Source organism: Ensifer sp. YR511 (assembly GCF_900103045.1).
Classification (GTDB): domain Bacteria; phylum Pseudomonadota; class Alphaproteobacteria; order Rhizobiales; family Rhizobiaceae; genus Ensifer; species Ensifer adhaerens.
In genome coordinates, this window is the sequence record NZ_FNGR01000009.1 from 1 (window position 1) to 230,686 (window position 230,686).

The following is a 230,686-nucleotide window of genomic DNA, read 5'->3' on the forward strand; positions in this document are numbered from 1 at the left end:
CGCGTCGCCTCGACAACCGCATGGCTGTTTTCGCGGTACCGCTCGAGAAACCCGCCGAGCGACTGGCGATCGTTCTTCACCCGGCCGGAGCGCAGCGTCTTGCCGCTGCTGTCCTGCACCACCAGATGGCTATAGGATTTGTGGTAATCAACGCCGATATGGTAATCATAGGACGCAGTCATGCTTCCAACTCCCGTGTTGAGATCTCCAAAACCCCAACAGGATAAGCCGAAAGGCTGGAAGCGTGGCTGTCCCTCAATCATCACCTGCATCTCAGTGATCCGTTCTCTCAGCGGACGCGGTCTCTTTCATGCCACCTCCTTTCGGTTCTTGTCGCCCGGAAATCTGGCTCTTGCTGATAACCGGCGTGAACCCTGCCTGAGGGTCTCACTCTGAGCCCTGAGGTCAACGCCTCCTTTCGAGCTAGTTGCACTGCTGACGGCCTCGGAAATTAAAGATGAGTACAATACTCATATTTGTTGTGCGCACCGCACGGACGCGCTAATGAACGCCGGCGCTGCCTCGTCTGCACCGCGCCCTGTCTCTCATCTTCGCTCTGCCGACGGCTCCGGATCGGCCCTGAAACCTATCATGCCAGAGAAATCATCTTCGCATTTGATGCTCGACGACGCGATCGTCGCCTACTACGACGAGCTTTGCGCGATGACGCGGCGGCGTGGTCACCAGGCGGCAACCGCGAACGAGGTCGTTCACGAGCTTTATGTTCGGTTGGTCGATCGGCGCACGCCGCTTGAGGGCAAGTCGTCGCTCAGGGCGTTTCTGCGCCGCGCCTGTGCCAATCTCGGTATCGACCGGCTGCGGCGCGACCGCTTCGAGTTCAAGCTTTTCTCCGGTAGCGAAGAAGACGCTCTGGCTGTCGCCAGCGATATCACTGCGCCTGATGCCAACATCGATCTTCCCCGGCGGCTGGCGATCCTGAAGAGGGCGATCATGGACATGTCGCTGCAGCGGCGGCGCGTCTTTCTCGCAAGCCGCATCGGCAACCTCACCTCGGACGAAATCGCCATGCGCACAGGGATCAGTCGCAACATGGTCGACCGGCATCTGCGCAAGGCCTATCTGCATTGCCTCGACCGGTTGGAGGAGGTGTTGTGACGGCGCGCGACAGGAGGATGCGCGAGCAGGCGGTGGATTGGCTCGTCCGCCTGACGGGTGATCCCGACGATGAAGCGTTGCAGCTCGCCTTCGAACGCTGGCGCGCGGAGGATCCTGCCCATGCCGAGATTTTTGCGCGCGCTCAAAGGGCGATCGGTGACGCATCGCTCTTGATCCGGCGCGAACCGGAATTCGCCCAAAGGGCGGTGAAGCGGACAGGGACGCGGCGAAAAACCGCAACAGCGCTGGCGGCCATCGTCAGCGTCGGCGCCGGCATTTTTGTTGCGCTCGACGGCGCCCTGTGGATGCAGGCGGACGTCATCGCCGGCAAGGGTGAAAGGCCGATTCTTACCCTTGAGGATGGCTCGACACTGCAGCTCAACGCCCAGTCGGCCGTCGCCTATCAGTTCACTTCCGCCGAGCGGCGGATCGTGCTGCTGCGTGGCGAGGCCTTCGTCCAGGTCGCGGCCGACAGCCAACGGCCCTTTGTCGTTAAGGCCGGAGGCGGCACGACGACGGCACTCGGGACGGCATTCGACGTCAACCTCACCGACGACGGCACCAGCGTCACCGTTCTCGAACACGCCGTATCGGTCGCGACGGACGCGGCAATGCCGCCGCGCCGCGTCGCGGTCAACGAGCAGGTCAGCTACGACCATGACGGCCGGCTCGGCGATGTCACGCCGGTCGATCCATTCGTGGCAGCAGCATGGCGGCAGGGGCGCCTGGTTTTCGAGGAACGCACGATCGCGTCCGTCGTCGAGGAAATCGGGCGCTACGTTCCCGGCAAGATCCTGATCGCCGATGCCGGCGTCGGCGCCAGGCGGGTGTCCGGCAGCTTCGATCTCTCCGATCCCGTCGGCGCATTGCAAGGTCTTGCCGAAGCCTTCGACGTCAAGGTCACCCGGATCGGACGCTACGTCACGATCCTGCGCTAAAAAAATCGAGGACGAGGTGTCCCTGAACCGGCACCTCGTTCGTCCAGAAACCAGACCCCGGCCGTTTCGGCCATCTCTCTGTCTGGAACCATCATGTCATATTCGAATACGACCGGCCGCCGCCGCCAATCCGGAATTCTCAACCTGCTGATGGCAGGCACCGTGTTTGCCCTCACCACCACCGTCGCCCTTGCGCAAGATGCGGTGCGGCATCACGTCGACGTACCTGCGGGCAAGCTGACGACGGCCGTCAATCGCCTGGCCTCACAGCTCAAGCTGCAGGTGGTGTTCGACAGCTCGGTCGCCTCAGGGGTCACCACGCCAGGCCTTTCCGGCGAGATGACGGCCGAAGAGGCGCTGGCGCGGTTGCTGAGCGGAACGGGCGTCCGCTATCGTTTCGTCGGCAGCTCGACGGTGAAGCTGATGGGTGCGGTGGAAGCCGCGACGCCGGCAGACGGCGAAGGCACGAAGCTCGCGCCCATTGTCGCCCGCGGCGACGCCAAGGACGGTGACCGCGCGCCGAACGTCGCGGTCCTTGATGCCGGGGACATCGAAAAGGCCCAGGCATCGAGCCTTCCGGAATTGCTGCAGAAGACGCCCGGCGTGTCGATGGGCGGTGGCGTGCGCATCGAAGGACAAACGCTCGCCATCCGCGGCTTTGCCCGGCAGTCTGACGTGCGGATCATCCTCGACGGCGCGCCGAAGAATTTCGAGAAGTACGACCAGGGCACAGTCTTCATCGAGCCGGAACTGCTCAAGCGCGTCGAGATCGAAAAGGGCGCGACATCGGTGCGCTATGGCAATGGCGGCTTCGGCGGCACGGTGCTGATGGAGACCAAGGACGCGGCCGACATGCTCAGGCCCGGCGAAGAATGGGGCGTCTGGGCCAAGTCCGGTTTCCAGAGTGCCAACAAGCAGTTTCTCGAAACCGGCGCGCTCTACGGAAAGTCGGATTTCGGCGGCCCCATCACCTATGATGGCCTTCTGGCCGGCACATGGCGCAAAAGCGGCGACATGCGCGTCGGCGGCGGCGAGGTCTACAACTATTCCAACTCGAAGCTGACCACCCTGCTTGCCAATGTCGGTGCCGAATATGACGGCCACGAGATCAGGGGGACGGTCGCCTACGGCCAAAACGACAATTGGGGACCCGTGGCCGCCATCCGCGGCCAGTCGGCGCCGTCGGACTACAACATCACCCGCTACGGCTACAAGGAAGCGATGCGCCGGCTTCTCACCTGGCGTGAAATCGAGGATTTCACCTCGACGCTTACCTATAGCTATACGGGCGACAGCGACCTGGTGAATTACCGCATGATGGGGAGCTTCTCGTCGACCGGCCAGCATGCGAAGCGGCCCGACATTCCGGGGCTCAACCCCAGCGCATCCGTCGGCGGCTACGAAAACGATGCCACCTACACCGACATCAAGTTCGAAGCGGAGAATACCTCCAACTTCACGCTCGGCGGACTGTCGCACAGCCTGAACTATGGCATTCAGTACCTGGATCATGACCGGGACATCTGGATGTATGACATCGCCAACCGCACCCAGGCGCAGTACAACTACGGCTACTACGCCCCCTGGTTCATGCCCGAGGGCTCGCAGAAGACCTTTGCCGCTTTCGTTCGCGATCGGATCGAACTGACGGACACGTTTGCCGTGACGCCGGGCCTGCGCTACGACCATGTGCGCTCGAAGGGCGTGCCGAACGAGGCGCCGCGGTTCAACAATCCGCTGGCCGGGCACGACTATTCCGCCGTGTCGCACCAGGGTGTGACGCCGGCGATCAGCCTGTCATGGGAAGCCACGCCGTCGGTGCGGTTCTTTGCCGACTGGGCCTATGCGATGCGGGTGCCCAACATTGACGAAATCTATTCGACCCAGAGCGTGCTTACCAAGGCTTCCGGCACCAGCCGTGATCTGGAGGTCGAGCGTAACAGCACCTTCAACATTGGTGTCGACTTGAGCTTCAACGACGTGCTGACGACCGACGACATGCTGTCGACGCGTATTTCGATCTACAACAACCACGTCTCCAATCCGGTAACGCGCCGGTTCGGCACGGCCAACCTCGCCGACGTTACCGGCAACGTGCCATTTTACCGGAACACGCCGTCCTACGATATCCGCGGCATCGAGTGGCAGACGCACTACGAGACCGAGCGTATGTTCGCCGATCTCGGCGTGTCCTGGATGACCGGCGAGCGGACCGGCGCCGTCAACAACGTCTGGGGACCGGACACCTATATCAACGATCTGGCGCCCCTGACCGTGATCGCGACGGCCGGGATCAAGGTACCGGATCAGGACCTCGCCTTCGGCTGGACAGGCACCTTCGTCGACGACCAGAACCGCACGCCCTACAATCAGGGCGGACAGACCTACGCGCGCCCGCCGAGTGCCGGCTATGCGGTGCACGGCCTCTTCCTCGACTGGACGCCGACATCGGGCTTCATGGAGGGTGGCGAAGTGCATCTCGCGGTCGACAATATCTTCGACAAATACTACGAGCCCTATCTCAGCGACGGGATCTCGGCGATGCCCGGCCGCAACTTCAAGATCGCGATCAGCCGCAAGTTCTGACCGGACATGGACCCGGCCGGCCGGCATGCGGTCGGCCGAATGTCCTCCTACGCGCCTCCGCGCAGCAGTGGCGCTTGATTGCGGTGCTCCACCCGCCTCTGTCTGTAAAGTTGCGTATAATAGGTTGCGAGCTTGCCAATCCTTGCTTGACAGCCGTCGATTGCCCGTATCTTAATCATGCTCTCAGATTGAGCATGATCAATCCATTCACATGACCTCGATGGTCGACGGGCAGTTTCGCCCCATGATGCCCCCATCTTCGATGGGCCCGGCGTCGTGGGGTTTTTGGTTTTTGGCGGGTACATGAGCGGCGCGGTAAAGATCGGCATCCTCTATTCGACGACCGGGCCCTACGGGACGATGGGCCGCGACTGTCGCGATGGCGCGGAATTGGCGATCGAGGAGATTGCGGCAAGCCATCCGGGCCGGATCGAGCCGGTTTTCATCGATCCGGAAGCCAATATCGACCGCTATCTCGAAGGCGCCAGATCGCTGCTGCGCGACCACGGATGCCGCCACATCATCGGCACCATCACCTCGCTCGCTCGCAAGGAGGTCATTCCGCTTGTCGAAAAGCACGACGGCCTGCTCTGGTACATGTGCCCCTATGAGGGCTTCGAGGCCAACGACAACGTGATCTATACGGGCGGCTGCCCGAACCAGCATTTGCTGCCCTTGCTCGACTATCTGCTGCCGCGTTTCGGCAACCGGCCCTATCTGATCGGCGCAAACTATGTCTGGGGCTGGGAAATGAACCGCCTGGCGCGTGAGCTGGTGGAGGAAGCCGGCGGCGCAATCCTCGGCGAGCGTTACCTGCCGCTCGAGGAAACCGCGGTCGAGCGGATCGTCGCCGAAATCGAGCAGCGCCGGCCGAGCTTCATCCTCAACAATCTCGTCGGTCCTTCCAGCTACGCCTTCCACGCGGCGATCCGTGCGCTCGCCGTGCGCGATCCGGGGTTCCGGCCGGAAAATTGCCCGGTCGTCAGCTGCGACCTGCAAGAGTGCGAGCTGACGGACATTGGCCTCGGGGTCGCGACCGGCCAGCTCTGCGCCGCTTCCTATTTCGACACGGTGGTTTCGCCCGACAATGCGGCCTTCAAGCTGCGCGTTGCCAGTCGCTTCGGCCCCGGGCGACGCATCTCCAGCCTGTTTGCCAGCGCCTATGCCTCCGTCAAGCTTTGCGCCGAGGCGATCATCGAGGCGGGCGTCGACGATCCCGCGACGATCACGCAGCTTGTTTCGGCAGCGGCGCATCAGAGTGTGCTCGGCCCGCTCAGGATCGATCCGCAGACCCACCATGCGGCGTTGCCGTTCCATCTCGGCCGCATCAGCGACGACGGAGGCTTCGACATCGTCACATCGCTGCCGTCAATTGCCGCCGACCCCTATCTGACCGGCCAGCGCAAGCGCAAGGCGCCCCAATTGCGGATCGTCTCATGAGGGAAACACCGAACTTCACCGGCTGGCGTGCGGCAATCCTGCACCGCGAAGACCAGACGACGGAGCGGCTGGTGCGACAGCTCAAGCTCTTCGGCTTCGACGTCACCGTACAATGGCAGCCGCTCGATGCGCGCGACCTGCCCGATATCATCCTCGTCGACGCTGACCAGGGCTGGAGCGGGCTCTTGCCCTGGAAGGACGAACAGGCGCCACGGCCGCTGATCGCCTTGCTCGGCTCGGAAGCACCGGGCCGGGTCGCCTGGGCGATGGGGCAGGGGGTTGCGGCCATCATCGCCAAGCCGGTCGCGTCCTCGGCGGTCTACCCGGCCCTGGTGTTGGCGGTTGGGATCCACGAGGAGCGCCGCGCCGTCGCCGACAAGATCGCCCATCTCGAAGAACGGGTGCGCATGCGCCCGCTCGTTCATGCCGCCGTGCAGAAGATCGGTCAGGCCTGCCATGTCAACGAAGAACAAGCCTATGGAATCCTGCGCAATTGCGCGATGAAAAAGCGCCTGTCGATGGAGCAGATCGCCGGTTCCATCCTCGGCGGTGCCGAGCCCCTGCCGGAGGCCGGTTGATGCAGGTTTTGAAATCCATGTTCAGGCAGCCGGCGGCGCTGTTCGGTCTCGTCGTCGTGGCACTGGTCGTCATGCTCGCTTTGGCCGCTCCGCTGGTTGCCCCCTATAGCCCGGACGAACAGATGTTCGACGGGCTGACGCTCGAAGGCGCGCCGTTGCCGCCGAGTGCTCAGTTCCTGCTCGGTACCGATACGCTCGGCCGCGACCTCTTTTCGCGCCTGCTCTATGGCGCCCGAACTTCGCTCGTCATCGGCCTCGTCGCCAATGGCGTTGCCGTCTCGATCGGGCTCATGATAGGCATTCTCTCGGGCTACATGCGGGGCCTTATCGGCAGCGCACTGATGCGCTTCACCGACCTGATGATGGCCTTTCCGGCGCTGCTGCTGGCGATCGTGCTTGCCGCACTGCTGCGCCCAAGCCTCTGGATCGTCGCCATGGTGATCGCGCTCGTCAACTGGGTCCAGGTCGCCCGCATCGTCTATACCGAGACCCGTGGCTTGGTTGAACGCGACTTCATCCTCGCCGAGCGCTCGCTCGGTGCCGGCCACGGGCGCATCCTGTTTCACCACATCCTGCCGCATCTGGTGCCGACGGCGATCGTCTGGGGCACGCTCGGCATCGCAACCACGGTGCTGCTCGAAGCGACGCTCTCCTTCCTCGGCATCGGCGTCCAGCCGCCGACACCCTCCTGGGGTAACATCATCTTCGAGAGCCAGAGCTATTTCCAGGCCGCGCCCTGGCTGGTGTTCATCCCCGGCGCCGTCATCCTTTTGACCGCGCTCTCCTTCAATCTGGTCGGCGATGCGCTCCGCGATATCCTCGACCCGACGCAACGCGGGAGGGGCTGAGATGGCATTCCTTCTGCTGCGCCGTCTCGTGCAGACCGCGCTCATCCTGCTCGGCGTTGCCGCCATCACCTTCCTGTTGCTCTATGCGCTTCCCGCCGACCCGGCGCGCATGATCGCCGGGCGCAGCGCAACGACGCAGACGGTCGCCAACATTCGTCGGGAACTCGGGCTCGACCAGCCGCTGCTCGTTCAGTTCTGGAGCTATCTCCAGGGGCTGGTGCAGGGCGATCTCGGTCGCTCCTACGCGCAGAAGACCGATGTCGGTACCTTGATCGCGGCGCGCCTGCCGGCAACGCTGATCCTGATGGCGGCCGGAATTTTCGTCGAAGTCCTGCTCGGCGTGTTTCTCGGTGTCGTCGCGGCCATCCGGCGCGGCGGTTTCGTCGATCGGCTCGTGATGATGGCATCCTTCGTCGGTGTCTCGGCACCGCAATTCGTTGCGGCCCTTTTGCTGCTCTATGTCTTCGCGGTCACGCTCGCCTGGTTCCCGATGAGCGGCTTCGGCAGCTTCGCCCATGTGGTCCTGCCGGCGCTGACGCTCGGCATCCTCGGTGCCGGCTGGTATGCGCGCATGGTGCGCTCGGCGATGATCGACGTCTTGAACCAGGATTATGTGCGCACCGCACGTGCCAAGGGCCTGTCCTCGTTCCGCATCATCTTCCGCCATGCGCTGCCGAACGCGCTTCTACCCGTCATCGCCATGATCGGCATCGATATCGGCCAATTCATGAGTGGGGTCGTTGTCGTCGAGGCCGTCTATGGCTGGCCAGGCATCGGCCAGCTCGCCTGGCAGGCGATCCAGCAGGTCGACATTCCGATCATCATGGGGGTGACGCTCGTCTCGGCGCTCGCGATCGTGCTTGGCAACCTCCTTGCCGACCTCGTCGCGCCGCTCATCGATCCGCGCATCCGCGCCCGCTAATCCGAAACCAACCAAAAAGGGGAACAACAATGTTCAAAAGCTGGCTTCGAACTTCAACCGTCGCTGCGGCACTGCTCGCAGCACCGCTCTCGGCCCTTGCACAGGATGCGCCGAAACAGGGCGGAGATATCGTCATCACCTACAAGGACGATATCGCCACGCTCGATCCCGCCATCGGCTACGACTGGGTCAACTGGTCGATGATCAAGAGCCTGTTCTCGCGCCTGATGGACTACAAGCCGGGTACCACCGAGCTGGTGCCGTCGCTCGCCGAAACCTTCGACGTCGCGCCGGATGGCCTGACCTATACGTTCAAGCTGCGCAAGGGCGTGAAATTCACCAACGGCCGCGAGATCGTCGCCTCGGACGTGAAGTATTCGATCGAACGGGCGGTCGACCCGAAGACGCAGGGGCCGGGCGCCGGTTTCTTCGGCGCGATCAAGGGCTTCGACGATCTCTCGGGCGGCAAGGCGGCGACGCTTGAAGGCATTGAGGCGCCGGATGATGCGACTGTCGTCTTCCACCTGTCGCGCCCGGACGCAACCTTCCTGCACGTGCTCGCCGTCAACTTCGCCTCGGTCGTGCCAAAGGAAGCGGTCGAGGCTGCCGCCGGCGACTTCGGCAACAAGCCGGTCGGCTCCGGCACCTTCGTCCTCAAGGACTGGACCGTCGGTCAGAGCCTGACCTTCGAGCGCAACCCCGACTATTTCGTCAAGGACATGCCGCATATCGACAAGTTCACGGTCGAGGTCGGCCAGGAGCCGCTGGTGGCGCTGCTGCGACTGCAGAAGGGGGAGGTCGATATTGCCGGGGACGGTATTCCGCCGGCAAAATTCCTCGAAATCAAGAATTCGCCTGAAGGCGCCGAGATTATCGTCGATGGACAGCAGCTCCATACCGGCTATGTCACGCTCAACACCAAGGTGAAGCCCCTCGACGACGTAAAGGTTCGTCAGGCCGTCAATATGGCGATCAACAAGGAGCGTATCACCCGCATCCTCAATGGTCGCGCGACGCCCGCCAACCAGCCGCTGCCGCCGCTGATGCCGGGTTACGACAAGGCGTTCACCGGTTATGACTATGACGTCGAGAAGGCGAAGGCCCTGCTCGCCGAGGCCGGACATGGCGATGGCTTCGAGACGGTGCTCTATTCGACCAACACCGACCCGCAGCCGCGCATCGCCCAGGCGATCCAGCAGGATCTGGCCGCCATCGGCATCAAGGCGGAGGTGCGGGCGCTGGCCCAGGCCAACGTCATTGCCGCCGGCGGCACCGAAGGCGAAGCGCCGATGATCTGGTCGGGTGGTATGGCCTGGATCGCCGACTTCCCGGACCCGTCGAACTTCTACGGCCCGATCCTCGGCTGCTCCGGTGCGGTCCAGGGCGGCTGGAACTGGTCGTGGTACTGCAACGAGGCACTCGACAAGCGCGCCGTTGCCGCCGATTCCATGTCCGATCCGGCAAAGGCGGCCGAGCGGCAGGCGGAATGGGGCAAGATCTTCACCGACATTATGGCCGATGCGCCGTGGGTGCCCGTCACCAACGAGCGCCGCGTCGTCGCCAAGTCGCCGCGAATGGGTGGCGAGGGCGAGATCTACGTCGATCCGACCCGGGTCATCAACTACGACGCGATCTTCGTGAAGCAATAAGCGTCGGGCTCTCCGGAGGTCGTCTTCGGGGAGCCTCTTCATGAGTTTGGGAGAGATTTCATGTGCGTTGCCTGCACACACACCATCCATCGCGCCAAGCATCATTTCGGCTGGAACCGCGACTTCGAGCCGACGCTGATCGCCAAGCCCGGTGAGACCATCCATTTCGAATGCCTGGATTCTTCCGGCGGGCAGCTCGGCGCTGGCTCAACGCTTGAGACATTGGCCTCGCTCGATTTCGAGAAGATCAATCCGGTGACGGGGCCTGTCTATGTCGAAGGTGCTGCGCCCGGCGACGCGCTGAAGGTGACGATCCGCCGCTTCGTGCCCTCGGGCGTTGGCTGGACGGCCAACATTCCGGGCTTCGGCCTGCTCGCCGATCAGTTCACCGATCCGGCGCTGCACATGTGGTCCTATGATGCGAATACCATGGCACCGGCGCTCTATGGACCGGGCGGCCGCGTGCCGCTGAAGCCCTTCGCCGGCACGATCGGCGTCGCGCGGGCCGAACCGGGCCTGCATTCGGTGGTGCCGCCGCGCCGGGTCGGCGGCAATCTCGACATTCGCGATCTCACATCGGGCGTCACCCTCTATCTGCCGGTCGAGGTGGAGGGCGCGCTGTTTTCCATCGGCGACACCCACGCAGCCCAGGGCGACGGCGAGGTCTGTGGCACCGCGATCGAGAGCCAGATGGAGGTCGAAGCCACGATCGAGCTCGTCAAGGATGCCCGTCTCGCCAGCCCGCGGTTCACTACGCCGGGTCCGGTGACCCGTCATCTGGATGCTGCCGGTTACGAGGTGACGACCGGCATCGGCCCGGATCTGATGACCGGCGCGCGCGAAAGCCTGATGCGCATGATCGACCTGCTTGGCGCCGAACACGGCTTGAGTCCGGTCGATGCCTATCTGCTCTGCTCGGTCTGCGGCGACCTCCGCATCAGCGAGATCGTCGACGCTCCGAACTGGGTCGTTTCCTTCTACTTCCCGAGGATCGTCTTTTCGTGACAACGGCAGCACCCGTGCTCGGCATCGATGGCCTCTGCGTCGATGCGCTGACGCCGCAAGGGCCGCGAAGGGTCCTTGATGCCGTCAGCTTCAACCTCATGAGCGGCGAAACGCTGTGCATTGCCGGCGAGAGCGGCTCGGGCAAATCCGTGACTTCGCTTGCTGTCATGGGGCTCCTGCCGAAAGCCTCGCTGCGGATCGCCTCCGGCAGCATCAAGCTCGAAGGGCGCGAACTCTCGAAACTCTCCAACAGCGCGATGCGCAGCGTGCGCGGCGGCGATGTCGCGATGGTCTTTCAGGAGCCAATGACATCGCTCAATCCCGTGATGTCGATCGGCGAGCAACTGACCGAGGCCATTCGCGAACATCAGGGTTCCGAGGGGGGAACGGCGAGTGCCGTCGCCCTGCGCATGCTGGATGCGGTGCACATCACCGAGCCGGCGCGGCGCATGACGCAATATCCGCACGAGCTTTCCGGCGGCATGCGGCAGCGCGTGATGATCGCGATGGCACTCTCGTGCCGACCCAAGGTGCTGATCGCCGACGAGCCGACGACGGCACTCGACGTTACCGTGCAGGCGCAGATCCTGACGCTGATGAAGGAACTGAAGCGGGAATTCGGCGCTTCGATTGTGCTGATCACCCATGACATGGGCGTGGTCGCGCAGATGGCGGACCGCGTGGTCATCATGCAGCAGGGCCGCATCGTCGAGCAGGGCGACGTACTGCCGATCTTTCGATCGCCGCGGGAGCGTTACACGCAGGAGCTATTGGCGGCCGTGCCGAGGCTGGGGGCGCATGCCGGCACCGACGGCCCGCCGCGCATCGCCGCAACGGCTGCGGCATCCGTCTCGCGGGCGGCGAGCCCAGTCCTGTCCGTGCGTGACCTCGCTGTCCACTACGGAAAAAAGCCCAGCGGACTGTTGGGCGGAAAGAAGCTGGCCGCCGCCGTCAGCGACGTTTCCTTCGACATCTTCCCCGGTGAGACGCTGGGGCTCGTCGGCGAAAGCGGATCGGGCAAGTCGACCACCGGCAAGGCGGTGCTCGGCCTCATTCCATTCGATGGCGATGTGGCGATCGACGGCCAGCAGATCGGCGCGCTGTCGCAACGCCAGATGCGGCCCGTGCGCCGCTCCGCGCAGATGATCTTTCAGGATCCCTATGCCTCGCTCGACCCGCGCATGGCGGTCGGGGCGGCGATCGCCGAGCCGCTGCTCATCCATGGCATCGGCAATCGCAGCGAACGCACGGATCGCGTCGCCGATCTGTTGCGCCGTGTCGGGCTTGGGCCCGATGCTGCCAGCCGCTATCCGCACGAGTTCTCCGGGGGACAGCGGCAGCGCATCTGCATTGCCCGCGCGCTGGCGGTCAATCCGAAGCTGATTGTCGCGGATGAAAGCGTGGCCGCGCTCGACGTGTCAGTGCGGGCACGCGTGCTTGATCTGATGCTCGAACTGCAGGAGACGATGGGTCTTGCCTATCTCTTCGTCTCGCACGACATGGCTGTGATCGAGCGGATGTCGCACCATGTCGCCGTCATGCGCGGAGGCCGCATCGTCGAGATGGGGACGCGCCGCGCCGTGTTCGAGGATCCGCAGGACGCCTACACCCGGGCGCTGATGGCCGCGGTGCCGCTGCCGGACCCACCGATGCGGAAAAGCGCTTAGAGCGAGACGACAACACGGGTGCGGTCTCCGCCCGCATCCCCCTCTGTTTGAAACAATCCCGATCGCTCACGGCGCGAGGGCTTGCGACAATACGATGCGAGCCGAGAGGCCGCCGGTCGGTCGGTTGCGCAGTTCGAGTTCGGCGCCGGTTCGGTCAAGCGCACGCTCGACGATGCTGAGGCCGAGCCCGCTGCCGGCCGCCGCCTTGAACCGGCCGCGGAAGAAGCGCTCGGTCACGCGCGGCATTTCCTCCTCGGGGATGCCAGGCCCCTCGTCGTCGATCGCGATGACCAGATGCTGGCCTCGTATCTCGGCGTGGCAAGAGACCGTTGCGCCCGGTGGCGAATGGTTGATGGCGTTTTCGAGCAGGTTGCGCGCCGCGAGCCGGAAGAGGTCCGGATCCATATTGATCCTGAGACCGGACATCGCCCCGTCGACGACAACATCGACGCGACGCGCCTGGCCGGCGAGTTCGGTGCGAAGACTTGTCAGCATCTCGCCGACATCAAAACCGGCCGCCGGCCTGCCGCTCTCGGTGGCTTCGACCGAGGCAATATCGAGCAGTTGCCGCACCAGCTTGCCGGTCCGGTCGACACCGGCGACGATCTGGCCGAGCGCCTTCTCGCGGATTTCGCCGTCGTCGCTGGCGAGCGCCACCTGCGCCTGCGTCTTGAGGCCCGCCAGCGGCGTACGCAGCTCGTGGGCGGCAAACGCGATGAAATTCTGCTCGCGCTCGCGGGCGCCGGCGACACGGGCAAAAAGGCCGTTCAGCGACTTCAAGACCGGGCTGATCTCGCGCGTCGTGCCGGTGTCCTCGATCGCGTGCAGGTCGGAGGCTTCACGCGCGGCAAGGTCGCCGGCAAGCTTGCGCAGCGGCGCGAGGCCCCGCCCGACGCAGAGCCAGATCAGCACGGCCAGAAGCGGAATGATCAGCAGCGCCGGCAGCAACAGCCCCTTGACCAGGTCGTTGACCAGCCGGTCGCGGATGCGCAGGTTGTCACCGACGAGAACGCGCACGCCGAGGCTCGCATTCTCCACCGCAAAGACACGCCAGGTCTCGCCGTTGATAACGGTTTCGGAAAAGCCCATGGCGTGGGGCGCAAGCGTTGTGTCGGGCGCGCTGTCCGACTTGCCGATCAGAGTTCCGTCCAGCGACCAGATCTGGCAGGAGAGCTGCCGGTCGTAATGCGGGTGCTCCAGCAGCGGGATCCTGATCGCGCTCTGTGCCGGGCGGTTGGCATGGGTGTCGCCTTCTTCCTTCATCATGTCTGGGCTGACGATCAGCGAATTCACCATGCGCGCCGCCTCCATCAGCCGCGCGTCGAGCACGCGCTCGACTTCGGCGCGGGTGCTGAGGAAGATCCAGACGGTGGCCGATAGCCACAGGAGCCCCGTCGTGATCAGGAGGATGGCGAAAAGCCGGGCGCGCAGCGATTGCATCAGCCGGCTCCGCCCAGCCGGTAGCCGATGCCCCGGATGGTTTCGATCAGTCCCGGGCCGAGCTTGTTGCGCAGATGGTGGATGTGCACCTCCACGGCGTTGCTCTCGATTTCCTCCTGCCAGCCGTAGAGTTTGTCTTCCAGCTTGGTCTTGGAGAAGATCACCCCCGGGTGCGACATCAGCGTATGCAGGATGGAATATTCGCGCCGCGAGAGTTGCACCGGCTTGCCCGCCTGTTCCACCGATTGCCTGGCCGGATCGAGCCTGAGCGTCGACCATTCCAGCGCGGCGCTCGCCCGGCCGCTGGAGCGTCGCGCCAGCGCCCGAAGCCTGGCGGCGACCTCGTCGAGGTCGAAGGGTTTGCCGAGATAGTCGTCGGCGCCAGTGTCGAGGCCGGCGACGCGATCGCGCACGGTGTCGCGTGCGGTCAACAGCAGCACCGGAATGTCGCTCTGCCTGGCGCGCAGGTCCCGCAGAATGTCGAGACCGGAGCCGTCGGGCAGCATCAGGTCGAGCACGACCGCGTCGAAGCCGTTGGCGGCAAGCGCCGTCGCGGCCGCATCGCAGGTGCCGACGGCATCGGTGGTGAAGCCCGCCAGCGCCAGGCCGACCTTCAGGCCGTCTCTAAGGATATCGTCGTCTTCGACGATCAGGACTCGCATCGCTACTCCTAACATTTCTGAGAGCGCGATCCTTTAATCGCTCCCTTAAGGCAGCCTTAAGGTAGGACTTCCCTCTGAGGCGGCATTGCAACAATCGAATCGTTGAATGCCCGATATGACCGAAGCACACGAGCCTTCTTCCTCCACGGCCGATCACAAGACCGGCATCACGCTGACCCGCCGCAGCCTTGTCATCGGCGCGGCCTCGCTGATCGTCACCGGCTGCGCGACCGCCCGCCCGACACCGGCGGTGGTGCCGGCAGCCGTCACGCCCGTCCGCCCCTCAGCCGGCCGGACGGTGCCGCCGATGTACTATGCGATGCCCGACGAGCAGTTTCCGATCCCTGAGGTGAAGATCGCCGAGGTCGATCCGAAGTTCTGGCGGCAGGAGGTGGATTATCCGACCAGTGAGCGGCCCGGCACGCTGATCGTCGATACGCCCGCGAAATACCTCTATCACGTGCTGCCGGGCGGGCGGGCGATGCGCTACGGCATCGGCGTCGGGCGCGAGGGCTTTGCCTGGTCGGGCCGGGCGATCGTCGCCTACAAGCGCAAATGGCCGCGCTGGACGCCGCCCGACGAGATGGTCGCGCGTCAGCCGAAACTCCAGCCCTACAGCATCGCCAATGGCGGCATGCCCCCGGGCATCAAGAACCCGCTCGGCGCCCGCGCGCTCTATATCCATAAGGACGGCAAGGACACGCTCTACCGCATCCATGGCAGTCCCGAGGCATTTTCGATCGGCAAGGCGGTCTCTTCCGGCTGCATTCGCCTGCTCAATCAGGATGTCGTCTACCTCCATGATCAGGTCCGCGACGGCAGCACCATCGTCGTCATTCCGGATCCGACCAAGGGCGACATGGCGATCGGTTAGGTGAGGGCAGGCAGCGAGCGCGGGAATTCTGCAACACTTCGAAAACGAGTACCGCCTCGCGCAAGCGATCCACGCCAAAGAAAGATTTTCACCACATTTCGGTCACGGTTCGGCCCAACAGCCTTGGGCCTCCCCTCGGACCTCCCAACCGAAATCTCCAACTCTGGAATTGAATACAGTGTCGATGAATTTGTCCCGCCGGTCGCTGCTCGCGGTGATCGCCAGCTCTGTTTTGAGCGCCTGCACGCAGATCCCGAAACCCGAACCGAAACCGAAGCTGATCGAGCCGATCGGCGGTGATGGCGGCTCGCCGGAAAAGGCGGCGGATGCGGCGGGCGTGCCGACGAAGACCTTCGACTATGCCAGGATCTACGCGCCGGTGAAGGACGAAGGCTACGACGTCCCGGGCATCCAGCACACCGAGATCAAGCCGCAGTTCCTGCGCCAGGAAGTGGCCTATGCCACCAACGAGCCGCCCCATTCGATCGTCGTCGATACCCAGACGATGTTCCTCTACTACGTCCTGCCCGGCGGCCGCGCCATCCGTTACGGCGTCGGTCTTGGTGCGGCCGGCCGCGCCTGGAAGGGGCGTGCCGTCGTGCATTGGAAGCGCAAGTGGCCGCGCTGGACGGTGCCCGACGACATGGTCGCACGCCAGCCGCACCTGAAGAAATACGGCATCGATGCCGGCGGCATGGATCCGGGCCTCGACAATCCGCTCGGCGCCCGCGCCATGTATATCTTCCAGGACGGCCAGGATACGCTTTACCGCATCCACGGCTCGCCGCAGTGGCGCTCGATCGGCAAGAACGCGTCGGCGGGCTGCGTGCGGATGCTGCAGCAGGACGCGATCGATCTCTATGATCGCGTCAGAGGCAAGACGCCGCTGCTCGTCCTGTGATGGGCGACAATCTGGCGTAATTTCTGCGCCCTTGCCGGACGGATTGCCTCAAAGTGGCTGCGGAAGCGGCAGCCCGTCCGGCCCCATCAGCATATAGTCGGGCGACCGCTGCACCGGCTGGGAGTCCGGCAATGGTTGCCCATCCGGCAGGGGCTGCGCGTCCTGCATCGGCTGCGATTGCACCATGCCGCCGCCCGAGAGATCGGTGACGACGATCGGCGTGCCGTTCGGCACGCGGTTGTAGAGATCGACGACGTCCTGGTTGATCATGCGCACGCAGCCCGACGACACCGACTTGCCGATCGTCCACCATTCCGGCGAGCCGTGAATGCGGTAGAGCGTGTCTTCGCCGTTCTGGAAGATGTACATGGCGCGGGCGCCGAGCGGGTTCTTGAGGCCGGGATCCATGCCGCCCGCCTCGATGCTGAATTGCTGCAGCTCGGGCTGGCGCGCCACCATCTCGTTCGGCGGCTTCCAGCGGGGCCATTCGCGCTTGTACTGGATGACGCCGCGCCCGGCCCAGGCGAAACCGGCACGCCCGAGGCCGACGCCGTAGCGCATCGCCTGGCCGCCTTCATAGACCCTATAGAGAAAGTGGCTGCCGACGTCGACGACCAGCGTTCCCGGCTTTTCGCCGGTCGGATCGGCGACCATCTGGCGGTAGAAGCGCGGATCGATCTTCTCGTAGGGAATGGCCGGCAGCGGGTAGGGCTCGTTCGGCTTCTCGCCGTACATGTCGGCCAGGAACGTGTTGGTCTCGGGAACCGGTTCCGGCGCATAGGAGCGCGTCACAGTAGGCCGCGGCGAGGCGCAGCCGGCGAGACCAACGGCCGCCAACCCGGCGGAAAGCTGCAGGAAGGCGCGGCGGCGGAACTCTCTTTCGGGCATGTAATCCTCGATCGTCCTCTATTCGCTACCGGCGATGCAACCGACCTTTTAAGTCAATTGTGCGTCGCCAGCCGACGGAACGATCACAGGCCGGCGTAGGGGTCCGCCAGCGCCGCTTCGGGTCGGCTGATAGGGTACTTAGTTCCCGAGATCTTCGCGGCCAGCTTTTCAGCACCGTTTTTCTCAAGAAGCGCCCGGAAGCTCGGATGCATGCCGCCATCGACATAGGCGTTCAGCGGCGCCGACGTCTGGTTGGTCATCATGCCGGCGAGCTTCGCGTCCTCCGATTGCAGTCGTGCCACCAGTCCGGCATCGGGCGTGGAGATCGCCGCCGGGCAGGCGGCAAGCGGGTCGGACGGTTCGCCATCGGCGAAATCGGTGTTGAAGACGTAGCGGCGGCCGCAGGCCGAAACCTTCGGCTGGCGCTTCGTCGCCTCGAAGATGTCGTAACCCTGCTTGATGTTCTTCCAGAAGTCGAAATTCGGGTCGCCGCGGTGCTTGGCCATGTTCTCCGCCGTCATGCGGAAGGGATAGGCCTGAACCTGGAACGTGCCCTGGCCGCCGGCGAGCGCGCGTTGCACCACGGAATAGATTTCGCCGACACCCTGGTCGGTCATGGCGTAGCAGCCGGACGACGAGCAGGCGCCGTGCACCATCAGCGCTTCACCGGTGTAGCCGAGCGCCGATTCCAGCCGGTTCGGGTAGCCGAGGTTAAACGACAGGAAATATTGCGATTTCGGGTTCAGCATGCCGGCGGAGACGTGGTAGAAGCCCTCCGGCGCCTGGCGGTCGCCCGACTTCATCTTCGGGCCGAGCTTTCCCGACCAGCGGCACATGGGATAGGTCTTCAGCAGCGCGTACTGGCCCTGCTTATTCTGTTTCCAGACTTCGAGTTCGCTTTCCTGCTTGAAGATGCGGATCAACACCGGGCTTTCCGGCTTGCTGCCGTTCTTCGCCATGGCGGCGATCAGCTTGGCCGGGATCGGCGGTGGCTCGCGCACGTCGTCGGCGTCGAGCGCCATGCAGCCGGACAGCGCCAGGGCCATCGCGCCGATCGCCAAGGCATGCCGCATCCGTCGCACCTGCGCGAATATCCTGCCGGCCTGAGGTGTCTCGGAAGAAGGGCTCTTGATCGTCTCGCGCCGCATGCGGGCTCCTGGAAATGCTTCCGCCACCAAGCGTCCTTTGTGTGGCGTGTGTGCCGGCCGGTTGCGTTCGACGCAGTTCGGTTCAGCCTCAAGTTCAGCGATTAAGCGGTGACAGCCCTGGCTGCAAGCCTTTGTCCCTGGTGCTCGCGATCAAAAATTCTTGAACGCGCGCTGCCATAGCTGACCGCCGATTGGGTCGATGTTGAGACAAGATGGTGAATTTTTTCTCAACGCGGGCGCCGGAAAAGTCCCGCTGCGTCAGTCCCGCGGCTCACTGCCGGGCGCATAGACGGTCTTCTGCTTGAAGGCAAAGACGTTGCCGCAGCGGCAGCGCACCATGTGCTTGGCGGGGTCGGGAGAGGTGCGTTCAGTCGAGAAGCCCTTGGGCATCACGTCGATGGTAAAGCCGCGATTGCTGCCCTTGCCTTTGTCGTTTTCCGACGCTTCGGCGAAGCCGGCGGCTCCGCATTTGGCGCATTCCAGCTTTCTCGAATACCGATCCCGCGATGCCATGTTCAATCACACTCGATAGCGCTGCCACATCCGGGCGGCGGCGCTTGGTTGCCCGAAACACCGAACTATAGGAGGCCGCCCGTCGTTTCAAGTTTGCCGGTGACGGGTTTTGGCGGCAACGCCTAACGATAGCCGGTTGCGTCGGCCGGCTTGTTCGCCTCCATCACCTCGCGCATGTAGCGCCAGCAATCGGGCCGCGAGCCGTCGAGATCGGAAAACCCGTAGACCTGCGCCAGCCCGCCGCTCGACAGCGACTGGCCGTTCCAGCGGGACTTGTCCGGATCGGCCGCGAGCGCCGCGATGGCGCGGCCGACGAAACGTGGCGTTTCCGAAATGACGAAGTGCGGCTGGTTCTTTGTGGCGTCCTGCCAGTTGTCTTCACCGACCTCGAAATGTTCGAGCATCATCTCCGACCGCATCCAGCCGGGCGTGATCGAAACCGCGGTTGCGCCGTGCGGCGAAAGGTCCTTGGCGTGGGCCCAGGCCATGCGGTTCGCTGAAACCTTGGCAAGGTCGTAGAACGGCGACAGCCGGTAGTTCTCGGCATTGTATTCGGCGGTGCCGTCGGTCACCTCGACCAAGAGGCCGCCGGGCTTCTCGATCATCAGCGGCAGGGCATAGTGGGCGGTGATCAGGTGCGTATCGACGCCGAGATGCAGGAGCTTCAACCCGTTTTCGAGATTGTGCTCCCAGACCGACTTGTTCCACTCGAACAGCAACTCGCCGCCCCAGACGTCATTGACGAGGATGTCGAGCCGTCCCTGTTCGCTGCGGATGCGCTCGACAAGCGCCTGTACCTGCGCCGGCTGCAGATGGTCGACTTGGGCGGGAATGCCCTTGCCGCCGAGGCTGGTGACGATCTCGGCGGTTTCCTCGATCGTTTCGGGACGCCCGTAATCGGATTGCTGTTGCCGCGTGGTGCGGCCGGTTACGTAAACGGTGGCGCCGGCGGCGCCAAGTTCGGTCGCGATGCCGCGTCCGCCGCCGCGCGTCGCGCCAGCGACGAGGGCGACTTTTGCTTCGAGTGTCATGATTCTTCTCCTTCGCGGCCGCTTGCCGGCTGGCGTTTTCCTGCTCGGGTGATATATAAATGATTGTTCGGTTATAAATGAGAGTCAAGATGCCTCGCCCAAAAACCATGCCTGACGAAGAGCTGCTGGCCGCCGCCTTCGCATTGATGCGGGCCGATGGTCCAGATGGCCTGACCTTCGCGGCGCTGGCTGCACGTACGGGCCTTTCGGGCGCCACGCTGGTGCAGCGCTTCGAGAACAAGGCGAAGCTGATCCAGCGGGCGCTCAGCCAGGCCTGGGACGGGCTGGACGGGCAGACAGCGGAGCTGATTGCGAGCGTGCCGCGGACGCCGGAGGGCGCCATCGCGCTGCTCGTCGGCCTCTCGGGCGATTATGGCGGTGTCGACAGCTATGCCGACGACCTCCGGATTCTGCGGGAGGACCTGCGCGATCCGTTGCTCCGTGCCCGCGGCGCAAAGTGGCGCGACGTGCTCTCGGGCGTGCTCGACGAATGCCTCGCCGGCCTTCCCGCTGCGAGCCCGGGGCTCGGTCTGCTGATGGCGTCGCAATGGCAGGGATCCTTGCTCTGGTGGAGCTTCGACCCGCAGGTGCCGGTCACGGCCTTTGTCGAACAGAGCCTGACGCGCTTCGTCGAAGCTTTTGCGAGACGGCCGGCAGGCTGACAACTGCGGCAGTGGCGTGCTCACCGGTCTGTCAAATCGCCGTGAGATGGCCGTGCGGTGGATGACGGCGGCGCAAGCTGGTCTTAGATGCTGATCCATGATCAGATTTGTCGCAGTCCTCGTTGCCCGCATCGCCACTTTGGCACTCGTCGTCTCGACGCTTGTCGCCTTGCCGGTCGCGGCTCAGACGCCATCGCCGATTTCGGCCTTGCTGGACGAACTGGCATCACGGTCAGAGCTTGATCCCCTGAAGACCGTGATCGTCGCCCGCGACGGCAAGATCGTCGCTGAGCGTGGTTACGGCCGCAACCGCGTGACGGACTCGACAAACATCAAGTCGGCGTCGAAATCGATCATCTCGGCGCTGGTCGGCATCGCCATCGACAAGCGGCTGCTCGAAGGTCCGGAGCAGAAGATCGCGCCGATCCTGAAGGCGGACCTGCCGGCCTCGCCTGATCCGCGCATGAACGACATCACCATAGGTCATTTGCTTTCGATGCAGGCCGGACTCGGCCGTCTCTCGGGGCCGAACTATGGGCGATGGGTCGCCAGCCGGAACTGGGTGCGCACGGCGCTTGCCCAGCCCTTCGACGACGATCCGGGTGGTGAGATGCTCTATTCCACCGCCTCGACCCATCTGCTTTCGGCGATCCTGACGAAGGTCAGCGGCAAGTCGACCCTGGCGCTCGCGCGCGCGTGGCTGGGGCCGCTCGAGGGCTTCCGCATCGGGGCCTGGGATCGCGATCCGCAAGGCATCTACCTTGGCGGCAACCAGATGGCGATGAGCCCGCGCTCCCTGCTTGCCTTCGGCGAACTCTATCGCAATGGCGGCCGCACGGCGTCAGGCCAGCAACTGGTGTCGGAAGGGTGGGTCGCGGCCTCCTGGCAGCATCGAACCAATTCGCGCTTCTCCGGCGACGAGTACGGTTACGGCTGGTTCGAGCGCCAGATCGCCGGTGAAGAAGTGCATTTCGCCTGGGGTTATGGCGGCCAGATGCTCTACATCGTGCCGAACCTGGATCTGACGGTGGTGATGACATCGGCCGAAAGTGGGCCGTCGGCCCGCAACGGCTACCGCGACGCGCTGCATCTGGTGCTCGGCGAGATCATCACGAACGTAAAGGCCGATCCGGAAACGGACGGGTGACGCGGCTTCGGCGGCGCTGGCTCGACGCCGCTCCGCGCCAAGCCAGCAACGGCTCCACGACGCCGAGCAGGCATTCGATCGCAGCTTCATTCTTCAGCGCCGCCTCAGACGCTTCGAATTCCGCGAGTTCGATGCCGGCGATCTGCTCTTTCGGGATCGCCGCGAAGATGGCGCGCAAGGTCTGCGGATAGAGGCCATCGCCGATCGCATAGGCGGCCGGCACATGCTTCGGCTCGAGCACGTCCCAATCGACATGGATCCAGACCGGCGCATCGCCGATCAACGAAAGGATGACCTCCGGCGTCGCTTCTGTCGGCGAAAGGATGCACACGCCTGCCTGCCGCAGCAAATCCATCTCCGCGGGGTCGATGTCGCGCGCGCCGACGATGACGACCTTTGCCGGGTTCAGCCCGCTGCCGTGGCCGCTCTCCCAGAGCCCGCAGGCGGCAGCCAGCACCATGCCGCCGAGATAGCCGCTTTCGGTGGTCTGCGGCGTGTTGAAATCGCCATGGGCATCGAACCAGAGCAAGACCGCATCGGCGCGTTCCCGCGCGACGACCGGCAGTGTCGCAAGGCTGGCGGAGCAGGTATTGGCGATGAAAAGTGGTTTGTTGCCCCGCGCAAGTGTTGCGGCAATCGCCGCCTGCAAAGCGGCCAGGGTCTCCCCGGCCTCAGGCAGGCTTGCCGACCAGTCGTCTTCCTTTGCCGGTGACGGGCTGCCGATAACGGTCGGCTGCAGCCCGGTGCGCTTGCTCAGCGCTTCGGCCGTCAAGGCCGCCCCGGGGATAGCGCCGGGAGTTCTGTCGGCGATGCGTCCCTGGGAGATGAGGAGTTCGTAGGGCACGGGTATTCTCCTTGCATTTTCGGCGGGCGATTGCGCCGGCTTTTGGCGCGCCTGCAAAGCCCGCCTGTTCCAGCGTTTTCGGGGGGATCTGTCGGATTGGCTTGAAAGGGAAGCCTCGAGTATTCGATATATCCATGTGGATATATCGATATCGCGCCGCGATCGCAATTTCATCGAGGCGAGCGTTGATGCGATTGCCGTGCACAGGGCGACGCGGGTCGCGGCGATCGCCAATGTCGCTCGGCCGTTTGGCGCGGCGCGGGTGCCGCGGAAATTTCAGAGGTGACAGATGCTTGCCGCAATCTATGTCGCGGCAAGCGATTTCGTTTAAATCGGCAGCTGGTGCACTTAGCCGGCAAAGCCTTCAATGACGATCTTGCCCTTGGCAGCGCCGGTTTCGATGCGGCGATGCGCTTCGCGCAGGTTCGCCGCGTTGATCGGCGACAGCACCTCGGCAAGCGTCGTCTTCAGCCGTCCGGCATCGATCTCGTCGGCGACGAAACTCAGCAGACGATGCTGTTCGATCATGTCGGGCGTCTGGTGCATCGGGCGGGCGAACATGAACTCCCAATGCAGGCTCGCCGCCTTGGTCTTCATGCCGGCCATCGGCATCGGCACGTCGGTGTTGTCGATCGAAACGATGCCGCCTTGCGGCCGGATCAGCTCGACAGCGTCGTCCCAGTGGCGCATGTCGTTGAAGATGGCGATGTGGTCGGCATGGGGAAAGCCGAGCGCGCGGACCTGCGCGACCAGCGGTTCGCGGTGGCTGACCACGTGGTCGGCGCCAAGTTCCTTGACCCAGGCGATGGTTTCCGGCCGCGAGGCGGTGGCGATGACGGTGAGGCCGGCGCGCTTTGCCAGCTGAATGCCGATCGAGCCGACGCCGCCGGCGCCGCCGACGATGAGGATCGACTGGCCGCGGTCGGCGCCGTCCCGGTCGATGCCGAGCCGGTCGAAGAAGGCCTCATAGGCGGTGATCGTCGTCAGCGGCAGGGCGGCCGCTTCCGCAAAGGACAGGCTCTTCGGCTTGCGCCCGACGATGCGCTCATCGACCAGTTGATACTGCTGGTTGGATCCCGATCGAGTCAGGTCGCCGGCGTAGTAGACGGCGTCGCCCGGCTGGAACAGCGTCACATCGGCACCGACGGCCTCGACCACGCCGCTTGCGTCCCAGCCGAGCACGCGCGGCGTTTCCTCGACCTTGTCCTTCGGTGCGCGCATTTTCACGTCGACGGGATTGACCGCGACGGCGCGGACCGCGACCAGCATATCATGCCCTTTGGGCTCCGGCTTCGGGAGCTCGACATCGAGGAAACTCTCCGGGTCGGAAACCGGGAGATAGCGGGTGAGGGCGACAGCTTTCATGAGTTGCTCCTTTGTGGGGTGAAGAGGTGTGATTGCCGCGGTCATGCCACGCGCTCGAGTGCCGGATAGCTAGAGTAGCCTTCGGCGCTGCCGCCGAAAAGCGTGGCCCCGTCGAAGCTTGCGAGCGGCAGCCCGTCTTTCAGTCGGCGCGGCAGGTCCGGATTGGCGATGAACGGGCGGCCGAAGGCGACGATGTCGGCAAGACCGGCGGCAAGGATCGCCTCGGCCTTCTTACGATCATAGCGGCCGGCGACGATGATGCGGCCGGAATAGGTGGCGCGCAGCTCGCGGCGGAAGTCGTCGGGGATGACGGGCGCATCGTCCCAGTCGGCTTCCACCAGATGGATATAGGCAAGGCCGATGCGGTCGATTTCGCCCGCGGCCTTCAGGATCGTCGGGATGATCTCGTCGTCCTTCATGTTGCGCTGGGTGATATAGGGCGACAGCCGGATGCCGACCCGGGAGGCGCCGATCTCGCCGGCGACCGCCTCGGCGACCTCGACCAGGAAGCGGATGCGGTTCTCGGCCGGGCCGCCATAGCGGTCGTCGCGCCGGTTGGACGAGCGGCGCAGGAACTGGTCGATCAGGTAGCCGTTGGCGCCATGGATCTCGACGCCGTCAAAGCCGGCTTCGATGGCGTTGGCCGCCGCCTGGCGGAAATCTTCGACGATGCCGGCGATCTCGCTCAGCTCCAAGGCGCGCGGCAAGGGGCTGTCGACCATCGCGCCGATGCCGGTTTCTGGATCGGCCACCCAGACCTTTGCGTCCGGCGAAATCGCAGACGGTGCGACCGGGCGTCCGCCGTCGTGGAAACTCTCATGGCTCATGCGGCCGACATGCCAGAGTTGCAGCATGATGCGGCCTCCGGCCCGGTGTACGGCGTCGGTGATGAGCCGCCAGCCGGCGATCTGCGCGGGAGAGTGGATGCCGGGTGTAAACGAGTAGCCCTGGCCCTGCGCCGAGATCTGGGTGGCCTCGGTGACGATGAGGCCGGCCGAGGCGCGCTGGGCATAGTACTCGGCCATCAGGGCGTTGGGCACGTTGCCCGGCTGGCTGCTTCGCGCCCGCGTCATCGGCGCAAGCGCGACACGGTTGGGTAGGGTCAAGGACCCGAGCGGGATCGGAGAAAAGAGCGATGGCATGGTGAGATCCTTTGTGAGGGGCAGTCGCATAGCGGCAGGGCCAAGCACGGGGAGGCACGTCAGTTGATCAGTGCGCCGCCTTCGATGTCGATGACCGAGCCGGTGACGAAGGGATTGTCGATGGCGAAGAGATAGCCGCTGGCGATATCTTCCGGTTGCCCGGCGCGGCTGGCAGGCAGTGTTGCAGCGGCGCGATCGAACATCGCGTCGCGCGCCTCGCCGGCCATGCCGGCATAGGCTTCCGTTCGCGTCAGGCCGGGGCTGACGACATTCACCCGCAGCGGTGCCAATTCCTTGGCCAGCACCTTGGCGGTTGCTTCGAGTGCCGCGTTCATCGCCGTCTTGACGAAGGTGCCCGGCACCGTTCGGCGGGCGAGAAAACCCGAGGTGAAGGTGATCGTACCGCCGGGCCGAATGCTCTTGGCCGCCTCGCGGGCAAGCAGGATCGAGCCCCAGTACTTGACGTCGAAGGCGGCCTTGGCTGCTTCGAGGTCGATATCGACGACGGTGCCGCCCGGCGCCGAGGAGCCAGCCGTGACGATCAGGTGATCGAACGGACCGAGCTGTTGGAAATAGGCGACCACTGCCGCGGCATCGGCAAGATCGAGACCGGTGGCGCGGCTGGCGATCTCTACCCGACCCGGGCGCTCGGCAAGCGCCTTGGCGACGGCGGCGCCGATACCGCTGGTGCCGCCGATGACGACGGAGACGGTGGTGTCAGTGAAAGTCATGGTCATTCTCCGGACGAAGAGTGGGAAAGGGTTCGGAAAAGACGGCTTCGAGCAGCGGTCCGCCGGGCGCGCGCAGGAACAGCCGCCGCTCGCCGATGTCGGCAAGGTCCATGGTCGAATAGGGAATGGCGAGCCGGTCGAGCTTGGCGCGGAAGGCGGCGTAGCCTTCGAACCGGAAGCCGACATGATCGATCGCTTCGGCCGCACGCTCGAAGCCCACGCCACGGCTGCCGATGAGGTGGACGATCGGCCTGCCTCCGGCATAGAGCCAGCAGCCGGGGATTCGGCGGATAGCTGCCGGACGCTCGCCGACGGTCAGGTCGAAGACCGTCTCGAAGAACGCGCGTGTGGCGTCGATATCGGTGGTGCGGATGGTGACGTGGTCGATGTGCATCACGCGTCTCCTTTCGCCAGCAAATTTAGCGCTTGCGGCGCATCCGGATAATTGGCTTATTTCTAAAATTATATTTCGGAGAAAGCGAAAGATGCTGCTCGACAATCTGGCTCTGTTTCTTCTGATCGTCGAAAAGGGCGGGCTTTCCGCCGCCGGCCGCGAGAAGGGGTTGTCGCCAGCCTCCGTCTCCGAGCGGCTGGCAGCTCTCGAGGCCCACTATGGCGCTGCACTTCTGAAACGCACGACGCGGGCGATCAGTCTGACGGAGGAGGGCCGCCTACTGGTGGACGGCGCCCGCCGGCTGCTGGCGGAGGCCGACGAACTGGAGAGCGGCATCCGGTCGGGCACGCGCACGATCTCGGGGCCGATCCGGCTGAGCGCGCCTGAGGATATGGGGCGGCGCTACATCGTACCGATCCTCGATCGCTTTCTCGCGGAGCACCCCGATGTGACGGTCGATCTCAATCTCACCGACGGTTACCTCGACCTGGTCGGCCAGGGCATGGATTTCGCGATCCGGCACGGCGTGCTTGCCGACAGCACGCTGAGGTCTCGGTCGCTCGGGGAGAACCGGCGCGTCGTCTGTGCGGCGCCGTCCTATCTCGAAGCTATGGGCCGGCCGGAGCATCCCGACGATCTCTCCCGCCACGACTGCATCGTCATGCGCTTCGGCGCCAATCTCGACCGCGAATGGGCCTTTCAGGTGGATGGCAAGCCGCACAAGGTCATGGTGCGCGGGCGTCGCGTCGCCAATGACGGCGGACTGGTGGGGGCGTGGTGCAGGGCGGGGCACGGCATCGCCCTGAAGTCGGTGTGGGACATCGCCGAGGACCTGGCCTCCGGCGCGCTGGTCGAGCTTCTCAAGGATTTTGCGGTCGGCGAAACCGGATTGCAGATCGTCTATCCGCCGGCGAGCGTCCAGCCACGCCGGGTGCGGCTGTTGATCGAGCGGATCGCTTCGGAACTCGGTTCGATCGAGACTGTCCTGACGCGCATTGGAGACGCATAGGGCCGGCGCCACGTCCGCCCGTGGCCGCTGCCGACGTGGCGGTCGTGCAACAGTATCGCCCCCCGTTTTCCTATGCGGCATGCCAGCGCATTGCGGTCGCGCGTGGCTTCACTTATAAAACATGAGTAACGCATTCAACATAAGCGGGGGCGCACGGCGCCACCGCTGGTTCCGGCGGCGGCCGCGCGGCTCCCGCGATGGAGAGGCAGATTGATGACCGATGCGATGGTGCAGGGGCTCCACGAACGGGAAGAGGGCAGGATACGCCGTTTCTTCAGCCGCCGCCTCAGAAGTCGCGAGGATGCCGTCGACGCCACGCAGGAAACGTTCATGCGCATGCTGGAGGCATCGCGCTCGACGCTGATCGAGAACCCGCAAGCCTATCTGTTCCAGGTCGCGCGCTCCGTCGCGCGGGTCGCCGCCGAGCGCACCGCGCGCGAGCAGGCGCTGTTCGTTGCCGACGAGGACGGCATGGAGCATGCCGAAGACAGGCCGATCCAGGATCGCATCGTCAACGCCCGCCAGTGCCTTTTGATCATGGCGCGCACCATCGAGGGGCTTCCGAACCGTTGCCAGCAGGTCTTCATCCTCAGCCGCCTGCACGGCCTCAGCAACGGCGCGATTGCCGAGCAGCTCGGCATATCGAGAAACATGGTCGAAAAGCACATCATCCGGGCGCTGCTCGAATGCCGGAAAATGCGCGCCGAAATTATTTTCTGAGCCGACATCAGGCAAAACCATCCATTCAACTCTAAGATGATGGGAGCGATTCTTTGGGACCGCCCGAAGGCATTTTCAGTTCGACCGGAAGACAGGAATGAGTGGCGATCGCCAGACAATCGATGACAGCGTTCTGCAAGCGGCTGCCGGCTGGGTTGCGCGACTGCAGTCCGAGGATGCGACCGTTATCGACCGCCAGGCATTCGAGCGCTGGCTCGACGAGCATCCGGATCATCGGGCGGCCTACGAAGAACTGCGGGCATTATGGAGCGATCTCGGCGAGGTACCGATCCCCGAAGGGCGGCTCGGGCAGTTGCGCGCACAGCGCCGCCGCCGCGTCGGTGGCTTTGTCGGGCTCTGTCTTGCCGCAGGCGTCGCGATCCTGTCGCTGGCGACGCCCTATGGCGCCCGTTGGCGCGCCGACTACTACACCGGTGTCGGCGAGGTCAGGCGCATCGCGCTGGAGGACGGGACGCAGGTGGATCTCAACACCGACACGGCGCTCGTCGTCCGATATGATCAGGGGCAAAGAAAGGTGCGGCTGCTGCGCGGCGAGGCGTTCTTTGCCGTCGCAAAAAATCCGCAGAGGCCCTTCGTGGTCGAAGACGGTTCGATCAGCGCGACGGCGCTCGGAACCCGCTACTCGGTTGGCGCGACGGGGGCGGACCGAGCGGCCGACGTTAAGGTGGAGGAGGGCCGTGTCGAAGTCGAGGCGGCCGGGCAGAAAGCCATCCTCGGCGCCGGCGAAGCGGCAACGATCGACCGGCAGGGTCGCCTGTTCCTGACGAAGACGGATGTTGCCGCCGGGACGGCCTGGCGCGACGGAAAGCTTGTCTTCTCCCGTCGGCCGCTCCGTGAGGTCCTTTCGACGCTCGAGCGCTACCGCCGCGGCCGGATCCTGCTCATCGACGAAAAGGCCGGCGCGCTCGAAGTGTCGGGCATCTTCGATCTGCACGATACCGACGACGCACTGAGCGTTCTCGAAGCCAGTCTGCCGCTCCGTGTCTTGCGGCTCTCGGGCCTCATGGTCCTCGTCCAGTCGCGTTAGGTTGACGCCGGCGGCAAGGCGGTTTCACGCCTTACAAGAATCTTTTCTGACAAAAATCGTCCGGTGACGTCAGGAGAACGCGCTCCCCACACTCTTAGTCAGCAGTGGCGGCGCTGTACCTGGTTCGAGGTGGCCCGCCCGGAGTTGGAGTAGGGGATCTCGGATGAGAATTTTGCAGGGTCGTGGATCGCGACGCCGGTCTTTTGCATGCTTGGCGCTCGCCAGTGTTTCTTTCATCGCCTGCGCGAGCGCAGTGCAGGCGCAGGCGACGGCGGCACCGTCCGCGATCACGGCGTCCAAAGCGATCTCCGTTCCCGCGGGCTCCCTTGAAACGGGCATTCTCAAGCTCGGCCGGCAGGCCGACCTGCGCCTGCTCTATCCGAGCGCGCTCACCAGCGGCAAGGTGACCAAGGGCGTTGAAGGCAGGCTCGCGACCGAGGCGGCGGTTGCGCAACTGCTCGACGGGACCGGGCTTCGCTTCCGCATCGTTAGCGCAACGACCGTGCAGATCTTCGATCCGGCGGACGCGACGATCACCACCGGCGCCGTCGTCAGGGATGGCGCAACGCAACTGGAAAAGATCACCGCGACCGGCGAGCGGACCGGCGCCGAAGGCATCGTCGAGACTGACGGCTACGTGGCGAAATCCGCAAGGATCGCCACCAAGACCGATACGCCGGTCATGCAGACGCCGCAGTCGATGTCGGTGATCAGCCAGAAACAGTTGCAGGACCTGAAGCCCCAGAACCTGATGGAAGCGCTGAATTATACGCCCGGCGCCCGCGTCGGCCAGTACGGCGCCGAGCCGCGCTTCGACGCCTTCAAGGTACGCGGCATCGACCTGACGCTGACCGGCATCTTCCGCGACGGCATGCGCCAGATCGCAAGCCCCAACGGCCTGTTCCGGCTGGAGCCCTATGGCGTCGAGGCAATCGCCACGTTGCGCGGCCCGGCCGCCTCCATCTACGGCGCCAGCTCGTCTGGCGGTATCGTCGATATCGTCTCGAAACGCCCGACCAGCGACCCGCTGCGCGAGGTTGAGGTGCAATACGGTTCCTTCGGTCGCGTGCAGGGCGCCTTTGACGTTTCCGGACCGCTCGACGACGAAGGCACCATGCTCTACCGCATGACCGGTCTTGCGCGCGACGGCCGCACCGAGATCGAGGCGGTGAAGGACGACCGCCTGTTCATCGCGCCCGCTTTCACCTGGCAGCCGGACGAGGGCACCAAGTTCACGCTGCTTGGCGAGTACATGGATTCGACCACCGGCGGCACCTGGGGCTACCTCAACCGCTACGGGCCGGACGGCAAGTCGATCGGCGCGATCCCGACCTATGGCGGCGACGCCCGCTTCAACGATTTCACCCAGAAGCAGGCGCGCATCGGCTACGAGCTGGAGCATGAGCTCACAGACAGCGTCACGCTCTTCCACAAGCTGCGCTACTCCGACATTTCGACGCGGCAGGAATGGGTGTTCGCCAAGTATCCGGGCCTGACCGTCGAGGACAACAGCGGCCTTGCCAGCGACACCTATCTGAAGTTCGACTTCGACACGGGTGCCGCTGCGCACCAGCTGATCGCCGGCATCGACTACAGCTACATGAAGTACACCTCGCAGCAGGGCAGCGGGCCGGATCTCTTCACCGACGACTTCACCTATGTGCCGAAGCTGACTTCGACCCAGAAGCAGTCGCAAAGCGGCATCGGCATCTACATCCAGGACCAGATCGAGTATGAGGCCTGGCGCCTGACGGCGGGCCTGCGCCACGACTGGGTGGACAACAAATATTCCGTCGACGGAAGGCGCTTCAACCGCGACGACAGCGAGACGACCGCGCGCGCCGCCCTTGGCTACGTGCTGCCGAACGGCATGATGCCCTATGTCAGCTACGGGACGGCCTTCGTTTCCAACCCGGGCGTGATCCTCAATCTAGGCGGCACCGATACGCCGGCGATGCCGACGCTCGGCAAGCAATGGGAGGCGGGCGTCAAGTACGAGATCCCCGGCCAGAACGCGACGATTACGGCCGCGGTCTTCAACATCGACCAGGAAAACGCCACCGTCTACGAGACGTCATCGGGTCTCAACCTCCTGCGCCAGCTCGATCTGAAGTCACGCGGCTTCGAGCTCGAGGGCACGGCCTCGCTCGACAACGGCTGGAACTTCATCGCGTCCTATTCCTACAACGACGTCGAAATCACCAAGCTGACGTCGGAAACGCTCGGCAACCAGCTGAACTCCTCGCCCTACCACATGTTCTCGCTGTGGGCGGATTACGAGGTCCAGTCAGGGCTGCTCGAAGGGCTCGGGGTCGGCGCTGGCGTGCGCTATGTCGGCTCGAGCTTCGGCGACAACGTCCACACGCCGGTTCTCAACAACCCGGCGCGCACATTTGTCGATGCTTCGGTGCGCTACGATCTTGGCGCTGCCAATCCGAACTTCGAGGGCGTGCGGCTTCAGCTCAATGCGACCAACCTCTTCGACGAAGTCGAGCAGCTTTGCACAACGGGCTTCTGCTACTTCGACGAAGGCCGCAAGGTGGTCGCCAGCCTGCGCTACCGCTTCTGATGGCGTCGGAAAAGGCAGTCCAGCCAAGGCCGTCGCCCGCCGCGATCTTCTTCGCGGTCGGTGGGCTCTATGTCGCGCAGAGCGTGATCGGCGGGCTGACGATGCTCGGCCTGCCGGCGGTCTTGCGGACGCAAGGCCTCCCGCTCGACCAGATCGGCCTCGTCTATCTGACGGTGCTGCCCTGGGCGCTGAAGTTCCTCTGGTCGCCGCAGGTGGAGCGTTTCCGCCTGCCGGTGGTCGGTCGCAACCGCTCGGCGGTCATCATTGTCGTCGGCGGCACGCTGTCGGCGCTGATGCTGGCGGTTCTCGGGTTCATCGGCCCGGAGCGGCTCTTCCCCGTTCTCGCCTGCCTCGTGTTCATCGCGCTCTTCACCTCGACCGTCGACATCGCCTGCGACGGTTTTGCGGTCGAGACGCTCGCCGAAGAGCATCACGGTTGGGGCAATGCCGCCCAGGTCGGCGGCTCCTATGTCGGCTCGGCGATCGGTGCCGGCCTGTTCCTCGTGCTCGTCGATCGGCTCGGCTGGGCCCCGGCGGTGTGGATCATGGCCGCCGTCGTGCTGGGGCTCGGTCTGCCTTTCCTGCTCGGGCCCGGTTCGCGCCCGACGAACGAGGCGCGCAGCCACACTCCGTCGCTCAAGGCTGCGCTCGCCCGGCCGGAGGTGCGCAAAGGCCTTCTGCTCGCAGCGATCTATGTGTCCGCGCAGAAATGGGGCCTTGCCATGCTCGGCCCTTTCCTGATCGACTACGGGTTCGACCTCGCCTCTGTCGGTATGCTCAATGGTGTCGGCAGCATGCTCGTCGGCTTCGGTGGGGCCTTGTTCGGCGGTCTGCTCGTGCGCCTGTGCGGTGCCGGTGCCGTGCTGATCGGCGCGCTGCTCCTGCAGGTGACGATGCTGGTCGCGTTCGCCTATGTCGGCGCCTCCGGCGATGTCTCGCGACCGCTGGTGATGACGCTTGCGGTCGCCAGTTCCTCCGGCGTCATGGCGATCGGCTTCGTCGCGCTCTATGCACAGTTCATGGGCTGGGCCGATCCGCGCCAGGCGGGCGTCGATTTCACTCTGTTCCAATGCATGGACAGCCTTGTCAGCATGGCCGGGGGCTTGGGCGCCGGCTGGATCGCCGAACGGTTCGGCTATTCCGCCTTCTTTATTTGCGCGGCAGGGGTTTCAACGGTTGCGGTGCCGTTGCTGGCGTTCCTCGTGCGGCCGCCGATGCGGGCCGACGCGCAGCGCGCCTTGCCCTGACGCCGGCGCTCCCTGATGTACACGGGCAAGGGACCGGTTAGGGCGCGGATGCACGTGCTGGCCGGTTGCGGAACTGTCGGCGATAGCTGGCTGGCGAGATGGAGAGGGCGCGGGTGAAATGCTGGCGGAAGGAGACGGTGGAGCCAAAACCCGCCATCTCCGCTACGTGATCAACCGAACAGGAGCCGGTCTCCAGCAGGCGCTGCGCCACCGCCAACCGCTGCGCCAGAAGCCATTGCGTGAACGTCGTTCCCGTCTTCTTGCGGAAGTGCCGGGTGAAGCTGCGGAGACTCATGCCGGCGTGATCGGCCAGCCGTTCGAGCGACAGTGGCTCGTCGAGATGTTCGATCGCCCAGGTAATCGTCGCTGAGAGCGGGTCGCCGCTGCCGGGGGCAGGGAGCGGCGCTTCGATATATTGCGCCTGGTCGCCGTGACGATGAGGTGCGACGACCAGCCGGCGGGCGATGCGGTTGGCAATCTCGGCGCCGTGGTCGTTGCGCACGATGTGCAGGCAGCAGTCGATCGCCGCGGCCGTTCCGGCGGACGTCAGGATATCGCCCTCGTCGAGATAGAGCGCGTTCCGGTTCAGCGCGACCTGCGGGTAGGCGCGCTCGAATTCGTCCGCCCAGGCCCAGTGCGTCGAGGCCGCCCGGCCGTCGAGCAGCCCGGCTTCGGCGAGCACGAAGGTGCCGAGGCAGAGGCCGACGAGCCGGGCGCCACGCGCGTGGGCGTCGCGCAGGGCCCCAAGCAGGCTTTCCGACGGACGGCTGCCCGCATCGTTCCAGGCCGGCACGATGATCGTGTCCGCTTCCGTCAGGCTCGCGAGATCGTGCTCCACCTCGATGCTGAAACCGGACATGGTGCGAACGGTACCGGTCTTTTCTCCGGCAACCACAAGCCGGTAACGTGGCGCGCCGAGCTTCAACAGGTCGTCGCCGAAGACGATGCAGGGCACCGAGAGGTGAAAGGGGCTGATGCCCTCGAAGGCGACGATGGCGACGGTATGCATGTGCTGGCCGATACTCAAGCAATGAAGTTGGCCGGAACCTATCACATATTGTCATTCAGGCCACTTTCGTGATGAGGCCGCTTTGACGATCTTCGCGGGTGTCGAAACGCGAAAGGATCCTCCGATGACACAACACCCGACCATCCGTACGATTGCCGGTGCCGCTGCCCCCGCCAGCCTCGATCCCAGGAAGACGGCGCTGCTGGCGATCGACTTCCAGAACGAATATTTTGGCGGCCGCATGCCGATCCCCGATGGCGAAAAGGCGCTCGCCAATGCCAAGCGGTTGATACAGCGCGCCGATTCCGATGGGATGAAGGTCTATCACGTCAAGCATGTCACGCCGGCTGGCAGCCCGGTGTTTGCCGAGGACAGCGAGACTTCGGCGTTTCACCGGGACATTCAGCCCGCCGCCAACCATTCGGTGGTGCGCAAATCCTCCGTCAGCGTCTTTGCCAGCACGGATCTCGGCACCCAGTTGAGGCAGGCTGGCGTCGATACGCTCGTCATGTCAGGGCTGATGACCCATGCCTGCGTTGCCGGTGCAGCGCGCGATGCCGTGCCGCTCGGCTTCAACGTCATCGTCGCTTCGGATGCCTGCGCCACACGCGATCTCGATACGGGGGAAGGTGACGTCGTTCCGCATGCGCTGCTGCATCGCGCATCGTTGGCGACGATCGATGACACCTTCGGCGATATCCTGACGACCGATCAGGTGCTGGCGCTGGCGCGCCGGTCCTGATTGAGCAGCCCAACCGGGCCTGTCTGGAGCGCGCTCTTCTGAGACGTCGCATTCGGACAGAACGGGTCGCCCGACCTTGCTAGGCGGAACCGCGCAGCATGATCTCGGCGCTCAAGAGAATGCGCTCGTCCTCGGGGAAGGCGCCGCCGTCGTCGGTGGTTTCCCCGAGCTTGAACAAAAGCAGTTCGATCGCCAGACGACCGATCTCGTTGTAGTTCTGCGCCACCGTCGTCAGCGGCGGGCAGGTGTAGCGCGACAGCGGATGGTCGTCGTGGCCGGCGACGCGCAGATCCGCATCGGCATCGCGTCCGACCTTGAGACCCGACTGGAAGGCGGCGGCAATGACGCCGAAGGCGACGCGGTCGTTGGCGCAAAGCACCGTCCTGGTTGGAAAGCCGCCGGAGCCGAGGATGCGCAGCGTCTCGTCGAAGCCGAATTTTTCGAAATCCCAGGCGGCATTCGGCGTGGTTTCGACCAGTGCCGGCTCCATCTTCAGCTGCTGCATCGCTTCCAGATAGGCGTCGCGCCGGGCCATCGCGTTGTTGTTGACCGGCGGCATGCCGAAGTAGCAGGGCGGGCTGCCGGAGCGGCAAAGATAGTCGACCATCAGACGGAAGCTCTGGCGGTTGTCGGTGCCGACGAAGGACGAGCTGTCGTCGAGTGGCGAGTCCACATAGATCAGCGGAATGCTGGCGCCGAGCGCCGTCAGCGTCCGGTGATGCGACTGCACGCCGAGCGGCGCGATGATGGCGCCGGCGACGTTCATCGCCTTGAAGGTCTCGATCGCCCGCTCTTCCATTTCCGGCCGCCCGTCGGAGGAGAGCACGAAGGCAAGGAACCCTGCCTGGTTGGCGATGTGTTCGATCCGGCGCGTCAGCGCCATGTAGAAAGGGTCGGTCGAGTTCGGGACGATGACGCCGAGGATGTTGGTGCGGCGGCGGTTCAGGTTGACGGCGAAGATGTTCGGGCGAAAACCCGACTGCTTGATCGCAGCCTCTATGGCATCGCGGGTCTTCTTGCGGACCGAGCCTGGATCATTGAAGTATTTCGAGACCGTCGGGCGCGACAGGCCGACGAACTCCGAAAAATCCTCCATGGTCTTGATCTGTCTGTCCACGGTCGCTGTGCCCCATATTGTTTTGATTTCGTTTATAGGTTCATTTCGAGGGGATAGGCAGTACCGGCTCGCAAATATTCACCGAACAGAGGGCCGGGCGCTAAGCGCGGCAGGCCCTGAAGTAATCCTCGAGAACCCGATCGACGGCAGCAAGTGCCAGCGGTTTTGCTTGAGCCGCGACTTCACCGTCGCGCACGCGCTCGTAATTGCCGGGGAGATACTGGCTGATCAGCGTTTCCGCGATGACGACGCCGTCAAGCAGTGCCAGAAGTTCTTCGACGGCTGCCGCGACCTTCGGATGCGGCCAGTAATAGCGGATGCGGTCGCTATAGGAGAAGTGCCGCTGCAGCCGCTGGGCCTCCGCCGAGCCGTGGTAATACTTGCCCCAGTTGCCCGGCTCCTCGCGCATCACTTCCTCGGTGACGGCCGCCAGCGTCTGCTTGCGCGCCTCGGGGAAAAGGAAGGCGGCGATCTGGTCGAGGCCGTAGAGTGCCTCGCGCAAAGCGAAGGTCAGGCCCGGGCCGACCTTGAGAATGGCAAAGCCGTCGGAAACGAGATCGCGCAGCGCCTCTGGTGTCTGGTAGTCGGTCGAATGCGCTTCGAAGACGACGCCGTCGAGCTGTTTCAGGCTGGCGCTAAGCTTCGCCGCCTTCGCCCGGTCATAGGCGATCACGTTCTCGTTGCCGAACTCGACGCCCGGCTGGACCACCGCGCCGACGACACGTCCGAAGGCGTCGGCAGCGCCGGCCTTTTCAAACGCCTGGCGATGAATGGAGACGGTCTCGACCGCCGCCTCGGGTGCGGTGACTTCCAGCGTGTCGAGCTCTTCCAGTGCGCCGCCCGGAACCGGCACTTCGGTGCCGATGATGTAGACGGGAGCGGTGTGGTTTTCGCCGCGAATAGCGGCTTCGGCGGCAGCCGCCAGCCGCGCGGCGCGCTCCGCCGTCACCGCGTCGGGCAGAGCCACCGGCTCGCCGGCGCAGCCCATGCTGGTATCGAGATGCAGCTTGGTGAAGCCGGCCTGCGCATAGGCCTTGATCATCGTCTCGGCCTTGTCCATCGCTACATCCGCCGGCAGGTGCTTCCACGGGTTCGGGCCCAGATGGTCACCGCCGAGAATGATCTTGTCCTTCGGGAAGGCGACACGATCGGCGATCCCGTCGACGAAGCGGGTGAAATCGGCGGGCGTCATGCCGGTATAGCCGCCGTCCTGGTTGACCTGGTTGCAGGTCGCCTCGATCAAAAGCGCGGCATCTTCCTTCAGCGCCCGCAGCATGGCGGCTTCGATCACCAGCGGGTGGGCCGAGCAGACGGAGGGTATGCCGCGCGGGCCGGGGCGTTCGGACCAGCGGGCGATGTCGATCAGAAGGTTCTGTTGCATGGCGGTCAGCCCTTTTTCGCGGTGATGAAGGTTTCGAGATCGGCGCGCGTCGATGCGCCTTCCATCGGGCCGGAAATCATGACGGCGCGCGCGCCCGAGGCATTGGCGAATTCCAGTGCTTCAGCGGGCTTGGCTCCGTTCAGCCAGAAGGTGACGAAGGTCGCGCCGAAGCAGTCGCCGGCGCCGGTCGGGTCGATCTCCTCGACCGCAAAACCCGGATGCGAGAGCGTCGTTTCACGATCGAAATAGCTGGCGCCTTCGGCGCCGCGCTTGACGACGACGACCTTGATGCCGGTGGCGAGCAGTTCGGCAACGGCTTCCGCTTCGGTCTTTGCCTGCGTGAACAGGAAGAGTTCCTGTCCGCTCGGCAGGAAGACGTCGGTCTTGGCGAGCACCGCCTGCAGCGCCTCGCGCATGCCGGGGCTGTCGAGGATTTCCGGCCGCAGGTTCGGGTCGAAGGAGACGGTGCCGCCGGCTGATTTGATGATCTCGATTGCGGCGATGATGCTCTCGACCACGCTTGGGGCGTAGAGCGATGAGCCCATCACGTGCAGGTGGCTGCAGGTTCCGACCAGCGCCCGGGTCGCCTCGTCGAGCCGGATCGTGCCGCAGGCACTGTGGCGGATGTTGAAGACGAAGGCGCGGCTGCCGTCGGCGCGGTAGCGCACGAAGGCGCTGCCGGTGGTGCCGAGCGGATCGACCGCGATACCCGAGATGTCGACGCCATCGGCCTTCAGCCGATCAAGGTTGACGTGGCCGAAATCGTCGTTGCCGACGCGCGAGATCATTGCCGCTGCCTGGCCGAGCTTGCCGACCTGGTCGATGAAGATCGCCGGCGCACCCGAGGGGTAGGGGCCGATCAAAGGGGTCGCCTGGCGAAAGCCGTCGCCCTTTTCGGTGGCGATGATCTCCACGAGAATTTCGCCGATCGTCAGTATCTTGTGCATGGGTATGTTCTCTTCGGAAAGATCAGCGCTTTGCCTGCTTGGCGCGTACGTCGAGCCAGACGGCGATCAGGATCACCAGGCCCTTGACGATGAGCTGGTAGAAGTAGGGGACCGACAGCATGTTCATGCCGTTGTTCATGACGCCGATGATGAGCGCGCCGATCAGCGTGCCGACCATGGTGCCGACGCCGCCGGCAAGCGAGGTGCCGCCGAGGACTGCCGCCGCGATCGCGTCGAGCTCGTAGCTCATGCCGGCATTGGTCTGGGCGGAGAACAGGCGGGAGGAGAGAAGCACGCCGCTGATCGCCGCCATCACGCCCGAGATCATGAAGATGGTGATCTTCAGCCGGTCGACCTTGATGCCGGAGTAGACCGCTGCCTCGCGATTGCCGCCGGTGAGGTAGGCGCGGCGGCCGAAGCTCGTCTTGCTCAAAAGGATGTGGTTGACGAGGAAGAGCACGGCGACGACCCAGATGATGATCGGCAGGCCGAGGAAGCTTTCGGTACCGATGGCGGTCCAGGTCGAGTTCTCGATCATCGCCGGCGCGCCGTTGGTCGGCAGGCTGACCATGCCGCGGTAGATGCCCATGGTCGCGACGGTGACGATGAAGGATGGCAGCAGCAGCTTTGCCGTCAGTACGCCGTTCAGCATGCCCATCAGGGCGCCGGCAAGAAGCGTGATGGCGAGCGCCGGCGCGAAGCCGAGGCCGAAGGCGAAACATTGCGCGCCGACCATGCCCGCAACCGCAATGATCGAGCCGACCGAAAGGTCGATCTCACCAAGCAGGATCACCCAGGTCATGCCGAAGGCGGCGATCGCCACCACGGCCACCTGCTGCAGGATGTTCATGAAGTTGACGACCGACATGAAGCGCGGGTTGAAGAAGGAGAAGATGACGCAGAGCATCACCAACGACAAAAGGATGCCGCCATACTGTTTCAGGGCGCGCAGGAAGGCGGCCTGGAGTTCGGATTGCTGTGTCATGATTTGAATCCCGTTGCGTGCGCCATGATCGTTTCCGGGTTGAGTTCGGCGCCGGAAAGCGTTGCGCCGATGACGCCCTCGTGCATGACGACGACGCGGTCGCTCATTCCCAGCACTTCCGGCAGCTCGGAGGAGATCAGCAGGATCGCCGTTCCCTCGGCCGCCAGCTGGCGGATGATCTTGTAGATTTCGAACTTGGCGCCGACATCGACGCCGCGAGTGGGCTCGTCGAGGATCAGCACCTTGGGCCGGGTCAGCAGCCACTTGGCGAGCACGATCTTCTGCTGGTTGCCGCCGCTGAGCGAACCCGAGGACGTGTCGAGCGAATGGGTCTTGATCGCCAGCCGGCCGACTTCCTGGGCTGCCGCCGTGCGTTCGGCGCGGCTGCGGGTGAAGCCGAGCGGGCCGGTGAAATCGGAGAGCGCCGCCATCGAGATGTTCCAGCCGACGCTGTGGCTGAGGACCAGGCCCTCTTCCTTGCGGTTTTCGGTGACGAAGCCGATGCCGCGGGCAATCGCTTCTGCCGGCGAGCGGAAGCGGACCGGTTTCCCCTCGAAGCGCACAGTTCCGGTCGCAGCCTTCATGCCGAAGAGCGCGTTCATCACCTCGGAGCGGCCGGAGCCGACGAGGCCGAAGAAGCCGAGGATTTCACCGGGCCGGATGTCGAAGGAGATGTTCTCGAACTCGCCGTCGCGGGTGAGGCCGTCGACGGAGAGAACCGGCGTGGCATCCGGCTTCTGCTCGTGTGCCGCTGGCGGATAAATTTCGTCCATGCGGCGGCCGACCATCAGCGCGATCAGCGCTTCGATGGTGACGTCGTCGTGATCATGGGTGGAGACATATTCACCGTCGCGGATGACCGTGATGTCGTCGCTGAGCCGCATGATCTCTTCCATGCGGTGCGAGATGTAGATGACGGCGACGCCACGGCTCTTCAGCCGCGCGATGATGTCGAAGAGGATCTCGGCTTCGCTGTCGCTGAGCGACGACGTCGGCTCGTCGAGAATGACGACTTTGGCCTCGTGGCTTAAGCCCTTGGCGATCTCTACCAGCTGGCGCTGGGCGATCGAGAGATTGCCGACCTTCTCGCTGACATCGATCGGCAGGCCGAGATCGGCGACGATCGCGCGGGCCCTGACGACCAGTTCCTTGTCGTTGATGAAGCCGAAGCGGCGTGGCTCGCGGGTGGCGAGAATGTTTTCGGCCACCGTCAGATTGCTGCAGAGGCTGAGTTCCTGGAAGACGATGGCAAGACCGAGTGCGGCGGCATCCTGCGGATTGCGCGGCTGGTAGGGGCGCCCATCGAGGGCGATTTCCCCCGAGGTCGCCTCGTGAACCCCTGCGAGGATCTTCATCAGCGTCGATTTGCCGGCGCCGTTTTCGCCGAGCAGCGTGTGCACCCGGCCGCGGCGAACCTTGAGGCGCATGCCCTTCAGCGCCGCGACCTGGCCGAAGGATTTGGTGACGTTGTCGATTTCGAGAATGGTATCGCTGGTCGAACCAAACATGGCGGCCTCCTTCAGGTCAGCCGAGAGCAGCGCCTCCGGCCAGACGACGGAAACGGACCCTGATGGGTTGCCGCCGCCCCTGAGGTGAGGCGGCGGCTGTCCTGGGAGGACTTACTTCGCGGTGTAGACGCCGGGGACGATCGGCTGTTCGGCCGGCACGGTCTCGCCGGCGGCAACCTTGGCGGCGGTGTCGACCGCCTGCTTGCCCATCTGGTCCGGGAACTGTTGGATGACGCCGACCATGACAGGGTTCGTGTCGACGGCGTCGCGCGCTTCCTTCATGCCGTCGAAGCCGATGACCTTGACCTGGGATTCGAGACCCGCAGCCTTGACCGCAACGGCAGCGGCAAGGGCGGCATCGTCGCCGAAGCCGAAGATGCCGGTGATATCAGGATTGGCCTGCAGCATGTTCTGGGCGGCGGCCAATGCTTCGGCGCGGGTGATGCCGGTCTGGATCGCGACGATTTCCATGTCCGGATGCTTGGCGATCGCTTCCTTGAAGCCGTTGACACGGTTTACCACCGACTGGACCGTCGGATAGTCGATGACGGCGACCTTGCCCTTGTTGTCGAGAACCTTGGCCATCAGCTCGCCGGCCTTGACGCCGCCGGTGAAGTTGTCGGTGCCGATATGCGAGGTGACGGTCGCGCCATTTGCCGGAACGTCGACGGTGATCACCTTGATGCCGGCCTTCTCGGCTTTTTCGATCGCAGCGCGCACGCCCTGGCTGTCGACCGGCGAGATGACGATGACGTCGACGCCCTTGACGATGAAGTCTTCGACATCGGCGAGCTGCTTGTTCAGATCCTGGTTGGCGATCGAGACCTCGAGCTTGACGTTCTTGGCTTCAGCCTCGGCTTTCATCGCGTCGGCGAGCTCGATGTAGAACGGGTGCTGCTGGGTCAGAAGCGACGCGCCTATGCCGTCGGCAAAAGCCGAGGAGGCAAGGAGCGACAGCGCCGTGCCGGCGACGAGAGATTTCAGAATGCGGGACATGTTCATGGTTTCCTCCCTGGAAACGGCGCGGGCCTTCTTGTGTCTCAGCCAAGCTGGCGAGGCCCTCCCGCCGCAGTCTTGGTGAGGCCGTAAAAATCATAAAAGTTTTCGCGCGTCAACTTTTAAAAATACACGAACAAAATATTTGGAGCGCAGTGTGGAAATTTCTACGTTGCAGCGGTCGTCCTTTCAGTCCTTTTGCGGGTGGCTTGTCTTTCCGGAGCCTTGCGCCAGATTTCATGACAAACGGCAAAGGAGACGAGCCATGGCTGAGACCGGCAAGACGGCGTTGGTCCGCATTCTTGGGCGGGTGCAAGGCGTCAGCTTCAGGGTCTGGACGCGTGACGAGGCGCGCAAGCTCGGTCTGGTGGGATGGGTTCGAAACGAGGCGGACGGGTCGGTGGCCGCCTTGATCAGCGGCCCGGAGGACGCGGTCACCCTCATGCTCGAGCGCCTGCATGACGGGCCGCCGGCGGCATGGGTTTCGAAGGTCGTTGCCGAATTTGTCGAGCCGCCCGGGCACATCGGTGACTTTCGCATCACCAAATAGGCCGGGATTGGTTTTTAGCGCCGGTTGGCGTTAGGCTGCCGAAACCGTTGACGGCCGGCCATAGGCGCGCAGGAACGTCTTCACCGCCCTGCGGGCGCTGATCTCCAGCTCTGCTTCGCTCGGCGTTTCACCGAAGAGCCCACCCATCTGCAGGTCGGCCTTGATCAGTGCGATGAACTGGCGCGCCGCGAGGTCGAAATCGTCGATGTCGAGCGGTGCGATGTGGGCAAGGCGCGCAAACAGCGCCGCCAGCGCCCGATCGGTCTTGCCCGGTCCCTGCTCCCGCCAGAACTGGAAGAGATGCGGATAGCGGTTGCCCTCGGTCGAGATCAGCTTCTGGATGAACTTGGCGTCCTGGTTGCAATTGCAGTTCTTGTTGAGGCGCACAGCAAATTCGGCCAGGTCTTCCTCGAGGTTATCGCCGTTTTCAGGAAAGGTCGCGAGGATGGAGAAAAGCACGCCGTTCACGCGATCCATGATGTCCTGGATCACCGCCATGAACAGCGTCTCTTTCTCGCGGTAGTGATTGTAGATGGTCTGACGCGAGACACCGGCCTCAATGGCGATTTCGTCGATGCTGGCGCCGGAAAAGCCTTCCCGACAGAAAACATCGGCCGCGGCCTCCAGGATCGAGAGGCGTTTCGCGAATTGCCCTTTCTGGGGGCGAGCGTCAGACGAGGCCAAATCAAATTTCTTCATGGACCGAAGATAGGCGCCATTGACGATTTAGACAATGCTGTCTAATTTGACACGTATGTCCAAATTAATGGACGGAATAGTCAGCGCAGGATGCGTATCCCCAACGTTCGATCCTGGCACGACGATGTCTTTGAGTTTCAATCCGGGCGGCAGCGATTTCGGCGCCGCGATTTCTGAAAGTTCATTGCCATGACAACGTCCTTCCTCCGCACGGCGATCGTGCTCGGCCTGATCTCGGCGATCGGCCCCTTTGCAATCGACATGTATCTGCCGGCCTTGCCGTCGATCGGCAAGGACCTGACGGCCGAAAACGGCGTGGTGCAGTTCAGCCTGCTGGCGTTCTTCATCTCCTTTGCCATCTCGCAGCTTGTCTATGGCCCCCTCTCCGATATTTGGGGCCGCAAGGCTCCGCTCTATCTCGGCATCGGCCTCTTCACCGTCGCCAGCATCGGCTGCGCGCTTTCGACCGACATCGAAACCCTGATCGCCTTCCGCTTCCTGCAAGGGATCGGCGGTGCCGCCGGCATGGTCATTCCGCGCGCCGTGGTGCGCGACATGCACACGGGCGTCCAGGCTGCGCGGCTGATGTCGATGCTGATGCTGGTCTTCAGCATTTCGCCGATCCTGGCGCCGCTTGCCGGCAGCGCCGTCATCGGCTTCTACGGTTGGCGCGGCGTGTTCTATGCGGTGACCATCGCCGCCTTCATCGGCCTGATCCTGCTGTCGACGCAATTGCAGGAAACCCGGCCGAAGAAGGATCGCGCCGACAGCAGTATCGCAAGTGCGCTTGCCGCCTATCGCCTGCTTCTCTCCGACCGCAATTTCCTGACGCTCACCTTCATCGGCGGCCTCGGCATTTCCGGGTTCCTGGTCTATCTCGCCAATTCGCCCTTCGTGCTGATCGACCATTATGGGCTGACGCCGACTGAGTACAGCATCGCCTTTTCGATCAATGCCGTGTCGTTCTTCGCTGTGTCGCAGGCGACCGGCTGGCTCGGCGAGCGCTTCGGTCTGGTGCGGGTCATGCATCTTGCCGTCGGCGCGTTCGCGCTGACCATGGTCACGATGTTTATCGTCATGAGCCTCGGCTTCAACCAGTTGCCTGTCATGGCCGCGTTCCTCTTCGTCGGCTATGGCGTGCTCGGCCTGGTTATCCCGACCTCGGCGGTGCTGGCGCTTGAAGACCACGGCGAGATCGCCGGCACGGCCTCGGCACTGATGGGTACGCTGCACTTCGTCACCGCCGCCGTCGCCATGGTGGTTGCGACTATCTTCTTCGACGGAACGGCCCTGCCGATGGCCGGCGCGATCGCCGCTTGCGCCCTTGCCGCCTTCCTGCTGACGCAAGCAACGATCGGCCGCAGCCGGGTGGTCGCGGCAGAGTAGGCGCTGCTATTGCTGAACAAAGGCCGGCGAGGGCGTCCTCGCCGGCCTTTTGTTGTCAGGTATGACCGAATGGACCGTCCTTAAAAATTCCAGTCCTCGTCCTCGGTCGCCACAGCCTTGCCGATAACGTAGGACGAACCGGAACCGGAGAAGAAGTCGTGGTTCTCGTCGGCATTCGGCGAAAGCGCCGAGAGAATGGCCGGGTTGACCTTGCAGGCTTCCGCCGGAAACAGCGCCTCGTAGCCGAGGTTCATCAGCGCCTTGTTGGCGTTGTAGTGCAGGAACTTCTTCACGTCTTCGGTCAGGCCGACGCCGTCATAGAGCGCCTCGGTGTATTTCGCTTCGTTGTCGTAGAGTTCGAGCAGCAAGTCGAAGGCGAAATCCTTGATCTCCTGGCGGCGTTCCTCGCTCAAACGCTCCAGCGCGCGCTGGAACTTGTAGCCGATGTAATAGCCGTGCACCGCCTCGTCGCGAATGATCAGCCGGATCATGTCGGCTGTGTTGGTGAGCTTGGCGCGGCTCGACCAGTACATCGGCAGATAGAAGCCGGAATAGAACAGAAAGCTTTCGAGAAAGACGCTCGCGACCTTCTTCTTCAGGGGATCGCCGGAGGCATACTCCGCCATGATCAGCGCCGACTTCTTCTGCAGGAACTCGTTCTCTTCCGACCAGCGATACGCGTCATCGACATCGGGTGTCAGGCAGAGCGTCGAGAAGATCGAGGAATAGGAGCGGGCATGCACCGCCTCCATGAAGGAGATGTTGGAAAGCACCGCCTCCTCATGTGGGGTGGCCGCATCTTCCATCAGTCGGACGGCGCCAACGCCGTTCTGGATCGTGTCGAGCAAGGTGAGGCCGGTGAAGACGCGGATGGTGAGTGTCTGCTCCTCCGGCTTCAGCGTTGCCCAGGAGGGAATGTCGTTGGAAAGCGGCACCTTCTCCGGCAGCCAGAAATTGCCGGTCAGACGGTTCCAGACCTCCAGATCCTTGTCGTCTTCGATGCGGTTCCAGTTGATGGCGCGGATGCGGCTTGCGGGTTTGGTGTGCATGTTCATGTCGTTGAACCTTTGTGATCGTGTATGCCTCATCGCGCGGTGAGGGGGTGCCCCTCATCCGCCTGCCGGCACCTTCTCTCCTCTTGCGGGGAGAGGGCTAGGGTGAGGGGCCGTTACTGGAATGCGAGGTTACAGCGCGCAGGAAACGCAGCCCTGGACCTGCGTACCCTCGAGCGCCATCTGCCGAAGGCGGATGTAGTAGATGGTCTTGATGCCCCTCTTCCAGGCATGGATCTGAGCACGGTTGATGTCGCGGGTCGTTGCCGTGTCGCGAAAGAACAGGGTCAGCGACAGGCCCTGGTCGACGTGCTGGGTGGCGGCCGCATAGGTGTCGATGATCTTCTCCGGCCCGATCTCGTAGGCGTCCTGGTAATATTCGAGATTGTCGTTGGTCATGAAGGCGGCCGGATAGTAGACGCGGCCGATCTTGCCTTCCTTGCGGATCTCGATCTTCGAGACGATCGGGTGGATCGAGGACGTGGAGTGGTTGATGTAGGAGATCGAACCGGTCGGCGGCACGGCCTGGAGGTTCTGGTTGTAAAGGCCGCCTTCCATCACTGCCCGTTTCAGCTCCAGCCAGTCCTCCTGAGTCGGGATCGAGATGCCGGCTTCCTCGAACAGGCCCTTCACCTTTTCGGTCGCCGGCAGCCATTCGGCTTCGGTGTATTTGTCGAAGTACTCGCCCGACGCATACTTCGAGTTTTCGAAGCCCTTGAAGCTCACGCCCCTCTCGACCGCTAGCCGATTGGATGCCCGGATGGCATGAAAGGTTACCGTGTAGAAATAGATGTTGGTGAAATCGATGCCTTCCTCCGAGCCATAATAGATGCGCTCGCGGGCGAGATAGCCGTGCAGGTTCATCTGCCCGAGGCCGATCGCGTGGCTGTCGTCGTTGCCCTTTTCGATCGAGGGCACGGACGAGATGTGGCTCATTTCGGAGACGGCGGTGAGGGCGCGGATCGAGGTTTCGATCGTCTGGCCAAAATCCGGGCTGTCCATGGCAGCGGCAATGTTCAGCGAACCGAGATTGCAGGAGATATCCTTGCCCATGTGCTTGTAGGAGAGGTCGTCGTTGAACGCGCTCGCTTCGCTCACCTGCAGGATTTCCGAGCAGAGATTGCTCATGGTGATGCGCCCGGCGATCGGGTTTGCCCGGTTCACCGTGTCCTCGAACATGATGTAGGGATAACCGCTCTCGAACTGGATCTCGGCGATGATCTGGAAGAAGTCGCGCGCCTTGATCTTGCGCTTGCGGATGCGGGCATCCTCGACCATCTCGCGGTACTTCTCGGTCACCGAAATCTCGGTGAGGGGCACGCCATAGACCTGCTCCACGTCATAGGGTGAGAACAGATACATGTCCTCGTTGTTGCGGGCGAGCTCGAAGGTGATGTCGGGGATGACGACGCCGAGCGACAGCGTCTTGATGCGGATCTTCTCGTCGGCGTTTTCGCGCTTGGTATCGAGGAAGCGCATGATGTCGGGGTGGTGGGCGTGCAGGTAGACAGCACCGGCTCCCTGGCGCGCGCCGAGTTGGTTGGCGTAAGAGAAACTGTCTTCGAGCAGCTTCATGACCGGGATGACGCCGGATGACTGGTTCTCGATCTGCTTGATCGGCGCGCCCATCTCGCGGATGTTGGTGAGCGACAGCGCCACGCCGCCACCGCGCTTGGAAAGCTGCAGCGCCGAATTGATGGCGCGGCCGATACTCTCCATGTTGTCCTCGATCCGGAGCAGAAAGCAGGAGACGAGCTCGCCGCGGCTCTTCTTGCCGGCGTTGAGGAAAGTCGGCGTTGCCGGCTGGAAGCGGCCGGAGATGATCTCGTCGACGAGATCGCGGGCAAGCCCCTCGTTGCCGCGCGCCAAGGCCATCGCCACCATGCAGACACGGTCTTCGTAGCGTTCCAGGTAGCGCTTTCCGTCGAAGGTCTTCAGCGTATAGGACGTGTAGTATTTGAACGCCCCGAGGAAGGTCGGAAAGCGGAACTTCTTTGAATAGGCATGATCGTAGAGATCGCGCACGAAGTTGAAGGAATACTGGTCCAGCACTTCCTGCTCGTAATAGCCCTCGGTCACCAGATAATCGAGTTTTTCCCGGAGGTTATGGAAGAACACCGTGTTCTGGTTGACGTGCTGGAGGAAGTACTGTTTCGCCGCCTGCCGGTCCTTGTCGAGCTGGATCCGTCCCTCTTCGTCATAGAGGTTCAGCATTGCGTTCAGCGCATGATAGTCGAGCGCTGCTTCCGTCGCCTTCAAGGGGCGTTCGAGTGTCGTGACGTCCAAAATCGTTCCATCCCGTTTTTGACATTGGCGACGTCCTCGTCGGTCCCGAGCAGCTCGAACCGGTAGAGATAGGGTACCCGGCACTTGGCCGAAATCACGTCGCCGGCGATCCCGTAGGTCGCGCCGAAATTGCTGTTGCCCGCTGCGATCACGCCGCGGATGTGAGAGCGGTTGCCCGCGTCGTTCAAGAAGCGGATGACCTGCTTCGGCACCGCCCCGCGGCCATCGTCGCCGCAATAGGTCGGCACGATCAGCACATAGGGCTCTGCGACCGTAAGTGCGTCCATACTTTCCCTGAGCGGTATGCGGGCGGCGCGAAGGCCGAGCTTTTCGACGAAGCGATGGGTGTTTTCCGAGCGACTGGAAAAATAGACGATCAGGCCCATCGCCCGCGTCCTTCAGGAAAGCGCGCTGATCATGTCCGGGCGGAAACCCGCCCAATGCCGCTCGCCGGCGACGACGACCGGGACCTGCCGATAGCCAAGACCCTGCACCAGCGCGAATGCATCGGAATCCTCGGAGATATCGACGATGCGATAATCGATGCCTTGGCGGTCGAGCGCACGGGTTGTGGCGGTGCATTGGACGCAGGCTGGTTTGCTGTAGACGGTGATCGACATGGGTTCCTCGTGAGGGTCTGGCAAATGGGCGCAAAAAGTCGTCGGATCGCGCGAACGCGAACCGTGGTGTTGGCGATTGGACACGAAACATCGCTCCCCGGTCGACTCGACCGGAGTTGACGTCGTCAAGCTGGCCCAAGGTCGGTTTCGCAACCGGGCCGGCTCGTTTTGGTCGGGCGCTCAGGAATTCCGCGGATGCGGGTTTTCAAGGCGCGGCCTTTCGATCAGGCGCGCAACAATGCGCACCCGTCCGCAGAAGGTGGATCTGAACTGGAAGAAACTGGCATGACTTCACCCCGAAGCTTTCGACGGGCTGCCGGGGAGACGTCGAGACGATCGGGCAGGCTCATCCTGCCACGCACTCAACCCCTCCGGACACCCCGCCCGTGGACGTTTGGTGATCGAGGCAGGTCTCCTGGCTTACGGGTCAAAGCTTCCATCCCGACCTTCCCGAGGCCTCATGCCTCAGTGGTCCAAATCCGGACAGTCGCTCGCCGTCTACAGTTGCGGGGGCAGCTACGGCATAGCCTCAGCGGAAACCCGCCGGCGCACCGTATTCCCGTCTTAGCTCCCAATCCTTGCGAATCGGAAGAACCTCGAACACTAGATATAGTAGTTCATCGCAAATCTGCGTCAATAGGTTCCGTATGTGGAAGGCGGGGGTAGGAGGGTGGTTTCTTTTGCAGTGTGGATAACGGGGAGTAAACAGCCGGTTGGCACCAAGGTTGTGGATAGGGCGCCCCTGGTGCGGACGCCCCATTCCATCAAGCAGCGAAAGCGGCCACGGGCCGGTTGTCCTCGTCGACGGCGACCATAGCGAACGTTCCGGTAACAGTCCGCTGTCGCAGACCGGTGAGGAGCTCTTCCGACCAGAGTTCGACCTCGACGGTGGCTGAACTGCGACCCGTCCGCACAATGCGGGCGATGGGTTCGATGATCGAACCGATCATGATCCGGTGCTTGAAGTCCATACCGGTGCAGGAGGCAAGGACGGTCGCCCGGCGGCTCCGGCGCGTCGCGACGACGAATGCGGCCTTCGTCATATGCGCGAGGGCGTTGCCACCGCATATGGCGCCGAAGCTGTTGGCCTGGCCGGGAAAGACGATGTCGACCATGCGTAGGGTGCCCGCCTCTTCGGGCGTGTCCGTTGCCACATCGAGCGGCGGCAGCATCCAATCCGTTTCATCGGCACGGGGCATCGCGACCATGGTGAAGGTGCCCCTGCTGCAAAGGGCGCGGCTGCCGGTGGCGATGTCTTCCGCGATCATCTCGACCTCGACCACCATCGAGCGGCGCCCGACACGAACCGGACGGCCGCTGAAGCAGACGATCTGACCTATGCGCGCAGGCGCACGAAAATCGATGCGGTCGCAGGATGCGGTGACGAAGGGAACGCGCCCGTGACGAGTGGCGACGATGAAAGCGATCCGGTCCATCGACGCGAGGGCGGCGCCACCAAAGAGCGTGCCATGATGATTGGTATCGCCTGGAAAAACGATGTCGATCAGGGTTTGTGGCGCCGGGGTTTCCCCCGGCGCCGTCGTGACTTCGTGTTGCCCCGTCATGCTTTGACGGCTTCGCGCGTATCGGCGGCAAAAGCCGCTCGAAGCGAGCGGGCGGCGGCGACCATGTTAACGAGCGCCGGCCGCGTCTCTTCCCAGCGCCTGGTCTTCAGTCCGCAATCGGGATTGACCCAGATCTGGTCCGGCGTGAGGCCCTCGGTCGCTTTTTCGATGAGATGCACCATTTCCTCGACGCCGGGCACGCGTGGCGAATGGATATCGTAGACGCCCGGGCCGATCTCGTTCGGATAGGCCTTGTCGGCGAAGGCGCCGAGCAGTTCCATTTTCGATCGCGACGTCTCGATCGACATGACGTCGGCGTCCATCGCCGCGATTGCGGCCATGATGTCGTTGAACTCGGAGTAGCACATATGGGTGTGGATTTGGGTCGCATCGCCCACCCCGGCTGCACTGAGACGGAAGCACTCCACCGCCCAGTCGAGATAGGCCTTGCGATCGGCATTTCGCAGCGGCAGGCCTTCGCGCAGTGCTGGTTCGTCGATCTGGATGATGGCGATGCCGGCGGCCTCGAGATCCGAGACTTCATCGCGCAGTGCTAGTGCGATCTGCCGGCACACCACGGAACGTGGCAGGTCGTCACGAACGAAGGACCATAGCAGCATGGTGACCGGACCTGTCAGCATGCCCTTGACCGGGCGATCGGTCAGCGACTGCGCGAAGGTCGCCCACTCGACCGTCATCGGGTTTGGTCGCGAAACGTCGCCGAAGATAACAGGCGGACGCACGCAGCGCGATCCGTAGCTCTGCACCCAGCCGCTCTGGGTGAAGGCGTAGCCCGAGAGCTGCTCGCCAAAATATTGCACCATGTCGTTGCGCTCGAACTCGCCGTGAACGAGTACGTCGATGCCGACCTCTTCCTGCCAGCGCACCGCCACTTCGGTCTCTCGGCGAAGATAGGCGGTGTAGTCGACATAGCTGAGTTCGCCCTTCGCATGCAGTGAACGGGCCTGCCGAACCTCCGATGTCTGTGGGAAGGATCCGATCGTCGTTGTCGGGAAGAGCGGCAATGACAGCTTCTTCGCCTGCAGTGCCCGGCGGCCCGCGAACGGGGATTGCCGCTTGCTGTCCGCATCCGTCAGCGCTTTCAAGCGCCCGGCGACCAGAGGATCATGGATCCTGAGTGAGGTGAGCCTCGCCTGGGCGGACGCGATCGAGGCGGCGAAAACGTGCTCGGAAATGGCAAGCCCCGGCTCGAAGGCGCTGGCAAGCAGGCTGAGTTCGTCGAGTTTCTGCGTACCGAAGGCGAGCCAGGAGGAAAGTTCCGGGTCGAGCGCACGCTCCAGCTCGAGATCGATAGGCACGTGCAGGAGTGAGCACGAAGGTGCGAGCTCGATGCGGTCGCGGCCGTGGGCCGAAATCAGAGGCTGCAGCCGGCGGAACAGGCCGGCCAGATCGGTCCGCCAGATGTTGCGGCCGTCGATGATCCCGAGCGATAGGACCCGGTCCGCCGGAGCCGATTGGATGAGCGTGTCGATCTGCTGCGGCGCGCGCACGAGATCGACATGCAGTCCATCGACCGGCAGCGCCAATGCCGTTGCCGTGTTGTCGCCGATCGAGCCGAAATAGGTCGCCAGCATGATCTTGAGTCCGGGCACGTCGGTGTCGAACGTGCGATAGGCGAGGTCGAGAGCGCGACGATCCTTGTCCGCGAGATCGAGCGCCAGGCAAGGCTCGTCGATCTGGACCCAATCGGCGCCGGCGTCAGCAAGCTCCGCCAGGACCCTCACGTAAACGGGCAGGAGCCGTTCGATCAGATCGACCGGATCGAAGTCGCCGCCCTTCGATTTGCCGAGCTTCAGCAGTGTCACCGGGCCGATGAGCACCGGGCGTGTGCGATAGCCGAGGGCCTGAGCTTCCTGGAAGGCTTCCAGCGGCCGATTGTGGGTGAGCTCGAAGCGCTGATCCCTGTCGAACTCGGGCACCATGTAGTGATAGTTGGTGTCGAACCACTTTGTCATTTCGAGCGCGGGAGTGCCGCTGCTGCTTCCCGAATGGGTGCAGCCGGCGGCGCAGGGCGTTCCGGCCGAGCCGCGCGCCATGGCAAAATAGGTGTCGAGATCGACCGGGCCGCCCGTCCAGCCATAGGCCGGCGGGATTGCGCCGACAAGCACGGCGGTATCGAGCACGTGGTCGTAGAAGGAGAAGTCGTTGGAGGGGATGATGTCGATGCCGCGCGTTTTCTGCGCGGCCCAGTTTTCAGCGCGGAGCTTGGCTCCGGTATCGAGAAGTTCGCCGCGGCTGGCCTTTCCGGCCCAATAGCGTTCGAGCGCGAATTTCAATTCGCGACGGCGGCCGATGCGCGGGAAACCGAGATTGGCAGTCTTGATGGTCATTTCCTTACCCCGAAGGTTATGGGCAAGGCTTGAATGCGACGCAGCCGCGGCGCGAGAGCGATCCCGCGTCCTCAACGCGCCTCATCGGACACCCCGCCCGTGGACGTTGTTCATCGCGGCAGGTCTCCTGGCTTGCGGGTCGTCACGGACCGTTCCGTCTTCCCGAGGCGTCTCCCTCAGTGACATCTTCGAACGGCCGCTCTCCGCTTACAGTTGCGGGGGCAGCTCCGGCATGGGCGCTTGTCTGGCGCCGCACCGAATTCCCTCTTAGCTCCGTCCCTCCAAAGGCGGGCGAAGAACCACGATGGGGCGACAATGCCCTGTCCCGAGCTCTTCGTCAATCGCATAAAGAAATGCTTATGTCTTTATTCTCTCCCGCCGCCGCCCGCGGCGAGACAGTGGCAGGACGAGGTCTTTCCATTGCTTTCCGCTCACGGGACGGTTGCGGTTTGGTCGAAGCGACCTCCTCCGGCCACTGCCACGGATCCGCCGCGTCGCCGACGCGCGCGCGGATATGCTCTTGATCTCGCGTCAGGCCGATATCCCGGAGTTGGAACTCGTTGAACGTGTCGATGGCAACCGGAGGGCTGAGGGTCTTATCGGCCCAGTTCAGGACATGGTAAATCGTTGATCGCACTGCGCTAAGCATTGCTATCCTCACTTCTCTCAAGGGCGTGTGTTCGCGAAAAAAGTGAGGGTTTTTGCCGTTTCGCGCAAAGCGATTTCTCGCATGCTGGCATAAAGAATGCTTATCTCAGTTCCATGAGCAAGATTCCTCCCATGAGTGCGGTGCGCGCCTTTGAGGCCGCCGCCAGGCACCTGAGTTTCACCCGCGCCGCCGAAGAGCTCGGCATGACGCAGGCGGCCGTCAGTTATCAGATCCGGCTGTTGGAAGATCGCATCGGCGCGCCGCTGTTCGTCCGGCTTCCGCGCGAGGTGCGATTGACCGGCGCCGGGCGGCAGCTAGCGCCGAAGGTGACCGAAGCGATCGATCTCTTAGGGGCGGCCTTCTCGGAGATTGCCGACAAGACCGAGCATCACCTGCACATCTCGGTGCTGCCAACCGTCGTGTCGAGCTGGCTCGGTCAGCGCCTCGCGTCGTTTCAGACCGCGCATCCCAACATCAGCATCAGGGTGCACATGTCGACCGAGTTGGTCGATTTCAAACGTGACGCCATCGATCTCGCGGTGCGCAGCGGCGCCGGCGACTGGCCGGGCAACGATGTCTTTCCCTTGTTTCCGCTCGATTACGTGCCTGTCTGCACGCCATCCTTCCTGGAAAAGCACCAGCTCAAGGAGCCCGCGGACGTTCTGAGAGTCCGGCGTTTCGGCAACGCCAGCTGGTGGCGGCGGTGGATGATCGAAACCGGCGTCGAGCCGCCGGCAAGCAATGGCACCGAATTGATCTTCGACGTGCAGGCGATGGATGTCGCCACAATCCTTGCGGATCACGGCATTGCGATTGCCGTCTCGACCTTTCTGATGGATGAACTGAAGAGCGGCAGGCTCATCCGGCCGTTCGAGCATGTGGTGCGCGACGGCCGCGCCTATTGGCTCGTCTATCCGCAAAGCACCAGGCGGCAGAAGAAGATCCAGGCCTTTCGCGACTGGGTCGTCGCCGAGGCCGATGCGTCGAACGCCATGCTTTCGACCGTGATGGAGCAATCCTGTCCGGCGTCGCGTCGGACCGACCGCGGCGCAATGTAGAGACACAACGGGGCCTACTCGGCCCGTCGGTCTTCTGAAGATGACGCTTTCATGGAGAAACTGAAAATCAGCTGAGAACGGCTGTTACCAAACTGACATGGCGGCTCCCTAAAGACTGCGGCCAACCGCAGAGAAGGGAAGTATCAGCCCTCCGACGCGGATACCGCACGCCATCGTCGGAGGCCCGTTTCCATGAAAATCGTCCAGATCAGCGACACCCATCTCAGCCCGCCAAAAGCCACTTCAATGGCAATTGGGAACCGGTTCGCGCCTGGATCGAGGCGGTAAAACCCGATCTCGTCATCCACACCGGCGACGTCACCATCGATGGTGCCGACCACGAGGACGACATCACCTTCTCGCTCGATCTGATCGGCCAGCTCTCGATGCCGGTGCTGATCGTTCCCGGCAATCACGATGTCGGCCATCTGCCGGGTTCGCACCAGCCGGTGGATCCAGTTCGGCTTGCCCGCTGGCGCCGGCTCGCCGGTCCGGACTACTGGGGCCGCGACCATGGCGACTGGCGGCTGCTCGGCCTCAACAGCCTGCTGATCGGCTTCGAGGACGAAGAAGAAGACAGGCAGTTTACCTGGCTGGAGGAACAGTTGCTCAGCCGCGACGGCCGCCGGGTGGCCGTCTTTGCCCACAAGCCGCTCTTCGTCGACGATCCGGGCGAAGGCGACACCGGCTACTGGGGCATCCGTCCGCGCCAGCGCCAACGCCTGTTTGATCTTTTCGCCGAAGCCGAGGTGGCGCTGCATGCAAGCGGCCACCTGCACTGGGCCTGGACGGGCAAGCACGCCGGGACGTCGCTCGTCTGGGCGCCGCCGACCTCCTTCATCATTGATACGCTGGAACGGCCGATGCCGGGCGAGCGGCTGGTCGGCGCCGTCGTACACGAGTTTAGCGACGTCAACGTCAAAAGCGAGATCATCGCGGTGCCGGGACTGACCAGCCACCTGCTCGATCCGATCGTCGAAGAGGTCTACCCGCTGGCGGCCAAGAAGACGGTCCGTGTGGAGGCCGCGCAATGAGCGTGCTTTCGCTAGAGGGTATCACCAAGTCCTATGGCGGTAACGCGATCCTGAAGGGGGTTAGCCTGCAGGCGGAGGCGGGTGAGTTCATCGCGCTCGTTGGTCCTTCCGGCTGCGGCAAGAGCACGCTGTTGCGCATCGTCGCCGGTCTCGATCATGGCGACGGCGGCGAGATCGTCATCGGCGGCCGCAGTGTCGCGCGCATGGCGGCGGCCGATCGCAATGTCGCGATGGTCTTCCAGTCCTATGCCCTCTATCCGCACCTGACGACGGGCGAGAACATCGCCGTGCCGCTTGCGATGCGGCGGCTGACAGCGGCGCAGCGCCTGCCTGTGATCGGCAATCTGATGCCGGGGCAGAAGCAGATCCGCAGCGATATCCAGCGCCAGGTCAAGGAAATGGCGCTGGCGCTGAAGATCGATCACCTGCTCGACCGCAAGCCCGGCCAGATGTCCGGCGGCCAGCGCCAGCGCGTGGCGCTCGCCCGCGCCATGGTGCGCCGCCCGGCCGTCTTCCTGATGGACGAGCCGCTCTCCAATCTCGATGCCAACCTGCGCGTCCATGCCCGCGGCGAGATCGTCGATCTCCACCGCCGCGCCGGCGTGCCGACGCTCTATGTCACCCACGACCAGTCGGAAGCGCTGTCGATGGCGGATCGAGTGGCGGTGATGATCGGCGGCAATCTCTTGCAACTGGCGACCCCGAAGGAGATCTACGACAACCCCTCCCATATCGAGGTCGCACGCTTCCTCGGCCAGCCGAAGATCAACGTGCTGGAGACCCGCACGGATACGGCGAGCATCGTGCGCTTCGGCGATCTGGTGCTTCTGGCAAGCCGCGGACAGGCGCCGGATGCTTCAGTGAAGCTCGCAATCCGCCCGGAATTCGTGCGCTTCCATGCGGCAAGCGCCGGCCGGTTGAGCGCGCGGGTCGAGCGTATGGAGTTCCTCGGCTCTGAGGTAATCGTTCACGCCCGCCTCGATGCGATCGGCGAGCTGGTCACTGCCAAGTCAGCACCTGCCGAGGCCGCGGTGCTCGCGATCGGTCAGCCCGTTGACGTCGAGTTCATGCCGGAACGGGCGATGCTGTTCGACGGCGAGGGCACCCGGCTGCCAGCCGAGCGGGTCGCTATCGCCGCGACGCTGGAGAAGATCCATGGCTAAGGCGGGTTCCAATCGGGATACGGCGGCAGGGGCGGCGGATTTCGTGGATACCGCCCTCTGCCCTGCCGGGCATCTCCCCCACAAGGGGGGAGATCGGCTGGAGGCAATGCCTCAGCATTCATCTCTGCGAGACGGTGCCCAGCCGGCGCAGCGGCTGCGGACCCAGACGGCGATCGATGCCGCGACCACCGATCCCGATCGCCGCGAGGCCCGCATTGCCTGGCTGTTAGCGCTGCCGGCCATCACGCTGCTCGTCCTCTTCATCCTTTTACCAACCGCGGCGGTGATCGTTCTCGGTTTCACCGATTTCGAGCTCGGCTACGGCAGCTTCCGCTTTGTCGGCTTCGAGAACTATGCCGAACTCTTCAGCGACCGCACCTTCCGGCGCTCGCTCTGGAATACCACCATCTACACCGCGATCGTCACACCGGTTTCGATCGTGCTGGCGCTGGCGATCGCCATGCTGATCGAGGCGGAAACCAAGGGGCGGGCGTTCTTCCGCACGGTCTATTTCCTGCCGGTGGCCTCGCTGCTCGTCGCCATGGCGACGGTCTGGCAGTTCCTGTTTCACCCGACCATCGGCCCGATTAACACCTTCTTGGCCGTTTTCGGCATTGCCGGCCCCAACTGGCTCGGGGCCTCCGGCACGGTGCTCTATGGTCTGTCGATCATCGGCATCTGGCAGTCGGTCGGCTTCAACATGGTGCTGTTCCTTGCCGGTCTCACCGCCATCCCGCGCGAGCTCTATGCCGCAGCGGAAGTCGACGGCGCCAAGACCTGGTTCGATCGTTTCCGGCTGGTGACCTGGCCGATGCTCGGGCCGACGACGCTGTTCGTCACCACCATCAGCATCATCAACTCAGTGAAGGTGTTCGAGACGGTGAAGACGCTGACCGAGGGCGGTCCGAACAAGGCGTCGGAGGTGCTGCTCTTCACCATCTACCAGGAGGGCTTCGTCTATCTGCGCGTCGGCTATGCCTCGGCCATGACCGTCGTCTTCCTCGCCATCCTCGTCGTCCTGATGTTCCTGCAGTACCGCGTGCTCGACCGGAAGGTTCACTACGCATGACCAACACCATCTCCGTCACCCGCCTCATTCGCCTCGCCGTTCTCTCGTTTGGCGCGCTCATCTTCCTCGCGCCCTACATCTTCATGGTCTCGACCGCCGGCAAGGCTCAGAGCGAGATCTTCTCCTCGTCGCTGTCGCTGATCCCTGAGGAGTGGTCCTATATCGAGAACTTTTCCAAGGCGCTGTCGCGCGTCTCGATGACGACCCTGCTCTTCAACGGCGTTGTCGTCTGCGCGCTGATCTTCGTCATCCAGATCGTCGTCGCCATCCCTTGCGCCTATGCCATGGCGAAGCTGAAGTTTCGGGCGGCCCGCACCATGATGGTGCTGGTCATGCTCGGCCTCCTGGTGCCGATCCACGCAACCGCGCTGCCCATTTACGTGGCCTTCGACAGGTTGTCGGTGCTGAACAGCTACGCAGCGCTAGTGGCGCCGTTCTCGATCTCGGTGTTCGCGATCTTCCTGTTCCTGCAGTTTTTCCGCGCCATGCCCGACGATCTGATCCATGCGGCACGCCTCGATGGTATGTCTGAAGCCGGCATCGTCGCGCGCGTCATCGTGCCAAACGCCTGGCCGGCGATCACCGCCTTTGCAATCTTCTCGGTCGTCGCCCACTGGAACGATCTCTTCTGGCCGCTGATCGTCGTCACCAACCAGGACCATGCGACCCCGCCACTCGGCCTTCTCTACTTCCGCGCCGCAGAAGCCGGCGACGACTACGGCGCGCTGATGGCCGCGACCCTCATCATCACCCTTCCCCTCGTGACTGCGTTTCTGCTGGCGCAGAAGCGTTTTGTCGAGGGCATTACCATGACCGGTCTCAAAGGCTGAACGGTCCAACCTGGAGCGCAACCCATGACACATCTGAGACAGCTTTTCACCGCGGCTGCCGCATCGCTAATCCTCGCAGCCCCCGCCAACGCCGAGACCCAGCTGACGGTGCATTATCCAATGCCCGGCTTCTTCAAGGACGTGATGGATACGATCTCGAAGAAGTTCATGGAAGAAAACCCGGATATCAAGATCACCTTCGCCAATCCGTCGGCGACCTATGAGGAAGGCATCCAGACGATCATGCGTCAGGCCGGAACGGCCGAGATGCCCGATCTCACCTTCATCGGCCTCAACCGCCTGCGCATGGTCAACGAGCGCGACGTCCCCGTTGATCTCGGCCCGTTCATCGCCAAGGACGGCAACATGGCCGAGCAGGGCTTTTCCGAAAACATCCTGAAGCTCGCCCAGGTGGGCGGCAAGCAGGTGGGCCTTGCCTTCGCCACCTCCAACCCGATCATGTATTACAACGCCGATCTCGTGCGCAAAGCCGGCGGCGACCCGGAAAGCCCGCCGAAGACCTGGGACGAGGTCATTGCGCTTGGGGGCAAGATCAAGGCGCTTGGCGACGGCAACGAGGGCATCGATTTCCGCTGGCAGGGCGATGACTGGATGTTCTCCGCGCTGCTCTTCGGCGCCGGCGGCGAGATGCTGAGCGAAGACGAAAGCAAGGTTGCCTTCAACGGTCCCGAAGGTGAGAAGGCCGTCGAAGTGCTCGACCGCATGGTCAAGGAAGGCGGTCTGCCGGTTTTGACCAAGCAGGCCGGCGAGCAGGCCTTCGTTGCCGGCAAGGTCGGTTTCGCCTTCCAGACGACGGGTGCGCTGCGCAACACCATCAAGAATGTCGGCGACAAGTTCGACCTGCGCACTGCCCATATCCCGCTCATCGACCCGGCAAAGGGCAAGCTGCCGACCGGCGGCAACGCCGTCGTTATCCTGACGCGCGACGCCGAAAAGCAGGAAGCCGCCTGGAAGTTCGCGAAGTTCGCAGCCGGCCCCTATGGCGCCTCGGTTGTCGTTCCCGGCACCGGCTATGTGCCGAACAACGAACTGGCCGCCAAGTCGCCTGAGTATCTCGCCAACTTCTACAAGGAAAACCCGCTGTTCCGCGCTGGTCTTGAGCAGATGGCGCTGATGCGCCCCTGGTATGCCTTCCCCGGTAGCAACGGGGTGAAGGTGACGCAGACGATCGTCGAGAACCTGTCGCGCATCGTCGAGCAGCAGGCCACGCCGAAGGAAGCCCTGGACGAGGCCGCAGCCGAAGTCGAAAGCCTGCTGCCACGCAGCTGATCCTGTAACCAAATCGATCGACGCCGCCCCGAAGGAAACTTCGAGGCGGTGTTTTCGTGTTTGCTCACGCGAGGTGGCGAACAGTCCCGCCTGCGTAGAGCCGGCAGTCGAGATTGAGATGGCGGCAGCCCGACGCATTCTCGGCCATATCGAGCAGCAGCGCCGCCGCTGCGAGCCCCATGTCGCCGTCGGGCATCGAGATGGTGGTGAGTGTTGGCGTCATCAGCCGGCCAAGCGCGATGCCGTCGAAGCCGGCTACGGAGACATCGTCAGGCACGGAAAGGCCTTCACGCCGCAGCGCTGCTATCACGCCGAGCGCCAGCAGATCGTTGGAAGCGATGATTGCGGTCGGGCGGTGCTGCGCAAGAACCGTCGCGAGGTCGAGGTTTTCATAGCCGTCGACGAAGGGGATCTCGACCGCCTCCATCGGCCGGGCGCCGGCTTCCTGCATAGCGGCCAAATAGCCGTCATAGCGCAGGCGCGCCCGGTCGGATGAACGGAAGTGGCCGGAGACGACGAGGATGCGGCGGTGACCGTGGTCGAGGATGTGGCGGGTGAGATCGAAACCGGCCCGGTAATTGTCGACGGTGACGGCGGCAGCGAAGCGTGCGACCGGCCGGTTGTTGAGAAGCACCGTCGGCGGCAGCGCCGCCGAAAGCGCCTCGCTGGTCTTGGCGTCGCAGAGCGTCAGGATCAGACCGGTCGGCCGCTGTTCGAGCAGCGAGCGCACGGCGCGCGCCTCGAGTGCGGGATCATAATTGGATTGGGCGATCAGCACGCCATGGTTCGCCGCCTGCAAACGGTGCTGGATGCCGCCGAGCGAGGCGGCAAACACCGGGTTGGTGACGCTTGGCACCAGCACGCCGACGACGGGCTGGCTGCGGTTGGTGGCGCGTCCCGTGGCCGGCGACGGCCGGTAGCCGAGTTCGGCCGCCGCCCGGCGCACGCGACGCACCATCTCGTCGCTGACGGGACCTTCGCCCTTGAGCGCCCGCGATACGGTTGCCAGCGAGCAGCCGGCATGAAAGGCGATCTGTTGCAGGGTAACCATGATCGCGCTCTAACGGGTCTGCGTGACAGCTGATTGAAGGACCGGACCCGAGGTTTTCCATGTCGCGCGTGAATTATTATTCATGCTGTGAATTATATTGACATAAGCCGAGTCCGCGGCTTAAATCGCAATCGTCGGAAGTCGAGGAGGAGTTCCGGCGAACTCATACATTCAGCGGCCGCAAACAAACGGCCCTATCGGTTTTTGGGAGGGGCTTCGGCCTCGAGGAGGACGCGTGCGCAAATTTCTCAGCACGACCGCTCTGGCGGTCATTGCAGCTTCGTTTTGGGCAGGTTCGGCAAGCGCCGAAACGGCGAACCCGTTTCGCTGCCAGCCCGGCGAAAAATACGTCATGAACGTCATGGTATCCGGCGTCGAATACTGGTTCCCGGTCTATGAAATGTTCAAGCAGGCCGGCCAGCAGTTCGGCTGCGAGACCGAATATACCGGCACGCCGGAATATGACGTCAACAAGCAGATCGCCACTTTCGACCAGGCGCTTGCCCAGAACCCGGCCGGCATTCTGGTGCACCCGATGAACTCCGATCCGTTCATCGAGCCGATCAACCGGGCGATCGATCAGGGCACGGCAGTCGTCACCTTCGCTGCGGACTCGCCGCTGTCGAAGCGCGTCTCCTTCATCACCTCGGACAACACCCGCGAAGGCATCTATGCCGCCGACGCGATCGCCGAGAAGATGGGCGGCAAGGGCGAATATGCCGTTCTTGAAAACCCCGGCCAGGACAACCACGACAAGCGCATTACCGCCTTCGTCAATCGCATGGCCGAGAAGTGGCCCGACATGAAACTCGTCGGTCGCGCCGCCTCGAACCAGGATCCGAACAAGGCCTATCAGGGTCTGATGAGCCTCATCCAGGCCAATCCGAACCTCGGCGCCGTGTTCATGCCGGAAGCCAACTCCGCGATCGGTGCGGCCCAGGCCAGCAAGGAAAGCGGCGGCAAGGTCCTCGTCATGTGCGCCGACGTGAACGCCAACATCCTCGACATGATCAAGGCCGGCGAAGTCTTCGGTTCGATCAACCCGAACCAGGGCATGCAGGGCTATATGGGCTTCATGCTCCTGTGGATGGCCAAGCACCCGGAACTGATCGACCCGATGAACGACGCCAAGCGTTCCGGCTTCAACCCGATGAGCATCCCCTTCGTCGACAACGGCCTTTCGATCGTTACCGCCGAAAATGCCGATGACTTCTACTGGGACAAGTACCTGAAGCGTCGTGGCACCAAGGGCATCGACGAGTAAGATTGTGAATTGGCTGCCCGGTCGTTTCCGGGCAGCCAGGACTGCGGGTGGAGGACAGCATGACAGCACAACCGGTTCTGGAGGTCCGGCGCGTCACCAAGCATTTCGGTGCGGTGAAGGCGCTGACGGAGGTGGATTTTCGCCTCGAGCGGGGAGAGATCCACGCACTCTGCGGCGAAAACGGCGCAGGCAAATCCACGCTGATGAACATCATTGCCGGTGTGCTGCAGCCGAATGACGGCGAGGTGCTGGTGGATGGAGCGCCCGTGAAAATCGCCTCGCCGGCGACCGCCCAGACGCTCGGCATCGGCCTCGTCCACCAGGAAATCGCGCTCTGCCCGGATGCGACGGTGGCGGAAAACATGTTCATGGCGGCCACCAACCGCCGGCGCTCGCCGCTGATGAATTACGGCGCGCTCGAACGCGAAGCCCAGGTAGTGATGAACCGGCTGGCGCCGATCGACGTCCGCCGCAAGGTCGCCGACCTCGCCATTTCCAGCCAGCAGCTGGTCGAGATTGCCAAGGCGCTGACGCTCGACTGCCGCGTACTGATCCTCGATGAGCCGACCGCGGCGCTGACGGAAGCAGAAGCGCAGGCGCTGTTCGCCATCATCCGCGACCTGAAGGCCGCGGGCATATCGATCATCTATATCAGCCACCGCATGGCCGAGATTTTTTCGCTCTGCGACCGCGTCACCGTGTTTCGTGATGGCCGCCATGTGGTCACCGAGAAGATCGCCGACGTGACTGCTGACGATGTCGTGCGCCGCATGGTCGGCCGCGAGATCAGCCAGCTCTATCCGCAAAAGCAGGCGCCGGAGGCGCGGACGGACGAGACCATTCTCTCTGTGCGTGGCTTGAGCGATGACGACCGCATCGACACCGTTTCCTTCGATCTGAAGCGGGGCGAAATTCTTGGCATCGGCGGTCTGATCGGCTCCGGTCGTACCGAGATCGCCGAAGCGATCTGCGGTCTGAGGGCCAAGTCGAAGGGCGACATTACGCTGCGCGGAAAGCCGCAGCGCATCGGCAACTACCGCGACGCGGTCGATGCCGGCATCGTCTATCTCTCGGAGGATCGCAAGGGCTCCGGCGTCTTCGTCGACCTGTCGATCGCGCAGAATATTTCGGTGCTTGATCTGAAGACGCTGACCGGGCCGCTCGGATTGCTGAATTCCAGGGCCGAGGCCGATCTCGCCCGCGATTTCGTCCGCCGGCTCGGCGTGCGCATGGGCGGCATCGATATGCCGGTCTCGTCGCTCTCGGGCGGCAACCAGCAGAAGGTGGCGATTGCCAAGCAGCTCGCCGTTCGCCCGCAAGTGATCCTGATGGACGAGCCGACGCGCGGCATCGATGTCGGCGCCAAATCCGAAATCCACCGGCTGCTGCGCGAGCTTGCAGAAACCGGCATCGGCATTGTCGTGATCTCGTCGGAACTGCCGGAGCTGCTCGGGCTTTGCGACCGGGTTCTGGTCGTGCGCGAAGGCGCGATCGCCGGCGAGCTTGATGACAGAGAAATGAGCGAGGAGGCGGTGATCCGCCTGGCCTCAGGGGTGACGCAAACGGCCGAGGCTGGCCGGATGGTGGATCATGTCGCCTGAAAGAACTGATAGAGCCGGGGAGGCGGAAATGGCTGTTGATACGATGGTTGCAACGCATGCGCAGGCGCCCGCCTGGAAACGCATCGGCACGATGCGTGAGGCGGGGCTGATCGCGATCATCCTGGCGCTCGGTATCATCATGAGCTTTGCCTCGCCGCATTTTCTCACCTTCGGCAACATGCGCGCCATGCTGATGAGCTTCTCGGTCGAAGGAATCGTCGTCGTCGGCATGACGATCCTGTTGATCGTCGGCGGCATCGACCTCGCCGTCGGCTCGGTCGTCTGCTTCGCCATGGTGCTGGCCGGTTCGCTGTTTCTCGCCGGTGTCGATCCCTGGACGGCCTCGCTGGTCGGCATCCTCGCCAGCAGCATGATCGGGATGATCATGGGCTTCTTCGTCACCGTCGTCGGGCTCAATCATTTCATCACGTCGCTGGCGGCGATGGTGATCGTGCGCGGCCTCTGCCTCGTCATCACCAAGGGCACGCCGCTGTCGCTCTTCACGCTGCCGGCGTCGTTCAAGGCGGTCGGGCAGGGCACCTTCCACGGCGTGCCCTATGTCATCCTGATCTTCGTCGCCGTCGTCGTGCTCTTCGACTTCCTGCTGCGCCGGGCGACCGCCTTCCGCAAGGTCTTCTATACCGGCAGCAACGAGAAGGCGGCGCTCTATTCGGGCATCAAGACCAAGCAGGTGAAGTTCTGGGTTACGGTGCTTTGCTCGACGCTCGCAGGTGTCGCCGGCGTCATCTACATGTCGCGCTTCGGCGCCGCGACGCCCACCTTCGGGGTCGGTATGGAGCTCAACATCATCGCTGCGGCGGTCATCGGCGGCGCCTCGCTCAACGGTGGCTCGGGCACCATCCTCGGCGCCATCCTCGGTATCGCTCTTCTCTCGGTCGTCACCAGCTCGTTGATCCTGCTCGACGTCTCCGTCTATTGGCAGGACATGATCAAGGGGTGCATTCTCTTGGCTGCCGTTTCCATCGACCACCTGCTGCACAAGCGGAAGGCAGCCTGACCATGCCGATTGCCAAACCCATTTTGTCCCAGGCCTCAAGTGCGCGAGAAGAACTCGTCGTCGCGCGGCAGATGCATCAGGCGCTCGTCCTGCATTTCCTCGAAGGACTGACCCAGTCGCAGATCGCCGATCGGCTCGGCATCTCGCAGCCGACCGTTAACCGGCTGATCAAGCGCGGCCGTCAGCTTGGCCTGGTAGAGATCAAGATCAAGTCGCCGATCGAGCCCTTGGTCGACATGGAAGAGCAGTTGCTTGCGATCGGCGGCATCCGCCGGGCGATCGTCGTGCCGACCGTTTCCGACAATCAGCAGACCGCACTCCAGGCGGTCGGCGAGGCGGCAGCCCGGCTGCTGCTCGAAGAGATCGGCGATGGCGACACGATCTGCATCACCGGCGGCAAGGGCGTCAGTGCCGTCGTCGCGGGGCTGCAGGCGCCGCGCCGCTTCGATGTCGAGGTTATCCCCGGCACCGGCTGCGTCCAGGGCAAGCACTATACGGATGTGAACCACGTCTCGACGATGATGGCCGACCGGCTCGGCGGGCGGTCTTTCCAGATCCACGCGCCGCTCTTTGCCGACAGTGCCGCCGAGCGGGCGATGCTGATCAACATGCGCTCGGTGGCGGATGTCTTCGGGAGGGCGCGCGAAGCGAAGGTGGCGGTGGTCGGCATCGGTTCGATCCTTTCGGACGATTCGAGCTACTACGACCTGCATCCGTCTTCGAGCACGGACCGAGCGGCAATCGAGCGCTCTGGCGCAAGCTGCGAACTTCTCGCCCATCTGCTCGATGATGAGGGACGTGTCTGTGACTACAGCCTCAACCGGTCGCTGGTCTCGCTGACGCTCGAAGAATTCGCCTCGATCCCGACGAAGATCGGCGTGGCAAGTGGACCGAACAAGGCCGGACCGATCCTCAGCGTCATGCGGGGACACCACCTCGACACGCTGGTGACGGACGAGGCGACCGGCGAGCGCGTGCTCGCCATGGCAAGCGAAAAGGGACTTCTGGCATGAGCGGGGATCAATTGATGCGGGAGATCGGCCGATCGGGCGTGAAGGCTTCGGCCGTCGGGCTCGGCACCTGGGCGATCGGCGGCTGGATGTGGGGCGGCACGGACGAGCGGGAATCGATCGCGGCGATCCAGGCCTCGCTGGACGCCGGTGTGACGCTGATCGATACGGCGCCGGCCTATGGCCTCGGCCGCTCGGAAGAGATCGTCGGCAAGGCTTTGGCCGGCCGCCGCGACAAGGCAATCATCGCCACCAAGTGCGGGCTCGTCTGGCATACGGACAAGGGCAAGCACTTCTTCGACCAGGACGGCAAGCCGGTGCACCGCTACCTCGGCCGAGATGCGATCCATCACGAGGTCGAGCAGAGCCTGAAGCGGCTCGACACCGATTACATCGACCTCTACATCACCCATTGGCAGGACCCGACGACGCCGATCGAGGAGACCATGGCCGCGCTCGAAGAGCTGCGCCAGGCGGGCAAGATCCGGGCGATCGGCGCCAGCAATGTCGGCCGTAGCGAACTGGAACAGTACATCGCGATCGGCGGGCTCGACGCGATCCAGGAACGCTTCAGCATGATCGATCGCGAGATCGAGGCGGAGCTTTTGCCGCTGACGCGGCGCAACGGCGTCGCCACGCTCAGCTACTCGTCGTTGGCGCTCGGGCTTCTCTCCGGCGGCATCGGGCCGGAACGGGTGTTTTCAGGCGACGACCAGCGGCGCGACAATCCGCGCTTCTCGGTCGGCAACCGCGAAAAGGTCGCGGCCTTTGCCAAGGCCATCCAGCCGGTCGCAGAAAAGCATGGCGCGACAATCGCCCAGATCGTCATTGCCTGGACGCTCTGCCAGGAGGGCGTGACTTTCGCGCTCTGCGGCGCACGCAATCCGGCGCAAGCGCTCGACAATGCAAGGGCCGGGACGATCCGGCTCGATCACGATGATCTCGCGGGGATCGACGCGGCCATCGCGGCGACGCTCGTCAACATGGACAGCTAACGGACTGCCATCATGAACCGGGAAGAGATTTTCAACGGGCTCGCCAAGAGCCCGAAGGTGGACGTGTGCGTCCTCGGCGGCGGCATCAACGGCCTCAGCGTCTTTCGTGAACTGGCGCTGCAGGGGGTGAACGTGCTGCTCGTCGAGAAGCACGACTACTGTTCGGGCGCGAGTGCGGCGCTGTCACGCATGGTGCATGGCGGTCTTCGCTATCTCGAAAATGGCGAGTTCAGCCTGGTCAGGGAATCGCTGGTCGAACGCGATCGGCTGCTGAAGAACGCGCCGCATTACGTGGCGCCGCTGCCCACGACCGTGCCGATCTTCGACATCTTCTCGGGCCTTGCCAATGGCGCGGTTCGCTTCCTGGGATTGACGCGGCGGCCAAGCCGCCGTGGCGCCGTCGCCGTAAAGATGGGCCTTGGCATCTATGATTTCCTGACGCGCAAGCGGGCGCTGATGCCGAAGCATGCCTTCCGCGGGCGGCGCACGACGCTTGCACGCTGGCCGGCGCTCAATCCCGACATCAAGAGTTCCGCGACCTATTACGACGCCTGGGTCAGCCAGCCGGAACGTCTCGGCATCGAGCTGTTGAAGGACGGGCTTGCCGCCGGTTCTCACGCGCAGGCGCTGAACTACGCCGAACTGACGCTGGCCGCACCCGGACGCTACGAACTGAAGGACGATGTCACCGGCGCCGTCGCTGCGATCGAGCCCGGCCTCATCATCAACGCTACCGGCGGCTGGATCGATATCGCCAACGGCGCACTGTTTCCCGCAACGTCGAAGCCGGCCCCGTTGATGGGCGGCACCAAGGGCTCGCATCTGATCATCGACAATGCCCAACTCATGGAAGCGCTTAACGGCCACATGATCTATTACGAGAACGAGGATGGCCGCATCTGCATCCTCTTTCCATATCTCGGCAAGGTGCTGGTGGGCTCGACGGACATTCGTGTCGATGATCCCGAAACCGTGCGCTGCGAAGCCGACGAGCGCGACTACATCCTGCAGTCGCTCGCCTTCGTCCTGCCAGACATCCGGATCAGGCCGGAAGAGGTGGTGTTCCAGTTCTCGGGCGTACGGCCGCTGCCGGCGAGCCAGGACAGCTTCACCGGTCGCATCCCGCGCGACCATTTCTGCACCTTCGTGGAGGGTGTTGAGGGCGGTCCGCCGGTGCTCTGCATGATCGGCGGCAAATGGACGACGTTCCGCTCCTTCGGCGAAATGGCGGCCGACCTCACCCTGGAACGGCTCGTAAAACAGCGCCATGTCAGCACCGGAGAACGTGCCATCGGTGGCGGGCAAGACTATCCCTCCGATCGCGACCGATGGGTCGATGATGTTGCGGCAGCCACCGGGCTTTCGCGGGAGCGCATGCAAGTGCTTTTCGTCCGCTATGGAACGGGCGCGCGAGACGTTGCCGATCTCATCGCCGCCGGCGCTGACCATGCCTTGCCGCATCCGGATTACTCCGCGCGCGAGCTGCAATACCTGATCCGCAGCGAAGCCGTCGAACATCTCGAGGACGTGCTGCTGCGCCGCACGACGCTTGCAATCACCGGCGAGCTCTCGCTCGACATGGTGGATGCGGTGCTCGCCTTGCTTGCCATCGAAAAGCAATGGTTGCCGCCGCGTGTCGCGGTCGAGCGTAAGCGATTTCTTGCCCTTCTCGTCGAGCGCCATGGCGTCGACGAGGAAACCCTATCCGTACGGAACGAACAAAGGAGTGCACTATGCGAAACAACAGCAAGGTCCGGATGAACCGTCTGTTCGGCAGTGGACGTTGCCTCGACGTCGCGATCGATCATGGCGTCTGCAACGAACCCTCCTTCCTCAATGGTCTTGAAGACATGTCAGCCGTGTTGAAGGCGCTGGTCGCGGCCGCACCGGATGCGATCCAGATGAATTTTGGCCAGGCGGATCTGTTGCAGGAGGTGCCGGGCAAGGACAAGCCGGCGCTGGTCATGCGTCTCGACATGGGCAACCCCTATAACCGCATCCGCCACCGGCACATGTGGGCCGTGTTGCAGAACGAGGCCGAACCGTTGATCGGCGCGCTGGCGATGGACGCGGCCTGCGTCGTCGTCAACCTCTTCATGCTGCCGGACGAGCCCGATCTCTTCCGCCAATGCGTCGCCAACATCTCGCGCGTGCGGGCCGATTGCGACAAGTACGGCATGCCGTTGATGATCGAGCCGCTGGTGATGCAGCCGGTGACCGAGCACGGCGGCTACATGGTCGATGGCGACGCCGAGAAGATCGTGACGCTGACCCGGCTTGCGCGCGAGATGGGCGCTGACATCGTCAAGGCGGACCCGACCACCAATGCCGAGGATTTCCACCGGGTCGTCGAGGCGGCGCGCTGCCCGGTTCTCGTGCGTGGCGGCGGCAAGGAGGACTTGCGCAACGTCTTCGACAAGTCGGCGGCCTTGATGCGTCAGGGCGCAATGGGCATGGTCTATGGGCGCAACATCTACCAGCACGCCAATCCGAGCGCCGTTGTGCGCGGCCTGATGGCGATCATCCATGAGGATGTAAGCGGCGAAGAAGCCTACGCGCTCTACCAGCGCGGTTGAAATCGCTCAGCCGGAACCGCTTCACCAGCGATGCTCCGGCGCAAGAGGAACGCTGCCGCTGTGAGGACACCGGCGGCGTTCCGGCAAATGGATTAAGGACCTTGGGGAGGGGTTCGGCAATGGGTAAGTATCTGCTCGGGATCGACGCCGGGAACACCGTGATCAAGACGGTACTTTTCGATCGTGACGGCAACGAGATCGCGATGGCCGCGGAAGAAGGGCACAGCCATGTGCCGATGCCCGGCCATGTCGAGCGTGGGCTTGGCGAACTGTGGAGCCATGCCAAGGTGGTGATCCGCGCCTGCATCGAGCGCGCCGGCATCGATGCCAGCGAGATCGCGGCGATCGGTTGCGCCGGGCACGGCAACGGTCTCTACGCGCTCGATCGAGACGGAGAACCGCTTGTCGGCATACAGTCGCTCGACACTCGCGCCGCCGGCCTCGTCGAGGAGTGGCAGGCCGCAGGCGTCGGCGAGCGAACCTATCCGATCGCCGGGCAGAAGCCCTGGCCATCACAAACGCCGACCCTGCTTGCCTGGCTGAAGCGCCATCGGCCTGACCAGTTTGAAAAAATCGGCACGGTGTTTCTCTGCAAGGACTTCGTCATCAATCGCCTGACCGGCGCGCGCGTCAGCGACGTCTCGGACATGAGCGGCGCGGGCCTGCTCGATGTCGCCGGTAGGCGTTACGATGCGGCATTAATGAAGGCCTATGGCCTCGGCGAAGACATGGACCTGCTGCCCGATCTCGCCGAAAGCGCCGATATCGTCGGACGCGTTACCGAGGAAGCGGCGGCGCAGACGGGTCTGGCTGCCGGCACACCCGTTGTCGGTGGGCTCTTCGACGTGGTCGCTTCGGCAATCGGCTCGGGCGTCACCCGCACCGGTGCTGCCTCGATCATCGCCGGCACCTGGAGCATCAACCAGGTGATCATCGACCAGCCTGATCTCTCACATCCGCTCTTCATGTCCTCGACGTTCGATCGCAAGCGCTACATGGCGATCGAGGCGAGTGCCACGTCGGCGGCCAATCTGGAATGGCTGGTGCGCGAGCTCTTCCCGCACGACGGCAAGGATGGCCGGTCGCCCTTCGATCTCTGCTGCCAGCTGGCAGCCGAGGTCACGCCGGCCTCTGATGACCCGCTCTACCATCCGTTTCTCTATGGCGCTCAGCAGGACGGCAACGCGCGCGCTGGCTTCTACGGCGTCGCCGGCTGGCACGGCAAGGGTCATCTGGTCCGCGCCGTGCTTGAAGGCGTCGCCTTCGGCCATCGCCAGCATATCGCGGCGTTGCGCGCAGCTGGGGCTCGCTTCGAGGAGGCGGTGCTTTCGGGTGGCGGATCGCGCAGCCTGATCTGGCCGCAGATCTTCGCCGACGTGCTTGACGTGCCGGTGACGGTCGCCCGTTCACGCGAGACCGGCGCGCTCGGCGCCGCGATTACGGCTGGCGCCGGCATCGGCTTTTTCGCCGATATCTCCGCCGGTGCTGCGGCGATGGTCAAGACCGAGCGCCACTACCGTCCAAACCCTGCACTTGCCGCGCATTATGACAGGCGCTTTGCGCTTTACGGCGAGATCGCCGCTGCCATGGCGCCGATCTGGCGCCGGCTTGCAACGCCCGAGCGATCGGCGCGGGAAGCGGCGGAGTGATCAGGGCAGGGGCATCGGTCTGTCGGGGCGCTGCTGGGAGGAACGTTGCAGCGCCGCCGCAAACCGTCTGACCCGTCAGAAACGCATGTTGATGCCGGCCTTGATGACGTGGCTGTTGATGTCTTTCTCGCTGGAGCCTGAGCTCGTGTGGGTGCGGACATCGGGCGTCGTGATGTAGTTGTATTCGAGCTTGGCGGAAAGGCCGCCGGCAAAGGCCTGTTCCACGCCGGCGCCGAGCAGGTAGCCGCCCTTGAAGCCGACGTCGTTACGCACGTCGCCGCCCTTCTTGTAGCTGGTCATGGCGTAGCCGGCCGTGCCGTAGACGAGCGTCTGGTCGAAGGTGAGACCCGCCTTCGCCTTGATGGCGCCGCGCCATTTCTCCTTGAGCTTGCCGCCGTTGACCTTGTGCTCGGTGTCGCCGAGATAGGAGCCTTCGATTTCCGCCCCGACGATGCCGGGGCCGGCCTGCATGTTGTAGCCGGCCTGGACGCCGAGCGCGACGCCATTGCGGTCGGCGAACGGGTTGGGGCTGCCGGTAAAGCCAAGGCCGCCATGGGCACCGACATAGGCGCCGCTCCAGCTGAAGGCCGGCGGGTCCTGATAGGTGGGGGCGGAGAAATCAGCCGCCTGGGACGGCTGTGCGCCGCAGAGGGCGAGAAGGGTAAGACCCGACCAGATGGAAAACTTGCTGGACTGCCGCATTTGCTTGCTCCGTGCATAGGAAACGCGCCTTGATGGCGCTTGCGTCCTCCCATGCGCGCTTCACCTTTGGGGTGGGATGGCGATGTTTGGACGGTACACGGCCTTTGTCAGCCCCACGGATTGCATCAACATTGCGCAACTTATCTAAGTTACTGATTTTGTTGTTAGTTAACTGTTAACCATACGCCGACTGAGAAAAATCCTAGCCGGCAGGCAAGGTGATGCGGAAGCAGGCGCCACCCTTGGGATCATCGACCACCGAGATGTGACCCTTGTGGCGGCCGATGATCTCGCTGACCAGATGCAAGCCGAGGCCGGCGCCATGGTCCCGCGGCTGCAGGCGATGGAAGGGCTCGAAGATCCGGGCCCGTTCCCGCTCCGGTATGCCGGGACCTTCGTCGGTAACCTCGATCACGCCGCCGCGCTCCACCCGGATCGTGATCAGGCCGCCGGCGTGTTCGATGGCGTTGCGCACGAGGTTGGTGACCGCCCGCTCGATGGCGCCGGTATCGCCGCGCACGACGACGCGCTCCGTGCCCGGAGCGAAGGAAAGGTCGCAGCCGGCCGAAAGCGCAAGCGGGGCGAGGTCGGCCGTCACGTCGCGGCAGAGCGAAACCAGGTCGAGCTGCCCGAAATCCGTGCCGTCGCGATCGATGCGTTCGAGGTCGAGCAACTGTTCGGCAAGCCCGGCAATGCGATTGGAATCGATCAGCAGGCGGTTCCTGAGCGGGCCGGCCTCCATGCTTTCCAGGCGCGTGTGCAGGATCGCAACCGGGGTTCGAAGCTCGTGTGCCGCGTCGAGGATAAAGCGCTGGCGGCGCTCGTACCCCTCATCGAGCCGCTGCAGTGCGCCGTTGAACGCCTCAACGAGCGGTCGCACTTCGCCGGGGATGCGATGATCGGGCAGCCGGGCACCGCGGCGCTCGACATCGATCGTCTTTGCCTGGTCGACAACTTCGGCAAGACCGGCAAAGGCGCGCCTTACGATGATCGGGATCGCGAAGGCCGGGATCAGCACCACGATCAAGACGATCGGCAAAAGCAGAAGGTTTGCCAGGATGAACACCGCGAAGGACGCGCTCCAGAGCCGCCCTCCGCCGGCAAGCACCGTATAGGTGCCGTTGTCCGTGGTCAACGAGCGCACGATCGACGAGAGGGTATAGGGCTCGATGCTGTCACGCATATCGCCAAAGGCGATGCGGTCGAGGTGCTCGCCAATGCTGCGATAGGCGTCCGGCACCGGTCCGCTGCGGATCATGTCGCCGCGTTCGTTGCGTGCGACGAACCAGAAATCGGCGGACTCGGCCCGCATGGCAAGCAGTTGCGGCGTCTCAACCAGCGTCAGTCCACCGGCGGGATCCGGCCGGATTGCCCCGGCCGCGATCGACGCGGCGTCGGCGTCGAGGAACTTGCCGCCGAGATCGGCGCGCGTCAGCAAGGCCATGAAGCCGGCGATGACCGCCATCAACAGCAGCACCTGAAAGGTCAGGATCTGCCAGATCAGACGCTTCTTCAGCGAGTTGGTGGAAGCGTTCGTCATGGAGAGGGTCTCAGAAGGTAGCCAACGCCGCGGATGCTGTGAATTTCAACGCCGGCACCGGTTTCCGAGAGCTTGCGGCGCAACCGCGAGACATGCGCGTCGAGAGAATTGGACTGGATCTCGTCGTCATAGCCATAGACGGATTCCTCCAGAGTCGAACGCTGCACCGTGCGCCCCTGCCGGCGCGCCAGTGCCTCCAGCACCAGGAGTTCCCGCCGCGGCAGGTCCAGCACCCGGCCGTCGACGCGGGCCTGTCTGCCTTCGAAATCGAAGATCAGCTGGCCGATGCGGGCGGTGATCGGCGCAATATCAGGTGAACGTCGCATCAGGGCACGAATGCGCGCCAGCAACTCCTCCACGGCGAACGGCTTGGCGAGATAGTCGTCGGCGCCCATGTCGAGCCCCCTGACCCGTTCGTCGATGGCGCTGCGCGCCGTCAGCACGATTACCGGGATTCCCGATCGTAACGCACGCACCCGCGGGATCAGCGACAGGCCATCGCCGTCGGGCAGTTGCCGGTCGAGGATGATGCCGTCGTGAACCTGGTTGGCCAGCGCCGCCATCGCATGGTCGATCGACGGTGCATGGTCGAGGATCATGTCATAGCGGCTGAGTGCGGCACTGAGTGCTGCCGCCATTTCCAGCTCATCCTCGACAAGGAGCAGGCGCATTGAATATCTCCGAATCCGATAGGCGTGTCTCGTTCACGTCTGGTGGACGAGGATTGCAACAACGTTGCGGCCTTTCGCTGCCTTTCTAGCGGCGAGAACGGGAGCCCGGCAATGCAGAGCGGCCGGGGCTTACCGTATTCGGATGGGACGGAGAGAATAGCCGCGCATTTGCGGGGCGAGCGATCGGAAAAGAGCCCTCAAAAATCGCCTTGCGCGGCAGCGCCGGGCGGGCGCTGCCGCGCAAACGATGTGTCGCTGCGCAAGGGTACGCAGCGGCACGGACCGGCCATGGACCGGCCGATGACGGAGGTCAGGCGACGGCCATGATCCGCTGGAACGCATCATAGGCCGCAAGCACCGTTTCCTTCTGAGCCTCATGGCCGGCAATGAAGGCATCGCCGTAGATGGTCTCATCCGGGTACTCGGTGATCAGCGTCAGCGGTGCCGTGTGGCGGTCGTCGACGGAGATCATGCAGGGGAAGCCGTTGATGATGCGGAAACCGGTTTCACCGGCATGCGTCTCGTAAAGCGCGATCTGGGCGTCGTTGTAGGCGAGCAGGCCCGGAACGGCCGCAAGTCGCTCGGTGACTTCCGCGATCAGCTGTTCGGCGCGCGCTTCCCATTCGGCGTGGTGGCGCATGATCAGGAAGAAGCCCTTGGGCAGGGTCCACATGGCAAAACCGCGTGGCACGTAGCCCGAAAGCGGCCGCGTCCACTCATGCGAGGGATAGCCGTGCAGGTTGACGTGCAGCTGCGCGCCGGTCAGCCGCTCCGCCTCCTTACGGATCTCGCGCTCGTTGAGTGCTGCACCGGTGCGGTATTCGAGATCGTCGCCAAGGGCGGTGTAGCGGGCGGCATGGTGCATGTGCAGCGGATTGTCGACGCGCAGCCGCTGGTGCACGGCATAGCCGTCGGGGTTTTCGAGCGGCGAGATGGTGAAGTGGCTACCGGTGCGGGCGGCGAGCGCCTGGGCGGCGCGAAGCACGCCGACGATGCCGGTCGTCTCGTTCGGATGCTGTCCGCCGCTGATCATGACCGGCGCATCGCTTCCCTTGTGATAGCGGGCCTTCACCGGCCGGCCGGCACGCGACCTGGCCTCGAAGGGCTGGCCGTCGATCGCGGCGAGTTCGGCATGGATCTGCGCCACCGCCAGCGGTGCCTCGGCGGTGTCGAGCGGCAGGGTTTCGCCTTCGACATCCGTCGCCTGCAGCGGCCGCGCCTTGACGACGACGGTGGGCTTGCCGACGCCGAAGACGATCTCCGGCACGATCTGGCCGGGCTTCAGGCCACGGTCGCCGAGCGGGCGGCCGGACTTCTTCTGGAAGACTTCGAGCAGCGAGAAATAGAAGTCCTCGTGCAGCGCTTCGCGAAGGCTGATGACTTCCTCGCCGACAGGCAGGCGGAAGTCGGTGATCGGCAGGGTCACGCGGATGTTGAGCTCTTCGAAATAGGGCTCGCTGTCACCCCAGGCATGATCGGAGATCGCCTGCATCGTGCCGGCAAAAAGCCGCTCATAGTCGGTATCGAGGTGGCATTCGCGATGCTTGTCGCAGCCCTCGTCGAGGCGGATCCAGCCGGTCGGCGACAAAAGCGTCTCGCCGATGAAATCGGTGTGGATGCGGTTCGGTGCGAATACGGCGTGGTTTTCCTGGCGCCCGTCACGGAAGGTCAGCGCGACATCATAGGTGAAGGCCTTGGCACTGCCTGCCTCGAAGCGGATCTCGGCATCGCTGACGAGGGCTGCGAGCGGATAGGCTTCGAGCAGGAAGCGGTTCTGAGGGGCGCCCTCATGCTGGGGATAGCGGACGACGACGCTTGCGAGGGCTGCGCGATCCACTTCTTCCAGGAAGAAATGCAGCAGCGGCTTGTAGGCGCTTCTGAGCGCCGCCTTGACGCCGAAGCTTGCAAGCTTCTGTTCGGCAGCCTTGCGGCTGGCGGCATCGTCGAACAGCCAGGCTTCGAGCTTGGTGCCGCGGGCGGCTTCCTTGCCGTAGGTGGTCAGAAGCGTGTCGAGGGTGCGCTCGAAGGCGCCTTCGAAAATCGTCGTCATCGTGAAGTTCTACCGGTTGGGTCGAGGCTGTCACGCAGCCAGTCGCCGAGAAGATTGAGGCCGAGAACGGTGAGCAGGATCGCAAGGCCCGGGAAGACGCTGACCCACCAGGCGTTCTGCAGGTAGGTGCGGCCGTCGGCCAGCATGCCGCCCCAGCTCGGGATCAGCGGATCGACGCCGAGGCCGAGGAAGGTGAGGCTGCTTTCGAGCAGGATGTTGTTGGCGACGTTGAGCGTCATCAGCACGATCACCGGGCCGATCAGGTTCGGCAACAGGTGCTGGAACAGGATCTTGTAGTCGCGAACGCCGATGGCGCGGGCCGACTGGATGAACTCGCGCTCGCGCAGCGACAGGACCGAGCCGCGCACGAGGCGCGCATATTGCACCCACTGCGAGACGATCAGCAGGATGATGGTGTTGCCAAGCCCACCGCCGACGATGGCGATGAAGGTGATGGCCAGCAGGATGAAGGGGAGCGCCAGCTGCACATCGGCAAAGCGCATGACGAGCATGTCCCAGAAGCCGCGATAGTAGCCGGAGACAAGCCCCATGACCACGCCGACGACGACGGCGCCGGCAACCGACGTCAGGCCGACGAGCAGCGAGATCTTGCCGCCGGCAACCACGCGAGCCAGCACGTCGCGGCCAAGCGGGTCGGTGCCGAGCGGATGGGCCCAATTGACGAAGGGCGGCGTCAGCCGCGCCATAAGGTCGATCTTGTCGACGCCGCCGGGAAAGAGCACGCCAGAGAAGAGAACGGCGAGGCAGATGCCGCCGGTGAGCAGCGCTCCGAGGATGAATTCGAGGTTGCGGAAGCGGGCGAAGCGGGTGCTGGAAGCCTTTGACGACATCGGCTCACTCCGTCCGGATGCGCGGATCGACGAGGCCATAGGCGATGTCGACCAGAAGATTGACGAACACGATCATCAGCGAAAGCACGGTTATGACCGCCTGAAGCACGGGGTAATCGCGCGAGGCGACCGCGTCGAAGGCGAGCGTGCCCATGCCCGGCCAGTTGAACACCAGCTCGACGACGACGATGCCGCCGAGCAGGCCGCCGAACTGCAGGCCGAAATAGGTGATCAGCGGGATCGCGCAGTTACGAAGTGCGTGCTTGTAGAGCACCTTGCTTTCGCTGAGGCCCTTGGCGCGCGCGACCATGATGTATTGCGACTGCAAGGTTTCCAGCATCGCGGTGCGCACCAGGCGCACATTGGTCGCCGTCAGGATGATGCCCATGGTCAGCGCCGGCATGATGAAGCTTGCAAAACCGTCCATGCCGCTTGGCGGCAGCCATTTGAGGACGATCGAGAACAACAGGACCAGCATGATCGCAAGCCAGAAGTTCGGGAAGGAAAGCCCAACGAGCGACAGAATGCGGATTGTCTGGTCGGCCCACTTGCCGCGGGCGACGGCGGCGCGGATACCGAGCGGAATGGAAATCGCGATCGAGACGATCAGCGAGGCGAAGGCGAGCAGCATGGTCGCCGGCAGCGCAGAGGCGATCAGCTGCGAAACAGGCGTACCGCCCATGAAGGAGCGGCCGAAATCGAGCCTGAACATGCCCGTGATGAAATCGGCATATTGCGCCAGGAACGGCTGGTTAAGGCCGAGCCCCTCGCGGATGCGCACGAGGTCGGCCTCGGTGACGCTGCCAGCGCCCTGCGCCAGCATTAGCGCGGGGTCACCGGTGAACCGGATGGCATAGGAGACGGTCAGTGTCACGACGAACACGACGAAGACCGCCTGCAGAAAACGTTTGATCAGAAATCCGGCCAAGTGACCCGCCCTTTTGGAAAAATGGTCCGCCGCCTCAAGCGTGAGGCGGCGGACCGGCCTGTATTACTCGACCGTCACGTCCGTCAGCCGCAGGCGGCTATCCGGCACCGGCGTGAAGTTCTTGACGCGCTTGCTCACGCCGAAGATGGCGTTGAGGTTATAGAGCGGCATTTCGAGCGAACGGTCTGCGGCGTAGTTGGCGATCTGCTTGAGGATCTCCTCGCGCTTTGCCTGGTCGGTGATCGAACGCTGCGACTCGAGCAGCTTGTCGAGTTCCGCGTCCTTGTCGTACGGGTTCCACTTTTCGCCCGAGTGGTACATCGAGTAGGCGGTGTTGTCGTAGTCGAGCGTCCAGCCGCCCCAGGACTGCTGGAACAGCGCGCCGGTCTTGCCGGCCGGGATGATGTCGTTCAAGAGAACGTTGGTTTCATAGGGCTTGATCGTCGCGTTGATGCCGATCAGCTGCAGGTAGCTTGCGATAGCCTGCACGACCTCGTTGAAGGTCGCGTCGTTACCGCGAACGTCGATCTGCACGGAAGCGCCCGGCGCAACGCCGGCTTCCTTCAGAAGCGCCTTTGCCTGTTCCGGATCGTACGGCAGCGGCTTCATCGCCGGGTCGAAGCCGAAGGAGAGCTTGCCCTGGAAACTGGCGATCGGATCCGCCTGGCCGGCGAGGATCGACTGGATGATGGTGTCGCGGTCGACGCCGAGGATCAGCGCCTTGCGGACCTTCGGATCCTTGGTGATGCCGTCGCGCGTGTTGAATCGCAGCGCGTAGACCGTCGGGCCGGCGCTGGAGACGATCTCCAGATTGCTGTCGCCCTGGATCGTCGGGATCATGCCGATCGGAATGGTCGGCGGGATGACGAGATCGACGCGGCCGGCCTGCAGCTCGGCAACGGCGGTCGCCGGCTCCGAAATGAAGCGGTAGTTGAGGTTGGAAAGCTTCGGCGCGCCGCCCCAATGATCTGCGAAGGCTTCGAGCTTGATGCCGACCTTCGGCTCGTAGGAGACGAACTTGAACGGGCCGGTGCCAACAGGATGGGCGTTGAAGTAGTCCTCACCTTTTTCCTGGATGTACTTCGGCGGCACGATCATCGCGCCATAGCCGGCGAGCTTCGTGAGAAGCACCGGATCCGGCGTCTTCAGGACGAGGTCGACCGTCTTTTCGTCGACGATCTCGACCTTTTCGATCACGGCATAGTTGGACTTCTGCGGACCCTTGGAGCCTTCTTCGCCGAGCAGGCGGTCGAAGGTGAACTTCACCGCTTCTGCATTGAAGGGCTCACCGTTGTGGAACTTGACGCCCTCGCGCAGCGTGAAGCGCAGGCGTTTGCCGCCGTCTAGCTCTTCCCAAGCAGTAGCAAGGCCGGGCACGAGCTTCAGATCCGGACCGCGATAGGTCAGGCCGTCATAGATATTGGTGGCAACCGACGCCCAGTTGACGAGGAAGGTGTCGACCGGGTCCCAGCTTCCCGGATCCTGCGGCGAAGATACCGTGAGCGTGCCGGCGGCAAAGGCCGGGGCTGCGGTCATGAAACTACCCGCCATCGCAAGGGCGATGAAAGCGGCGTGGATCCCCTTTTTGTTGATCATTTACTCACTCCTGTTTCGACAGCCTTCCTGAGAAGAGAAAGCGGCTCACGCACCCTTGGCCACGTAATGGCCAGGGGCGATTTCTTTACGCGGCAGCACCGCGGGTTCGTCGCCGACGCGGCGGATCGGGCTCGGAATCTCGCCCTCCAGCATGGCGCGCTCGCGACCCTTGCCGGGCTCGGCGACGGGCACCGCGGAAAGCAGCCGGCGAGTATAGGGATGGGACGGCGTCTCGAAGACCTGCTGGCGGCTGCCGAACTCCATGACCTGGCCGAGATAGAGCACGGCGACGCGGTGGCTCATGCGTTCGACCACCGCCATGTCATGGCTGATGAAGAGATAGGCGAGGCCCTCCTGTTCCTGCAGCTCCATGAACAGGTTGATGATCTGCGCCTGGATCGAGACGTCGAGAGCCGAGAGCGCCTCGTCGGCGATGATCAGCTTGGGACGCGAGGCAAGCGCACGCGCGATGCAGACGCGCTGGCGCTGGCCGCCGGAGAATTCGTGCGGGTAACGCTTGGCGTGAGCTGGCGTCAGTCCGACGCGCTCCAGCAATTCATGCACGCGCTTTTCGATGTCCTTTTCACCGAGGATCAGGCCGTGGGTACGGATGGGTTCGGCGATCGAGAAGCCCACGGTCTTGCGCGGGTCGAGCGAGGCGAAGGGATCCTGGAAGATGTACTGGATTTCTTGCTTCAGCCGCTGCCGCTCGGCATAGCTCATGGCCGAGACCGGGCGACCGCCAAAGAGGATCTCGCCCGAGGTTGCGTTCTGCAGTTGCTGGATCGTGCGACCGATCGTCGACTTGCCCGAGCCGCTCTCGCCGACCAGCGCCAGCGTTTCACCCGGGAAAATGTCGAAGCTGACGTTTTCGATGGCGTGCACGCGGTGCGTCGCCTTGCCGAAAAGGTTCTTGCGCACGTCGAAGCGGGTGACGAGATCACGCACCGAAAGGATCGGTGCCGCGTCGTAGCGGGCGGTGCGCTGGATATGGGTTTCGCCGACGCGCTTCGGTTCGCCGTCGACCATCATGGTCAGCGGCAGGCGCTTCGGGAATTCCTCGCCGGTCATGCTGCCGAGTTTCGGCACGGCGGAAAGCAGCGTCTGGGTATAGGGGTGCTTGGGGCTTGCGAAGATCTCTCCGACCGGACCTTCCTCGACCTTGCGGCCCTTCCACATGACGACGACGTCGTCGGCCATTTCGGCGACGACACCCATGTCATGGGTGATGAAGATCACCGCCATGCCGAGTTCTTTCTGGAGGTCGCGGATGATCGTCAGGATCTGCGCCTGGATGGTGACGTCGAGCGCCGTTGTCGGCTCGTCGGCGATCAGCAGTTTCGGCCGGCAGGCAAGCGCCATGGCGATCATGACGCGCTGGCGCATGCCGCCGGAAAGCTGGTGCGGATAGCGGCCGATCAGTTCTGCAGAATCAGGAAGGCGCACCATGTCGAGCAGGCGGCGCGTCTCGACGAGCGCTTCGGCCTTGGTCATCTTCTCGTGCAGCATCAACACTTCGGCGACCTGGTCGCCGATGGTAAAGACCGGGTTCAAGGACGTCATCGGCTCCTGGAAGATCATGGCGATCTCCTTGCCGCGGATCGCGCGCATGGTCTTCTGCGGGGCGCTCGTCAGATCGATTTCGCCGTCCTTGCCGCGAAACAGGATGCGGCCGGTCGGAAACTGGCCGCCCATCATGTCCGAGAGCCGCATGATCGACAGCGACGTCACCGATTTGCCGGAGCCGGATTCGCCGACGATTGCGAGCGTCCGGCCGGGCGTCACCGTGAAGCTCAGGTCTTCGACGACAGGATTGCCGTTGAAGGCGACGGAAAGCTTCTCAACGGCGAGCAGGGGCGCAGGCGTATCGACGGTCACGCGGTCTTCCTTGTTACAATGTGGTCGCGGCGCGCGCGGACTGTTCATAGGCGCCCGACATGAAACGCAGGACGGCGGCGATCTCGGAAAGCGTCTCCTCGGAAGGACGCGCTTTGGCGGTGGAGGAGACCAGCAGCCGCTCGCGAATTTTTGCGTAGCGCGTGCAGGCGTCCGACCCCTTGTCGGTGATGAGGATGGTCTTTTCCTTGCCTTCCTTGCCCGTCGTCACGAGGCCTGCGGCTTCGAGCTTGCGGATGGCATAGGTCGCGACATGGGTGTCCTCGATGTCGAGCACGAGACAGATGTCGGCGAGCTTCTTGCCGCGATCGCGGTGGCGGATCGTGTGCAGGATCAGGATCTCGATCGGGGAAAGACCGGGTACGCCGGCGGCCGCCATGCAGCGCATCATCCAGCGGTGAAAGGCATGCGACGCGAGGATCAACCCGTATTCGACCTCGGAGAGGCCGGGAGAGCCGCCTTCAGCAAGGTGCGCGGAGGAAACGATCGGGCCGATGGCCGCGACCGGCTTTAGATGTTCGGGCAGGGCATTTTCGGCCCATTCCCGTCCTTCGAAGCTATCCTCCGACTTCTTCGTCATTCAGCTCTTCCTCATCTTGACGATTTTATGTCATCATTTTATCGACATTTTGTCAACGAACTGCTTTGATGAATTTCCGGGCTTGCACAATGAAGCGGCTCGCGAATGAGAGGGATGGACAATGAGCGCACGCGAAACCGGCAGCTGGGACTTCTGGATCGACCGCGGCGGCACCTTCACCGATGTCATCGGTCGCGACCCGCACGGGAACCTGCATGCCCGCAAGGTGCTGTCCGAAAATCCGGAAGCCTACCGCGACGCCGCCGTCCAGGGCATCCGCCTGCATCTCGGCCTTGCGACCGGTGCGCCGATCCCGACCGGTCTGATCGGCGAAGTGCGCATGGGCACGACGGTCGCCACCAACGCGCTGCTCGAGCGCAAGGGCGAGCCCCTGGCTCTCGTGACGACGAAGGGTTTCCGCGATGCGCTGAAGATCGGCTACCAGGAGCGCAAGAAGATCTTCGCGACCGAAATCATCAAGCCGGAAGCGCTCTACCAGGATATCGTCGAACTCGACGAGCGCGTGCTGGCCGACGGTATTGTCGAGCAGCCACTCGACGAGGCGAAGGCGCGCGCGGTCCTCGAAGACCTGAAGGGCAAGGGCTACAAGGCCGTCGCCATTGTCTTCATGCATGCCTACAAATATCCGGAGCACGAGGCGACGGTTGCCTGCATCGCCCGCGAACTCGGCTTTGAGCAGGTCTCGGTCAGCCACGAAGTCTCGCCGCTGATCAAGTATGTCGGGCGCGGCGACACGACTGTCATCGACGCCTATCTCTCCCCCGTGCTGCGCCGCTACGTGGCCCAGGTCTCCGGCGAACTCGACATTGCCCGAACCGGCGCGCGCGTCATGTTCATGATGTCCTCCGGCGGCCTGACCGCGGCTGAAATGTTCCAGGGCAAGGATGCGATCCTCTCCGGTCCGGCCGGCGGCGTCGTCGGCCTTGCCAAGACCGGCGAAGCCGCGGGCTTCGATCGTGTCATCGGCTTCGACATGGGCGGTACCTCGACCGACGTCGCCCATTTCGATGGTGAATATGAGCGGGCGTTCGAGACCGAAGTTGCCGGCGTGCGCGTGCGCGCACCGATGATGCTGATCCACACGGTTGCCGCCGGCGGCGGCTCGATCCTGCATTTCGACGGCGAACGCTTCCGCGTCGGTCCCGACTCGGCCGGCGCCAACCCGGGCCCCGCCTGCTACCGCAATGGCGGCCCGCTTGCTGTCACCGATGCCAATGTCATGCTCGGCAAGCTGATGCCCGATTTCTTCCCGGCGCTGTTCGGCCCGAACCAGGACGAACGTCTCGACGTCGAGACCGTGCGCGGCCGTTTTGCTGCCATGGCAACCGAGATCGGCGATGGCCGCAGCCCCGAGGATGTGGCCGACGGCTTTATCCGCATCGCCGTTGCCAACATGGTCGAGGCGATCAAGAAGATTTCCGTGCAGCGCGGTTATGACGTGACGCGCTATGCGCTGAGCTGCTTCGGCGGCGCCGGCGGCCAGCACGCGTGCCTCGTTGCCGACCAGCTCGGCATGAAGAGCATTCTCGTGCATCCGATGTCCGGCCTGCTTTCGGCCTATGGCATGGGACTTGCCGATATCCGCTCGACTCGCCAGAAGGCGCTCGGCGTCGCGCTCGACGACAAGGCGGCGGCAGCCCTCAGCACGCTGGGCGCCGAGCTGGAAGTCGATTGCCTCGGCGAACTGGAAGCACAAGGAATTGCCCGCGACGAGATTCGCACCCATCTGCGCGCCCATATCCGCTATGCCGGCACCGACACGGTGCTTGCGGTCGACGCGACCTTCCCCGCGCATGACGACATCGCCCGCCTGCGCGCCGAGTTCGAAGAGCTGCACAAGCGCCGCTTCGGCTTCGTCGCCGACAACAAGGCGTTGGTGATCGACGCCGTCGAAGTCGAGACGGTCGGCGGTGGTGCTGCCCAGATGGAACGCGAAGGCGCGTCCGTCACCTCAGGCACACCAGACATCTCGCGCCGCACTCAGTTCTATTCGCAAGGCCAGTTCCACGATGCGCCGGTCCTGCTGCGCGCTGAACTCAGCCCCGGCCAGCGGCTCGACGGTCCGGCGATCATCATCGAGCCGAACCAGACCGTCGTCGTCGAGGACGGCTGGCAGGCGGAACTAACGGCGAAAGACCATATCGTGCTGCGCCGCGTGAAGGCGCTGCAGCAGCAGAGCGCGATCGGTACCCATGCCGATCCGGTCATGCTGGAGATCTTCAACAACCTGTTCATGTCGATCGCCGAGCAGATGGGCGTGACGCTGCAGAACACCGCCTATTCGGTCAACATCAAGGAGCGGCTCGACTTCTCCTGCGCCGTCTTCGACAACCGCGGCAACCTCGTCGCCAATGCGCCGCACATGCCGGTGCATCTGGGTTCCATGGACGCCTCGGTCGCAACCGCGATCCGCGAGAACCCGGTGATCAAGCCCGGTGACGTGTTCCTGATCAACGCGCCCTATAACGGCGGCACGCACTTGCCTGACCTCACCGTCTGTACGCCCGTCTTCGACGATGCCGGACAAGAGATCCGCTTCTGGGTCGCCAGCCGCGGCCACCATGCGGATATCGGCGGCATTTCGCCGGGCTCGATGTCGCCGCTTGCCACCAACATCGAGGAGGAAGGCGTCTATATCGACAACTTCAAGCTCATCGATGCCGGCCGCTTCTGCGAGGCCGAACTCGAGGCGCTCTTGAATGGCGCGCGCTATCCGGTGCGCAACATCCTGCAGAACGTCAACGACCTGAAGGCGCAGGTGGCTGCCAACGAAAAGGGTGTCGCCGAACTCAAGAAGATGATCGCCCAGTTCGGCGAAGACGTGGTCGAGGCCTATATGGGCCACGTCCAGGACAATGCTGCTGAGAGCGTGCGCCGTGTGCTTGACCAGTTGCCGGACGGCGAGTTCTCCTACGAGATGGACCAGGGCTGCAGCATCGTCGTCAAGATCACGGTCGACCGCGACAAGCGCGAGGCGACGGTCGATTTCACCGGCACGTCGGAGCAGCGCGGCGACAACTTCAATGCGCCGGCCCCGGTCACCCGCGCCGCAGTGCTCTATGTCTTCCGCGTGCTGGTCGAGGCCGACATTCCGATGAATGCCGGCTGCCTGCGGCCGATCCACATCGTCATCCCTGAGGGTACGATGCTGACGCCGCGCTATCCGGCGGCCGTCGTTGCCGGCAACGTCGAGGTCAGCCAGGCCGTGACGAACTGCCTGTTCGGCGCGGTCCAGAGCCAGGCCGGCGCGCAAGGGACGATGAACAACCTGACCTTCGGCAACGACAATTATCAGTATTACGAGACGATCTGCTCCGGCGCGCCGGCGGGTCCCGGCTACAACGGTGCCGATGCGGTTCATACGCACATGACCAACTCGCGGCTCACCGATCCGGAAATCCTCGAAACCCGCTTCCCGGTGGTGCTCGAAGACTTCCACATTCGCGTCGGTTCCGGTGGCCGCGGCCAGTGGCACGCGGGAAACGGCACGAAGCGCACGATCCGGGCGCGGGAAACGCTCGACTTCGCGATCCTCTCCGGCCATCGCCGCGTCGCACCCTTCGGCATCAAGGGCGGAAGCCCGGGTGAACTCGGCCGCAACCTCGTGCGCCGCAATGACGGCCGGACGGAGGAACTGTCGGGCTGCGCCCATACGGTTCTCGAAGCTGGCGAAGCCTTTACCGTCGTGACGCCGACCGGCGGTGGATACGGCCGGTCATAGGCCGGAAAGACTGAAATCTCCCAAGACTGCTGCGGTGGTCTGCGGGCGGGCGAGCGATCGTCCGCCCGTTTTTCGTTCCGGCATATGCACAACAACTATTGCTGCATATGCGAAAAGACGCGATCGCTTTTTTAACCCGAATTTAAATTCGAAATTACTAAGTACTTATTGGTCAGTGCGCGCCCCAGTTCCTCCCCTTGCGGGGCCGCAAACATCCGGTCCTCCTCCCGCCGGTTTGGCTGACCATGTCCCCTCCCATCAGCGCGATCGCGACATCACAGGAGTCACGGCAGTGACGTTCAAGAACCTTTCGATTTTGACCAAGGTCGGCCTTGTGGTCGTGGTCATGGGCATATCCTCCATTCTGATCGCGCTTGCCGGTGCGCGTGGTCTTTCCTCGCTCGGTGCGACGATCGTCGATGTCGGCGCGCGTGAGGAAGCAGCGCGCGAGGCAATGGACCTGCGCGTCGACATCATCGCCATCAGCCGCATGACCTATCAGCTCGCCGCCGCCCCGGAGAACGCCGCCGCCTTCGGCGCGGAAACCGAAAAACGTGCGACCGAAATGCTCGGCCGCCTGACCAAGATCGAGGCGGTCGCCGACGATGCCGAAGACAAGCTGCTGAATGACATTCGCCTCACGCTCAACAGCTACTTCGACGAGATCCGTGCCATGGTCGCCGTCGCCGCCGAGAAGGGCGGAGATGCCGGTGCCGTCAAGGCCGCACTCGACAAGGCGCTCGAAGCGCAAAAGACCGTGACGGCAACAGTCAAGACCTACAGCACTTATTCCGGCGAAGCGCTTTCCGCCGCTCGTGAAGAGGCGCTGAATTCCTCGTCCGTCGCCATGACAATCCTCGCCGCGGCCGCCGCGGCCTGCGTGCTCTTCGGCGTCGGCGTCAGCCTCGTCGTTGCCCGCCGCGGCATCGTCATGCCGGTCCGTGACCTGACCTCGACCATGAGCGAACTTGCCGACGGAAAACTGGATGGAGATGCGACGGACGTTTCCCGCCAGGACGAGATCGGCGAGATGGCCCGCGCCGTGGAAGTCTTCCGCAAGAACGGCATCGCCATGCGCGCGATGAAGGCGCAGGAAGCGGCACTGCATGCGCGCAGCAGCGACCTGCAGTCCAACATCAGCGTCGTCGTCGCCTCTGCCGTTGCCGGCGATTTCACCGGCCGCATCAACAAGGACTATGAAAACGACGACCTCAACCGCTTCGCATCGAGCGTCAACGAGCTCGTCTCCAGCGTCGACCAGACCGTCACCGAAGTCCGCCGCGTGATTGCGGCGCTTGCCGACGCCGACCTGACGCAGAACATGCGCGGCGAATTCCACGGTGCCTTCGCCGAGCTGCAGACGAACGTCAACCAGACGATGGTGACGCTGCGCTCGACCATGCAGAACGTGCGCACCGCGGCCAGCACCATCAACGACAACTCCGCCGAACTGAGCTCGGCTGCCAATGATCTGTCGAAGCGCACGGAACAGCAGGCGGCAGCGCTTGAGGAAACCGCAGCGGCGCTCGACGAAATCACCTCGACCGTGCGCACCGCCTCGGAGCGGGCGAATGAGGCGCATGAGATGGTGCGCGCCACCAAGGAGAGTGCCGGTCGTTCCGGCGCGATCGTGCGCAGCGCCGTCGATGCCATGGGCCGCATCGAGGGTTCGTCCAACCGCATCAACCAGATCATCTCGGTCATCGACGAAATCGCCTTCCAGACGAACCTGCTGGCGCTCAATGCCGGCGTCGAAGCGGCACGCGCGGGCGAAGCCGGCCGCGGTTTTGCCGTCGTCGCCCAGGAAGTGCGCGAGTTGGCGCAACGCTCGGCCAACGCCGCCAAGGAAATCAAGACGCTGATCCACAGCTCGGCGTCGGAAGTCGAAAACGGCGTGGCGCTGGTGCGCTCGACCGGCGAGGCGCTGCTGGAGATCGAGACGCTGGTCAACAATGTCAGCGGCCACGTCAACACGATCGCGACGGCCGCGCGCGAGCAGGCGACCGCGCTGCAGGAGATCAACACCTCCGTCAACCACATGGACCAGATGACCCAGCAGAACGCGGCGATGGTGGAAGAGACGACAGCCGCCAGCGGCACGCTCGCCGAAGAGAGCCGTCAGTTGCGCACGATGCTGGCGAAGTTCAAGCTGGAAGGTGCTGCAGCCCGCGAAGGCTGGAGCCGCGCGGCTTAGACCCAGCCGTAGCGCAAGCACCAAACAAATCTAAGATCGGGGCGGCGGCAAACCGCCCCGATCGTTTTTGTTTTTCCCAGGAAGCCGTGCATGCTCTGAAAATGCGGCGGACGGTCGGCGCCGGCCGCTTCATTCGAAGGCACCGTTAGAAGCGCACGCTGATCCCCACTCTGCCGCCAGCGGCCCGTTCGCCATCTTCCTCGATGTTGAAAAGCAGAGCCGCGTCCAGATTCCAATTGATGTCGTTGGAGAGATCGATGCCCGCCGACAACGTGCCGAAAGCACCGCTGTTGTCGAGTGCGGCAAAGCCGACACTGGCGCCCATTCGTGGCGTTAGCGTCAAGCCATTTTCTAGCTCGTAGCTGCGCTCGATTTCCGCACCGGCGCTGAAGCGCCATTGCTGCTCGGTAAAGCCGTCGAGGGATACGGTCCCGCCGGCGCCGTTCGAGACGCTATAGTCATCGACCTTTTCATTGAAGAAGACCGCCCTGAGTTTCGGTGTGAGGATCGTGTCCTCATCGATCAGCCATTGTCCCTGCAGCTTGGTGTCCCACAGCCAGCGCGTTGTGTCGAACGAGCCGTCGAAGAACGCCGTGTCGATGTCGTTCCAAGAACCGCCATAGAGCAGGCTCGTGTCGAGGAACACGCCCTTGCCGATCTCGAACGAGGCGTAGGGGCCGGCGAGCCAACCGTTGCCGGTCAGCTCGGCATCCTCCTCAGTCGGGTCGCTCATGCGGTCGAAATGGAAGGATAGACCGACGAGTGCCTTTTCGTTGATGAGGTAGTCGGCCCCCGCCGAGAACATTCCGAAATTGCCCCATCGGCCGTCGTTCTGATCGCGCTTGTGCATCAGGAACGTGCCGTCGATCCAGACGTCGAAAGGCGAGAGCATCGGATTGGCCTGCGTTTCGGCGCCTTCGGCGGTTTTGCGGGCCGCTTCGATCTGCGAAAGGCTGGTGGCAAAACCAAGCGTAATGCCGTCGGCCGACGGCGACACGCGGGTCGTGACGGGATCGCTGCTCGTCGCGTTTCTCCGCCGATCGAGCAGACCCGGCACCTTCAGGGTCGAGGAGATGAGGTTCTGTCGGGTTTCGACGAAACCACGGACAAGACGGTCGACTTCATCGGCGACATGAAGAGGATCAAAACCGATGCGATAGGAAACGCTGGCGACGTTCGACGCGCCGCTGGCGCTCGACAGTCTGTAGCCGACAATGGCGGTTCCTGAGAAGGCAGGGTTCGGGGTGAATTTCAGATAGTATCCGACCGGTGTGAAGCTGCCGGCGGCCGCAAGTTCACCTTCGATGATCTCAGCCCTTCCCGCGTTCGGCGGCTGGACGAACGCGACGGCGGCCGAGGTGAAGGGGCCGCCGGTCGCGCCAGCGTTCAGATAGACATTCGGCGGCGAAGAGCCGGGGGGAACGGTGACTGTCCTGTCGGGCGCTGTCACCTCGCGCGCCTCGACCGTGATGGAATAGGACGCCGTGCCGCTGTTGCCGGCCGTGTCCGTCGCCCTGATCGTGAACCGGTGTTCGCCGATTGTCGCGTCTGCGTCGAGCGGCCCCGTCAGCGCGCCGGTAGAGACGTTCAGGATCATTCCCTTGGGCAGGCTGCCGCCGCTGATGTCGTAGAGCAGCGCGCCGATACCGCCGTTTGCCGCTATGCCGACGCTGTAGTTCTCGCCGGCCATGGCTGCCGGCAAGGCACCGGCCGCTGGCACGAACGACAAAGCCAGTGGTGCAACCTTGATTGTCAGGGCATATGTCGATGAGCCGCTTGTGCCATATGCATCCGTGGCGGTGACGGTGAAGTTGGAGCTGCCGGCCGCAGTCGGGGTTCCGGACAAGGTGCCGTCGGCCGCGATGCTGAGGCCCGCCGGAAGTGTGCCTGCAGTCACCGAATAGGAGTAGGGTGCTGCACCGCCGCTGGCAGAGATCGTTTGGCTGTAGGCGGTGCCGACCGTTCCTGCGGCGAGGCCCGAAGGCGCTACCGTGATCGTCGGGGCGTTGACGGCCAATGTGTAGCTCTGCGCCCCGGTTCTGCCGAGGGCGTCGGTTGCCTGGATGTCGAACGTGGCGTTCCCGCTCGCAGCCGGCGTGCCGGAGAGCGTCCCGTCGGCGGCAAGGTTGAGGCCTGCGGGCAACGCGCCTGAGCTGACGGAAAATCCGTAAGGGCTGACGCCGCCGCTGGCGATCAACGTCTGGCTATAGGCGGTGCCTGTCGACGCGGAGGGCAGCGTCGCAGGCGAGAGTGTGATCGTGGGCGTGCCAACCACCAGCGTATAGGCTTTATCGGCGAAAAAGGGCGCGCCGGTTCCGCTGGAGCTGTCGGTGGCGCGAATTGTAACGTTGAAGGTTCCGCTCGCTGTCGGCGTGCCGGAAAGGGTACTGTCTGCGGCCAGGGTGATGCCGGCCGGCAACGTGCCTGACACGATGGACAAGGTGTACGGTGCTGTTCCGCCGGTTGCCGTCACCGGCTGATTGTAGGCGACACCTATTTCACCGGCGGCAAGGGTTGCCGGTGAAAAGGTGATCGTCGGTGCGCCAACCGTGACCGTGTAGGCCTGAGTGCCGATGCTGCCGAGAGCGTCGGTCGCCTTGACGGTGAACGAGTAGCTTCCGCTGCCTGTTGCCGTCCCGGATAATGTTCCGTCGCCCGACAATGCGATCCCCGGCGGGGCTGTGCCTGAAGACATCGTATAGCTGTACGGTCCGGTTCCGCCGGTCGCCACGATCGCCTGATTGTAGGCAGCACCGATCGATATGGCTGGCAAGGTCGCAGGCGAGAGCGTGATCGCCGGTGCCCCGATCAACAGTGTGTAGGTCCGGGTGCTGGTATAGGGGCCGGCGCCGGTGGAACTGTCGGTGACCTCAATGGTGACGTTGGAAGTGCCGATCGCCGTTGGCGTGCCGGACAAGGTGCCGTCTGTGGCAAGCGTCACCCCCGCCGGCAATGCGCCAACCTTGACGTTAAAGCTATACGGCGCTGTTCCACCGCTGGCCAGAATGGTCTGGCTGTAGGCCGCGCCGATATTGCCGCCTGGAAGGCTTGCCGGAGATATGGCGATCGTCGGAGCGTTGACGGTGAGGGTGTAGGCCAGCGCGCCGGTGCTGCCGAACGCGTCGGTCGCCACGACCGTGAACGCGAAACTTCCTCCAGCCGTCGGCGTGCCGGAGAGTGTCCCGTTGCTCGCCAAGGTCAGTCCCGCCGGAAGTGAGCCAGATTGCACCGTGTAGCTGTAGGGGCCGGATCCGCCCGTTGCGGTGATCGTCTGGCTATAGGCGGTGGCGACCGTTGCTGCAGGCAAGGTCGCAGGCAAAAGCGCAATCGTCGGCGCCACTATTTCAAGGGTGTACGCCGCAGTGATGGTATCGTTATGGCCATCCGTGGCCGCGATCGAAAAGTTGAAGGTATTGGCCGCCGTCGGTGTACCCGAGAGCGCACCGGCCGATGAGAGGGTCAACCCGGCTGGAAGTGCGCCCGCCGCAAGGGAATAGGTCCGGGGCGACAGTCCTCCGGAGGCGACGAAATCCAGGTCGTAGGATGCCCCGACGGTGCCCTGGGCCAAAGTGCCGGCTGGCGGGGCAAGCGACAGCGGTGCACCGCGCGTGACGGCAACCGAATAGGTCTTCTGAGTGGATCGATCCTGCGCGGTAACGGTCACGGAGATGGAGTTCATTCCCACGGCCAGGCTGATTGCGCCCGAAGGCGAGCCGCTTGCGACCGGAGCGCCGTTGACGGAGACAGTCGCTCCGCTGTCGATGGTCGTTGGGGTCAGGGACAGCGACGAGACGCTGTTTGGAACATTGATGGAATAGTTGGTCGTCGTTGAAGAGAACGAAGGCGAAAGCGTCCCCGCGCTCGGGGAGAGGAGGCTGAGCGTCGCGTCAATCGATGGCGCGTTATAGGTGAAACCTCCCGGAAGCGTCCCTGTCCCGGCCGGGTTGGTGATGACGACATCGACTGCACCAGCCGCATGCGTCGGCGCGACGGCGGTTATCTGCGTGGCGCTGACGACGACGACGGACGTGGCAGCGGTCCCGCCGAAGGTGACACCTGTCGTCCCGGTAAAATCGGTGCCGCTGATTGTGACGGCGGTCGTGTCCAATGTCAGGCCGGAAGCGGGTGAGATCGACGTGACGGTGGGCGGCGACAGCGTCGAGCGACATGTGACCGTAGCGGTCGCGACGCCACCCTGGTAGCCGCCTGCAACGTAGATCCAGTAGCTTTCCGCGGGGTCAAGCGAGATGGTGCCGGATCGCATGAAATCGTTCGGCTCGGTCATGCCGATCGTGTGCTCAACGACCGTTATGTCATAGGCGCTGCCTTTCGAAACGCCGAACGACGCACCGGACGTGCCGCCTTTTTCCGTGGCACTGCTGTTGGTCGTGGTGGCCGTATAGGAGAGTTCTTCTCCTTGCTCGAATGACGCGTAGTAGCCGTCGAACCATGCGCTTGGTACGCCGCGCGAAACATTCGACCAATTGGCGTTGATTTCGTTGCAAGCATTTGAGAGGGCGTAGGCGTTGCCGGCCACCAGTAGCGCAACGAGGAACGTCGCAAACCACGTGGCGATCGCCTTGCTCCAACGGGGCAGACCTGCCGGGCGCATGCGGCGGGCCACCGGGAGCGCGACGGGAGAAGAATTTCGTGTTGCAACGATTTCTCGCCCAGAGTCACGACAGGAATACGTCATCGAAAAAGTGCCCCACCACGAATGCCAAACGCAAGCGTGCGTGGCGAGAAGGCAAGGCCTTCGTCACACGCTTCCTTCGTCTGGATTGTCCCCCGATTGCCGTCGCTCCGTTGCCACCAACAGAGCTCAGCAAGTGATAAATATTATCTATTGCTGGTTCGCATATGTGTGGCTGTAACCTTCTTGCCACACACGTGCAGATTTAGTGATTTTGCCTGGGATATTCATCCTTCAGCGATGTCCGCTGCGGCACTGCCGTTCCTGTTCTGCTTTTGCGAGGACAGGGCGGCAGATGCCGCCGAAGGCTTTTCAAGGGGCGATTCTCCCCATCTGGCGCGCCGTGTCGGCTCGGGCAGGCACGGTTTTCGTGATTAGCCCTGCCGGCCCTCGGGCTTTGCGCAAGCGGTCGTCCCCATCATTCTTCCCCATTTGCTGGGAAGCATGCCTGTTAGCCGCTATTCTGGAACACAGACGTGTGAGTCGTTAATTTGCGGGACAACCGAATGACGCAGCAGTTCGACCTCTTTGTTTCGGACGAGGCAACTTCCAAAAAGGCGGGCGGTGGACCGGCGGTCAAGCGGGCATCGCTGACCGAGGACGATATGGTCCGCCACCTTCAGGCCACGGGTCGCTATCGCCTGTTGCAGCGGCTTGTGCCGCGCGCTGTGGTGCCTGTTGCGCGTCCCGGCTTCCCCCTGCATGGCGTCATTCTCGATACCGAAACCACAGGGCTCAACCATCGCAAGGATGAGATCATCGAGATCGGCCTGATCGCCTTTACCTTCGATGAGAAGGGAAACCTGGGAGACGTGACTGGCGTTTTCGGCGGCTTGCGCCAGCCGTCCAATCCGATCCCTGCGGAAATCACTCGTCTTACCGGCATCACCAACGAGATGGTCGCGGGAAAGACGATCGACCTCGACGAAGTGCGGACGCTGATGGAAAAGGCGGACCTTGTCATCGCCCACAATGCCGGCTTCGACCGTCCCTTCTGCGAGGCCTTCTCGCCCGTTTTTGCAGGAAAGGCATGGGCCTGTTCCGTCTCCGAGATCGATTGGTCTTCCCGCGGCTTCGAAGGCACCAAGCTCGGCTATCTGATCGGGCAGGCCGGTTACTTCCACGACGGCCACCGGGCGGTCGACGACTGTTTCGCTCTGCTCGAAGTCCTTGCCAAGGATAGCGGCTCCGGCAGCACGCCCTTTGCCGAACTCTACGAGGCGAGCCAGCGATCGCGCGTCCGCATTTTTGCGGAAAACAGCCCCTTCGACATGAAGGATCATCTGAAAGCTCGCGGCTACCGCTGGTCTGACGGAAGCGACGGCCGTCCGAAATCCTGGTGGGTCGAAGTCGCCGAAACCGCACTTGAAGACGAACTCGGCTACCTCCGCTCGGAGATCTATCGCTGGAAGGAAGCCGATCCGCCGATCAAGCGCTTGACCGCTTTCGATCGCTTCCGGGCCTGACACGCTAACGAGCCGCTGCGGCTGACAGGGCAAGCCCTTGGGTGAAGCGGGCGTCGCTCGATTGAAACATCCTCTTCCCGCCGATCTTTGCATGACGCGGCAAACCTATCGTAGCGCAGGCGCCAGGCTGAGGCTGTCCTGCGCCGGACGCGGGCTGACGGCCCGCTACGCCCCGATTTGCCTGTCTTTCCACATCTGGCAAACAACGCCCGGTTTACCGTTAACCGCTGAATTCACGCACAAAAAGCGTGGACGCCCGACCGAATCCGACTATACGTGCGCAGACTTGACTTAGAAATTCAAGTTTTATGCTGTTGTTATAGTTGATGTTTCAATGTCGATGTTCGCAATGTCGTCCAGTTTTGAGAGTGCTCCCAAGCGTGGGATGACCCGCGATCGCCGACACTTTGTCTGGCAGCCAGTCTGCATGGGCGCAACCGAACGCGCCGTGACCGACGGGCCCGTTACGCACCCGCTTTGCCGAAGCGAGCTGCTGCGCACGAGACCCGTCTGTCGGTCGAAATAGCCGCAACTGAACGCAATGTCCGGGGCTCGTCCTGCACCGTTGTTCAACGGGCAAGGCGCGTGCGTCGCGTTCTGAGCGGCGGCTGGGTTCGGCCGGCGACAGTGGCGGATACGGAATTCACCTTAATCGAAGTTACAGGGGTAAGAGAATGGCAAGGGGCAGGTTCAATTCGGTTTCGCGTCGGCGAGCCAAAGTCGTGCTGGCGGGCGTGTCGCTGCTGGCAATGTCCGCCGTGGCGGCGTCGGCCCAGGAGGCACGCAAGACCAACCGGGTCGAAAGCCCGGCCCAGGCTGAACGCAATTCGGGCGGCGCGACGCAGCTGGCCCCCATCGTGGCCGTCGGGCAAGCGGGCGGTCAGCCGCCTGAGACCGGCACCATCGGCCAGCCGTCAGCTCCCTATGCGGGCGGTCAGATGGCGACCGGTGCGCGGCTTGGCGCGCTCGGCAACCGTCCTGTCAAGGAAACCCCGTTCAGCGTCACCAGCTACACGGATAAGCTGATCCGCGATCAGCAGGCGCGAACGGTCGCCGATGTCACCCTCAACGATCCCTCGGTACGCATGGATGCGCCGGCGTTCAGCGAGCGTGATTCGTTCTTCATTCGCGGCTTCTCGGTCACCAATCTGGATACGGCCTATGACGGCCTCTTCTACATCACCAACCCGCGCCGCAGCCCCCTTGAGGGTATCGAGCGCGTCGAGGTCCTGAAAGGCCCGAGCGCGCTGGTCAACGGCGGCGTCGGCCGCGTCGGTGGGACTATCAATCTGGTGCCCAAGCGCGCCACCGACGAGCCGCTGACGCGACTGACGACCACCTATATGTCGGACTCGCAATTGTGGTCGCACCTCGATGTCGGTCGCCGTTTCGGGCCCGAGGGCGAATGGGGCGTCCGTTTCAACGGTTCCTATCGTGGCGGCGACACGGCGCTTGACCACAACGAAAACGAGATCGGCGTGCTGTCGCTCGGGCTCGACTATCGCGGCGATCGGGTGCGTGCCTCGCTCGACCTCAATCATTCCAAGCAGAACATCAATGCGCCGGCCTCGCTGTTCAACGCGGCAGCGCCGGGCATCAAGATCCCGGAAGCGCCGGACGGCCGGATCAACACGTCCAACCCGTTCGAATACCATGACAGTGAACACAATATGGTCGCTGGCCGCGTCGAGTTCGACGTGCTGGAGAACACCACTGTTTACGCCGCCGGCGGCATCAGCCGCTACCGCGAGGACTTCCTGAGCACGTCCTACACCATTCAAAATCCCAATGGCGATGCGCTGGCCGAGTTCGGCTACAATCCGCAGGAGATCCAGGGGGTCTCGGGTGAGGTTGGTCTCCGCTCGGAGTTCGATACCGGACCCGTCGGTCACCAGCTCAGCGTTTCTGTGAGCCGAGCGCTCAACGAGAACAACCGCGGCTACTTCCATCCGGGCAGGCTCGGCTTCAGAAGCTACATGACCAACATCTACAATCCGATCTATGTGCCGAGCGATTGGGTCAATACGGGCGGGCTTCCGCGCTCGAACGACCTGCATGCGTTTTCGGACCTGCTCGCGACCAGCGTCGCGATCTCCGATACGCTTTCCTTTGCCGAAGACCGTTTCCAGCTGACGGTCGGCGGGCGCTATCAGGAAATGCGTGTACGAGGGTACAATACGCGTCCCGGCGCCGTGCCGCTCGGTCAACAGACCTACTATTACGAGGAAGGCCGGTTCAGCCCTGCCGTCGCGGCACTCGTAAACGTCACCGACAGCTTCTCTGTCTACGGCAACTACGTGGAAGCTCTGACCGAAGGGCCGTCAGCGCCGTCCAACGCTCTGAACAGCGACCAGATTTTCCCTCCTGTTGTCAGCAAGCAGAAGGAAATCGGCTTCAAATACGACCTCGGCGAAGTAATGCTCGGCGCAGCGCTGTTCGAGATCAGGCAGCCAAACGGTTTGACAACCGGCGGCGTCTTCGCCGTCGACGGCCTGCAGGTGAACCGTGGCATCGAGCTTTCAGCCTATGGCGAACCGGTTGACGGCGTTCGCTTGCTTGGTGGCATCACCTTCATGGACGCCAAGCTCGATAAGGCAGAGAACTCGAGAACAGGAGAGCGGTTCGATGGCAACCGTGTGCCCGGCGTCCCGACGACCGCGATCAGCCTCTATGGTGAATACGACACACCCTGGGTCGAGGACCTGACGCTCACCGGTCGCCTCGTTTATACCGGCAGCACCTACTACGACCAGAGGAACACGCAGAAGGTCTCGGACTGGACGCGGGTCGATCTCGGTGCGCGTTACTCCTTCGAGCGTGAAAACGCTAAGCCGGTGGAAATCCGGGCGACCGTCCAGAACGTGTTCGACGAGAACTACTGGGCCTCGTCCGCCCGTGGCTTCCTTGCCGCCGGCGCGCCGCGCACCTTCATGGTGTCGACTGCGTTTGAATTCTGAGCCAGAGGAGCTTCAGTCACAAAAAGAAACGGCCGGCATTCTGCCGGCCGTTTCTCGTTTCGGGGGGCGTGCCGATCAGGCTTCCGGCGAATAACCGAAGACGACGGCCGGGTTTTCCGCGGTCTCGACCCAGACGCTCTTCGTCTGTGTATAGGCCATCAGTGCATCACGGCCGGAGGAGCGGCCATAGCCGGAGCGGCCGAAGCCGCCGAAGGGCGACATGACACTGATCGTCTTGTAGCCGTTGATCCAGAAGGTCCCGGCCCGCACCCTTGAAGCGACCCGGTGTGCGCGGCCGACATCACGGGTCCAAACGGCGCCTGCCAGGCCGTACGGGTTGTCGTTGGCGAGGGTGACCGCCTCGTCCTCGTCGTCGAAGACCGTGACGCCGACGACCGGGCCGAAGACCTCTTCGCGGGCGATCGTCATGTCCGGCTTGACGTTGTCGAGAATGGTCGGCGCGAAATAGAAGCCGCCGGAGGCTTGAAGAGAAGCCGGCTTGGCGCCGCCGGTTGCAAGCGTTGCACCTTCGGCAACGCCCTGGCGCACCATTTCCTCGATCTTCGCCCATTGTCGTGCATTGTTGATCGGGCCGATCTGCGTGCTGTCGAGATAGGGATCGCCGACGGGGATGCGCGCGGCAGCCTCGGCATAACGCTCGACGAACTGCTGGTGCACCGAGCGATGCACGAGCAGGCGTGAGCCGGCAACGCAGCTCTGGCCGGCGCCAGAGAAGATCGCCGATTGGGCGCCGACGATGGCGCGGTCGATATCGGCATCGGCAAAGACGATGTTGCCGGACTTGCCGCCGAGTTCGAGGATACAGGGCACGACGTTCTTCGCAGCCGCTGCCGCAATGGCCGAACCGGCAAGCGCCGAGCCGACGAAGACGACGAGTGCCGTTTTCGGATGGGCGACCATCGCCTGGCCCGCCGTTACGCCCTGGCCGGCGATGACGTTGACGAGGCCACGGGGCGCGCCGCCCGCCTCGCAGAGCGCACCGAGCACGAGCGTGCTGAGCGGCGTCAGTTCCGACGGCTTGATGACGACGCCGTTGCCGGCGCAGATCGCAGGCGCAATCTGCCATCCGCCGGTAAAGAGCGGCGCGTTCCAAGGGGTGATCTGGGCGACGACGCCAACCGGCTCGTTGCGGGTATAGTTCAGATGCGAGGTCGGGACCGGGATGACCTCGCCGTGCAGCTTGTCGCACCAGCCGGCATAATATTCGAACATCTCGGCGACCCGGACAGCCTCGCCACGGATGTCGCGGATCGGCCGGCCGGCCGAGCGGCTTTCGAGCTCGGCAATCTCGCCGGCGCGCTCGCGGATCTTGCGGGCGATCTCGTTCATCACCCGGCCGCGCGCCGAAGCGGTCATCGAGATCCATTCGCGCTGGGCGCGCGCTGCCGCCTGCATGGCGGCGTCGACGATATCAGCGCCGGCGTCCTTGAAGGTGGCGAAGACTTCGCCGGTCGCCGGATCGGTGAGCGCCTGCTCGTCGCCGGAACCGGGCACCAGCGTGCCGTCGACATAGCTGCCGATCTCGGTGCCGGGAATGATGCCGTGGAACAGCGCCCGGATGCGCTCGGCCTTGGCGGGCATGGTCATGTCGTTCATCGTCGTTCCCTTCAAGTCTCAGTTGTCGTTGGCCACCGGGCGGAAGGCGCCCATGCGGGTGAAGTCCTCGGCGTTTTCGAGCGGGCTCTCGGCCCAGAGCTTGGCGACCGCGCCCGAGAGCGGCAGATCGGCGCCGGTGCGGGCCGCAAGCTCGCTGGCAAGCCGCACGTCCTTGCGCATCAGGCCCATGGTGAAGCCGCTGTCGAAGCGGCCGTTCATCACCCAGGTCGGGAAATGCACTTCGCTGATCATCGATTTGCCGGACGCGGCGTTGAGCACCTTCAGCGCCTCGTCCGCATCGAGCCCGGCGGCAAGCGCCAGCTTCAGCCCTTCGCCCGTCGTCACCATATGGGCGGCGGCGAGCAGGTTGTTGACGAGCTTGGCAACGTTGCCGGCGCCGCTCGGGCCGACATGCAGGGCCTTGGCCGACATCGCGTCGATCACCGGGCCGGCAAGGGCGACGTCCGCGTCACTGCCACCGATCATCATCGTCAGCTTGCCGCTTGCGGCACCTGCCGGACCGCCGGAGACCGGCGCGTCGATGAAGCCGTGGCCGAGGCCGGCAAGGGCTGCGGCGAGATCACGCGAGACATCCGGCTCGGAGGTCGAGGTGTCGATGATGACGACGCGGCGGCCGGCCGCCTTCAGCGCTTCGAGATTGGCCTCGACGACGGCTGCCACGTCCTTGGCGGTCGGCAGCGAGAAGACGATGAAGTTGGTGTCGAAGAAGACGTCAGTCAGAGCCTCGACCGGGGTCACCCCGCCTTCGGCGGCAAGCGTGCGCCGGGCCTCGGAGAGGTCGAAGCCCTTGACGGCAAAACCTTTGCCGGCGAGCGTCGTCGCCATGCCGAGACCCATGGCGCCCAAACCCACCACGCCAACTGTCGTTCGTTCCGCCGTCATGATCCGCTTACCCTCGTATGATCAGAATGATCCGGCGAAGGTGGCATGCGGGCTGGCGAGCGGGTAGACGGCGCGCCTGGTACAATGCGTTGCTGGCGTGGCAACGTCTGCTCGACCGCCGGTGATGGGAAAGGCGAGCGTTAGCGCCGCGCGGGTTTCATCGAGCTAGGACGGTCTTCTAAGTCTGGAAGGATTGCATCTCGCGCGCGAGATGCTGGCCGAGTTTTTCGACCGACAGCGGCAGGCGGCGGTGGGCCCGCACCATCAAATGCGCGCTCGCCTCGCTCAGCAGCGGATCGGAGAGGTCGATCGCCTGCATGGACCCGCGCGCGATTTCCACGGTTACGGACGTACGCGGCAGGAAGGTGACGCCGAGGCTTGCTGCAACGAAGCGGCGGAGCACCTCGATCGAATGGGTTTCGAGCAACGGCGCCAGCGCCAGCCCCGCATCGGCCGCCACCCGCGCCACCAGTTGTGTCACGCCATTGCCCTTGCCGAGCAGCGCGCACGGGAAGGCGAGGCAATCGGCAAGTTTCAGGTCGCTGCGCTCGGACAGGGGATGGCCCGCCGGCACGATGACGCAGAGCGGCTGGCGCGCAATCGCCAGCGCCCGGATGCGCGGTTCGGTCAGGGGATTGTAGGCGATGCCGATGTCGGCGTCGCTGTTGGCGATGGCGTCGACGACGTCTTCGGTGCTGCCGAGTTCGACGATGTAGCGCACATAGGAGTGTGCCTTTGAGAACGACGAGAGCCCGTGCTCCACCAGGTCGGCCATGAAACCTTCGCCGCAGCGAATGCGGATGCGGGTCTGCTGCACGCCGCGGATCTGGTCGAGCTGCTCGGCAAGCAGCCCGTTGTCCTCGAGCACGCGTTTGCCGTGTTCGAGCACCAGTTCACCGGCGTCGGTCAGGACCGTGCCGCGGGCGGTGCGCTCGAAGAGGGACAGGCCGATGTCGCGTTCAGTGTCGGCGATCTGGCGGCTGACGACCGATGGCGCCAGCCCCATATGCTCCGCAGCGCCCCGGATCGAACCGATGCGCGCAACCGCCATAAAGATCCTGAGCGCTTTCGCGTCGAGTACGTCCATGGTGGTCATGGATGCGACGGAATCCCCTTGGGGTCAACGACCAAGCGAGGTCGCGATCAGGCGTGTCCAGAGGTTTACGCCCTGGCCGATGATCGCGTCGTTGAAATCGTAGTGCGGCGAGTGCAGGCCGGGGTTAACGCCCTCGCGTCTTGCGCCGAGCCAGAGATAGCAGCCGGGACGTTCGTCGAGCATGAAGGCGAAGTCCTCGGCCGCCATGCTTGGTGGCGCGTCGATGACCGTCAAGGCCGGGTCTGCCGCGGCGACCGAGCGTGCGAGCGCGGCGGCTGCGGGATCGTTGATCGTCGCCGGATAGCGGCGCTGATAATCGAGCTCGGCCGTGCAGCCGAGCCCTTCGGCAAGGGCCGAAACGAGCGTGCGCATCCGGTTTTCGAGCGTGTCACCGACCGCCTTGTCGAACCAGCGCGTGGTGCCGCGGATCACGGCTTTTTCCGGGATCACGTTCCAGGCGTCGCCGCCGTGGATCTGCGTGACCGAGACGACGGCCGCTTCGAGTGGCGAGACGTTACGGCTGGCAATCGTCTGCAAGGCCGTGACGATCTGGGCGCTAGCGACGAGCGGGTCAGCACCCTCATGCGGCATCGCCCCATGGGCGCCGCGACCGGTGATGGTGATTTCGAAGACCCCGAAGGCGGCCATCATCGCGTCGTCGCGGGCCACCACCGTGCCGACGTCGAGCGCCGGCCAGTTGTGCAGCGCATAGACGGCATCGGCCGGGAAATCACGGAAGAGGCCATCGGCGACCATGACGCGGGCGCCGCCCTCGGCCTCTTCGGCCGGCTGGAAGATGAAATGCACGGTGCCGTCGAAGTCCATCTCGCTCGCCTGCCGGGCGGCGGCCAGCAGCATGGCGACGTGGCCGTCGTGGCCGCAGGCGTGCATCTTGCCCGTCGTCTTCGAGGCGTAGGCAGCGCCGCTCGTCTCGATGATCGGCAGCGCGTCCATGTCGGCGCGAATGGCGATCGATCGGTTCGATGTGCCACGCCTGAGCGCGCCGACAAGCCCGGTGCCGCCATAACCGTCCTTCACGGCAATGCCCCATTCGGCAAGCCGGCCGGCGATGAAGGCCGCGGTCTGGCGTTCCTCGAAGGCAAGCTCGGGATGGGCATGCAGGTGATGACGCCAGCGGATCGTTTCCTCGATGCGCTCGGGGCTGATGTCGTGGCGTGTCATGGCGTGCGTCCTGTCGTTTGAGGGGATGGCCGGCCGCAGAGCGGCCGACCTGTTTCTCTTACACAATTCCGGACGGAAAACCGCTTCCTGGAATTGCGTGCCGCGTTACTGGCCGAGGCGCAGGAAGAGATCGGCGACGACGACCGAGCCCATATAGGTGCCAACCATCACGCAGATCGCGACGATGACGATCTTCCAGCCCGAGCGGCGGGCGATCGCGAACTCGTTCGCCGTCAAGGCAAGGCCGCCATAGGCAAGCGCAGGGGTCGCCAATGCGAGGAAGTTGAGGTGCTCGACCTGTTCGCTGACCCAGGCTGCGCCCGGTACGCCCGGGATGGTGATGAGGATCGCGATCAGCGAAACCCAGGCGACGCTTGGCAGGTAGAAGGGCACGAAGCGGGCGAGCGCCAGGCCGACGATGCAGGCGGCATATAGCGTCGCCATGCCCGGCAGCGCGGTGAGCGGCGACGTTCCGGTGCCGACCCAGTTGGCGACAAGGCCGATGGCGCAGGCGATGATCAGCAGGCCGGCATGGCCGATGACGTCGAGCTTGCGTTCGTCCTCGGGGTTAAGCGGGAGATCGTCGGCGTAGTTGGCGGAGGTGTTCTGGTTGGTCATGGTTCTCTCTCCCGATCAGGCTGCGGTGCGACGCTCGGACGGGCGCGCCTTGTTGTAGAGCCACTCCGTCAACGGCAGCGCCACGAACATGCCGACATAGAGGCCGGTGGCATAGGTCAGGATGTTGCTGGCGGCGGCGAGCGCGAGAATGATGTCCTTCTGGTCCGGCACCGCCGCGACGAGGCCGCCGGTGCAGGCCGCCAGCATCGAGCCGGAGCCGACGCCGCAGGACATGGCGAGCGCACGCACGTCGAAGATGCCGAGGCCGTGGACGATCGGCGGCATGATGGCGAAGACGAAGGTGCCGATCAGCGTGCCGGTCGCATAAACGCCCATGGCGCCGGCACCTTCCGGCGAGTTGAGGCCGTATTTGTCGGCGATCAGCGCGATGTTCGGCTCGCGGTCGATCGAATAGGTGGCTCCGACGGCTTCACGACCCATCTTGAGAAGGAACACTGCGACCGGGAAGGCGACGATGATCGTGCCGAGATTGCCGAGCTCCTGCAGAACCAGCGCCGGGCCGGCCTCGATGATCTGCGAAATCTGCGGGCCGACCGTCGTTCCGAACTTGGCGATGAACGGCATGATGGCAACGGTGATCATCGCGCCGGAAAGCTTGACCGCATCGCGCGACAGGAACTTGCCGGTCGCCTTGAAAATGGCCGGATTGAAGGCGATGCCAAGCGCGAAAGCGTAAAGGATCGGCAGGAAGATGACGGTGCCGATACCGATCGGCAGACGCTGAATGCCGATCAGCTCGGAGGCGATGACGATCGCCAGCACAAAGATATGCAGATAGAGCGCGCCCGAGGCGGCTCCGGTTTTCCCGGTCATGATGTTCTCCTCTGGTTGGGAGCCAGTTGTTGTTCTTTGCCCAGCGTTCAGAGTAGGCGGTGAGGGCAAATTGCGGCTAGCCGGCCGGCAAGCAACGAAGTGTTGCGATTTGAGCAACGGGCGGGCCGCTGTTCTGGCGGCCATCGGGATCAATCCCGCAGCGCCTTCATGTCATGGCGTCATTCCTGCAGTTCATTCCAGTTGGCGCAACGACGAATCGTCACCGCCTCTGCCCTTGCTGTCGCACAGCGGGGAGGGGGAACCAAGCACTATTGGCTTCTCTCGGTGAGACACTTGCCGAAGTCTATTCTGCCCGCGCCCGACGCTTTCCATTATCTCCTTGATCCTCCCGGCGGCGGAAAACGAAACCGCACAAAATTCCCTGAAAATGCCCATTGAAATCGATTACATTTTCTGGCTTCATGGTTTTCGCAAGATTTGGGAGGATCTGATGAAGAAATTTATCGCCGCAGCGCTTGGCGCTGTCGCAACCATTGCCATTTCCGCTTCTTTCGCCAAGGCCGAGACCTTCAAGATCGGCCTGTCCAACGGCTGGGTCGGCAGCGAATGGCGCACGCAGATGATCGACGAGGCCAAGGAGGCCGCGGCGAAGTGGAAAGAGAAGGGCGTCGACGTCGAAGTCTCCGTCCAGAGCGCCAATGTCGACGTGCCCGGGCAGATCGCGCATGTGCGCAACTTCATCGCCGAGGGCGTGAATGCCATCATCATCAACCCCAACAGCCCGACGGCCTTCGATCCGATCTTCGCCCAGGCGAAGGAAGCCGGCATCCTGGTGATCGCGACGGACGCTGAGGTTTCCTCGCCGGATGCGACCTATGTCGGCATCGACCAGACGGCCTGGGGCGCCGCCGGCGCCAAGTGGCTGGCTGACACGCTCGGCGGCAAGGGCAAGGTGGTCGCCATCAACGGCGTCGCCGGCCATCCGGCCAACGAAATGCGCGTTGCCGGCTACAAGAGCGTCTTCAAGGATTATCCAGACCTGCAGGTGGTCAACGAGGTCAACGCCAACTGGGATCAGGCCCAGGGCCAGCAAGCGATGCAGAACATTCTTGCGACCTATCCTGATATCAACGGCGTCGTCGTGCAGGACGGCATGGCGGCTGGCGCCTGGAAGTCGATCATGGATGCGGGCAAGACCAGCCAGATCGCCGCAACCGGCGAAATCCGCAAGGATTTCATCGATCTCTGGGTCAAGGACAAGCTGAATTCCGGCGCGACCGTCAACCCGCCGGGCGTCATGGCAAGCGCGCTCAACGTCGCGGTGCTGATGCTGCAGGGCAAGGAACTGAAGGAGCCGGCAACGGCTGGCCAGTACAAGAACGCCATGTATCTGCCGATCCCGTTCATCGACAGCAAGAACCTCGGCGACGCCGCCAAGCAGCTCGACGGCAAGCCGGGCTACTACTCCTACACCAACGCGCTTTCGATCGACGACGCCACGGCGTTGTTCAAGTAAGTTCGGGTTTCGCCGGGCGACTCTTGTCTTGAGCCGCCCGGCGACCGATGCCGCCGATGGCCACCGACCAAGGCCGATCGGGCGTGAAAGATTGCTGCAGTGGAGCCGGTGCCGAGCGCGAGCATCCCTGAAGATGCGGCAAGCAACCAAATGGACGACAGCCGATGTCGAAACTGAGACTGAACGGCGTGAGCAAGGCTTACGGCGCAACGCTGGCGCTACGCCGCGGCGACCTTGAGATCGCTGCCGGCGAAGTGCATGTGCTGATGGGCTCCAACGGCTCCGGCAAGAGCACGCTGTGCAAGATCATCGCCGGCAGCGTGCGGCCGGATGGCGGCCAGATCCTGATCAACGACAAGCGCGTGACGATCTCCGGGCCGCAAGCCGCACGCGCCGCCGGCATCGGCATTTTCTACCAGGAACTCAGCCTCGCCAGCCACCGGTCGGTCGAGGAAAACATCTGCCTTTCCGCCCTGCCGGTGAAGGCCGGCCTCTTCATCGACCGGGCGGCAATGAAGGCGCGCGCGGCGCGCTACATCGCCTTGTTCTCGGAGGTCTCCGGCGAAGGTTTCCACGCGGAGGCCCTGGTCGGCAACCTTCGGGCGGACCAGCGGCAACTGGTGGAGATCATGAAGGCGCTCGCCAGCGAAGCGCCGATCCTGATCTTCGACGAGCCGACCTCCGCACTTGACCGCGCCCAGGTCGATCGCTTCTTCGAGATCCTGCGCGATCTCAAAGGCCAGGGTCGCGGCATCATCTTCATCTCGCACCGCATGGACGAAATCACCGCGATCGGCGATCGCGTGACGATCATCCGCGACGGCGAGACCATCGAGACGTTGAAACTCTCCGAGACCGACCCGGCAACGGTCATCCGGCTGATGGTCGGCGGCGCCAGCGACATGCCGGCTGCAAGGTCATCGGCACCAGCGGTGGTGGAAACTGGCGCGCAGACGGCGATCTCCGTACGTAGCCTCTCGGGCAAGGGCTTTCGCGATGTCAGCTTCGAGGTGGCAAAGGGCGAGATCCTCGGGCTCGGCGGGCTGCACGGGCAGGGGCAATCGGCGCTGCTGCGGGCCATCTTCGGCGCAAGCACCGTTTCATCCGGCGAGGTGACGATCGGCGGCGAACGCTATGATGCCAAAAGCCCGCGCGACGCCATTCGCCGTGGCTGCGCCTATGTCTCCGGCGACCGCGGTCGCGACGGCGTCATCAGCGGCCGTCCGATCATAGAGAACGTCACGCCGATCCATTATCTTCGCGACCGGCTGATGCTCGCGCGGCCCTCGAGCCTCAAAAACAAGGCGATGCCGGCGCTCGAAGCGATGCACACCAAGTTTGCGAGCCTCTTCCATCCGATCAATTCGCTTTCCGGCGGCAACCAGCAGAAAGTGATCATCGCCCGATGGCTGATCGATCGGCCCGACGTGCTGCTGCTCGACGACCCGACCAAGGGCATCGACCTCCAGGCCAAGGCCGATCTCTTTGCGCTCATTCGCCAGCTTGCGGCCGAAGGCCTCGGCATCCTGCTCTATTCGTCCGAGGACGCCGAGCTGCTCGGCAACGCCAACCGTATCCTCGTCTTCAACGGCGGCTCGGTGACGCGCGAACTGACCGGCGACGATCGCACCCGCTACAATCTCTACCAGGCTGCATACGAGGCCGCATGATGACATCGACCGCGACAGACATTTCCTCTCCCAGGAGCGGCGGCCTGCGCTCCTGGCTCGAGCGCTACCCCTTCCTGCCGGCGCTGGTCATCCTCATCGTGCTGCTGGCGCTGAACGGCCTCTTTTCGCCCAACAGCCTGAGCTACCGCTCGCTGACGGGTCTGCTCAGCACCTATATGGCGCTCATCATGCTGGCGATCGCGCAGACATATGTCGTCTCCGCCGGCGATATCGATCTTTCCGCCGGCGCGACGCTGTCGCTGGTCAATGTCGCGATCGTCGTCCTGATGGAGCGCTGGGGCGGCGGCGCCGGTGCCGTGCTGCTCGCACTTGCGCTCGGCGTCCTGATCGGACTTGCCTGCGGGCTGGTCAACGGACTGGTCGTCGCAGCACTTCGGCTGCAGGCGATCGTCGCCACCTTTGCGACCAGCATCTTCTTCACCGGGCTGGCGCTCTATGTCATGCCCGTTGCCGGTACGCCGGCGCCGGCACTGTTCTGGCGCACCTATGGCGGCCGCCTCTTGGGCCTGCCCTTCGTCTTCTACGTGCTCGCGGCGCTGGCTGTCCTGCTTTACTTCCTGTCGCGCACGCGCATCGTCACCGAACTGCTGGCCGTCGGTGACGACCAGCAGGCCGCCTATCAGACCGGGCTTCCGGTCGTCGCCGTCCGCATCAAGGGCTACCTTCTGTGCGGGCTGTTCTCGGCGCTTGCCGCTTTCTGCCTGACGGGTGATACGGCGAGCGGCGATCCGCTGGTCGGCGGCAAGATGACGCTCTACAGCGTCGCCGCCGTCGTGCTTGGCGGCAGTGCGCTTGCCGGCGGCTGGACGACGGTGGTCGGCTCTCTGCTCGGCGCCCTGACGCTCGGCCTCGTCAATTCCCTGGTCTTCTTCATGGGCACGCCGTCGGAATGGCAGAACTTCGTCCAGGGCCTCGCCATTCTGATCGTCTTGATGGCCGGCGTGCTCGCCGGTCGGAGGGCACGCGCATGAGCTCGGTTACGTCGTTCTTCAAACAGCCGCTGGTCGTGGCGCTCATCCTCATCGTCGCGCTGCTCTATCTTGGCCAAAGCCTGTCGCCGGGATTTGCCTCGGCCGATCAGATCCTGCGGCTCTTGATCGTCGCCTCGCTGCTCGGCATCGTCGCCGCCGGCCAGAACGTCGTCATTCTCGGCGGCCGCGAGGGCATCGACCTCTCCGTTGGCGGGGTCGTGTCGCTCTCGGCGATCATCGCCGGCAATGTCATGAACGGTGCCGATGGCGGCATCCTGCCGGCGGTGCTGGCTTGCCTGGCGGCCGGCGCCTTCTTCGGCCTTTTGAACGGCCTCGGCGTCACGCTTCTGCGCATCCCGCCGCTGGTGATGACACTCGGCATGCTGGGCGTGCTGCAGGGCCTGCTGGTGGTCATCCGCCAGGGCATTCCCTCGGGTCGCGCCGCGCCCGGCCTCTCCGCCTTCGTGACCCAGCCGCTGGCGCTCGGCATTCCCGGCATCATCTGGCTCTGGATCGTGATCGGCCTGTTCATGGCCTTCATGCTGAACCGCACCGTCTTCGGTCATCGGATCTACGCGATCGGCTCCAACGAGCACGCGGCCTATATGGCTGGCGTGCCGGTTCGGCTCATGCGCATCGGTCTCTTCATGATCTCGGGCATGTTCGCCGCGATCGCCGGGCTCTGCCTGCTCGGTTATTCCGGATCGTCCTTCGCCAATGTCGGCGAGCAATACATGCTGTCGTCGATCATCGCGGTCGTCTTTGGCGGCACGTCGCTTGCCGGCGGCAAGGGCGGTTACACCGGGACCATGGCCGGCGCGCTGCTGCTTGTCATCCTCCAGGGCATCCTGACGACGGTGAACATCGACGAGTCCGGCCGTCAGATGGTGTTCGGCGCGACGCTGCTGCTGCTCATGCTGTTCTACGGCCGCGGGAGGGCGATGCGCGCATGAGCGACCGGCCGAAGATCAAAGATATCGCAGAACGCGCCGGTGTCTCGGTTGCGACCGTTTCGCGGGCACTGAGCGGCTCGTCGCTGGTGACGGACGAGACACGCCAGCGCATCAACGCGCTGGCGCGCGAGCTCAACTACCGCCCGAATGTCAGCGCCCGCAACTTGCGAACGCGCCGGTCGATGTCGGTACTGCTTGTCGTGCGCGACGTCGGCAACCCCTTCTACCTCGAGATCCTGAAGGGCGTGGAGGCGACGGCGCGCGAGGCCGGTTACGCCGTCCTCATGGGCAACACCGAGAACGACCCGGACCGCGAGGTCGAGTATTTCAACATGCTGCGCGACGGCCATGCCGACGGCATGATCCTGATGACCGGCAAGCTGCCGCCGCCTGAGCCGGGCGAAAGCGCCGATCTCTCGCATCTGCCTGTCGTTATCGCGCTCGAAATGATCGAGGGGTCCGGCTTCCCGCATGTGCAGATCGACAACGTCGCCGCCGCTGAGGCTGCGGTCGACCATCTGATCGCGCTCGGCCATCGCCGCATCGCCCATATCGCTGGTCCCCTGCCGGAGGTCATGGCGCTCCACCGCCGCGACGGCTATAGGGCCGCCATGAAAGCGGCCGGCCTTGCGGTCCCCGAGGGGTACGAGGTGCGCGGCGACTACCTGCTCGAAAGCGGCGAGGCCTGCGCCTCGGACCTTTTCGCCCTGCCGGAGCCGCCGACCGCGATTTTCGCCGCCAACGACGAGATGGCGTACGGCGCAATCCATGCGCTACGGCGGCTTGGCCGCGACGTGCCCGGAGACGTCTCGGTCGTCGGCTTCGACGATCTCTATCTCAGCAAGGCCTTCTATCCGCCGCTGACGACCGTCAGCCAGCCGCGCGCCGACATCGGCCGTACGGCGATGTCCCAGCTTCTCAACGTCCTCTCGGATGGCGACGTCGCCGCAGAGCCGGCCATCGTCCTGCCGACCACGCTCAACATCCGTGGCAGCACCGCGCCGCCACGTAAATAGCCGGAGGTGGGACGAGGAAAGCCGCGTGCGGTTTTCCGCCCGCACCCCGCCGTTACCAAAATCGATCAATGGGAGAAGAGAATGACACAGCTACCGAAGCAGACGCTGCGCGTGGGTTTCGTCGGATCGGGCTTCATCGCCCATTTCCATCTGAAATCGATGATCGGCGTGCGTAATGTCGAGGTCACCGGCGTCTTCAGCCGCAAGGCCGAGAACCGCGAGAAATTTGCAAATGAGGTGGAGGCGCTTGGTCTCGGCAGCTGCCGCACGCATGAAAGCCTGGAAGCGCTGCTGACCGCCGATGACGTCGACGCGGTCTGGATCCTTTCGCCCAACTACACCCGCATCGACGTCATGCGTTCGCTGCACAAGGCCGTCAAGGACGGCCGCAGCAAGGTCTTCGCCGTTGCCTGCGAAAAGCCGCTTGCCCGCACGGTTGCCGAAGCCCGCGAGATGCTGTCGCTGGCCGAGGATGCCGGCCTCAACCACGGTTATCTGGAAAACCAGGTTTTCTGCACGCCGGTGCTGCGTGGCAAGGAAATCATCTGGCGGCGCGCGGCGTCGACCACCGGGCGCCCCTATCTGGCGCGCGCGGCCGAGGAACATTCCGGCCCGCACGAACCCTGGTTCTGGCAGGGCGACAAGCAGGGCGGCGGCGTGCTTTCGGACATGATGTGCCACAGCGTCGAGGTCGCGCGCTACCTGCTGACGGCCCCCGGTGCGCCGCGCAATTCGCTGAAGATCAAGGCGGTAAACGGCACCGTCGCCAACCTCAAATGGACGCGTCCCCACTATGCCGAACAACTGCGCAATCGCTTCGGCAACGAGGTCGATTATCGCAACCGGCCGTCCGAGGATTTTGCCCGCGCCACGGTGACGCTCGAAGACCAGGACGGCAACGAGCTGATGATCGAGGCGACCACCTCCTGGGCCTATGTCGGCGCCGGCTTGCGCATCCAGCTCGAATTGCTCGGACCGGAATATGCGCTCGAATACAATTCGCTCTCTACCGGCCTGAAGATCTTCATGTCGCGCGAGGTCAAGGGCTCGGAGGGCGAGGATCTTGTCGAAAAGCAGAATGCCGAGCAGGGCCTGATGCCGGTGCTCGAGGACGAGGCCGGCGTCTACGGCTATACCGACGAAAACCGCCACATGGTCGAGTGCTTCCGCAAGGGCGAAAAGCCGCTCGAAACCTTCGAGGACGGCCTTGCTGTCGTCGAGATGCTGATGGGGCTTTACCGGTCGGCAGAAATCAACGCGACGCTCAACTTCCCGGCGCCGGAGCTCGAACATTACGTGCCGGTCGTCGCGCGCCGGGGTGCCTGACGACTGAAGTTCAGGCCCGCGCGGTCGAGGCCGTGAGGCCGAGATTGCAGAGCAATTGGGCGGCGGAGGCAATGACCGTCTTCGCCGGCCCGCCCGCAACGAGGGGGGGCGGCTTAGACGCCTGCGCGTAGAGCCCCCCAATAATTATACGCTTTCCTCCATGATCCCGGTTGACGGGGATCAATGTCGCCGGGTGCGCAGTTGCCTAGGCTGACTCAGTTCTTAGGTCCGGTCGCGAGGAGGAAACGCGATGACATACAAGACAATTCTCGCCGTGGTCGGCGTCGATCATTCCGCAGACGATCTGCGTGCCGCGGCACAGGTCTGCGTTTCGGCAAACGCTCACCTCTCCCTGTTGATCGTCAAGCTCGCCGCTTCTCCGCCGATCGGCGATTTTGCCGCCGCCATCTCGATTGACTGGCTGAACGAACGTCAGCGCGAGGTCGACAAGCTCGAATCCTGCGTGGCAAGCGCAACCGACGTTCTCACCCGGGAAGGCATCTCGTTCAGCGTCGAAACGAAATACACCGAGGCTGCCTGGGCCGATGACGAGATCGGCGAGCGCGCACGCTATGCCGACCTGACGCTCGTCGGCGACGGCCTGATGCTGGACCCGGAGCTGCGGTCGCGCACCATCGACGGGACGCTGTTCAACTCCGCGCGACCGGTCCTCGTCCTGCCCAAGGGCAAGCCCGCGCGGCTTGATCCGAAGACGGTGGTGCTTGCCTGGAACTCCCGGCTGGAAGCGGCCCGTGCGGTGCGCGAAGCGCTCGACCTGCTGAAGGGCGCCAAGATCGTCCACGTGACGATGGTCGACCCGCGTTCCGCCTACGGCAAGAACGGCGAGGAACCCGGTGCCGATATCGCTGGCTACCTTGCCCGGCACGGCGTTTCGGTTTCCGTCGAGCGGCTGCCGAGCGGCGGGCATCGGGTCGATGACGTGATCAATAGGTTCGCTTCCGACGTGGCCGCCGATCTGATCGTCATGGGCGCCTATGGCCACTCCAGAATGCGCGAACGCGTCTTTGGCGGCGTCACCCGGTCGATGCTCGAAAACGCAGTGGTTCCCGTGCTGATGGCCCATTGACCGGCAGGGCCGAGCGCGCAGCCATCTGACTGCGCGCCGACGGTCATCAACCCATAGTGGCTGCCCGCCCGGTTACCTCATCGATCTCGATTTCGAAGAAGAGATGCGGCGAGGCGCCGGTAATTGCCTGATCGCCAGGCTTCAGACCGCCCGGTTCCCACCAGTTCACGCGCTGTTCGAGAAGCGACCAGGCGTTCATGCGCTCGCGATGCCATTGTTTCGTATCCGGCAGTTCCTGATAGCGGCCGTAGATGACGACGCTTCGCCAGTGCTTCCGGTCCGTTGCCGTGTCTAACTGAATGCAGACGCGGGGATTGGACCGCATCCAGTCGATCTTCTGCCCGGGCATCGAAAAGCCGTAGAGCCTGTTGGCGGCAAAAGCATATTGGATGGGCACGACATAGGGCTGGCCATCCCGGACGCACCCGAGGCGGGCGATGTGGTTCTCGGCGACGAGGTCGATGCATTCCTGCCGCGACATTTCCCTGATCAACATGAAACTCTCCTTTTGAAAGAGGTCATCTGGGCACCAGTTTCTGCCTGCCAGACGAACCGGCATTGATTTCGCTCAAGTCGGGCCATCGGAAGCGAAGTCGGAAAATCTTCAGGCGCGGGGGAATAAACTCCCCGACGTCGCGTTTGCCCTCCCACGAAATCAGCCTGATGGCTTCGTGCGGCGCGGTTGCCGCTTGCGAGCGTCGGCCAGCAAAAAGGGAGCGTAGCTATGACCATCAGCCCGGTGATCGCTTCGGAAAAAGACCTCGTCACCCTGAACGCGGCGGTAGCCGAACGCGTTGACGGCCATATGCCGGTGAGCCAGGTGCGCCTGCTCGTCGGCGCAATGCTTGTCGCCTTTGCCGCCGTCCTCATCTTTCTCGCGGCCGACGGCCTGGCGCTGCCGATGCGCCTTTCGCTGATGGTGTTTGCGACAACGCTGATCTGCTGGACGATCTTCGACCTGCCGGAAACGCCGGTGGCGCTTGCTGGGGCAGCGGCTTTGGCCGTGACCGGCGCCGTCGGCGAAGAGGCGGTTTATGCCGCGCTTGGCAACGACATTGTCTGGCTGATGATGGCGGCATCGGTGATTGCAGCGGTGCTGCAGGCATCTGGTCTCGTTGAGCGGCTCGCCTTCAGGCTGCTTGCCCGTTTCCGCGACGTCAGCCGGCTGTTCTGGGTGGTGACGCTGACGATCTTCGTGACCGCCTTCGTCATCCCCTCGACCTCGGCGCGGGCGGCTATCTTCATGCCGGTCTTCCTGGGGCTTGCCTCGACCATCGGCCGCCCTGGCGTCACCCGCGCGCTGGCCCTCCTGTTCCCGTCGGTGATCCTGCTTTCGGCGGCCGCCTCGCTGACCGGCGCTGGCGCCCATCTCGTCGCCGTCGATTTCATTCGCCGCAGCGGCGGTGAGGCGCCGGGTTTTCTCGGCTGGGCCTTGCTTGCCGCGCCCTTCGCGCTGCTGACGAGCCTCCTTGCCTGCGGCCTGATCCTGCGCTTCTTCCTCGACGATGCCGACCGTAACTCGCGCCTCGACCTGCCGGCCGCGCCTACGGAGAAACGTCCGTTTTCGGCGCGCGACAAGGCAATCCTTGCCGTGACCGCTGCGATCGTCGCAGCACTCGCGACCTCGGACCTGCACGGCATCGCGCTGCCGGTGGTGGCACTCGTCGGCGCTCTTGTCCTTGCGTCGGAAAAGATCTCCGGCATGCCGTTCCGCAAGGCGCTGAAAGGTGTCGAGTGGAACCTGCTTCTGTTCCTCGCCGGCACGCTCGTCATCGGCGAAGCGCTGCTGTCGACCGGCACGGCGACGGAACTTGCCGATCGCCTGATCGGTGCCTTCGGCCAGATCGGCAAGCCGCCGGCGTGGCTGGTCGTGCTTCTCGCCATTGCGGTCGCGACCTTTGCCCATGTCGTCCTTGCCTCGCGAACGGCTCGCGCGACGGTGCTCATTCCGGCCGTTGCGCTGCCGCTGGCGGGCTTCGGGGTCAGCCCCGCCAGCCTCATCATGGTCACAGCCATAGGTAGTGGCTTCTGCCAGACGCTGATGGTTTCGGCGAAGCCCGTAGCGCTGTTCGGAGGTATGGAGCCACCCGCTTTCAGCCCTTCCGATCTCCTGCGCTTGGCCTTGATGCTGGCCCTTCCGTTTATCGCGCTGCTTGCCCTCTTCGCGCTTTTGATCTGGCCGGCAGTCGGGTTGGCAACATGACGATAAGCATCTGATATAATGTCATTTTAGGAGCCGAAGCGTCTGTCGCTTCGGCTCTTTTCTTTTTCTTTTCGTAAAAGAAAGAATTCTGCATTTCGGCCGGAATAAACGTGGCGAGCCGCCGTTTCTCCCTTGCATCCGCATTGTCACAAAAGTGCAAGGAGATTGTCACATGTCACTTACCATTCTGGTTGCACCGTCCGGTTTCAAGGAAAGCCTGTCGGCGGAAGAAGCTGCCAACTGCATCGAGAAGGGCGTGCTGCGCGCCTGCCCGAGCGCCGAAGTCCTCAAGGTGCCCATGGTCGACGGCGGCGAAGGTTTCACCAAGGCGCTCGTCGCTATCACCGGCGGCAGCCTGCACGAACTGACCGTGACCGGCCCGCTCGGCGAACCCGTCGCCTCGCATTTCGGTTTCCTCGGCGGGCAGTCCGAACGCACGGCCGTCATCGAAATGGCCGCGGCCGCCGGTTTGCGACTGGTCCCGCGCGATCGCCGCAACCCCTGCCTCACCACCAGCTACGGCGTCGGTGAGTTGATCCGGGCGGCCCTCGACGCCGGTGCCCGCCGTATCCTGCTTGGCTGCGGCGACAGCGGCATCAACGATGGCGGCGCCGGCATGGCCGCAGCCTTGGGCGTGAAGCTGCTCGACCGGAAGGGCAAACCGCTTGCGCCCGGCGGTGCGGCGCTGGCGTCGCTGGCGCGCATCGACATTTCGGGCCGCGATCCGCGCCTCGCCGAGGTTCGCATCGATGCGGCCGTCAACTGGCACAATGTGCTGCTCGGCGAGCGCGGCGTCGCCCGCGTCTTCGGACCGCAGAAGGGCGCGACGCCGGAACAGGTGGAACTGCTCGCGGCCGCGATGGAGACCTATGCCGCAGCCATCGAGACGGCAACCGGCATCGCGGTCGGCGACGCACCGGGCGCGGGCGCGTCCGGTGGTCTCGGGGCGGCGGTCATGGGGCTGCTCGGCGGCGCGCTGCATCCGCGCTACGACATCGTGATGCGCTATCTCGATCTCGACAGCATGATCGCCAGGGCCGATCTGGTGATCACCGCCGAAGGCAGCCTCGACGGGCAGACGCCGTTCGGCAAGGTGCCGGCCGAGGTCGGGCACAGGGCGAAGGAGGCGGGCCGTCCCGTGATCGCGCTCGCCGGTACGATCGGCAAGGGCGTGACCCTCAATTTCGAGCACGGCATCGACGCCTTCGCCTCGATCCTGAAGGCGCCCTGCACCCTCGACGATGCCATCAACGCCGCACCGAAACTGCTCGTGCGCGCCGCGGAAGACGCCGTGCGCATGGTGCGCGTCGGCATGCTGCTCAACGAACGCGGACTGGCTGCCTGATTGACGCATCTACCGGTCTGGCGGGATGGTGGCGTTACCGCCTCCCGCCGGAGCCGCGCGGCGGCTACCGTCATGCAATCGCCAAGGTTGTCTTCTCAGTCTTCGTAAACGCAGGACGGATCACGAGGGCCAAACGTAAAATGTCAAATGGATGGGAGGAGTCGGCGGCTGCCTGGATTTCCGGGCTGGGCGCCGAGGGGGATTTTGCGCGGCGCTTCGTCCTCGATGCGCCCATGCTCGAAAGGGCGCGGCAAAGCGGGGCAAGGGCTGTCCTCGATGTCGGGTGCGGCGAGGGGCGGTTCTGCCGGCTGCTTTCGGCGGAGGGGCTGAGCACCGTCGGCATCGATCCCGCCGGGTCGCTCGTTAGTCAGGCGAGGCGTCTGCATCCGGATGGTGACTATCGCATCGCACAGGCCGAAGGACTGCCTTTCGCGGAGAAGACTTTCGATCTGGTCGTTGCCTATCTCAGCCTCATCGACATCGCCGATCTGGATGCGGCGGTTGGCGAGATGAACCGGGTTCTCCGCCCGGGCGGTCATCTGCTGATCGCGAACCTGACCAGCTTTTACAGCGCCAGCAACCCGACCGGCTGGCGCGATGGCGGCGATGGCAAGCGCAGTTTCATGATCGACCACTACATGGATGAACGGTCCGATTGGATCGGCTGGGGCGATCTTCGGGTCATGAACTGGCACCGGCCGCTCAGCACCTACATGTCGCTGTTACTGGGAGCGGGCCTGCAGTTGCGCTATTTCGACGAACCACTGCCGCGTGGCGGCGAACCGGAACAAAGGGACCTCTTTAGAAGGGTCCCCTCGTTCCTGGTCATGGATTGGCAAAAGCCGTAGTTCAGTGCCGCCCGCTCGACGCTGCTACGAGCGGCAGAGCTCGCGGGCATTGAGAACGCCCCAGCCGAACACGGGATCCTTGCCCGGCGCGCCGAGGTCCTGCGCCGTCTCCGTGACGAGTTTTGCAACTTCCTGGGCCGACAGCGACGGATGCGAGGCCCTGAGAATGGCGGAGGCAGCCGTGACGAAGGGGGCGGCAAAGGATGTGCCGGTCTTGGGCGCTGCCCCCTCGATCGACGCAGCCGTCCAGACACTCGTGCCGAGTGCTGCGACATCGATATGGTCGCCGCGCCCGGCGCGGCGATAGGGCTTGAAGTTGCGGTCGACGGCGGTGACCGCGATCATCGCCGGATAGGCGGCAGGATAGACGGGTTTAGCCCGCGGGCCGTCATTACCTGCCGCCGCCACCTGGATGATGTTTCGCTCGGCTACGAGCGCGACGGTCTTTTCGAGCAGCAGATTGTGTGGCCCGGAGAGGCTCATATTGATGACCGTGACCTTGCGCGAGGCCAGCAGATCGATGGCGCGTACCAGATCGTAGGTCTCGGCGATATCCGTCTCGCCGCCCTTACGCTGGAAGGCGTCGACGGCGATCAGGTGGGCATTGCCGAGCAGGCCCGGCGCGCGACTGTCCTTCCGCCCGGCAATGAGAGCTGCGACCGCAGTCCCGTGCTGGCGGCCGGATTCCGGCGCCTCTTCCTCCGCCAGCCTGACGATGTCGAGCCTGACGTCTTTCAGTGAGGGATGGGCGGGGTTGATCGCCGTGTCGATCAGCCCGATCGGGCCGGCAGCCGGGCACGCGGCGCCGGCGTCGGGCCAGCCGATGGCGGTGCGAACGAGCGCGCAACCGCCGTCGGCACAGGGAGCCGGTGAGGCGGTGCCTTCGTTCGGCTCGAAATAGTGGTTGAGATCGGCGATTGCTCCGGGCGTCGCATCCGCGACCTGCCGGCGGGCATCCTCGAGCGTCATGCCGCGGGGGGCGCCGAACTTGACGATCTCTGTCGTCGAAAGCCCGAGCGGCTCTCGTGCACGCACTGTGAAGCCGCTTTCCGCAAGGCGCTGGATAGCGGCATCGTTGAGACCGAGCGCGATGATTTCACCGGGAACATGGGTTGCCCGGCGCGCTGCCGGACGCTGGCGCACGACGCGGCGCTCCGACGTTCCGCGGAAGAGATCGAGCAGATTGCCGCCTCCCCGCCAGGTGTTGCTTGAGTCGCGATCGCCTGAGCCGCGGGACGAACCGCCACCGCCACCATCGTCATCGTCGTCGTCCGCCTGGGCCTGACTGATTGAGGCAAAGCGAACGGTTGAATTGCCATCGTTACTACCGCCAAAGGAGAGATCCCCAGCACCGGTTGCCAGGCCGCACAACGACAGGACGGTCAGTCGAAACAGGCGTTTTTTCAAGGTTTTCTCCTTGTGTAGCGGCATCCGAAAACGAAAGCTTACCGTGAACGGACGGACCATAAGTGGTGACTTTCGGGTGTAGTTCCCATAACGCTCAACGGATGAATGGACAAATTATTCCACCGGTGACGAAGGGTAGCGCCAAAAGGAACGCCCGATGACGGATCCGACCATCGTCTTCGGCGAGCGCCTGGTCGCGTTTCTGCCGAACCTGCGCCGCTTTGCCATTTCGCTTTGCCGGTCGCGCGACGTGGCCGACGATCTGGTGCAGGCGGCCTGCGAAAAGGCGCTTGCTGGTTCGGACCGCTTCGAGGAAGGCACGCGCTTTGACGCCTGGATGTTCCGCATCCTGCGCAACCTCTGGATCGACCAGCTGCGCCGGCAGAAGACCGCCGGCCCGACGGAGGAGATCGAGGCGCAGGCCGAACTCGCCGTTCCTTCGGGCGAGGCCGGGAGCGAGGCGCGCATGGCGCTGAAGAGCGTGGCGGCTGCGATCGACGGCCTGGTGCTCGAACAGCGCGAGGTACTGATCCTCACCTGCGTCGAGGAGCTTTCCTACAAGGAGGCAGCCGAAGTTCTCGGCATTCCGATCGGAACCGTCATGAGCAGGCTTGCCCGGGCGCGTAAAAATCTTGCGGAGGCAACGGGAATAGAACCGCCGGTCGCGCGTTCACAGGACATGAGAGGCGGGACAAGATGAGCGACACGGAATTCAGCGATGAAATCTTGATGGCGTTCGCCGACGGCGAACTCGACGAAGAGACGATGCGCCGTGTCGAGGCGGCGCTGGAAACGGACGACGAATTGATGGCGCGCGTAGCGATGTTCATGGAAACACGCGCCGCCGCAAGCGAGGCGCTGAAGCCGGTGCTCGACGAGCCGGTGCCGGACGAACTGGTCGCTAAGGTGCGGGCCATGGCGGCGGCCGCAGGCGACGCAGCGCGCGCGGCGGACGCACCGGCTGCAGCCGGCGACAATGTCGTGGCCTTCCGGCGCCCTGCGGATCAGCCGGCGTCGCCGAACGGCAGCCCCTCGCGGTTTCTGATGGCGATGGCAGCGTCGCTGCTGGTGGTCGTCGGCGGCGCTGGCGGCTACCTGCTTCGCGGCGGTGGGCTGGCGGATCCAGGCGGGGTGCCGGGCGCGATGCAGGTGGCCGGCACCGTCGACCCGGCGCTCTCCGCCATCCTCGACAAGGCGGCTTCGGGAGACGAAGTCGCCCTTGGTGAAGGGCAGGGGACGGTCCGGCTGGTATCGGCCTTCGAGCTCGGCTCGGGGCAGCTCTGCCGCGAATACGAACTCGCCCAGCCCGGTGAGCCCGGTCTGGTGTCGGTCGCCTGCCGCAAGGCGTCGACCTGGCAGACGCGGCTCGCCGTGGCCAGACCGGAAGGCGGAGACGGCTATGCGCCCGCCTCTTCGCTTGAGACCGTCGATGTTTTTCTGACGTCGATCGGCGCCGGGCAGCCGCTCGACGCGGACGCCGAGAAGAAGGCGCTCGGGGGCTCGAAGTAGGCGGAGAATTCCGCCGTCGGGCAATCGCTGCGCGCTTCCGGCTTTATCCTAGAGCGGAACCGAAAGCCCGACCTTCACCGGATCCATCGTCACGAAGGTGCGGAAGCGCTTGATGTTCGCATTGCCGAAGAACATGCGCCGGGTGAAGGCCTCGTAGTCGGCCATGGTCGGCACGATGACGACGAGCATGAAGTCGACGTCGCCGGTGACATAGTAGCATTGCTGCACCTCGGGTGCCGCCGTGAATGCCGCCTTGGCCGCATCGAGCAGGGCGATCTGCTCGCTTTCGACCTCCACCTCCACCAGGATCGTCAGCGCCTGTTTGACGCTGACCGGGTCGATCAGCGCGACATTGGCGCGGATGACGCCGGTTTCTTCCATGCGCTTGATCCGCCGCTGGACGGCGGGCGCCGACAGATTGACCGCCTCGCCGATCTGGCGCTGCGGCGTCGTATTGTCCTTCTGCAGGATGGCGAGAATCGCAAGATCGAAGCGATCCAGCTCGACCTGTGGCTTTTTCGACGGGGCCATCCAGTGCCTTTCGGTTCCTGCTCTCCGGGCCCTGAAGGTGGAACCCCACGTCACGGCACCCCATTCGCTTTACAAACTTGCATCCGCGCCGGCTATTTAGAGCGCATTTCTCGGCAGCGATGAAATAGATTTTCGTGGTCTACGGAGATTGCACCATGTTTCTCGCCAATACCCATGCCGATTTCGGCCACTCGCTACTGCCCGCGGATGCCGACATGCTGTCGCTTGCCGCCACCGCCCGTGTCGAGCAGCAGCTTGCGCGCCGCCCCGACCATCGGCCGACGCCGCTTCATGCCTTGCCCGCATTGGCGGACGAACTCGGTATTGCGGGCGTCTTCGTCAAGGACGAAGGCCATCGCCTGGGTCTCGGCAGTTTCAAGGCGCTTGGCGGTTCCTATGCGGTGATCCGGCTGGTGGTCGAGGAGGCGGAACGGCGTCTCGGTCGCAGCATCGATCTCGACGATCTCGACCGGCCAGAGGTTCGGGCAATTGCCGCCGCCCAGACCTTCGGCTGCGCCACCGATGGCAATCACGGCCGCTCGGTTGCCATGGGCGCCCGGCTTGTCGGCGCGAAAGCGGTGATCTTCGTGCACGGAGGCGTCAGCGAAACGCGCATCGAGGCGATCGCGGCCTATGGCGCGGAGATCGTCCGCGTTGCCGGGACCTACGACGATTCCGTCCGGGAGGCCGCGCGGGTCTGTGACGAAAATGGCTGGACCGTCGTCTCGGACACCACCTGGCCGGGCTACGAATACATTCCCGGCCTGGTGATGCAGGGCTACACGGCGCTGCTGAGCGAGGCGCTGCGGCAGATGGAAGAGCCTCCGACGCATGTGTTCGTGCAGGCGGGCGTTGGCGGCATTGCGGCGGCGACCGCGGGGCATCTGGCGCTACGTTATGGCGCGGAGCGTCCACGTTTCGTCGTCGTCGATCCGGCGCGCGCCGCCTGCCTCTACGAAAGCGCCAGAGCCGGACATCCGGTCAAGGTGGCGCATGGCGAGCCGACGATCATGGCGATGCTCGAATGCTACGAGCCGTCGCTTGTCGCCTGGCGTATCCTGTCGCGCGTCGCCGATGCCTTCATGACCGTCGACGAGGAGGATGCCGTTTCGGTGATGAACCGGCTTGCGCGGCCGACAGGCTCTGACCCGGCGATCGTGTCCGGCGAAAGCGGCGGCGTCGGCCTGGCCGGGCTGCTTTCGGTTGCCCGCGATCCAGCGCTGCGGGAAACGCTCGGACTGACCGCGCAGTCGCGCGTCTTCGTCATCAATACCGAGGGTGCGACGGACCCAGAGCGTTATGCTGCCTTGGTCGGCCTGTCGCCCGAGACCGTCGCCAACACATCGAACGAAAGAGGATGACCATGGCGGGAATGGATTTTGACCGGCTTGTGAAGGACATGACCGCCTGGCGCCGCGACCTGCACGCGCACCCGGAATTCGGTTTCGAGGAACAACGCACCTCATCCTTCGTTGCGGCAAAGCTCAGGGAATTCGGGCTCGACGAGGTGGTGGAAGGTGTCGGTGGTACCGGCGTCGTCGGTCGGCTGAAACGCGGCAGCGGCAACCGCGCCATAGCGCTTCGGGCCGACATGGATGCGCTGCGGATACCGGAACAGGGAGAGCTTCCCTATCGCTCGACGAAGCCCGGCACCATGCATGCCTGCGGCCATGACGGTCACACGGCCATGCTGCTTGGCGCCGCCAAGATGCTCACCGAAGACGGCGGCTTCGATGGTACCGCATGCTTTATCTTCCAGCCGGCCGAGGAGTGGGGCAAGGGCGCGCTGGCGATGCTCGACGACGGACTGATGGAACGTTTTCCCTTCGACGAAATCTACGGCCTGCACAACATGCCGGGGCTGCCGGTCGGCCGTTTCGAAACCCGCGTCGGCGCCATCATGTCGGCGGAGGACAATTTCGAGATCGTGCTCAAAGGCGTCGGCGGGCACGCGGCGCGGCCGCACTGGGGTAACGAGACGCTGGTCGCCGCCTGCGCCACCGTCGTCAATCTGCAGACGATCGTGTCGCGCCGCCTCTCGCCGACGGATATCGGTGTCGTTTCGGTCACCGAGCTTTTGACCGACGGCACGCGCAACGCGCTGCCCGGTCTCGCCCGCATCCTCGGCGATGCCCGCAGCTTCCGCCCGGAGGTCAGCGCCAAGATCGAAGCGGAGATGCGGGTGATCGCCAAGGGTACGGCGGATGCCTATGGCTGCGAGGTCGAGGTCAACTACACGCGCGAGTTCGTGCCACTGATCAATGACCCGGCCCTGACCGGCCACGCCTTTGCCGCAGCAGAAACGGTGTTCGGGACCGGGAATGTCGCAACGGCCGCCGAGCCGATGACCGGCTCGGAGGATTTCGCACGCTTCCTTGAGCACGTTCCGGGCTGCTTCGTCTTTATCGGCAATGGCGAGACATCGGCGCCGCTGCACAATCCGCGTTACGACTTCAACGACGACGCCCTGATCTTCGGCGCGCGTTATCACGCCGAGATTATCCGGCAGAGACTGGCGTTGGCTGATAGCCGGCCATGAACCAAAATCCGCATGAAAGCAGGACTAACATGTCATTTCCTTCCATCGACGCCGCGCGCCTCATCGGGCGCATCCGCGAGCTTGGCGAAATCGGTCGCGATGCAGAAGGGCGACTGACCCGGCTGGCCGGCTCCGACAACGACAAGGCCGGCCGCAACCGCCTCGTCGCCTGGATCGAGGCGGCGGCCTCGATGTGGCCGTGGACCAGATTGGTAACATCTTCGGCATCTGGCGCAGCGAGGAGAACAGCGGCGAAGCGCCGATCATGCTCGGCTCGCACATCGATACGGTCATCAATGCCGGCATCTATGACGGATGTTACGGCGTACTTGCCGCGCTCGAAGTGATCGAGACGCTGAAGGACCGTGGCGTGACGCCGGCCCGACCGATCGTCGTTGCCGCCTTTACCAATGAGGAGGGCGTGCGTTTTGCGCCCGACATGCTCGGCTCGCTTGTCTATGCCGGCGGCCTGCCGGTGGAGACGGCGCTCGCAACCACCGGCACGGACGGCGCGGTGCTTGGGCAAGAACTCGCGCGCATCGGTTATGCCGGCAACGTTGAGCCGGGGTTCCTCAAGCCCCACGCCTATGTCGAGCTCCATATCGAGCAGGGGCCGGTGCTGCAGCGCGAGGGTTTTGCGATCGGTGCCGTCGAGAACCTGCAGGGCATTTCCTGGCAGCGCGTGACGATCGATGGCATCGCCAACCATGCCGGCACCACGCCGATGGCAATGCGTTCCGACGCCGGTCTCGCGGCCGCGCGTGTCGGCCTCTTCCTGCGCGAGCATATTGCCCGGTCGAACGCGCCGAGTGTCGCGACCATTGGTACCATGCGTTTCGAGCCCGACGCGATCAACGTCATCCCATCGCGTGCCGCCTTCACCGTCGATCTGCGCGATCCGGACGAGGATCGGCTGCAGGCGCTCGAAGCGGCGCTTACGGACTTTCTGGTGCGCATCGGCGCGGAAGAGGGGGTAACGATCTCGGTCGAGCGGCTGGCACGCTTCCAGCCGGTCGCCTTCGATCAGGGCATCGTCGCAGCGGTCGAGGCTTCGGCGAAGGCGCGAGGCCTCAAGAGCCGGCGCATGACCTCGGGCGCCGGTCATGATGCCCAGATGATCGCCCGCATCGCGCCGACGGCGATGATCTTCGTTCCGAGCCGCGACGGCATCAGCCATAATCCGCGCGAACACACGGAGCCGGATGATCTGGTCGCCGGCGCCAACGTGCTGCTCGATGTGGTCGAGCGGATGGTGAGTGGTCGCTAGAGGCTATAGGGCTATAGGGACGTTGCGCGTTCGTTGATCGAACGGGATCGATAGCGCGCCTCCCGCTGCTCCGTCATGCCAGGGCTTGGCCCAAGCATCCAGGCGCAGACGCTTCTATGTCTGCGATAAACAGCACACGGCATCCTTCGGCGCGACGAAGCAGACATCTCTTCAGGGCTCTGTTCTGGTGTGACCCGCGCTTTTGCGGGATCCCGCATCGCTCTTCTGCCGGGTGGAAGACTCTGGCCCGCTCCCCTCGGGAGGCTCTTCCGGTGTCCGGCGAAAAAGATTGAGGAAACTGCTGCCGCCGTGCCATACGCTGCCGGTTGGTCCGTAATCCCGCCCGTCGCGCGATGAGGATGAGTGGCGCTCGCTGTCTCCGCCGCTCAGGCCGCTTCCGTCGATGACGCCGCCTCCACCGCCAGCCCCGGTCCCGCCGGGCTCGCCGCCCACGCCGCTACCATCGCCGGAGCCCCAATCGCCGCCACCCTCTGTGCCGTTGCTTCCGCCGCTCCCGACGTTTTCGCTACCTTGGTCGCTGCCGCCCGCGGCACCTTCACCATTCGTGCCGCCGGCATCGGCGTCGTCCGCATGGGCAGCGGAAATCCAGGAAAGGCCCGCGGCAAAGCCCCGGTCACCGTTGAGGCGCGGCAGATCTCCGCCGAATGCTGCAAGGGCTCCTATGGACAAGGCCGTCAGTCTCAACAGGCATGTCCTCAAGTCATTCTCCTTGTGCAAACGGCGTTCTTGCGTCGTCCTGCAAGACTTTTGCGCGGTACAGTACGGCTGCTCGTCGCGAATGAATTTCGCCGACAGCGACTTTTGCGTGCGCCTTGCATATCGTTCAATCGATGTGGGGACAAGCTGTTGGGGGGACGGGCGACACGGAGCGCAAGGTGCGGGCCTCTGGCAGCGGCCACGACATGCAGATGATCGCCCGCATCGCTGAGGGATCGCGAGAGGGACAGAGGACGTTGCATGTTTGTCGATTGAACGGGGTCGTTGGCGCGCCTCCCACCCTCCGTCATGCTCGGCTCAAGCCCGAGCATGACGGAGGAGGAGAGCCTTGGCGGTCGCCGCTTCCGCTTCCGAGGCGGGAGGCGGAGTCCTGAGTGAACTGAAGGGGCCGTGACTGGCCCCTTCAACGAGTCTCTGTCGTCTACTCGGCCGCGCCAGCCGCCCCTTCCACCGGCATATAGAGGTCGCCGCCCTCGCGGTATTTCGCGGCCATTGCCTCCAGGCCTTCCTTCTGCGCTTCTGCGCGGATGTCGTGCGAGATCCGCATCGAGCAGAATTTCGGGCCGCACATGGAGCAGAAATGCGCGACCTTGTGCGCTTCCTTCGGCAGTGTCTCGTCGTGGAAGTTACGGGCCGTCTCCGGGTCGAGCGAGAGGTTGAACTGGTCCTCCCAGCGGAATTCGAAGCGGGCGCGCGACAGCGCGTCGTCGCGCACCTGGGCGGCCGGATGGCCCTTGGCGAGATCGGCGGCATGGGCGGCGATCTTGTAGGTGATGACGCCGACCTTGACGTCGTTGCGATCGGGAAGACCGAGATGCTCCTTCGGCGTGACGTAGCAGAGCATGGCGGTGCCGAACCAGCCGATCATCGCCGCGCCGATGCCCGACGTGATGTGGTCGTAGCCGGGCGCAATGTCCGTCGTCAGCGGTCCGAGTGTGTAGAATGGCGCCTCGCCGCAGACGGCGAGTTGCTTGTCCATGTTCTCCTTGATCTTGTGCATCGGCACGTGGCCGGGGCCTTCGATCATCACCTGACAATCCTTGGCCCAGGCGATCTTGGTGAGCTCGCCGAGCGTTTCGAGTTCGGCGAATTGTGCCGCGTCGTTGGCATCGGCGATCGAGCCGGGGCGCAGGCCGTCGCCGAGCGAGAAGGAGACGTCATAGGCGCGGCAGATGTCGCAGATTTCCTCGAAATGCTCGTAAAGGAAGCTCTCGCGATGGTGATGCAGACACCACTTGGCCATGATCGAGCCGCCGCGCGAAACGATGCCGGTGACGCGATCGACGGTGAGCGGGATGTAGTGCAGCCGGACGCCGGCATGGATGGTGAAATAGTCGACGCCCTGTTCGGCCTGCTCGATCAGCGTGTCGCGATAGACTTCCCAGGTGAGGTCCTCGGCAATGCCGTTGACCTTTTCCAGCGCCTGGTAAAGCGGCACGGTGCCGATCGGAACCGGTGAGTTGCGGATGATCCATTCGCGGATGTTGTGGATGTTGCGGCCGGTCGAAAGGTCCATGACGGTGTCAGCGCCCCAGCGCGTCGCCCAGACCATCTTTTCGACCTCTTCCGCCATCGACGAGGTGACGGCGGAGTTGCCGATATTGGCGTTGATCTTCACCAGAAAATTCCGGCCGATGATCATCGGCTCGGACTCCGGGTGGTTGATGTTGGCAGGCAGGATCGCCCGGCCGCTGGCGATTTCCTGGCGCACGAATTCGGGTGTCACGTGATCGGGGATGTGGGCGCCGAAGCTTTCACCGTCCCGGACCTTCGCGCGCGCCGCGTCGCGGCCGAGATTTTCGCGGATCGCCACGAACTCCATTTCCGGCGTGATGATGCCGGCGCGGGCATAGGCAAGCTGGGTCACTGCGCGGCCGCCCGTGGCCTTCAGCGGCGCATGCTGAAACGGGAAGGTCGGTGTCAGCCTGTCGCCGCTCACAAAGCCGTTGTCCTCGGGGCGGACCACGCGTCCCTCATAGGTTTCCACATCGCCGCGGTCGACGATCCAGTTGCGGCGCAGCCGCGGCAGGCCGTCCTCGATGCGGATCTCGGCGTCGTCGGCGGTGTAGGCGCCGGAGGAATCATAGACCGTAACCGGTTGCTCCCCCGACGTCGGGTGGAGCGCAATCTCGCGCATCGGCACGCGGATATCCGGATGAAGCACGCCCGGCTTGTGGATCTTGCGAGAGGCGGGAAGCGGTCCTTGCGTGACCGTGAGGGCTGCGGGTTTGGTGGCAATATTCATGACGAGGCTCCAAGTTTGCAATTGGAGACCCAGTTCTGATGCCGGAAGGATGAAAGACGCTCCGCCAGATGCTGGACGCACGGAATCCTGGCTTCGATATCTGCACCGTCCCTACGCCAGTATGAACTGGATCAGGTTCAACGGGTCACTGCGCCACAGCCGGCAAGCCGGCCATCCAGCAGAATCTCAGCCCCTTGCGGGACCCCCCTGGTGAATGCCTAGATCATAGCCATCGATCGGCCCGGGTCGTCAAGCGTGAATTCGCCTGCCGACAAAGATGCACCTATTGCGTGTGGTGACGGATTCGGGTTTGACGCTAGCGGCCGGCCTTTTCCGGTGCGGCCCGCTCGGCGTAATCGGCACGGTTGATGCCGTGGCGCTGGAGCTTGTCGTAGAATGTCTTGCGCGGAATGCCGAGCGCCTCGATCGTCGCCTTGACGTCGCCGCGCTGAGCCCGCAACACCTCTTTCAGGATCTCCGCCTCGTAGCGTTCGAGCCGTTCCGGGAGCGCAAATCCAGGCTGTCCGGCGGGCGCAATCGGCTGTCCCAGCGGACCTTCGACACCAAGCGCCACGCGTTCGGCAAAGTGCGAGAGCTCGCGCACATTGCCCGGCCAGGCATGCGTCATCAGATGTTTCTGCACGGCCGATGTGACCACAGGCGCGTCGCGCTTGAAGCGCTCGGCCGCCCGCGTCAGGAAGTGCGAGAAGAGCAGCGGGATATCGTCTCGGCGTTCGCGCAGCGGCGGGATCGACAGTGTTACGACATTCAATCTAAAGTAGAGATCTTCCCGGAAATCGCCGCGCTGCGCCGGGTCGCCGAGATCGATTTTGGCAGCCGCGATGACGCGGATATCGACCGGACGAACCTGGTTGGTCCCGAGCGGCGTGATCTCTCGCGCTTCCAGAACGCGCAGCATCTTCACTTGAGTCGCCGGTGGCATCGCCTCGATCTCGTCGAGGAACAGCGTGCCGCCGCTCGCATGCTCGATCCGGCCGATGCGCTTCTTCAAGGCGCCGGTGAAGGCGCCCTGTTCGTGGCCGAAGAGTTCGCTTTCGATCACCGTTTCGGGCAGCGCCCCGCAATTCAGCGCCACGAAGTTGCCGTTGCGGCGTCGGCTCCAATTGTGGAGCAGCGTCGCCACCACCTCCTTGCCGCTGCCCGTCTCGCCGGCGACGAGCACGTCGACATCGGTATCGGCAATGTGCCGGATCGTCTGGCGCAAACGTTCCATGACCGGCGTCTGGCCGATCAGCGGCAGGCTGTCGCCGGCCGTCTCGGCGGCGCGTTTCAGCGCGCGGTTTTCCATCACGAGCCGGCGTTTTTCCAGCGCGCGATGCACGCTCTGCACCAGCCGGTCGGCGGCAAAGGGTTTGGGGATGAAGTCGTAGACGCCATCCTGCAGCGCCTGCACTGCCATCGGGATATCGCCATGGCCGGTCACCAGGATCACTGGCAGATCCGCGTCGAAAGCTTCGATGCGGCGGAAGAAGGCGAGGCCGTCGATGCCCGGCATGCGGATATCGCTGACGACGACGCCGTCGAAATTCGCATCCAGCGTCTTCAACGCTTCGGCAGCGCTGGCAAAAGGGGTAATGGCGAGGCCGGCGAGTTCCAGCGTCTGCGTCATCGCCTTGCGCAGATGGTTGTCGTCGTCGACGAGATAGACGGTCGGCTGCATCGCTCAGGCCCTCTTCAGGCGAACCGTGAAGACGGTGCCCCTGTCGCTGGTTTCGACGGTGATATCGCCGCCATAGTCGGCGACGATCTCCTTGGAGATGGCAAGGCCGAGGCCGAGCCCTTCATCCTTCGAGGTGTTGAACGGCGTGAACAGATCCTCGTGGATGTGCAGGGGAATGCCTGGGCCGTTATCGGCAACGACGAGCAAAACCGTCCCGGAGGGACCGTCCTCGCAGCGCACGCGGATCTCGGCGTCGCTGCGCGTGCCGAGCGCTTCCAAGGCATTTTGCAAAAGGTTGATCAGCACCTGCTCGAGCCGGATGCGGCTGCCGAGGACGCTGAGGCCATTTTCCGGGAGGTCGATGACGATCGCATCCATGCGGCCGGCAAAGCGGCTGCGCAGCAGCATCATCGCCCCCTCGATCACGTCGCGCATGGGCGTCGGCTCGGCGACGAAGCGGCCCTTGCGAGCGAAGCTTCTGAGTTCGTCGGTGATGGTGCCGACCCGATCGGTCAGTTCGGCGATGCTGACAAGGTTCTCGACCGCGGTCTGCTGCTGGCCGCGTTCGAGGAAGGTGCGGGCGTTGTCGGCATAGGCGCGGATGGTCGCGACCGGCTGGTTGATCTCGTGGGCGACGCCGGCCGCCACCTGGCCAAGGATCGCCAGCCGGTTCGCCTGAACCAGTTCCTGCTGCACCGCCTGCAGCTTCTCGCCGGTACGCCGGTGGTCGGCGATCTCCGTTTCGAGATGATCGCGGGCAAGGCTGAGGTCATGTGTGCGCTCCGCTACGCGGGTCTCCAGCTCGTCGCGCGCGGCGCGATCGCGCGCAGACACCAGTGCCAGCGTCTGGCGGCGGCGCAGGAGGACCGCGGTAAAAGCGAGCAGCGGTGCGAGGAGGGCCAGGGCAATCAGCCGGGCCTCCCGGGTTGCCGCCGAGATCGCGCCATCGAGCGGCGCCAGCTGCTCCAGCCGCCAGCTGGTGGTCGGAACCATGGTTTCGACCCGGAGGAACCGACGTTCGCTGTCGCCCGGCAACAGTGCGCGCAACTCGCTGGAGCCATCGCTGGTCGGCTCGATGTCGCGGAAGGGCAGCGGCAGCAGCGAGGCATCGCCAAATTGCAGGCTGTCGCGGATGGCGGCGACGCGGTCGCGTGGAATTGTTCTGGTCGTCATGAAGCGCCAGGAGGGGAAGCTGGTGATCAGCACGATGCCGCGCCGGTCGGTGACGTAGACCGGCTTGCCGGAGGCGAGCCATTCGGCTTCCACATCGTCGAATTCGAGCTTGGCGACGACGACGCCGATCGGGCCGTCAGGACCCTGGACCCGACGCGAAATGTAGAGGCCCGGCCGCTTGCTGACGTTGCCCATGGCGAAATGCTCGGCCTTGCCGTCGCGCATCGCCATGCGGAAATATTCGCGGAAGGCATAGTCGTTGCCAACGAAACTCGTCGGCTCGCGCCAGTTGCTGGCAGCGACGGCGACGCCATCGGGGCCGATCACGTAGATGACAGCGGCGTCCGTGTTGGTCGCCAGCGCCTGCAGCTTCTCGTTCAGCCGTTGCAGCGCCTCTGTGCCGCGGGTCGAAAGGGCTGCCTTCACCTCGACATCGTCGGCCAGCACCAGCGGCGTCGAGCGTTGGCGTTCGAGTACGGCGCGCAGCAGCGAGGCCTTCAGATTGGCATCGATCCGGCTTTGGGCATCGACAGTTTCGAGCGCCTGGCTTCGGCCGTACTCGCCGGCAAGCAGGAGCGCGGCGACAAGCAGCGCGACGGCAAGGCCGGCAAAGACCAGCCAGGTGCGGCGCATCGACTGGTCGAGATCTGCCAGATTGAGGGGGGCGGACAGGGCGTTGAACATCGCCCAATTGTGCATTTTTTCGCTCAGCCTTCCAGATGGCATGTGCGGAAATCCGCTCAACTCTTTGTGCGCATCGAGCCGCCTGCACAAAACATCCTCATCAATTCAAAGGCTTGGTTCCTGCCGCGGCCAACTGGCACGACCGTTGCAAATGACATCCTCATGACAGCCCGCGCTGTCGCGCATCGGAAATTGACCCGGGAGGCCCGGCATGACGCCGGACTGGGTCCAGTGGAGGATCTCATGATTATCGAACAATCCGCGGAACCGCGCGGCAAGACACCTTTCTATCGCCATCTCTATGTCCAGGTTCTGGTGGCGATCGCCGCCGGCATCCTGCTCGGCCATTTCTATCCGTCGCTCGGCACCGAGCTGAAGCCGCTCGGCGACGCCTTCATCCGTCTCGTCAAGATGATCATCGCGCCGGTCATCTTCCTGACGGTCGCGACCGGCATCGCCGGCATGACCGATCTTGCCAAGGTCGGCCGCGTCGCCGGCAAGGCGATGATCTACTTCCTCACGTTTTCGACGCTCGCGCTGATCATCGGCCTGATCGTCGCCAATGTCGTCCAGCCGGGCGCCGGCATGCACATCGATCCGGCCTCGCTCGACGTCAAGGCCGTGACCACCTATGCCGAAAAGGCGCATGAGCAGACGATCACCGGCTTCCTGATGGGCATCATCCCGACGACGCTCGTCGGCGCCTTTGCCGATGGCGACATCCTGCAGGTGTTGTTCATCTCCGTGCTCTTCGGTCTGTCGCTTGCCATGGTCGGCAAAAAGGCTGAGCCCGTCGTCGACTTCCTGCACGCGCTGACGCTGCCGGTCTTCAAGCTCGTTGGCATCCTGATGAAGGCCGCCCCGATCGGCGCCTTCGGCGCGATGGCGTTTACCATCGGCAAATACGGCGTCGGCTCGATCGCCAACCTGGCGATGCTGATCGGCACCTTCTACATCACGTCCTTCCTCTTCGTGTTCGTCGTTCTTGGCGCGGTCGCCCGCTACAATGGCTTCTCGATCGTTGCGCTGATCCGTTACATCAAGGAAGAACTGCTCCTGGTGCTCGGCACGTCCTCGTCGGAAGCCGCTCTTCCGGGCCTGATGAGCAAGATGGAAAAGGCCGGCTGCAAGCGCTCGGTCGTTGGTCTGGTCATCCCGACCGGCTATTCCTTCAACCTCGACGGCACCAACATCTACATGACGCTGGCCGCGCTCTTCATCGCCCAGGCGATGGATATCCCGCTGTCGCTCGGCGATCAGGTGCTGCTGCTTCTCGTCGCGATGTTGAGCTCCAAGGGTGCTGCCGGCATCACCGGCGCTGGTTTCATCACGCTGGCTGCGACGCTTTCGGTCGTCCCGGCGGTGCCGGTCGCCGGCATGGCGCTGATCCTCGGCATCGACCGCTTCATGTCGGAATGCCGCGCGCTCACCAACTTCGTCGGCAATGCGGTCGCCACGATCGTCGTTGCGAAGTGGGAAGGCGAACTGGATGAAGCGCAGATGGCCGCGGTCCTCGGCGGCCGTGCGCCGGAGGCGCTGCCGCAGCCGGCCTTGCAGCCGGCGGAATAAGTTTGCCTCCCAAGGCATGACTGCAAAAAAGCAGTCCGAACGCGGTCCGTGGCAACACGGGCCGCGTCGTCGTTTGCGGCTATTGGCCGCTCAGCGTCATCTTCGATGTGTCCGGCGCGCCAGCGTTCAAGAAGCCGATGAACTCCCGGAGCATCGGCACCCGACGCGGACGGAAGCTCTCCTCCGTCGTGCTGACATCGACGATGCGGTCGACGCGGAACTTGCGGTAACCTTCTCGAAGGCAGCACCAGGCGAGAAGCACCAGAACCCGTTCCAGATAGACGATGGCAAGCGGCAAAACCTGCCGGTCGGTCCGCTGCCCCAAGGCATCCACATAGCCGATGATGACGGCGCGTTCCTGCCAGGAGGCTTCGCGCAGCAGGGAGACATCGACGGGTGGCGGCCCTCTCCTGTCGAAGCGATAGACCTGCGAGACCGCATGAAGCGCCTGGCGTTGCAACCGATCGGGCAGTGTCGCCGTTATCTTGGAAAGGACGGCGCGTGCCGCCGCGGCAAGATCCGGCTCGCCCATGTGCTGCACCTCGGCAAGGCCGAGCACCAGCGCCTCGATCTCCAGGCGGGTAAAGGTTTGCGGCGGCAAGGCGATATCCTCCGTCAGCCGGTAGCCGAAGCCGCGCTCGCCATCGATGACGGCGCCGGCGGCGCGCAGGCTGTCGATGTCCCGATAGAGCGAGCGCAACGACACGCCGGTTTCCTCGGCAAGGCGGGCCGCCGTTACCGGGGAGGGGAGTGTGCGCAGCGCCTGGAGCAGGCGGAACAGACGATCACTACGGGCCATGGCTGAAAGATAGACGAACCCTACTGACGAAAACTGGCAGTTGGCCGACTGTATAAGATCCGCATCGCCAAACGCAACCGAGGATCCAGACTATGCTGACACTCTTTCACGCCCCGCGCTCGCGCTCGTCGCGCATCATCACCCTGCTTCGCGAACTCGATGCTCTCGACAAGGTGGAAGTCGAGATCGTCGACATCACTCGCGGTGACGGCAGCGGTCGAAAGGATCCGGCGAATCCGCACCCGGAGGGTAAGGTGCCGCTGCTCGTTCATGACGGTGTGGTGCTCTGGGAAACCATTGCGATCATCCAATACCTGACCGACCTCTTCCCGGAAAAGGGGATGGCGCCGCATGCTGGCGATCCGCAGCGTGGCCGTTATCTCAGCTGGCTTGCCTGGTATGCCGGTGTGGTCGAGCCGGTGCTGATCGCGCAAGCCGCGGGGGTTTCGCATCCCTATTTCGACGCCACCTTCCGCGGCCCGACAGAGATGGCGGCACGCCTGGAAGACGCGTTGAAGGACAGTCCGTATCTGATGGGCGAGCACTACTCGGCGGCCGACCTGCTCTTGCATTCGCCCTTCGCCTGGTATCCCGCGGCAACGCCGGATAGCGCCGTCATCAAGGACTGGGTCGAGCGCTGTGGCGCGCGGCCGTCGCTACAATGGACCGCGGATTTCGATGCCCGGGTGGCAGCGGTAGCCTGACGGCGCCGGCAACGCGCCAACTCCGCCCCGGTTCCGGTCCGAAGGGGGCATGGTGGCCCAAGGCTATTTTCGCTTGAGATTGATCTCGCTCGTGACGATCCGCTTGCCGGAAGCGGGATCGACGTCGATCGTCTTCAACTGCATCCCGTTGGTGCCGACCTTGCGTAAGGTCAGGTCGGCACTGCGGTCGCCATTGACTTCCTTCGCCCATCGAATGGTGAGGTTGATCGCATCGCCGCGTCGTGTGCCGTTGAGCCCGGCGCGGCCGCCGCGGGGGCCGAGATAGGAGCCGCTATAGGTGGACCCGGTAAAGCGCAGCTTCGCGTCGATGGATCGCGAAATCAGCAGCATGCCGCGGCAGACGCCCTCCATCGATAGAGCGGCGTCGCTCGCCTTGGAACTGAAGTTGCAGGAAATGTTCATCGGAGACATGTGGGCACGGATGCGCACCGTTCCGGTGCCTGCCCAGTTGCCGCCGAGGGTCTTCAAGAACGCGCCCTCGTCTGCCCGTGAGGCACTCGTGGACGGCAAGATGAGTGCGGCCATCAGGAGCCATCGCCACATGCCTTGCACCTCCCATTTGCGTGGATGCTGGAACACCCCGTTGCCGCACATGAGCGTCAACGCAACATGTGGCGGCGAAGTTCCTCATTGGCTTCATTATCTGGCCGGATCTTACGATCGATCAACAATCGGGCACGCATCCGGGCAGCCATCAAAATGTGATCGCTGGCGCTGTTTTATCAGATTTGCCTGCACGTGCGCTGCTGTTTTCAATTTCCCGTATTAACGTTGATCTCTGAAACAGCGTCTCGTCGTCCCCATCCGTAAAAACGGGTAAAGACTTCGTTACCTTGTAAGTATAGACCTCGATCTGCGCTGTCTGTCCGATTTAGCTATTGGCCACCGGGGCGGGAGGGGGACTGGTTTATGTTCGGTGTTACGCGCTTTTTGCCTTTTTCAACCGATCCGGGTGCCCGGGTCCGCCTAAAGGCACCCGCCAGCCACCGGTTCATTTCACGCGGTCGCAAGCAACGAACAGCGGTTACGCTGTCTGGAGACTGCCCGTGACGGCGCGATCCGGATGTGTCCGATCCCCGGACGGCGAAACGCCGTTCACGCCTGAGCGGTTCGTCGGCGATCCGCTCTTTGGGGAGGCGTTGCGTCAGGCGGCCCTTCATATGGTTGCGATCCATGACGCCGCTCCGCGCATCGTGCGCTACACCGCCAGCCTGAGAAAATGGCTGCTCACCCAGGCCATCCTGACGCTGCATTTCGAGCGTCTGACCGACCCATCCCGCCCCGAACTGACGGCGGCAAGGCTGATCGACTTTATCGCCGGCAACAACGTAGCCAGCAAGAACACGGCAGCGGCGCACCTGGCCGAGATGCGCAACTATCGACTGCTTCTCGATGCGGAACAGGGCGGTGACAAGCGGATCAGGCCCCTGATCCTTTCCGATGTCGCCGAGGGCCTGATCCGGCAGTGGTTCGAGGGGCACCTTTCGTCGCTCGACAGGCTCGACGAGGGGACAAGGCTGGCGCAGTCGCAAACCGAGCCGACCTTGATGCATCATGCGCTCCCGCGTGCGATGCGGCGGCTCATCGCGGATCGCGCCTGGTGCGAGCCACCCGAAAGCATCGCCGCTTTCGTCTCGACGGAGTCAGGCAGCAACATCCTGCACGACCTGGTGGCGCGGCTGCCGACGGGCGTCCTGCCCGATCAGCGGATTTGGATCGGGCCCCTGAAGCCAGGTGAGATCTCCAGCCGCTACATCATCTCGCGCACCCATGCGCAGAGGGTTTTCGCGCGTGCCGGTGATCTCGGCGTTCTCGGCTGGGAGAGTTCCGGCAGCCGCGGTCCGCTCTGGATTTCGCGTGACCTGGTCGACGATTACCGCCATTGGCAAGCGGTCAAGTTTGCCGCACTCGATGAGGCCTTCGCCTGGGCAGCGTTGCAGGCAAGGTGAACGGCGGACGCGGCCTGAGCGCGTGCAGATTGCTGCTTGCGATGCGTGCCGGTCGGCTGTCGCTTGCAGCAGGTGCTGACCCGCCCATGATGCTGGACGTGCGGCAGCAAGAAGCGGGACGGAAATCGGACCGCAGCCTGCCTATAGACTGTGCAGAACCTGCGTCGCCTTCACCGCGGCAGACGCCCGGTTCTCGACGCCGAGCTTCACATAGATCTGCTCCAGATGCTTGGTGACGGTCCGTGCGCTCAAGCCGAGGATCTCGCCGATGTCGCGGTTCGCCTTGCCCTTGGCGATCCACAGCAGCACCTCCGATTCCCTTGGGGTCAATGCGAAGTGCTGGCGTAACACCGCATCGTCGGAGCGGCGATTTTCGGCGGTGAGGCGGAAGAGATGTTCATTCGGACCGATCGAGCCGAGGAAGGATATCTGCAGGGACGACTGCTCGGGCTGGTCGAGCGTGAAGGTGCTGTCGTCGGGCGCTCCGGTGCGCAGGCGGTTTGCCATCCAGCCCGCGATGCGCCGGGTGACGATCGCCATGCCATCGTCGCGGCCGGTTGCGGCGTTGACGAGACGCGTCGCCTGGGGCGTCGACCAGCAGACGCTTCCGTCGCTGCGCACCGCGAGCAGATGGCGGCCGGCTGCGTCGAGTGCGACCCGTGCGCTCTGGGCCGAACGGGCGTTCGAGAGATGGACGCGAATGCGCGCCCTCAGCTCATCGATGTTGATCGGCTTGGTCAGATAGTCGACGCCGCCGGCCTCGAGCGCACGCACCACATGTTCGGTCTCGGTCAGGCCGGTCATGAACAGCACCGGCGTCTGGCCGACGGCGGCGTTGCCCTTGAGGCGTCGGCAGGTCTCGAAGCCGTCGATCCCGGGCATGACGGCATCGAGCAGAATGACGTCGGGCGTGATGCGCTCGGCGATCGAAAGGGCGGCGCTGCCGGAGGTCGCGATCAGCACGGAAAAGCCGGATTGCTCCAGCGCTTCCGTCAAAAAACCGAGCGCCTCCGGGGAATCGTCGACGAGAAGCACGATGTCGCGGCGGTCGTTGGCCTCAGCCATGGGCGTCGTCTCCGTTGGCTGCGTTGTTCTTGAGGAAAGCGTCGTAGCCCGAGAGGTCGAAGGCCTGCACATAGGCGCGGGCGCGCTCGGCGAAGGGCTGGTGTTCGGGCTGCAGGGCAATTTCCGTCAGCTTGGCTTCGATGCCCCTGACATAGCCGATCTCTCCAAGGCGGATCAGCTCTTCCACGTGATAGGCGTCGGGGCGCGTCAACGGTTCGGCCGCCGGCGACGGGTGTGCTTGCTTCTCCTCTCCCTCGTGAACCCAGGTGAGGCCAAGGTGCACGGCGAGCTTGTCGGCGAGTTGCCCGACGGGGAAGGGCTTGGCGAGCGTGTCGTTGTGGCCGCGGAATGCTCCGGTCGCCGAGCCATCGCCGATATTGGCCGAAAGCATGATGATCGGCGCGATCTGCCCGCCCTGGCGCAGCCGCTCGACAAGCTCCCAGCCGCTCATGCCCGGCATCGAGATATCGATCAGGAAGAGGTCGGCGCCGAGGTCTTGAAGCAGCGCCAGACAATCGGCTCCGGACGCGGCCGTCAGCACCGTGAAGTCCATCGGCACGAGGATCTCGCGCATGAGGTCGCGATGGTCGGCATTGTCGTCGACGATGACGATGGTGCGGCGCGGGCCGAGATAGGAGGTGATACGCCGCGGGGCTGCGGGAGGTAGCGGACGATCTACCGCCGACAGCATCAGCCGGACGCGGAAGGTGGTGCCTTGCCCAGGCGTGCTGGTGACTGCGATTTCGCCGCCGAGCGTCTGCGTCAGGAGCCGCGTGATCGTCAGGCCGAGGCCGAGGCCCGGCATACTACCGAGATGTTCGGCCTCGCCGCGCTGGAACGGATCGAAGATGCGCGGCAGATCCTTGTCGGCAATGCCGCGGCCGCTGTCTGCAATCGTGAAGGTCGCCACCTGGCTGCGATAGGCGACATCCAGGCGGATGCCGCCACGCTCGGTGAACTTCAATGCGTTGGACAGGAGATTGACGAGGATCTGCCGCAGGCGCTTTTCGTCGGTCTTCACATGGCGTGGCAGGCCGCTAGCGCGCTCGTGCTCGAAGCTGATGCCCTTGGCCAATGCCTGCGGCCGAAACATTTCGACGATCTGGTCGAGGAAATCGTGAATGTTGATCTCATTGGAATAGACCTGCAGCTTGCCGGCCTCGATCTTCGAGATATCCAAGAGGCCGTCAATCAGGCCGGAAAGATGGTCGGCGCTGCGCTTGATCACCTTGATCGCGCCCTGACGCGCCGGGGGGATCGTCTCGTCGCGCTCCAGAACCTGGGCGTAGCCGAGCACGGCGTTGAGAGGCGTGCGAAGCTCATGGCTGAGGCCGACGACATAGCGGCTCTTGGCGCGGTTGGCTGCTTCCGCTGTTTCCTTTGCCTGCTGGAGTGCGGCGTCGGTCTTCTTGTGGGCGGCGATTTCCTTCAGAAGCAGGGTGTTCTGGCGCGAGGATTCTTCTTCGGCGACGACGCGGCTGTCATGGGCGAGCACGTAGAACCAGGAGACGATACCAGCGAGCACGGCAAAGACGAAGAAGACGACGGCGACCGTGCGCTCGACGACCGCAGCGATCTCGGGAGATGTGCCGGCGGTCTGGTGGGCGATCATCGCGAGGATGAGGCCGATGCCGGCGATCGACAGCACCGCAGAGATCGCGTAGCGGCCGAGCCGCGTCGCGAGCTTTTCCGTGACGGTGCGTGGAAGCAACGTGGTCGCGACGGTCGCGACCTGGGCGTTGAAGCGGGCCTTCGGCTTGCACATGTCGTGGCAGCGGCTGTCGAGCGAGCAGCAGAGCGAGCAGATCGGCGCTGCATAGGCGGGGCACCAGGCCATGTCCTCCGGCTCGAACGGATGCTCGCAGATCGAGCAGGTGATGTCCATCCGGTTGGCCCAGCTCCTGCGCGGCTTGCGCGCGAGATAGAACTTGCCGTCGGTGCCCCAGGCAATCAGCGGCGAGGCGATGAAGGCGACGACCAGCGCGATGTATGGCGCGAGCGAGGCGGCAATCTCGCCGAAGGCACCGAAATGCGCTGTCAGCGCCACGGTCGCCGAGATCGCCATCGCGCCGAGACCCACAGGGTTGATGTCGTAGAGATGGGCGCGCTTGAACTCGATGCCGGGAGGCGACAGGCCGAGCGGCTTGTTGACGAAAAGATCGGCCGAAATCGTGCAAAGCCAGGCCATGGCGATAATCGAGAAGACGCCGAGTGTTTCCTCAAGCAGCCGGTAGATGCCGAGCTCCATCAAAAGGAGCGCGATGGCGACGTTGAAGACCAGCCAGACGACCCGGCCCGGATGGCTGTGGGTGAGCCGCGAGAAGAAGTTCGACCAGGCGAGCGACCCGGCATAGGCGTTCATGACGTTGATCTTCAACTGCGACACGACGACGAAGGCGACCATCAGGAGAAGTGCTGCCGTATCGGAGGGGATCATGTAGCCGAAGGCGGTGTAGTACATCTGCGCCGGATCGGCGGCTTTGGTCGAAGGCACACCGGCAGAAAGCGCCAGCACCACCAGGAACGAGCCGGCGAGCAGTTTGGGCGCGCCGACGATCACCCAGCCGGAACCGGCGAGAAAGACGGCGATGCGGTGGTGCAGCTTGCGCTGTCCGTCCGGCGGCAGGAAGCGCAGGAAGTCGACCTGTTCGCCGATCTGCGCCATCAGCGCGAAGATGACGGCAGAGGCCGCACCGAATTCGACGAGGTCAAAAGGCGCGAAGGTACCCGGAGGACCCGAGGCGTGATGCATGCCCGCATAGGCGAGCCAGGCGCCGACCTTCTCCCAATCGGCAAAGGCGATGAAGACGAAGGGCAGGACGTTGAGCACGATCCAGAACGGCTGCGTGATCAACTGGAACTTGCTGATCAGCCGCACGCCATGGGTGACGAGCGGGATCACGACGACGGCGCTCAGGATGTAGCCGATCCAGAGCGGTATGCCGAGCGCCAGTTCGAGTGCGCCCGACATGATCGAGGCCTCGATCGCAAAGAGGATGAAGGTGAAGCTGGCATAAATCAGCGAGGTCACCGTCGAGCCGATATAGCCGAAGCTGGCGCCGCGGGTGAGCAGATCGATGTCGACACCGTGGCGGATCGCATAGCGGCTGATCGGCAGGCCCACGGTCAGGATCATCAGGCTGGCGACGACGATCGCAACGATCGCATTGGTGGTGCCATAGGACATGGTGATGGCGCCACCGATCGCTTCCAGCGCCAGAAAGGAGATCGCGCCGATGGCGGTCTGGGAAATGCGTTCGGAAGAGAAGCGCCGGGCGCTCTTGGCGGTGAAGCGCAGCGCATAGTCTTCAAGCGTCTGGTTGGCGACCCAACGATTGTATTCCCGCCGGACGGGAATGATGCGCTGGCGTGCCGCCATGGGGGTCCTAACGTGCTGTCGCGGTAGTCTCTGCCTTTTTTCTTAGCACGGAAATTTTCTGCTTAAAATTGCTGCAATCGTAAAATGTGTCGGTAAAGCGGAAAATATGAGCGTGCCGAAATCGGATGCCCCATACTTTGAGAATGAGATCAGTTGCGGAGTGCAGCGGCCGTCAGTTGGGCCGGCAATAGATCGGATTGCTGATGGCCCGGCGGATCGTCTGTTTCGAGAGATCGTCCTCCGAGAGCGCCCAGGGCAAATTTTTGCCGTGGAGGGCCTCCCGGAATGTCTCGACGATCGCGCTCCGGTTGGCGGCCGCGGCGATTTCGGTCCGCAGGAACCGATCGGGCGAACCGGCATAGTGGGCGGTCCAGTCGTCAGCTTCGATGGTCTCTTCACCGACGATGCCGGAAGCGTCTAGCCACAGCAGCCGGTCGCCCTTGGCGCCGCGAGCCAAGGCCTCTGCGGTCACTGGGCCAACCACGGTCGATCCCATCGGTTGGCCGTTGGCGATCAGTTCGAGATGCGGGCCGGTGGGGCTTTCCGTCACGTAGCCGTGGCCCGATCTCATCGTGGCGAGCACGGCGTCTTCGGAGAGTTCATTGAGCCAGAGCACCGTCGTCGGGCGGGCGAGCACCAGCGGTCCCTCCGGCAATAGCCGCGCCGGTTGGTGGAAGTCGCTGCCGCCGATGGCGGAGATCTTCAGGCCCGAGGCGAGGCGCTGCTGGTAGCGCTCGAGCGACACCCAGTTCCAGGCGAGCCAATGGGATTGCCAGACCTCCATGCAGTCGATCTCAGGCAGTTCGTAGTCCCAGGGGATGGTCGGCTTGTCGTGGTTGACCGAGAGCAGGCCGCCGCGCTCATGCACCATGCTCGCGAGCGTGCGGGCATGCTCCGGCTTCGTCATGCGAAAATCGACCCAATCGTCGACGCCGAAGACATTGGCGTGGCCGACGGCGGTGGTGATTTCCATGGCGCGGATGAAGATGAGGTCGGCGGAGGAATGCGGATGGAAGTAGCGCCGCTGGGTGATGGTGTTGTGGTCGGCGACCGCAAGAAAATCGAGACCCGCCTGTTTGGCGGCGGCGTGCAGCAGTTCGGGCGAGCCAGCCGCATCCGAGTGGAAGGTGTGGCAGTGCAGATCGCCGCGATACCATCCGGACTGTTTGCGCACGGGGAACGTTCTTTCCGGCTGCGGCACGATGGAGCGCGGGCTTCTGTCGAAATCGACCGTCACGCGAATCTCGGCGCCTTCTTCGGGGATCTTGTAGAGGCCGAGCATCACCTTCCACTGGCCGGGCGGCATCTCGCCGTGAATGTAGCCGGGCGTGGCGTCGTCGGTAGCGATGAAGAAACGGTCACGCGCGCCACCGCTCCAGCCGCGAAAACCCTGGCCGGTCGGATACTCGGTCGCCCGCGGATCAAGCGCGCCGAGATCGATGATGCATGCCTCTGACTTCGGATAGCTGAGCGTCGCGTCGATGCGCGTTACACCTTCGGGCACCTCGAAGGGCAGATAGAAATAGGGATCGGCCGCCTGATGCTTACGGGTGATGCGCACGGCAAATTCCTGCATGGCGGCCTCAGCGTTCGTCTGCCGCGGGAATGCGGGCGCTGCTGTCATCGAAGAGGGTGATGTGCCTGGCGTCGAAGGCGAGATGGACTGAGGTTCCGACCTTGATCTCGTCGTCGGTGAAGATGCGCGCGGTGACGCGACCGTTGTCGCCGCGCTCCAACGTGACGAGGCTCTCCGGCCCCATGTTCTCGTTGGCGAAGAGTTCGCCGGAAACCACGTTCAGGTCGCCTGCGGCCGCGATACGCAAATGTTCGGGGCGGACACCGAGTGTCATCCTGGCTGATTTCGCCGCCTTGGCGATGGCGTCGGTGAGCGCGATCGGTGCGAGCTTCAGGCCATCGGCGCGCAGGTGCAGGGCGCCATCGCCGATGGATGCTTCGACGGGGACGAGGTTCATCGGCGGATTGCCGACGAAGTTGGCGACGAAGGTCGTTGCGGGCCGGCGGTAAATCTCGATCGGCGGCGCGAACTGCACGATCCGGCCCTTGTCCATGACGGCGATGCGGGTTGCGAGCGCCATGGCTTCGGCCTGGTCGTGCGTGACATAGACGGCGGTCATGCCCATGTCGCGCTGCAGGTGGTTGAGGAAGCCGCGCGCTTCGAGCCGCAGCTTGGCATCGAGGTTCGAAAGCGGTTCGTCGAAAAGATAGACCTCGCTCGGATAGACGAGCGCACGTGCCAGCGACGTGCGCTGCTGCTGGCCGCCGGAGATCTGGCTCGGCAGCCGCTTCATCAGGTCGCCGATCTTGAGGACGTCGGCCACTTCCTTGGCGCGGGCGTGGCGCTTGGTCTCCTGCTCGCCGCGCACCTTCAAGGGATAGGCGATGTTGTCGGCGATGTTCATGTGCGGGTAGAGCGCATAGTCCTGAAAGACCATGGAGATGCCGCGGTCCTTCGGATGCAGGTAGGTGACGTCGCGGCCGCCGATCATCACCCGGCCAGAGGTTGGCGTTTCGAGACCTGCGATCATGCGCAGGCTCGTCGTCTTGCCGCAGCCCGACGGGCCGAGCAGGCAGATGAACTCGCCGTCGGCGATCTGGAAGCTGATGTCGGGCACGGCGACGAAGGCGCCGAAGGTCTTGGAGATGTTCTGGAATTCGACAGAGGCCATGACGGGTTTCCGATTACGACTTTATGCCACCGAAGAACCGGAAACCGAATTTCCAATTCACGAAGAGATAGAGGGCGATGACGGGGAGCGAATAGATCAGCGAATAGGCGGCCAGCAGCGTGACGATCGGCGTGCCGGCCTCCGAATAGAAGGAGTAGATGGCGACGGATGCCGGCATCAGCTTGTCGCTGCGCAACAGGATGAAGGGGATGAGGAAGCTGCCCCAGATGTTGACGAAGGCCCAGACGACGACCACGACGATGCCCGGCCGGATGACCGGCAGCGCCACATCGAAGAAGGCCTGGAGCGGAGAGGCGCCGGCGACCATCGCGCTCTCCTCATAGGAGCGCGGGATGGCGTCGATGAAATCGCGAAGAATGAACATCGCTGTCGGCAACAGCCCGCCGGCAAAGACGAGAATGACGGCAAGATGGGTGTCGATCAGGCCTGCCGCGGAGATGATGAGGAAAATCGGCACCATCGCCGCCGAGCCTGAAACGACCGACGAGAAGAGCAGCAGGATATAGGTGACGGCGCCTTTGCCCGGGATCGGCGAGCGCGAGAGGGCATAGGCCGCAAGCGTCGCCGCCGCGCCGACCAGCACCACGCCGCCCGCCGCCTGGATGAGGCTGTTCAGTAGCGCCTGCATCGCGAAGGTGTTCTGGAAGACGGTGGCAAAATTCGAAAGCGTGAAGGGCGAGGGGATGGCAAGGCCGAGTTCGGCACGGGCATTGAAGGGTGCAAAGATGAACCAGACGAGCGGCAGTGCGAAGATCGTTCCGAGGAAGGTGGCGGCGGCGGCAAAGATCGCGCGCCGCACGAAGATGTTCTGAGTCTTCTGCATCATTCCGCCTCCACCGGCTTCTTGTGGGCAAGGCGAAGATAGACGAGCGCGAAGGCGAGATTGATCAGCATGATGACCACGCCGACGGCAGCGCCCTTGCCGAACTCGAAATCCTTGAACGCGATGCGGTAGGTGTAGATCGACAGGATCTCGGTGCGATAGGACGGCCCGCCATGGGTGAGCAGGAACGGCGTGAAGACGTTGAAGGTCCACATGGTGATGAGGATGAGGTCGGTGACGACATGTCCGCGGATCAGCGGCAGCGCAATGTCGCGCAGCTTCTGCCACGAGGTGGCGCCCGCGACATCAGCTGCCTGGAAATAACTCGGCGGGATCGACTGGAAGGCCGAGTTGAACAGCATCATAGAGAAGGCGGCGCCCCGCCAGGTGTTGAAAAACACGATCACCCAGAACGGTTGCTGCAGCAGCCAGTCGCCCGGAGGCAGACCGAGGCCGCGCAGGATCATGTTGAGCGTGCCGTTGTCATAGTCGAGGAAGGCGAACCAGGCAAAGCCGATCACCACCTCCGGCAGGATCCAGGCGGCGATGACCGCGGTCTGCAGGAAGGATTTGAGCGTCGGCGTGACCGTCTGGCTGAGCCAGGCGAGCAGCAGCCCGAGCAGCGCCTGGCCGATCAGCGCCGAGAGCAGCACGAACTGGATCGTCAGGATCAGCGAAAACCCGAACTGGCCGCGGGTAAAGAAGGTCGCCGGATTGAAGAGCGCGAAATAGTTCTGCAGGCCGACGAAATCGGGGTCGACGGCCGTGCGACCGAGCAGTGTGCGGTTGGTGAAGGAAACGAAAATCACCCAGAAGAAGGGAACGATGACGAAGACCCCGACGAGGGCCGTGGCCGGTGCCAGAAAAAGCGCGCCGGCGCGCGTCGAAAGCAGGGAGAATTTCTTCATGCGCGTTTCATGCCCATATCCTGGATCGGGAGCCCGGCCACGGATGGCAGCCGGGCGCTCTGTCGTTGGATCGAAGCGGGATGAGGGCACCGTTGCGGCCACATCCCGCATTGGCTTTAGAGCGTGCTGACGGTGTTTTCTTCGCCGACGATGGCGATGACGGCCGCCTTGTACTGGGCCATCGCGTCCTCAGGCGAGAGCTCGCCGGAAACGACGCTTTCGGTCATGCGCTGGATCTCGGTCGAGACCTTGTTGTAATTGGCGTCGTTCGGACGGGCCGTGGTGATCGGCAGCAAGGTCGTCGCCGTTTCCGTCAGGAACGGCGAGTTCGGGATCGCCACGTCGTCGCGGATGCGGATGGCGGGCTGGATTTCCTGGAACGCGTCGAGCTGCTCCTTGCTGTTCATGAACGAGAGCAGCGCCCAGGATTCGGCAGGCGCGTCCGTATGCGGATTGATGACGAAGCCGGTGCCGCCGGACATCGTGACGAAATCCTGGCCGCGTAAGCCCTTTCCGGGTGCTGCGGCGGGCATCTTCTTCCAGGTCATGGTGTTGTCGCGATCGGCGACGGCGAATTCGGCGCCGGGCGCTGTGACCGAGCGATAGAACCAGTCGCCCTCGACGAGCATCGCCGTCTTGCCATCGCGGAAATTGGCGAAGGTCCGGTTGCGGCCGTCGGCAAGCAGCTGCGCGCGCTGGTCGCCGAGCTTGTCGTCGACATAGATGGTCTTGTAGAGCTTCAGCGTGTCGAGGATGCCCTGGCTCGAAACGATATATTTGCCGCTGTCGTCGGTGACCTGTTCGCCGGTGCCGAGCAGCGCCATCCAGTAGCCCTGCATCGTGGTCGCCTCGCCCATGGAGACGCCGGCGTTGAGCTGCAACGGGAAGCTGTCGGGGGCGGCCGCCTTGATCTTGCGGGCGGCGTCGAGCAACTCATCCCAGGACTTCGGCTGCCAGCTGTCGGCATCGAGGCCAGCCGATTTGAAGAGGTCCTTGCGCACGAAGATCATGCGGGCGTCGGTGCCGAGCGCGATGCCATAGGGCTTGCCCTGGTAGCTCATCAGCGCCTTGGTGCCGTCGGAGATATGCTGCCAGCCCTCCCACTTCGGAACGTCTGGGCCGGCCACTTCCTCGAGCGACTTCAGGAGATTGCCCTGGACGAAGCTCGGGATCAGGAAGCCGTCGAAGCCGGAGACATCAGGGCCGGCGCCGGTGGAGAAATCGAGCGCGAGCTGCTGCGTCAGCTGCTCGTCCTCGCCGCCGAACTGGGTGAGCTTGACGGTGACGTCCTTGCCTTCGGCCTTCATCTTCTCGGTAAAGGCCGGAATGACCTTCTTTTCGATCCACTCGGCCATGCCGCTGTTTACGCCGCCGATGATGCAGCGGCAGGTGATGTTGAGTTCGGTGGCGCTCACTGGTGCTGCAAAGGCGATGGCCGCGGCTGCGCCGAGCAATAGGGAATGAAACCTGGTACGCATGTTTTCTCCTCCCGGTCGATCCACTCAAGGACCTATGTGTCTGGCTGCGACAGTCCGTCCCTCCTCCAGGTCCGGCGTCCCGACGACGGTCAAGAATGAACACGCTTTCATCTTTGTCAACATGGATCATGTGTTCCGTTGGTAAAAATCGGCGGAATACCTATTCCGCTTGACGAAATCGTCGCGTTGCTCTCTTTTGTGAATGAACACGTTTTCATTTTGTGACGGATAGATGAACGAGCGCGCCGACAAGAAAGCTGCCCGAGCCACCGCAGACCAGGTGGCGCGCGAGGCCAATGTTTCCCGTGTGGCGGTCTCGCGGGCCTTCAATCCGAATGCGTCGCTGAAGCCGGAAAAGCGCGACCGCATCCTGCAGGTGGCGCGGGAGCTGAACTACACGCCCGACATGGCGGCACGCTCGCTGGTGACCGGTCGCTCGCATCTCGTCGGCATGATCGTGCCCGACGTCTGCAGCCCCTGGGAGAGCCAGGAGATCGACGCGTTGACGACGGCGCTGCAGGCGGAGGGCTTCGCGACGCTGCTCTTCAAGGCCAAGGCTGATTTCAGCATGGATCCGCGCCTGCTCACCTACATGCGCGGCTTCAATCCGGATTCGGTGATCGCCTTTACCGAGAACATCCTGCCCGATGTGCTCTGCGGCTTTCTCGACCGCGCCGTGCCGATCTACGTGATCTACGACGACGTGAAGCAGTTTGCAGGCGCCGCATCCGGTACGCTCTATGACCGGCTGCTCGTCCGGCAGAAAAACGGCATCGAGCAGGCGGTGGCCCTGCTTCAGGGCTATGGCGCGCGCCGCATCGCCTATCTCGGCGGCAAGGCGCAGTCGCTCGCCAATGCCGAGCGCGAGCGCACACTGAAGGAGACGCTCGCGGAGCGCGGCATGGATGCGCCGATCCTGCTTGCCGGCGATTACACCTACGACACCGCCTACCAGGCAACGCTCGATCTGTTCCGCATCGGCGAAGGTGCCGATGCGATCTTTGCGGCCAATGACGTCGGCGCCTTCGGCGCGATCGACGCGCTGCGCCACGAGCTCGGGCTTTCCGTGCCTGAGGACGTCAAGGTCGTCGGTTTCGACGACATCCCGCAGGCGCACTGGAAGAGCTACAACCTCACCACCGTGCGCATCGACCTCGAAGAGCGCGTGCGTGCGCTCGTCCGCCTCATCCTGATGCGGCTTCGTGCGCCCGATGCCGAGCCGTTTACCGAGACACTCAACACCCGCCTGATCGTGCGGGGCACCGTCGGCTGAAGGTAGCGAACATGACCGAAAAACGCATCCACGTCGTCTTCAAGACCCATCTCGACATCGGCTTTACCGATCACGCCGAGAAGATCCGAAAGCAGTATCACGAGCGCTTCATCCCGCAGGCGATCGAGACCGGCGCGCACTTCTACAACGAGAACCCGCGCGAGCCGCTGTTCGTCTGGACGACGGGCGCCTGGCTGATCTGGGATCACCTGAATTCTCGCTCGAAGGAAGAGGTCGCCCGCCTTGAGCAGGCGATCGAGCGCGGCCTGATCCGCTGGCACGCGCTGCCCTTCACCACCCATACGGAGCTGATGTCGCCGCATCTTTTCAAGGCGGGGCTTTCCTATGCGCAGGAGCTCGACCGTCGCTTCGGTCTGAAGACGATCGCCGCCAAGATGACCGATGTGCCCGGCCATACGCTCGGCATGGTGCCGCTGCTGGCCGAAGCCGGCGTGCGCTTCCTGCATATCGGCGTGAACTCCGCTTCGCCGCCGCCGGAAATCCCGGATATTTTTCGCTGGCGAGCGGCGGGCGGCGAGGAAATCGTCGTCATGTACCAGCGCTCCTATGGCGAGACCTATTTCCCCGAGGGTCTCTACGACGGCTTGAGCTTCGCCCATACCAGCGACAACATCGGCCCGCAGAGCGTGTCGCAGACGGCCGAAGCCTATCGCGAGATCCTGAAACACGAGCCGGGTGCCGCCGTGCGCGCGGCGACGCTGGAGGACTACGGCAAGCTTATTTGGGAGGCGCGCGAGCGTTTCCCGGTGGTGGAAAAGGAACTCGGCGACAGCTGGATCCACGGCAGCGGCACCGATCCGGAAAAGATCGCCCGCTATCTGGCGCTGCAGCGGCTCTACGACCAATTTGCCGGCGAGCGGATGACCACAAGCCGCGAGGCCTTCGGCCGCAAGCTGGCGCTGGTCGCCGAACACACCTGCGGCGTCGACATCAAATCCTTCCTGCGCGACGAGAAGGCCTGGGCACGCCCCGCCTTCGAGGCGGCGCGAAAGACTGATCCGCGCTTCCACTATACCGAAGCGTCCTGGGCGGAGCAGCGGGCCTATCTCGACCAGGCGGTTGCAGAGCTGCACGGCGAGGATGCGATCCGCGCCGAGGCGGCTCTTGCCGAGATTGCCGTTCCATCACGACCCGAGGCGACCGAGGCTGCTACGCGGCTCGATGTCGGCGGCTGGATCATCGAGCTTGATCCGGTAACCGGCGACGTTTCCTCGCTGACTGCGCCCGACGGCCGGACGGTCCGTGGCGCCAATGGTTCGCTGATCGCCTATCGCTACGAAAGCTATGACGCCGGCGACGTTCGCCGCCACATGGATACGTACCTTACCCATTGGATGGATTGGGCGGTGCTCGACCACGACAAGCCCGGGCTTGCGAAGGTTGCGGAAGCGCGCTCGCAGGCCTACGCGCCCAAGCTTTGCGGCACGACCGCAACATCCATCCTTGCAGTCATGCCGGCAGAAGCGGTGGAGCAATTGGGTGCGCCTGCCGAAATTGCCATCGAATTTTCCGCCGGCAAGGACGGGCTCGATGTCCGGCTGTCCCTCTATGGCAAGAACGCCAACCGTATGCCGGAAGCGAGCTTTCTGTCGTTCACGCCCGAGGGACGCTCCGCCTGGGATGTGTGCAAGATGGGGCACTGGCACGCCACCGACAATTTCGCCCGCGCGGGCGGTGCACAGCTGCAGGCGGTCACGGCGGTGAGGGGGCGCTCGGAACCGGGCGTCGAGCTGATGGTCGAAAACCTTGACACGCCGCTGGTGGCGCCGCAGTCCTGGCCGTTCATGACCTTCTGCAAGGACCTGCCTGACTATTCCGCCGGTGTCCGCTTCAACATCCACAACAACAAATGGGGCACCAACTTCCCCATGTGGTGGGGCGGTGATTTCACCACGCGCTTCAAGCTTAGCTTCAGCGGTCGGTGATCGTCAGCGGCTGCGGAGCGACGGAAGGCTCATCCTCGTTCGGGTGGGCTGAGCCGGTCTCCCGGTGAAGACACCAGATGTCGACCGGAAGGCGACGACCTGGCAGCACGACCGCCTCGTGCGATATCCATGCGGCTTCAGGTGCTGGAGCTTGAAGCCGGCACATCAACGAGGCGGAGACGACGAGCGGCACCTGCAGCGTCTTGGTCATGGATTCCAGGCGCTGGGCCACGTTGACGGCGTCGCCGATGACGGTGAACTCGCTGTGGCAGCCGCTGTCGAGAACGCCGCCGACGACCGTGCCATAGTGCAGGCCGATGCCGGCATCGAGGGCCGGGTGGTTGTTGCGCGCGTTGTGGTTCTTCCAGTCCGTGAGGATGTCGACGAGATCGAGCGCGCAGGCAAGTGCCCTGTCGGCGTCGTCTTCCTTCGGTCTCGGCTGGCCGAAGACCGCCATCACCCCATCGCCGATGAACTTGTCGACGGTGCCGCCGTGTTCGAAGATCGTCTGCGAGACGAGTTGGCGATATTCGGCGAGCACGAAGGCGAGCTCAGGCGCCGGTGCCGCCTCGGCAAAACGGGTGAAATCACGCAGGTCCACGAACATGATCGCGGCGCTGCGTCGCTCCAGCCCGAGCACATCGCCTTTCTCCTGCAGGGCGGAAACGACTAGCGGCGAGAAGAAGCGCGAGAGATTTTGTCGCCGCTGGTCGGCCTTCAAGGCTTCCTTGCGCGTCCGGTCGTGGTCGCGCGCAAGAAGATAGATGGCAAAGGCGGTGAAGCCGAAGCTCACGGTCAGGCCGAGATCCTGATTGAAGAATGCCCCGAGCAGCGAAAGCGGTCCGGAGGCATCATGCCTTGCAGCCGTCATCGCCAGCATCGTCACCCAGGCTATGAGCACGATGGCGGAAAAGAGGAGGACCAGGCGTCGCTCCAGCTTGAGTCCGACATGGACGAGCAGGATGAAGGCGACGACGAGGCTGGTCGTCGTCAGATTGTGGTTCGCTGTCACCGGGCCGGCCAGAATATGGGCGTAGAGCAGCAGCGCGACCAAGAGCGCATCGAGAACGACGAAGAGGGTCGTCAGCCAGGAGCGGCCGGGCAGATAGCGCGCCGTTGCCACCGACGCCACGCTGATGGTGAGATAGCTGACGACGACGACCGCGTGCATGCGTTCCGCGCCCGCGTTGCCGCCGAGCAGCAGACTTGCCAGCAGGATTGCGAAAGCAACGAAGCGCAGGGTGAGCGAACGCTTCTCCCGGGCCGTATCCCAATGCGGATGAAGTGAGGACGTCATGTCTTTCGGCATTCCCCCTGCGTCGACGGCCGGCGATAGCCGCTCTGCTACCAGTCGATTCGCGTCGAATATGTGGCGTGGCCGCAAGCCCGCTGACCTGCGGCCAGATTAGGTTCTAGGGCTTCCAACGATGGGAAGGTCAAGGAAGATACCATCGCTGCGCTGCAGCTGCCCGCGACCAGGTTATCTCTCGCGTTCCTCTTTGCCCCCGGCGCCTACGTAGAATGACGTATGTGCAGTGCAGCGTGGCTGTCCGATGATCCCCTTAAGCAGCGGCTAGAAGCACCGAAGGGCCAGTTGCTCCAGAACGAGAGGGGTTCCATCAGATGACTATCAAGACAAGCGTGACCGGCGCATTCCTGGCCGCCATCCTGTCGACCACGGCTTTCAGCGGCGCTTTCGCCGCTGACGACACGATCAAGGTCGGCATCCTGCATTCGCTCTCCGGCACCATGGCGATCTCCGAGACGACGCTGAAGGACGCCATGCTGATGCTGATCGACGAGCAGAACAAGAAGGGCGGCCTGCTCGGCAAGAAGCTCGAGGCCGTCGTCGTCGATCCCGCGTCCGACTGGCCGCTCTTTGCTGAAAAGGCGCGCGAACTGGTTTCGGTCGACAAGGTCTCGGCGGTCTTCGGCTGCTGGACCTCGGTATCGCGCAAGTCGGTTCTGCCGGTGTTCGAGGAGTTGAACTCGATCCTTTTCTATCCCGTCCAGTATGAGGGCGAGGAAAGCCAGCGCAACGTCTTCTACACCGGGGCGGCGCCGAACCAGCAGGCGATCCCGGCCGTCGACTATCTGATGGAAAACGAGAGCGTCGAGCGTTGGGTGCTCGCGGGCACCGACTATGTCTATCCGCGCACGACCAACAAGATCCTCGAAGCTTATCTGATCTCCAAGGGCGTGAAGCCCGAGGACATCATGATCAACTACACGCCCTTCGGTCATTCCGATTGGCAGACCATCGTTTCTGACATCAAGAAGTTCGGTTCGGCCGGCAAGAAGACCGCCGTGGTCTCGACCATCAATGGCGACGCCAACGTGCCGTTCTACAAGGAACTGGCGAACCAGGGCGTCAAGGCGGAGGATATTCCGGTCGTCGCCTTCTCGGTCGGCGAAGAGGAACTCGCCGGGCTCGATACCACGCCGCTCGTGGGGCATCTGGCAGCGTGGAACTATTTCCAGTCGGTCGACACACCCGCCAATGCCGAGTTCATCAAGACCTGGAAGGCCTATACCAAGAACGACAAGCGCGTGACCAACGATCCGATGGAAGCGCATTACATCGGCTTCAACATGTGGCTGAAGGCGGTCGAAAAGGCCGGCACGACCGATACGGACGCCGTTCTCGACGCGATGATCGGCGTCTCCGTCCCCAATCTTTCGGGCGGCTACTCGACGATGATGCCGAACCACCACATTACCAAGCCGGTGCTGATCGGCGAGATCCAGGGCGACGGCCAGTTCGAGACCGTCTGGGAAACACCCGGCCTCGTCGTCGGCGACGAATGGTCCGATTATCTGTCGGACTCCAAGGATCTGATCTCCGATTGGCGCGCGCCGATGTCCTGCGGCAACTTCAACGTCGCCACCGGCAAGTGCGGCGGCAAGGGCTCCTGATTTCATCACCTAGTCATAGACCGGGCGGCGTGCCGCCCGGACAGTGATTGCATGACGAAAACTCGAGGCAAGCATGCCCTTCGTTCGGCGGCGCGCACGAGCGAAGGGAGCTTGCTTGGGCTATGACGGGTTTGTGCATGCGCCGCATGACCGACCCGGATGAGGGGGCCATGTACCGAATTCTGCAGATCCTGTTCGTTGCGCTGTGTCTGGTGATATCGGCCCATGTGGTCGGTTCTCGCGCAGCCGAAGACCTCGGCCCGCTGATCGATCAGCTGGGCAGCGCTAAGCTTTCCGACATGGACGACCACATAACGGCGCTGGCCAAGACCGGCGACGCGAAGGTCGTTCCGGTGCTTGAGGCGCTGGGCGAGGGGGAACTTTATCAGCGCAAGTCCGACGGCAGGGTCTTTCTGGTCAAGGCGCAGGGCGCAGACCTGCTGCTCGTCGATCCCGTGACCGGGGCTGACGCCGGAGCGGCACCGAAGGCGGCGATGCAGAAGGTCAAGGTCAACAATGCGGTGCGTCGCGCGGTTCGCAGCGCGCTCGGAGGTCTCACACTCTTCAGCGACGATACCAGTGCGCGCATGAAGGCGGCGCAATCCATGCTGCAGACGCCGAATGCCGATGCGCTCGAGGCGATCGAAACGGCGATCGCGACTGAGAAAGACGGGACTGTGCGCAAGGTTCTCGATGAGGCCCGCGCGGTGACGCTGCTCGTCTCGGATCGCCCGGACGATCAGAAGCGTCAGGCGATCGCGCTGCTTGCCGAAGGTAACGGGCGAAACGGCCTTGCCGTTCTGACCTCCGCTCTGGCCACAGCCGATGCTTCCCTTAAACCCGATATCGAGGCGGCGATCGCCCGGATCGAGCAGACCCAGGCCTTCTGGAGCGCCGGCCAGAACATTTGGTACGGCCTGTCGCTCGGCTCGGTCCTCTTGCTGGCGGCGATCGGCCTTGCCATCACCTTCGGCGTCATGGGCATCATCAACATGGCCCATGGCGAGATGGTCATGCTCGGCGCCTACACGACCTTCCTGGTGCAGGAGGTGGTGCGCAATTCCTATCCTGACCTCTTCGACTGGTCGCTGGCGATCGCGCTGCCGCTCGCCTTTCTCGTGACCGGCGCGGTTGGCCTTGCAATCGAGCGCGGCGTCATCCGCTTTCTCTACGGGCGACCGCTCGAAACGCTGCTTGCCACCTGGGGCATCTCGCTGATCCTGCAGCAGGCGGTGCGCTCGATCTTCGGGCCGACCAATCGAGAGGTCGGCAATCCCTCGTGGATGTCCGGCGCCTTCGAGCTTGGCGGGCTGACCATCACCTGGAACCGCCTGTGGATCATCGTTTTCGCGCTGGCGGTATTTGCGGCGCTGCTGTTCCTGCTCAAGAGGACGTCGATGGGCCTTAAGATGCGGGCCGTAACCCAGAACCGGCGCATGGCGTCGTCGATGGGCATCCGCACCCCCTGGGTGGACGCGCTCACCTTCGCGCTCGGCTCCGGCATCGCCGGCATGGCGGGCGTGGCGCTCTCGCAGATCGACAACGTCTCGCCCAATCTCGGCCAGGGGTACATCATCGACAGCTTCATGGTCGTCGTCTTCGGCGGCGTCGGCAATCTCTGGGGCACGCTCGTCGGCGCCTTCTCGCTCGGCATCCTCAACAAGTTCCTGGAACCCTATGCCGGCGCGGTGCTCGGCAAAATCCTCGTGCTGGTGCTGATCATCCTCTTCATCCAGAAAAAACCGCGCGGCCTCTTCGCGCTCAAGGGAAGGGCGGTGGAAGCATGATCACGTCATTTCTGATGCGGTCGTTCGACCGCAGCATTCTGATCGCCGTTGCGATCCTTGTCGGCCTCGCCATGCTTCTCCCGGCGCTCAACCTTTTGACCGCGCCCGATCATCCACTGCACGTGCCGACCTATCTTGTGTCGCTGTTCGGCAAGTACCTGACCTATGCGCTGCTGGCGCTGGCGCTCGATCTCGTCTGGGGTTTCTGCGGCATCCTTTCTCTCGGGCATGCGGCTTTCTTCGCGCTCGGCGGTTACGCCATGGGCATGTACCTGATGCGCCAGATCGGGGCGCGCGGCTCCTACGGCAACCCGCTGCTGCCGGATTTCATGGTGTTCCTCAACTGGAAGGAGCTGCCGTGGTTCTGGCATGGCTTCGACATGTTCTGGTTTGCCGCGCTCATGGTGGTGCTGGTGCCGGGGCTGCTCGCCTTCGTCTTCGGCTGGTTCGCCTTCCGCTCGCGGGTCAACGGCGTCTATCTCTCGATCATCACTCAGGCGATGACCTACGCGCTGCTGCTTGCGTTCTTCCGCAACGACATGGGCTTCGGCGGCAACAACGGCCTCACCGACTTCAAGGACATCCTCGGCTTCAACATCCAGGCTAACGGCACGCGCGCCGCCTTGTTCGCTGCCTCGGCGCTGATGCTGGCGCTCTGCCTGATCCTGACGTCGGCGATCGTGCGTTCCAAGTACGGCAAGGTGCTCGTGGCAGTCCGCGACGCGGAAAGCCGGACGCGCTTCCTCGGCTACCGGGTCGAGCACATCAAGCTCTTTGCCTTCACCCTATCGGCGATGATGGCCGGCATTGCCGGCGCGCTCTATGTGCCCCAGGTCGGCATCATCAATCCCGGCGAGTTCGAGCCCGGCAATTCGATCGAAGTGGTGATCTGGACGGCGGTCGGCGGGCGCGGCACGCTGATCGGCCCGATCGTCGGCGCCATCCTCGTCAATGGCGGCAAGAGCATCTTCACGGCAGCGTTCCCGGAATTCTGGCTCTTTGCGCTCGGCGGCCTCTTCGTGCTCGTCACCCTGTTCCTGCCGAAGGGTGTCGTCGGAACGGCTGGCGCATACTTCGCCCGCCGGCGTGCGGAGCGTCAGACGCGGGCGGCTGAAACACCGGACAATCTGGCCGTTGAACCCATGGCGGCGGAGTAACGACATGAACCAGACAATCGGGCAGACCAAGCCGACCAGCCTTCTCTATCTCGACGGCGTCTCCGTCTCCTTCGACGGCTTCAAGGCGTTGAATGCGCTCTCCTTCGTCATCGAACCCGGCGAGCTACGAGCGATCATCGGCCCGAACGGTGCTGGCAAGACGACGATGATGGACATCATCACCGGCAAGACGCGGCCGGACGAGGGGCAGGTGTTCTTCAAGGGCGAGATCGACCTGTCGAAAAAGGACGAGGCGGAGATCGCTTCGCTCGGCATCGGCCGCAAATTCCAGAAGCCGACGGTGTTTGAAAGCCACACGGTCTGGGACAATCTCGAGCTGGCGCTCAACCGCAAGCGCGGCGTGTTTCCGACACTCTTTTACCGACTGACGGCAAAGGACAAGGCTCGGATCGAGGAGATCCTTGCGACCATCCGCATGTCGTCGCGCAGCAGCGATCTCGCCGCCAACCTTTCGCACGGGCAGAAGCAATGGCTGGAGATCGGCATGCTGCTTGCCCAGGAGCCGGAACTGCTGCTGGTCGACGAACCGGTCGCCGGCATGACCGACGCGGAAACTGCCGAGACAGCCATCCTGCTGAAGGAGATCGCCAAGACCCGATCGGTCGTGGTTGTCGAGCACGACATGGGCTTCATCCGTGAACTCGGCGTCAAGGTCACCTGCCTTGCCGAAGGGGCGGTGCTGGCGGAAGGCTCGATCGACTTTGTCAGCAGCGATCCGAAGGTAATCGAGAACTACCTTGGCCGGTGATGACCCACACCGAAAATCCAAAAGGAGGGCGCGCCATGCTCAGCGTCGAAAACGTCAATCTTCACTACGGCGCCGCGCAGGCGCTGCGAAACGTGTCGATCACGGCCGAGATGGGCAAGATCACCTGCGTGCTCGGGCGCAATGGCGTCGGCAAGTCGAGCCTGCTTCGGGCGATCACCGGTCAGCATCCGGTCAGCGCCGGCGCGATCGACTTCAACGGCGCAGCACTCGCCGGCATGGCGCCCTATCGGCGGGCAAAAGAAGGCATCGGCTACGTCCCCCAGGGGCGTGAAATCTTCCCGCTGCTGACGGTCAAGGAGAACCTGGAGACCGGCTATGCGCCCCTGAAGCGCGGCGACCGCTCGATACCCGAGGATGTCTTCAACCTCTTTCCGGTGTTGCGCTCGATGCTTGGTCGCCGTGGCGGCGACCTCTCCGGCGGCCAGCAGCAGCAACTGGCGATCGGCCGGGCGCTGGTGACGCGACCGAAGATCCTTGTGCTCGACGAGCCGACCGAAGGCATCCAGCCCTCGATCATCAAGGATATCGGCCGGGCTATCCGCTATCTCAGGGATTCGACCGGCATGGCGATCCTCTTGGTCGAGCAGTATCTCGATTTCTGCCGCGAACTCGCCGACCACGTCTACATCCTCGATCGGGGCGCTGTGGTCCACGAGGGCGCAGCCGAAACGCTGGACACATCAGAGGCGCGCCGCCATCTGACGGTGTGATCGCATCCTGAACAGTTACACCTGCGGCGCTCCGGCGTTGGGTTTCGTGGCGTCCGAGGCAAGCGACTGCAGGCTCTTGAGGCAAAACCACCTTCTCAAGGGAGCGGAAATTCTCCCCCTGCCATAAAAGCGCCTTCTAAAATCACTAAATCTATGCAGTAACTGACGTATTTTATTGAGAATGGTGCAGTTTGGGTGTAGGACATCCTAAGCGAAAGAGTGCGGCCGTCACAACCCGTTACCCCCGGTAAATGCCGCGGGAAGGGCGTTGTGGCGGCTTTCCTTGTTCAGGAAAGTGAAGTGACATGTTGACCAAAAAAGGAAAATACGGGCTCAAGGCCCTTGTCGACCTGGCTCAACTGGAGCCCGGAGAGACCGCCTTCATCACCGAGATCGCCACGCGGAACAATATTCCGAAAAAGTTCCTGGACGCGATCCTGCTCGAACTGCGCAATGCCGGCATCCTGCGCTCGAAGAAGGGCCCGGGCGGCGGCTATTCGCTCTCCCGGCCAGCCTCCGACATCCGCATCGGCCAGGTCATCCGCACGCTCGACGGTCCCCTGGCACCGATCCGCTGCGCCAGCCGCACCGCGTTCGAGGCCTGCGACGACTGTGCCGATCCGGTCAACTGTCATGTGCGCAAGTCGATGAGCAACGTTCGCGACGCGATCGCCTCGATCCTCGACAACATGACGCTGGAGCAGTTCGCCGCCAACGACAACGCGACCGAGATCGTCGCCTTGAGGGACGCGGAGGCTGGCTGACCTTCGCGCAAAGGCCCGCTGTGGGGCCTGCGATCGCAAGATGCCGCTTGAGAACTGCAGCGTCACAGCTTTCTGATGATCGCGGCGGCTGCAGGCGGCGCTATGATTTCGAGCAGGCGCAGCAATCGCGCCTTGCCGACATGGATGCGGGTTGCGCCCGGCTCGAGCGCACGCAGGATTTCCTTCGCCGCATAGGCCGCGCTGACCTTGCCCTTTCCTCGCCCTGATGTCATCGGGGTATCGACGAGCGGCAGCACCACACCAACCACTTTGACCGCGCCTGCCTGGTGCTGGACGGAAAGCGCATCCGAAAACATGCGCAGCCCCGCCTTGGTGGCGCTGTAGACCGCCGACGTCGATTTCGGATAACGGGCGAGTGCTGAGCCGACATTGACGATGACGAAGGGGCGCCCGGGCGTCTTCGGCAGAAGCAGCCGCGACAGCAGCATCGGCGCGACGAGATTGGTATCGACTTCGTCCGCGATTTGTCCGGCGTCGTAATGCGGGTCGTCGAACCGGACATTGTGCTGGATGGCCGCGTTGTTGATGAGACCGTCGATCGGATCGCCGGCCATCTTGGCTCCGCAGGCGATGGCCGCGGCCCGATCGCAGAGATCGAGCACCCGCGTTTCGATCCTCCGGTTTCGCAGCGTCAAGTCCTCCAGTCGCTCCCGGTCGCGGCCAAGTGCTAGGACATCGTGTCCTCTCGCGGCCAGTTGCAGTGCGATCTCCCTGCCGATTCCCGAGCTTGCCCCGGTGACGACGTAGCGTGCCATGTGATCTATTTCCCGTTGTTGCGCAGTCGAATCTGCAACGGGAGGACGGGGATGGCATTAACCGAAGTTAAGCGCGCAGAGGGCGCTGCGATTTCGCTGTTCGAGCGCATCGCCCGGCATCCGCTTGCGCAGGCGGAGCGCCTGGCCGAGGCGATGCAGGTGCGCAGCGTGAGGGCTGGCGAAACGGTCTTCCATCAGGATGAGCCGCATCCCTATGTCTATGTGATCGAGCGCGGCCTGGTGAAGCTCACCTATCTGCGTGCCAATGGCGAGGAGTGGATCAAGTCCTTCGCCATCGAAGGGCGGTTCTTTGCGAGCCGCTCGGCGCTGGTGCCCGCCGGGCGGGCGAGCTTTTCGGCAATTGCGGTCGAGGAGAGCCGCCTCGAGAGAATTCCGTTCGTGACGCTGCAGGCGCTGGCCGACACCGACCTTGGCTGGTCGCGGATGATCCGAAGTGCGCTGATGATGCTTGCCGAGCGCAAGGAGCGCCGTGAACGCCAGTTCCTGACGCTTGATCCCGAGGAGCGCTATCGCGCACTGCTCGTCGAGGAACCGGAGGTGGTCGCACGGGTGCCGCAGAAGGACCTCGCCGGCTATCTCGGCATCACCCCGGTCGGCCTCAGCCGCATCGCCAAGCGAGTGCGGGCGGAGGCCGACACCAGGCTTAACCCGGGTTAATGCGCGGCATCCGACAAGGAGCGATACCAGGCACCGTTGCAACAACGGAGGCGCGACTTGACCAAACAGAAAACGGCATCGGATTTCTTGCTCTTCCTCAGATCCTGGGCGGCGAGACCGCTGGAGGTCGCGGCGATCGCGCCTTCGAGCAGACGGCTGGCGGTCGCCATGACCACCGAGATCGGACCGCTCTCCGGCAATGTGCTCGAACTTGGGCCTGGCACCGGAGCCTTCACGCGGGCACTGCTTCGCAACGGCGTTTACGAGGACAATCTCATCCTGGTGGAGCGCAATCCGGCTTTCGCTATGCTGCTGCGGGAGCGGTTCCCGAGCGCGACGCTGATCGAGGGCGACGCCCAGCACCTGGCCCTGCCGGCGGTGAAGTCCGTCGGGGCGGCGATCAGCGGCCTGCCACTTCTGTCCATGCCGGCGCAGACTGTGCGGGCGATCCTCGCCTCGGTCTTTCATCACCTTGCCGAGGATGGAAGCCTGTTCCAGTTCACCTATGGACCGCGATGCCCGATCTCGCTCCAGGTTCTGGGCGAGCTTGGGCTCAAGGCCTCCTTTCGGCGCTGGGTGCCGCTCAACCTGCCGCCTGCCAGCGTCTATCGCATTTCCCGGAATAGTGCCTGAGCGCGATGGCCCCGTTCCCGCCGGCGCGTGGGCGGCACCGGGTGGCAGGTAAGACTTTCTCGGGCTTCCGCCCAAGTCAAAATCCATTTGCTGTCATTGTCTATATAATAAGTTCATTATTACGCCTCAACCAAGGAGAGGCGGATGAGCAACGTACACTTCCTCAGAGAACCGGCGCCGGTGAACGCCGAACATGACGAAAGGCGACGGGAGCTTTTTGTCCGCGCCGAGGCGCTGTCAACCGATCTTGCCCGTCGGGGCGCCGAACTCGACCGGGTGGGCGCGCCGCCGCGCGAGGAGATCGAGGCGCTCCGCCAGGCTGGTCTGTTGACGGCGTTGCATTCGCCGGAGATCGGTGGGGCCGGCTTGAGCTGGATCGACGGGCTGCGGCTGGTGCGCATCGTCGCGCGCGGCGAAAGCTCGATCGGGCAATTGCTGGGCTACCACTACGTCAACAGCCAATACGTCTATTGGGCCGCCGCCGATCCCCGGCAAGCCTGGGTGCTGGGCGCCGAAACGGTCGAGCGGCAGCTCTACTGGGGTGCAGCCGTCAACCCGCGCGACCCCGGCCTGACGCTCGAGCGGCGCGGCGCGCACTACGTCTTGAACGGCCGCAAGACGTTTTCGACCGGCGCGCATGTCTCCGACCGCATCAACGTCAATGCCACACTCGACGGCAAGATCGCCAATTTCGTCGTGCCCACCGACCGTCCCGGCTATATCGCGAACGACGACTGGGACAATATCGGCCAGCGCCTGTCGGACAGCGGCAGCGTCGAGTTCCGCGACTTTCCGGTTTATGGGCGAGACTTCATCCAGGCGCTTGCCGAACCCTTAGATCCGCCACCGGTGCAGGCGACCTTCAACACGCCGCTGATCCAGCTCGTCTTCGTCAATTTCTATCTCGGCACGGCGCAGGGGGCGCTGGCAGCAGCGCTCGACTACGTCCGCAGCACAACGCGTCCCTGGGTGACGTCCGGCGTCGAGCGTGCCGGCGACGACCCCTATATCCTTGAGGCGATCGGCGAGCTCCAGACGAACCTGAAGGCGTCGGTTGCGCTGGCCGATGCGGCTGCGGCAGCGGTCGAAGCGGCCTTGTCCGAGGGCAGCTCGGTAACGGCCGAGGCGCGGGGCGCGGCGGCGATCGAGGCCTATGCGGCCAAGGTGCATTCCACCCACGTGGCGCTCGACGTGACGGCAAGGGTGTTCGAATTGATGGGCGCGCGCGCCACGGCTGGGCACTATCGCTTCGACCGCTACTGGCGCAATGTCCGCACCCACACGCTGCATGACCCGGTCGCCTACAAGGCGCGCGAGGTCGGCGACTTTGCGCTCAACGGACGGATCCCGCCGGTAAGCCTCTATAGCTGAACCTGACGCACAGGGTGACTGTGCGTAGAAAAACGCCGCCTGAACAAAGGTTCCGGCGGCGTTTCTTTGATGTCTTCGCTTAAGCGGAGGCCGCGATCGCTCGCCGCTGGCCGGCGAGGTCGCGATAGCCGGCGCCCGGGTGCGGCGCTGCAAGCCTCGGACCGGCCCCGAAGAGCTTTTCGCGGAGCGTGCCTTCGCGGTAGCCGGTCTTGTAGACGCCGCGCCTTTGCAGTTCCGGCACCAGCAGGTCGACGGCGTCTTCGAAGGTCCCGGGCGTGACGGCATAGGCAAGGTTGAAGCCGTCGACATCGGTGTCCTCGACCCATTCCTGCAGGAGATCGGCGACCGTCGAGGGCGAGCCGACGAAGACGGGGCCGAAGCCGCCGATACCCACCCAGTCGGCCATTTCGCGCACGGTCCACACCCGGTCCGGGTCGATGGTCGTAAAGGTCTCGACGGCCGATTGCACCGCGTTGGTGTAACGGTGGCGAAGCGGCTCGTCCGGGGCGAACTGGCCGAAATCGATGCCTGTCCAGCCGGAGATCAGCGCCAGGGCACCCTCGTAGGACACGTGGCTGCGGTATTCGTCGAACTTCTTCTTCGCCTCCGCGTCGGTTTCGCCGAGGATCACCGTCTGCAGATTGAAGGCGAGGATTTCGCGTGGGTTGCGGCCGGCGCGCGCGGCTGCCTCGCGGACATTGGCGACATAGCGCTTCAATACGGTTTTGGATGGCGCGGCGACGAAGATGCATTCGGCGTGCGCCCCGGCAAAGTCCTTGCCGCGGCTCGAAGAGCCTGCCTGGTAGAGCACGGGCGTGCGCTGCGGCGACGGTTCGCTCAGGTGAATGCCGGGAACAGTGAAGTGGCGGCCGTGATGGTTGATCGGATGCACCTTTTCCGGATGGGTGAAGATACCGCTTGCCCGATCGCGCACGATGGCGCCGTCCTCCCAGCTTCCTTCCCAGAGCTTGTAGCAGACCTCCAGATATTCCTCGGCGAGATCATAGCGGTCGTCGTGGCGCGCCTGCTGCGCCTGGCCGATGTTGAGCGCGCCGCTGTTGAGGTAGGAGGTGACGATGTTCCAGCCGACACGCCCCCGGGTCAGATGGTCGAGCGTCGAGATGCGGCGGGCGAAGGTATAGGGATGCTCGAAGGAGAGCGACGCCGTCAGCCCGAAGCCGAGATGCTCGGTCTCGTAGGCCATGGTCGGCACCAGTTGCAGCGGGTCGTTGACCGGGACCTGGGCCGAATGCCGAAGGGCTGCATCCGCATTGCCGTTCAGCACGTCATAGACGCCCAGCACGTCGGCGATGAACAGGCCGTCGAACTTGCCGCGCTCGAGCGTTTTTGCCAGATGCACCCAGTAATCGAGATCCCTGTAGCGCCAGGACTGGTCGCGCGGATGGGTCCAGAGCCCTGGCGACTGGTGGCCGACGCAGTTCATGTCAAAGGCATTCAGCCGGATTTCGCGGCTCATGGGGCTCTCCTTCGGGCAAGGTTGGGCGTTGCCCAAAGCGCCGGTCACGCCTCGGGACGATCGCGCGCGGTCGATGGGCTCAGAGTGCGCCGTTCTTCGGCGGCTTGATGCCGTTCAGGTGGTAGTTGCCGACAACGTGATGCTTCCAGCGCACCGGGTCGTGCAGCGTGTGGGTGCGGGCGTTTCGCCAATGGCGGTCGAGGTTGAGGCCGATCTTCGTCGATGCGGTGCCGGCGAGTTCGAAGAGCGTGTTGCTCGCTTCCAAGGCGATTTCGGTCGTCAGGACCTTTGCCGCGGCAACGGCAAGCGTCGCTTCGATCACGCTTTCCTCGGTACCGTTGATCTGGGCGACGTCGACCTTTTTGCCGGCACGCTCCACCGTGGCCGTTGCCGCCTCCAGGCGGATGGCAAGCTGGCCGATGCGGGCGATCGTCAACGGATCGTCGGCCGCCCGTTCGGCGCCACTGTCCATCCAGGGGCGCGCATGATTGCGGACAAAGTCGAGGGTTTCGGCAAAGGCTGCCCGGGCAATGCCGAGATCGATGCCGGCATGGATGATCTGGCCGACGCTACCGATCGTCGTCGGCCTTTCGAAGCCGCGGTGATGGCGCACCACCGCATCGGCGGCCACATAGACGTTCTGCAGCACGGTCGTGCCGCTGCCGGTCGTGCGCTGGCCGAAGCCGTCCCAGTCGTCGATGATCTGCAAGCCCTCCGCGCCGCGCGGCACGAAGGCCATGGTCAGCTTGTCGTTCGGATCAAGGGCGAAGATGACGATCCATTCGGCAAACAACACGCCGGTCGAATAATATTTGCGCCCGTTCAGACGGAAGCCGGGGCCGTCGGAGGAAAGCCGGGTCTCATAGTCGCCGACGGTTTTCGTGCCACGCTCCGAAAGGGCGTTGCCGAAACGGTCGCCGGTAAGCGCCCGGCCGAAGAAAAAGGCCTTTTGCTCCTCGGTGCCATCGGTGCGCAGCGCCTCGAGAATGTAGAAATGGTTCTGCGGGATCTGGCCGATCGAGGAATCCGCTTCCGAAAGGATGGCGGTGACTTCGGCAAGAACGGCATTGGAGACGTCTATGCCGTCATACTCCGGCGGCACGGTGATCGCCAGCAGGCCGGATTGGGCGAGCGCATCGAGCTCGTCGAAGGGCAGAATGCGATCCGTGTCCCGCTCGTTGGCACTCCCTGCAAATTCCGCCGCCAGCTCACGCGCGATCGACAGCGCTTCCTCTTCGCTTTCGATCCGGTGCGCCGGGGCTCTAGTTTTCTCGGAAAGCCGCGAGATCGTTCCCATGTGACTGCTCCCTGTCGATTGAGGTGCATATCAGTGAATTATCTGGCCTGATCGGGTAAGATAGTATATTCTATAGAAATTATCGATTTGAGTATTTCGTTTCGGCCTTGATGGCGACTTGGTGTTTACCTTCGGGTCGGGATGGGTAAGATCGATTCGGGGGAAGGCCAGGGAAGAGGACCCTGGTGATGCTCGGCGGCGTGTATGCTCACCGATTTCCCGCCAAAATTGACTGCGGCTCAGGGAACCATCGCCCGATTTGTGCATTTGCCTCATCGCCTGCAGTTTGACCCGTCGTGTGGCCCCAGAGTATCGGCCACCCGGCACGAACACAAACATATGCTGACAGAATTGGCCATTCGCGTTTCCCGGCCTTAACCACTGAAGGAGACACAAATGACGAATTTCCTGCCTGCTCTCCATGAAGGGCACGCCTCCATCACGCTGCAGAACCTGTTTCGTGATGCTCTGGAGGCCTATGATGACTGGGGCGCCAACATGCCCGAGCCCATCGTTGCGTTCGAAGGCAAGCGCATTCCCATCAGCGAGGTCTTCGACTGGATGAAACCTTGCAGCGACATCATGCCGGCAAACCTCATCGGCATCGTAACCGACCGGCTGAACAAGCCGTGGAGCGGTGAAGGGCCGCTCGACGCCATGACCGTCTCGACGGCCGCGCGTGTCATGTCGGTGCTGACGCGGCGGCAGCTGCGCAGCTTCGGTCGCGGCTCGATCGAGATCTTCGCCGACCGCTTCAACCATCCGGTCCACGCCAGCGCGTGAGACCGGTGACCTCAGGGGAGCGCGCGTGCGCGCTCCTCGTTCCCGGCGGGTATCCGTCACGGATTTCCCCGCACCTTGCCGACCCCTTCCTTGAAGCATCGCCTTCCCGTAAACACGAGGGGAGAGCAAGCGGATGTTCGAGCGGACCGGGGGCGGCGTGAATTTTCGACAATTGGAAGTGCTGCGCACGCTGTTGGCGACCGGATCGACGATTGCGGCCGCCAAGACGATGGGGCTCAGCCAGTCCGGCGTCAGCCGGCTGTTGCAGCAGCTCGAGGAAGAGCTGTCGCTGACGCTTTTTGCCCGTGACAAGGGCCGGCTGATTGCGACGCCCGAGGCGATGAAGCTCGCCGAGGATGCGGAGCATATCTTGCTCGGCATCGACCGGTTCACCAATCTGGCGCAGGACCTGCGCAGCGGCGCAGTCGGCCCAGAGGTCGTGCGCATCGGCCTGCCGAACAGCATGTCCGAGACCTTCGCCCCGGCGATGCTCGCCGACTATGCCAAGGATTTTCCCGGCGTGCGCGTCGAAACCTTCTTCGACACGACCGTTGCGATCGCCCGCCTCGTCGAGCAGCGCATCATCGATTTCGGCTTCCTGCGTTATGAGGGGCAGCTGAGCGCCGGTCTCGAAATGCAGCCGGTCGCAACCGGCCTCAGCGTCTGCGTCATGGAAAAGGGGCATGCGCTTTCGCAGCACGAAACCGTGACGCCGAAGGAACTGCGCGGCGTGCCCTTGATCCTGATCGGCCGCCGCCGGCCGACGCGGGTCATGCTCGACGAGATCTTCCGCAAGGCCGGCGTGCCGCAAAAGGTCAAGATCGAGACCCACAGCAACAGCTCGGCCTGCGCCTACGCGGCCTACGGCCTTGGGGTCGCGATCATCAGCAGCTTCTTTGCCAATCTGCACCGGCACCTACCGATCGAGATCCGTCCGTTTTCGCCACACCTCACCCAGGATTTCGGCGTCGCGACGGCGGCTGGCGTACCGCTGTCGCTTGCAGCCCAAGCCATGATTGACTGCCTCAAAAGGCAGGTCGCCGCTTCGCAGCAGCCGTGAGACAATGGCCTCAAGGTTGCGGCCATTGGCAATGGGACGGGCGCGACACTACATTGCCGGCCGATACGAACATTAGAGCGGATAAGATCATGTTTCAGGCAGCCACCATCGACACAGGCGACAAGCGCGCTTTCTACACGGAGCTGGCCCAGCAGCTCGAATCGCTGCTTCATGGCGAGCCGAACCTGATCGCCAACGCGGCCAATACGTCGGCGCTGATGTTCCAGACCATGCCGAGCCTCAATTGGGCGGGGTTTTATTTCCTCGAAACCGACGACGAACTCGTGCTGGCACCGTTCCAGGGCAAGCCTGCCTGTGTGCGCATCGCCGTCGGCCGCGGGGTCTGCGGAACGGCCGTCAAGGAAGACCGCTCGATCCTTGTGGAAGACGTCCATGCCTTTCCGGGGCACATCGCCTGCGATGCGGCCTCGCGCTCGGAACTCGTGGTTCCGGTGCGGCGTGACGGCCGGGTGATCGGCGTCATCGATCTCGACAGCCCGGAGCCTGCACGCTTCGACCGCGACGACCAGATCGGCATCGAAAAACTTGCGGCGATCTTCGCAGCGGCAATTGCATAGGGCCGCCGCCGTGGATGATCTGGCAAGGACTGACAGGCTTTTGCTTCGGGCCGCACCATGACGGATGCCGCTCAGCCCGTCGATGTCGAAACGCATGCGCGCGTGGCCCGCAAGATCGACATCGTCGTCATCGGCGCCGGGCAGGCGGGACTGTCTTCTGCCTATCACCTGGGCCGGCTCGGGCTGGCGCCTCACAGGCAATATGTCGTCATCGACCGGTCGCCACAGCCGGGCGGGGCCTGGCAGTTTCGCTGGCCGTCGCTGACCTTGAATACGGTCAACGGTATTCACGATCTTCCCGGCATGAGATTTTCCGAAGCGGTCGATACCAGCAAGGGCGAGGTTCACGCGGCCGTCGCCGTGCCGCAGTATTACGGCGCCTATGAGAAGGCATTCGGTCTGCCGGTCCGCCGGCCGGTGGCCGTCAAGGTCGTGTGCGACCGCGGCGAGCGCTTCAGGGTCGAGACGGACGACGGGGCATATGCCGCCCGCGGCATCATCAACGCGACCGGCACCTGGGAGGCCCCCTATATCCCGCCCTATCCGGGCGCGGAGCGCTTCAAGGGGCACCAGCTGCACACGAAGGATTATCAGTCGGCAGCGCAATTCGCGGGGCAGCATGTGCTGGTCGTCGGCGGCGGCATCTCCGCCATCCAGCTGCTCGATGAAATATCGCAGGTGACATCGACCACGTGGGTAACGCGGGAGGAGCCGGCCTTCCGCGACGAACCGTTTACGCCAGAGGTTGGACGCGCCGCCGTAGCCATGGTCGAGGACCGGGTTCGCCGCGGCCTGCCGCCGAGCTCGGTCGTCTCGGTGACGGGCATTCCGGTGACACCTGCGATCATGGCCGCACGCGCACGCGGCGCGCTCGAGCGCCAGCCGATGTTTGCCGAAATGACAGAAAACGGCGTGCGCTGGCCGGATGGACGCGAGGTGCCCGTCGACGTCATTCTCTGGAGCACCGGCTTCAGAAGCGCGCTCGATCACCTGGCGCCGCTGCAACTGCGCAATGCTGACGGCGGTATCCTGATGACCGGTCGGCTGGCGACTCAGGTGGCAAAAGACCCGCGCATCCATCTCGTCGGCTACGGGCCGTCGGCTTCCACCATCGGTGCGAACCGGGCAGGAGGCGCTGCCGCCCGCGAACTGGCCGATTTTCTTCATCTGACCTGACGGAAGCCGGCGCGATCGCGCCGGCTTCCTCGCCAGCGAGCAGCCGGGCAGCGCCCACTCGGTCGCGATGAAGTTGCATGCCCTTTTCATAGAGGTATGACATTTACTCATAATATTGCACGATTTTTTCCAATCGATCATAGTTCCTGCAACAAGAGAGCCGACGGGCGGGAGAATCGCGGTAACGCGTGCGGCCTGCCTCAGTACGGGGAACCCATGATCAAATTCATTCTCAATCGTCTCGTGATGGCGATACCGACGATCGTGATCGTCTCGGTTGCCGTCTTCACGCTTATCCGCCTCATTCCCGGTGATCCGGCAGCGCTGATGCTCGGCGATATGGCCGAACCGCAGCAGATTGCCGCGTTGCGCGCGGAGCTCGGTCTCGACCGCAGCATCCCGGAGCAATTCGTCATCTGGGCCGGCAACATTCTCTCCGGCGATTTCGGCACCTCGATCGTCACCGGCGAGCCGGTGCTGCATCTGGTCGTCACCCGCTTCTTCGTCAGCGCCGAAATCGTCGTCATCGCCGTGTTTCTCGCGAGCCTGATCGCGGTTCCGGCCGGCGTCATCGCCGCCTGGCGGCAGAACAGCCTGACCGACCTGGCGCTTGTCGGTTCGGCGACCGTGCTTCTGTCGATCCCGACCTTCTGGCTCGGTCTTCTCTTGCTGCTCGCCTTCGGCCTCAAGCTTGGCTGGCTGCCGGTGCTCGGCTACGTGCCGATCTCGGAGAACTGGAAGGCCGGCCTTCTCTATCTGGTGCTGCCGGTCATGACGCTTGTCATCCACGAGATGGGCGTGATCATCCGCATGGCCCGCGCCTCTACGCTCGAAGTGCTGCGGCTCGATTACATCACCCATGCCCGCGCCAAGGGGCTTTCGGAAAGTGCCGTTCTCTGGCGCCACGCCTTCAAGAACGCCTTCGGCCCGACCTGGACGATGATTGGCCTGATCCTCGGGAACCTGCTCGGCGGCATCGCCGTCATCGAGACGGTGTTCACCATTCCGGGTCTCGGCCGCCTGATGGTCGATGCGATCTTCCAGCGCGACTATCCGGTGATCCAGGGCTGCCTGCTGCTCGTCGCCTTCTCCTATGTCGTCGTCAATCTGGTGGTCGACCTCCTCTATCCTCTCTTCGATCCGCGGGTGGTGGCAGAATGAGAAAGCTCACTTTCAACGGCGCCATCGGCGGCGGCCTGATCGGCCTGCTGGTCATCACCGCCCTCATCGGCCTCTTCTGGACGCCTTATGATCCGATGGCGCTCGGCTTCACCGCGCGGCTTGCCGCACCCGGTGCAGCGCACTGGCTCGGCACCGACGAGTTCGGCCGCGATGTCGCCAGCCGCCTGATGGTCGGCGCCCGTGCCAGCGTCTGGATCGGCTTCCTGACAGTCACCTTCGCCGTCGTCTTCGGCACCTTCATCGGCATCGTCAGCGGCTATGCGCGCGGCTGGGTCGATGGCGTGATCATGGCGATCAACAACGCGCTCCTGGCCTTTCCCGGCATCCTGCTGGCGCTCGGCCTGCTCGCCGTCTTCGGCGCCAACCAGTACGGAATCATCTTCGCGCTCGGCATCGCCTATACGCCGTCAATGGCCCGCGTGGTGCGCGGAGCGGTGCTGTCGCTGCGCGAACGCGAGTTCATCGAGGCGTCGCGGGTGATGGGCAATGGCGAGATATATACGATGCTGCGCCATATCCTGCCGAACTGCGTCGCGCCGATCACGGTGCTTGCCACCTCGATGTTCGGCTGGGCGATCCTCTCGGAAAGCGCGCTTTCCTTCCTCGGTCTCGGCGTGCCGCCACCGGCACCCACCTGGGGAAACATGCTCGCCGCCGGCCGCCCCTTCATAGAACAGGCCGTCTGGCTCGGTTTCTTCCCCGTTCTCTGCATCGCTCTCACTTTGCTCGGCATCAACCTTCTGGGCGACGCGCTACGCGACCGTCTCGACCCCCGCATGCGAGGCCTGAAATGACCGGCAATCCTCTTCTCAGTGTCCAGTGCCTTTCGCTCGCCGTCACTCACTCCGGCAACCAGGTAGTGAAGAACGTCAGCTTTGACGTCGCGCCCGGCGAAATCGTCGGCATCGTCGGCGAAAGCGGCTCCGGCAAGACACTGGCGACACGCGCGATCATCGGGCTCATTCCGCCGGCCGTCCGCCGTATCGGCGGCACGATCCTCTACCGGGGTAAGGATGTGCTCGGCATGAAGGACCGGGATCTCCGCCAGCTTCGCGGCGGGGAGGTCGGCGTCGTCTTCCAGGAGCCGATGACCTCGCTCAACCCGTCGATGACCATCGGCCGGCAGCTCGAGGAAGGGCTGATCCTGCACACAAAGATGTCGGTCGAGGAGCGCCGCACGGCGATCCTCTCGATGCTTGGTCGCGTCGGCATACGCGAGCCGGAGCGGGCGTTGACCGCCTATCCGCACGAGTTCTCCGGCGGCATGCGCCAGCGCATCATGCTCGCCTCGGTGATGCTGTTGAAGCCAGCCTTGCTGATCGCAGACGAGCCGACGACCGCGCTCGATGCCGTCGTCCAGCGCGACGTCATGGAGCTGATGGTCGAGTTGACCCAGGCCGAGGGCACTGCAGTGCTGCTCATCAGCCACGACCTGCCGATGGTCGCCCGCTACACCAACCGTTTCGTGGTGATGGAAAAGGGCGTCGTCGTCGAGCAGGGGCTGACCGAGGAGATCCTGCAAGCACCGCAGCATCCCTATACCCGCAAGCTGCTTTCGTCGCTGCCGTTCCGCGGCGCGGCGCGTGAGCTCGACATGACCCGCACGCCGATGGTTTCGGCGCGCAATATTGTCGTCGAGTATCCCGGCCGCAAGGGTCTCTTCCGCAGGCACGAGCCGAAGCGCGCGCTGCACGGCGTCAGCGTCGATATCCATGTCGGCGAGGTCGTGGCACTGGTCGGCGGTTCCGGCTCTGGCAAGACGACGCTCGGCCGCACCATCGCAGGCCTCGTCCAGCAGGCCGAAGGCGACATCCTGTTCCAGGGCCGCGAGCGCAGCGCCGACTGGCGCGATTATAGGCTGAACTGCCAGATGGTCTTCCAGGATCCCTATTCGTCGCTCGATCCGCGCATGACCATTCAGGCGCTCGTCGAGGAAGCGCTGCGGCTGGTGCCGGACCTCGATACGCCGGCCAAGCGTCGCCGTGCGCTCGAAACGCTTGAGGAAGTCGGGCTCAGCGCCGATTTCGCCAATCGCTATCCGCATGAGCTCTCGGGCGGCCAGCGCCAGCGTGTGGCTATCGCCCGCGCCATCGCACGGCGGCCAAAATTCCTGATCGCCGACGAGCCGGTGTCGGCGCTCGACGTAACCGTCCGCTCGCAGGTGCTGGAACTCTTCTCGAACCTGCAGAAGCGCTACGGCTTCTCGTGCCTGTTCATCAGCCACGACCTCGGCGTCGTCGAGCAGGTCGCCGACCGCGTCATCGTCATGCAGGACGGGCGCATCATCGAAGAAGGCGACCGCGACCGGATCTTCGATGCGCCGAAGGAGGCCTATACCCGCAAGCTGCTGTCGGCGATCCCGGCGCTCGATCTCAACCAGACCGGTGGCGTCACCCTCAAATGGCGGCTGGAGGCCTGAGATGAGCACGGAAATCAAGACCGGTGCGATCGCGGCCGAACTCCACGCGATCGCCGACGCGGAGCCCTTCGTCACCCGCTTCCTCGTGCGCAATCTCCAGACCGGTGAAACCATCGGCCGTGGCGAGGGTGAGGAAACACCATCTGCCAGCACCCGCAAGACCTCGATCATGATGGCGGCGCTGAAGGCGGTGGCAGAAGGCCGGCTTCATCTTGACGAGCGCATCACCTACGAAGCACGGCTCGCCCAGGAAGTGGCGAGCGGCATGTTCCGCTACCTGACGCCTGGAATCGTCATTTCGCTGCGCGACGCGATCGTCGGCATGATGGTTCTGAGCGACAATGTCTGCACCAAGATGGTGTTCGAGCGGCTGACGCTTGAAGAGGTCGACGGCTATTGCAAGGCGCTCGGCATGGTGGGCACGCACCATCGCTTCCTCATTCCGCCGCTGGCGCTCAAACCCGATCATTCGCTGGCCGACGTCACGACGACGACGGCTGCCGACCAGGTGATGCTGCTGGAACTGATCCTCGCCGCCGAGCACGATGCCGCTGCTGCCGCCAGGCTTGGCATCACGGTCGAGCTCGCCGCCTTCGCTGTGCAGACGCTGAAGAACCAGGTTTTGCGCTATGGCATCCGCTCGCGGCTGCCCTTCGATACGGTCGCCGCCTGCAAGGGTGGTCGCGGCAAACGCGGCCGCATGGATGCCGGCGTCGTCTATCGCGACGGCAAGCCGCTCTATGCGATCGCCGCCTTCACCGACGGTGTACCCGCGCTGATGCCCGACGGCACGCCCGGCTACACCATCGCGCTCGAAACCATCGGCAAGCTGTCACAGGCCTGCTGGCACGCCTTTTGAACCGACAACACCAACAATCAGAAAAGAGAGAGGAACCATGAAAACCATACTTCTTGCCGGAACCATGCTGATGAGCGCGATCGCGCTCGGCCATGCGCGTGACCTGACGGTCGCCCAGAGCTCGGACATCCGCAGCAACGAGCCCGGCGTCAACCGCGACGGCAACACCGACTCGGTGATCTTCCACATCGTCGAAGGTCTGGTCGGCTACGCCGAGAACGGCGAAGTGAAGCCGCTGCTCGCGAAAAGCTTCGAGGTTTCGCCCGATGGCCTGACCTATACGTTCAAGCTGCGCGACGACGTGAAGTTCCACAACGGTAAGGCGCTGACCGCGGAAGACGTGGTCTGGAACTGGAACCGCTACATGAAGCCGGAGACCAAGTGGACCTGCGCCGGCGACTTCGACGGCAGCAAGTCGATCAAGGTGACGAGCGTCGCCGCAGCCGACGCCTCCACCGTCACCATGAGTATCGAGAAGCCTTCGGCCGTCTTTCTCGGCCTGATGGCCCGGCCCGAATGCGGCTACACCGGCATCGTCTCCCAAGATTCCGTCGGCGCCGACGGCGCTTACACTGCGCCCATCGGCACCGGCCCGTTCAAGTGGACGGAATGGAAGAAGGGCGAATATGTCCGGCTCGAAAAGAACGCCGACTACGTCTCACCCGCCAATGACGGCAAGCCCGATGGCATGGTCGGCTCGAAGCGGCCGCTCGTCGACGGCATCAAGTTCATGGTGATCCCGGACGCCTCGACCGTGAAGACCGGCCTGCTTTCGGGCGCGCTCGACACCGCAGAAGTCTCGGCCGATCTCATTGCCGAGTTCAAGGACAGCGACACGATGCAACTCATCGTCAAGCGCAACAACGGCAAGAACCTGCTTTACTTCCAGACCCGCGACAAGATCCTGAGCAACGTTGCGGTTCGCCGCGCCATGGCCGAAGCGCTCGACCTCGACCAGCTCGTCGCCGCTGTTTCCAACGGCACCGGCGAAGCCAACGCATCGATGGTCTCGGCCGACTCGATCTTCTACTCCGACGTCCAGAAGAAGAAGATCCCGATGGATCTCGAAAAAGCGAAGAAGAACCTGGCTGATGCCGGCTACAACGGCGAGCCGATCACCATCATCGCCAACAAGCGCGGCAACGTGCCGAGCTTCCCCGCTGCCGTCGTCGCCCAGGCGATGATGCAGCAGGTGGGCCTCAACGTGCAGATCGAAGTGCTCGACTACGCGACCCAGGTCGATCGCCGCCGTTCCGGCAACTATCAGGTGATCTCGCAGTCGGTGTCGCCGCGTCTCGATCCGGCGTTGATGTACAGCTTCTACGTCGGCAACAAGGACAAGAACGCCTCGCTGATGTGGGACAACCCAAAGGCGGTTGAACTGATGAAGGCGGCCTATGTCGAGGCCGACCAGGCCAAACGCCAGGCGATCTTCGACGAGTTCCACCAGCTGATGCTCGACGAAGTCCCCGGCATCTTCATGTACGACATGGTCGACATCTGGGGCGCCACCAAGAAGCTGCACGGCCAGCCGGTCTGGCAGTCCAACACCCGCCTCTGGGAAGTGACGCTCGACGACTGATGCGGGCGTAGTCCGTTTTCCCCAGCGGATGGCGGCCGTTTGCCGCCCTCCGCACCTCCTTAGACAAAACTGCTGATGCGACCGCGCCCCGCGCCGTCGCAAAAGGATGATTGATGCCAAATCCAGCCGCCCGGACCGCCCTTGTCGACACGATCGAAGCGCTTAAGCCCGAATTCGCCGCAATGAGCGACACGATCTGGGACCATGCGGAACTGAGTTTTCATGAGGAAAAGTCCGTAGCAACGCAGATCGTCATGCTGGAGAAGCATGGGTTTCGCGTGTCGCGCGGACTGGCGGACATCGATACCGCCTTCGTCGGCGAGAGCGGGCAGGGCCTGCCGGTGATCGCCTTTCTTGGTGAGTTCGACGCGCTTGCGGGTCTGAGCCAGGTGGCCGGCGTCGCCGAGGCGAAAGCGCTCACTGAGGGCGGTACGGGCCATGGTTGCGGTCACAATCTGCTCGGCACGGGTTCGCTGCTCGCTGCCGTCGCGCTTGCCCGCTACCTCAAGGACAACGACTTGCCGGGTACGGTGCGCTATTACGGCTGCCCCGGCGAGGAGGGCGGTTCCGGCAAGACCTTCATGGCACGCGCCGGCATCTTCGCTGATGTCGATACGGCGCTGACCTGGCACCCGGCACCCTTCAACGGCGTACGCTCGACCAACAATCTCGCCGTTCTTGAAATCTATTACCGCTTCAAGGGCGTCGCCGCGCACGCATCGAACGGTGCCCATCTCGGCCGCAGCGCGCTCGACGCGCTGGAACTGATGAATGTCGGCGTCAACTTCCTGAGGGAGCATATGCCGCAGGATTGCCGCGTGCACTATGCGATCACCGATGCCGGCGGCAAGGCGGCAAACGTCGTCCAGGCCCGCGCCGAGGCGCTCTATCTCGTGCGGGCGCCGCAGATGCCGGAGGCCTTAGCGCTCGCTGCCCGCATCGACAAGATCGCCAAGGGGGCGGCGATGATGACGGAGACCGAGGTCGAGATCGTCTTTGACCGGGCGGCGACCAATCTGCTGCCCAACATCGCGCTGGAAACGGCGATCCACGACAACATGGCGGCGCTCGGGCCGGTTCCCTTCGACGAGGCCGATATCGCCTTTGCCAAGGACATCCAGAAGACGCTGACGCAGGAAGCAATTTCGAGCAGCATCCGGCTTTACCAGATCAAGGGCGATGTATTTGCGAACAGCCGCATGGACGGTTCGACCGGTCTGCATCTCGGCCTTCGCGATTTCGAGGGCCAGTCGCATTTCCGCGCCGGCTCGACCGATGTCGGCGACGTCAGCTGGATCACGCCGACCGCGCAATGCTGGGCGCCCGCCTGGGCGATCGGCACGGCGCCGCACACCTGGCAGGTGGTGGCGCAGGGCAAGAGCCCGGCCGCCCACAAGGCTTTCGCCCACGCGGCAAAATCACTGGCCACGACCGGCCTCGACCTGATCCTCGATGCCGATCTTTTGGCACGGGCAAAGGCCGAGTGGCGTGAAAAGACCGAGGGCAAGCCCTACCAATGCCCGATCCCGGATCATATCGGTCCGAAACTCTGAAATCATTTTTTCGATGCCTGCAAACGCCCGCGCCACCCCGCGGGCGTTTCGTTTTGTCGGCGTCCGGAACGTCTGCCCGGCGAGTGCACGCGCCTTTGAATGGCGCCAGACTCTTGACGCGAATCGCAGGCTCCGGCATCTCTGTTACGGAGTTTTCCGAATAAGTGCCGATTGGCCGTATTTGAATTGAATCTCTGTTAGCGTGATGTGGCGTCGTTGGGCCGCTGACGCGCGCAAGGAGTATGGCAGAATGAATATGACGGCAACCCAGGCAAGACAGGACGCGGGTCACTCCCAGGCACGCCGTCCGGCCGACGAAGCGATCGCGGCCGATGCCCGCGCGCTTTCCGAACAGTTGAAGGCGATGCGCGAGCGCCTGTTCGCGCCGACGGCGATGAAGACATTGCGCAGCTTCACCTCGGGCGAGGCGGCCAAGCTGATCGGCGTTTCTGACGGCTATCTGCGCCAGCTCTCGCTTGCCGGTGAAGGCCCGCAGCCCGATACCGGGCTTGGCGGCCGCCGCTCCTATTCACTCTCCGACATCAATGCGCTTCGCCGGCACTTGGCCGAACAGGCGCTTGCCAAGGGCAACGCCGCCAAGGCGCGCAGCTATCTCAAGTGGCGCGATGCGGAAGCAGGCGAACACCTGCAGGTGATCTCGGTCACCAACTTCAAGGGCGGCTCCGGCAAGACCACATCGTCGGTGCATATCGCGCAATATCTGGCGTTGACCGGCCACCGCGTGCTCGCCGTCGACCTCGACCCGCAGGCCTCGCTGTCCGCACTCTTCGGTTACCAGCCGGAACTCGACCTTACCGGCAACGACACGCTCTATGGTGCGATCCGCTACGACGCCGAGGCGCGGCCGTTGAAGGACATCATCCGCAAGACCTATTTCGACGGCCTCGATCTCGTGCCGGGAAATCTCGAGCTGCAGGAGTTCGAGCACACGACGCCGCAGGCACTGAGCGCCCGTCACAATGGCACGGACGCTGGCCCGCTGTTCTTCGCCCGCGTGCAGGCCGCCCTTGCGAGCGTCGCCGACGACTATGACGTCGTCATCATCGACTGCCCGCCGCAGCTCGGCTATCTGACGCTGTCAGCGCTCTGCGCCTCGACGTCCGTCGTCGTCACCGTGCATCCGCAGATGCTCGACGTCGCCTCGATGAACCAGTTTCTCTACATGACATCGGACCTCCTGAGCGTCGTGCGCGAGGCCGGTGGCGAACTCAACTTCGACTTCCTGCGCTACCTCGTCACCCGCTTCGAGCCGAACGACGGGCCGCAGGCCCAGATTGTCGGCTTCATGCGTTCGCTCTTCGGCGACCGGGTGTTGACCTCGGCCATGGTGAAGTCCACCGCGGTTTCCGATGCCGGCCTGACGAAGCAGACGCTCTACGAGGTCGGACGCGAGAATTTTACCCGCGCCACCTATGACCGCGCGATCGAATCGCTGAACGCCGTCAACGGCGAGATCGAAACGCTCATTCACGCGGCCTGGGGGCGCTGACCGACATGGCTGGCAACCGCAAGAACGAACTGCGCGCACTCTTTTCCGGCAATGTCGCCGCGGCGGCGCCAGCCGCGGAAGCGGATGACAAGGCGCCCGCCGCACCAAGCGTGCAGCCGGCAAAGCCAGTCGTGGTCCCCGCCGCCCAAGCCGACGTGCCGCGGGCGGCCTCCGGCGCGATCAAGGCCATGGGGCTTTCGCTTGGGAGTATCACCCGCGAGGCGGAAGAGGCCCGCGCGCTGCGCGAGGCCCTGCATCAGGGCGAGCGCGTCGTCGAGCTTGATCCGGAGCTGATCGATGCGTCTTTCGTCGGCGACCGCCTGACCGACGGCGAGACCGACGATCCGGAATTCCTGGCGCTCGCCGACAGTATCCGCGACAGCGGCCAGCAGTCGCCGATCCTGGTGCGCCCGCACCCGCAGAAGCAAGGCCGCTACCAGACCGCCTACGGCCATCGTCGTCTCAATGCCGTGCGCAGCCTCGGCATCAAGGTCAAGGCCATCGTCCGGCCGCTGACTGACGACGAGCTGGTGCTGGCGCAGGGCAAGGAAAACGCCGAGCGGCGCAACCTGTCCTTCATCGAGCGTGCCATGTTTGCGTCGGCGCTCGCCGACCGCGGCTTCGACCGCAAGGTGATCGGCGAGGCGCTCGCAGTGCAGAAGAGCGAGCTGTCGCGCCTCTTGCAGGTGGCCGAAGGCGTGCCGCCGGCGATTGCCCGCGCGATCGGCCCGGCACCGAAGGTCGGCCGCGAACGCTGGATGGCCTTTGGCGCGCTGCTTGAGGACATGGTGACCGTCGAACTGGCGCAAGAGGAGTGCCGCTCGCGCCGCTTCCTCGAAGCCGAAAGCGACCAGCGGTTCCAGATCGTCTTCGCGCGCCTGTCGCGCAAACCGAAGCCGGACGCAGCGGCCAAGCCGGAGACGCTGGTCGACGCCGGCGGACGCGCGTTTGCCAAGCTCAAGCGCGACGGCAAGAATGCCCGCATCGAGTTCTCAGTCGATGTCGATCCAGCCTTCATCGACGAGGTCGTCGAACTGCTTGCCAAGCAGCATGCGGTGTTCGCGGCGGGCCGCGAAGGCTGAACGAAGTCTGCCCTTCTGAAAGTTCCAACCGGGCCTGCGTGACGCTCTCACGCGGGCCCGATTCGTTTTCCCGGCGGAGCCGATGGCAGGCCGCCGCGAGCATCCCCGTGCGATCGCCGCTATCGCCTCCATCCAAGAAATATTTTCGGCCGTGTGAGGCCGGCGACGGGATGTCGCGGCGGCCTTGGGGCGTCGGGCATTGCCGTTGCATGGAGCCCACAGAAAGGCAGCAATCGACCACGGATCCCGGTTCGAAACGGGGCGTTGGAAGGGACTTGTTAACCTTCATTTCCTATCGCTTAGAAGGCCCCGCGGCGATGTCTCTAGCTCTTCCAGGACCCATGCGTATTCCCAGGACAAACTTCTCACAGGCTGCTTTGCATGATGCAAACCAGGCGGATTATTTCGATGGTCCGCAGGATGATGCGTTGAGCGGTATGCCCACCCATGAGGCGCAACCCGCCGATCCCTATCAGTTGTACGAGGCGCCAGCGGCGCCCCGCCGGCCGGCAAACCAGCAGGCCGAAACCATGAGCCGTGCGACCCGCCTCTATGGGCAGGGTTCCGCCTACGCTCCTGCACAGGTGACGTCGACGATGAGCGAACCCTTGCCGACCCTTTCGGAGATTGCCGGCCACTACGGCGATTCCACCTGGGAGAGCCATTTCTTCCTGGCGCCGAACGTGCGCTTCACCCGCACGCCCGAGCGCGAATTCATGAAGCGACGCGCGCCGCAGGTCGAAGAAGGCGAAACGGCAACCGAAGTCGAAGAGGCGATCGTCGCGGTGGCGGCGGAGCCTGCTCCGGTCTTGGTGGAAACCGTTGAGCCCGTCGCGACGGCAACGGTCGAGCCGGTACAGACGGAAGCTTCGGCCGTTGCTGCTGACGAGGCGCCGCTGGCCGAGGTCGCGCTGCCGTCCTACAGCCCGTCCGAACTGTTGCGCATGCTGACCAACCAGCTGCCCACTTGGACCGCCGCGCAAAACACGATCGAGCCGGCCATGCTCGCGCGTGTCGAAGCTCCGGCCGACGAGGGCGTAGCCCTTGCGCCCGTTCTGACGACGCAGATCGCCGTTTCCGCGCCGGTCGCCGAAGTCCAACCCGCGCCCGCTCAGGCAGGCGACGCTTCCGTCGATCAGGGCGCTGCGCATTCTGTCTTCCTGTCGGACTTCGCCTTCTTCGAATTCGGCCCGGCCGACGATGCTGAGGTTGCCGGCGCGGAAGCCGCGCATCCGAAGCCCTTTGTCGAGACGCCCGCCCCGACACCGATGACGCCTGTCGTCACTCCCGCTGCCTTTGCTGCCGTTGCGGTGACACCGCCAGCGCCCGTGCGTCCGGTTGAAATCCGCCGTATGCCGCCGACGGCGATCACCTCGCTGTTCCGCGTTGTCGATGTCCGCGGCGCAAAGCCGGAGGATGTGCCAGCGCAGCAACCGCCCACCGCCGCCGCTGAGGCCGTTGCCGACGTTGCGCCAGCTCCGGTTGCCATGGCTGAAGAACCGGTGACTGTGGCCGCCGCTGAAATCATTGACGCCGAACCGGTCGAAATCGAACAGCCGGCGCCGGTTGCCACGAAGGCGGCCATCACCATGCCGGCGCAGGTCACCCGCGCGCCCAGCAACATGCCGGCGATCGGCTCGACCGACCGCGCGCCGAGCGCCGACGGCTACGAGTTCCCATCAGCGGAACTGCTGCAGGAAGCGCCCGTCGGTCAGGGCTTCTTCATGACGCAGGAGCAGCTGGAACAGAATGCCGGCCTGCTCGAAAGCGTGCTCGAAGATTTCGGCGTCAAGGGTGAAATCATCCATGTTCGCCCCGGCCCGGTCGTCACGCTCTATGAATTCGAGCCGGCGCCCGGTGTGAAATCGTCGCGCGTCATCAACCTTGCCGACGATATCGCCCGCTCCATGTCGGCGCTTTCGGCCCGCGTCGCGGTCGTGCCCGGCCGCAACGTCATCGGTATCGAACTGCCGAATGCCACCCGCGAGACCGTCTATTTCCGCGAGCTGATCGAATCTGTCGATTTCCGCAAGACTGGCTACAAGCTGGCGCTTTGCCTGGGCAAGACGATCGGCGGCGAACCTGTCATTGCAGAGCTTGCGAAGATGCCGCATCTGCTCGTCGCCGGCACCACCGGCTCGGGCAAGTCGGTCGCGATCAACACCATGATCCTGTCGCTGCTCTATCGGTTGAGCCCGGATCAGTGCCGCCTGATCATGGTCGATCCGAAGATGCTCGAACTCTCCGTCTATGACGGCATCCCGCATCTGCTCACCCCCGTCGTTACCGACCCCAAGAAGGCGGTCATGGCGCTGAAGTGGGCCGTTCGCGAGATGGAAGACCGCTACCGCAAGATGTCGCGGCTCGGTGTGCGCAATATCGACGGCTACAACCAGCGCGCCGCCGCCGCCCGTGAAAAGGGCGAACCGGTGATGTGCACGGTGCAGACCGGTTTCGAAAAGGGCACCGGCGAGCCGCTGTTCGAACAGCAGGAAATGGACCTGGCGCCGATGCCCTACATCGTCGTCATCGTCGACGAAATGGCCGACCTGATGATGGTCGCTGGCAAGGAAATCGAAGGCGCGATCCAGCGGCTGGCGCAGATGGCGCGTGCTGCCGGTATCCACCTGATCATGGCGACGCAGCGTCCTTCGGTCGATGTCATCACCGGCACGATCAAGGCGAACTTCCCGACCCGCATCTCGTTCCAGGTGACGTCGAAGATCGACAGCCGCACGATCCTTGGCGAGCAGGGTGCCGAACAGCTGCTCGGCCAGGGCGACATGCTGCACATGCAGGGCGGCGGACGTATAGCCCGTGTCCATGGCCCGTTCGTTTCGGATCTTGAGGTTGAACACGTCGTCGCACATCTGAAGACGCAGGGACGCCCGGAATATCTCGACACCGTCACGGCGGAAGAAGAGGAAGAAGAGCCGCAGGAAGAGACCCCGGTCTTCGACAAGAGCGCGCTTGCGTCGGAAGACGGCAACGAACTCTACGACCAGGCCGTCAAGGTGGTCCTGCGCGACAAGAAGTGCTCGACCTCCTATATCCAGCGCCGCCTTGGCGTCGGCTACAACCGTGCTGCCTCGCTGGTCGAGCGCATGGAAAAGGAAGGCCTCGTCGGGTCGGCGAACCACGTCGGCAAGCGCGAGATCATCTACGGCAACCGCGACCATATGAGCGCGCCCGACAACGACGACATGGATTGATACCGGGCGTAGCCCAGGCCAGGATTTCGAGCCGTCGCTGACAGGTTGTTGGCGGCGGCTTTTCTATCTTCGAGTTGCTGGTAGTGTCGCCTGCGTCAGGAGCCGTCGTCGTGATGCTTCCGGCCCTAATGTCGCGCATGGGATGATCTGATCGGTGCAAGCAATAAAGCATCGTCGCAATGAGACACCGATCTGGCCAAGCCTGACGCTTGCTCTCATCCTTCATGCGCTCGTCGTGTTGGCGCTTTTCCTCCTCCCGTCACCGCGGCCACCTGTTCCGAACCCGGACGAGGGGATCGCCGTTCAGATACTGGAATTGCCACCCCCACGCCCTGAGGTGGTGCAGCCCGCGCTCGGACCGCAAAATGCGCCGCCCGTCGCGCATTCCGTTCCGGAGACGGCGCCTGCCGCGGAAACAGCCACGCTGCCGCCGGCTGCCCAGCCGATGGTGCAAGCGAAGCGGTTCTTCTCGGCGGCGATACTGGCTGATCCACGCAGCAGACAGGCGCTGGAAGGGTTGTCACAGCTCGCTGCCGATGAACAGATTGTCCAGCTCTGCAATCTCGAGGCGATGGAGCAGGTTCATCGCTGGCGCGTTGACTTTACCCCCGACCTGCTCGTCGCCTACGCCACGTCGGATATCGTCTTGGCTGGGCGGAACCTCCGTGCGGATGGCGCCGCCTTTCGCAGCAAGGGGCGCTGGTTCAATATCAAGTTTGGCTGCGCCGTGGCGCCGGATATCAAAAGCGTCGCCGCATTTGAGTTTCAGGTTGGTGACGAAATTCCGGAAAGTGAGTGGGAGGCAAATTTCCTCTCTGCCGGTGCCGAAGCCCACTGATTGTGGCCATGGCCGAAGTCCGCCCCCTGTGCACTTTGGTGAACGACCTGACGAGAAGCAGGCTGCGGAGCCGGATCAAGCCGGGGCGGTTCCACCTTTGGCGTGGCCTGTGCGGCAGCAGTGCTTGAGTTGCTTGCCAGATCCGCAGGGGCAGGGGTCGTTGCCGCGCAGTTGCAGGCGACCAACAAGCGGCAACAGCGCTGCGGAGGGAAGGAGGCCCGCCATCAGGATTGCCAGCCTGGCGGAAATGCCGGGAATGACCAGCCGCCGGCGTGCCTTGAAGCCGCGCCAGGCGCATCTGGCCACGTATTCCGGAGTGGCTTTCGGGAGCGCCTTGAACAAGGCAGCCCTGTTGGCGCCGGATTTTTCGAGGAACTCGGTCGATACCGGTCCCGGCGCGACGCAGGTCACGGTTACGCCGGTCTTTCGCGTCTCCTGGTATAGCGCCTCGGAGAACGAACGAACGAAGGCTTTGCTCGCATAATACATTGCCATGTACGGGCCGGGCGTAAAACTCGCGACCGAGGCTAGATTGATGATGCCGCCGCGGCCGCGCGCGACCATGCCCGGCAACAGGTGCAAAGTCAGGGCCGCAAGCGCACGCACATTGACGTCGATCATACCAATCTGGTCGGCAATCGGCAAAGCGGTCGCCGCGCCGCGCAGGCCATAGCCGGCACTGTTGACAAGAACGTCGCAGACGAGGCCTTCGCGCGAAAGAAATTCGTCGAGAATGCGCGTGGCATCGGGCGCGGCCAGATCGACCGGCAGGGAGAATGCCTCGCCGCCCGCCTGTTCGATCGCGGCCTGCACGACGTGCAAGCTTTCGATGGATCGCGCGACCAGAACGACTGGCACGCCGTCTCGTGCGGCAAGTTCGGCAATTGCCCTGCCTATGCCCCGGGACGCTCCGACAACGACAATGGCGGGTCGTGGTGACTGCTGCGATGTCATGCCGATGGCTCCGGCGTAGCGATTGGCGGCTTGTCGACTTCGGAAAGGATCGCCACCTCGTCGGCGATCTCGCCGTTCAATATTTCCTCGAAACGAGCCAGGGCTCGCGCGACATTGGCGCCGTCCATGACACGGTGGTCATAGTGGATCCTGACCGTGACCGAGCCGTCGTCACCGATCGGCCCATAGTTGAAGATGGTCGTCAAAGGCGTCAGCGGATTGAGCGACTCCGCACCCAGGCCGGAATAGACCGACAATTGGAAGGTGCCGAAGCGGTGGCCCCGCTGGCGACCCATGTTCAGGCTGAGCCACATCAGCAGCCGCCGCAAGGGCGCAGGCAGGCGTGCAATCTTCAACGCCCGCCGGAATTCCCTGATCTCGAGCACGGGGCGGGACCGGGCCTCCTGGAGCAGGGCGCTCAATTCGGCAAGGGACCGCCTCTCGGGTTGCTTGATCGTGCTGAGAAGGACGACCCGTTCGCCTTCGTGCTCGCGCTCGTGCGCCACGGACGCGATGCTTCCGGGATACTCATAGAGTTGCGGTCTCGGAAGCTTGACATAAGCCCGGCGAAACTCGGGCGTCTCCATCGAGAGTAACCCGTAACCCTTGAGAAACAACACCATCCACGAAGGCCGGTCAGGTCGGCCTGCCCGGGCTTTGTGCAACGCGCTGATGTCCATCTGCCGCTGCACCGTGACCCGCGGCACGCCGATGGAAAATCGCATCAGATCGCCGACGAGGCGTCGTGCGGCGGAAAGCTTGATCGGTTGGCCCCGCATAGTGCCACCTCTAATAGATATAGGGGATAATTCGCTTCGTCCTGTCCATGTAAGCGCGATATTCGGGCCCGAAGAATTCCAACATCAGGCGCTCCTCCTTGCCCACACGCAGGAAGAAAAGAACAGCGAATCCAAGAAGCCCTGCAAGTCCAACCACCCAGTTCGACAGCAACAGCATCTGGCCGATTCCCATAAGCAGAAAGCTCGTATACATCGGGTGCCGGACGGCGGCGTAAGGGCCTGTGCTGATCAGCTTGTGTTTTTCGCGGATTTCCAGCGAGATGGACCAGTTGCGGCCGAGTTCCTTGTGCGTTCGACGGAAGGTCCAGAGCGCTGCGGCGAAGACAAGCGCCCCAAGTCCGACCAGCCATAGATGGGCGCCATAGTCGGCAAATCGCGGGATTCCTGTCGCAACATAGAGCGCGGGCACAATGGCAAGGCCCAGCGAAGCAGCAGCAAGGCCAATCGTATCGGTCGTCGATCGTCGGTTGCTCATCACCCGCACACGCTTTGCACGGCGTTCGAACGGGTAACGCACCACATACCAGGCAATTATGCCCACGACCCAGACGATTTCGCCGATGGAAGCGGCAGACATGTTCACGTTAGCTCACCCAAGCTTTTCTGTGCGGCTGCTGGTCCGCAAAACGGCAATCACGCACGAGACTGCCATGCGTCGCTCGGACCTGACAAGGCAATAAAACTGCAGCGGTCGAGAAGGCGGCTGCCGGCCGGAAGCGTTTCTTTGGCGCCTGATCAGGTGTGGCGTGGTGCGCTCGTCCGCCTAGCCGCCGTTCATCTCACGTAGCCTCGTGATGAACTGCTGCGGCCTCAGCCAGATGCCAGGTGTCTTGTACCCCATGGAACGCGCGATGTCGGCGACGAAAGCGTTGCAGTTGTAGATTGACGCCTGCCAGAAGCGGGCTTCGGACTTGAGCTTTCGGATCTTGGCAACGACGTCGCGATATTGCGCCTCCGTCAACATGACGCGCCAGCTCGCGGACCTGTATTGCTCCTCCAGATCACCGTCGCTGGCGCCAGTTTCGGCCGGAACCGGCAAAAGGTGGCCAATAACATAGGGAGCAGTGTCGCTAGTCGCGGGTGCAAGCCCCGCAACTTCTGGACTGATCATCGCTCCAGACTTGCTGAGCTGGCCGAAAATTACATAGGAGTGGCCGTAACTGAGCGCATAACGAGAGCGGAATTCAATGAAATAACCCTGATCGCGCTGTTGTGACGTGGTGCCCGCATAGCTTGAGACGAATCGCGGCTGAGGGCCCTTGTCCTGCGATTGACACGCCGTAACCGCGATTGCGGCTAGGACGGCGAACGAAATACGACCTCGTGAACGAGTCATTTCTGCGCCATCTCTCCCAAATTCTGATCAGGCTGCGAATGCGCCACTGGTGGCTTTCGATCCGCGTCGCGAAATGTGGCCAGCCGGCCACGGTCAGACAGGGCGGGAAGGACCGTGAGGTCCTCCCCGAACTAAGGTCGGTAGTTATTTGTAAACGGGCGCTGGCTCTTCAGCCACCGGTGGTGGCGCCTTGCCTTTGCCTTTACCGATTGTTCCACAAGCGGCGAGGCTGGCAACGGAAAGCAACGCAACTGTCACGATTAGAATTCTGCTCATCAATATTTCCTTTCCTCTGTTGTCGGAATGGTTATTCGAAGGCAACATTCACAGTATTACCGGCAATTCGAGATTCGTCCTAGTGCAGAAATAACACGCTCGTCGGTCGGTTTATCGTTACCGAAGGTTAAATAATCCATCAAAGCGTGCTGACCCTACTCCAATGTGAAACTCAGATAGAGTAGGGCTTCAAATGATCAATACCGGAGTTCCAATTGGCGTGCGGGCGTAAAGATCGACGACGTCATCGTTGGTGAGTCGGATGCAGCCGTTGGAAACTGCCTGGCCTATAGTCCAGGGTGCATTTGTGCCGTGGAGCCGGAACTTGGTGTCCTGTCCGTTGCGATAAAGGTATAGAGCCGACGCCCCTAGCGGGTTGTGAGGGCCGCCTGTAACGCCACCGGCGTATTGCGCCAATTCCGGTTTGCGCCGGATCATGCTTGCGGTCGGCGTCCATGACGGCCACTCGGCCTTTCTGCCGACGACGGCTCGCCCTTTGAGTGTAAGCCCTTCCTCTCCGACGCCGATCCCATAACGCATCGCCCACCCGCCATTTTCGATCGAATAGAGATAGCGTTGCGATGTATCGACGAGAATCGTTCCGGCCGGTTCCTTGCCGTCATACCGGACGTGTCTCTTTCGGTAGCGTGGATCCACGCCCGGTGTACCACCGTACAGCGATGGGAATGAAATGCCCTGCCAGCTTGAACTGCACCCGGCCAGCAAGCCAAGGCTGCTGATAACCAGGGCCCTCCGAGTAATGCGCTGATTGTCCATCTTTACCTGCTGAGAAAAATGGTACACCCCGACTCGCTTTTAGCATTACAATATTTGCCGACAAAGTTCCGATCAGTCAAACTAAACCATGCGTCATCGTACGCGACCGGAACAGGAGATATTTATGCACGCTCCGCGGGAAAGTCCGCGGAAGAATTATGTATTTGTGAGGACGAATCTGAATGGTGCATCGGAACTTCGTTAAAATTGCTGGCGATTTTCGCGACTTTCTGTGGACGGTTGATCGATAAATCTGTGCCGCGCGTCAAATGCATGAAATGATTTGCGATGTCGTGCACGCTCGATTGGTCGAGCGTGACAATTGGAAATGACGGTATGAATTTAGGCTTCACTGGCAAAGTCGCTCTGGTGACAGGCGCCGGTTCAGGAATCGGCGCGGCCGTATGTCGACAACTCGCAGCCGAGGGCGCGGAAGTCATTGCTACCGATGTTGATGCTGACGCAGTGCGTCTTGTCGTCGAAGACATTTGCACGAATGGAGGCAAGGCTCATCACGCCGCGTTGGACGTTGCGGATTCAGGCGCCGTTGAAAGGCTGGTGGCGTTCGCCGTTCAGACTTGTGGCGGCCTCCATCTCGCAGTCAACAATGCCGGGATCGACGGCGTGCGCAAGGCGACTGCCGACTATCCAATCGACAACTGGCACGCGCTGATGGACGTCAACCTTCACGGCGTTTTCTATTGTATGAAGTATGAGATCGCGGCCATGGCGGCGCAGGGTGGAGGGGCGATCGTAAACACGACGTCCATTCTCGGTTCCGTCGCTCTGCCGACAGCCGCCGCTTACACGGCGGCCAAGCACGCAGTGGTCGGGCTGACGAAGGCCGCTGCGATCGAGTACGCCCGCAGCGGTATTCGCATCAATGCCGTTGCGCCCGGCTGGATCGATACGCCGCTATCGACCGAAAATGCCGACGTGGCGAGCAGCAGGCGCATGATGTCGCTGCAGCCGATGGGACGTCGCGGCACCCCGCAGGAAGTCGCGGCTCTGATCTGTTTCCTGTTGTCGGAACAGGCAAGCTTCATCACGGGAAGCGTTCACCTCGTTGATGGCGCCTACACCGCTCACTAGCGGGCGGCGCATCCACTCTTTCAATCACCTCCCTATGGTTCAGGGCACGTAGATGCGCGCGGCCGGCTTCGCGCAAGGCTTGCCGCGAAAGGAGGAATAAAAACGTTTTTATTTCTCTTGAAAACGTTTTTATTGGCTGCTACCTCTATGTTCAGGAGAGGTCGACGCCTGGGAGGGTGCATGGCGACTGAGATGCACAGGGCGCGGCGCGCGCCGACGCCGACGATCAAGACCCTGGCCGAGATGACGGGCTATTCCATCGCAACGATCTCGAAGGCCTTGCGCGAATCTCCGGTGGTCGCGCCGGCGACCAGAGACATCATCTACAAGGCAGCCCGTGAGGTCGGCTATCAGGCCAACGCCCGCGGCATGGCGCTTCGCACCGGCAAGAGCTTTCAGGCCGCCGTACTGATGCCGGTGACTGCGGCACGCGACTATGAATGGGACGGCGTCGAATACACCCAGACCCTCAGCGGCATCAGCCAGGCACTCGATGGCACCGACTACCGCATGTCGGTGCACGTGATCCGCGACGCGGCCGATGGCGCGGACGCGGCGCGCCGCATCGTCGATCAGGGGCTAGCCGATGGCCTGATCTTCTCCGGTATTCTCGCCGATGACCCGCGCATCGACCTGCTCGTCGCTGAGGATTTCCCCTTCGTCTCGATGGGGCGTTGCCGCGGGGATCTCGACTATGCCCATGTCGACATCGACAACGAATGGGCAGCGCATGCGGCGACCGCGCGGCTGATCGCCGGCGGCCACCGGCGGATCGCGCTCGTCAATCCGGAGCGGCGGCTTTCCTACGCGCTTGACAGGATCGACGGTTTCGTCCGGGCGTTTGGCGAGGCCGGCCTGGAAGCCGCGATGGATCTGATTGCCGAAGGCGACCTCTCGACCCATTTCGGCCGGCAGACGGTGATCGATTTCCTGCAGCTCGACGACGCTCCGACCGCCTTCGTCTGCATCAACGAATCCACCACGCTCGGCGTGCTCTCGGGGCTCGGCAGCCTCGGACGCCAGGTCGGCGTCGATGTTGACGTCATCGCCTATGACGACATCAACGTCAGCGCCTACTTCACGCCGCCGATCACGACTTTCTATCAGCCGATCGAGGTGCTCGGTCGCACGCTCGGGCAATTCCTGCTGCGCCGTATGGAGGGGGAGGACCCTGGGGTGTTGCGGCAGGTCTTCAGGCCGACACTGATCGCGCGCCAGCCCGATAATCTCGGTGGCCGCCTGATCCAAAGTTAATCATCCAAGGAGGAGAACCATGAAGAAACTGATGATTGCCCTGGCTGTAGCAGCCCTTGCTTCGAGCGTGTCCCACGCCGCCGATCTCGGCGGCAAACTGCTGAAGGTCGGATCCGACACGACCTCGCCGCCGATGGAGAGCATCGATCCGGCAACCGGACAGGTGGTCGGTTTCGATGTCGACGTGGTCAATGCCGTCTGCGCCAAGATCAACTGCCAGGCCGAATTCATCACGACCGGCTGGGACGGCATCTTCGCAGCCCTCGACCAGGGCAGCTTCGACCTCGTCGCCTCCGGCGTCTCGATCACCGAGGAACGCAAGAAGGCGATGGACTTCTCCGATCCGTACATCGTCAACAGCCAGGCTGTGCTGATGCGCGCTGACGACCAGGGCATCACACTCGACGCCTTCAAGGACGCCGGCAGAAAGCTCTCCGCCCAGGCAAACACGACGGACGCCCAGGTCGCCGAAAGCGTCGTCGGCAAGGAGAACGTCGCCGCTTACGACACGTTCAGTGCCGCCATCATCGCGTTGAAAAACAAGGATGTCGACGGCGTCGTCATCAACGGCGCCAATGCGGCTGCCTACGAGCGCGAGTTCGCCGGCGAGCTCGTCGTTGCAATCAAGGACCTCGAATCCGATCCGCTCGGCCTCGTCTTCCGCAAGGGCGACGAGAATGTTGCGGCTTTCAACGAAGGCCTGAAGATGATCAAGGACGACGGCACGCTCGACCAGCTGATCAGCAAATACTGGGGCCTTAAGTAAGCCCAGAGTGCCGATCGGGCCCGGAGCATGCTCCGGGTCCTCCGTCTGTCTAATCTATGCCCCCGGAGGAATGAATGTCGTTCCTGAGAAGCGTGCGTCCGAGCAATCTGATCATCCTGACCGCGCTGCCCTTCATCATCTATCTGTTTATTTCCTCCGGCGACTATCAGCGCTCGCTGCGGGCGATCCTCGGTGTCGAAAACGGTTCGTCGGCCTTCGTGCCTGGCTTTCTGGCGCTGGCGATCGCATTTACTTCGGGCATCGCGGTGCTCGTATTCTCGCGCGCCAAGGCGCCGCGTCCGCGCCTTGCCAATGTGGCGGCGCTCCTCAATCTCGCTGCAGCCGCCGTTCTCGTTATCGGCCACAATATCCATCCCTTCATCGCGTCCGTCGTCGCCAATGGCGTCGATCCGTTCAAGTCGACATTGATCGCAAAGGGTGTGACGCCGCGGCAATTGACCGAGGCTGCGGATCTCATGGTGCAGGGTGTCGAGGCCTGGCTGTTCCCCGCCTATCTGGGGGTCACGCTGATTGGTCTTGGTCTTCATTTCGTGAGCAGCCGTCCCGATGCTCCTCCTGACGGAAAGGCGCGCCGTGTCGCGCGCTGGATCATCGGCCTCGTCAACGGTGCGGGTCTCGTCTTCATCTTCTTCTTCGCCCATATCGCCTTTGCGGCCGGTGTGGCGACCACCATCCGCGCGGCGATCGCAGCTTATATCCTGGCGGCGCTCATGGGCCTTGTCTGGGTTGGGCTGTTGCAACTGCACTCGACGGTGAGGACCAGCCTCTATTTTGCGATCGCCACCCTGGTGCTGGCGGTTGCGGCCGGCTGGTTCCTCATGCAGCCGCGCGACACCTACGTGCTCGCCGGCACGCTGGACGGCAAGGTCGGCATCATCACCAATACGCCGGCGGGGCTCATCAGCGCCGTGCGTTTCGGTCAGTATGACGGCGCGCCGCAGACGGAAACGCCGGTCCGCACCTTCGTCGGCCCGACCGAGGCGCTGGCGTCGATCGCCAAGGGCGAGGGCGTTTCCGGGGCCTTGCTGCCGGCTGCCTCCGCTCCGGCAGACATGCCGGTCCTGTGGAAGACCGAGGCGCTCAACGACCGCGACCGTGCCGCCGGTGTCACCGTCGCCGTGCTTGCGATCATCCTTGGCCTTCTCACTTTCGGCGGCTATCTGCACCAGCGCCATCCTCTGGCGATCGGCTCGGAGTTCATCGTCGATACGATCCGCGGCATTCCGATGCTGGTGATCGTGCTTTATGTCGGCCTGCCCTTGAGCGGGGCGTTGAAGGACGCGACGCAAGGGGTGCTCGACCCGCCAAACCTGATGCGCGGCATCGTCGCGATGGCACTCGCCTATTCGGCCTATCTCGCCGAAATCTTCCGCTCGGGCATCAATGCGATCCCGGTCGGCCAGGTCGAAGCGGCGCGCAGCATCGGCCTCAACCGTTGGCAGACGGCGCGTCTCGTCGTGCTGCCGCAGGCTTTCCGCATCATCATCCCGCCGCTTGGCAACGAACTGATCGCGATCCTCAAGGACACGTCGCTGCTGTCGATCCTGTCGATCCGCGACATCACCCAGCGCATGCGGGAGTTCCAGTCGGCAAGCTTCCTGCCGTTCGCGCCCTATAACTCGGCGGCGATCTTCTACATCTTCCTGACGTTGGCGGCGGCCAGCCTCGTCAACATGATCGAGCGGAAATATGACATCAAGCACCGCTAAATCTCGCACGGTGCTGATATCAGGTACCTCCCGCGGCCTCGGCTCGGAACTCGCGCGGCTTTACGCCGAAGACGGCTGGCGGGTGATCGCCTGCCAGCGGGGACCGGTCGCGAGCGAAGGTTCGGCGGATCGGTTGGTGCTGGACGTTGCCGATCCCGCATCGATCGAGGCTCTCGGTCAGTCGCTGCAAGGCGTCGCGATCGATCTGCTGATCAACAATGCGGCCGTGCGCGGCGATACCGGCGGCCTCGCGACGCTTGAACCGGGCGAGTTTCTCGATGTTATGCGCGTCAATGCGCTGGCGCCGCTGCTGGTGACGCGGGCGCTCCTTGCGAACCTGCGCGCCGGCGAACATCGCGTCGTCGCCAATATCAGCAGCCGCGCCGGCTCCCTTGCCGAAGGCACGCTCGACGATGATGACGGCGACTATGCCTATCGCTGCTCCAAGGCGGCCCTGAACATGGCGACGGTCAAGCTGGCGCAGGATCTGAAGGGCGACGGGATTTCCGTCGTCTCGCTGCATCCTGGTTGGGTGCAGACGGATATGGGCGGCAGCGAAGCCGTCGTTTCGGTGGCGACAAGTGCTGCCGGGCTGAAGGCGATCATCGACGGCACAGGTTTGGCCGATAGCGGCAGTTTCCGCGCCTATGACGGGCGCCGGGTTTCGTGGTGACAGGACAGTGAAATGGCAGACAGAGATTTGAGAACCGAGCAGGAATTGGCAACGATCCGGATCTGGCTCATTGAGACCTACGGCATCGAGGCAAGCCTCTCGCCGCTGCAGGGCGAGCACGATCTCAACTATCGTGTCTCGGCTGCCGATGGCCAGGAGTATCTGTTGAAGCTGCACGCTGCCGGCGATGCGGACGAACTCGAGATGCAGATTGCGGTGCTCGAACACATCGCCGCCAAGGATTCGGGGCTGCCGATCTCACGGACGTTTCGCGATCGCTCGGGTGGCGTCACGAGCAAGATCGAACTTCGAGGCCCGCGCACCGCACGGCTGCTCGCCTGGCTGCCCGGCGATATCTGGGCGAAGGCGCCGCTTCGCGACATGGCGAGCGCCGAAAGCCTCGGGCGCCTGCTCGCCGGTCTTGACCGCGGCCTCGAAGATTTCTCCCATGCGGGCGCCAAGCGGCTCTATGCCTGGGACATCGGCCGCGCCGACATGCACGCTTGCCATGTGGAACTGATCGACGGCGCCGACAAGCGGGAAGCGGTTCAGGCGATCCTCGAGCACTTTTCTTCGACGGTCCTTCCGCGTCTTGCCTCCTGCCCGAAGCAGGTCATTCACAACGACGCCAACGACTACAACGTGCTGCTCGACAAGGATGGCGTTGTCAGCGGCTTGCTCGACTTCGGTGATATGGTCGAGACCTGGCGCGTGATCGAGATCGCCGTCGCCTCTGCCTATACGCTGATCGGGTCTCCCGATCCGGTCGGCACGGTTGCAGCCCTTGCCGGCGCCTACCATCAGGTCAATCCGTTAAGCGAGGCGGAAGTCGAACTGGTCTTCGATCTGGTCAAGACCCGCTACGCCGTCAGCATGTGCATGGCGGCAAAGCAGATCCGGGACAATCCTGAGAATACCTATCTGCTCGTCAGCCAGGAGGATGTCTGGCGCGAGCTCAATCGCCTGCAGGGCGAAAACCGCGCAATCGCCATCGCGCGCATCCGCGATGCCTGCGGCTTTGCGCCGATCCCGCATGCCGCTGCCGTGGTTCGCTGGCTCGAAAAGAACGCGCATGACTTCGCGCCGATCGTTCGGCCCTCGGTCAAAAAACCGAAGGTGACGGTGTTCGATTTCTCCGCCGCCGGCCCGGAGGCCGCGCGATGGTCAAGCCTCGATGCGGCGGAAGCTGAAGCCCGCATCATGGCCCAGATCGGCAGCGAAGGCGCCGCCTTCGGCATCGGCCTCTACGGCGAGGATCGCGGGATCTACCAGGGCGACGCCTATGAGACCGCGATCGAAGGCGCGCGGCGCTCGGTGCATCTCGGCGTCGACATCTTCGCGCCGGCGGGCGAGCCGGTCTCGGCACCCTTCGCCGGCAAGGTCGCCTACATACACGACGACGCGGTTGCCTTTGGTTTCGGTCCGACCGTACTTCTCGAGCACGAGGTCGAAGGCGGTCTGCGCTTCTGGACGCTCTACGGTCATCTTTCGCGCAACAGCGTTGCCAAGCTCGCCAAGGGGCAGGCGATCGCCAAGGGCGAGGTTTTTGCCGCCTTCGGTTCCGCTGACGAAAACGGCAACTGGGCGCCGCATCTGCATTTCCAGATCGTCACCGATCATCTCGGTCTCGCCGGACAGATGCATGGCGTCGGCGTGCGCGATCAATGGCAGGTCTGGCGCGAAGTGAGCCCGGACCCGAGCGTCGTGCTTGGCCTTTCGGTGCCGGTCTCTGTGATCGTCCCGCGCGACAAGGCCTTTCTTGTGCGTGAACGCCATCGTCGCATTGGTCGGTCGCTGAGCATCGCCTATAGCGCGACACCCTTGAAGATCGTCGGTGGCGAGGGCGCGCATCTGATCGACGAGGACGGCACGCGCTGGCTCGACATGGTCAACAATGTCTGCCACGTCGGCCATTGCCACCCGCGCGTCGTCAAGGCCGCACAGGCGCAGATGCAGCGGCTGAACACCAATTCGCGCTACCTGCACGATTCGCTGGTCGAATATTCCCGCAGGCTCGCCGCGCAGTTTCCCGATCCGCTCAACGTCTGCTTCTTCGTCAATTCCGGCAGCGAGGCGAACGACCTCGCGATCCGGCTGGCGCGTGCCTATACCGGCAATCGCGACATCATCACCGTCGACCACGCCTATCACGGCCACCTGTCGAGCCTGATCGACGTCAGCCCCTACAAGTTCGCCGGCAAGGGCGGGGAGGGGCAGGCGTTGCATGTGAGGGTCGCCGAGATGCCGGACCTCTATCGCGGGCGCTATCGCTATGGTGACGCGGATGCGGGCCGGAAATATGCCGAGGATGTGCGCAACCAGGTTGCGGCTCTTGCTGCCGATGGTCGCCGCCCGGCGCTTTTCTTCAGCGAAGGCATTCTTGGGACCGGTGGGCAATTGTCGCTTCCGGAAAGGTATCTGCGCGAAGCCTATGCGCATGTGCGCGCCGCCGGCGGCCTCTGCCTCGCCGACGAGGTGCAGGTGGGCTTCGGCCGCGTGGGCAGCCACATGTGGGCGCATGAACTCCAGGGCGTCGTGCCTGACATCGTCACCATGGGCAAGCCGATAGGCAACGGCCACCCGATGGCGGCCGTCGTCACGACCGAAGCGATCGCGGCCTCCTTTGCCAACGGCATGGAGTATTTCAACACCTTCGGCGGCAATCCGGTCTCGGCCGAGATCGGCCTTGCCGTGCTCGATGTCATCCGCGACGAGCGGCTAATGAACCATTGCCGCGTCGTCGGTGACAGGCTGATGGACGGGGCGCGGACGCTCGCCGGCAAACACGCGATCATCGGTGATGTCAGAGGCCACGGCCTCTTCAACGGCATCGAACTGGTGCGCAACCGCGAGACGCTGGAGCCGGCAGCGCGCGAGCTTGATTTCGTCATTGCCGAGATGAAGCGCAAGCACCGCATTCTCTTGAGCAGCGAGGGACCGCACCACAATGTGCTGAAGGTGAAGCCGCCGGCGCCCTTCAGCGCCGAGGATTGCGACCGCTTCCTCGATGCGCTGGACGATACGCTTCAGCGTCTAAGCGTCTGAGACAAAAGACCAAAAACGGCCGCCTCCGGGCGGCCGTTTTGTCATTGCTCTCTGCTCTCAACAGCAAAATCGGATCGATGCGATTTTCCGCTTTACAAGAAAGTTAAACGTTTTTATCGTGCATATAAACGTTTAACTTGGCGCTGCAACTCGGCCGTTGGCCGCAGCAGTGCTCCGCCGGCAGGGAGGGCCCGTTGGCAGCGATCCGCATCGACAATTTGCGCAAAGGCTTTGGTTCGCTCGAAGTCTTGAAGGGTATCAACCTCGATATCGCCGACGGCGAGTTCGTCTGCTTCCTCGGTCCGTCCGGCTGCGGCAAGAGCACGCTGCTGCGCTCGATCGCCGGCCTCGAGGATCTCGACGGCGGCTCGATCCATCTCGGCGATCGCGATATCACCGACGTCGCTTCGGCCAAGCGCGACATCGCCATGGTCTTCCAGAACTACGCGCTTTATCCGCACATGAACGTGCGCAAGAACCTGTCCTTCGGTCTGGCGCTGAACGGCATGAAACGCGACGAGATCGACCGCCGCGTCGAGAGCGCTGCCGACATCCTGCGCATCAAGGAACTGCTGGCCCGCAAGCCGCGCCAGCTTTCCGGCGGCCAGCGCCAGCGGGTGGCGATCGGCCGCGCGATCGTGCGTGAGCCAAAGCTCTTCCTGCTCGACGAGCCGCTGTCGAACCTCGACGCGGGCCTGCGCGTCACCATGCGCGTCGAACTTGCGGCGCTGCATGAACGTCTCGGCGTGACGATGATCTATGTGACCCACGACCAGGTGGAAGCGATGACGCTGTCCGATCGTGTCGTTGTGCTCGACAAGGGCAAGGTCAGCCAGTTCGGTACGCCGCTCGAACTCTTCTATCAGCCGGCCAACCTGTTCGTCGCCGGCTTCATCGGCTCGCCGCGCATGAACTTCGTGACCACCGAAGTGACGTCGCAGGTCGATACGGCGGTGACGCTCAACGGCGGTGGTCTCGCCCATCCGCTCACGCTCGAAATGCTCTCGGCCGCACCGGTCGCCAAGCCCAAGTCGGTGACGCTCGGCATTCGCCCGGACAAGATCGAGCTTGTTTCGGCTGAGGAGGGTCACCTCGTCGGCGACGTGCGCCTCGTCGAGCGGCTCGGCACGGAAAGCCACGTCCATATCAGCCTTCAGAATGGTGGCGACATGACCGCGGTCGTGCGCGGCACGCATCCGGTTTCCGCCCGCGAGCGCGTGCATCTGCGTCTGCCGGCCGAGCATTGCCATCTGTTCGACGGCGATGGCCAGGCGGTTGCCCGACGTCTCGATGGCGAGACGCAGGCGCTCATCAATCAGGAAAAGGCAAAGCGGGTCGCGTAACCCGAAGGAGGAGGAGAAACATGCTCAACAGGAAGTCGATCATCGGCTCGCTGATGGTTCTGGCGATCGCCGGAACCGCCACGGCTCGCGCAGAAGAGACCTTGCGTTTTGCGACCTGGGATACGGACGAAAGCCTGGCGATCCAGCAGGAAATCGCCAAGAAGTTCGAGGAAAAGCACCCGGGCGTGAAGGTTCAGGTCGAACCCTACGCCGATGGCTACGATCAGAAGCTGATCGCCGCCTTCGGTGCCGGCAACCCGCCTGACGTCATGTATATGTGGAACTTCCCGCAATATTACACGTCGCTGAAGGCGCTCGACGATCTGATCGCCAAGGACGCGGCCGAGATCAAGCCGGACGATTTCCCGAAGGGCCTGATGAACACGGTTCGTGTCGAAGGCAAGACCTACGGCATGCCGTCGGGCTTCACCACCCAGGTGGTGTTCTACAACAAGGACATGTTCGCCAGGGCCGGCGTCGAGGAACCGAAGGACGGCTGGACCTGGGACGACCTGCGCGCCAAGGCTGCCAAGTTCCGCGACGAGCCAAACAAGGTCTATGGCTTTGCCGTCGACGCCAAGCCCGACCCTTATGATTTCGAGCAGTTCCTCTGGTCGAACGGCACCAAGTACATTTCCGACGATGGCAAAAAGATCGACGGCTACATGAACAGCGACGCCGCCGCCCAAGTCCTCGACATGTTCGGCGACATGGCCAAGAAGCAGGAAGCGATCACGCTGAACCTCGGCGACGACACGTCGGGCAGCACGCTGTTCAAGGGCGGCAAGATCGCGATGTTCCAGAGCGCCATGTGGTCGAAGTCCGGCATCGATGCATCCGGCATCAAGTATGGCGTAGCACCACTGCCGAAGTTCGGCGACAAGACCGCCCACTCGGCGCTCGGCGTTTCGGCGATCTCGATCGCCAAGGATGCGGCCCATCCGGACCTCGCCTGGGAATTCGTCAAGTTCTTCTCCTCGCCGGAAGCGGTTGCCATGCGCATCAACGACCTGCCGGTGCGCACCAGCGTTGCGGAAGAAAAGGGCATGACCAAGGACCCGATCTACAAGCCGTTCTTCGACATTCTCGCGACCTCCAACACCGAAACCCATGCGTTCCTGAAGAACGCCAACTGGGGCAAGGTCCAGGACAATCTCGCTCGCGCCATCGAGGCGACGATGATCGACCAGGGCAATGCCAAGCAGCATCTCGACGAGGCGGTTGCCCGCTCGAAGCGGCTGATCAAGTAAGACAAGGGAGCCCGGGGAGATGGACATGACCTATGCAACAGCCGCAGTGCCGGCCGCGGCCAAGCGCAAGCGCTCGGCCTTCGCCCGCCACATCGCGGCCTATCTGTTCATTTCCCCGTGGATCCTCGGGTTTCTGTTCTTCACGCTTGGCCCGCTCGTCTTCTCGTTGACAATGAGCTTCTACGACTGGCCCGTCGTCGGTGAACGCACGTTCGTCGGGCTCGAAAACTATCGTTCCATGCTGTTCGAGGATCCGCAGTTCTGGGAAAGCCTCTGGATTACGGTCAAGTTTGCGGCAATCTATGTGCCGTTCAACATCGTCATGTCGTTCCTGCTGGCGCTGATGTTGCATAACATTACCTTCGCCAGCGGCTTCTTCCGCACCGCCTTCTACCTGCCGAGCGTCATTTCCGGCGTCGCGCTGGTGACGATCTGGAGCTGGATCTACAGCCGGGAATACGGGCTTTTGAACTTCATGCTCTCCTTCGTCGGCATCGACGGGCCGAACTGGCTCGGCGATCCCAACCTCGCGATCGTCGCCATCATCATCGCCAGCCTCTGGGGGCTCGGCGGCACGATGCTGATCCTCTTGACGGGCCTGAAAGCCATCCCGAAGGAGCTCTACGAGGCCGCAACCGTTTCGGGCGTTCCCGGCTGGGCGCAGATGGTCTTCATCACCCTGCCGATGCTCGGGCCGATGCTGCTCTTCACCTTCATCACCTCGATCATCTCGGCCTTCCAGCAGCTGACGATCGCGCTGCTTCTGACCAAGGGCGGACCGCTCGGCTCCACCTATTTCTTCGCCATGTACATCTACGACAACGCCTTCAAGTATTTCGACATGGGCTATGCCGCCGCCGGCTCCTGGGTGATGTTCATCATCGTGCTCCTGCTCAGCCTCGGCGTCATGCGCTGGTCGGCTGCCTGGGTCTATTACGAAGGCGAAGTCCGCCAGAACGATGGAGAGCACAATGCGTAAGACGCTGCTCTATTCCGCGCTCATCCTGCTCTCGGCGCTGTTCATCGCGCCGTTCTACTGGACCTTCATGACGGCGATCAAAAGCTCCGCCGAGCTCTACCAGTTCCCGCCAGTCTTCTGGCCGTCGGAATGGCACTGGGAGAACTTTGCCGCCGCCTGGAACAAGCAGCCCTTCGGCACCTACCTCACCAATTCGGTGATCGTCGTGGTGCTGTCGACGATCGGCCAGCTGATCTCGTCGTCGCTGGTTGCCTATGGCTTTGCCCGCTTCCGCTTCCCCGGCCGCGACCCGCTGTTCATCCTGCTGCTCGCCACCATGATGATCCCGTGGGACGTGAAGATGATCCCGCTCTACATGGAGTTCAACCTGCTCGGCTGGATCAACACGCTGAAGCCCTTGATCGTGCCCGCCTATTTCGCCGATGCTTTCTTCGTCTTCCTTTTGCGCCAGTACATCATGACTGTGCCCATGGAGATCGACGAGGCGGCCCGCATGGATGGCGCCAACGCTTTCGACATCTACTGGCGCATCCATCTGCCGCTGATGATGCCGGCCCTGGTGCTGGTCGGCACCTTCCACTTCATGAATGCCTGGAACGACTATCTCGGCCCGTTGATCTTCCTCAACGACCAGTCGAAATACACCCTCACGCTCGGCCTCTCCATGTTCAAGGGCCTGCACGAGGTGGACGTGACCTCGATCGCCGCGATCACGGTCATCCTCTGCCTGCCGCCGCTCGCCCTCTTCTTCGTCGCCCAGCGCTACATCATGGATGGCGCAGTCGGCTCGTCGGTGAAGGGATAACGGCATGCTGTTCGACATCGATACCGTGCCCTTCAGCCGCAGGGGCCGGTTCCTGACGCTCTCGATGATGCGCGTGCCGGGCCGCGACGGCGAGCGGGCACTTTATCTCCGCCACGTGGCAGGCGGCGACGAGCGGCCATCGCTCGGTCGCCTCTGCCGCGTGGCATTTCTCGATGCGGATGGCAGGGCCGTGGCCCCGGTGCTCGTGCTTTCACCCGAACGACTCGACGCACGCGTCGGTGACGGCGAAGTCACCTTCGTCATCGGCGAAGGGGAGCGGCTGCACATATCCGGCAGACAAGCCGGCGTGCGCTTCCATCTCGAAGGCTCGCGTTACGATTATGTCTACCGCACGCCGAACGGAGAGGATTGCCTCGTCGCTGCCGTCGAAAACGTCAAGTTCATCCCGCGGGCGATCACCGGCGACCTGAAGGTCACCGGCGCCTGGCAGCGCGATCATTCCGAAGACGTGTCCTTGGCGTTTTCGGGGACCGGTGCCTTCGAGGGCAATGTCGATTTCTTCCGTACCGTGTCGCCGGCTGATCGGCCCGGTCGGTTCGCCGAGGCGCTTTCGGATGCGAAGGCAGAATTCTCTGCGTGGCACGCGCGCGTTCCCGGAGGTGTTGACGGCCAGGGCGAGGCGCATCGGCTGGCAAGCTATCTGCTCTGGGCGAACAGCGTGCCGGCGGGTGGCGCGTTGACGCGGCCGGCGATCTACATGTCGAAGAACCACATGATCAACATTTGGAGCTGGGACAACGCCTTTTCCGCCCTCGGTGTCGCCGCCTTTGAGCCGGATCTTGCCTTCGATCAGTTCGCGGCGATCTTCGACCACCAGGACGCGTCCGGCCTGCTGCCGGACTATGTCAACGACCGCGACGTGCTCTTTGCTTTCACCAAGCCGCCGGTGCACGGTTGGGCGATATCGCTGATCGCGGCCGCCGATCCGGGCTTCCTGACGGCAGAGCGCAAGTCTTACCTGCGCGACGCCATCGGCAAGCAGGTGGATTACTGGCTCACCTATGGCCGCAAGGATCGGACGAGCCTGCCGTCCTATTTCCACGGCAACGACAGCGGCTGGGACAACGCCACCTTCTTTGCCGAAGGCGGCCCGGTGATCTCGCCGGATCTGCCGGTTTTCCTGATCCTTGCCTGCGAGGCATTGGCCGAGCTTCTTGAAGACGATCGAGAACGCCGGGCGATGTGGCGGCAGAAGGCAGACGACCTGCAGGCGCTGCTGTTCGAGCGCCTCTGGACCGGCGAGACCTTTGGCGCCCGGCTCGCTGCGGATCCGGAGCGGATCTTGCCGGGCGAAAACCTCATCCAGTTCATGCCCCTGCTGCTTGGTTCGCGGCTGACGCCCGACATGCGCGACAAGCTTGTCGCGCGGCTCGTCGCCGGCGGTTTCATCACCGAATGGGGCCCGGCGACGGAAAGCCCGAAGAGTTCCTTCTACGAAGACGACGGTTACTGGCGCGGGCCGATTTGGGCGCCGACCACGCTGCTTCTCTGGGATGGACTGCGCCGGCAAGGGAAGATTGAGCTCGCGCGCGAAGTCGCGGAAAAGTTCTGTTCACTTGCGAGCAAAAGCGGTATGGCCGAAAACTTCGACGCGCGCTCGGGGAGGGGCCTTCGCGATCGCGCATTCGCCTGGACATCCGCAGTCTATCTTGTGCTGGCAGCATCGCTCAGCGCTGACAACCCGTGACGAGCAGAACCGCCATGCAGAGACCGACGATCAAGACCATTGCGCAGGAGACGGGGCTTTCCATCGCCACCGTTTCCAAGGCCCTGAAGCATTCGCCTCAGGTTCGTCCGGAGACGCGCGCGATCGTGATCGAAGCGGCGGAACGCGTCGGCTACGAACTGAACATGCATGGCGTGCAGTTACGCACCGGCAAGACCTATCAGGTCGCAGCCATCATGACCGCGCCGGGTCCGAAGCAGAACGAATGGGAAGGCGTCGAATACGCGCAGCTCCTGAGCGGCATTTCCTGGGCGCTGGAAGACAGTCCCTATCGCGTCTCGCTCTATGCGGTCCGCAATTTCGAGGAGAGCCAGGCGGTCATCAAGCAGATCGTTTCGCTGAAGAAGGCCGACGGCATCATCATCTCGGGCACCCGCGCCGACGATCCCCGCATCCGTACGATGCAGGCGGCCGATTTCCCCTTCGTCACCTATGGCACCAGCGTTCACAATGCGCCGCATGCCTATGTCGATGCCGACAACGAGCAGATGATCCGGGTGTCGATGGCGCGGCTCACCGAGCGCGGTCATCGCCGCATCGCGTTGCTCAACCCGCTCTCGGACTTAAGCTACGGCATCACCCGGCTCGAAGCCTACAGGCATGCGCTTGATGTCGCGGGGCTTCCCTATGATCCGGCGCTCGTCGCCCATGGCCGTCTGACGCCGGCTTTCGGCCGCGAGAACGTGCTGACCATGTCGGAGCTCGGCAACCCGCCGACCGCCTATATCTGCGCCAATGAAGCCTCCGCGCTCGGCGCCTTCTCGGGCTTCCACGAGCGCGGGCTGGTGCATGGCCGCGATGCGGTGATCAACGCCACCGACGATCTCAACGTCAGCCAGTATTTCGCGCCGCCGATCACCACCTATTACCTGCCGATCAGTGAACCGAGCAGCCTGCTTGGCGCCTATATCCTCAGGCGCATGGAGGGTGAGCCGCCGGAAGCGCTGCAGACGCTGCTCATGCCGAACCTGATCGAGCGTTGCGACGACCGCTTGAACCCGAACCGTTGACGAATTTCACGCCCGCTCAGGGCGCCCATTCATGCCCTTGAATATAAACGTTTATATTCAAGGGCGCACAGACAAAACCCGAGGTCGGACCCAACCGGCCGTAAGACATGACGAAGGACCGGAACCGTGCACATGCCCCTGACGAGATCGAACCGCTTCAACGCCAAGGAACAGCAGACGGACATGCTGGAACTCGGCGTCTGCTACTATCCGGAGCAGTGGCCGCGCGAAAAATGGGAAGAGGATGCCCGCCGCATGGTCGAGCTCGGCCTTGCCTGGGTGCGCATCGGCGAATTCGCCTGGGCGAAGATCGAGCCCCGCTCGGGCGAATTCCACTGGGAGTGGCTGGACGACGCGATCGAGGTGCTCGGCAAGGCCGGTCTTAAGGTCATTCTGGGAACACCGACCGCCGCACCTCCGAAGTGGCTGATCGACCGCTACCCGGACATCCTGCCCGTCGACGTCAAGGGTGTGGTGCGCAAGTTCGGCGCCCGCCGTCACTACTGCTTCTCCAGTCGCCGCTACCGCATCGAGGCGGCGCGGATTTCCGAAGCCATGGCCGAGCGCTACGGCAAAAACGCCTTCGTCCATGCCTGGCAAACCGATAACGAGTACGGCGACCACGACACGATCTACAGCTATTCCGACGAGGCGCTGCGCGCCTTCCGCGAATGGCTTGAGGCCCGCTATGGCACGGTCGACGAGCTGAACCGCGCCTGGGGTACGGCCTTCTGGGCGATGAACTATCTGAGCTTCGACGAGGTCGAGCTTCCGAACAACCTCGTCGAAGAGCCGAGCCCGACCCATATCGTCGACTACATCCGCTTCTCCTCAGACCAGGTGAAGAGCTTCAACAAGGCGCAGGTCGACATCATTCGCAAGCACTCGCCGGGCCGTCCGGTGACGCACAACTTCATGTCGCAGAACACCGACTTCGACCATTACAAGGTCGGCGAGGACATCGATATCGCGTCGTGGGACGTCTATCCGATGGGTGGCCTGCTCAATGGTCGTCTCTCGTCGGAAGACAAGGGCCGGTATCTGCGCGTCGGCGATCCCGACCAACCGGCCTTCAACCACGATCTCTACCGCGCCGTCGGCAACGGCCGCGTCTGGGTGATGGAGCAGCAGCCGGGCCCGGTAAACTGGGCCTCGCACAATCAGTCGCCGGCCGACGGCATGGTGCGGCTCTGGACCTGGCTCGCCTATGCCCACGGCGTCGACATGGTCTCCTATTTCCGCTGGCGCCAGGTGCCGTTTGCGCAGGAACAGTTCCATGCGGGTCTGCTGCTTCCGAACAGCGAGGCTGACCAGGGCTATCTCGAAGTCGCGCAGGTTGCCGAGGAAATGAAGCGTCTGCCGAAGGGTGAGCGCCGCGAGAAGGCGAAAGTCGCGATCCTGCTCGACTACAATTCGCGCTGGGCGACCCGGGCGCTGCCGCAGGGCCGCACCTATCTGGCTTCGCAGATCGCGCTCGACTGGTATTCGACCGTCGCCCGCCTCGGCGTCGATGTCGACATCATCGGCCAGCACTCGGACCTCGAAGGCTACCAGCTGGTGCTGGCACCCGACCTCGTGATCCCGGAACAGGCCTTTGTCGAAAAGCTTGCGGCGTCGGGTGCCAAGGTGCTTTTCGGACCGCGCAGTGGCAGCAAGACCGAGGACATGCATATTCCGGAGGGCCTGCCGCCGGGTCCGCTCGCCGCGCTGATCGATGTCAGCGTCGCGCGTGTCGAGTCGCTGCCGGAATTCCACGGCGAGAGTGTGCTTTACGGCAACGAGACCTATCCGGCCGGCGTCTGGCGCGAGACGGTTCGCACCAACGAAACCGTGCTTGCGACCTTCGAGGGCGACTATCGCAATGGCGCTCCGGCGCTCGTCGGCAACGACAAGGCACGCTACATGGCAACGGGTGCACGCGGCGAGCTCCTGGACAAGGTGATTGGCGATGCGCTCGGCTGGGCTTCGGTGGAGGCGCTCGCCGATCTTGGCGATCTGCGCATCACCCGCCGCGGCAAGCTCACTTTCGCCTTCAACTACGGCAAGACGGCCGTGGACGTGCCGGCGTCTGCGGGCGCAACCTTCCATGTCGGTGGCCGCAAGCTCGGCCCGGTCGACGTCGCGATCTGGTCGGAGTGATCGGAAGGCAGATTATCGCCCGCCGACCGACGCAGCACCCAAAAGCAAAGAGCCCGGCCTTGGAAAAAGGCCGGGCTCTTTGCGTTTCATACGGTACTTTTTCCGTGGTCAGACCCGTTCCAGCGCCACGGCGATGCCCTGGCCGACGCCGATGCACATGGTCGACAGCGAATAGCGCCCGCCGGTCTCGTGCAGTTCGAGTGCCGCCGTGCCGGTGATGCGGGCGCCAGACATGCCGAGGGGGTGGCCGAGTGCGATCGCGCCGCCGTTGCGGTTAACGCGCGGGTCGTCGTCGGCAATGCCGAGGTCGCGAAGCGTGGCGAGCCCCTGCGAGGCGAAGGCCTCGTTGAGTTCGATCACGTCGAATTGCGCCTGCGTGAGCCCGAGGCGGGCCATCAGCTTCTTCGATGCCGGAGCCGGGCCAAAGCCCATGATGCGCGGCGGTACGCCGGCGGTAGCCCCGCCGAGGATTCGGGCGATCGGCCTGAGGCCGTATTTCTTCGCTGCCGCTTCCGAGGCGATGATCAGGGCGGTCGCGCCATCGTTGACGCCGGAGGCGTTGCCGGCGGTCACCGTGCCGCCTTCTTGTCTGAAGGGCGTGCCGAGCTTGGCAAGCGCCTCCATCGTCGTCGCGCGCGGGTGCTCGTCGCGATCGACGATAATGGGCTCGCCCTTGCGCTGCGGGATCGTCACCGAAACGATCTCTTTCGCCAGCCGGCCATTGGCCTGCGCGGCCGCTGCCTTTGCCTGGCTGCGCACAGCAAACGCATCCTGGTCTTCGCGGCTGACGTGAAAGTCAGCCGCGACGTTCTCGCCCGTCTCTGGCATCGAATCGACGCCATATTGCTTCTTCATCAGGGGATTGATGAAGCGCCAGCCGATGGTCGTGTCGTAGATTTCGGCGTTGCGGGAGAAGGCGGCATCGGCCTTCGGCATCACGAAGGGCGCGCGTGACATGCTCTCGACGCCACCGGCGATCATCAGCTCGGCTTCGCCCGATTTGATGGCGCGGGCTGCCGTGATGACCGCATCCATGCCGGAGCCGCAAAGCCGGTTGATCGTCGTCCCGGTGACGCCGACCGGCAGGCCGGCCAGGAGCAGCGACATGCGCGCGACGTTGCGGTTGTCCTCGCCCGCCTGGTTGGCGCAGCCGAAGATCACGTCGTCGACGGCGTCCCAGTCGACATCGGCATTACGCTCCATCAGAGCGCGAAGTGGGACCGCACCGAGGTCGTCGGCCCTGACCGATGAGAGTGAGCCGCCGAACCGGCCGATCGGGGTGCGGATGTAGTCGCAGATGAAAGCCTCGGCCATCACGCAGCCTCCTTGTCGCCCTGATGCGCCTTCTTGGTGCGAGCGTTGATGTCACGAAGGGTCTTGAGTTCGAGTTCGGACGGGGCCGGCGTCTCGATCACTTCCTCGGCGAACCTGATCGCCCAGCCGCAATTCTCGACGATCTGCTCGCGCGTGACGCCGGGATGGATCGAAACGACGGTCAGTTCCTTGGTTTGCGGATGCGGCTCCAGGATGCAGAGGTCGGTGATGACGCGTGTCGGTCCCTTGGTCTTCATGCCCAACCGTTCGCGGTGGTCGCCGCCGTCGCCGTGGCCCATGGAGGTAATGAAGGGCAGCTTCTCGACGAAGCCGCGCCTGGAGAGCGCCATGGTGATGAAGATGCGGCCGCAATTGGAGGCAATCTCCGGAGCGCCGCCACCACCGGGCAGACGCACCTTCGGGTGGTCATAGGGGCCGACGACCGTGGTGTTGAGGTTCGCGAACTTGTCGATCTGGGCGCCACCGAGGAAGCCTGTCGTGATACGCCCGCCCTGCAGCCAGTAGCGGAACATCTCCGGCACCGACACGGTGAAAAGGGCCGTGTCGCAGAGTTCGCCGTCGCCGATCGAAAGCGGCAGCACATCCGGCTTGGTGCCGACCGTGCCGCTCTCGTAGATCAGCGTGATGTCGGGTGCATGCGTCAGCCGCGCGACGTTGCAGGCGGCCGAGGGCGCGCCGATGCCGACGAAGCAGACGTCGTCGTTGGAAAGCGCCCGGGAAGCGGCGATGGTCATCATTTCGGTAGGGGTGAAGTCGCTCATTCTATCCTCCCTCAGGCCGCTTTTGCCGGTTTGTTGCCGGCATGCTTGGCGAAATCTTCCGGCCTGGCGTCGAGCACGTTTTCCTTGATCCAGGCGGTGAAGCTATCGCGGTCGCGGGCGATCTCGTCCCAGCCGATGTAGAAGGCGTTGGAGCGCGGGTAGTAGCCGTGCGCATAGGACGGGAAGGCGCCACCCGGAACGTGGGCAACCGATGTGACGGCCCAGCGGGGCAGCACGAGGGAATTGGGCGACGGAGGGTCGAGTTCGTCGACGATCTCCTCGACCGTGACGATCGAGCGCTTGGCGGCAAGAACCGCCTCCTTCTGCACGCCGACGATGCCTTCGATCAGCACGTTGCCCTTCCTGTCTGCGCGTTGCGCATGAATGATCGTGACGTCAGGGCGGATCGCCGGTACGGCCGCAAGCACTTCGCCGGTAAACGGGCAGGTGACCGACTTGATGTTGGGGTTTACCTTCGGCAGGTCGGCGCCGATGTAACCACGCAGCGTCGCAAACGGCAGGTTGGCGGCACCCGCCTCATAGGCGTTGGCCATCGCCGCGTGGGAATGCTCCTCGATCTCCAGCGGCCGCGGCCATTGGTTTTCGACGGCGTCGCGGAAGCGATGCAGCGAGCCGACGCCGGGATTGCCGCCCCAGGAAAACTTCATGCCACGCGCCGCACCCACGCCGATCAGCTGGTCATAGAGAATGTCCGGCGTCATACGCACCAGATAGAGGTCCTTGCGACCCTGGCGGATCACCTCATGCCCCGCGGCATAGGGGATCAGATGGGTGAAGCCTTCCATGGCGACGGTGTCGCCATCCCTGACATTGTCGCCGACAGCCTCGGCGAGCGAAACGATCTTCGCCATGTTTCCTCTCTTCATCTCAGTGATCTGTTCGTGGCCTTCGTCGCCCCACGGGCAGCCGGCGCCTTCCTCTTCCGGATGCCAATAAGCGCCGATCGAAACGCTCGGTCAAATATTTTGTGCGATATTTGACTTTTGTTCGTATATCGCACAAAATAATGGGCGATGATTTGGGAGGCAAGGATGCGGGAAACGGACTTCGTCAGCGGCTTTGCGCGCGGGTTGGCAGTGATCGAAGCCTTCGATGAAACCCGGCCGAAACTGTCGATTGCCGAGGCGTCAAAGATTACCGGGCTTGACCGGGCGACGGTGCGCCGGTCACTGCTGACCCTCTCCGAGCTCGGCTATGCAGACTATGACGGCAAGTTCTTCGCGCTGACGCCGAAGATCCTGCGCCTTGGCCATGCCTATCTCTCGGCAACGCCGCTGCCGACGATCATCCAACCTTATCTCGACCAATTGTCAGACCGCGCCGGGCAGAGCGCCTCGGCCTCGGTCTTGGATGGAACCGAGATCGTCTATATCGCCCGCGCCTCGCAAAAGCGGGTGATGTCGATCAACCTGACGACCGGCTCACGACTGCCGGCCTATTGCGCCTCCATGGGGCGGGTATGGCTCGCGGCACTGCCGGAGCACGAGGCACGAGAGATCCTTTCCCGATCGAACCTCAAGGCAAACACGCCCTATACGAAGACCGATCCGGAGGACCTGATCGCCGAGTTTCGCCGTGTGCGCGACCAGGGCTATGCGTTGATTGATCAGGAACTCGAACTCGGTCTCTGTTCGATCGCAGTGCCGCTCGAAAACGACCGCGGCCGGATCGTTGCGGCGCTAAACATCGGCGCGCCGGCAGCCCACGTGGCCGCAGCGGAGATGGTTGAGAGTTACCTGCCGCTGCTCAAGGAAACGCAAGGGGCGCTCCGGCTGGTGCTGAGATAACAGCTCCCTGCGTCGGCGCTTGATGTTTTGCTGTCGCGCGTTGGAAGCACGCCAGCACCGCAGGACCTGGTCCTTGCTGGCGCCGATTGATGGTGATCGGAACGGCTGGCAACGAGCATGGGGGATTTGAGTATGGGCACCCTTGGGTCTGTGCACGTCGTCTCGTGTCAGGCCGTTCCATTGGCGCCAATGCCGTTCATCTGCTCCGGACCGCTTGGTCTGCAGCTCATTCCATCGGCAAGCACAGATTTGGGTAGCGACCGAACGGCCGGAATACCCAAAAATGAGCCACGGAGCGATGCAGTTTACGCTTGCATTTATTTAACCTACAAATTTTAGTGGTCCACGCGGGTGGTGCTGGCGGTGAGAAACGCCGGCACAGGACGATGGAGGGGGCCATCGCGCCGCAAGAGCCAGGTATTTGTCGAATTTTGTCCAGCGCCGCTCTCGGCGATGTCTGGGCGTTGCTGTCATTGTTGCGACCCGGATCGCCGGGAAACCCGAATTTTTGCTGAGCGATCCCTTTTCGCCTTTCCATATCGAGCGTCATGAATGAGCAATTGCACCGGTCCGATCATTCCATAGGCCTGCCGCCCTACGAACTGATCGCGACGAACGAGCCGCCTTGCCCCGCCGTGGCGCAGCCCACACGAGACTGGGCCTATCTGGCCGCCACCCACCTCATCGGTTCGCCGGCCAACGCGGCGATCGCCGCGATCCTGGAGGAAACCGGCAAGCTTGCCGGCGCCGACCGGGCGTGGATGTTCGAATACACCGACGATCTTCTGCGCTTCCGCAACACTGACGAATGGGTGCGAGGCGAGGTGTCGTCACATGTCGGGGACCTGCAGCAGACGCCGGTGACGATGATCGGCTGGCTCCATCAGTGGCTGGTGGCCGGCAAGGCGGTCATGATCAACGATGTCGCAAGGCTACCGCGTCCGGCGCGGGCGCTTCAGGCGGAAATGCTTCGCCAGAATGACAAGAGCGTTCTCTGCGTCCCGGTCTTTCACAAGGGCACGTTGCGTGGCTGCATCGGTTTCGATGCGACGCGGGCGGTGCGTCGGTGGCCGGTCGAAGAAATCCACCAGCTCGTCCGCTGTGCAAAGCTGATCGGGATCGCGCGCTACGGGCGCACGCGGACATATGGCGACCGGGACGATGCTGGCGCAACGACGTCGGCAGAGATAGGCGCGCTCGTCCATCTGCATATGCCGGGACGCACCCGCGGCGTGCCGCTGTCTGCGATCGTCGGGCTTCGCTCTGCCAAGGACTACACCCAGGTCTGGCTGAAGGACGAAGCCGCGGTGCTGGATCTTCGTCCGCTTTCATTCTGGATCGGCCTTTTGCCCAAGGCGAACTTCCTGCGCATCCATCGGACCGCGGTGGTCAACCTGTCGCACGTGACCGAGCTGGACCGTCATTCCGGTCCGACGAAACAGGCCTGGGTCGTGCGTCTGCGCAGAACAGACGAATCCTGGACCGTGTCCCGCCCCTACAGGCAGGAATTGCGCAGTCGTCTCGGCATCTGAATTTTCCACAGAGGCTGATATCGGGGTTTGTCGCTTCGTCGAACCCGTAGGTTGTTTCGTCGATAAGGCGTTGCCGCTGTAGGGTTGCTATGCAAGCGAGCTTCCTGGGACATTTTTGAACGATGGCGGGGGCAAGCCTTTGAAAAAGATCAATTGTCAGAATCAGGGCTTGGGAAGCGGACGTGAGAGCGAAGCGCGCAACGATCGGCGGCGGACGACGCGTCGTTCGGTAACCAGTAGCCGGCGCTTGCTGATGAACAGCACCGCTCTGTGGTTGTTCGCAGCCACCGGCCTTGCTCTCGGCATGGTCGCGTCCGTTCCGGTCGCGCATGCGGCAGGCAAGGGCGGCACCGGCGGGAGTTGGGGCGGCGCCGGCGGCAGCGTCGACGGCAACCTGCAGGGAACGCCCGGCGGCGATGCCATCGATAGCGGAAACGGCGGCGGCGGCGGCGGGCCGGGTGCGGCCGGTGGCGCGGGAAGCCAGAGCGGCGCCGGGGTTGGCGGCACTGGTGGTGCCGGCGGCACCAGCGGCAGCCCGAACGGAGGAACCGGCGGAAGCGGCATCGGCAACGGCAGCGACTTTGGCGGCGGTGCGGGTGGCGGCGGCGGTGCGCACGGCAGCGTGGGCAATGTCGCTGGCCGCGGTGGCGATGGAGGCACGTCTCCGAACGGGGACGGCGGTGGCGGCGGGGCCGGCGGATACGGCCGGATTGTTGCCGCCGGGGGAACGGAGAGCATAACCGGACCGGCAGTTTCCGGTGGGCGGGGCGGACACGGCGGTGCTGGCGGGGCAGCGTCGGGGGCTATCGGTATCGGTGGCAGCGGCGGCGACGGTGGCGACGGCGCGGCGCTCGTCGGTGGCGGCACATTGACGGTGAACACGAACGTCACGGCCGGCAACGGCGGCAATGCCGGCGCCGGCGGTCACGCTCTCGAAAAGTTCAATGGCGACGGCGGTCACGGCATCAGCGCGCTGAACGGCGGCACGGTGATCATCAACAGCGGCAGCGTGACGGGCGGTGTGGTTGGATCCGGCGGGACCGGCGGCGTGCACGGAGCTGGGATCTTCGGTCGAAACCTGGACGTGACTCTCGGCGCATCCGGTTCGATCATCGGCGGCAATGGCGGGACCGCCAACGCCATGACCTTCGATGGCGGCGCCAACACGTTCCGGTTCTCTGCGGGGAACCCGGGTCTTTCCGGCAACATCGCGATCAACAATACCGCCAGCCTGACGATCGACCAGAACAGCAACGGCAGGATCAACAATACGATTACGGGCGACGGCTCGCTCATCAAATCCGGCAGCGGCACGCTGACGCTGACGGGCATGAACACCTATACCGGGGCGACGAGCATCGGGGCGGGCGGTACGCTGGCGCTATCGGGCCAGGGACGCATCAATGCCTCCAGCGGATTGACGGTGAACGGCACCTTCGACGTTTCCGCCGCCGCTTCTGCACAGGTCAGGTCGCTGGCCGGCAGCGGACAGGTCACGCTTGGAAGTCAATATCTGATCATCCACAACGCCACGGGTACGTTCTCGGGCGCGATCAACGGCACCGGTGGCATCAATGTCATGGCCGGCACGCAGGTCCTGACGGGTACCAATACCTTTGCCGGTGGCGCAGGTACGAATACTGGCGCGACGTTGCAGATCGGCAATGGCGGCACGGGTGGCTCGCTCGTGTCGAACATTACCAACGGCGGCTCGGTGATCTTTAACCGCTCCGATGACGTGACCTATGGCGGCGAGATCACCGGCAACGGCACATTCTCGCAGATCGGCAGCGGCACGCTGACGCTGACGGCGACCAGCAGCACGCGCGGAGCGGTGACGATCGGCACAGGCAGCACGCTGCAGCTCGGCAATGGTGGCACCACAGGCTGGATCGGCGGCACGGGGAACTTTGTCGGCTCGATCACCAACAATGGCGCGCTGGTCTACAACCGCTCGAACAATGTCAGCTATGCCGGCAAGGTCTCGGGCACCGGCACGATTTCGCAGGCGGGAACGGGCAAGCTGACGCTGACGGGGGATAGTTCGCTGTTCGCTGGAGCAACGTCGGTGACGTCGGGCACGACCTATGTCAACGGCCAGCTTGGCGGCAACGTCAATGTCGGCACCGGCGGTACGCTCGGGGGATCGGGCAGGATCGGCGGCAGCGTCGTCGTCGATGGCACGCTCTCGGCCGGCAACAGCCCGGGCACAATCACGATCGGTGGCGATCTGACGCTCAATGCCGGCTCCAATTCGGTTTTCGAGCTCAATACGCCTGGGCTCGTCGGCAGCGTCGGCAGCAACGATCTGGTGAAGGTCGGCGGCAACCTGACGCTCGGCGGCGCACTGAACGCGCAGGTGGCATCGGCCGGTTACTACCGGCTGTTCGAATATGACGGCGCGCTGTCGGGCAGTTTTGCGACGACGACCGCGACGTCGACGGTTCCTAGCTTCACGATCGCCAGCCAACAGGTCCAGACCGGCATTGCCAAGCAGGTCAATTTGTCGGTGCTCGGCGCCGGCCAGACGATGCACTTCTGGGATGGCGGCGACACGACGGGCAACGGTACCGTCAACGGCGGTACCGGCACCTGGACGTCTGGTGGCACCAACTGGACCGGCGCTCCGGGGCGCGCCAACATCAACGGCAGCTTCGGCGGCTCTGTCGGCGTCTTTGCCGGTGCCGCCGGCGGCACCGTCAATGTTGTCGGCACACAGAGCTTCGATACGCTGCAGTTCTCCGCGACCAACGACGGCAGCGGCTACACCATCAATGGCGGGGTGCTCAGCTTCAATCCGGCAAGCGGCACGGCGGCGACGATCAATGTCGGCAACGGCGTCGCAACCACGATCGGCTCGGTGCTGCAGGATGGCGCGACCGGCAGCGGCCTCGACAAGGTGGGCAACGGCACGCTGACGCTGACGGGCATGAACACCTATACCGGGGCGACGAGCATCGGAGCCGGCGGCACGCTCGCGCTTTCGGGTCAGGGTCGGATCAACGCCTCGAGCGGTTTGACGGCCGATGGCACCTTCGACGTCTCGGCTGCGGCTTCCGCACAGGTCAAGTCGCTTGCCGGCAGTGGGCAGGTTGTGCTCGGTAGCAAAACGCTGATCATCAATAACGCGACCGGCACGTTCTCGGGCACGATCAACGGTACCGGTGGCATCTCGATCGGTGCCGGCACGCAGGTCTTGAGTGGCACCAACGGCTTTACCGGCGGCGCCGGCATTTCCCAGGGGGCGACGCTGCAGATCGGCGATGGCGGCGCGGGTGGTTCCCTCGCATCCAATGTCACCAACTACGGTGCCCTCGTCTTCAACAGCTCGGCCAATTCGACCTATGCCGGCTCGATCACCGGCCCCGGGTCGTTCTCGCAGATCGGAGCGGGCACGCTGACGCTCACGGCCAACAACAGCACATCGGGTGCGGTGACGATCGGCACCGGCAGCACGCTGCAACTCGGCAACGGCGGCACGACCGGCTGGATCGGCGGAACCGGCAAATTCGTCGGCTCGATCACCAACGACGGCGCGCTGATCTACAACCGCTCGAACGACGTGACCTATGCCGGCGCGGTCTCGGGCAACGGCACGCTGACCCAGGCGGGCACGGGCAAGCTGACCCTGACAGGCGCAAACACCTTTACCGGCGCGACAGACATCACCTCGGGCGAACTGATCGTCAACGGTTCGCTCGCGAACTCCAGCCTGACCACGATCCGGCGCGGAGCGCGTCTTGGCGGCACCGGCACGCTTGGCAACACGACCATCCAGGCTGGCGGCGTCCACGCTCCGGGCAACTCGATCGGCACGCAGACGATCGCCGGCAATTACACCAACAACGGGGTTCTGCAGATCGAAGGCTCGCCCACCGCCACCGATAAGCTGGTCGTTTCGGGCAGCGTCGACATCTCCGGTGGGACCCTTGATCTCCTGCTTTCGCCCAACACGGCGTCGAGCTGGAACCCGGTCAATGGCCCGTTCATCCTCATCGACAAGACGAGTTCCGGCACGATCACCGGCACCTTTGCGTCGATCGTCGACAACCTGGTGTTCCTCGATCCGACCGTCGACTACAGCGGCGGCGACGGCAACGACCTTTCGCTCAAGCTGACCCGCAACGATATCAGCTTTGCCAGCGTCGGTCAGAGCCGCAACCAGATCGCCACCAGTGGAGCGATCGATCGTCTGGGCATGGGCAATCCCATCTTCAACGCGGTTGCCTTTGCCGCAACGCCCGAGGCGGCGCGCACGGCCTTCGATCTGCTTTCCGGCGAAGTGCACAGCTCGTTCCAGTCGATCCTGATCGAGGACAGCCGGTTCCTGCGTGATGCCGCGAACGATCGTCTGCGCACCGTGCTCGGCACCGTGGCGGCGAAGCAATCGAGCGAGATCACCGGCGCTATCGAGAGCGGCGAACTTGCTCTGTGGAGCCAGGGCTTCGGTTCCTGGGGACGGATCGACGGTGACGGCAATGCCGCCAAGGCGGATCGCTCCATCGGCGGCTTCTTCGTCGGTGCGGATACGCAGGTGGACGAATGGACCGTAGGCGCGCTTGCCGGCTACTCGCGTTCCTCGATGGACATCGATGCGCGGTTCTCTTCGGCCACCTCGGACAACTATCATCTGGGCATCTATGCCGGCGGACGTTGGGGCGATGCGTCGCTTAGAACCGGCGCCGCCTATAGCTGGCACGATATCGAGACGAACCGCACCGTTTCGTTCCCGGGCTTCACGGACAGCCTCGATGCCGACTACAGCGCCGGGACGGGCCAGGTCTTCGGCGAGTTCGCCTATGCGTTCACGGCCGGGTCGGTCGATCTGGAGCCGTTTGCCAACCTGGCCTATGTGCATCTCAATCGCGACGGCTTTGCCGAGCGGGGTGGAGCCGCCGCGCTATTCGGCAAGGACGCGTCGCAGGACACGACGTTTACGACCCTTGGTCTTCGCGCGGCGTCCAGCTTCGACCTTGGCGGCGTGCTGGCGACGGCTCGTGGCACCATCGGCTGGAGACATGCCTTCGGCGACACCTTGCCGCTGTCGTCGAACGGGTTCTCGCCGGCGAGCACGTTTGTCATCGCCGGCGTCCCGATCGCCGAAAACACAGCGGTGCTTGAAGCCGGCCTCGATTTCGCCGTCGCGCCGGAGGCGACCCTCGGTTTGACCTACACAGGTCAATTCGGCGGAGGTGTCAGCGACCAGAGCGTCAAGGCAAATCTGAGCGTCAAGTTCTGATTGAACGCAGTCGACCCAAGCGGCCGCCTGTCCGGGTCATGGGTGACCTTGGCAGGGGGCCGTTTGGCTTTTCAAGGCTGGCTTGAAGTGCGTATGGATGCGGCACGCCAGCGGCCATGCGTCCACGCTTCACCCGCTCGCACGTCGCCGCGACGGAGATGGTCTGGCGTTATCTGCCGCTACTCAAGGAGACAAGCAGCCTTGCGCGGCGTACTGAGATAGCGCTGGCGGCATCCTTGCGCTTGACGCCACGCCCCGACGCGCTTTCTATCTCGCCTGGGGTGTGAATTCGGGCTGGGAGTGGACCACTATGACTGACGATACGCAGCCGCCGGAAACCAAGCTCACGACGACGAAGCGGCGCTGGGCCGCCGATGGCAAGTTCCTGACGGGGCGGATCGTGCGCCCCGAGGACGAGCGCCTTCCGCCCGGGCAACACCTGGTCAAGGACTGGCCGGTGCTCGACCTCGGCCAGCAGCCGATCATCCGGACGGAAAGCTGGCGTCTCGATATCACCGGCCATATCGAGCATCCCCTGTCGCTCGACTGGGCCGCCTTCAAGGCTTTGCCGCAGAGCGACCGTCTCTCCGACATGCATTGCGTGACGACGTGGTCGCGCTACGACAACCGCTGGCAGGGCGTGGCCACGCGTGATCTGCTCGACCAGGTGATGCCGAAGCCCGAAGCGAGCCATGTCATGCTGACGAGCTATGACGGCTACACCACGAACATGCCGCTTGCGGATTTCGCCTCCGAAGACGCGATCCTTGCGACCGACTGGGAGGGCCAACCGATCGGCCGCACCCATGGCGGACCGATGCGGCTCGTCGTTCCGCATCTTTATCTGTGGAAGAGTGCCAAGTGGCTGACGCGTATCGATTTTCGCGAAGGCGACATGCCCGGCTTCTGGGAGCGGAACGGCTACCACATGCGCGGCGACCCGTGGCGCGAGGAGCGCTATTCGGACGACTGATCGGGGCCTGTGAAGGCTTGACGATCACCGCCCAACGCGTCCGGGTCCAGAAGCGATTGCAGCCCCGCAAGCTGGTAGCGCCAGAAGAGCGAAATGGCCGACTGGATAGACGGGGCGTCGCTGTATTCGCTGAGCGTATCGGCAATGGTGTCCAGCGTTCGAGTGAAGGTTCGCTCGAGCATGAAACCCATCAAAGGCGTCAGGGCTTGCTCGCCGCCATTGTCGGTCAGGTAGCCGGAAGCCAGCCGCACCATCTCCCGGATCATCAGCTTGCGGACATGGGCGTAGCGCGTCCCATCGGCCCCGCGAAGCAGGATCAGCACCACGAGCCGCTGGTCGATCCAGAAGGACAGCAGCGCCCGGGCACGTTCGGATCCGGAAGCATCGGCCTGCAGCCAATCGCCGATCGATCGCAGTTCTCGTACACGGGCGCGCAGCAGGCGCAACAATCGCCCGGCGAGCGCCGGCGTCACGATCTCATAAAACAGCGCTTCCTTGTCGGCGACGTACTTGTAGATGTTGCTCGAACTCGTACCCGCCCGTTCCGCCACATCGGCCAGCCGGGCCTTTTCGAACCCTTGCTCGGCAAACACCGCTGCCGCTGCCGCAAGCAGACGCTCGCGCACTTCCTGCTTCAGGCGCTGGGGCATGCGAGCCTTTCTGCAAGCTCGGTGAGCCTTGGTTGCCAGGGGGCAGCTTCTTCCAGCTGGAAGGCGAGTGAGAAGAGCAGCGCGTCCTCGCCCGTTGCTGCAGCGAAATGGCAGCCGACCGGCAGCCCCTCGCGCGACCAGCAAAGCGGCACCGACATGGCGGGCCATCCGGCAAAGGACGCCACATTGGTGAAGCCGGCGAGGCGTTCCGTAAACGCGATGAGTTGGTCTGCATCCTCGGTCGGTCCTTGCGTCCCCAGCGGAAAGGCCGTGAAGGGGACGGTGGGCGAAAGCAGCACGTCATAGCCGGAGATCGTCTGATTTGCGCTCGCCTCGGCCCTCTTCGTCGCGCCGATCGCCTCCATGATTGCCGCCTCCGGCAGCCGCCTCGCGCGGCGGACGAGCTCGACCGTGTAGGGCTCGAACAAGGTCTCGTCGAAGGCGCCGCCCATTGTGGCCGCGACCTGGTCGAACAGGCCGGACAGAACGATCCCGGTCAGATTGAAAAAGGCGCGGCTGGTTTCCTGCGCGTTGACGTCAGGCCCCGCGCATTCGACGACCTCGTGCCCCAAAACCGTGCACAACGTGATCGCCGCGTTGAGCGCGTCCTCGACCGCTTCAGACACGCCGCGCCCGAAAACATCATGGCGATAGACGCCAATGCGCAGCCGCTTCTGCGGGCCGCGGCGCATATCGTCGATCGCAGGCATTGGCCGCGCCAGGTCCTGCCGCTCGGTCGCCGCCAGCCACGCGGCGCTGTCGCGCACGGAACGGCTGACGCAATGGTCGCTGATCAGCCGCGCCGTCGGCATCGCCGGCGGCAGGCCGGCATTCACCGTGCGGTCCCGGCTCGGCTTGAAACCGAATAGCCCGCAGAAGGAGGAGGGGCCACGGATCGAGCCGCCGCCGTCGGACGCGTGGGCGATAGGCACCATGCTGGAGGCAACGGCCGCCACCGCGCCGCCGGACGAGCCGCCGGTCGAAAGGGCAAAATTCCAGGGGTTGCGCGTCGCTCCATGGGCGAGGGTTTCGGTGGTGCCGAGCAGGCCGAACTCCGATGTGGTCGTCTTTCCAAGAACGATCAGACCGGCCTTGTCGATTGCGTCCGTGTAATCCGATCCGCCTTGGGCGGGCTGTCCCTTGAAGAGGCGAGAGCCGAAGCCGGCCGGATGGCCGGGGTAGGCAAGCAGATCCTTGAGCAGGGTCGGTACGCCCGGGAACGGCATGTCCGCGTGCGGCCGAAGAGCTCCGGCGCACTTGCGCGCTTGGTCGAAATCCGTGGATGCAAGGGCGTTGACGTGCGGCTCGATCCGCTTGATGCGCCGGATGGCGGCATCGACGAGTTCGAGCGGCGAGGCTTGGCCCGTCGAGACGAGACGCGCCTGTTCCGTTGCGTCCAGCGCGGAAAAGTCGTCCGTTTCCTGTTGCGAAAATTCGAGATTGGGCGCGCGCATCTGTCCAGATTCCATTGACGATGAAAAGAGAATGATAGATTCTTTTTTCATCGTCAATGGGCGGTTGCATCCTCCAGCAACTGATTGCATCTTCCCGTCTCCTGCAATGCTGGTGCAACCCACCCCCCGCAAAGCTCGTGCAACGTTTCAACAAAGGACGTTGTCGATGCGCCTGGCCATTTTACCGATGTGGATGATCCTCTTCAGCGCGAGCCCGAGCCATGCCGAAGAAAAGGGAATGTGGATTGCGGACAATCCGTATCGGACCGTGCAGCCTTTGTACGATCCCTGTCGTGATGGTCGGCTAAGTGATGGAACGCCGCGAACCTGCGCCGAGATCAGACGCATGTACCGGCATGGACGAGGCGGCTGGTCCGAGCAGGACCATCGCCTGGATGCATGCAGCAACGGACGCGTCAGCGACGGCCGGCCGCGCACATGCCGGGAACTGCTTGAATGGATGGAGCATCGTTGATGAAGGCAGAGCGCAGAGCCACCGTGTCGAGGCTCGGACAGGTTTTCAGATTAGTGCTTGGGTATCTGTCCTGGCCGCTGGTGTTTTTCGGTGGACTGCTCGGCGCCTACTACGCGTTCGCGAGCGCGAAACCGATGGTCGGTTTCGTGGCGGTCTATGCGGCTGCCGTCTTCATCCTGTTTCTTCTCGAACGCTACATTCCCTACGAGCGGGGCTGGCTGCAATCGGATGGCGAAACGGTGAACGATATCGGCCACACGCTGGCGACGAAGGGCCTGCTGCAGGCGGCTGGCCTGATCGCCGCCGTCTTTCCCATGTATGCCGCCAACATCCTGCAGCCGCTCGCAGCGCTCAAGTTTGGTCTCTGGCCATCGGATTGGCCGATGGTGTTTCAGGTGGCTATCGCCGTGGTCGTTGCCGAATTCGGCCTCTATTGGTCGCATCGGATCGCCCACGAAAAGCTGTTCTTCTGGCGGTTTCACGCGCTGCATCACAGCGTCGTTCGGCTCTGGGTCATCAATACCGGCCGCTTCCACGTGGCCGATTCGCTGTTCAAGATCGCCATGAGCCAGATCCCGCTCTATTGCCTGGGCGCTCCGTTGCACGTTTTCTGGTGGCTCGGCGCGGTCACGGCCTTCATGGGCATTCTTACCCATTGCAACGTCGATATGCGCACCGGCCCCTTCGACTATCTCTTCAGCACGCCGCGGCTGCACCGCTGGCATCACTCGAAGGACCTTCGCGAGGGCAACATGAACTACGGCGAGAACGTCGTGGTCTGGGACCTTTTGTTCGGCACATACTACAACCCTGACCGTCCGTCCTCCACTAACATCGGCATCAAGGGCCAGATCGCCCGAGGCTTCCTGGCACAACTGGCGCAGCCCTTCACCAAGAACGGCGTACGCGAAATCCTCGGCCTCCCGAAGAAAAGCTCATGACGGCGTCGCGTGCGGAGTAGCGTTCCCGGCTAGATTTCCGCGTGGGCCCATTGGGAAAGCCATGCGGAAAAGCTGTCCGGCGTGCCCGACGGCGCGCGCCTCGCGATCTCATAGGCGCCGACGATCGGCGAGATCGACGGGCAAAGCGCGATCAGCTGGCCGCTTCGCAGCTCCTTCTCGATGAAGGCCGGGCTGACCTGAGCAATTCCTAGGCCGGAAATGCAGGCATCGATTGCGGCCTCGTCCGTGTCGAAGCCGATGCTGCCGCCCTTCGGCTCGAAAGGGATCGCAGCCGCATCGCACCAGCGCCGCCAGGACCAGGCGTCGGCCGTGTCGAGAAGGATCGGCAGGCCGAGCACGTCGCGGGTGTCGAGTTCGCGTTCCGATCGCGCAAAGAACTGCGGTGAGCACACGGCGAGCGTTCGATCCACCAGAAAGGCCAACGCATGATCGTCGCTGTCGCCGCACCGGCGATAGGTGATCGTGATATCCGCCGGTTCGGCAGCACCCAGCGCCAGGGACTGGATGACGAGATCTTCGCTCGGATGCGCCTGCCGGTAGGAACCGATCCGGGGGATCAGCCAACGGCGGGCAATGGTGATCGGCGCCTGGATCACCAGGCGCGAGCGTTCGGGGCTGACTGCGCGCGCGCCCGTCTCAAGGGTGGCGAGCGCCCCGTTCACGTGGGTGAGGAACTGTCGCCCGGCGGCCGTCAGCGCAATCGCATTGTGGCTGCGGTGAAAAAGCGGCGTGCCCAGTGCGTCTTCAAGTGCCTTGATCTGGCGGCTGACCGCGCCCGGCGTCAGGTGCATCTCCGCGGCTGCGAGCGTCAGGCTACCCGTGCGCGCCGTCGCCGAGAAGGCCGGCAGCACACTGAGCGGCGGAAGCTTGAAGCGTTTGGCTTGCGATTTTTTCATGCCGGCGTGAGAACCTTTCGCTTGCAAATAACTTGACCATAAATATCAACAATCCTCCATATTGGAAGGCAGGAAGCCTGATGTCGGGAGGTTTGTTGATGGCGATCGCGCGTTTTCTCCGTCTGAGGTTCGGCGGGCCGCAGCGGCGCGCAGACGCTGCCGGCGATTTTCGGCATGTGTCTGCCGCAAGCGGCGAGCCGTGCGGTGACGGCCGTGGCTACCGGCTTTCGGCCTTCAGCAAGGTTGACACCGCAATGGTACAAGGAGCCCGCATGCCCAGCCCCCTTTTCACAGCCGCACGCTCGCAGCTGATCGGCGCCGTCGTTCTTGCAGGCTGCGTGCTCGGCCAGGCGACCGGTGCCGGTGCCGAAGACGCCGTTACCTTCAACGTGATCGACGATCGCGGTGTGGCGGTCACCATTCCGGCGAAGGCACAGAAGGTCGCCTCCGTTTCCTATTTCGCCGCGGATGTCGCGCTCGCCCTCGGGCTGACGCCGGTTGCGACGACCTACATGGTGGAAGGCCGTCATCCCGATTTCCTCGGCGGCTACCTCGATGGCGTCAAGCAGATCGGCCAGCGCGCCACCCCGAACATCGAGCTGCTCGCGGAGGCAAAACCGGACCTCACGGTCGCGATCCGCCGCTACACCGAAGGCAATGCTGCCCAGTACGAGAAGGTCGCGCCCTATCTCGCCTACGACCTTGAACTCTACGCCGACAGCGACCGCACCATTGCGCAACTGGCGACGATCCTTGGCCAGCCGAAACGCGGGCAGGAGATCAACGCCGCCTTCAAGAGCGACCTCGAGGCCTTTGCAGCGAAGGCGCCGAAGGACAAGCACCGGCGTTTCGTGGTGATGTGGGGCGGGGACATTCCCTGGGTCTTTCGATCGGAAAACATGACTGCCGCCATCCTGGTGGCGCTTGGTGGCGACAACATCGCCGGTCAGAACCCGACGCCGTCCGTTCCCGGGAACTGGGGCATGGAAATGAGCCTCGAAACCCTGCTGGAGCAGGATCCGGAAGTCATCTTCGTCTATGACTACGGCCCGGACCGCCCTCAGGAAAACAATCCGATCTGGCAGCAGCTCTCGGCGGTGAAGAACGGACGCGTGCACTATGTCGGCGACCATTGGGTTGAGGCGCACGGGCCAATCGCCCGCCAGATGGTACTGCGCGAGGCAGCGCATCTGCTCTATCCCGATGCCTTTCCAGCCATCGACGTGAAGGCGGAAGCCCGCAAGTTCATCCCCGCCTCAATCCAGTAACAGGTGAACCGGCCCTTGCACTTGCGGGGCCGGCAAATTCTCATGCCCCGTAACCGTCCTACAGTTTCCGAAGCGCACCGCATCGTCGGGCTGGCAACGCCGCTGGCGCTGGTACAGCTGGCGCAGGTCGCAATCTCGACCACCGACCTGCTGATGCTCGGCTGGGTCGGTGGCGAGGCGCTTGCGGCTGCCGCACTCGGGCTCGCCGTGTTCAATCTACTGCGCACGATTGGCTTCGGTCTGATCGTCGGCACGTCGAATCTCGTTGCCGAGGCATCCGGCGAAAAGGTGGCGCCGTCTCATTTGCTGGGTTCGCTGAGCATCGCTGCCGTTGCCGGGCTGATTTCGGCAGCGTTGATGATGATCGGCGGCAGCGGCCTGCGCTGGCTCGGACAGGATGCCGGCGTCGTCGAGCTTGCGCGCGAGTATCTGATGTTTCTGGCGCCCGGCATCATCCCGCTCTTCTGCTTTTACGCCTATCGTGGCGTCGTCGTCGGCCGGCGTCAGGCGAATGTCCTACTTACGATCACGCTCGCGACCATTCTGGTCAATGCCCTGCTCGACTATGGCCTGCTGTTCGGCACGTTCGGCCTGCCGAAGCTCGGCGCTTCGGGCGTCGCAGCCGCAAGCACGCTCGCCTTCCTGGCACAATTCGCTGCCATTGCCTGGATAACGCACCGGCGGCTGTCGTTCTCGCGCCTCGTGTCGATGGGGGAGGTCGTCGCAGCCATCCGGCGGCTGCTTGCGATCGGCATTCCGACAGCCGGATCCTACGCATCCGAGGCCGGCTTCACCGCGCTGGTCACGCTTATGGTCGGGGCCTGGGGTGCCGCCGCGCTCGCCGCGCAGGCGGCGGTCAATCAGGTCGTCTATGTCGTCTTCATGCTTTCGGTCGGGCTTTCGCACGCGACCTCGGTCGGGGTCAGCGAAGCCTTTGCGGCCGGCGACAGCGAACGCGCGCGGCGGGTCGGCGGAACGGGGCTGCTGCTCGGCATTTCAGTCGCCTCCGTCTTCGCTCTGATTATCCTGTTGCTGCCGGCGCCGATCCTGGCTCTGTTTTCCCTGTCGCCGGCCGGATCCGAGGGCGCAACCTATCTGGCCGCGTCCGCGCTGGTGTCTGTCGCGGCGCTCGCCCAGCTGCCCGATTTCGCGCAGAACATCGGTATCGGCGCGCTTCGCGGCGTCGGCCGTGCCGCGAGCGGCTTCTGGATCACGCTTGCAAGCTATTGGCTGATCGGTGCGCCGGCCGCCTGGCTCATCGGTTTCCACCTCGCTCCCGGCGCCGTCGGTGTCTGGCTCGGCATGGGGCTTGGGTTCGCTGCCGCCGCGACCGGTCTTTTCTGGGCCTTCCATCGCGCGACGACCGATATGACCGCTGTAGGGAACGTCTCGGAGCAACGGCCATGAGCGACCAGACGCGCGCACCGCTGTGGTTTGCGATGTTGCTGGCGGTAGCGCTGATTGTCAGCGTGTCGGCGCTGATCTTCGGCGCAAAGCCGATGACGCTTTCCCAGGCGCTGGCGGCACTATCATCGCCGGCTGGCGGTACTGATTCGATCATCGTCTGGACACTGCGCATGCCGAGAAGCATCGCCGCCTACTTCGCAGGCGCAGCTCTCGCCGTCTCGGGCTACCTGCTGCAATCGATCACGCGCAATCCGCTGGCCGCACCCGACCTCACCGGCGTCACCGCCGGCGCCGTGGCGTTCATCGTCGCGAGCTTCGTCCTTTTCCCTGCCGTATCTTCCACGCTCTTTCCGGCAATCGGGATGGTCGGCGGATTGGCGGCGGCCGCGCTGACGCTGTGGACGGCAAGGGGCGGGCGGGCGTCGCCGCTGCACCTGGCGCTGGGCGGGATCACGGTCGCCCTATTCTTAAATGCGGTCACCACTTACCTGCTCGTCCGAGGCGGGCCACAATCGCCCTCGGTGCTGTTCTGGCTTTCCGGCGGCTTTCAAGGGAGATCCTGGGCGCAGGTCGGCTACATGCTGCCGTGGATCGTCGTTGGGCTCGGCATCGCTCTTTGCTGCCACCGCATCATCGCGCTCCTGTCGCTCGGCGACGGGGCCGCCGCCGGCATGGGCGCCAATCCCGTCCTGTGGAAGCTCGTGCTGCTTGCCGCAGCCATTTGCCTCGTTGCCGGCGTAACGCCGGTTGCCGGGCCTGTTGCCTTTGTCGGGTTGGCCGCCCCGCATCTTGTCCGGCTGCTGCGGCCGGGCTCGGCGCTCTGGGCGCTTCTCCTCAATATCGCGCTTGGCGGATGCCTGTTGATGACGGCGGACGCACTCGCCCGCTCGGTCGCCGCGCCACGGGAAATTCCGGTCAGTATCTTCACCGCGCTGATCGGCGGCCCGGTGTTCGTCTATCTGACCCAACGCGGCCCGCGGCCCGGTGCTGGAGGCGGGCGTCGATGACGAGGACCACGACCGAAACACCGGCGCTGCGACATACCGTGCTGCTGGTCGCCCTATTTCCCGGCCTCCTGCTGGTGGCGATCCTGCTCGGGGTCGCCGACCTGCCTCTGTCTGATGTCGCCGCCGTCCTCATCGGACGCGGATCGGACAATGCGCAGCTGATCATCGAGACCATCCGGATCCCGCGCATCCTGACCGGCATGCTCGCCGGTATGCATTTTGCGGTCGCCGGTGCCCTGCTGCAGACGGTCACGCGCAACCCGCTGGCCGACCCGACCATCATGGGCATTTCTCAAGGGGCGACGCTGGCGGTGACCCTGTTCCTCTTCATCGCGGTCTATGGCGTCGCCTCCGATGCCAACACGCTTTACGCCCTGCCGGTTGCCTGGCTGCCGCTGGTCGGCGCCATCGGCGGGCTTGCGGCCGGGGCGCTGACTTATGGCCTTGCCGTCCGCAGGGGATTGAGCGCTCTGCGCGTAACGCTGTGCGGCATCGCGATCGGCGCCTTTCTGCATGCACTTGCCATGGGCATCATCGTCGGTTGGGGCAGCGCCCGGTTCGAGATCGTCATGCAATGGCTTGCTGGCAGCCTCTATGCGCGTGGCTGGGAGCATGTGGTCTTTCTCCTGCCGTTCACGCTCGCCGCGCTCGCTGTGCTTCCGTTCCTCCACCGTTCGCTGGCGATCTTGCGCTTCGAGGAGGACGTCTCACGCTCCTTCGGGCTGAATTATCGCCTGCATTTCACCCTGGTTCTCGCCGTTGCCTGCGTCCTTGCCGCCAGTGCCGTCGGCGTCGTCGGTCCGTTGATTTTCATCGGGCTCGTGGTGCCGCATCTTGCAAGGTTCCTGGCCGGTCGCCATTTCGCGGCGGTCCTGCCGCTGACGGCCCTCATCGGCGCGACACTGGTCGTGGCGGCCGATCTCGTCGGACGGCTAGCCGGCGGCGCCGAGGAGATTCCGATCGGCGTCGTCACCGCCTTTGCAGGCGCGCCGTTCCTGCTCGTTCTACTTCGCCGCTACCGATGAGGCCGTGATGCATCTCAAAGCCGCCGACGTCACCATTCGCTATGCCGGGCATTGCGCACTCGCGACCTTCGCCCTCGCGCTCAGCCGCGGCGAAATCGTTGCGCTGATCGGCCCCAACGGGTCGGGCAAGAGCACCGCACTCCATGCGCTTGCAGGATTGACGGTGCCGGAGGCCGGCGACGTGACGCTCGATGGCCGGTCGGTGCGCTCATGGAAGCGTCGCCAGCTCGCGCGCCGGCTTTCCTTCCTGCCGCAGGCGCCGCTCTCGCCCGAGGGCATGACGGTCGAGCAGCTGGTCCGGCATGGACGCTTTGCCCATATCGGTGCCTTCGGCGGCTTTTCCGCGGCAGACCGCCAGGCGGTCGATTGGGCGCTCGACAGCGCCGATCTGCACGATATCGCACATCGGGATCTGAGAGCCTTGTCGGGTGGTGAGCGCCAGCGGGCCTGGATTGCGGCGGCGCTTGCGCAGGAAGCCGAGATCCTGTTGCTCGACGAGCCGACCTCGTTTCTCGACATCGGTCATCAAGTGGAAGTGCTGGAACTGCTTTGCCGCCTGCGCCGCGAGCGGCAGGTAACGGTCGTGGTCGCCATCCATGACCTCAACCAGGCCATGGCGATTGCCGACCGCATCGTGCTGCTGGCGAAAGGTCGGACCCTGTTTTGCGGCACGGCCGATACGCTCGCCGACAGCGGGCTCGTCGAGACGACGTTTTCGGTCAGCGGCGCGTTCGAGCGCCCGCGCGATCAGGCGGGCGCTGTCTATTTCAACGCCCACATCGCCACGTGAGCGGCAATGCGCCCGGTGCACTTAGGCCCGGGCGCATTGTGAAGTTGTCAGGCCGCAAAGGCCGGCTTGCGGGCGCCGATCCTCAAGACGTAGTAGATCGCCCCGCCGATGGCGACGCCGAAGAACCAGCCATAGATTCCCCACCAGGCGGGCAGGATGGTGGTGAAGGTCGGCAGGATCGAGGAGAACAGTGCGCCGATGGCAAAGGCGATAAACGCGCTGCCGTGCCAGCCGCCCTGGAAGCGGAACTCGCCGTCCTCGTGATAGAGCGCTTCGACATTCAGCTGGCCGCGGCGGATCAAATAATAATCCACCATCATCACCCCGAAGATCGGCCCCATCGTCGAGCCGATGAAGTTGACGAAATGCGCAGCCCCCGTTTCCCAAGGGGCGAACGGATAGAGGATGAGCGCAATCAGCGCCGCAATGTAGCCGCCGCGCTTGAAGTTGATCTGCCGCGGAAAGACGTTGGCAAAGTCAAAGGCCGGCGACACGAAGTTCGCCACCACGTTGATGCCGAGCGTCGCGACGGCGAAGGTAAGTGCTGCAAGCAGCGCCAGGAACCAGCTGTCGAATTTCGCCGAAATCTGGTCCGGATGCAGCAGCACTTCGCCATAGACGGCGAATGCGGCGGTCGTCGTCACGCCGGCGACCAGGCAGAAGGCGAGCAGGTTGATCGGCAGGCCCCAGAGATTGCCCTTGCGTAGCGTCTTCACGTCGGTCGCATAGCGCGAGAAGTCGCAGAAGTTCAGATAGAGCGCTGCGAAGTAGGTGATCCAGGTGGCGGCGACCGCGGCCAGCGCCGGGAAGCTGCCGGGCTCCCACGGAACGCCCGCGTCCTTGGTCTTTTCGATGAGCACGTCGCGCGGGATTTCCGAACCGAAGGAGAACGTCCCTGATTTGACGATCAGATAGACGGCAAGGATCAGCATCATGATCCAGACGGCCGGGCCTGCCCAATCCTGGAACTTGCGAACGGTCTCCATGCCGCGCTGGATGATAAGCAGTTGCAGCGACCAGACGACGACGTAGCAGATGACCTCAAGCGTCGAGTGGCCGAGCATGTGGCTGTTTTGATGGAAGGCCAGCATGCTTTCGTTGCGAATGAGAAGCGCCACGATGGCCCCGGAGGCAGCCGCTGTCTGCGCGCCGTACCAGAAACAGGCGACGACGGCGCGCACCAGCGCCGGAACGTTGGCGCCGAAGGTGCCGAAGGAGGCGCGGGCGAGAACGGGGAAGGGCACGCCGGTGCGTACGCCCGCATTGCCGACAAGGCTCATCAGGAAGAAGATCACCAGCGAGCCGATGCCGATCGCGATGACGAAGTTTATGAAGCTGCCGCAGAGCAGGAACAGGCTTGCCGCGAGGTAGTATCCCCACAGGCTATGCACGTCGGATGTCCACACATTGAAGATGCTGAAAGCGCCCCACCGGCGCTCCTCGGCCGGTGCCAGATCCTCGTTGTACAACGAGGGCGACGGATCGCGTACTGCCATGTCTTCCTCCGTATTTCCTCCGGGCCCCCCTCGGACCCGAGCTTGATTCTGCTCCCGTTTTGAGTCGTTGCAAAAAGCTTTTTCGGATTGTATACAATCTCACCCTGGCGTGCATGGCCAGCCGCCGAAAGCTGCGCTGGCGCTTTATGCACCAAGCCGTTCGCGCTCTGCCAGCCGCCAGGCGCGGGGCGTCACGCCTGTCTGGCGCAGGAAAAAGCGGGAGAAATAGGCGGGGTCGGCGAAGCCGAGGCGGAAGCTGATTTCCTGGACGCTGGCGCGGGTGAAAACGAGTTCGCGCTTTGCTTCACCGACGAGCTTTCGCGAGATCATTTCGTGGGCGCTGAGGCCGGCGACGGCGCGCGTGATCCGGTTGAGATGGGTTTGCGACAGGCCAAGTTCGCGGGCATAGGCGGCGGCCGGCCAATGCGAGCGGAGGTGCTGCTGCAAAAGCGCTTGGAAGCGCTGGACCCGCCGCTCGTTTTCACTCTGGCTGCTGTCATCCCGGTCGTCGCTCGTCTCGTCGAGACGGACCGTCAGCGTCAGCGCGGCGGTCAGGTAGGCGTCCAGAAGATCGGCGCGGTTGCCACGGCTGGTTTCCCATTCCCTGGCAAGACGTGTGAGGGTTGCTGCGATGTAGGCAGCATCTTCGCCGCCGTCGAGCCGGATCAGGTGCGGGATGGCGAGCCAGGCGCCAAGGCGGCTGCGCTCGCCGGGCGCTGTCTTCAAGTGCGAAGCGAGGATGGTGAAGACGAAGCCGTCGATGTCGCGCGAGAAGCGGAAACCGTGGCTGAGCGCCGGCGGAACGGTAATGACCATCGGCGGTTCGATCATGTTGACTGCGTTGCCAAAGACCGCATCGCCGGAGCCGCTGGCAATGTACAAGATCTGAAAGAAGCTCTCGTGCCGGTGCAGCCCGATCTCCCAGTGGTAGAGGCTGCTTCTTGACGGAATAGTCTCGCAATGCAGCCAGAAATCCGGCCGTTCTCCGGTCTTTTCGCCGTAGAGTTCGTAGGTCGGAACCGTCTTCCTCATGCAGCACATCCTGAAGCCATGTTCGATTTGTGCAATTTCATGGCGGATTTGTCCATTGAGAGCGAAGCCGGCCCGGCGCAGATTTTGCCAAAAGACAATTCTGACAAAGAGCAATTCCGGAGGAGAGCATGCGCACCAAGGTGGTCATCATCGGGTCGGGCCCGTCAGGGCTTTTGCTCGGGCAGTTGCTGACGGAAGCGGGCATCGACAATGTCATTGTCGACCGTGTCAGCAAGGACTACATCCTCGGGCGCGTGCGCGCCGGCGTGCTGGAGGAAGGCACGGTCGGCCTGATGGATCGCGCTCAAGCCGGGGCGCGCATGCATCAGGAGGGCCTGCCGCATGACGGCTTCTCGCTCGCCTTCGATGGCCGCGATCACCGCATCGATCTCAGGCAACTGACCGGAGGCAAGCGCGTCATGGTTTATGGCCAGACGGAGCTGACGCGCGACTTGATGGAGCATCGCGAGCGCTCAGGGGCTGTCACGATCTACGAGGCGGCCAATGTCCAACCGCATGATTTCGACGGTCATCTGCCCTATGTGACCTTCGAGAAGGATGGCACGGCGCAGCGCATCGACTGCGACTTCATCGCCGGCTGCGACGGCTTTCACGGGATCAGCCGCAAGTCGGTACCGGAAAAGGCGCTCAAGACCTTCGAGAAGGTCTATCCCTTCGGTTGGCTCGGCATTCTCGCCGACGTGCCGCCGGTCGACCACGAACTGATCTATGCCAACCATCCGCGCGGTTTCGCGCTTTGCTCGATGCGTTCGACGACGCGCAGCCGCTACTACATCCAGTGCGCGGTGAGCGAAAAGATCGAGGATTGGTCCGACACGCGCTTCTGGGACGAACTTCGCCGGCGGCTGCCGTCTCATCATGCCGAAGCAATGGTAACGGGACCGTCCTTTGAAAAATCAATCGCGCCGCTGCGCTCTTTCGTTGCCGAGCCGATGCGTTTCGGCCGGCTGTTCCTGGTCGGCGATGCCGCCCATATCGTGCCGCCAACCGGCGCGAAGGGTCTGAACCTTGCCGCCAGCGACGTGCATTATCTCTTCGAGGGGCTGCTCGAACACTACCAGGATCGCTCGAATGCCGGCATCGACGCCTATTCGGCGCGGGCGCTGGCGCGCGTGTGGAAGGCCGTGCGCTTCTCCTGGTGGATGACGACGATGCTGCACCGTTTTCCGGATACCGGCGATTTCGACCAGCGCATCCAGGAAGCCGAACTCGACTACCTCACCCATTCGGTGGCGGCAGAAACGGCGCTGGCGGAGAACTATGTCGGCTTGCCTTACTGAGCGGCGGCGGTGCGGTCGGCCCATTCGCCTCTAAGCATGCCATAGATCGCTGTGTCCCATCTGGCATCTCCGACCTTGGCGGAGGAGCGTCTGACGCCTTCCTCGTAAAAGCCGAGGCTTCGGTAGGTGCGGATCGCCGCCTCGTTGAACGTGTAGACGTTGAGCTCCAGCCGCTCGAAGGCGGGGTCGGCGAAAAAGCGGCGGGTGACTTCGCTGAGGAAAGGCTGGGCGAGGCCCTGGCCGCGCATGCGTGGATTGATGGCAACCCGGGCGAGGCGGCCGACGCCGTTTGCCCAGTCGAGCGCTACCTGCGCATGGCCGGCGAGCTTGCCGTCGGCGACGCCTGCAAACATCAAGCGCTCAGGTTCGGCACCCTTGGTTCCGGCGAGCATCGCTTCGAGCTGTGCCGCTTGCAGCGGAAAGGAGAGGCCGGGGCCGCCCCATTGCACCAGCGCCTCCAGGCTTGAAAACCAGTCGAGCATCTCGGGGATATGCGCTTCGGAAAATGCGTCAACAAGGAGGGGAGCGGTCGGCATGGTTCACCATTTTGTCGGGGCCGCAAATCTCGGCTGTGGGGCGGGGCTTGTAAAGCCGCGAAATCCCACGGGCCGCCGACAGGGCCTCAGTTCGCTTCCATCGCCAGCCGCATATCCTGCACCGTGGCGCGGGTCGCCTCGACATAGGCGTCGACCAGGTGGCGGTTTCTCGTTTCGCGGAGCCAGCAGAGGCTGAGATCCGACGCAATGCTGGGGAGAAACGGCTTGATTGTCAGCCGGTCGCGCTGGCCAAAGGCGAACACCGGATCGACGATGGCGATCCCCAGTCCGTTGGCGACCATTTCGCATACCGCCGGCGCAAGGGTCGCATCCATGATGTAGTTCAACCGCGTGCCATAGACATCGAGCGTGCTTTCGATCTTTTGCCGGATGCGGTTGTCCGCTGCAAAGCCGATATAGGGCTCGCCGTGGATATCGGCGGGCACGATCTCCTGTTTCGCAGCGAAGCGATGGTCGCGCGGCGCAATGCAGACGAGGTCTCCGCCGCGCAAGGGAACGCACTCGATATAGGGGTTGTCCGTATTGCGGTTGATGAGGCCGATATCGACCTGCTTGGATAGCAGCCATTCGACGATGAACTGCGAACTGCGGATCACCACCGAGATGTAGGCGTCGCCATGCCCCGCAAGAAAGCGCTTGTTGGTGTCGCTGATGAAGAGGCCGGAAAGCGCCGGCATCACACCGACCGAGATCTGCCCCAGTTCCTCGCGCCGGATCAGGTCGACGGCGCGCTCGATCTGCTTGATGCCGGCGAAGACACGATCGATCTCCTTGTAGAGCCGCATGCCATGCTCCGAAGGAATGAGCCGCCCCTTGATGCGGTCGAAGAGTTCAAGCTCCGTATCTTCTTCCAGATGCGCCAGGAGCTTGCTCACGGCGGGTTGCGAGATATGCAGCACTTCCGCGGCACGGCTGACCGTGCCGCATTCGATCACGGCTTTAAGAGCCTCGATTTGTCGCAGGTTCGGTGCGCGCTTCATTTCATAACTTCATTCGGGGCAAACTTGCCCATACCCTAGCTTTGCGCGCGGAGGTTGACAATCCGGCCGACCAAGACCCCCGCAAAATATCGCCGTTTGCCGTGCCGGCTTAAATTCTGGGCTATAACCTTTTGGAATGGATGCAGGCTCAAAAACAATTAGACGGACCAAATTTGCTGCGCCAATCTTTATGCAGGCTGCAACTGGATCGATCCGGCTGCGCGATCGGCGACGGGATCAGAAGCGCGTATGCGCGCTCTGGCGCCATCAAGTCACGCTGGGAGGCGAGAGGAGAAACAAATGATTATCGGGCAGAAGATCAATCGCAGGAACGCGCTCAAGCTGTTGGGGGCAGGCGGTGCAACGGTGCTCACCGCGCCTTACCTCATCCGGTCGGCGCGTGCTGAGAGCTCGGTTCTCAACATCACCACCTATGACAAGTTCCTGCCGCAGGATTTCATCGAGCAGTTCCAGAAGGACACAGGCATCGAGGTTCGCATCCGCCTGACCGACGACCAGGGCAAGCAGTACAACCTGCTGACGGCGGAAGGCGCAAACCCGACTACGGACATCGTGACGGTCGCCGGCCACCGCTACGGCCAGTTCATCGGCTCCAAGCTGGTGCAGGCGCTGGATACGGCAAAGCTGCGTAATTGGGCGAACCTCAACCCCGCCTATCAGGACGCCGCCTGGGCGCGCTTCGAGGGCAACCTTTGGGGATTGCCGATCCTTGCCGGCTACGAAGGCCTCGTGCGCAACACCGACTACGTGTCGGAGGCCGACAGCTGGGGCATCATGTTCGACGAGAAGTACGAAGGCCTGACCGCCTATATGGCGGGCGACTTCATGTCGATCACCATGAAGTATCTGGGCCATGACGGCGACTTCGTCACCTACACCGACAAGGTCGAGGAGGCCCAGAAGGCAGCCAGCCAAGCGCGCGACCACCTGATCAAGCACAAGCACATGGTTCGCAAATACTACGATGCGGCGAGCGAAGTGCAGCAGATGTTCATCAACGAGGACATCCATCTGGCGCAGGCCTGGTCGGGCCCGGCTGCCAAGCTGATCATGGACGGCGTGCCGGTCAAGCTGTCGGTTCCGAAGGAAGGCACCTACGGCTTCTGCTACACGCTGAACATCGTCAACAACGCGCCGAACGCCGAGAACGCCTACAAGCTGTTCGACGCGATCCTGGCGAACCCCGAGGTCGGGGCGGCGATGACGCGCACCTCCGGCTTCAGCTCGACGATATCGGGTGTCGACAAGCTGCTCGACGAGAGGGAGCGGCTGGCATCGACCCTGCCGCAGGACGAGCTCGAGCGCGTCACCTTCTTCAGCTCGCTCAACCGCTCGATGAAGAACGAGATCATCGATCGCGCCGTCGCCGAACTGAAAGCGGCCTAAGCAATCGCGTTGCGATGACTGACTGACTGACCTCGCCGTGGCGGCGGGGTCAGAACGGTGACGCATGTTCTGCCAACGCCCGTCGGGTCGCGGACAAGCTTTGGGATAATTCAATGGCCGTGGGAACACATACGGCAGGTGGCGGTCTCCCCGTCCGTGCTGCGCACATGAAATACTCGACCGGTGTCGCGAGGGTGATCA

Annotated in this window: 189 protein-coding genes, 2 pseudogenes and 3 riboswitches (1 of these 194 cut by a window edge); of the genes and pseudogenes, 111 read left to right on the plus strand and 80 right to left on the minus strand. The window is 63.7% G+C overall.

Translation table 11 applies throughout. From position 1 onward, the window contains the following. The coding region (locus BLU15_RS17180) for an IS110 family transposase (protein WP_143034224.1) at window positions 1-182 on the minus strand (182 nt) is incomplete at its 3' end. A gap of 409 nt (window positions 183-591) precedes the next feature. Here BLU15_RS17180 and BLU15_RS17185 point away from each other — a divergent pair. The 10 genes from BLU15_RS17185 (at window position 592) to BLU15_RS17230 (ending at window position 12,749) form a co-directional block, all read left to right on the plus strand. After that, window positions 592-1,116, plus strand: a complete 525-nt coding sequence (locus BLU15_RS17185; protein ID WP_034805426.1) for an RNA polymerase sigma factor — start codon at window positions 592-594, stop codon at window positions 1,114-1,116. Beyond that, complete coding sequence (locus tag BLU15_RS17190; protein WP_127889785.1) at window positions 1,113-2,054, plus strand: FecR family protein; 942 nt, start codon at window positions 1,113-1,115, stop codon at window positions 2,052-2,054. Before BLU15_RS17185 ends, BLU15_RS17190 begins: the two co-directional genes overlap by 4 nt. A gap of 93 nt (window positions 2,055-2,147) precedes the next feature. Beyond that, window positions 2,148-4,640, plus strand: coding sequence for a TonB-dependent receptor (locus BLU15_RS17195; protein WP_176960304.1), 2,493 nt, complete (start codon window positions 2,148-2,150; stop codon window positions 4,638-4,640). 303 nt (window positions 4,641-4,943) lie between these two features. Beyond that, a complete protein-coding gene (locus BLU15_RS17200; RefSeq protein WP_060521916.1) occupies window positions 4,944-6,080 on the plus strand; it encodes a transporter substrate-binding protein in 1,137 nt (378 codons plus the stop codon). Further along, window positions 6,077-6,658 carry an ANTAR domain-containing response regulator gene (locus BLU15_RS17205; protein ID WP_060530382.1) on the plus strand — a complete coding sequence of 194 codons (582 nt, stop codon included), beginning with the start codon at window positions 6,077-6,079 and terminating at the stop codon, window positions 6,656-6,658. Before BLU15_RS17200 ends, BLU15_RS17205 begins: the two co-directional genes overlap by 4 nt. Next, window positions 6,658-7,506, plus strand: coding sequence for an ABC transporter permease (locus BLU15_RS17210; protein ID WP_034805438.1), 849 nt, complete (start codon window positions 6,658-6,660; stop codon window positions 7,504-7,506). The genes BLU15_RS17205 and BLU15_RS17210 overlap by 1 nt, the downstream gene beginning before the upstream one ends. Before the next feature lies 1 nt (window position 7,507). Next, on the plus strand, window positions 7,508-8,428 hold the full coding sequence (locus BLU15_RS17215; RefSeq protein WP_090296696.1) for an ABC transporter permease: 921 nt from the start codon (window positions 7,508-7,510) through the stop codon (window positions 8,426-8,428). A 29-nt stretch (window positions 8,429-8,457) separates the two neighbouring features. Next, the gene (locus tag BLU15_RS17220) at window positions 8,458-10,077 is read left to right on the plus strand and encodes an ABC transporter substrate-binding protein (RefSeq protein ID WP_090296698.1); all 1,620 of its coding nucleotides are present in this window, start codon (window positions 8,458-8,460) and stop codon (window positions 10,075-10,077) included. Between the two features lie 60 nt (window positions 10,078-10,137). After that, window positions 10,138-11,082 carry an acetamidase/formamidase family protein gene (locus BLU15_RS17225; protein ID WP_090296700.1) on the plus strand — a complete coding sequence of 315 codons (945 nt, stop codon included), beginning with the start codon at window positions 10,138-10,140 and terminating at the stop codon, window positions 11,080-11,082. Further along, window positions 11,079-12,749, plus strand: coding sequence for an ABC transporter ATP-binding protein (locus BLU15_RS17230; protein WP_090296703.1), 1,671 nt, complete (start codon window positions 11,079-11,081; stop codon window positions 12,747-12,749). The genes BLU15_RS17225 and BLU15_RS17230 overlap by 4 nt, the downstream gene beginning before the upstream one ends. Before the next feature lie 66 nt (window positions 12,750-12,815). Here the strand turns inward: BLU15_RS17230 and BLU15_RS17235 are convergent, their stop codons facing one another. Together BLU15_RS17235 and BLU15_RS17240 are read right to left on the minus strand one after the other, a co-directional pair. Continuing rightward, on the minus strand, window positions 12,816-14,189 hold the full coding sequence (locus BLU15_RS17235) for an ATP-binding protein (RefSeq protein ID WP_090296707.1): 1,374 nt from the start codon (window positions 14,187-14,189) through the stop codon (window positions 12,816-12,818). Next, entirely contained in the window at window positions 14,189-14,851 is a 663-nt protein-coding gene (locus BLU15_RS17240) for a response regulator (RefSeq protein ID WP_034805456.1), read from the minus strand. The genes BLU15_RS17235 and BLU15_RS17240 overlap by 1 nt, the downstream gene beginning before the upstream one ends. 115 nt (window positions 14,852-14,966) lie before the next feature. Here BLU15_RS17240 and BLU15_RS17245 point away from each other — a divergent pair, with 115 nt between their 5' ends. Together BLU15_RS17245 and BLU15_RS17250 are read left to right on the plus strand one after the other, a co-directional pair. Next, window positions 14,967-15,725 carry a L,D-transpeptidase gene (locus BLU15_RS17245; protein ID WP_060522069.1) on the plus strand — a complete coding sequence of 253 codons (759 nt, stop codon included), beginning with the start codon at window positions 14,967-14,969 and terminating at the stop codon, window positions 15,723-15,725. 184 nt (window positions 15,726-15,909) lie between these two features. Then, window positions 15,910-16,626 (plus strand): L,D-transpeptidase, encoded by a 717-nt coding sequence (locus BLU15_RS17250; protein WP_060530387.1) that lies wholly within the window; start codon window positions 15,910-15,912, stop codon window positions 16,624-16,626. A 48-nt stretch (window positions 16,627-16,674) separates the two neighbouring features. Here the strand turns inward: BLU15_RS17250 and BLU15_RS17255 are convergent, their stop codons facing one another. The 4 genes from BLU15_RS17255 to BLU15_RS17270 all read right to left on the minus strand — a co-directional run bounded on the left by BLU15_RS17255 (window position 16,675) and on the right by BLU15_RS17270 (window position 20,206). Next, complete coding sequence (locus BLU15_RS17255) at window positions 16,675-17,514, minus strand: L,D-transpeptidase (RefSeq protein WP_082566580.1); 840 nt, start codon at window positions 17,512-17,514, stop codon at window positions 16,675-16,677. Window positions 17,515-17,597: 83 nt separating this feature from the next. Then, window positions 17,598-18,587: a L,D-transpeptidase family protein gene (locus tag BLU15_RS17260; RefSeq protein WP_060530479.1), complete on the minus strand. Its 990-nt coding sequence runs from the start codon at window positions 18,585-18,587 to the stop codon at window positions 17,598-17,600. Between the two features lie 333 nt (window positions 18,588-18,920). Next, on the minus strand, window positions 18,921-19,175 hold the full coding sequence (locus BLU15_RS17265; RefSeq protein WP_034805462.1) for a hypothetical protein: 255 nt from the start codon (window positions 19,173-19,175) through the stop codon (window positions 18,921-18,923). Between the two features lie 122 nt (window positions 19,176-19,297). Then, window positions 19,298-20,206: an SDR family oxidoreductase gene (locus tag BLU15_RS17270; protein WP_060530388.1), complete on the minus strand. Its 909-nt coding sequence runs from the start codon at window positions 20,204-20,206 to the stop codon at window positions 19,298-19,300. Window positions 20,207-20,295: 89 nt separating this feature from the next. Here BLU15_RS17270 and BLU15_RS17275 point away from each other — a divergent pair, with 89 nt between their 5' ends. Further along, the gene (locus BLU15_RS17275; protein WP_090296712.1) at window positions 20,296-20,868 is read left to right on the plus strand and encodes a TetR/AcrR family transcriptional regulator; all 573 of its coding nucleotides are present in this window, start codon (window positions 20,296-20,298) and stop codon (window positions 20,866-20,868) included. A gap of 97 nt (window positions 20,869-20,965) precedes the next feature. Beyond that, window positions 20,966-22,015, plus strand: coding sequence for a serine hydrolase domain-containing protein (locus tag BLU15_RS17280; protein WP_090296719.1), 1,050 nt, complete (start codon window positions 20,966-20,968; stop codon window positions 22,013-22,015). Here the strand turns inward: BLU15_RS17280 and BLU15_RS17285 are convergent. The 5 genes from BLU15_RS17285 to BLU15_RS17305 all read right to left on the minus strand — a co-directional run bounded on the left by BLU15_RS17285 (window position 21,978) and on the right by BLU15_RS17305 (window position 26,491). Continuing rightward, window positions 21,978-22,859, minus strand: a complete 882-nt coding sequence (locus BLU15_RS17285) for an arginase family protein (RefSeq protein ID WP_063894886.1) — start codon at window positions 22,857-22,859, stop codon at window positions 21,978-21,980. The genes BLU15_RS17280 and BLU15_RS17285 overlap by 38 nt on opposite strands. Window positions 22,860-23,207: 348 nt before the next feature. After that, window positions 23,208-24,224, minus strand: coding sequence for a zinc-binding alcohol dehydrogenase family protein (locus BLU15_RS17290; protein ID WP_090296730.1), 1,017 nt, complete (start codon window positions 24,222-24,224; stop codon window positions 23,208-23,210). Window positions 24,225-24,265: 41 nt separating this feature from the next. Beyond that, window positions 24,266-25,366: an alkene reductase gene (locus BLU15_RS17295; RefSeq protein ID WP_090296732.1), complete on the minus strand. Its 1,101-nt coding sequence runs from the start codon at window positions 25,364-25,366 to the stop codon at window positions 24,266-24,268. A gap of 59 nt (window positions 25,367-25,425) precedes the next feature. Next, window positions 25,426-26,097, minus strand: coding sequence for an SDR family oxidoreductase (locus tag BLU15_RS17300; protein ID WP_090296734.1), 672 nt, complete (start codon window positions 26,095-26,097; stop codon window positions 25,426-25,428). After that, window positions 26,084-26,491, minus strand: coding sequence for a VOC family protein (locus BLU15_RS17305; RefSeq protein ID WP_090296736.1), 408 nt, complete (start codon window positions 26,489-26,491; stop codon window positions 26,084-26,086). Before BLU15_RS17305 ends, BLU15_RS17300 begins: the two co-directional genes overlap by 14 nt. A gap of 91 nt (window positions 26,492-26,582) precedes the next feature. Here BLU15_RS17305 and BLU15_RS17310 point away from each other — a divergent pair, with 91 nt between their 5' ends. The 5 genes from BLU15_RS17310 (at window position 26,583) to BLU15_RS17330 (ending at window position 33,084) form a co-directional block, all read left to right on the plus strand. Then, complete coding sequence (locus BLU15_RS17310) at window positions 26,583-27,500, plus strand: LysR family transcriptional regulator (RefSeq protein WP_060601783.1); 918 nt, start codon at window positions 26,583-26,585, stop codon at window positions 27,498-27,500. A gap of 213 nt (window positions 27,501-27,713) precedes the next feature. Next, window positions 27,714-28,220: a sigma-70 family RNA polymerase sigma factor gene (locus BLU15_RS17315; protein WP_089042863.1), complete on the plus strand. Its 507-nt coding sequence runs from the start codon at window positions 27,714-27,716 to the stop codon at window positions 28,218-28,220. A gap of 97 nt (window positions 28,221-28,317) precedes the next feature. After that, entirely contained in the window at window positions 28,318-29,268 is a 951-nt protein-coding gene (locus tag BLU15_RS17320; RefSeq protein ID WP_090296739.1) for a FecR family protein, read from the plus strand. 211 nt (window positions 29,269-29,479) lie between these two features. After that, window positions 29,480-31,837: a TonB-dependent siderophore receptor gene (locus BLU15_RS17325; RefSeq protein WP_234883259.1), complete on the plus strand. Its 2,358-nt coding sequence runs from the start codon at window positions 29,480-29,482 to the stop codon at window positions 31,835-31,837. Then, complete coding sequence (locus BLU15_RS17330; protein ID WP_127889793.1) at window positions 31,837-33,084, plus strand: MFS transporter; 1,248 nt, start codon at window positions 31,837-31,839, stop codon at window positions 33,082-33,084. The genes BLU15_RS17325 and BLU15_RS17330 overlap by 1 nt, the downstream gene beginning before the upstream one ends. 37 nt (window positions 33,085-33,121) lie before the next feature. Here BLU15_RS17330 and BLU15_RS17335 read toward each other — a convergent pair whose 3' ends face one another. Continuing rightward, the gene (locus BLU15_RS17335; protein WP_090296744.1) at window positions 33,122-34,093 is read right to left on the minus strand and encodes a GlxA family transcriptional regulator; all 972 of its coding nucleotides are present in this window, start codon (window positions 34,091-34,093) and stop codon (window positions 33,122-33,124) included. Window positions 34,094-34,217: 124 nt separating this feature from the next. Here BLU15_RS17335 and BLU15_RS17340 point away from each other — a divergent pair, with 124 nt between their 5' ends. Beyond that, window positions 34,218-34,835: an isochorismatase family protein gene (locus tag BLU15_RS17340; protein ID WP_060581082.1), complete on the plus strand. Its 618-nt coding sequence runs from the start codon at window positions 34,218-34,220 to the stop codon at window positions 34,833-34,835. A 79-nt stretch (window positions 34,836-34,914) separates the two neighbouring features. On the opposite strand, the gene BLU15_RS17345 is transcribed toward BLU15_RS17340, so the two are convergent. From BLU15_RS17345 to BLU15_RS17370, 6 genes are all read right to left on the minus strand, one after another. After that, the gene (locus BLU15_RS17345) at window positions 34,915-35,931 is read right to left on the minus strand and encodes a LacI family DNA-binding transcriptional regulator (protein WP_176960306.1); all 1,017 of its coding nucleotides are present in this window, start codon (window positions 35,929-35,931) and stop codon (window positions 34,915-34,917) included. A gap of 121 nt (window positions 35,932-36,052) precedes the next feature. Continuing rightward, window positions 36,053-37,333: a D-tagatose-bisphosphate aldolase, class II, non-catalytic subunit gene (locus BLU15_RS17350; protein ID WP_090296749.1), complete on the minus strand. Its 1,281-nt coding sequence runs from the start codon at window positions 37,331-37,333 to the stop codon at window positions 36,053-36,055. A gap of 5 nt (window positions 37,334-37,338) precedes the next feature. Continuing rightward, entirely contained in the window at window positions 37,339-38,280 is a 942-nt protein-coding gene (locus BLU15_RS17355; protein ID WP_090296752.1) for a tagatose kinase, read from the minus strand. Window positions 38,281-38,302: 22 nt separating this feature from the next. Beyond that, a complete protein-coding gene (locus BLU15_RS17360; RefSeq protein ID WP_090296754.1) occupies window positions 38,303-39,265 on the minus strand; it encodes an ABC transporter permease in 963 nt (320 codons plus the stop codon). Beyond that, window positions 39,262-40,773: a sugar ABC transporter ATP-binding protein gene (locus BLU15_RS17365; protein ID WP_090296757.1), complete on the minus strand. Its 1,512-nt coding sequence runs from the start codon at window positions 40,771-40,773 to the stop codon at window positions 39,262-39,264. The genes BLU15_RS17360 and BLU15_RS17365 overlap by 4 nt, the downstream gene beginning before the upstream one ends. A 111-nt stretch (window positions 40,774-40,884) precedes the next feature. After that, on the minus strand, window positions 40,885-41,775 hold the full coding sequence (locus BLU15_RS17370) for a substrate-binding domain-containing protein (RefSeq protein ID WP_090296758.1): 891 nt from the start codon (window positions 41,773-41,775) through the stop codon (window positions 40,885-40,887). A gap of 259 nt (window positions 41,776-42,034) precedes the next feature. Here BLU15_RS17370 and BLU15_RS17375 point away from each other — a divergent pair, with 259 nt between their 5' ends. Further along, window positions 42,035-42,319 (plus strand): acylphosphatase, encoded by a 285-nt coding sequence (locus BLU15_RS17375; protein WP_060530400.1) that lies wholly within the window; start codon window positions 42,035-42,037, stop codon window positions 42,317-42,319. A gap of 30 nt (window positions 42,320-42,349) precedes the next feature. Here BLU15_RS17375 and BLU15_RS17380 read toward each other — a convergent pair whose 3' ends face one another. Next, window positions 42,350-43,018 carry a TetR/AcrR family transcriptional regulator gene (locus tag BLU15_RS17380; protein WP_060581057.1) on the minus strand — a complete coding sequence of 223 codons (669 nt, stop codon included), beginning with the start codon at window positions 43,016-43,018 and terminating at the stop codon, window positions 42,350-42,352. 189 nt (window positions 43,019-43,207) lie between these two features. On the opposite strand from BLU15_RS17380, the gene BLU15_RS17385 reads away from it, so the two are divergent. Further along, entirely contained in the window at window positions 43,208-44,404 is a 1,197-nt protein-coding gene (locus BLU15_RS17385; protein ID WP_060521947.1) for a multidrug effflux MFS transporter, read from the plus strand. An 80-nt stretch (window positions 44,405-44,484) separates the two neighbouring features. Here BLU15_RS17385 and nrdF read toward each other — a convergent pair whose 3' ends face one another. The 7 genes from nrdF to BLU15_RS17420 form a co-directional block, all read right to left on the minus strand. Beyond that, complete coding sequence (gene nrdF / locus BLU15_RS17390; RefSeq protein WP_090296761.1) at window positions 44,485-45,459, minus strand: class 1b ribonucleoside-diphosphate reductase subunit beta; 975 nt, start codon at window positions 45,457-45,459, stop codon at window positions 44,485-44,487. Between the two features lie 129 nt (window positions 45,460-45,588). Continuing rightward, window positions 45,589-47,742 carry a class 1b ribonucleoside-diphosphate reductase subunit alpha gene (gene nrdE, locus BLU15_RS17395; RefSeq protein ID WP_090296762.1) on the minus strand — a complete coding sequence of 718 codons (2,154 nt, stop codon included), beginning with the start codon at window positions 47,740-47,742 and terminating at the stop codon, window positions 45,589-45,591. Beyond that, a complete protein-coding gene (gene nrdI, locus BLU15_RS17400) occupies window positions 47,712-48,128 on the minus strand; it encodes a class Ib ribonucleoside-diphosphate reductase assembly flavoprotein NrdI (RefSeq protein WP_060644618.1) in 417 nt (138 codons plus the stop codon). The genes nrdE and nrdI overlap by 31 nt, the downstream gene beginning before the upstream one ends. Window positions 48,129-48,140: 12 nt before the next feature. Further along, complete coding sequence (nrdH, locus tag BLU15_RS17405) at window positions 48,141-48,362, minus strand: glutaredoxin-like protein NrdH (RefSeq protein WP_034805557.1); 222 nt, start codon at window positions 48,360-48,362, stop codon at window positions 48,141-48,143. 387 nt (window positions 48,363-48,749) lie between these two features. Further along, a riboswitch (cobalamin riboswitch) is annotated at window positions 48,750-48,976 on the minus strand. Between the two features lie 150 nt (window positions 48,977-49,126). Beyond that, window positions 49,127-49,927 carry an acyl-CoA thioesterase gene (locus BLU15_RS17410; RefSeq protein WP_090296764.1) on the minus strand — a complete coding sequence of 267 codons (801 nt, stop codon included), beginning with the start codon at window positions 49,925-49,927 and terminating at the stop codon, window positions 49,127-49,129. Beyond that, entirely contained in the window at window positions 49,924-52,278 is a 2,355-nt protein-coding gene (metE, locus tag BLU15_RS17415; protein WP_090296765.1) for a 5-methyltetrahydropteroyltriglutamate--homocysteine S-methyltransferase, read from the minus strand. Before metE ends, BLU15_RS17410 begins: the two co-directional genes overlap by 4 nt. Window positions 52,279-52,377: 99 nt before the next feature. Further along, window positions 52,378-52,597: riboswitch (cobalamin riboswitch) on the minus strand. Window positions 52,598-52,615: 18 nt separating this feature from the next. Beyond that, on the minus strand, window positions 52,616-52,927 hold the full coding sequence (locus BLU15_RS17420; RefSeq protein WP_090296770.1) for a hypothetical protein: 312 nt from the start codon (window positions 52,925-52,927) through the stop codon (window positions 52,616-52,618). A gap of 131 nt (window positions 52,928-53,058) precedes the next feature. Between BLU15_RS17420 and BLU15_RS17425 the strand changes: the two genes are divergently transcribed. From BLU15_RS17425 to BLU15_RS17450, 6 genes and pseudogenes are all read left to right on the plus strand, one after another. Next, window positions 53,059-53,985, plus strand: a complete 927-nt coding sequence (locus BLU15_RS17425) for a LysR substrate-binding domain-containing protein (protein ID WP_162727388.1) — start codon at window positions 53,059-53,061, stop codon at window positions 53,983-53,985. A 192-nt stretch (window positions 53,986-54,177) separates the two neighbouring features. Beyond that, window positions 54,178-55,019 (plus strand): annotated as a pseudogene (locus tag BLU15_RS17430) (metallophosphoesterase). After that, a complete protein-coding gene (locus tag BLU15_RS17435) occupies window positions 55,016-56,182 on the plus strand; it encodes an ABC transporter ATP-binding protein (protein ID WP_090296773.1) in 1,167 nt (388 codons plus the stop codon). The pseudogene BLU15_RS17430 and the gene BLU15_RS17435 overlap by 4 nt, the downstream one beginning before the upstream one ends. Before the next feature lie 106 nt (window positions 56,183-56,288). Continuing rightward, window positions 56,289-57,251, plus strand: coding sequence for a carbohydrate ABC transporter permease (locus BLU15_RS17440; RefSeq protein WP_090296776.1), 963 nt, complete (start codon window positions 56,289-56,291; stop codon window positions 57,249-57,251). Then, window positions 57,248-58,081, plus strand: a complete 834-nt coding sequence (locus tag BLU15_RS17445; RefSeq protein WP_090296778.1) for a carbohydrate ABC transporter permease — start codon at window positions 57,248-57,250, stop codon at window positions 58,079-58,081. Before BLU15_RS17440 ends, BLU15_RS17445 begins: the two co-directional genes overlap by 4 nt. 24 nt (window positions 58,082-58,105) lie before the next feature. Next, window positions 58,106-59,371 carry an ABC transporter substrate-binding protein gene (locus BLU15_RS17450; RefSeq protein WP_090296781.1) on the plus strand — a complete coding sequence of 422 codons (1,266 nt, stop codon included), beginning with the start codon at window positions 58,106-58,108 and terminating at the stop codon, window positions 59,369-59,371. 64 nt (window positions 59,372-59,435) lie between these two features. Here BLU15_RS17450 and BLU15_RS17455 read toward each other — a convergent pair whose 3' ends face one another. Beyond that, entirely contained in the window at window positions 59,436-60,422 is a 987-nt protein-coding gene (locus BLU15_RS17455; protein WP_060521959.1) for a LacI family DNA-binding transcriptional regulator, read from the minus strand. Between the two features lie 235 nt (window positions 60,423-60,657). Between BLU15_RS17455 and BLU15_RS17460 the strand changes: the two genes are divergently transcribed. The 8 genes from BLU15_RS17460 to BLU15_RS17495 all read left to right on the plus strand — a co-directional run bounded on the left by BLU15_RS17460 (window position 60,658) and on the right by BLU15_RS17495 (window position 70,535). After that, on the plus strand, window positions 60,658-61,686 hold the full coding sequence (locus BLU15_RS17460) for a substrate-binding domain-containing protein (RefSeq protein WP_034805587.1): 1,029 nt from the start codon (window positions 60,658-60,660) through the stop codon (window positions 61,684-61,686). A gap of 59 nt (window positions 61,687-61,745) precedes the next feature. Next, window positions 61,746-63,287, plus strand: a complete 1,542-nt coding sequence (locus BLU15_RS17465; protein WP_060581047.1) for a sugar ABC transporter ATP-binding protein — start codon at window positions 61,746-61,748, stop codon at window positions 63,285-63,287. 28 nt (window positions 63,288-63,315) lie between these two features. Further along, complete coding sequence (locus tag BLU15_RS17470; RefSeq protein WP_060521961.1) at window positions 63,316-64,305, plus strand: ABC transporter permease; 990 nt, start codon at window positions 63,316-63,318, stop codon at window positions 64,303-64,305. A 2-nt stretch (window positions 64,306-64,307) separates the two neighbouring features. Beyond that, window positions 64,308-65,318, plus strand: coding sequence for a sugar-binding transcriptional regulator (locus BLU15_RS17475; protein WP_034805596.1), 1,011 nt, complete (start codon window positions 64,308-64,310; stop codon window positions 65,316-65,318). Then, window positions 65,315-66,310 (plus strand): aldo/keto reductase, encoded by a 996-nt coding sequence (locus tag BLU15_RS17480; protein ID WP_090296784.1) that lies wholly within the window; start codon window positions 65,315-65,317, stop codon window positions 66,308-66,310. The genes BLU15_RS17475 and BLU15_RS17480 overlap by 4 nt, the downstream gene beginning before the upstream one ends. Before the next feature lie 12 nt (window positions 66,311-66,322). After that, window positions 66,323-68,071, plus strand: coding sequence for a glycerol-3-phosphate dehydrogenase/oxidase (locus BLU15_RS17485; RefSeq protein ID WP_090296786.1), 1,749 nt, complete (start codon window positions 66,323-66,325; stop codon window positions 68,069-68,071). Then, a complete protein-coding gene (locus tag BLU15_RS17490) occupies window positions 68,044-68,886 on the plus strand; it encodes a class I fructose-bisphosphate aldolase (protein ID WP_090296789.1) in 843 nt (280 codons plus the stop codon). The genes BLU15_RS17485 and BLU15_RS17490 overlap by 28 nt, the downstream gene beginning before the upstream one ends. Before the next feature lie 119 nt (window positions 68,887-69,005). After that, a complete protein-coding gene (locus tag BLU15_RS17495) occupies window positions 69,006-70,535 on the plus strand; it encodes an FGGY-family carbohydrate kinase (RefSeq protein ID WP_090296791.1) in 1,530 nt (509 codons plus the stop codon). A gap of 75 nt (window positions 70,536-70,610) precedes the next feature. Here the strand turns inward: BLU15_RS17495 and BLU15_RS17500 are convergent, their stop codons facing one another. The 9 genes from BLU15_RS17500 to BLU15_RS17540 form a co-directional block, all read right to left on the minus strand. Beyond that, a complete protein-coding gene (locus tag BLU15_RS17500; protein WP_051659706.1) occupies window positions 70,611-71,237 on the minus strand; it encodes an outer membrane protein in 627 nt (208 codons plus the stop codon). A 202-nt stretch (window positions 71,238-71,439) separates the two neighbouring features. Then, a complete protein-coding gene (locus tag BLU15_RS17505) occupies window positions 71,440-72,777 on the minus strand; it encodes a sensor histidine kinase (RefSeq protein WP_090296793.1) in 1,338 nt (445 codons plus the stop codon). Continuing rightward, the gene (locus tag BLU15_RS17510; protein ID WP_060521968.1) at window positions 72,774-73,448 is read right to left on the minus strand and encodes a response regulator transcription factor; all 675 of its coding nucleotides are present in this window, start codon (window positions 73,446-73,448) and stop codon (window positions 72,774-72,776) included. The genes BLU15_RS17505 and BLU15_RS17510 overlap by 4 nt, the downstream gene beginning before the upstream one ends. Window positions 73,449-73,758: 310 nt before the next feature. Beyond that, complete coding sequence (locus BLU15_RS17515) at window positions 73,759-75,498, minus strand: M14 family metallopeptidase (protein ID WP_090296796.1); 1,740 nt, start codon at window positions 75,496-75,498, stop codon at window positions 73,759-73,761. Further along, window positions 75,495-76,349 carry an ABC transporter permease gene (locus BLU15_RS17520; protein WP_060581039.1) on the minus strand — a complete coding sequence of 285 codons (855 nt, stop codon included), beginning with the start codon at window positions 76,347-76,349 and terminating at the stop codon, window positions 75,495-75,497. Before BLU15_RS17520 ends, BLU15_RS17515 begins: the two co-directional genes overlap by 4 nt. Before the next feature lie 4 nt (window positions 76,350-76,353). Further along, entirely contained in the window at window positions 76,354-77,277 is a 924-nt protein-coding gene (locus BLU15_RS17525) for an ABC transporter permease (RefSeq protein ID WP_034805623.1), read from the minus strand. Window positions 77,278-77,340: 63 nt separating this feature from the next. Then, window positions 77,341-78,828 carry an ABC transporter substrate-binding protein gene (locus tag BLU15_RS17530; protein WP_370689612.1) on the minus strand — a complete coding sequence of 496 codons (1,488 nt, stop codon included), beginning with the start codon at window positions 78,826-78,828 and terminating at the stop codon, window positions 77,341-77,343. Between the two features lie 90 nt (window positions 78,829-78,918). After that, window positions 78,919-80,751 carry an ABC transporter ATP-binding protein gene (locus tag BLU15_RS17535; protein WP_244546762.1) on the minus strand — a complete coding sequence of 611 codons (1,833 nt, stop codon included), beginning with the start codon at window positions 80,749-80,751 and terminating at the stop codon, window positions 78,919-78,921. 13 nt (window positions 80,752-80,764) lie between these two features. Next, window positions 80,765-81,349, minus strand: a complete 585-nt coding sequence (locus BLU15_RS17540) for a winged helix DNA-binding protein (protein WP_043622645.1) — start codon at window positions 81,347-81,349, stop codon at window positions 80,765-80,767. A 121-nt stretch (window positions 81,350-81,470) separates the two neighbouring features. Between BLU15_RS17540 and BLU15_RS17545 the strand changes: the two genes are divergently transcribed. Together BLU15_RS17545 and BLU15_RS17550 are read left to right on the plus strand one after the other, a co-directional pair. Further along, complete coding sequence (locus BLU15_RS17545) at window positions 81,471-85,091, plus strand: hydantoinase B/oxoprolinase family protein (RefSeq protein ID WP_090296801.1); 3,621 nt, start codon at window positions 81,471-81,473, stop codon at window positions 85,089-85,091. Window positions 85,092-85,383: 292 nt separating this feature from the next. Then, complete coding sequence (locus BLU15_RS17550; protein ID WP_060521973.1) at window positions 85,384-87,285, plus strand: methyl-accepting chemotaxis protein; 1,902 nt, start codon at window positions 85,384-85,386, stop codon at window positions 87,283-87,285. A 145-nt stretch (window positions 87,286-87,430) separates the two neighbouring features. Here BLU15_RS17550 and BLU15_RS17555 read toward each other — a convergent pair whose 3' ends face one another. Next, window positions 87,431-91,897, minus strand: a complete 4,467-nt coding sequence (locus BLU15_RS17555; protein ID WP_162741112.1) for a putative Ig domain-containing protein — start codon at window positions 91,895-91,897, stop codon at window positions 87,431-87,433. 587 nt (window positions 91,898-92,484) lie between these two features. Between BLU15_RS17555 and BLU15_RS17560 the strand changes: the two genes are divergently transcribed. Together BLU15_RS17560 and BLU15_RS17565 are read left to right on the plus strand one after the other, a co-directional pair. After that, window positions 92,485-93,444: a 3'-5' exonuclease gene (locus tag BLU15_RS17560; protein ID WP_060521975.1), complete on the plus strand. Its 960-nt coding sequence runs from the start codon at window positions 92,485-92,487 to the stop codon at window positions 93,442-93,444. Between the two features lie 674 nt (window positions 93,445-94,118). Then, the gene (locus BLU15_RS17565; RefSeq protein ID WP_371589960.1) at window positions 94,119-96,401 is read left to right on the plus strand and encodes a TonB-dependent receptor; all 2,283 of its coding nucleotides are present in this window, start codon (window positions 94,119-94,121) and stop codon (window positions 96,399-96,401) included. Between the two features lie 75 nt (window positions 96,402-96,476). On the opposite strand, the gene BLU15_RS17570 is transcribed toward BLU15_RS17565, so the two are convergent. From BLU15_RS17570 to BLU15_RS17595, 6 genes are all read right to left on the minus strand, one after another. Continuing rightward, window positions 96,477-98,018, minus strand: coding sequence for an aldehyde dehydrogenase family protein (locus tag BLU15_RS17570; RefSeq protein ID WP_060530414.1), 1,542 nt, complete (start codon window positions 98,016-98,018; stop codon window positions 96,477-96,479). Between the two features lie 18 nt (window positions 98,019-98,036). Beyond that, the gene (locus BLU15_RS17575) at window positions 98,037-98,921 is read right to left on the minus strand and encodes an NAD(P)-dependent oxidoreductase (protein WP_034805645.1); all 885 of its coding nucleotides are present in this window, start codon (window positions 98,919-98,921) and stop codon (window positions 98,037-98,039) included. Between the two features lie 178 nt (window positions 98,922-99,099). After that, on the minus strand, window positions 99,100-100,017 hold the full coding sequence (locus BLU15_RS17580; protein WP_234798789.1) for a LysR family transcriptional regulator: 918 nt from the start codon (window positions 100,015-100,017) through the stop codon (window positions 99,100-99,102). Window positions 100,018-100,041: 24 nt separating this feature from the next. Further along, window positions 100,042-101,199, minus strand: a complete 1,158-nt coding sequence (locus BLU15_RS17585) for a M20 aminoacylase family protein (protein WP_090296805.1) — start codon at window positions 101,197-101,199, stop codon at window positions 100,042-100,044. Between the two features lie 105 nt (window positions 101,200-101,304). Beyond that, window positions 101,305-101,817: a hypothetical protein gene (locus BLU15_RS17590; RefSeq protein WP_034805654.1), complete on the minus strand. Its 513-nt coding sequence runs from the start codon at window positions 101,815-101,817 to the stop codon at window positions 101,305-101,307. Window positions 101,818-101,832: 15 nt separating this feature from the next. Then, window positions 101,833-102,651 carry a DUF3100 domain-containing protein gene (locus BLU15_RS17595; RefSeq protein WP_034805657.1) on the minus strand — a complete coding sequence of 273 codons (819 nt, stop codon included), beginning with the start codon at window positions 102,649-102,651 and terminating at the stop codon, window positions 101,833-101,835. Between the two features lie 451 nt (window positions 102,652-103,102). On the opposite strand from BLU15_RS17595, the gene BLU15_RS17600 reads away from it, so the two are divergent. From BLU15_RS17600 to BLU15_RS17630, 7 genes are all read left to right on the plus strand, one after another. Beyond that, the gene (locus tag BLU15_RS17600; protein WP_090296974.1) at window positions 103,103-104,128 is read left to right on the plus strand and encodes an ABC transporter substrate-binding protein; all 1,026 of its coding nucleotides are present in this window, start codon (window positions 103,103-103,105) and stop codon (window positions 104,126-104,128) included. A gap of 164 nt (window positions 104,129-104,292) precedes the next feature. Further along, a complete protein-coding gene (locus tag BLU15_RS17605; protein WP_060601720.1) occupies window positions 104,293-105,798 on the plus strand; it encodes a sugar ABC transporter ATP-binding protein in 1,506 nt (501 codons plus the stop codon). Then, window positions 105,798-106,790 (plus strand): ABC transporter permease, encoded by a 993-nt coding sequence (locus BLU15_RS17610; RefSeq protein WP_090296977.1) that lies wholly within the window; start codon window positions 105,798-105,800, stop codon window positions 106,788-106,790. The genes BLU15_RS17605 and BLU15_RS17610 overlap by 1 nt, the downstream gene beginning before the upstream one ends. After that, window positions 106,787-107,743: an ABC transporter permease gene (locus BLU15_RS17615; protein WP_034805661.1), complete on the plus strand. Its 957-nt coding sequence runs from the start codon at window positions 106,787-106,789 to the stop codon at window positions 107,741-107,743. Before BLU15_RS17610 ends, BLU15_RS17615 begins: the two co-directional genes overlap by 4 nt. Then, window positions 107,740-108,759 (plus strand): LacI family DNA-binding transcriptional regulator, encoded by a 1,020-nt coding sequence (locus tag BLU15_RS17620; protein WP_090296808.1) that lies wholly within the window; start codon window positions 107,740-107,742, stop codon window positions 108,757-108,759. The genes BLU15_RS17615 and BLU15_RS17620 overlap by 4 nt, the downstream gene beginning before the upstream one ends. A gap of 81 nt (window positions 108,760-108,840) precedes the next feature. Next, a complete protein-coding gene (locus tag BLU15_RS17625; protein WP_060521983.1) occupies window positions 108,841-110,085 on the plus strand; it encodes a Gfo/Idh/MocA family protein in 1,245 nt (414 codons plus the stop codon). A 250-nt stretch (window positions 110,086-110,335) separates the two neighbouring features. Beyond that, window positions 110,336-111,172: a universal stress protein gene (locus BLU15_RS17630; RefSeq protein ID WP_090296811.1), complete on the plus strand. Its 837-nt coding sequence runs from the start codon at window positions 110,336-110,338 to the stop codon at window positions 111,170-111,172. A 46-nt stretch (window positions 111,173-111,218) separates the two neighbouring features. Here the strand turns inward: BLU15_RS17630 and BLU15_RS17635 are convergent, their stop codons facing one another. After that, window positions 111,219-111,668 (minus strand): pyridoxamine 5'-phosphate oxidase family protein, encoded by a 450-nt coding sequence (locus BLU15_RS17635; protein ID WP_090296814.1) that lies wholly within the window; start codon window positions 111,666-111,668, stop codon window positions 111,219-111,221. 228 nt (window positions 111,669-111,896) lie between these two features. Here BLU15_RS17635 and BLU15_RS17640 point away from each other — a divergent pair, with 228 nt between their 5' ends. The 3 genes from BLU15_RS17640 (at window position 111,897) to BLU15_RS17650 (ending at window position 115,568) form a co-directional block, all read left to right on the plus strand. Next, window positions 111,897-113,375 (plus strand): SLC13 family permease, encoded by a 1,479-nt coding sequence (locus BLU15_RS17640; protein WP_244546763.1) that lies wholly within the window; start codon window positions 111,897-111,899, stop codon window positions 113,373-113,375. A gap of 172 nt (window positions 113,376-113,547) precedes the next feature. Further along, window positions 113,548-114,720: a glycerate kinase family protein gene (locus BLU15_RS17645; protein WP_090296817.1), complete on the plus strand. Its 1,173-nt coding sequence runs from the start codon at window positions 113,548-113,550 to the stop codon at window positions 114,718-114,720. A 140-nt stretch (window positions 114,721-114,860) separates the two neighbouring features. After that, the gene (locus BLU15_RS17650) at window positions 114,861-115,568 is read left to right on the plus strand and encodes a class I SAM-dependent methyltransferase (RefSeq protein WP_090296819.1); all 708 of its coding nucleotides are present in this window, start codon (window positions 114,861-114,863) and stop codon (window positions 115,566-115,568) included. A gap of 24 nt (window positions 115,569-115,592) precedes the next feature. Here BLU15_RS17650 and BLU15_RS17655 read toward each other — a convergent pair whose 3' ends face one another. Beyond that, window positions 115,593-116,975, minus strand: a complete 1,383-nt coding sequence (locus tag BLU15_RS17655) for a S8 family serine peptidase (protein ID WP_244546764.1) — start codon at window positions 116,973-116,975, stop codon at window positions 115,593-115,595. Window positions 116,976-117,132: 157 nt separating this feature from the next. Between BLU15_RS17655 and BLU15_RS17660 the strand changes: the two genes are divergently transcribed. Together BLU15_RS17660 and BLU15_RS17665 are read left to right on the plus strand one after the other, a co-directional pair. Next, window positions 117,133-117,675: an RNA polymerase sigma factor gene (locus BLU15_RS17660; RefSeq protein ID WP_034805673.1), complete on the plus strand. Its 543-nt coding sequence runs from the start codon at window positions 117,133-117,135 to the stop codon at window positions 117,673-117,675. Further along, window positions 117,672-118,484, plus strand: coding sequence for an anti-sigma factor family protein (locus tag BLU15_RS17665; RefSeq protein WP_090296825.1), 813 nt, complete (start codon window positions 117,672-117,674; stop codon window positions 118,482-118,484). The genes BLU15_RS17660 and BLU15_RS17665 overlap by 4 nt, the downstream gene beginning before the upstream one ends. Window positions 118,485-118,532: 48 nt before the next feature. Here BLU15_RS17665 and BLU15_RS17670 read toward each other — a convergent pair whose 3' ends face one another. Then, window positions 118,533-119,015 (minus strand): Lrp/AsnC family transcriptional regulator, encoded by a 483-nt coding sequence (locus tag BLU15_RS17670; protein ID WP_090296828.1) that lies wholly within the window; start codon window positions 119,013-119,015, stop codon window positions 118,533-118,535. Window positions 119,016-119,170: 155 nt separating this feature from the next. On the opposite strand from BLU15_RS17670, the gene BLU15_RS17675 reads away from it, so the two are divergent. From BLU15_RS17675 to BLU15_RS17685, 3 genes and pseudogenes are all read left to right on the plus strand, one after another. After that, window positions 119,171-120,376 carry a diaminopropionate ammonia-lyase gene (locus BLU15_RS17675; protein ID WP_090296830.1) on the plus strand — a complete coding sequence of 402 codons (1,206 nt, stop codon included), beginning with the start codon at window positions 119,171-119,173 and terminating at the stop codon, window positions 120,374-120,376. A gap of 2 nt (window positions 120,377-120,378) precedes the next feature. Then, window positions 120,379-121,554: a M20 aminoacylase family protein gene (locus tag BLU15_RS17680; RefSeq protein ID WP_090296983.1), complete on the plus strand. Its 1,176-nt coding sequence runs from the start codon at window positions 120,379-120,381 to the stop codon at window positions 121,552-121,554. A gap of 29 nt (window positions 121,555-121,583) precedes the next feature. Continuing rightward, window positions 121,584-122,821: pseudogene (locus tag BLU15_RS17685) on the plus strand (Zn-dependent hydrolase). 171 nt (window positions 122,822-122,992) lie between these two features. Here BLU15_RS17685 and BLU15_RS40640 read toward each other — a convergent pair. From BLU15_RS40640 to BLU15_RS17705, 4 genes are all read right to left on the minus strand, one after another. Continuing rightward, entirely contained in the window at window positions 122,993-123,526 is a 534-nt protein-coding gene (locus tag BLU15_RS40640; protein WP_090296833.1) for a hypothetical protein, read from the minus strand. A gap of 454 nt (window positions 123,527-123,980) precedes the next feature. After that, window positions 123,981-125,804 (minus strand): phosphomethylpyrimidine synthase ThiC, encoded by a 1,824-nt coding sequence (thiC, locus tag BLU15_RS17695; protein ID WP_034805694.1) that lies wholly within the window; start codon window positions 125,802-125,804, stop codon window positions 123,981-123,983. Between the two features lie 90 nt (window positions 125,805-125,894). Beyond that, a riboswitch (TPP riboswitch) is annotated at window positions 125,895-126,023 on the minus strand. 97 nt (window positions 126,024-126,120) lie between these two features. Next, complete coding sequence (locus BLU15_RS17700) at window positions 126,121-127,485, minus strand: sigma-54-dependent transcriptional regulator (protein ID WP_090296836.1); 1,365 nt, start codon at window positions 127,483-127,485, stop codon at window positions 126,121-126,123. 3 nt (window positions 127,486-127,488) lie between these two features. After that, entirely contained in the window at window positions 127,489-129,357 is a 1,869-nt protein-coding gene (locus BLU15_RS17705; RefSeq protein ID WP_090296839.1) for a sensor histidine kinase, read from the minus strand. 228 nt (window positions 129,358-129,585) lie between these two features. Here BLU15_RS17705 and BLU15_RS17710 point away from each other — a divergent pair, with 228 nt between their 5' ends. Continuing rightward, window positions 129,586-130,911 (plus strand): dicarboxylate/amino acid:cation symporter, encoded by a 1,326-nt coding sequence (locus tag BLU15_RS17710; RefSeq protein WP_034805703.1) that lies wholly within the window; start codon window positions 129,586-129,588, stop codon window positions 130,909-130,911. A 79-nt stretch (window positions 130,912-130,990) separates the two neighbouring features. On the opposite strand, the gene BLU15_RS17715 is transcribed toward BLU15_RS17710, so the two are convergent. Continuing rightward, window positions 130,991-131,710 carry a helix-turn-helix transcriptional regulator gene (locus BLU15_RS17715; protein WP_090296841.1) on the minus strand — a complete coding sequence of 240 codons (720 nt, stop codon included), beginning with the start codon at window positions 131,708-131,710 and terminating at the stop codon, window positions 130,991-130,993. A 92-nt stretch (window positions 131,711-131,802) separates the two neighbouring features. Between BLU15_RS17715 and BLU15_RS17720 the strand changes: the two genes are divergently transcribed. Next, on the plus strand, window positions 131,803-132,414 hold the full coding sequence (locus tag BLU15_RS17720) for a glutathione S-transferase family protein (protein WP_060644662.1): 612 nt from the start codon (window positions 131,803-131,805) through the stop codon (window positions 132,412-132,414). Window positions 132,415-132,477: 63 nt separating this feature from the next. Here BLU15_RS17720 and BLU15_RS17725 read toward each other — a convergent pair whose 3' ends face one another. Further along, window positions 132,478-132,978: a hypothetical protein gene (locus tag BLU15_RS17725; RefSeq protein ID WP_034805724.1), complete on the minus strand. Its 501-nt coding sequence runs from the start codon at window positions 132,976-132,978 to the stop codon at window positions 132,478-132,480. A 68-nt stretch (window positions 132,979-133,046) separates the two neighbouring features. Here BLU15_RS17725 and BLU15_RS39540 point away from each other — a divergent pair, with 68 nt between their 5' ends. Both BLU15_RS39540 and BLU15_RS17730 read left to right on the plus strand, forming a co-directional pair. Beyond that, window positions 133,047-133,217, plus strand: coding sequence for a hypothetical protein (locus tag BLU15_RS39540; protein WP_156623705.1), 171 nt, complete (start codon window positions 133,047-133,049; stop codon window positions 133,215-133,217). A gap of 264 nt (window positions 133,218-133,481) precedes the next feature. Beyond that, window positions 133,482-134,384, plus strand: a complete 903-nt coding sequence (locus tag BLU15_RS17730; protein WP_244546765.1) for a hypothetical protein — start codon at window positions 133,482-133,484, stop codon at window positions 134,382-134,384. Between the two features lie 141 nt (window positions 134,385-134,525). Here the strand turns inward: BLU15_RS17730 and BLU15_RS17735 are convergent, their stop codons facing one another. From BLU15_RS17735 to BLU15_RS17765, 7 genes are all read right to left on the minus strand, one after another. Next, window positions 134,526-135,449, minus strand: coding sequence for a response regulator transcription factor (locus tag BLU15_RS17735; RefSeq protein ID WP_060521998.1), 924 nt, complete (start codon window positions 135,447-135,449; stop codon window positions 134,526-134,528). Then, window positions 135,442-138,828 carry a hybrid sensor histidine kinase/response regulator gene (locus BLU15_RS17740; RefSeq protein ID WP_090296844.1) on the minus strand — a complete coding sequence of 1,129 codons (3,387 nt, stop codon included), beginning with the start codon at window positions 138,826-138,828 and terminating at the stop codon, window positions 135,442-135,444. Before BLU15_RS17740 ends, BLU15_RS17735 begins: the two co-directional genes overlap by 8 nt. Window positions 138,829-139,000: 172 nt before the next feature. After that, a complete protein-coding gene (locus BLU15_RS17745) occupies window positions 139,001-140,404 on the minus strand; it encodes a CehA/McbA family metallohydrolase (RefSeq protein WP_060530431.1) in 1,404 nt (467 codons plus the stop codon). 7 nt (window positions 140,405-140,411) lie between these two features. Continuing rightward, window positions 140,412-141,515, minus strand: a complete 1,104-nt coding sequence (locus BLU15_RS17750; protein ID WP_029742803.1) for an ABC transporter ATP-binding protein — start codon at window positions 141,513-141,515, stop codon at window positions 140,412-140,414. Between the two features lie 13 nt (window positions 141,516-141,528). Then, entirely contained in the window at window positions 141,529-142,359 is an 831-nt protein-coding gene (locus BLU15_RS17755; protein ID WP_029742802.1) for a carbohydrate ABC transporter permease, read from the minus strand. Continuing rightward, entirely contained in the window at window positions 142,359-143,267 is a 909-nt protein-coding gene (locus BLU15_RS17760) for a carbohydrate ABC transporter permease (RefSeq protein WP_057251755.1), read from the minus strand. Before BLU15_RS17760 ends, BLU15_RS17755 begins: the two co-directional genes overlap by 1 nt. 116 nt (window positions 143,268-143,383) lie before the next feature. Beyond that, window positions 143,384-144,745 (minus strand): extracellular solute-binding protein, encoded by a 1,362-nt coding sequence (locus tag BLU15_RS17765; protein ID WP_029742799.1) that lies wholly within the window; start codon window positions 144,743-144,745, stop codon window positions 143,384-143,386. Window positions 144,746-144,977: 232 nt separating this feature from the next. Between BLU15_RS17765 and BLU15_RS17770 the strand changes: the two genes are divergently transcribed. Together BLU15_RS17770 and BLU15_RS17775 are read left to right on the plus strand one after the other, a co-directional pair. Beyond that, window positions 144,978-146,018: a LacI family DNA-binding transcriptional regulator gene (locus tag BLU15_RS17770; protein ID WP_090296848.1), complete on the plus strand. Its 1,041-nt coding sequence runs from the start codon at window positions 144,978-144,980 to the stop codon at window positions 146,016-146,018. Window positions 146,019-146,029: 11 nt separating this feature from the next. Beyond that, the gene (locus BLU15_RS17775; protein WP_090296851.1) at window positions 146,030-147,964 is read left to right on the plus strand and encodes a DUF5054 domain-containing protein; all 1,935 of its coding nucleotides are present in this window, start codon (window positions 146,030-146,032) and stop codon (window positions 147,962-147,964) included. On the opposite strand, the gene BLU15_RS17780 is transcribed toward BLU15_RS17775, so the two are convergent. Continuing rightward, on the minus strand, window positions 147,951-149,261 hold the full coding sequence (locus BLU15_RS17780; RefSeq protein ID WP_090296853.1) for an adenylate/guanylate cyclase domain-containing protein: 1,311 nt from the start codon (window positions 149,259-149,261) through the stop codon (window positions 147,951-147,953). The genes BLU15_RS17775 and BLU15_RS17780 overlap by 14 nt on opposite strands. A 326-nt stretch (window positions 149,262-149,587) precedes the next feature. On the opposite strand from BLU15_RS17780, the gene urtA reads away from it, so the two are divergent. The 6 genes from urtA (at window position 149,588) to BLU15_RS17810 (ending at window position 156,088) form a co-directional block, all read left to right on the plus strand. Then, entirely contained in the window at window positions 149,588-150,880 is a 1,293-nt protein-coding gene (gene urtA / locus BLU15_RS17785) for an urea ABC transporter substrate-binding protein (RefSeq protein ID WP_090296856.1), read from the plus strand. Window positions 150,881-151,050: 170 nt separating this feature from the next. Beyond that, window positions 151,051-152,667: an urea ABC transporter permease subunit UrtB gene (gene urtB, locus BLU15_RS17790; RefSeq protein ID WP_090296859.1), complete on the plus strand. Its 1,617-nt coding sequence runs from the start codon at window positions 151,051-151,053 to the stop codon at window positions 152,665-152,667. After that, a complete protein-coding gene (urtC, locus tag BLU15_RS17795) occupies window positions 152,664-153,824 on the plus strand; it encodes an urea ABC transporter permease subunit UrtC (protein WP_090296863.1) in 1,161 nt (386 codons plus the stop codon). The genes urtB and urtC overlap by 4 nt, the downstream gene beginning before the upstream one ends. Before the next feature lie 4 nt (window positions 153,825-153,828). Continuing rightward, window positions 153,829-154,593 (plus strand): urea ABC transporter ATP-binding protein UrtD, encoded by a 765-nt coding sequence (gene urtD, locus BLU15_RS17800; RefSeq protein WP_090296866.1) that lies wholly within the window; start codon window positions 153,829-153,831, stop codon window positions 154,591-154,593. 35 nt (window positions 154,594-154,628) lie between these two features. Next, the gene (gene urtE / locus BLU15_RS17805; protein WP_029742910.1) at window positions 154,629-155,324 is read left to right on the plus strand and encodes an urea ABC transporter ATP-binding subunit UrtE; all 696 of its coding nucleotides are present in this window, start codon (window positions 154,629-154,631) and stop codon (window positions 155,322-155,324) included. 305 nt (window positions 155,325-155,629) lie between these two features. Beyond that, window positions 155,630-156,088: an RrF2 family transcriptional regulator gene (locus tag BLU15_RS17810; RefSeq protein WP_060522010.1), complete on the plus strand. Its 459-nt coding sequence runs from the start codon at window positions 155,630-155,632 to the stop codon at window positions 156,086-156,088. Window positions 156,089-156,150: 62 nt separating this feature from the next. Here the strand turns inward: BLU15_RS17810 and BLU15_RS17815 are convergent, their stop codons facing one another. Continuing rightward, window positions 156,151-156,864, minus strand: a complete 714-nt coding sequence (locus BLU15_RS17815; RefSeq protein ID WP_090296868.1) for an SDR family NAD(P)-dependent oxidoreductase — start codon at window positions 156,862-156,864, stop codon at window positions 156,151-156,153. 51 nt (window positions 156,865-156,915) lie between these two features. Between BLU15_RS17815 and BLU15_RS17820 the strand changes: the two genes are divergently transcribed. The 3 genes from BLU15_RS17820 to BLU15_RS17830 all read left to right on the plus strand — a co-directional run bounded on the left by BLU15_RS17820 (window position 156,916) and on the right by BLU15_RS17830 (window position 159,546). Continuing rightward, window positions 156,916-157,542, plus strand: coding sequence for a Crp/Fnr family transcriptional regulator (locus BLU15_RS17820; protein WP_090296871.1), 627 nt, complete (start codon window positions 156,916-156,918; stop codon window positions 157,540-157,542). 57 nt (window positions 157,543-157,599) lie between these two features. Further along, the gene (locus tag BLU15_RS17825; RefSeq protein ID WP_090296873.1) at window positions 157,600-158,175 is read left to right on the plus strand and encodes a class I SAM-dependent methyltransferase; all 576 of its coding nucleotides are present in this window, start codon (window positions 157,600-157,602) and stop codon (window positions 158,173-158,175) included. Window positions 158,176-158,319: 144 nt separating this feature from the next. After that, a complete protein-coding gene (locus BLU15_RS17830; protein ID WP_090296875.1) occupies window positions 158,320-159,546 on the plus strand; it encodes an acyl-CoA dehydrogenase family protein in 1,227 nt (408 codons plus the stop codon). 79 nt (window positions 159,547-159,625) lie between these two features. Here BLU15_RS17830 and BLU15_RS17835 read toward each other — a convergent pair whose 3' ends face one another. Both BLU15_RS17835 and BLU15_RS17840 read right to left on the minus strand, forming a co-directional pair. After that, window positions 159,626-161,023: an LLM class flavin-dependent oxidoreductase gene (locus tag BLU15_RS17835; RefSeq protein WP_090296877.1), complete on the minus strand. Its 1,398-nt coding sequence runs from the start codon at window positions 161,021-161,023 to the stop codon at window positions 159,626-159,628. Window positions 161,024-161,102: 79 nt separating this feature from the next. Next, window positions 161,103-162,320 carry an SfnB family sulfur acquisition oxidoreductase gene (locus BLU15_RS17840; protein ID WP_090296882.1) on the minus strand — a complete coding sequence of 406 codons (1,218 nt, stop codon included), beginning with the start codon at window positions 162,318-162,320 and terminating at the stop codon, window positions 161,103-161,105. A gap of 396 nt (window positions 162,321-162,716) precedes the next feature. Here BLU15_RS17840 and BLU15_RS17845 point away from each other — a divergent pair, with 396 nt between their 5' ends. From BLU15_RS17845 to BLU15_RS39995, 14 genes are all read left to right on the plus strand, one after another. Continuing rightward, window positions 162,717-163,103, plus strand: a complete 387-nt coding sequence (locus BLU15_RS17845) for a BRA0787 family protein (protein ID WP_034805768.1) — start codon at window positions 162,717-162,719, stop codon at window positions 163,101-163,103. 157 nt (window positions 163,104-163,260) lie between these two features. Next, window positions 163,261-164,163 (plus strand): LysR family transcriptional regulator, encoded by a 903-nt coding sequence (locus tag BLU15_RS17850; protein ID WP_090296988.1) that lies wholly within the window; start codon window positions 163,261-163,263, stop codon window positions 164,161-164,163. An 89-nt stretch (window positions 164,164-164,252) separates the two neighbouring features. After that, the gene (locus tag BLU15_RS17855) at window positions 164,253-164,741 is read left to right on the plus strand and encodes a GAF domain-containing protein (RefSeq protein WP_090296885.1); all 489 of its coding nucleotides are present in this window, start codon (window positions 164,253-164,255) and stop codon (window positions 164,739-164,741) included. Between the two features lie 57 nt (window positions 164,742-164,798). Continuing rightward, complete coding sequence (locus BLU15_RS17860) at window positions 164,799-165,917, plus strand: NAD(P)-binding domain-containing protein (protein WP_090296886.1); 1,119 nt, start codon at window positions 164,799-164,801, stop codon at window positions 165,915-165,917. A 216-nt stretch (window positions 165,918-166,133) separates the two neighbouring features. Further along, entirely contained in the window at window positions 166,134-167,078 is a 945-nt protein-coding gene (locus BLU15_RS17865) for an ABC transporter permease (RefSeq protein ID WP_090296888.1), read from the plus strand. Then, window positions 167,075-167,893, plus strand: a complete 819-nt coding sequence (locus BLU15_RS17870) for an ABC transporter permease (protein ID WP_090296890.1) — start codon at window positions 167,075-167,077, stop codon at window positions 167,891-167,893. The genes BLU15_RS17865 and BLU15_RS17870 overlap by 4 nt, the downstream gene beginning before the upstream one ends. After that, window positions 167,890-169,518, plus strand: a complete 1,629-nt coding sequence (locus BLU15_RS17875) for an ABC transporter ATP-binding protein (protein WP_090296893.1) — start codon at window positions 167,890-167,892, stop codon at window positions 169,516-169,518. Before BLU15_RS17870 ends, BLU15_RS17875 begins: the two co-directional genes overlap by 4 nt. 1 nt (window position 169,519) lies before the next feature. Further along, the gene (locus tag BLU15_RS17880) at window positions 169,520-170,377 is read left to right on the plus strand and encodes a serine hydrolase (protein ID WP_090296895.1); all 858 of its coding nucleotides are present in this window, start codon (window positions 169,520-169,522) and stop codon (window positions 170,375-170,377) included. A 37-nt stretch (window positions 170,378-170,414) separates the two neighbouring features. Continuing rightward, the gene (locus BLU15_RS17885) at window positions 170,415-171,959 is read left to right on the plus strand and encodes an ABC transporter substrate-binding protein (RefSeq protein ID WP_090296898.1); all 1,545 of its coding nucleotides are present in this window, start codon (window positions 170,415-170,417) and stop codon (window positions 171,957-171,959) included. A 113-nt stretch (window positions 171,960-172,072) separates the two neighbouring features. Further along, window positions 172,073-173,512: a M20 family metallopeptidase gene (locus BLU15_RS17890; RefSeq protein WP_090296901.1), complete on the plus strand. Its 1,440-nt coding sequence runs from the start codon at window positions 172,073-172,075 to the stop codon at window positions 173,510-173,512. 250 nt (window positions 173,513-173,762) lie between these two features. Continuing rightward, complete coding sequence (gene repA / locus BLU15_RS17895) at window positions 173,763-175,022, plus strand: plasmid partitioning protein RepA (protein WP_034805794.1); 1,260 nt, start codon at window positions 173,763-173,765, stop codon at window positions 175,020-175,022. Between the two features lie 5 nt (window positions 175,023-175,027). Beyond that, complete coding sequence (gene repB / locus BLU15_RS17900; RefSeq protein WP_090296903.1) at window positions 175,028-176,104, plus strand: plasmid partitioning protein RepB; 1,077 nt, start codon at window positions 175,028-175,030, stop codon at window positions 176,102-176,104. Between the two features lie 341 nt (window positions 176,105-176,445). Beyond that, on the plus strand, window positions 176,446-179,316 hold the full coding sequence (locus tag BLU15_RS17905; RefSeq protein WP_090296905.1) for a DNA translocase FtsK: 2,871 nt from the start codon (window positions 176,446-176,448) through the stop codon (window positions 179,314-179,316). A gap of 154 nt (window positions 179,317-179,470) precedes the next feature. Continuing rightward, window positions 179,471-180,154 (plus strand): DUF930 domain-containing protein, encoded by a 684-nt coding sequence (locus BLU15_RS39995; protein ID WP_244546766.1) that lies wholly within the window; start codon window positions 179,471-179,473, stop codon window positions 180,152-180,154. Window positions 180,155-180,229: 75 nt separating this feature from the next. Here the strand turns inward: BLU15_RS39995 and BLU15_RS17915 are convergent, their stop codons facing one another. From BLU15_RS17915 to BLU15_RS17940, 6 genes are all read right to left on the minus strand, one after another. Further along, window positions 180,230-181,108: an SDR family NAD(P)-dependent oxidoreductase gene (locus BLU15_RS17915; RefSeq protein ID WP_090296907.1), complete on the minus strand. Its 879-nt coding sequence runs from the start codon at window positions 181,106-181,108 to the stop codon at window positions 180,230-180,232. After that, the gene (locus BLU15_RS17920) at window positions 181,105-181,887 is read right to left on the minus strand and encodes a hypothetical protein (RefSeq protein ID WP_090296910.1); all 783 of its coding nucleotides are present in this window, start codon (window positions 181,885-181,887) and stop codon (window positions 181,105-181,107) included. Before BLU15_RS17920 ends, BLU15_RS17915 begins: the two co-directional genes overlap by 4 nt. Window positions 181,888-181,897: 10 nt before the next feature. After that, the gene (locus tag BLU15_RS17925) at window positions 181,898-182,485 is read right to left on the minus strand and encodes a protein-S-isoprenylcysteine O-methyltransferase (RefSeq protein ID WP_060522027.1); all 588 of its coding nucleotides are present in this window, start codon (window positions 182,483-182,485) and stop codon (window positions 181,898-181,900) included. 186 nt (window positions 182,486-182,671) lie between these two features. Further along, complete coding sequence (locus BLU15_RS17930) at window positions 182,672-183,244, minus strand: hypothetical protein (protein WP_090296912.1); 573 nt, start codon at window positions 183,242-183,244, stop codon at window positions 182,672-182,674. Between the two features lie 144 nt (window positions 183,245-183,388). After that, on the minus strand, window positions 183,389-183,520 hold the full coding sequence (locus tag BLU15_RS17935) for an ABC transporter (protein ID WP_077963089.1): 132 nt from the start codon (window positions 183,518-183,520) through the stop codon (window positions 183,389-183,391). Window positions 183,521-183,709: 189 nt separating this feature from the next. Then, window positions 183,710-184,297, minus strand: a complete 588-nt coding sequence (locus tag BLU15_RS17940; RefSeq protein WP_060522029.1) for a L,D-transpeptidase — start codon at window positions 184,295-184,297, stop codon at window positions 183,710-183,712. Between the two features lie 336 nt (window positions 184,298-184,633). Between BLU15_RS17940 and BLU15_RS17945 the strand changes: the two genes are divergently transcribed. From BLU15_RS17945 to BLU15_RS18005, 13 genes are all read left to right on the plus strand, one after another. Further along, a complete protein-coding gene (locus BLU15_RS17945; RefSeq protein WP_090296915.1) occupies window positions 184,634-185,389 on the plus strand; it encodes an SDR family NAD(P)-dependent oxidoreductase in 756 nt (251 codons plus the stop codon). A 180-nt stretch (window positions 185,390-185,569) separates the two neighbouring features. Then, entirely contained in the window at window positions 185,570-186,643 is a 1,074-nt protein-coding gene (locus BLU15_RS17950) for a LacI family DNA-binding transcriptional regulator (protein ID WP_244546767.1), read from the plus strand. Window positions 186,644-186,662: 19 nt separating this feature from the next. After that, window positions 186,663-187,409, plus strand: a complete 747-nt coding sequence (locus tag BLU15_RS17955; RefSeq protein WP_060522032.1) for a transporter substrate-binding domain-containing protein — start codon at window positions 186,663-186,665, stop codon at window positions 187,407-187,409. A 74-nt stretch (window positions 187,410-187,483) separates the two neighbouring features. After that, on the plus strand, window positions 187,484-189,139 hold the full coding sequence (locus BLU15_RS17960; protein ID WP_090296917.1) for an amino acid ABC transporter permease: 1,656 nt from the start codon (window positions 187,484-187,486) through the stop codon (window positions 189,137-189,139). A 10-nt stretch (window positions 189,140-189,149) separates the two neighbouring features. Continuing rightward, the gene (locus BLU15_RS17965; protein ID WP_060522034.1) at window positions 189,150-189,812 is read left to right on the plus strand and encodes an SDR family oxidoreductase; all 663 of its coding nucleotides are present in this window, start codon (window positions 189,150-189,152) and stop codon (window positions 189,810-189,812) included. Between the two features lie 12 nt (window positions 189,813-189,824). After that, on the plus strand, window positions 189,825-192,857 hold the full coding sequence (locus tag BLU15_RS17970) for an aminotransferase class III-fold pyridoxal phosphate-dependent enzyme (protein WP_090296924.1): 3,033 nt from the start codon (window positions 189,825-189,827) through the stop codon (window positions 192,855-192,857). A gap of 194 nt (window positions 192,858-193,051) precedes the next feature. Then, window positions 193,052-194,200, plus strand: coding sequence for an ABC transporter ATP-binding protein (locus BLU15_RS17975; RefSeq protein WP_060522036.1), 1,149 nt, complete (start codon window positions 193,052-193,054; stop codon window positions 194,198-194,200). A gap of 20 nt (window positions 194,201-194,220) precedes the next feature. After that, complete coding sequence (locus BLU15_RS17980) at window positions 194,221-195,450, plus strand: ABC transporter substrate-binding protein (protein WP_089042821.1); 1,230 nt, start codon at window positions 194,221-194,223, stop codon at window positions 195,448-195,450. A 25-nt stretch (window positions 195,451-195,475) separates the two neighbouring features. Further along, the gene (locus tag BLU15_RS17985; protein ID WP_234798784.1) at window positions 195,476-196,429 is read left to right on the plus strand and encodes a carbohydrate ABC transporter permease; all 954 of its coding nucleotides are present in this window, start codon (window positions 195,476-195,478) and stop codon (window positions 196,427-196,429) included. Next, entirely contained in the window at window positions 196,422-197,234 is an 813-nt protein-coding gene (locus BLU15_RS17990; RefSeq protein WP_034805833.1) for a carbohydrate ABC transporter permease, read from the plus strand. The genes BLU15_RS17985 and BLU15_RS17990 overlap by 8 nt, the downstream gene beginning before the upstream one ends. A gap of 4 nt (window positions 197,235-197,238) precedes the next feature. Continuing rightward, window positions 197,239-198,942, plus strand: coding sequence for an amylo-alpha-1,6-glucosidase (locus BLU15_RS17995; RefSeq protein WP_090296927.1), 1,704 nt, complete (start codon window positions 197,239-197,241; stop codon window positions 198,940-198,942). A gap of 14 nt (window positions 198,943-198,956) precedes the next feature. Next, window positions 198,957-199,991, plus strand: coding sequence for a LacI family DNA-binding transcriptional regulator (locus BLU15_RS18000; RefSeq protein WP_090296929.1), 1,035 nt, complete (start codon window positions 198,957-198,959; stop codon window positions 199,989-199,991). 126 nt (window positions 199,992-200,117) lie between these two features. Continuing rightward, entirely contained in the window at window positions 200,118-202,130 is a 2,013-nt protein-coding gene (locus tag BLU15_RS18005; protein ID WP_034805840.1) for a beta-galactosidase, read from the plus strand. 108 nt (window positions 202,131-202,238) lie between these two features. Here BLU15_RS18005 and pcaF read toward each other — a convergent pair whose 3' ends face one another. The 3 genes from pcaF to BLU15_RS18020 are packed head-to-tail and all read right to left on the minus strand — an operon-like array spanning window position 202,239 to window position 205,098. Next, entirely contained in the window at window positions 202,239-203,444 is a 1,206-nt protein-coding gene (pcaF, locus tag BLU15_RS18010; protein WP_090296932.1) for a 3-oxoadipyl-CoA thiolase, read from the minus strand. After that, window positions 203,444-204,226, minus strand: a complete 783-nt coding sequence (locus BLU15_RS18015; protein ID WP_060522042.1) for a CoA-transferase subunit beta — start codon at window positions 204,224-204,226, stop codon at window positions 203,444-203,446. Before BLU15_RS18015 ends, pcaF begins: the two co-directional genes overlap by 1 nt. Before the next feature lie 11 nt (window positions 204,227-204,237). After that, complete coding sequence (locus BLU15_RS18020; protein WP_090296934.1) at window positions 204,238-205,098, minus strand: CoA transferase subunit A; 861 nt, start codon at window positions 205,096-205,098, stop codon at window positions 204,238-204,240. A 180-nt stretch (window positions 205,099-205,278) separates the two neighbouring features. Here BLU15_RS18020 and BLU15_RS18025 point away from each other — a divergent pair, with 180 nt between their 5' ends. The 4 genes from BLU15_RS18025 (at window position 205,279) to BLU15_RS18040 (ending at window position 213,778) form a co-directional block, all read left to right on the plus strand. Further along, complete coding sequence (locus BLU15_RS18025) at window positions 205,279-206,034, plus strand: IclR family transcriptional regulator (RefSeq protein WP_090296937.1); 756 nt, start codon at window positions 205,279-205,281, stop codon at window positions 206,032-206,034. A 548-nt stretch (window positions 206,035-206,582) separates the two neighbouring features. Beyond that, window positions 206,583-207,566, plus strand: coding sequence for a GAF domain-containing DNA-binding protein (locus BLU15_RS18030; protein ID WP_090296940.1), 984 nt, complete (start codon window positions 206,583-206,585; stop codon window positions 207,564-207,566). Window positions 207,567-207,819: 253 nt separating this feature from the next. Next, the gene (locus BLU15_RS18035) at window positions 207,820-212,805 is read left to right on the plus strand and encodes an autotransporter domain-containing protein (protein WP_090296944.1); all 4,986 of its coding nucleotides are present in this window, start codon (window positions 207,820-207,822) and stop codon (window positions 212,803-212,805) included. A 310-nt stretch (window positions 212,806-213,115) separates the two neighbouring features. Beyond that, a complete protein-coding gene (locus BLU15_RS18040; RefSeq protein WP_090296946.1) occupies window positions 213,116-213,778 on the plus strand; it encodes a sulfite oxidase-like oxidoreductase in 663 nt (220 codons plus the stop codon). Here the strand turns inward: BLU15_RS18040 and BLU15_RS18045 are convergent. Further along, a complete protein-coding gene (locus BLU15_RS18045) occupies window positions 213,763-214,428 on the minus strand; it encodes a TetR/AcrR family transcriptional regulator (RefSeq protein WP_060580992.1) in 666 nt (221 codons plus the stop codon). The genes BLU15_RS18040 and BLU15_RS18045 overlap by 16 nt on opposite strands. Further along, window positions 214,413-215,882, minus strand: coding sequence for an amidase (locus BLU15_RS18050; protein WP_090296998.1), 1,470 nt, complete (start codon window positions 215,880-215,882; stop codon window positions 214,413-214,415). The genes BLU15_RS18045 and BLU15_RS18050 overlap by 16 nt, the downstream gene beginning before the upstream one ends. Between BLU15_RS18050 and BLU15_RS38980 the strand changes: the two genes are divergently transcribed. Both BLU15_RS38980 and BLU15_RS18055 read left to right on the plus strand, forming a co-directional pair. Continuing rightward, a complete protein-coding gene (locus BLU15_RS38980; protein ID WP_143034227.1) occupies window positions 215,869-216,357 on the plus strand; it encodes a hypothetical protein in 489 nt (162 codons plus the stop codon). The two genes, BLU15_RS18050 and BLU15_RS38980, sit on opposite strands and share 14 nt — an antisense overlap. Beyond that, window positions 216,357-217,298 (plus strand): ornithine lipid hydroxylase OlsE, encoded by a 942-nt coding sequence (locus tag BLU15_RS18055; RefSeq protein ID WP_060644712.1) that lies wholly within the window; start codon window positions 216,357-216,359, stop codon window positions 217,296-217,298. Before BLU15_RS38980 ends, BLU15_RS18055 begins: the two co-directional genes overlap by 1 nt. A gap of 29 nt (window positions 217,299-217,327) precedes the next feature. On the opposite strand, the gene BLU15_RS18060 is transcribed toward BLU15_RS18055, so the two are convergent. Then, window positions 217,328-218,215: a LysR substrate-binding domain-containing protein gene (locus BLU15_RS18060; protein WP_090296949.1), complete on the minus strand. Its 888-nt coding sequence runs from the start codon at window positions 218,213-218,215 to the stop codon at window positions 217,328-217,330. A 272-nt stretch (window positions 218,216-218,487) separates the two neighbouring features. Between BLU15_RS18060 and BLU15_RS18065 the strand changes: the two genes are divergently transcribed. From BLU15_RS18065 to BLU15_RS18085, 5 genes are read left to right on the plus strand one after another with little or no spacing between them, the layout of a single operon-like run. Next, on the plus strand, window positions 218,488-219,483 hold the full coding sequence (locus tag BLU15_RS18065) for an ABC transporter substrate-binding protein (protein WP_090297001.1): 996 nt from the start codon (window positions 218,488-218,490) through the stop codon (window positions 219,481-219,483). A gap of 42 nt (window positions 219,484-219,525) precedes the next feature. Next, entirely contained in the window at window positions 219,526-220,890 is a 1,365-nt protein-coding gene (locus tag BLU15_RS18070) for an MATE family efflux transporter (protein WP_090296952.1), read from the plus strand. Beyond that, the gene (locus BLU15_RS18075) at window positions 220,887-221,897 is read left to right on the plus strand and encodes a FecCD family ABC transporter permease (RefSeq protein WP_090296954.1); all 1,011 of its coding nucleotides are present in this window, start codon (window positions 220,887-220,889) and stop codon (window positions 221,895-221,897) included. The genes BLU15_RS18070 and BLU15_RS18075 overlap by 4 nt, the downstream gene beginning before the upstream one ends. Next, a complete protein-coding gene (locus BLU15_RS18080) occupies window positions 221,894-222,922 on the plus strand; it encodes a FecCD family ABC transporter permease (RefSeq protein ID WP_090296957.1) in 1,029 nt (342 codons plus the stop codon). Before BLU15_RS18075 ends, BLU15_RS18080 begins: the two co-directional genes overlap by 4 nt. A 7-nt stretch (window positions 222,923-222,929) precedes the next feature. Next, window positions 222,930-223,712: an ABC transporter ATP-binding protein gene (locus tag BLU15_RS18085; RefSeq protein WP_060601688.1), complete on the plus strand. Its 783-nt coding sequence runs from the start codon at window positions 222,930-222,932 to the stop codon at window positions 223,710-223,712. A 47-nt stretch (window positions 223,713-223,759) separates the two neighbouring features. Here the strand turns inward: BLU15_RS18085 and BLU15_RS18090 are convergent, their stop codons facing one another. Next, on the minus strand, window positions 223,760-225,208 hold the full coding sequence (locus tag BLU15_RS18090; protein WP_060522054.1) for an NCS1 family nucleobase:cation symporter-1: 1,449 nt from the start codon (window positions 225,206-225,208) through the stop codon (window positions 223,760-223,762). A 144-nt stretch (window positions 225,209-225,352) separates the two neighbouring features. After that, complete coding sequence (locus tag BLU15_RS18095) at window positions 225,353-226,240, minus strand: helix-turn-helix domain-containing protein (RefSeq protein ID WP_090297004.1); 888 nt, start codon at window positions 226,238-226,240, stop codon at window positions 225,353-225,355. A 128-nt stretch (window positions 226,241-226,368) separates the two neighbouring features. Here BLU15_RS18095 and pobA point away from each other — a divergent pair, with 128 nt between their 5' ends. Beyond that, complete coding sequence (gene pobA / locus BLU15_RS18100; RefSeq protein WP_060522056.1) at window positions 226,369-227,541, plus strand: 4-hydroxybenzoate 3-monooxygenase; 1,173 nt, start codon at window positions 226,369-226,371, stop codon at window positions 227,539-227,541. Here the strand turns inward: pobA and BLU15_RS18105 are convergent. Beyond that, window positions 227,535-228,077 carry a GNAT family N-acetyltransferase gene (locus BLU15_RS18105; RefSeq protein ID WP_060522057.1) on the minus strand — a complete coding sequence of 181 codons (543 nt, stop codon included), beginning with the start codon at window positions 228,075-228,077 and terminating at the stop codon, window positions 227,535-227,537. The two genes, pobA and BLU15_RS18105, sit on opposite strands and share 7 nt — an antisense overlap. Before the next feature lie 86 nt (window positions 228,078-228,163). Then, window positions 228,164-229,078: a LysR substrate-binding domain-containing protein gene (locus BLU15_RS18110; RefSeq protein ID WP_034805874.1), complete on the minus strand. Its 915-nt coding sequence runs from the start codon at window positions 229,076-229,078 to the stop codon at window positions 228,164-228,166. A 300-nt stretch (window positions 229,079-229,378) separates the two neighbouring features. Here BLU15_RS18110 and BLU15_RS18115 point away from each other — a divergent pair, with 300 nt between their 5' ends. Both BLU15_RS18115 and BLU15_RS18120 read left to right on the plus strand, forming a co-directional pair. Next, window positions 229,379-230,485, plus strand: a complete 1,107-nt coding sequence (locus BLU15_RS18115) for an extracellular solute-binding protein (RefSeq protein ID WP_034805879.1) — start codon at window positions 229,379-229,381, stop codon at window positions 230,483-230,485. Window positions 230,486-230,598: 113 nt separating this feature from the next. After that, on the plus strand, window positions 230,599-230,686 hold the start of the coding sequence (locus tag BLU15_RS18120) for an ABC transporter permease (RefSeq protein ID WP_051659715.1). Its footprint extends 899 nt past the window's final position; the window shows 88 of its 987 coding nt (coding positions 1-88); the start codon lies at window positions 230,599-230,601; its stop codon lies beyond the right edge, outside the window.

Coding starts and splice junctions, on each gene's coding strand:
- BLU15_RS17355 (WP_090296752.1), bottom strand. CDS start 38,280: ATGCACAAGATACTGACGATCGGCGAAATTCTCGTGGAGATCATCGCC.
- BLU15_RS17760 (WP_057251755.1), bottom strand. CDS start 143,267: ATGAAGAAATTCTCCCTGCTTTCGACGCGCGCCGGCGCGCTTTTTCTG.
- BLU15_RS17540 (WP_043622645.1), bottom strand. CDS start 81,349: ATGACGAAGAAGTCGGAGGATAGCTTCGAAGGACGGGAATGGGCCGAA.
- BLU15_RS17570 (WP_060530414.1), bottom strand. CDS start 98,018: ATGAACGACATGACCATGCCCGCCAAGGCCGAGCGCATCCGGGCGCTG.
- urtC (WP_090296863.1), top strand. CDS start 152,664: ATGATCACGTCATTTCTGATGCGGTCGTTCGACCGCAGCATTCTGATC.
- BLU15_RS17410 (WP_090296764.1), bottom strand. CDS start 49,927: ATGACGGGGCAACACGAAGTCACGACGGCGCCGGGGGAAACCCCGGCG.
- BLU15_RS17210 (WP_034805438.1), top strand. CDS start 6,658: ATGCAGGTTTTGAAATCCATGTTCAGGCAGCCGGCGGCGCTGTTCGGT.
- BLU15_RS17555 (WP_162741112.1), bottom strand. CDS start 91,897: ATGCGCCCGGCAGGTCTGCCCCGTTGGAGCAAGGCGATCGCCACGTGG.
- BLU15_RS17860 (WP_090296886.1), top strand. CDS start 164,799: ATGACGGATGCCGCTCAGCCCGTCGATGTCGAAACGCATGCGCGCGTG.
- BLU15_RS17220 (WP_090296698.1), top strand. CDS start 8,458: ATGTTCAAAAGCTGGCTTCGAACTTCAACCGTCGCTGCGGCACTGCTC.
- BLU15_RS17780 (WP_090296853.1), bottom strand. CDS start 149,261: ATGACGTCCTCACTTCATCCGCATTGGGATACGGCCCGGGAGAAGCGT.
- BLU15_RS17335 (WP_090296744.1), bottom strand. CDS start 34,093: ATGCATACCGTCGCCATCGTCGCCTTCGAGGGCATCAGCCCCTTTCAC.
- BLU15_RS17955 (WP_060522032.1), top strand. CDS start 186,663: ATGAAGAAACTGATGATTGCCCTGGCTGTAGCAGCCCTTGCTTCGAGC.
- BLU15_RS17290 (WP_090296730.1), bottom strand. CDS start 24,224: ATGAAAGCTGTCGCCCTCACCCGCTATCTCCCGGTTTCCGACCCGGAG.
- BLU15_RS17950 (WP_244546767.1), top strand. CDS start 185,570: ATGGCGACTGAGATGCACAGGGCGCGGCGCGCGCCGACGCCGACGATC.
- repB (WP_090296903.1), top strand. CDS start 175,028: ATGGCTGGCAACCGCAAGAACGAACTGCGCGCACTCTTTTCCGGCAAT.
- BLU15_RS17240 (WP_034805456.1), bottom strand. CDS start 14,851: ATGCGAGTCCTGATCGTCGAAGACGACGATATCCTTAGAGACGGCCTG.
- BLU15_RS17310 (WP_060601783.1), top strand. CDS start 26,583: ATGCTGCTCGACAATCTGGCTCTGTTTCTTCTGATCGTCGAAAAGGGC.
- BLU15_RS17970 (WP_090296924.1), top strand. CDS start 189,825: ATGGCAGACAGAGATTTGAGAACCGAGCAGGAATTGGCAACGATCCGG.
- BLU15_RS17295 (WP_090296732.1), bottom strand. CDS start 25,366: ATGCCATCGCTCTTTTCTCCGATCCCGCTCGGGTCCTTGACCCTACCC.
- BLU15_RS17625 (WP_060521983.1), top strand. CDS start 108,841: ATGACACAGCTACCGAAGCAGACGCTGCGCGTGGGTTTCGTCGGATCG.
- BLU15_RS17480 (WP_090296784.1), top strand. CDS start 65,315: ATGAGCGGGGATCAATTGATGCGGGAGATCGGCCGATCGGGCGTGAAG.
- BLU15_RS17890 (WP_090296901.1), top strand. CDS start 172,073: ATGCCAAATCCAGCCGCCCGGACCGCCCTTGTCGACACGATCGAAGCG.
- BLU15_RS17545 (WP_090296801.1), top strand. CDS start 81,471: ATGAGCGCACGCGAAACCGGCAGCTGGGACTTCTGGATCGACCGCGGC.
- BLU15_RS17595 (WP_034805657.1), bottom strand. CDS start 102,651: ATGACCGGGAAAACCGGAGCCGCCTCGGGCGCGCTCTATCTGCATATC.
- BLU15_RS18095 (WP_090297004.1), bottom strand. CDS start 226,240: ATGAGGAAGACGGTTCCGACCTACGAACTCTACGGCGAAAAGACCGGA.
- repA (WP_034805794.1), top strand. CDS start 173,763: ATGAATATGACGGCAACCCAGGCAAGACAGGACGCGGGTCACTCCCAG.
- BLU15_RS17875 (WP_090296893.1), top strand. CDS start 167,890: ATGACCGGCAATCCTCTTCTCAGTGTCCAGTGCCTTTCGCTCGCCGTC.
- BLU15_RS17490 (WP_090296789.1), top strand. CDS start 68,044: ATGCGAAACAACAGCAAGGTCCGGATGAACCGTCTGTTCGGCAGTGGA.
- BLU15_RS18110 (WP_034805874.1), bottom strand. CDS start 229,078: ATGAAGCGCGCACCGAACCTGCGACAAATCGAGGCTCTTAAAGCCGTG.
- BLU15_RS17560 (WP_060521975.1), top strand. CDS start 92,485: ATGACGCAGCAGTTCGACCTCTTTGTTTCGGACGAGGCAACTTCCAAA.
- pcaF (WP_090296932.1), bottom strand. CDS start 203,444: ATGGCCGAGGCTTTCATCTGCGACTACATCCGCACCCCGATCGGCCGG.
- BLU15_RS17680 (WP_090296983.1), top strand. CDS start 120,379: ATGGCGGGAATGGATTTTGACCGGCTTGTGAAGGACATGACCGCCTGG.
- metE (WP_090296765.1), bottom strand. CDS start 52,278: ATGACCATCAAGACTGCCAATCTCGGTTTCCCGCGCATCGGCCGCCGT.
- BLU15_RS18045 (WP_060580992.1), bottom strand. CDS start 214,428: ATGCCCCAGCGCCTGAAGCAGGAAGTGCGCGAGCGTCTGCTTGCGGCA.
- BLU15_RS17440 (WP_090296776.1), top strand. CDS start 56,289: ATGCCTCAGCATTCATCTCTGCGAGACGGTGCCCAGCCGGCGCAGCGG.
- BLU15_RS17475 (WP_034805596.1), top strand. CDS start 64,308: ATGCCGATTGCCAAACCCATTTTGTCCCAGGCCTCAAGTGCGCGAGAA.
- BLU15_RS17870 (WP_090296890.1), top strand. CDS start 167,075: ATGAGAAAGCTCACTTTCAACGGCGCCATCGGCGGCGGCCTGATCGGC.
- BLU15_RS17925 (WP_060522027.1), bottom strand. CDS start 182,485: ATGTCTGCCGCTTCCATCGGCGAAATCGTCTGGGTCGTGGGCATAATT.
- BLU15_RS17735 (WP_060521998.1), bottom strand. CDS start 135,449: ATGGCTGAGGCCAACGACCGCCGCGACATCGTGCTTCTCGTCGACGAT.
- BLU15_RS17470 (WP_060521961.1), top strand. CDS start 63,316: ATGGCTGTTGATACGATGGTTGCAACGCATGCGCAGGCGCCCGCCTGG.
- BLU15_RS17615 (WP_034805661.1), top strand. CDS start 106,787: ATGAGCTCGGTTACGTCGTTCTTCAAACAGCCGCTGGTCGTGGCGCTC.
- BLU15_RS18065 (WP_090297001.1), top strand. CDS start 218,488: ATGCCCAGCCCCCTTTTCACAGCCGCACGCTCGCAGCTGATCGGCGCC.
- BLU15_RS17840 (WP_090296882.1), bottom strand. CDS start 162,320: ATGGGAACGATCTCGCGGCTTTCCGAGAAAACTAGAGCCCCGGCGCAC.
- BLU15_RS17370 (WP_090296758.1), bottom strand. CDS start 41,775: ATGAACATGTCCCGCATTCTGAAATCTCTCGTCGCCGGCACGGCGCTG.
- BLU15_RS17300 (WP_090296734.1), bottom strand. CDS start 26,097: ATGACTTTCACTGACACCACCGTCTCCGTCGTCATCGGCGGCACCAGC.
- BLU15_RS17530 (WP_370689612.1), bottom strand. CDS start 78,828: ATGGCGGGTAGTTTCATGACCGCAGCCCCGGCCTTTGCCGCCGGCACG.
- BLU15_RS17985 (WP_234798784.1), top strand. CDS start 195,476: ATGACCTATGCAACAGCCGCAGTGCCGGCCGCGGCCAAGCGCAAGCGC.
- BLU15_RS17590 (WP_034805654.1), bottom strand. CDS start 101,817: ATGACCAACCAGAACACCTCCGCCAACTACGCCGACGATCTCCCGCTT.
- BLU15_RS17485 (WP_090296786.1), top strand. CDS start 66,323: ATGAACCGGGAAGAGATTTTCAACGGGCTCGCCAAGAGCCCGAAGGTG.
- BLU15_RS18075 (WP_090296954.1), top strand. CDS start 220,887: ATGAGCGACCAGACGCGCGCACCGCTGTGGTTTGCGATGTTGCTGGCG.
- BLU15_RS18015 (WP_060522042.1), bottom strand. CDS start 204,226: ATGAGCGACTTCACCCCTACCGAAATGATGACCATCGCCGCTTCCCGG.
- BLU15_RS17185 (WP_034805426.1), top strand. CDS start 592: ATGCCAGAGAAATCATCTTCGCATTTGATGCTCGACGACGCGATCGTC.
- BLU15_RS17665 (WP_090296825.1), top strand. CDS start 117,672: ATGAGCGACACGGAATTCAGCGATGAAATCTTGATGGCGTTCGCCGAC.
- BLU15_RS17670 (WP_090296828.1), bottom strand. CDS start 119,015: ATGGCCCCGTCGAAAAAGCCACAGGTCGAGCTGGATCGCTTCGATCTT.
- BLU15_RS17770 (WP_090296848.1), top strand. CDS start 144,978: ATGAACGAGCGCGCCGACAAGAAAGCTGCCCGAGCCACCGCAGACCAG.
- BLU15_RS17435 (WP_090296773.1), top strand. CDS start 55,016: ATGAGCGTGCTTTCGCTAGAGGGTATCACCAAGTCCTATGGCGGTAAC.
- BLU15_RS18000 (WP_090296929.1), top strand. CDS start 198,957: ATGCAGAGACCGACGATCAAGACCATTGCGCAGGAGACGGGGCTTTCC.
- BLU15_RS17630 (WP_090296811.1), top strand. CDS start 110,336: ATGACATACAAGACAATTCTCGCCGTGGTCGGCGTCGATCATTCCGCA.
- BLU15_RS17945 (WP_090296915.1), top strand. CDS start 184,634: ATGAATTTAGGCTTCACTGGCAAAGTCGCTCTGGTGACAGGCGCCGGT.
- BLU15_RS17330 (WP_127889793.1), top strand. CDS start 31,837: ATGGCGTCGGAAAAGGCAGTCCAGCCAAGGCCGTCGCCCGCCGCGATC.
- BLU15_RS17375 (WP_060530400.1), top strand. CDS start 42,035: ATGGCTGAGACCGGCAAGACGGCGTTGGTCCGCATTCTTGGGCGGGTG.
- BLU15_RS17765 (WP_029742799.1), bottom strand. CDS start 144,745: ATGCGTACCAGGTTTCATTCCCTATTGCTCGGCGCAGCCGCGGCCATC.
- BLU15_RS17445 (WP_090296778.1), top strand. CDS start 57,248: ATGACCAACACCATCTCCGTCACCCGCCTCATTCGCCTCGCCGTTCTC.
- BLU15_RS17340 (WP_060581082.1), top strand. CDS start 34,218: ATGACACAACACCCGACCATCCGTACGATTGCCGGTGCCGCTGCCCCC.
- BLU15_RS17745 (WP_060530431.1), bottom strand. CDS start 140,404: ATGCAGGAATTTGCCGTGCGCATCACCCGTAAGCATCAGGCGGCCGAT.
- BLU15_RS17265 (WP_034805462.1), bottom strand. CDS start 19,175: ATGGCATCGCGGGATCGGTATTCGAGAAAGCTGGAATGCGCCAAATGC.
- urtA (WP_090296856.1), top strand. CDS start 149,588: ATGACTATCAAGACAAGCGTGACCGGCGCATTCCTGGCCGCCATCCTG.
- BLU15_RS17675 (WP_090296830.1), top strand. CDS start 119,171: ATGTTTCTCGCCAATACCCATGCCGATTTCGGCCACTCGCTACTGCCC.
- BLU15_RS17515 (WP_090296796.1), bottom strand. CDS start 75,498: ATGACGACGATTTTCGAAGGCGCCTTCGAGCGCACCCTCGACACGCTT.
- BLU15_RS17505 (WP_090296793.1), bottom strand. CDS start 72,777: ATGACGAACGCTTCCACCAACTCGCTGAAGAAGCGTCTGATCTGGCAG.
- BLU15_RS17455 (WP_060521959.1), bottom strand. CDS start 60,422: ATGGTTACCCTGCAACAGATCGCCTTTCATGCCGGCTGCTCGCTGGCA.
- BLU15_RS17345 (WP_176960306.1), bottom strand. CDS start 35,931: ATGGAGGATTTTTCGGAGTTCGTCGGCCTGTCGCGCCCGACGGTCTCG.
- BLU15_RS18105 (WP_060522057.1), bottom strand. CDS start 228,077: ATGCCGACCGCTCCCCTCCTTGTTGACGCATTTTCCGAAGCGCATATC.
- BLU15_RS18115 (WP_034805879.1), top strand. CDS start 229,379: ATGATTATCGGGCAGAAGATCAATCGCAGGAACGCGCTCAAGCTGTTG.
- BLU15_RS17845 (WP_034805768.1), top strand. CDS start 162,717: ATGACGAATTTCCTGCCTGCTCTCCATGAAGGGCACGCCTCCATCACG.
- BLU15_RS17260 (WP_060530479.1), bottom strand. CDS start 18,587: ATGCGGCATGCCTTGGCGATCGGCGCGATGGCCCTGGCGCTGTCCGGC.
- BLU15_RS18070 (WP_090296952.1), top strand. CDS start 219,526: ATGCCCCGTAACCGTCCTACAGTTTCCGAAGCGCACCGCATCGTCGGG.
- BLU15_RS17830 (WP_090296875.1), top strand. CDS start 158,320: ATGAGCAACGTACACTTCCTCAGAGAACCGGCGCCGGTGAACGCCGAA.
- BLU15_RS18025 (WP_090296937.1), top strand. CDS start 205,279: ATGCGGGAAACGGACTTCGTCAGCGGCTTTGCGCGCGGGTTGGCAGTG.
- BLU15_RS17700 (WP_090296836.1), bottom strand. CDS start 127,485: ATGCAGCCGACCGTCTATCTCGTCGACGACGACAACCATCTGCGCAAG.
- BLU15_RS17820 (WP_090296871.1), top strand. CDS start 156,916: ATGGCATTAACCGAAGTTAAGCGCGCAGAGGGCGCTGCGATTTCGCTG.
- BLU15_RS18085 (WP_060601688.1), top strand. CDS start 222,930: ATGCATCTCAAAGCCGCCGACGTCACCATTCGCTATGCCGGGCATTGC.
- BLU15_RS17380 (WP_060581057.1), bottom strand. CDS start 43,018: ATGAAGAAATTTGATTTGGCCTCGTCTGACGCTCGCCCCCAGAAAGGG.
- BLU15_RS17580 (WP_234798789.1), bottom strand. CDS start 100,017: ATGACCACCATGGACGTACTCGACGCGAAAGCGCTCAGGATCTTTATG.
- nrdI (WP_060644618.1), bottom strand. CDS start 48,128: ATGGGCCTGATCGTCTATTTTTCCAGTCGCTCGGAAAACACCCATCGC.
- BLU15_RS17205 (WP_060530382.1), top strand. CDS start 6,077: ATGAGGGAAACACCGAACTTCACCGGCTGGCGTGCGGCAATCCTGCAC.
- BLU15_RS18030 (WP_090296940.1), top strand. CDS start 206,583: ATGAATGAGCAATTGCACCGGTCCGATCATTCCATAGGCCTGCCGCCC.
- BLU15_RS17750 (WP_029742803.1), bottom strand. CDS start 141,515: ATGGCCTCTGTCGAATTCCAGAACATCTCCAAGACCTTCGGCGCCTTC.
- BLU15_RS18050 (WP_090296998.1), bottom strand. CDS start 215,882: ATGCGCGCGCCCAATCTCGAATTTTCGCAACAGGAAACGGACGACTTT.
- BLU15_RS17350 (WP_090296749.1), bottom strand. CDS start 37,333: ATGCAACAGAACCTTCTGATCGACATCGCCCGCTGGTCCGAACGCCCC.
- BLU15_RS17940 (WP_060522029.1), bottom strand. CDS start 184,297: ATGGACAATCAGCGCATTACTCGGAGGGCCCTGGTTATCAGCAGCCTT.
- BLU15_RS17960 (WP_090296917.1), top strand. CDS start 187,484: ATGTCGTTCCTGAGAAGCGTGCGTCCGAGCAATCTGATCATCCTGACC.
- pobA (WP_060522056.1), top strand. CDS start 226,369: ATGCGCACCAAGGTGGTCATCATCGGGTCGGGCCCGTCAGGGCTTTTG.
- BLU15_RS17620 (WP_090296808.1), top strand. CDS start 107,740: ATGAGCGACCGGCCGAAGATCAAAGATATCGCAGAACGCGCCGGTGTC.
- BLU15_RS17245 (WP_060522069.1), top strand. CDS start 14,967: ATGACCGAAGCACACGAGCCTTCTTCCTCCACGGCCGATCACAAGACC.
- BLU15_RS17715 (WP_090296841.1), bottom strand. CDS start 131,710: ATGGCCCGTAGTGATCGTCTGTTCCGCCTGCTCCAGGCGCTGCGCACA.
- BLU15_RS17420 (WP_090296770.1), bottom strand. CDS start 52,927: ATGCTTAGCGCAGTGCGATCAACGATTTACCATGTCCTGAACTGGGCC.
- BLU15_RS17585 (WP_090296805.1), bottom strand. CDS start 101,199: ATGACACGCCACGACATCAGCCCCGAGCGCATCGAGGAAACGATCCGC.
- BLU15_RS18090 (WP_060522054.1), bottom strand. CDS start 225,208: ATGGCAGTACGCGATCCGTCGCCCTCGTTGTACAACGAGGATCTGGCA.
- BLU15_RS17755 (WP_029742802.1), bottom strand. CDS start 142,359: ATGCAGAAGACTCAGAACATCTTCGTGCGGCGCGCGATCTTTGCCGCC.
- BLU15_RS17280 (WP_090296719.1), top strand. CDS start 20,966: ATGATCAGATTTGTCGCAGTCCTCGTTGCCCGCATCGCCACTTTGGCA.
- BLU15_RS17225 (WP_090296700.1), top strand. CDS start 10,138: ATGTGCGTTGCCTGCACACACACCATCCATCGCGCCAAGCATCATTTC.
- BLU15_RS18040 (WP_090296946.1), top strand. CDS start 213,116: ATGACTGACGATACGCAGCCGCCGGAAACCAAGCTCACGACGACGAAG.
- thiC (WP_034805694.1), bottom strand. CDS start 125,804: ATGAATATTGCCACCAAACCCGCAGCCCTCACGGTCACGCAAGGACCG.
- BLU15_RS17835 (WP_090296877.1), bottom strand. CDS start 161,023: ATGAGCCGCGAAATCCGGCTGAATGCCTTTGACATGAACTGCGTCGGC.
- BLU15_RS17635 (WP_090296814.1), bottom strand. CDS start 111,668: ATGTTGATCAGGGAAATGTCGCGGCAGGAATGCATCGACCTCGTCGCC.
- BLU15_RS17235 (WP_090296707.1), bottom strand. CDS start 14,189: ATGCAATCGCTGCGCGCCCGGCTTTTCGCCATCCTCCTGATCACGACG.
- BLU15_RS17725 (WP_034805724.1), bottom strand. CDS start 132,978: ATGTGGCGATGGCTCCTGATGGCCGCACTCATCTTGCCGTCCACGAGT.
- BLU15_RS17320 (WP_090296739.1), top strand. CDS start 28,318: ATGAGTGGCGATCGCCAGACAATCGATGACAGCGTTCTGCAAGCGGCT.
- BLU15_RS17810 (WP_060522010.1), top strand. CDS start 155,630: ATGTTGACCAAAAAAGGAAAATACGGGCTCAAGGCCCTTGTCGACCTG.
- BLU15_RS17565 (WP_371589960.1), top strand. CDS start 94,119: ATGGCAAGGGGCAGGTTCAATTCGGTTTCGCGTCGGCGAGCCAAAGTC.
- BLU15_RS17600 (WP_090296974.1), top strand. CDS start 103,103: ATGAAGAAATTTATCGCCGCAGCGCTTGGCGCTGTCGCAACCATTGCC.
- BLU15_RS17385 (WP_060521947.1), top strand. CDS start 43,208: ATGACAACGTCCTTCCTCCGCACGGCGATCGTGCTCGGCCTGATCTCG.
- BLU15_RS18035 (WP_090296944.1), top strand. CDS start 207,820: ATGAACAGCACCGCTCTGTGGTTGTTCGCAGCCACCGGCCTTGCTCTC.
- BLU15_RS17885 (WP_090296898.1), top strand. CDS start 170,415: ATGAAAACCATACTTCTTGCCGGAACCATGCTGATGAGCGCGATCGCG.
- BLU15_RS17255 (WP_082566580.1), bottom strand. CDS start 17,514: ATGCCCGAAAGAGAGTTCCGCCGCCGCGCCTTCCTGCAGCTTTCCGCC.
- BLU15_RS17710 (WP_034805703.1), top strand. CDS start 129,586: ATGATTATCGAACAATCCGCGGAACCGCGCGGCAAGACACCTTTCTAT.
- nrdF (WP_090296761.1), bottom strand. CDS start 45,459: ATGAACATGCACACCAAACCCGCAAGCCGCATCCGCGCCATCAACTGG.
- BLU15_RS17920 (WP_090296910.1), bottom strand. CDS start 181,887: ATGCGGGGCCAACCGATCAAGCTTTCCGCCGCACGACGCCTCGTCGGC.
- BLU15_RS17365 (WP_090296757.1), bottom strand. CDS start 40,773: ATGTTTGGTTCGACCAGCGATACCATTCTCGAAATCGACAACGTCACC.
- BLU15_RS17935 (WP_077963089.1), bottom strand. CDS start 183,520: ATGAGCAGAATTCTAATCGTGACAGTTGCGTTGCTTTCCGTTGCCAGC.
- BLU15_RS17915 (WP_090296907.1), bottom strand. CDS start 181,108: ATGACATCGCAGCAGTCACCACGACCCGCCATTGTCGTTGTCGGAGCG.
- urtB (WP_090296859.1), top strand. CDS start 151,051: ATGTACCGAATTCTGCAGATCCTGTTCGTTGCGCTGTGTCTGGTGATA.
- BLU15_RS17195 (WP_176960304.1), top strand. CDS start 2,148: ATGTCATATTCGAATACGACCGGCCGCCGCCGCCAATCCGGAATTCTC.
- BLU15_RS17465 (WP_060581047.1), top strand. CDS start 61,746: ATGACAGCACAACCGGTTCTGGAGGTCCGGCGCGTCACCAAGCATTTC.
- BLU15_RS17705 (WP_090296839.1), bottom strand. CDS start 129,357: ATGCACAATTGGGCGATGTTCAACGCCCTGTCCGCCCCCCTCAATCTG.
- BLU15_RS17775 (WP_090296851.1), top strand. CDS start 146,030: ATGACCGAAAAACGCATCCACGTCGTCTTCAAGACCCATCTCGACATC.
- BLU15_RS17815 (WP_090296868.1), bottom strand. CDS start 156,864: ATGGCACGCTACGTCGTCACCGGGGCAAGCTCGGGAATCGGCAGGGAG.
- BLU15_RS17250 (WP_060530387.1), top strand. CDS start 15,910: ATGAATTTGTCCCGCCGGTCGCTGCTCGCGGTGATCGCCAGCTCTGTT.
- BLU15_RS17305 (WP_090296736.1), bottom strand. CDS start 26,491: ATGCACATCGACCACGTCACCATCCGCACCACCGATATCGACGCCACA.
- BLU15_RS17605 (WP_060601720.1), top strand. CDS start 104,293: ATGTCGAAACTGAGACTGAACGGCGTGAGCAAGGCTTACGGCGCAACG.
- BLU15_RS17855 (WP_090296885.1), top strand. CDS start 164,253: ATGTTTCAGGCAGCCACCATCGACACAGGCGACAAGCGCGCTTTCTAC.
- BLU15_RS17360 (WP_090296754.1), bottom strand. CDS start 39,265: ATGACACAGCAATCCGAACTCCAGGCCGCCTTCCTGCGCGCCCTGAAA.
- BLU15_RS17650 (WP_090296819.1), top strand. CDS start 114,861: ATGTCAAATGGATGGGAGGAGTCGGCGGCTGCCTGGATTTCCGGGCTG.
- BLU15_RS18020 (WP_090296934.1), bottom strand. CDS start 205,098: ATGGCGAAGATCGTTTCGCTCGCCGAGGCTGTCGGCGACAATGTCAGG.
- BLU15_RS17510 (WP_060521968.1), bottom strand. CDS start 73,448: ATGCGCCTGCTCCTTGTCGAGGATGAGCTGGAAATGGCGGCAGCACTC.
- BLU15_RS17645 (WP_090296817.1), top strand. CDS start 113,548: ATGTCACTTACCATTCTGGTTGCACCGTCCGGTTTCAAGGAAAGCCTG.
- BLU15_RS17980 (WP_089042821.1), top strand. CDS start 194,221: ATGCTCAACAGGAAGTCGATCATCGGCTCGCTGATGGTTCTGGCGATC.
- BLU15_RS17270 (WP_060530388.1), bottom strand. CDS start 20,206: ATGACACTCGAAGCAAAAGTCGCCCTCGTCGCTGGCGCGACGCGCGGC.
- BLU15_RS17880 (WP_090296895.1), top strand. CDS start 169,520: ATGAGCACGGAAATCAAGACCGGTGCGATCGCGGCCGAACTCCACGCG.
- BLU15_RS17500 (WP_051659706.1), bottom strand. CDS start 71,237: ATGCGGCAGTCCAGCAAGTTTTCCATCTGGTCGGGTCTTACCCTTCTC.
- BLU15_RS17520 (WP_060581039.1), bottom strand. CDS start 76,349: ATGTCGTCAAAGGCTTCCAGCACCCGCTTCGCCCGCTTCCGCAACCTC.
- BLU15_RS17610 (WP_090296977.1), top strand. CDS start 105,798: ATGACATCGACCGCGACAGACATTTCCTCTCCCAGGAGCGGCGGCCTG.
- BLU15_RS17990 (WP_034805833.1), top strand. CDS start 196,422: ATGCGTAAGACGCTGCTCTATTCCGCGCTCATCCTGCTCTCGGCGCTG.
- BLU15_RS17905 (WP_090296905.1), top strand. CDS start 176,446: ATGCGTATTCCCAGGACAAACTTCTCACAGGCTGCTTTGCATGATGCA.
- BLU15_RS17720 (WP_060644662.1), top strand. CDS start 131,803: ATGCTGACACTCTTTCACGCCCCGCGCTCGCGCTCGTCGCGCATCATC.
- BLU15_RS17865 (WP_090296888.1), top strand. CDS start 166,134: ATGATCAAATTCATTCTCAATCGTCTCGTGATGGCGATACCGACGATC.
- BLU15_RS18080 (WP_090296957.1), top strand. CDS start 221,894: ATGACGAGGACCACGACCGAAACACCGGCGCTGCGACATACCGTGCTG.
- BLU15_RS17995 (WP_090296927.1), top strand. CDS start 197,239: ATGCTGTTCGACATCGATACCGTGCCCTTCAGCCGCAGGGGCCGGTTC.
- BLU15_RS17315 (WP_089042863.1), top strand. CDS start 27,714: ATGACCGATGCGATGGTGCAGGGGCTCCACGAACGGGAAGAGGGCAGG.
- BLU15_RS17275 (WP_090296712.1), top strand. CDS start 20,296: ATGCCTCGCCCAAAAACCATGCCTGACGAAGAGCTGCTGGCCGCCGCC.
- BLU15_RS17200 (WP_060521916.1), top strand. CDS start 4,944: ATGAGCGGCGCGGTAAAGATCGGCATCCTCTATTCGACGACCGGGCCC.
- BLU15_RS17425 (WP_162727388.1), top strand. CDS start 53,059: ATGAGTGCGGTGCGCGCCTTTGAGGCCGCCGCCAGGCACCTGAGTTTC.
- BLU15_RS17450 (WP_090296781.1), top strand. CDS start 58,106: ATGACACATCTGAGACAGCTTTTCACCGCGGCTGCCGCATCGCTAATC.
- nrdH (WP_034805557.1), bottom strand. CDS start 48,362: ATGTCGATCACCGTCTACAGCAAACCAGCCTGCGTCCAATGCACCGCC.
- BLU15_RS17640 (WP_244546763.1), top strand. CDS start 111,897: ATGACCATCAGCCCGGTGATCGCTTCGGAAAAAGACCTCGTCACCCTG.
- BLU15_RS17740 (WP_090296844.1), bottom strand. CDS start 138,828: ATGGCGGCACGCCAGCGCATCATTCCCGTCCGGCGGGAATACAATCGT.
- urtE (WP_029742910.1), top strand. CDS start 154,629: ATGCTCAGCGTCGAAAACGTCAATCTTCACTACGGCGCCGCGCAGGCG.
- BLU15_RS17495 (WP_090296791.1), top strand. CDS start 69,006: ATGGGTAAGTATCTGCTCGGGATCGACGCCGGGAACACCGTGATCAAG.
- BLU15_RS17215 (WP_090296696.1), top strand. CDS start 7,508: ATGGCATTCCTTCTGCTGCGCCGTCTCGTGCAGACCGCGCTCATCCTG.
- BLU15_RS17660 (WP_034805673.1), top strand. CDS start 117,133: ATGACGGATCCGACCATCGTCTTCGGCGAGCGCCTGGTCGCGTTTCTG.
- BLU15_RS18060 (WP_090296949.1), bottom strand. CDS start 218,215: ATGAAAAAATCGCAAGCCAAACGCTTCAAGCTTCCGCCGCTCAGTGTG.
- BLU15_RS17930 (WP_090296912.1), bottom strand. CDS start 183,244: ATGACTCGTTCACGAGGTCGTATTTCGTTCGCCGTCCTAGCCGCAATC.
- BLU15_RS17575 (WP_034805645.1), bottom strand. CDS start 98,921: ATGACGGCGGAACGAACGACAGTTGGCGTGGTGGGTTTGGGCGCCATG.
- BLU15_RS18055 (WP_060644712.1), top strand. CDS start 216,357: ATGAAGGCAGAGCGCAGAGCCACCGTGTCGAGGCTCGGACAGGTTTTC.
- urtD (WP_090296866.1), top strand. CDS start 153,829: ATGAACCAGACAATCGGGCAGACCAAGCCGACCAGCCTTCTCTATCTC.